Annotated in this window: 218 protein-coding genes and 5 pseudogenes (1 of these 223 only partly in view); 107 read left to right on the top strand and 116 right to left on the bottom strand. The window is 51.3% G+C overall.

Annotated features, from left to right (window positions below):
* From tuf to fkpA, 9 genes are all read right to left on the bottom strand, one after another.
* The coding region (gene tuf, locus AACU94_RS23080) for an elongation factor Tu (protein WP_135488687.1) at positions 1 to 888 on the bottom strand (888 nt) is incomplete at its 3' end.
* A 70-nt stretch (positions 889 to 958) separates the two neighbouring features.
* Positions 959 to 3,073: an elongation factor G gene (gene fusA, locus AACU94_RS23075; RefSeq protein WP_000124701.1), complete on the bottom strand. Its 2,115-nt coding sequence runs from the start codon at positions 3,071 to 3,073 to the stop codon at positions 959 to 961.
* A gap of 96 nt (positions 3,074 to 3,169) precedes the next feature.
* Entirely contained in the window at positions 3,170 to 3,640 is a 471-nt protein-coding gene (rpsG, locus tag AACU94_RS23070) for a 30S ribosomal protein S7 (RefSeq protein ID WP_001138043.1), read from the bottom strand.
* Between the two features lie 96 nt (positions 3,641 to 3,736).
* Positions 3,737 to 4,111, bottom strand: a complete 375-nt coding sequence (rpsL, locus tag AACU94_RS23065) for a 30S ribosomal protein S12 (protein WP_000246815.1) — start codon at positions 4,109 to 4,111, stop codon at positions 3,737 to 3,739.
* A gap of 125 nt (positions 4,112 to 4,236) precedes the next feature.
* Complete coding sequence (gene tusB / locus AACU94_RS23060; RefSeq protein ID WP_130217612.1) at positions 4,237 to 4,524, bottom strand: sulfurtransferase complex subunit TusB; 288 nt, start codon at positions 4,522 to 4,524, stop codon at positions 4,237 to 4,239.
* 7 nt (positions 4,525 to 4,531) lie between these two features.
* On the bottom strand, positions 4,532 to 4,891 hold the full coding sequence (gene tusC, locus AACU94_RS23055) for a sulfurtransferase complex subunit TusC (RefSeq protein WP_135488686.1): 360 nt from the start codon (positions 4,889 to 4,891) through the stop codon (positions 4,532 to 4,534).
* On the bottom strand, positions 4,891 to 5,277 hold the full coding sequence (gene tusD, locus AACU94_RS23050) for a sulfurtransferase complex subunit TusD (RefSeq protein WP_001209689.1): 387 nt from the start codon (positions 5,275 to 5,277) through the stop codon (positions 4,891 to 4,893). The genes tusC and tusD overlap by 1 nt, the downstream gene beginning before the upstream one ends.
* The gene (locus AACU94_RS23045; protein ID WP_000091466.1) at positions 5,277 to 5,999 is read right to left on the bottom strand and encodes a helix-turn-helix transcriptional regulator; all 723 of its coding nucleotides are present in this window, start codon (positions 5,997 to 5,999) and stop codon (positions 5,277 to 5,279) included. The genes tusD and AACU94_RS23045 overlap by 1 nt, the downstream gene beginning before the upstream one ends.
* A gap of 166 nt (positions 6,000 to 6,165) precedes the next feature.
* Positions 6,166 to 6,978 (bottom strand): FKBP-type peptidyl-prolyl cis-trans isomerase, encoded by an 813-nt coding sequence (gene fkpA, locus AACU94_RS23040; RefSeq protein ID WP_130208921.1) that lies wholly within the window; start codon positions 6,976 to 6,978, stop codon positions 6,166 to 6,168.
* Positions 6,979 to 7,198: 220 nt separating this feature from the next.
* Between fkpA and AACU94_RS23035 the strand changes: the two genes are divergently transcribed.
* Positions 7,199 to 7,417: a protein SlyX gene (locus tag AACU94_RS23035; RefSeq protein ID WP_064527535.1), complete on the top strand. Its 219-nt coding sequence runs from the start codon at positions 7,199 to 7,201 to the stop codon at positions 7,415 to 7,417.
* A 48-nt stretch (positions 7,418 to 7,465) separates the two neighbouring features.
* Here AACU94_RS23035 and slyD read toward each other — a convergent pair whose 3' ends face one another.
* The 4 genes from slyD to kefG form a co-directional block, all read right to left on the bottom strand.
* Complete coding sequence (gene slyD / locus AACU94_RS23030; RefSeq protein ID WP_000861334.1) at positions 7,466 to 8,056, bottom strand: peptidylprolyl isomerase; 591 nt, start codon at positions 8,054 to 8,056, stop codon at positions 7,466 to 7,468.
* A gap of 94 nt (positions 8,057 to 8,150) precedes the next feature.
* Entirely contained in the window at positions 8,151 to 8,351 is a 201-nt protein-coding gene (locus AACU94_RS23025) for a YheV family putative zinc ribbon protein (RefSeq protein WP_001007734.1), read from the bottom strand.
* Between the two features lie 9 nt (positions 8,352 to 8,360).
* Positions 8,361 to 10,166: a glutathione-regulated potassium-efflux system protein KefB gene (gene kefB, locus AACU94_RS23020; protein WP_000399122.1), complete on the bottom strand. Its 1,806-nt coding sequence runs from the start codon at positions 10,164 to 10,166 to the stop codon at positions 8,361 to 8,363.
* Positions 10,166 to 10,717, bottom strand: coding sequence for a glutathione-regulated potassium-efflux system ancillary protein KefG (gene kefG / locus AACU94_RS23015; RefSeq protein WP_130258761.1), 552 nt, complete (start codon positions 10,715 to 10,717; stop codon positions 10,166 to 10,168). The genes kefB and kefG overlap by 1 nt, the downstream gene beginning before the upstream one ends.
* A gap of 130 nt (positions 10,718 to 10,847) precedes the next feature.
* Here kefG and AACU94_RS23010 point away from each other — a divergent pair, with 130 nt between their 5' ends.
* The 4 genes from AACU94_RS23010 to AACU94_RS22995 are packed head-to-tail and all read left to right on the top strand — an operon-like array spanning position 10,848 to position 14,918.
* Positions 10,848 to 12,761 (top strand): ABC transporter ATP-binding protein, encoded by a 1,914-nt coding sequence (locus AACU94_RS23010; RefSeq protein WP_000634793.1) that lies wholly within the window; start codon positions 10,848 to 10,850, stop codon positions 12,759 to 12,761.
* The gene (locus AACU94_RS23005) at positions 12,761 to 13,783 is read left to right on the top strand and encodes a hydrolase (RefSeq protein ID WP_135488685.1); all 1,023 of its coding nucleotides are present in this window, start codon (positions 12,761 to 12,763) and stop codon (positions 13,781 to 13,783) included. Before AACU94_RS23010 ends, AACU94_RS23005 begins: the two co-directional genes overlap by 1 nt.
* Positions 13,777 to 13,995, top strand: a complete 219-nt coding sequence (locus AACU94_RS23000; RefSeq protein ID WP_064527543.1) for a YheU family protein — start codon at positions 13,777 to 13,779, stop codon at positions 13,993 to 13,995. Before AACU94_RS23005 ends, AACU94_RS23000 begins: the two co-directional genes overlap by 7 nt.
* Positions 13,996 to 14,048: 53 nt before the next feature.
* The gene (locus AACU94_RS22995; RefSeq protein ID WP_130208927.1) at positions 14,049 to 14,918 is read left to right on the top strand and encodes a phosphoribulokinase; all 870 of its coding nucleotides are present in this window, start codon (positions 14,049 to 14,051) and stop codon (positions 14,916 to 14,918) included.
* Between the two features lie 54 nt (positions 14,919 to 14,972).
* Here the strand turns inward: AACU94_RS22995 and AACU94_RS22990 are convergent, their stop codons facing one another.
* On the bottom strand, positions 14,973 to 15,377 hold the full coding sequence (locus tag AACU94_RS22990; RefSeq protein ID WP_001148908.1) for an OsmC family protein: 405 nt from the start codon (positions 15,375 to 15,377) through the stop codon (positions 14,973 to 14,975).
* Between the two features lie 301 nt (positions 15,378 to 15,678).
* On the opposite strand from AACU94_RS22990, the gene crp reads away from it, so the two are divergent.
* Positions 15,679 to 16,311, top strand: a complete 633-nt coding sequence (gene crp / locus AACU94_RS22985) for a cAMP-activated global transcriptional regulator CRP (protein WP_000242755.1) — start codon at positions 15,679 to 15,681, stop codon at positions 16,309 to 16,311.
* A 50-nt stretch (positions 16,312 to 16,361) separates the two neighbouring features.
* On the top strand, positions 16,362 to 18,452 hold the full coding sequence (locus AACU94_RS22980; RefSeq protein ID WP_130217850.1) for a YccS/YhfK family putative transporter: 2,091 nt from the start codon (positions 16,362 to 16,364) through the stop codon (positions 18,450 to 18,452).
* Positions 18,453 to 18,601: 149 nt separating this feature from the next.
* On the opposite strand, the gene argD is transcribed toward AACU94_RS22980, so the two are convergent.
* The 5 genes from argD to ppiA all read right to left on the bottom strand — a co-directional run bounded on the left by argD (position 18,602) and on the right by ppiA (position 21,939).
* Complete coding sequence (gene argD / locus AACU94_RS22975) at positions 18,602 to 19,822, bottom strand: bifunctional acetylornithine/succinyldiaminopimelate transaminase (RefSeq protein WP_135488684.1); 1,221 nt, start codon at positions 19,820 to 19,822, stop codon at positions 18,602 to 18,604.
* An 85-nt stretch (positions 19,823 to 19,907) separates the two neighbouring features.
* Entirely contained in the window at positions 19,908 to 20,471 is a 564-nt protein-coding gene (gene pabA / locus AACU94_RS22970; protein WP_135405527.1) for an aminodeoxychorismate synthase component 2, read from the bottom strand.
* A gap of 31 nt (positions 20,472 to 20,502) precedes the next feature.
* Positions 20,503 to 21,105 carry a putative adenosine monophosphate-protein transferase Fic gene (locus AACU94_RS22965; protein WP_135488683.1) on the bottom strand — a complete coding sequence of 201 codons (603 nt, stop codon included), beginning with the start codon at positions 21,103 to 21,105 and terminating at the stop codon, positions 20,503 to 20,505.
* On the bottom strand, positions 21,095 to 21,262 hold the full coding sequence (locus AACU94_RS22960; RefSeq protein WP_130221404.1) for a YhfG family protein: 168 nt from the start codon (positions 21,260 to 21,262) through the stop codon (positions 21,095 to 21,097). The genes AACU94_RS22965 and AACU94_RS22960 overlap by 11 nt, the downstream gene beginning before the upstream one ends.
* 104 nt (positions 21,263 to 21,366) lie before the next feature.
* Complete coding sequence (gene ppiA, locus AACU94_RS22955; protein ID WP_135488682.1) at positions 21,367 to 21,939, bottom strand: peptidylprolyl isomerase A; 573 nt, start codon at positions 21,937 to 21,939, stop codon at positions 21,367 to 21,369.
* A gap of 264 nt (positions 21,940 to 22,203) precedes the next feature.
* Here ppiA and tsgA point away from each other — a divergent pair, with 264 nt between their 5' ends.
* The 6 genes from tsgA (at position 22,204) to AACU94_RS22925 (ending at position 29,281) form a co-directional block, all read left to right on the top strand.
* A complete protein-coding gene (tsgA, locus tag AACU94_RS22950) occupies positions 22,204 to 23,385 on the top strand; it encodes an MFS transporter TsgA (protein WP_130208935.1) in 1,182 nt (393 codons plus the stop codon).
* Positions 23,386 to 23,646: 261 nt separating this feature from the next.
* Positions 23,647 to 26,190, top strand: coding sequence for an NADPH-nitrite reductase large subunit (gene nirB / locus AACU94_RS22945; RefSeq protein WP_000049213.1), 2,544 nt, complete (start codon positions 23,647 to 23,649; stop codon positions 26,188 to 26,190).
* Positions 26,187 to 26,513 (top strand): nitrite reductase small subunit NirD, encoded by a 327-nt coding sequence (gene nirD / locus AACU94_RS22940; protein ID WP_000084764.1) that lies wholly within the window; start codon positions 26,187 to 26,189, stop codon positions 26,511 to 26,513. The genes nirB and nirD overlap by 4 nt, the downstream gene beginning before the upstream one ends.
* A 125-nt stretch (positions 26,514 to 26,638) precedes the next feature.
* Positions 26,639 to 27,445 (top strand): nitrite transporter NirC, encoded by an 807-nt coding sequence (gene nirC, locus AACU94_RS22935; protein WP_130208937.1) that lies wholly within the window; start codon positions 26,639 to 26,641, stop codon positions 27,443 to 27,445.
* Positions 27,446 to 27,463: 18 nt separating this feature from the next.
* A complete protein-coding gene (gene cysG, locus AACU94_RS22930) occupies positions 27,464 to 28,837 on the top strand; it encodes a siroheme synthase CysG (protein WP_130217628.1) in 1,374 nt (457 codons plus the stop codon).
* A 276-nt stretch (positions 28,838 to 29,113) separates the two neighbouring features.
* Positions 29,114 to 29,281, top strand: coding sequence for a YhfL family protein (locus tag AACU94_RS22925; protein WP_064527562.1), 168 nt, complete (start codon positions 29,114 to 29,116; stop codon positions 29,279 to 29,281).
* Positions 29,282 to 29,388: 107 nt separating this feature from the next.
* On the opposite strand, the gene AACU94_RS22920 is transcribed toward AACU94_RS22925, so the two are convergent.
* The 20 genes from AACU94_RS22920 to hofM all read right to left on the bottom strand — a co-directional run bounded on the left by AACU94_RS22920 (position 29,389) and on the right by hofM (position 47,218).
* Positions 29,389 to 30,474, bottom strand: coding sequence for an aminotransferase class I/II-fold pyridoxal phosphate-dependent enzyme (locus AACU94_RS22920; protein WP_135488681.1), 1,086 nt, complete (start codon positions 30,472 to 30,474; stop codon positions 29,389 to 29,391).
* An 11-nt stretch (positions 30,475 to 30,485) separates the two neighbouring features.
* Entirely contained in the window at positions 30,486 to 31,790 is a 1,305-nt protein-coding gene (locus AACU94_RS22915; protein ID WP_130258685.1) for a YhfT family protein, read from the bottom strand.
* 11 nt (positions 31,791 to 31,801) lie between these two features.
* Positions 31,802 to 32,155 carry a DUF2620 domain-containing protein gene (locus tag AACU94_RS22910; protein ID WP_000719728.1) on the bottom strand — a complete coding sequence of 118 codons (354 nt, stop codon included), beginning with the start codon at positions 32,153 to 32,155 and terminating at the stop codon, positions 31,802 to 31,804.
* Between the two features lie 10 nt (positions 32,156 to 32,165).
* Entirely contained in the window at positions 32,166 to 33,044 is an 879-nt protein-coding gene (locus AACU94_RS22905; protein ID WP_135488680.1) for a phosphotriesterase-related protein, read from the bottom strand.
* Positions 33,041 to 34,267 carry a phosphopentomutase gene (locus tag AACU94_RS22900; protein WP_135488679.1) on the bottom strand — a complete coding sequence of 409 codons (1,227 nt, stop codon included), beginning with the start codon at positions 34,265 to 34,267 and terminating at the stop codon, positions 33,041 to 33,043. The genes AACU94_RS22905 and AACU94_RS22900 overlap by 4 nt, the downstream gene beginning before the upstream one ends.
* Positions 34,267 to 35,430, bottom strand: coding sequence for a YhfX family PLP-dependent enzyme (locus AACU94_RS22895; protein ID WP_135488678.1), 1,164 nt, complete (start codon positions 35,428 to 35,430; stop codon positions 34,267 to 34,269). The genes AACU94_RS22900 and AACU94_RS22895 overlap by 1 nt, the downstream gene beginning before the upstream one ends.
* Positions 35,431 to 35,513: 83 nt before the next feature.
* Positions 35,514 to 35,876, bottom strand: coding sequence for a PRD domain-containing protein (locus AACU94_RS22890; RefSeq protein ID WP_130208951.1), 363 nt, complete (start codon positions 35,874 to 35,876; stop codon positions 35,514 to 35,516).
* Positions 35,877 to 35,892: 16 nt separating this feature from the next.
* A complete protein-coding gene (gene yhfZ, locus AACU94_RS22885; protein WP_130221399.1) occupies positions 35,893 to 36,798 on the bottom strand; it encodes a GntR family transcriptional regulator YhfZ in 906 nt (301 codons plus the stop codon).
* Between the two features lie 290 nt (positions 36,799 to 37,088).
* A complete protein-coding gene (gene trpS / locus AACU94_RS22880; RefSeq protein WP_135488677.1) occupies positions 37,089 to 38,093 on the bottom strand; it encodes a tryptophan--tRNA ligase in 1,005 nt (334 codons plus the stop codon).
* Positions 38,086 to 38,844, bottom strand: a complete 759-nt coding sequence (gph, locus tag AACU94_RS22875) for a phosphoglycolate phosphatase (RefSeq protein ID WP_130217640.1) — start codon at positions 38,842 to 38,844, stop codon at positions 38,086 to 38,088. Before gph ends, trpS begins: the two co-directional genes overlap by 8 nt.
* Positions 38,837 to 39,514: a ribulose-phosphate 3-epimerase gene (gene rpe / locus AACU94_RS22870; protein ID WP_000816280.1), complete on the bottom strand. Its 678-nt coding sequence runs from the start codon at positions 39,512 to 39,514 to the stop codon at positions 38,837 to 38,839. The genes gph and rpe overlap by 8 nt, the downstream gene beginning before the upstream one ends.
* A 17-nt stretch (positions 39,515 to 39,531) precedes the next feature.
* Entirely contained in the window at positions 39,532 to 40,368 is an 837-nt protein-coding gene (gene dam / locus AACU94_RS22865; RefSeq protein WP_130217642.1) for an adenine-specific DNA-methyltransferase, read from the bottom strand.
* Positions 40,369 to 40,474: 106 nt separating this feature from the next.
* Entirely contained in the window at positions 40,475 to 41,773 is a 1,299-nt protein-coding gene (damX, locus tag AACU94_RS22860; RefSeq protein WP_135488676.1) for a cell division protein DamX, read from the bottom strand.
* Between the two features lie 91 nt (positions 41,774 to 41,864).
* Positions 41,865 to 42,953 (bottom strand): 3-dehydroquinate synthase, encoded by a 1,089-nt coding sequence (gene aroB / locus AACU94_RS22855; protein WP_130208963.1) that lies wholly within the window; start codon positions 42,951 to 42,953, stop codon positions 41,865 to 41,867.
* A 56-nt stretch (positions 42,954 to 43,009) separates the two neighbouring features.
* Positions 43,010 to 43,531, bottom strand: a complete 522-nt coding sequence (gene aroK, locus AACU94_RS22850; RefSeq protein ID WP_001507994.1) for a shikimate kinase AroK — start codon at positions 43,529 to 43,531, stop codon at positions 43,010 to 43,012.
* Positions 43,532 to 43,931: 400 nt separating this feature from the next.
* Entirely contained in the window at positions 43,932 to 45,170 is a 1,239-nt protein-coding gene (hofQ, locus tag AACU94_RS22845) for a DNA uptake porin HofQ (RefSeq protein ID WP_135488675.1), read from the bottom strand.
* Complete coding sequence (locus AACU94_RS22840) at positions 45,082 to 45,486, bottom strand: DUF2531 family protein (RefSeq protein WP_130221396.1); 405 nt, start codon at positions 45,484 to 45,486, stop codon at positions 45,082 to 45,084. The genes hofQ and AACU94_RS22840 overlap by 89 nt, the downstream gene beginning before the upstream one ends.
* Positions 45,476 to 45,916, bottom strand: coding sequence for a HofO family protein (locus AACU94_RS22835; protein ID WP_135488674.1), 441 nt, complete (start codon positions 45,914 to 45,916; stop codon positions 45,476 to 45,478). Before AACU94_RS22835 ends, AACU94_RS22840 begins: the two co-directional genes overlap by 11 nt.
* Positions 45,900 to 46,439, bottom strand: a complete 540-nt coding sequence (locus AACU94_RS22830; protein ID WP_130258693.1) for a PilN domain-containing protein — start codon at positions 46,437 to 46,439, stop codon at positions 45,900 to 45,902. The genes AACU94_RS22835 and AACU94_RS22830 overlap by 17 nt, the downstream gene beginning before the upstream one ends.
* Positions 46,439 to 47,218 (bottom strand): DNA utilization protein HofM, encoded by a 780-nt coding sequence (gene hofM, locus AACU94_RS22825; RefSeq protein WP_135488673.1) that lies wholly within the window; start codon positions 47,216 to 47,218, stop codon positions 46,439 to 46,441. The genes AACU94_RS22830 and hofM overlap by 1 nt, the downstream gene beginning before the upstream one ends.
* 119 nt (positions 47,219 to 47,337) lie before the next feature.
* Here hofM and mrcA point away from each other — a divergent pair, with 119 nt between their 5' ends.
* Positions 47,338 to 49,890, top strand: coding sequence for a peptidoglycan glycosyltransferase/peptidoglycan DD-transpeptidase MrcA (mrcA, locus tag AACU94_RS22820; protein ID WP_130208973.1), 2,553 nt, complete (start codon positions 47,338 to 47,340; stop codon positions 49,888 to 49,890).
* Between the two features lie 166 nt (positions 49,891 to 50,056).
* On the opposite strand, the gene nudE is transcribed toward mrcA, so the two are convergent.
* Positions 50,057 to 50,617 carry an ADP compounds hydrolase NudE gene (gene nudE / locus AACU94_RS22815; protein ID WP_126511443.1) on the bottom strand — a complete coding sequence of 187 codons (561 nt, stop codon included), beginning with the start codon at positions 50,615 to 50,617 and terminating at the stop codon, positions 50,057 to 50,059.
* Between the two features lie 321 nt (positions 50,618 to 50,938).
* Here nudE and igaA point away from each other — a divergent pair.
* The 4 genes and pseudogenes from igaA (at position 50,939) to hslO (ending at position 55,121) form a co-directional block, all read left to right on the top strand.
* Positions 50,939 to 53,073, top strand: a pseudogene (igaA, locus tag AACU94_RS22810) (intracellular growth attenuator protein IgaA).
* A gap of 64 nt (positions 53,074 to 53,137) precedes the next feature.
* Complete coding sequence (gene yrfG, locus AACU94_RS22805) at positions 53,138 to 53,806, top strand: GMP/IMP nucleotidase (RefSeq protein WP_130221392.1); 669 nt, start codon at positions 53,138 to 53,140, stop codon at positions 53,804 to 53,806.
* Positions 53,807 to 53,816: 10 nt separating this feature from the next.
* Positions 53,817 to 54,218: a ribosome-associated heat shock protein Hsp15 gene (gene hslR, locus AACU94_RS22800; protein ID WP_000660483.1), complete on the top strand. Its 402-nt coding sequence runs from the start codon at positions 53,817 to 53,819 to the stop codon at positions 54,216 to 54,218.
* Positions 54,219 to 54,242: 24 nt separating this feature from the next.
* The gene (gene hslO, locus AACU94_RS22795; protein WP_135488671.1) at positions 54,243 to 55,121 is read left to right on the top strand and encodes an Hsp33 family molecular chaperone HslO; all 879 of its coding nucleotides are present in this window, start codon (positions 54,243 to 54,245) and stop codon (positions 55,119 to 55,121) included.
* A gap of 130 nt (positions 55,122 to 55,251) precedes the next feature.
* Here the strand turns inward: hslO and AACU94_RS22790 are convergent, their stop codons facing one another.
* Positions 55,252 to 56,976: a DUF4153 domain-containing protein gene (locus tag AACU94_RS22790; protein WP_135488670.1), complete on the bottom strand. Its 1,725-nt coding sequence runs from the start codon at positions 56,974 to 56,976 to the stop codon at positions 55,252 to 55,254.
* Between the two features lie 378 nt (positions 56,977 to 57,354).
* On the opposite strand from AACU94_RS22790, the gene pckA reads away from it, so the two are divergent.
* From pckA to nadS, 3 genes and pseudogenes are all read left to right on the top strand, one after another.
* Positions 57,355 to 58,977 carry a phosphoenolpyruvate carboxykinase (ATP) gene (pckA, locus tag AACU94_RS22785; RefSeq protein WP_130208983.1) on the top strand — a complete coding sequence of 541 codons (1,623 nt, stop codon included), beginning with the start codon at positions 57,355 to 57,357 and terminating at the stop codon, positions 58,975 to 58,977.
* Positions 58,978 to 59,038: 61 nt separating this feature from the next.
* Positions 59,039 to 59,221, top strand: a pseudogene (locus tag AACU94_RS22780) (type II toxin-antitoxin system RelE/ParE family toxin); the annotation flags it as partial.
* A gap of 58 nt (positions 59,222 to 59,279) precedes the next feature.
* Positions 59,280 to 59,577: pseudogene (nadS, locus tag AACU94_RS22775) on the top strand (NadS family protein).
* Between the two features lie 30 nt (positions 59,578 to 59,607).
* Here nadS and envZ read toward each other — a convergent pair.
* Together envZ and ompR are read right to left on the bottom strand one after the other, a co-directional pair.
* Positions 59,608 to 60,960: a two-component system sensor histidine kinase EnvZ gene (gene envZ, locus AACU94_RS22770; protein WP_130217662.1), complete on the bottom strand. Its 1,353-nt coding sequence runs from the start codon at positions 60,958 to 60,960 to the stop codon at positions 59,608 to 59,610.
* Positions 60,957 to 61,676, bottom strand: a complete 720-nt coding sequence (gene ompR, locus AACU94_RS22765; protein ID WP_001157751.1) for an osmolarity response regulator transcription factor OmpR — start codon at positions 61,674 to 61,676, stop codon at positions 60,957 to 60,959. Before ompR ends, envZ begins: the two co-directional genes overlap by 4 nt.
* A 227-nt stretch (positions 61,677 to 61,903) precedes the next feature.
* Between ompR and greB the strand changes: the two genes are divergently transcribed.
* The 8 genes from greB to AACU94_RS22725 all read left to right on the top strand — a co-directional run bounded on the left by greB (position 61,904) and on the right by AACU94_RS22725 (position 69,852).
* On the top strand, positions 61,904 to 62,380 hold the full coding sequence (gene greB, locus AACU94_RS22760) for a transcription elongation factor GreB (RefSeq protein ID WP_000856744.1): 477 nt from the start codon (positions 61,904 to 61,906) through the stop codon (positions 62,378 to 62,380).
* Between the two features lie 96 nt (positions 62,381 to 62,476).
* A complete protein-coding gene (locus AACU94_RS22755; protein ID WP_130221389.1) occupies positions 62,477 to 64,798 on the top strand; it encodes a Tex family protein in 2,322 nt (773 codons plus the stop codon).
* 456 nt (positions 64,799 to 65,254) lie between these two features.
* Positions 65,255 to 65,482, top strand: a complete 228-nt coding sequence (gene feoA / locus AACU94_RS22750) for a ferrous iron transporter A (protein WP_001200455.1) — start codon at positions 65,255 to 65,257, stop codon at positions 65,480 to 65,482.
* Between the two features lie 16 nt (positions 65,483 to 65,498).
* Complete coding sequence (feoB, locus tag AACU94_RS22745) at positions 65,499 to 67,820, top strand: Fe(2+) transporter permease subunit FeoB (RefSeq protein WP_130217666.1); 2,322 nt, start codon at positions 65,499 to 65,501, stop codon at positions 67,818 to 67,820.
* A gap of 10 nt (positions 67,821 to 67,830) precedes the next feature.
* Positions 67,831 to 68,067 (top strand): [Fe-S]-dependent transcriptional repressor FeoC, encoded by a 237-nt coding sequence (gene feoC / locus AACU94_RS22740; RefSeq protein ID WP_087893759.1) that lies wholly within the window; start codon positions 67,831 to 67,833, stop codon positions 68,065 to 68,067.
* Positions 68,068 to 68,270: 203 nt separating this feature from the next.
* Entirely contained in the window at positions 68,271 to 69,149 is an 879-nt protein-coding gene (gene rpnA / locus AACU94_RS22735; RefSeq protein WP_135488669.1) for a recombination-promoting nuclease RpnA, read from the top strand.
* A gap of 71 nt (positions 69,150 to 69,220) precedes the next feature.
* The gene (locus tag AACU94_RS22730) at positions 69,221 to 69,490 is read left to right on the top strand and encodes an AbrB/MazE/SpoVT family DNA-binding domain-containing protein (RefSeq protein WP_130217670.1); all 270 of its coding nucleotides are present in this window, start codon (positions 69,221 to 69,223) and stop codon (positions 69,488 to 69,490) included.
* Positions 69,484 to 69,852: a type II toxin-antitoxin system PemK/MazF family toxin gene (locus AACU94_RS22725; protein ID WP_130258700.1), complete on the top strand. Its 369-nt coding sequence runs from the start codon at positions 69,484 to 69,486 to the stop codon at positions 69,850 to 69,852. Before AACU94_RS22730 ends, AACU94_RS22725 begins: the two co-directional genes overlap by 7 nt.
* Before the next feature lie 14 nt (positions 69,853 to 69,866).
* Here the strand turns inward: AACU94_RS22725 and bioH are convergent, their stop codons facing one another.
* Positions 69,867 to 70,637, bottom strand: a complete 771-nt coding sequence (gene bioH / locus AACU94_RS22720) for a pimeloyl-ACP methyl ester esterase BioH (RefSeq protein WP_135488668.1) — start codon at positions 70,635 to 70,637, stop codon at positions 69,867 to 69,869.
* A 37-nt stretch (positions 70,638 to 70,674) separates the two neighbouring features.
* On the opposite strand from bioH, the gene gntX reads away from it, so the two are divergent.
* From gntX to gntT, 3 genes are all read left to right on the top strand, one after another.
* Positions 70,675 to 71,358 (top strand): DNA utilization protein GntX, encoded by a 684-nt coding sequence (gntX, locus tag AACU94_RS22715; RefSeq protein WP_130217676.1) that lies wholly within the window; start codon positions 70,675 to 70,677, stop codon positions 71,356 to 71,358.
* A 58-nt stretch (positions 71,359 to 71,416) separates the two neighbouring features.
* Complete coding sequence (nfuA, locus tag AACU94_RS22710; RefSeq protein WP_000619389.1) at positions 71,417 to 71,992, top strand: Fe-S biogenesis protein NfuA; 576 nt, start codon at positions 71,417 to 71,419, stop codon at positions 71,990 to 71,992.
* Positions 71,993 to 72,342: 350 nt separating this feature from the next.
* Positions 72,343 to 73,659: a gluconate transporter gene (gene gntT, locus AACU94_RS22705; RefSeq protein ID WP_001131743.1), complete on the top strand. Its 1,317-nt coding sequence runs from the start codon at positions 72,343 to 72,345 to the stop codon at positions 73,657 to 73,659.
* Between the two features lie 110 nt (positions 73,660 to 73,769).
* On the opposite strand, the gene malQ is transcribed toward gntT, so the two are convergent.
* Together malQ and malP are read right to left on the bottom strand one after the other, a co-directional pair.
* The gene (gene malQ / locus AACU94_RS22700) at positions 73,770 to 75,854 is read right to left on the bottom strand and encodes a 4-alpha-glucanotransferase (RefSeq protein WP_135488667.1); all 2,085 of its coding nucleotides are present in this window, start codon (positions 75,852 to 75,854) and stop codon (positions 73,770 to 73,772) included.
* Positions 75,855 to 75,863: 9 nt separating this feature from the next.
* Positions 75,864 to 78,257 carry a maltodextrin phosphorylase gene (malP, locus tag AACU94_RS22695; RefSeq protein WP_135488666.1) on the bottom strand — a complete coding sequence of 798 codons (2,394 nt, stop codon included), beginning with the start codon at positions 78,255 to 78,257 and terminating at the stop codon, positions 75,864 to 75,866.
* Positions 78,258 to 78,880: 623 nt separating this feature from the next.
* On the opposite strand from malP, the gene malT reads away from it, so the two are divergent.
* Positions 78,881 to 81,586 carry an HTH-type transcriptional regulator MalT gene (gene malT, locus AACU94_RS22690; RefSeq protein ID WP_130217682.1) on the top strand — a complete coding sequence of 902 codons (2,706 nt, stop codon included), beginning with the start codon at positions 78,881 to 78,883 and terminating at the stop codon, positions 81,584 to 81,586.
* A gap of 42 nt (positions 81,587 to 81,628) precedes the next feature.
* Here the strand turns inward: malT and rtcA are convergent, their stop codons facing one another.
* Both rtcA and rtcB read right to left on the bottom strand, forming a co-directional pair.
* Positions 81,629 to 82,645 carry an RNA 3'-terminal phosphate cyclase gene (gene rtcA, locus AACU94_RS22685; RefSeq protein ID WP_135488665.1) on the bottom strand — a complete coding sequence of 339 codons (1,017 nt, stop codon included), beginning with the start codon at positions 82,643 to 82,645 and terminating at the stop codon, positions 81,629 to 81,631.
* 3 nt (positions 82,646 to 82,648) lie between these two features.
* Complete coding sequence (gene rtcB / locus AACU94_RS22680; RefSeq protein ID WP_001603950.1) at positions 82,649 to 83,875, bottom strand: RNA-splicing ligase RtcB; 1,227 nt, start codon at positions 83,873 to 83,875, stop codon at positions 82,649 to 82,651.
* Positions 83,876 to 84,063: 188 nt separating this feature from the next.
* Here rtcB and rtcR point away from each other — a divergent pair, with 188 nt between their 5' ends.
* Positions 84,064 to 85,662: a DNA-binding transcriptional regulator RtcR gene (gene rtcR, locus AACU94_RS22675; RefSeq protein ID WP_135488664.1), complete on the top strand. Its 1,599-nt coding sequence runs from the start codon at positions 84,064 to 84,066 to the stop codon at positions 85,660 to 85,662.
* Here the strand turns inward: rtcR and AACU94_RS22670 are convergent.
* From AACU94_RS22670 to glpE, 3 genes are read right to left on the bottom strand one after another with little or no spacing between them, the layout of a single operon-like run.
* Positions 85,644 to 86,402: a DeoR/GlpR family transcriptional regulator gene (locus AACU94_RS22670; protein WP_021550071.1), complete on the bottom strand. Its 759-nt coding sequence runs from the start codon at positions 86,400 to 86,402 to the stop codon at positions 85,644 to 85,646. The two genes, rtcR and AACU94_RS22670, sit on opposite strands and share 19 nt — an antisense overlap.
* A gap of 16 nt (positions 86,403 to 86,418) precedes the next feature.
* Positions 86,419 to 87,249: a rhomboid family intramembrane serine protease GlpG gene (glpG, locus tag AACU94_RS22665; protein ID WP_130221379.1), complete on the bottom strand. Its 831-nt coding sequence runs from the start codon at positions 87,247 to 87,249 to the stop codon at positions 86,419 to 86,421.
* 44 nt (positions 87,250 to 87,293) lie between these two features.
* Positions 87,294 to 87,620 carry a thiosulfate sulfurtransferase GlpE gene (glpE, locus tag AACU94_RS22660; protein ID WP_135488663.1) on the bottom strand — a complete coding sequence of 109 codons (327 nt, stop codon included), beginning with the start codon at positions 87,618 to 87,620 and terminating at the stop codon, positions 87,294 to 87,296.
* 189 nt (positions 87,621 to 87,809) lie between these two features.
* On the opposite strand from glpE, the gene glpD reads away from it, so the two are divergent.
* The gene (gene glpD, locus AACU94_RS22655) at positions 87,810 to 89,315 is read left to right on the top strand and encodes a glycerol-3-phosphate dehydrogenase (RefSeq protein WP_135488662.1); all 1,506 of its coding nucleotides are present in this window, start codon (positions 87,810 to 87,812) and stop codon (positions 89,313 to 89,315) included.
* Positions 89,316 to 89,547: 232 nt separating this feature from the next.
* Here the strand turns inward: glpD and AACU94_RS22650 are convergent, their stop codons facing one another.
* The 17 genes from AACU94_RS22650 to asd form a co-directional block, all read right to left on the bottom strand.
* Positions 89,548 to 90,147: a hypothetical protein gene (locus AACU94_RS22650; protein ID WP_135488661.1), complete on the bottom strand. Its 600-nt coding sequence runs from the start codon at positions 90,145 to 90,147 to the stop codon at positions 89,548 to 89,550.
* Between the two features lie 2 nt (positions 90,148 to 90,149).
* Complete coding sequence (locus tag AACU94_RS22645) at positions 90,150 to 90,926, bottom strand: hypothetical protein (protein WP_135488660.1); 777 nt, start codon at positions 90,924 to 90,926, stop codon at positions 90,150 to 90,152.
* A gap of 103 nt (positions 90,927 to 91,029) precedes the next feature.
* Positions 91,030 to 92,007: a PstS family phosphate ABC transporter substrate-binding protein gene (locus AACU94_RS22640; protein WP_130217698.1), complete on the bottom strand. Its 978-nt coding sequence runs from the start codon at positions 92,005 to 92,007 to the stop codon at positions 91,030 to 91,032.
* A gap of 25 nt (positions 92,008 to 92,032) precedes the next feature.
* Positions 92,033 to 93,538, bottom strand: coding sequence for a PstS family phosphate ABC transporter substrate-binding protein (locus AACU94_RS22635; RefSeq protein WP_135488659.1), 1,506 nt, complete (start codon positions 93,536 to 93,538; stop codon positions 92,033 to 92,035).
* Between the two features lie 83 nt (positions 93,539 to 93,621).
* Complete coding sequence (locus AACU94_RS22630; RefSeq protein WP_135488694.1) at positions 93,622 to 94,752, bottom strand: fimbrial protein; 1,131 nt, start codon at positions 94,750 to 94,752, stop codon at positions 93,622 to 93,624.
* Between the two features lie 13 nt (positions 94,753 to 94,765).
* Positions 94,766 to 95,542: a fimbrial biogenesis chaperone gene (locus AACU94_RS22625; RefSeq protein WP_135488658.1), complete on the bottom strand. Its 777-nt coding sequence runs from the start codon at positions 95,540 to 95,542 to the stop codon at positions 94,766 to 94,768.
* Positions 95,508 to 96,032 carry a fimbrial protein gene (locus AACU94_RS22620; protein ID WP_135488657.1) on the bottom strand — a complete coding sequence of 175 codons (525 nt, stop codon included), beginning with the start codon at positions 96,030 to 96,032 and terminating at the stop codon, positions 95,508 to 95,510. Before AACU94_RS22620 ends, AACU94_RS22625 begins: the two co-directional genes overlap by 35 nt.
* 7 nt (positions 96,033 to 96,039) lie before the next feature.
* The gene (locus AACU94_RS22615) at positions 96,040 to 96,603 is read right to left on the bottom strand and encodes a fimbrial protein (protein ID WP_122991110.1); all 564 of its coding nucleotides are present in this window, start codon (positions 96,601 to 96,603) and stop codon (positions 96,040 to 96,042) included.
* On the bottom strand, positions 96,603 to 99,194 hold the full coding sequence (locus AACU94_RS22610) for a fimbrial biogenesis usher protein (protein WP_167856174.1): 2,592 nt from the start codon (positions 99,192 to 99,194) through the stop codon (positions 96,603 to 96,605). Before AACU94_RS22610 ends, AACU94_RS22615 begins: the two co-directional genes overlap by 1 nt.
* Positions 99,195 to 99,235: 41 nt before the next feature.
* Positions 99,236 to 99,988 carry a fimbria/pilus periplasmic chaperone gene (locus tag AACU94_RS22605; protein ID WP_135488656.1) on the bottom strand — a complete coding sequence of 251 codons (753 nt, stop codon included), beginning with the start codon at positions 99,986 to 99,988 and terminating at the stop codon, positions 99,236 to 99,238.
* 121 nt (positions 99,989 to 100,109) lie between these two features.
* Positions 100,110 to 100,814, bottom strand: coding sequence for a fimbrial protein (locus tag AACU94_RS22600; RefSeq protein ID WP_135488655.1), 705 nt, complete (start codon positions 100,812 to 100,814; stop codon positions 100,110 to 100,112).
* Between the two features lie 482 nt (positions 100,815 to 101,296).
* Complete coding sequence (gene glgP, locus AACU94_RS22595; protein WP_130221371.1) at positions 101,297 to 103,744, bottom strand: glycogen phosphorylase; 2,448 nt, start codon at positions 103,742 to 103,744, stop codon at positions 101,297 to 101,299.
* An 18-nt stretch (positions 103,745 to 103,762) separates the two neighbouring features.
* Positions 103,763 to 105,196 carry a glycogen synthase GlgA gene (gene glgA, locus AACU94_RS22590; protein ID WP_135405486.1) on the bottom strand — a complete coding sequence of 478 codons (1,434 nt, stop codon included), beginning with the start codon at positions 105,194 to 105,196 and terminating at the stop codon, positions 103,763 to 103,765.
* Positions 105,196 to 106,491: a glucose-1-phosphate adenylyltransferase gene (gene glgC / locus AACU94_RS22585; RefSeq protein ID WP_130217714.1), complete on the bottom strand. Its 1,296-nt coding sequence runs from the start codon at positions 106,489 to 106,491 to the stop codon at positions 105,196 to 105,198. The genes glgA and glgC overlap by 1 nt, the downstream gene beginning before the upstream one ends.
* Positions 106,492 to 106,508: 17 nt before the next feature.
* Positions 106,509 to 108,482: a glycogen debranching protein GlgX gene (glgX, locus tag AACU94_RS22580; RefSeq protein ID WP_135488654.1), complete on the bottom strand. Its 1,974-nt coding sequence runs from the start codon at positions 108,480 to 108,482 to the stop codon at positions 106,509 to 106,511.
* Positions 108,479 to 110,665: a 1,4-alpha-glucan branching enzyme gene (glgB, locus tag AACU94_RS22575; RefSeq protein WP_130209043.1), complete on the bottom strand. Its 2,187-nt coding sequence runs from the start codon at positions 110,663 to 110,665 to the stop codon at positions 108,479 to 108,481. The genes glgX and glgB overlap by 4 nt, the downstream gene beginning before the upstream one ends.
* A 271-nt stretch (positions 110,666 to 110,936) precedes the next feature.
* Positions 110,937 to 112,040 carry an aspartate-semialdehyde dehydrogenase gene (gene asd, locus AACU94_RS22565; protein ID WP_130217716.1) on the bottom strand — a complete coding sequence of 368 codons (1,104 nt, stop codon included), beginning with the start codon at positions 112,038 to 112,040 and terminating at the stop codon, positions 110,937 to 110,939.
* Between the two features lie 191 nt (positions 112,041 to 112,231).
* On the opposite strand from asd, the gene yhgN reads away from it, so the two are divergent.
* Positions 112,232 to 112,825, top strand: coding sequence for an NAAT family transporter YhgN (gene yhgN, locus AACU94_RS22560; RefSeq protein WP_130217718.1), 594 nt, complete (start codon positions 112,232 to 112,234; stop codon positions 112,823 to 112,825).
* A 45-nt stretch (positions 112,826 to 112,870) separates the two neighbouring features.
* Here the strand turns inward: yhgN and AACU94_RS22555 are convergent, their stop codons facing one another.
* From AACU94_RS22555 to AACU94_RS22525, 7 genes are all read right to left on the bottom strand, one after another.
* Complete coding sequence (locus AACU94_RS22555) at positions 112,871 to 114,166, bottom strand: DNA-processing protein DprA (protein WP_135488653.1); 1,296 nt, start codon at positions 114,164 to 114,166, stop codon at positions 112,871 to 112,873.
* A complete protein-coding gene (locus tag AACU94_RS22550; protein ID WP_135488652.1) occupies positions 114,073 to 116,169 on the bottom strand; it encodes a RecQ family ATP-dependent DNA helicase in 2,097 nt (698 codons plus the stop codon). The genes AACU94_RS22555 and AACU94_RS22550 overlap by 94 nt, the downstream gene beginning before the upstream one ends.
* A 139-nt stretch (positions 116,170 to 116,308) precedes the next feature.
* Positions 116,309 to 117,649, bottom strand: coding sequence for a gluconate transporter (gene gntU / locus AACU94_RS22545; RefSeq protein WP_000210111.1), 1,341 nt, complete (start codon positions 117,647 to 117,649; stop codon positions 116,309 to 116,311).
* Positions 117,650 to 117,652: 3 nt separating this feature from the next.
* Complete coding sequence (gntK, locus tag AACU94_RS22540; protein WP_000108330.1) at positions 117,653 to 118,180, bottom strand: gluconokinase; 528 nt, start codon at positions 118,178 to 118,180, stop codon at positions 117,653 to 117,655.
* 138 nt (positions 118,181 to 118,318) lie between these two features.
* Positions 118,319 to 119,314 (bottom strand): gluconate operon transcriptional repressor GntR, encoded by a 996-nt coding sequence (gene gntR / locus AACU94_RS22535; RefSeq protein ID WP_130209047.1) that lies wholly within the window; start codon positions 119,312 to 119,314, stop codon positions 118,319 to 118,321.
* Between the two features lie 93 nt (positions 119,315 to 119,407).
* The gene (yhhW, locus tag AACU94_RS22530; protein WP_135488651.1) at positions 119,408 to 120,103 is read right to left on the bottom strand and encodes a quercetin 2,3-dioxygenase; all 696 of its coding nucleotides are present in this window, start codon (positions 120,101 to 120,103) and stop codon (positions 119,408 to 119,410) included.
* A 122-nt stretch (positions 120,104 to 120,225) separates the two neighbouring features.
* A complete protein-coding gene (locus tag AACU94_RS22525; RefSeq protein ID WP_135488650.1) occupies positions 120,226 to 121,263 on the bottom strand; it encodes an oxidoreductase in 1,038 nt (345 codons plus the stop codon).
* A 475-nt stretch (positions 121,264 to 121,738) separates the two neighbouring features.
* On the opposite strand from AACU94_RS22525, the gene yhhY reads away from it, so the two are divergent.
* Entirely contained in the window at positions 121,739 to 122,227 is a 489-nt protein-coding gene (yhhY, locus tag AACU94_RS22520; RefSeq protein WP_135488648.1) for an N-acetyltransferase, read from the top strand.
* 60 nt (positions 122,228 to 122,287) lie between these two features.
* Here the strand turns inward: yhhY and ggt are convergent, their stop codons facing one another.
* On the bottom strand, positions 122,288 to 124,021 hold the full coding sequence (gene ggt, locus AACU94_RS22515) for a gamma-glutamyltransferase (protein WP_135488647.1): 1,734 nt from the start codon (positions 124,019 to 124,021) through the stop codon (positions 122,288 to 122,290).
* A 120-nt stretch (positions 124,022 to 124,141) separates the two neighbouring features.
* Between ggt and AACU94_RS22510 the strand changes: the two genes are divergently transcribed.
* A complete protein-coding gene (locus AACU94_RS22510; protein ID WP_130209058.1) occupies positions 124,142 to 124,582 on the top strand; it encodes a DUF2756 family protein in 441 nt (146 codons plus the stop codon).
* On the opposite strand, the gene ugpQ is transcribed toward AACU94_RS22510, so the two are convergent.
* The 11 genes from ugpQ to livK form a co-directional block, all read right to left on the bottom strand.
* Positions 124,569 to 125,312 carry a glycerophosphodiester phosphodiesterase gene (gene ugpQ, locus AACU94_RS22505; protein WP_135405477.1) on the bottom strand — a complete coding sequence of 248 codons (744 nt, stop codon included), beginning with the start codon at positions 125,310 to 125,312 and terminating at the stop codon, positions 124,569 to 124,571. The genes AACU94_RS22510 and ugpQ overlap by 14 nt on opposite strands.
* Positions 125,309 to 126,379 (bottom strand): sn-glycerol 3-phosphate ABC transporter ATP binding protein UgpC, encoded by a 1,071-nt coding sequence (gene ugpC, locus AACU94_RS22500; RefSeq protein WP_001596273.1) that lies wholly within the window; start codon positions 126,377 to 126,379, stop codon positions 125,309 to 125,311. Before ugpC ends, ugpQ begins: the two co-directional genes overlap by 4 nt.
* Before the next feature lies 1 nt (position 126,380).
* Complete coding sequence (ugpE, locus tag AACU94_RS22495; protein ID WP_000572183.1) at positions 126,381 to 127,226, bottom strand: sn-glycerol-3-phosphate ABC transporter permease UgpE; 846 nt, start codon at positions 127,224 to 127,226, stop codon at positions 126,381 to 126,383.
* On the bottom strand, positions 127,223 to 128,110 hold the full coding sequence (ugpA, locus tag AACU94_RS22490; protein WP_000099289.1) for a sn-glycerol-3-phosphate ABC transporter permease UgpA: 888 nt from the start codon (positions 128,108 to 128,110) through the stop codon (positions 127,223 to 127,225). Before ugpA ends, ugpE begins: the two co-directional genes overlap by 4 nt.
* A 97-nt stretch (positions 128,111 to 128,207) precedes the next feature.
* On the bottom strand, positions 128,208 to 129,524 hold the full coding sequence (ugpB, locus tag AACU94_RS22485; protein ID WP_135488646.1) for a sn-glycerol-3-phosphate ABC transporter substrate-binding protein UgpB: 1,317 nt from the start codon (positions 129,522 to 129,524) through the stop codon (positions 128,208 to 128,210).
* Between the two features lie 359 nt (positions 129,525 to 129,883).
* Positions 129,884 to 130,630 carry a tetratricopeptide repeat protein gene (locus AACU94_RS22480; protein WP_135488645.1) on the bottom strand — a complete coding sequence of 249 codons (747 nt, stop codon included), beginning with the start codon at positions 130,628 to 130,630 and terminating at the stop codon, positions 129,884 to 129,886.
* A 118-nt stretch (positions 130,631 to 130,748) separates the two neighbouring features.
* Positions 130,749 to 131,462 (bottom strand): high-affinity branched-chain amino acid ABC transporter ATP-binding protein LivF, encoded by a 714-nt coding sequence (livF, locus tag AACU94_RS22475; RefSeq protein WP_000416895.1) that lies wholly within the window; start codon positions 131,460 to 131,462, stop codon positions 130,749 to 130,751.
* A gap of 1 nt (position 131,463) precedes the next feature.
* The gene (gene livG / locus AACU94_RS22470) at positions 131,464 to 132,231 is read right to left on the bottom strand and encodes a high-affinity branched-chain amino acid ABC transporter ATP-binding protein LivG (protein ID WP_000082101.1); all 768 of its coding nucleotides are present in this window, start codon (positions 132,229 to 132,231) and stop codon (positions 131,464 to 131,466) included.
* Complete coding sequence (gene livM / locus AACU94_RS22465; protein WP_130258724.1) at positions 132,228 to 133,505, bottom strand: branched chain amino acid ABC transporter permease LivM; 1,278 nt, start codon at positions 133,503 to 133,505, stop codon at positions 132,228 to 132,230. The genes livG and livM overlap by 4 nt, the downstream gene beginning before the upstream one ends.
* Complete coding sequence (gene livH / locus AACU94_RS22460) at positions 133,502 to 134,428, bottom strand: high-affinity branched-chain amino acid ABC transporter permease LivH (protein WP_130209070.1); 927 nt, start codon at positions 134,426 to 134,428, stop codon at positions 133,502 to 133,504. Before livH ends, livM begins: the two co-directional genes overlap by 4 nt.
* 47 nt (positions 134,429 to 134,475) lie before the next feature.
* Positions 134,476 to 135,585: a high-affinity branched-chain amino acid ABC transporter substrate-binding protein LivK gene (gene livK / locus AACU94_RS22455; protein ID WP_130221355.1), complete on the bottom strand. Its 1,110-nt coding sequence runs from the start codon at positions 135,583 to 135,585 to the stop codon at positions 134,476 to 134,478.
* Positions 135,586 to 136,008: 423 nt separating this feature from the next.
* Here livK and panM point away from each other — a divergent pair, with 423 nt between their 5' ends.
* The gene (gene panM, locus AACU94_RS22450; protein ID WP_135488644.1) at positions 136,009 to 136,392 is read left to right on the top strand and encodes an aspartate 1-decarboxylase autocleavage activator PanM; all 384 of its coding nucleotides are present in this window, start codon (positions 136,009 to 136,011) and stop codon (positions 136,390 to 136,392) included.
* Positions 136,393 to 136,591: 199 nt separating this feature from the next.
* On the opposite strand, the gene livJ is transcribed toward panM, so the two are convergent.
* Entirely contained in the window at positions 136,592 to 137,695 is a 1,104-nt protein-coding gene (gene livJ / locus AACU94_RS22445; protein ID WP_135488643.1) for a branched chain amino acid ABC transporter substrate-binding protein LivJ, read from the bottom strand.
* Between the two features lie 947 nt (positions 137,696 to 138,642).
* Between livJ and AACU94_RS22440 the strand changes: the two genes are divergently transcribed.
* Genes AACU94_RS22440 through dapA form a run of 6 tightly spaced genes read left to right on the top strand, consistent with a single transcriptional unit; the run spans position 138,643 to position 142,952 of the window.
* The gene (locus AACU94_RS22440) at positions 138,643 to 139,044 is read left to right on the top strand and encodes a PTS sugar transporter subunit IIA (protein ID WP_135488642.1); all 402 of its coding nucleotides are present in this window, start codon (positions 138,643 to 138,645) and stop codon (positions 139,042 to 139,044) included.
* A gap of 6 nt (positions 139,045 to 139,050) precedes the next feature.
* Positions 139,051 to 139,536 carry a PTS system mannose/fructose/N-acetylgalactosamine-transporter subunit IIB gene (locus AACU94_RS22435; protein WP_000029256.1) on the top strand — a complete coding sequence of 162 codons (486 nt, stop codon included), beginning with the start codon at positions 139,051 to 139,053 and terminating at the stop codon, positions 139,534 to 139,536.
* Positions 139,537 to 139,552: 16 nt separating this feature from the next.
* Positions 139,553 to 140,299, top strand: coding sequence for a PTS mannose/fructose/sorbose/N-acetylgalactosamine transporter subunit IIC (locus AACU94_RS22430; protein WP_135488641.1), 747 nt, complete (start codon positions 139,553 to 139,555; stop codon positions 140,297 to 140,299).
* The gene (locus AACU94_RS22425) at positions 140,292 to 141,146 is read left to right on the top strand and encodes a PTS system mannose/fructose/sorbose family transporter subunit IID (RefSeq protein WP_000368745.1); all 855 of its coding nucleotides are present in this window, start codon (positions 140,292 to 140,294) and stop codon (positions 141,144 to 141,146) included. The genes AACU94_RS22430 and AACU94_RS22425 overlap by 8 nt, the downstream gene beginning before the upstream one ends.
* Position 141,147: 1 nt before the next feature.
* Positions 141,148 to 142,068 carry a phosphoglycerate dehydrogenase gene (locus tag AACU94_RS22420; protein ID WP_135488640.1) on the top strand — a complete coding sequence of 307 codons (921 nt, stop codon included), beginning with the start codon at positions 141,148 to 141,150 and terminating at the stop codon, positions 142,066 to 142,068.
* Positions 142,068 to 142,952, top strand: a complete 885-nt coding sequence (gene dapA, locus AACU94_RS22415; protein WP_135488639.1) for a 4-hydroxy-tetrahydrodipicolinate synthase — start codon at positions 142,068 to 142,070, stop codon at positions 142,950 to 142,952. The genes AACU94_RS22420 and dapA overlap by 1 nt, the downstream gene beginning before the upstream one ends.
* Before the next feature lie 103 nt (positions 142,953 to 143,055).
* On the opposite strand, the gene rpoH is transcribed toward dapA, so the two are convergent.
* From rpoH to ftsY, 4 genes are all read right to left on the bottom strand, one after another.
* Positions 143,056 to 143,910: an RNA polymerase sigma factor RpoH gene (gene rpoH / locus AACU94_RS22410; protein ID WP_000130217.1), complete on the bottom strand. Its 855-nt coding sequence runs from the start codon at positions 143,908 to 143,910 to the stop codon at positions 143,056 to 143,058.
* Positions 143,911 to 144,154: 244 nt separating this feature from the next.
* Entirely contained in the window at positions 144,155 to 145,213 is a 1,059-nt protein-coding gene (gene ftsX, locus AACU94_RS22405; RefSeq protein WP_130209080.1) for a permease-like cell division protein FtsX, read from the bottom strand.
* A complete protein-coding gene (ftsE, locus tag AACU94_RS22400; protein WP_000617723.1) occupies positions 145,206 to 145,874 on the bottom strand; it encodes a cell division ATP-binding protein FtsE in 669 nt (222 codons plus the stop codon). Before ftsE ends, ftsX begins: the two co-directional genes overlap by 8 nt.
* A gap of 2 nt (positions 145,875 to 145,876) precedes the next feature.
* On the bottom strand, positions 145,877 to 147,370 hold the full coding sequence (gene ftsY, locus AACU94_RS22395; RefSeq protein WP_135488638.1) for a signal recognition particle-docking protein FtsY: 1,494 nt from the start codon (positions 147,368 to 147,370) through the stop codon (positions 145,877 to 145,879).
* Positions 147,371 to 147,556: 186 nt separating this feature from the next.
* Between ftsY and rsmD the strand changes: the two genes are divergently transcribed.
* Both rsmD and AACU94_RS22385 read left to right on the top strand, forming a co-directional pair.
* Positions 147,557 to 148,153 carry a 16S rRNA (guanine(966)-N(2))-methyltransferase gene (rsmD, locus tag AACU94_RS22390; RefSeq protein WP_130209084.1) on the top strand — a complete coding sequence of 199 codons (597 nt, stop codon included), beginning with the start codon at positions 147,557 to 147,559 and terminating at the stop codon, positions 148,151 to 148,153.
* A complete protein-coding gene (locus AACU94_RS22385) occupies positions 148,143 to 148,412 on the top strand; it encodes a DUF1145 family protein (RefSeq protein ID WP_089635439.1) in 270 nt (89 codons plus the stop codon). Before rsmD ends, AACU94_RS22385 begins: the two co-directional genes overlap by 11 nt.
* A 2-nt stretch (positions 148,413 to 148,414) precedes the next feature.
* On the opposite strand, the gene AACU94_RS22380 is transcribed toward AACU94_RS22385, so the two are convergent.
* Entirely contained in the window at positions 148,415 to 148,774 is a 360-nt protein-coding gene (locus AACU94_RS22380; RefSeq protein WP_130258728.1) for a DUF2500 domain-containing protein, read from the bottom strand.
* 141 nt (positions 148,775 to 148,915) lie between these two features.
* Here AACU94_RS22380 and AACU94_RS22375 point away from each other — a divergent pair, with 141 nt between their 5' ends.
* Together AACU94_RS22375 and zntA are read left to right on the top strand one after the other, a co-directional pair.
* Positions 148,916 to 149,542: a lysoplasmalogenase gene (locus tag AACU94_RS22375; protein ID WP_064527705.1), complete on the top strand. Its 627-nt coding sequence runs from the start codon at positions 148,916 to 148,918 to the stop codon at positions 149,540 to 149,542.
* 73 nt (positions 149,543 to 149,615) lie between these two features.
* Positions 149,616 to 151,814: a Zn(II)/Cd(II)/Pb(II) translocating P-type ATPase ZntA gene (zntA, locus tag AACU94_RS22370; RefSeq protein WP_135488637.1), complete on the top strand. Its 2,199-nt coding sequence runs from the start codon at positions 149,616 to 149,618 to the stop codon at positions 151,812 to 151,814.
* A 32-nt stretch (positions 151,815 to 151,846) separates the two neighbouring features.
* On the opposite strand, the gene AACU94_RS22365 is transcribed toward zntA, so the two are convergent.
* Both AACU94_RS22365 and tusA read right to left on the bottom strand, forming a co-directional pair.
* Complete coding sequence (locus tag AACU94_RS22365) at positions 151,847 to 152,155, bottom strand: hypothetical protein (RefSeq protein ID WP_130221348.1); 309 nt, start codon at positions 152,153 to 152,155, stop codon at positions 151,847 to 151,849.
* Positions 152,156 to 152,419: 264 nt separating this feature from the next.
* Entirely contained in the window at positions 152,420 to 152,665 is a 246-nt protein-coding gene (gene tusA, locus AACU94_RS22360) for a sulfurtransferase TusA (protein ID WP_000130621.1), read from the bottom strand.
* A gap of 221 nt (positions 152,666 to 152,886) precedes the next feature.
* Here tusA and AACU94_RS22355 point away from each other — a divergent pair, with 221 nt between their 5' ends.
* Positions 152,887 to 153,552, top strand: coding sequence for a 7-cyano-7-deazaguanine/7-aminomethyl-7-deazaguanine transporter (locus AACU94_RS22355; protein ID WP_130221347.1), 666 nt, complete (start codon positions 152,887 to 152,889; stop codon positions 153,550 to 153,552).
* A 72-nt stretch (positions 153,553 to 153,624) separates the two neighbouring features.
* Positions 153,625 to 154,182, top strand: coding sequence for a phage sensitivity protein DcrB (dcrB, locus tag AACU94_RS22350; RefSeq protein WP_130221346.1), 558 nt, complete (start codon positions 153,625 to 153,627; stop codon positions 154,180 to 154,182).
* A gap of 3 nt (positions 154,183 to 154,185) precedes the next feature.
* Here the strand turns inward: dcrB and AACU94_RS22345 are convergent, their stop codons facing one another.
* On the bottom strand, positions 154,186 to 155,436 hold the full coding sequence (locus AACU94_RS22345) for an MFS transporter (RefSeq protein ID WP_135405466.1): 1,251 nt from the start codon (positions 155,434 to 155,436) through the stop codon (positions 154,186 to 154,188).
* A 98-nt stretch (positions 155,437 to 155,534) separates the two neighbouring features.
* Here AACU94_RS22345 and AACU94_RS22340 point away from each other — a divergent pair, with 98 nt between their 5' ends.
* The 33 genes and pseudogenes from AACU94_RS22340 (at position 155,535) to AACU94_RS22180 (ending at position 183,823) form a co-directional block, all read left to right on the top strand.
* The gene (locus AACU94_RS22340) at positions 155,535 to 156,584 is read left to right on the top strand and encodes an AI-2E family transporter (protein ID WP_130209100.1); all 1,050 of its coding nucleotides are present in this window, start codon (positions 155,535 to 155,537) and stop codon (positions 156,582 to 156,584) included.
* Positions 156,585 to 156,977: 393 nt separating this feature from the next.
* On the top strand, positions 156,978 to 157,355 hold the full coding sequence (locus tag AACU94_RS22335) for a hypothetical protein (protein WP_130209208.1): 378 nt from the start codon (positions 156,978 to 156,980) through the stop codon (positions 157,353 to 157,355).
* Between the two features lie 68 nt (positions 157,356 to 157,423).
* A complete protein-coding gene (locus tag AACU94_RS22330; protein ID WP_130235625.1) occupies positions 157,424 to 158,482 on the top strand; it encodes a methyltransferase in 1,059 nt (352 codons plus the stop codon).
* A gap of 40 nt (positions 158,483 to 158,522) precedes the next feature.
* Positions 158,523 to 159,245, top strand: a complete 723-nt coding sequence (locus AACU94_RS22325) for a beta-ketoacyl synthase chain length factor (RefSeq protein ID WP_130217766.1) — start codon at positions 158,523 to 158,525, stop codon at positions 159,243 to 159,245.
* A complete protein-coding gene (locus tag AACU94_RS22320; protein ID WP_135488636.1) occupies positions 159,242 to 160,063 on the top strand; it encodes a lysophospholipid acyltransferase family protein in 822 nt (273 codons plus the stop codon). Before AACU94_RS22325 ends, AACU94_RS22320 begins: the two co-directional genes overlap by 4 nt.
* Positions 160,038 to 160,295, top strand: a complete 258-nt coding sequence (locus AACU94_RS22315; RefSeq protein ID WP_047643688.1) for a phosphopantetheine-binding protein — start codon at positions 160,038 to 160,040, stop codon at positions 160,293 to 160,295. The genes AACU94_RS22320 and AACU94_RS22315 overlap by 26 nt, the downstream gene beginning before the upstream one ends.
* A gap of 11 nt (positions 160,296 to 160,306) precedes the next feature.
* Positions 160,307 to 160,558 carry an acyl carrier protein gene (locus tag AACU94_RS22310; protein ID WP_000139646.1) on the top strand — a complete coding sequence of 84 codons (252 nt, stop codon included), beginning with the start codon at positions 160,307 to 160,309 and terminating at the stop codon, positions 160,556 to 160,558.
* Positions 160,559 to 160,562: 4 nt separating this feature from the next.
* Positions 160,563 to 161,144: a COG4648 family protein gene (locus AACU94_RS22305; protein ID WP_135488635.1), complete on the top strand. Its 582-nt coding sequence runs from the start codon at positions 160,563 to 160,565 to the stop codon at positions 161,142 to 161,144.
* Positions 161,141 to 162,502 carry an AMP-binding protein gene (locus tag AACU94_RS22300; protein ID WP_135488634.1) on the top strand — a complete coding sequence of 454 codons (1,362 nt, stop codon included), beginning with the start codon at positions 161,141 to 161,143 and terminating at the stop codon, positions 162,500 to 162,502. The genes AACU94_RS22305 and AACU94_RS22300 overlap by 4 nt, the downstream gene beginning before the upstream one ends.
* Entirely contained in the window at positions 162,489 to 162,842 is a 354-nt protein-coding gene (locus tag AACU94_RS22295) for a 3-hydroxyacyl-ACP dehydratase FabZ family protein (RefSeq protein ID WP_024225041.1), read from the top strand. Before AACU94_RS22300 ends, AACU94_RS22295 begins: the two co-directional genes overlap by 14 nt.
* Positions 162,833 to 164,509 carry a glycosyltransferase family 2 protein gene (locus AACU94_RS22290; RefSeq protein WP_135488633.1) on the top strand — a complete coding sequence of 559 codons (1,677 nt, stop codon included), beginning with the start codon at positions 162,833 to 162,835 and terminating at the stop codon, positions 164,507 to 164,509. The genes AACU94_RS22295 and AACU94_RS22290 overlap by 10 nt, the downstream gene beginning before the upstream one ends.
* Before the next feature lie 3 nt (positions 164,510 to 164,512).
* On the top strand, positions 164,513 to 164,935 hold the full coding sequence (locus AACU94_RS22285; protein ID WP_000930891.1) for an acyl-CoA thioesterase: 423 nt from the start codon (positions 164,513 to 164,515) through the stop codon (positions 164,933 to 164,935).
* Positions 164,932 to 165,537: a LolA family protein gene (locus AACU94_RS22280; protein WP_130217780.1), complete on the top strand. Its 606-nt coding sequence runs from the start codon at positions 164,932 to 164,934 to the stop codon at positions 165,535 to 165,537. Before AACU94_RS22285 ends, AACU94_RS22280 begins: the two co-directional genes overlap by 4 nt.
* Positions 165,506 to 167,822, top strand: a pseudogene (locus tag AACU94_RS22275) (MMPL family transporter). Before AACU94_RS22280 ends, AACU94_RS22275 begins: the two are co-directional and overlap by 32 nt.
* A complete protein-coding gene (locus AACU94_RS22270; RefSeq protein WP_135488632.1) occupies positions 167,819 to 168,403 on the top strand; it encodes a DUF3261 domain-containing protein in 585 nt (194 codons plus the stop codon). Before AACU94_RS22275 ends, AACU94_RS22270 begins: the two are co-directional and overlap by 4 nt.
* 1 nt (position 168,404) lies before the next feature.
* On the top strand, positions 168,405 to 169,574 hold the full coding sequence (locus tag AACU94_RS22265; RefSeq protein ID WP_135488631.1) for a beta-ketoacyl-[acyl-carrier-protein] synthase family protein: 1,170 nt from the start codon (positions 168,405 to 168,407) through the stop codon (positions 169,572 to 169,574).
* Positions 169,571 to 170,035: an ApeP family dehydratase gene (locus AACU94_RS22260; protein ID WP_130217786.1), complete on the top strand. Its 465-nt coding sequence runs from the start codon at positions 169,571 to 169,573 to the stop codon at positions 170,033 to 170,035. The genes AACU94_RS22265 and AACU94_RS22260 overlap by 4 nt, the downstream gene beginning before the upstream one ends.
* The gene (locus AACU94_RS22255) at positions 170,035 to 170,766 is read left to right on the top strand and encodes a 3-ketoacyl-ACP reductase FabG2 (protein WP_000091664.1); all 732 of its coding nucleotides are present in this window, start codon (positions 170,035 to 170,037) and stop codon (positions 170,764 to 170,766) included. Before AACU94_RS22260 ends, AACU94_RS22255 begins: the two co-directional genes overlap by 1 nt.
* Positions 170,763 to 171,992: a beta-ketoacyl-ACP synthase gene (locus AACU94_RS22250; protein ID WP_000198472.1), complete on the top strand. Its 1,230-nt coding sequence runs from the start codon at positions 170,763 to 170,765 to the stop codon at positions 171,990 to 171,992. The genes AACU94_RS22255 and AACU94_RS22250 overlap by 4 nt, the downstream gene beginning before the upstream one ends.
* Before the next feature lies 1 nt (position 171,993).
* Complete coding sequence (gene acpT, locus AACU94_RS22245; RefSeq protein ID WP_135385378.1) at positions 171,994 to 172,581, top strand: 4'-phosphopantetheinyl transferase AcpT; 588 nt, start codon at positions 171,994 to 171,996, stop codon at positions 172,579 to 172,581.
* 110 nt (positions 172,582 to 172,691) lie between these two features.
* Positions 172,692 to 174,266 (top strand): nickel ABC transporter substrate-binding protein, encoded by a 1,575-nt coding sequence (gene nikA, locus AACU94_RS22240; protein ID WP_135488630.1) that lies wholly within the window; start codon positions 172,692 to 172,694, stop codon positions 174,264 to 174,266.
* A complete protein-coding gene (nikB, locus tag AACU94_RS22235) occupies positions 174,266 to 175,210 on the top strand; it encodes a nickel ABC transporter permease subunit NikB (protein ID WP_000947068.1) in 945 nt (314 codons plus the stop codon). Before nikA ends, nikB begins: the two co-directional genes overlap by 1 nt.
* Positions 175,207 to 176,040 carry a nickel ABC transporter permease subunit NikC gene (nikC, locus tag AACU94_RS22230; protein ID WP_001008963.1) on the top strand — a complete coding sequence of 278 codons (834 nt, stop codon included), beginning with the start codon at positions 175,207 to 175,209 and terminating at the stop codon, positions 176,038 to 176,040. Before nikB ends, nikC begins: the two co-directional genes overlap by 4 nt.
* Positions 176,040 to 176,804: a nickel import ATP-binding protein NikD gene (gene nikD, locus AACU94_RS22225; RefSeq protein ID WP_135488629.1), complete on the top strand. Its 765-nt coding sequence runs from the start codon at positions 176,040 to 176,042 to the stop codon at positions 176,802 to 176,804. The genes nikC and nikD overlap by 1 nt, the downstream gene beginning before the upstream one ends.
* Positions 176,801 to 177,607 (top strand): nickel import ATP-binding protein NikE, encoded by an 807-nt coding sequence (gene nikE, locus AACU94_RS22220; RefSeq protein WP_135405453.1) that lies wholly within the window; start codon positions 176,801 to 176,803, stop codon positions 177,605 to 177,607. The genes nikD and nikE overlap by 4 nt, the downstream gene beginning before the upstream one ends.
* A gap of 6 nt (positions 177,608 to 177,613) precedes the next feature.
* Complete coding sequence (gene nikR, locus AACU94_RS22215; protein ID WP_001190062.1) at positions 177,614 to 178,015, top strand: nickel-responsive transcriptional regulator NikR; 402 nt, start codon at positions 177,614 to 177,616, stop codon at positions 178,013 to 178,015.
* Between the two features lie 198 nt (positions 178,016 to 178,213).
* Complete coding sequence (locus AACU94_RS22210; RefSeq protein WP_135488628.1) at positions 178,214 to 178,960, top strand: GntR family transcriptional regulator; 747 nt, start codon at positions 178,214 to 178,216, stop codon at positions 178,958 to 178,960.
* Between the two features lie 24 nt (positions 178,961 to 178,984).
* Positions 178,985 to 179,458, top strand: coding sequence for a PTS sugar transporter subunit IIA (locus tag AACU94_RS22205; protein WP_135488627.1), 474 nt, complete (start codon positions 178,985 to 178,987; stop codon positions 179,456 to 179,458).
* A complete protein-coding gene (locus AACU94_RS22200; protein WP_000084025.1) occupies positions 179,455 to 179,736 on the top strand; it encodes a PTS sugar transporter subunit IIB in 282 nt (93 codons plus the stop codon). The genes AACU94_RS22205 and AACU94_RS22200 overlap by 4 nt, the downstream gene beginning before the upstream one ends.
* A 76-nt stretch (positions 179,737 to 179,812) precedes the next feature.
* Complete coding sequence (locus AACU94_RS22195) at positions 179,813 to 181,171, top strand: PTS galactitol transporter subunit IIC (RefSeq protein WP_001308116.1); 1,359 nt, start codon at positions 179,813 to 179,815, stop codon at positions 181,169 to 181,171.
* A complete protein-coding gene (locus AACU94_RS22190; protein ID WP_130217800.1) occupies positions 181,164 to 182,672 on the top strand; it encodes an FGGY-family carbohydrate kinase in 1,509 nt (502 codons plus the stop codon). The genes AACU94_RS22195 and AACU94_RS22190 overlap by 8 nt, the downstream gene beginning before the upstream one ends.
* Positions 182,662 to 182,931, top strand: a complete 270-nt coding sequence (locus AACU94_RS22185; protein WP_135488626.1) for an HPr family phosphocarrier protein — start codon at positions 182,662 to 182,664, stop codon at positions 182,929 to 182,931. Before AACU94_RS22190 ends, AACU94_RS22185 begins: the two co-directional genes overlap by 11 nt.
* A gap of 31 nt (positions 182,932 to 182,962) precedes the next feature.
* Positions 182,963 to 183,823 carry a class II aldolase gene (locus AACU94_RS22180; protein WP_001131788.1) on the top strand — a complete coding sequence of 287 codons (861 nt, stop codon included), beginning with the start codon at positions 182,963 to 182,965 and terminating at the stop codon, positions 183,821 to 183,823.
* Positions 183,824 to 183,872: 49 nt separating this feature from the next.
* On the opposite strand, the gene AACU94_RS22175 is transcribed toward AACU94_RS22180, so the two are convergent.
* From AACU94_RS22175 to AACU94_RS22150, 6 genes are all read right to left on the bottom strand, one after another.
* On the bottom strand, positions 183,873 to 184,232 hold the full coding sequence (locus tag AACU94_RS22175; RefSeq protein WP_000593555.1) for a type II toxin-antitoxin system HicB family antitoxin: 360 nt from the start codon (positions 184,230 to 184,232) through the stop codon (positions 183,873 to 183,875).
* Positions 184,229 to 184,504 carry a type II toxin-antitoxin system HicA family toxin gene (locus AACU94_RS22170; RefSeq protein WP_135487102.1) on the bottom strand — a complete coding sequence of 92 codons (276 nt, stop codon included), beginning with the start codon at positions 184,502 to 184,504 and terminating at the stop codon, positions 184,229 to 184,231. Before AACU94_RS22170 ends, AACU94_RS22175 begins: the two co-directional genes overlap by 4 nt.
* Before the next feature lie 72 nt (positions 184,505 to 184,576).
* Entirely contained in the window at positions 184,577 to 185,701 is a 1,125-nt protein-coding gene (locus AACU94_RS22165; RefSeq protein WP_016262635.1) for an ABC transporter permease, read from the bottom strand.
* Positions 185,701 to 188,436, bottom strand: a complete 2,736-nt coding sequence (gene rbbA / locus AACU94_RS22160) for a ribosome-associated ATPase/putative transporter RbbA (RefSeq protein WP_135488625.1) — start codon at positions 188,434 to 188,436, stop codon at positions 185,701 to 185,703. Before rbbA ends, AACU94_RS22165 begins: the two co-directional genes overlap by 1 nt.
* The gene (locus AACU94_RS22155) at positions 188,433 to 189,500 is read right to left on the bottom strand and encodes an HlyD family secretion protein (protein WP_135488624.1); all 1,068 of its coding nucleotides are present in this window, start codon (positions 189,498 to 189,500) and stop codon (positions 188,433 to 188,435) included. Before AACU94_RS22155 ends, rbbA begins: the two co-directional genes overlap by 4 nt.
* Positions 189,501 to 189,562: 62 nt before the next feature.
* Entirely contained in the window at positions 189,563 to 189,676 is a 114-nt protein-coding gene (locus AACU94_RS22150; protein ID WP_214251098.1) for a hypothetical protein, read from the bottom strand.
* Positions 189,677 to 190,235: 559 nt separating this feature from the next.
* On the opposite strand from AACU94_RS22150, the gene AACU94_RS22145 reads away from it, so the two are divergent.
* Positions 190,236 to 191,288, top strand: a complete 1,053-nt coding sequence (locus tag AACU94_RS22145; RefSeq protein ID WP_135488692.1) for a DUF2776 family protein — start codon at positions 190,236 to 190,238, stop codon at positions 191,286 to 191,288.
* A 41-nt stretch (positions 191,289 to 191,329) separates the two neighbouring features.
* Here AACU94_RS22145 and AACU94_RS22140 read toward each other — a convergent pair whose 3' ends face one another.
* Complete coding sequence (locus AACU94_RS22140) at positions 191,330 to 191,626, bottom strand: ArsR/SmtB family transcription factor (RefSeq protein WP_000418114.1); 297 nt, start codon at positions 191,624 to 191,626, stop codon at positions 191,330 to 191,332.
* A 113-nt stretch (positions 191,627 to 191,739) separates the two neighbouring features.
* Here AACU94_RS22140 and AACU94_RS22135 point away from each other — a divergent pair, with 113 nt between their 5' ends.
* The gene (locus AACU94_RS22135) at positions 191,740 to 192,729 is read left to right on the top strand and encodes a permease (protein WP_135488623.1); all 990 of its coding nucleotides are present in this window, start codon (positions 191,740 to 191,742) and stop codon (positions 192,727 to 192,729) included.
* Here AACU94_RS22135 and AACU94_RS22130 read toward each other — a convergent pair.
* A pseudogene (locus AACU94_RS22130) lies at positions 192,721 to 193,913 on the bottom strand (NAD(P)/FAD-dependent oxidoreductase). The gene AACU94_RS22135 and the pseudogene AACU94_RS22130 sit on opposite strands and share 9 nt — an antisense overlap.
* Before the next feature lie 230 nt (positions 193,914 to 194,143).
* Between AACU94_RS22130 and pitA the strand changes: the two are divergent.
* Positions 194,144 to 195,643 (top strand): inorganic phosphate transporter PitA, encoded by a 1,500-nt coding sequence (gene pitA / locus AACU94_RS22125; protein ID WP_135405438.1) that lies wholly within the window; start codon positions 194,144 to 194,146, stop codon positions 195,641 to 195,643.
* A gap of 67 nt (positions 195,644 to 195,710) precedes the next feature.
* Here the strand turns inward: pitA and uspB are convergent, their stop codons facing one another.
* A complete protein-coding gene (gene uspB / locus AACU94_RS22120) occupies positions 195,711 to 196,046 on the bottom strand; it encodes a universal stress protein UspB (protein ID WP_000626187.1) in 336 nt (111 codons plus the stop codon).
* Between the two features lie 390 nt (positions 196,047 to 196,436).
* Here uspB and uspA point away from each other — a divergent pair, with 390 nt between their 5' ends.
* A complete protein-coding gene (uspA, locus tag AACU94_RS22115) occupies positions 196,437 to 196,871 on the top strand; it encodes a universal stress protein UspA (protein WP_000323571.1) in 435 nt (144 codons plus the stop codon).
* Positions 196,872 to 197,225: 354 nt separating this feature from the next.
* Positions 197,226 to 198,695, top strand: a complete 1,470-nt coding sequence (gene dtpB / locus AACU94_RS22110) for a dipeptide/tripeptide permease DtpB (RefSeq protein WP_130221309.1) — start codon at positions 197,226 to 197,228, stop codon at positions 198,693 to 198,695.
* A gap of 48 nt (positions 198,696 to 198,743) precedes the next feature.
* Here the strand turns inward: dtpB and rsmJ are convergent, their stop codons facing one another.
* Together rsmJ and prlC are read right to left on the bottom strand one after the other, a co-directional pair.
* The gene (gene rsmJ, locus AACU94_RS22105; protein ID WP_130221308.1) at positions 198,744 to 199,496 is read right to left on the bottom strand and encodes a 16S rRNA (guanine(1516)-N(2))-methyltransferase RsmJ; all 753 of its coding nucleotides are present in this window, start codon (positions 199,494 to 199,496) and stop codon (positions 198,744 to 198,746) included.
* Positions 199,497 to 199,503: 7 nt separating this feature from the next.
* On the bottom strand, positions 199,504 to 201,546 hold the full coding sequence (gene prlC, locus AACU94_RS22100) for an oligopeptidase A (protein WP_135488622.1): 2,043 nt from the start codon (positions 201,544 to 201,546) through the stop codon (positions 199,504 to 199,506).
* A gap of 202 nt (positions 201,547 to 201,748) precedes the next feature.
* Between prlC and rlmJ the strand changes: the two genes are divergently transcribed.
* Together rlmJ and gorA are read left to right on the top strand one after the other, a co-directional pair.
* Entirely contained in the window at positions 201,749 to 202,591 is an 843-nt protein-coding gene (gene rlmJ, locus AACU94_RS22095; RefSeq protein WP_130209162.1) for a 23S rRNA (adenine(2030)-N(6))-methyltransferase, read from the top strand.
* Positions 202,592 to 202,662: 71 nt separating this feature from the next.
* Positions 202,663 to 204,015: a glutathione-disulfide reductase gene (gene gorA, locus AACU94_RS22090; protein ID WP_000160805.1), complete on the top strand. Its 1,353-nt coding sequence runs from the start codon at positions 202,663 to 202,665 to the stop codon at positions 204,013 to 204,015.
* A gap of 53 nt (positions 204,016 to 204,068) precedes the next feature.
* Here gorA and dinQ read toward each other — a convergent pair whose 3' ends face one another.
* Positions 204,069 to 204,152 carry a damage-inducible type I toxin DinQ gene (gene dinQ / locus AACU94_RS22085; protein WP_001295215.1) on the bottom strand — a complete coding sequence of 28 codons (84 nt, stop codon included), beginning with the start codon at positions 204,150 to 204,152 and terminating at the stop codon, positions 204,069 to 204,071.
* A 27-nt stretch (positions 204,153 to 204,179) separates the two neighbouring features.
* On the opposite strand from dinQ, the gene AACU94_RS22080 reads away from it, so the two are divergent.
* From AACU94_RS22080 to AACU94_RS22055, 6 genes are all read left to right on the top strand, one after another.
* Positions 204,180 to 204,353, top strand: coding sequence for a hypothetical protein (locus AACU94_RS22080; RefSeq protein WP_001297979.1), 174 nt, complete (start codon positions 204,180 to 204,182; stop codon positions 204,351 to 204,353).
* Positions 204,354 to 204,659: 306 nt separating this feature from the next.
* Positions 204,660 to 205,013: an As(III)-sensing metalloregulatory transcriptional repressor ArsR gene (gene arsR / locus AACU94_RS22075; RefSeq protein ID WP_135488621.1), complete on the top strand. Its 354-nt coding sequence runs from the start codon at positions 204,660 to 204,662 to the stop codon at positions 205,011 to 205,013.
* A 54-nt stretch (positions 205,014 to 205,067) separates the two neighbouring features.
* Positions 205,068 to 206,357, top strand: coding sequence for an arsenite/antimonite:H(+) antiporter ArsB (gene arsB, locus AACU94_RS22070; RefSeq protein WP_135488620.1), 1,290 nt, complete (start codon positions 205,068 to 205,070; stop codon positions 206,355 to 206,357).
* Between the two features lie 12 nt (positions 206,358 to 206,369).
* The gene (gene arsC, locus AACU94_RS22065; RefSeq protein WP_130258753.1) at positions 206,370 to 206,795 is read left to right on the top strand and encodes a glutaredoxin-dependent arsenate reductase; all 426 of its coding nucleotides are present in this window, start codon (positions 206,370 to 206,372) and stop codon (positions 206,793 to 206,795) included.
* A gap of 453 nt (positions 206,796 to 207,248) precedes the next feature.
* On the top strand, positions 207,249 to 207,815 hold the full coding sequence (gene slp / locus AACU94_RS22060) for an outer membrane lipoprotein Slp (RefSeq protein WP_130217824.1): 567 nt from the start codon (positions 207,249 to 207,251) through the stop codon (positions 207,813 to 207,815).
* 142 nt (positions 207,816 to 207,957) lie between these two features.
* On the top strand, positions 207,958 to 208,488 hold the full coding sequence (locus AACU94_RS22055; RefSeq protein WP_130217826.1) for a helix-turn-helix domain-containing protein: 531 nt from the start codon (positions 207,958 to 207,960) through the stop codon (positions 208,486 to 208,488).
* 61 nt (positions 208,489 to 208,549) lie between these two features.
* Here AACU94_RS22055 and chuS read toward each other — a convergent pair whose 3' ends face one another.
* From chuS to AACU94_RS22040, 3 genes are all read right to left on the bottom strand, one after another.
* Positions 208,550 to 209,578 (bottom strand): hematinate-forming heme oxygenase ChuS, encoded by a 1,029-nt coding sequence (gene chuS / locus AACU94_RS22050; RefSeq protein ID WP_135488619.1) that lies wholly within the window; start codon positions 209,576 to 209,578, stop codon positions 208,550 to 208,552.
* A gap of 48 nt (positions 209,579 to 209,626) precedes the next feature.
* Positions 209,627 to 211,609, bottom strand: coding sequence for a TonB-dependent heme/hemoglobin receptor ChuA/ShuA (chuA, locus tag AACU94_RS22045; RefSeq protein WP_130221299.1), 1,983 nt, complete (start codon positions 211,607 to 211,609; stop codon positions 209,627 to 209,629).
* Between the two features lie 416 nt (positions 211,610 to 212,025).
* The gene (locus AACU94_RS22040) at positions 212,026 to 212,226 is read right to left on the bottom strand and encodes a hypothetical protein (RefSeq protein ID WP_165383523.1); all 201 of its coding nucleotides are present in this window, start codon (positions 212,224 to 212,226) and stop codon (positions 212,026 to 212,028) included.
* Between the two features lie 55 nt (positions 212,227 to 212,281).
* Between AACU94_RS22040 and shuT the strand changes: the two genes are divergently transcribed.
* Genes shuT through AACU94_RS22010 form a run of 6 tightly spaced genes read left to right on the top strand, consistent with a single transcriptional unit; the run spans position 212,282 to position 217,493 of the window.
* Positions 212,282 to 213,196: a heme ABC transporter substrate-binding protein ShuT gene (gene shuT / locus AACU94_RS22035; protein ID WP_135488691.1), complete on the top strand. Its 915-nt coding sequence runs from the start codon at positions 212,282 to 212,284 to the stop codon at positions 213,194 to 213,196.
* A gap of 19 nt (positions 213,197 to 213,215) precedes the next feature.
* Positions 213,216 to 214,553: a heme anaerobic degradation radical SAM methyltransferase ChuW/HutW gene (hutW, locus tag AACU94_RS22030; RefSeq protein WP_131161889.1), complete on the top strand. Its 1,338-nt coding sequence runs from the start codon at positions 213,216 to 213,218 to the stop codon at positions 214,551 to 214,553.
* A 12-nt stretch (positions 214,554 to 214,565) separates the two neighbouring features.
* Positions 214,566 to 215,060, top strand: a complete 495-nt coding sequence (gene hutX / locus AACU94_RS22025; protein WP_000020032.1) for a heme utilization cystosolic carrier protein HutX — start codon at positions 214,566 to 214,568, stop codon at positions 215,058 to 215,060.
* On the top strand, positions 215,060 to 215,683 hold the full coding sequence (chuY, locus tag AACU94_RS22020; RefSeq protein ID WP_135488618.1) for an anaerobilin reductase: 624 nt from the start codon (positions 215,060 to 215,062) through the stop codon (positions 215,681 to 215,683). Before hutX ends, chuY begins: the two co-directional genes overlap by 1 nt.
* A 50-nt stretch (positions 215,684 to 215,733) precedes the next feature.
* Positions 215,734 to 216,726 carry a heme ABC transporter permease ShuU/ChuU gene (gene shuU / locus AACU94_RS22015; RefSeq protein WP_240726403.1) on the top strand — a complete coding sequence of 331 codons (993 nt, stop codon included), beginning with the start codon at positions 215,734 to 215,736 and terminating at the stop codon, positions 216,724 to 216,726.
* The gene (locus AACU94_RS22010) at positions 216,723 to 217,493 is read left to right on the top strand and encodes a heme ABC transporter ATP-binding protein (RefSeq protein WP_135488617.1); all 771 of its coding nucleotides are present in this window, start codon (positions 216,723 to 216,725) and stop codon (positions 217,491 to 217,493) included. Before shuU ends, AACU94_RS22010 begins: the two co-directional genes overlap by 4 nt.
* A gap of 50 nt (positions 217,494 to 217,543) precedes the next feature.
* Here the strand turns inward: AACU94_RS22010 and AACU94_RS22005 are convergent, their stop codons facing one another.
* The 3 genes from AACU94_RS22005 to hdeA all read right to left on the bottom strand — a co-directional run bounded on the left by AACU94_RS22005 (position 217,544) and on the right by hdeA (position 219,029).
* On the bottom strand, positions 217,544 to 218,191 hold the full coding sequence (locus AACU94_RS22005; protein WP_135488616.1) for an MgtC/SapB family protein: 648 nt from the start codon (positions 218,189 to 218,191) through the stop codon (positions 217,544 to 217,546).
* A gap of 63 nt (positions 218,192 to 218,254) precedes the next feature.
* On the bottom strand, positions 218,255 to 218,581 hold the full coding sequence (gene hdeB, locus AACU94_RS22000; RefSeq protein ID WP_130209187.1) for an acid-activated periplasmic chaperone HdeB: 327 nt from the start codon (positions 218,579 to 218,581) through the stop codon (positions 218,255 to 218,257).
* Positions 218,582 to 218,696: 115 nt separating this feature from the next.
* Complete coding sequence (hdeA, locus tag AACU94_RS21995; RefSeq protein ID WP_130209189.1) at positions 218,697 to 219,029, bottom strand: acid-activated periplasmic chaperone HdeA; 333 nt, start codon at positions 219,027 to 219,029, stop codon at positions 218,697 to 218,699.
* A gap of 254 nt (positions 219,030 to 219,283) precedes the next feature.
* Between hdeA and hdeD the strand changes: the two genes are divergently transcribed.
* From hdeD to mdtF, 4 genes are all read left to right on the top strand, one after another.
* Positions 219,284 to 219,853 carry an acid-resistance protein HdeD gene (gene hdeD, locus AACU94_RS21990; protein ID WP_130221293.1) on the top strand — a complete coding sequence of 190 codons (570 nt, stop codon included), beginning with the start codon at positions 219,284 to 219,286 and terminating at the stop codon, positions 219,851 to 219,853.
* Positions 219,854 to 220,574: 721 nt separating this feature from the next.
* Positions 220,575 to 221,102, top strand: coding sequence for an acid resistance transcriptional activator GadE (gadE, locus tag AACU94_RS21985; protein ID WP_064527778.1), 528 nt, complete (start codon positions 220,575 to 220,577; stop codon positions 221,100 to 221,102).
* Between the two features lie 363 nt (positions 221,103 to 221,465).
* Positions 221,466 to 222,623, top strand: coding sequence for a multidrug transporter subunit MdtE (mdtE, locus tag AACU94_RS21975; protein WP_135488614.1), 1,158 nt, complete (start codon positions 221,466 to 221,468; stop codon positions 222,621 to 222,623).
* 24 nt (positions 222,624 to 222,647) lie between these two features.
* Complete coding sequence (gene mdtF / locus AACU94_RS21970; RefSeq protein ID WP_130258760.1) at positions 222,648 to 225,761, top strand: multidrug efflux pump RND permease MdtF; 3,114 nt, start codon at positions 222,648 to 222,650, stop codon at positions 225,759 to 225,761.
* A 363-nt stretch (positions 225,762 to 226,124) separates the two neighbouring features.
* Here the strand turns inward: mdtF and gadW are convergent, their stop codons facing one another.
* Together gadW and gadX are read right to left on the bottom strand one after the other, a co-directional pair.
* Positions 226,125 to 226,853: an acid resistance transcriptional activator GadW gene (gadW, locus tag AACU94_RS21965; protein ID WP_130217846.1), complete on the bottom strand. Its 729-nt coding sequence runs from the start codon at positions 226,851 to 226,853 to the stop codon at positions 226,125 to 226,127.
* A gap of 368 nt (positions 226,854 to 227,221) precedes the next feature.
* Positions 227,222 to 227,929, bottom strand: the 3' portion of a protein-coding gene (gene gadX / locus AACU94_RS21960; protein WP_130221411.1) for a DNA-binding transcriptional regulator GadX. Its footprint extends 108 nt past the window's final position; only the last 708 of its 816 coding nucleotides appear in the window; its start codon lies off the right edge, out of view — the gene reads right to left on this strand; the stop codon is at positions 227,222 to 227,224.

Here is a 227,929-nt window from a genome sequence, read left to right as displayed (position 1 = left end):
CGGCTTAGCCAGTACCTGACCACGTTCGATTTCTTCACGTTTGATACCACGCAGCAGAACACCTACGTTCTCACCAGCACGGCCTTCGTCCAGCAGTTTGCGGAACATTTCAACGCCAGTACAGGTAGACTTCTGAGTCTCTTTGATACCAACGATTTCAACTTCTTCACCAACTTTGATGATACCGCGTTCTACACGACCGGTAACAACGGTACCACGACCGGAGATGGAGAATACGTCTTCGATCGGCAGCAGGAACGGCTTGTCAATCGCACGCTCTGGTTCCGGAATGTAAGAATCCAGGAAGCCAGCCAGCTCCAGGATTTTCGCTTCCCACTCTGCGTCGCCTTCCAGCGCTTTCAGAGCAGAACCACGAACGATCGGAGTGTCGTCGCCCGGGAAGTCGTACTGAGACAGAAGTTCACGAACTTCCATTTCAACCAGTTCCAGCAGCTCTTCGTCATCAACCATGTCACATTTGTTCAGGAACACGATGATGTACGGAACGCCTACCTGACGACCCAGCAGGATGTGCTCACGAGTCTGCGGCATCGGGCCGTCAGTCGCAGCAACTACCAGGATCGCGCCGTCCATCTGAGCAGCACCAGTGATCATGTTTTTAACATAGTCGGCGTGCCCCGGGCAGTCTACGTGTGCGTAGTGACGGGTCGGGGTGTCATATTCAACGTGAGAAGTGTTGATGGTGATACCACGAGCTTTTTCTTCCGGCGCGTTATCGATCTGGTCGAATGCACGAGCAGCACCGCCGTAGGTTTTAGCCAGTACGGTGGTGATTGCAGCGGTCAGAGTAGTTTTACCGTGGTCAACGTGGCCGATAGTACCAACGTTAACGTGCGGTTTTGTACGTTCAAATTTTTCTTTAGACACGGCTATATTCCTTACTATAGTGCTCTCCCCTTCAGGAGAGAGCACGGGACTTTGGTATTAACCCTTAGGCTTATTTACCACGGGCTTCAATTACGGCCTGAGCAACGTTACTCGGCGCTTCATCATACTTCAGGAATTCCATGGTGTATGATGCACGACCTTTGGTCAGAGAACGCAGCTGAGTTGCGTATCCGAACATTTCAGACAGCGGTACTTCAGCGTGGATCTTAACGCCAGTAACTTCAGATTCCTGACCTTTGAGCATACCACGACGACGGCTCAAGTCACCGATAACGTCACCGGTGTTCTCTTCTGGAGTTTCTACTTCAACCTTCATGATCGGCTCAAGCAGAACTGGTTTCGCTTTCTTAAAGCCTTCTTTAAAGGCGATAGAAGCAGCCAGTTTAAAAGCCAGTTCAGAGGAGTCAACGTCATGGTAAGAACCGAAGTGCAGACGAACACCCATGTCTACTACCGGGTAGCCTGCCAGCGGACCTGCTTTCAGCTGTTCCTGGATACCTTTATCAACGGCCGGGATGTATTCGCCAGGGATTACACCACCTTTAATGTCGTTGATGAACTCGTAGCCTTTCGGGTTTGAACCCGGCTCCAGCGGGTACATGTCGATAACAACATGACCATACTGACCACGACCACCAGACTGTTTCGCGTGTTTACCTTCAACATCGGTAACTTTCTGGCGGATAGTTTCACGGTAAGCAACCTGCGGTTTACCTACGTTCGCTTCAACGTTGAATTCACGCTTCATACGGTCAACGATGATGTCGAGGTGCAGTTCGCCCATACCCGCGATGATGGTCTGGTTAGATTCTTCGTCAGTCCATACACGGAAAGACGGGTCTTCTTTAGCCAGACGGCCCAGAGCCAGACCCATTTTTTCCTGGTCAGCTTTGGTTTTCGGTTCAACTGCGATGGAGATTACCGGCTCAGGGAATTCCATACGTTCCAGAATGATCGGCGCGTCCGGGTCACACAGGGTGTCACCAGTGGTTACGTCTTTCAGACCGATTGCAGCTGCGATGTCGCCCGCGCGAACTTCTTTGATCTCTTCACGTTTGTTAGCGTGCATCTGAACGATACGACCGAAACGCTCACGTGCAGCTTTCACGGAGTTCAGTACGGTATCACCAGAGTTAACCACACCGGAGTACACACGGAAGAAGGTCAGGTTACCAACAAACGGGTCGGTAGCGATTTTGAACGCCAGTGCAGAGAACGGCTCGTCATCACTTGCGTGACGCTCAGCCGGAGTGTCTTTACCGTCGTCCAGGATACCGTTGATCGCAGGTACGTCAACCGGGGATGGCAGGTAATCAATTACCGCATCCAGCATCGCCTGAACACCTTTGTTCTTGAACGCAGAACCACAGGTTACCAGGATGATTTCGTTGTTCAGAACGCGCTGACGCAGAGCACCTTTGATTTCTGCTTCAGTCAGTTCTTCACCACCCAGGTATTTTTCCATCAGCTCTTCAGAAGCTTCAGCTGCGGATTCGATCAGGTTCTGGTGCCATTCGTTAGCCAGTTCAACCATGTCTGCCGGGATATCTTCGTATTCGAAGGTTACGCCCTGGTCAGCATCGTTCCAGTTGATAGCTTTCATTTTCACCAGGTCAACAACACCGGTGAAATGTTCTTCAGCACCAATCGCCAGCTGCAGCGGAACCGGGTTCGCGCCCAGACGGGTTTTGATCTGGTTAACAACTTTCAGGAAGTTCGCACCCATGCGGTCCATTTTGTTAACGAACGCAATGCGCGGAACTTTATATTTGTTTGCCTGACGCCATACGGTTTCAGACTGCGGCTGAACACCACCAACTGCGCAGTAAACCATTACCGCACCATCGAGAACACGCATGGAACGTTCTACTTCGATTGTGAAGTCAACGTGCCCCGGGGTGTCGATGATGTTGATGCGATGCGGCTCATACTGCTTAGCCATACCAGACCAGAATGCAGTAGTTGCAGCGGAAGTGATGGTAATACCACGTTCCTGCTCCTGCTCCATCCAGTCCATGGTTGCAGCGCCGTCATGAACTTCACCGATTTTATGGTTTACACCGGTGTAGAACAGAATACGTTCGGTAGTAGTGGTTTTACCGGCGTCGATGTGCGCACTGATACCGATGTTACGGTAGCGTGCGATGGGTGTTGTACGAGCCATTTGTTTCCTCGTTTATCTTTTAGGCGTTCAATTTAAGTAGCCCAAAGCGGGCTGCTTACTGGAAGCGCCCGCCTGGTGACTAAAACTCCGAAGGGATTACCAACGGTAGTGTGCGAACGCCTTGTTGGCTTCGGCCATACGGTGAACGTCTTCACGTTTCTTAACTGCAGTACCTTTGTTTTCTGCAGCATCGGAAAGTTCGTTCGCCAGGCGCAGAGCCATGGATTTATCACCGCGTTTACGAGCAGCTTCAACGATCCAACGCATTGCCAGAGCATTACGACGAACCGGACGGACTTCAACTGGTACCTGATAAGTAGAACCACCAACGCGGCGAGACTTAACTTCTACAGTCGGGCGCACGTTTTCGAGAGCTACTTCGAATGCTTCCAGTTCAGATTTACCAGAGCGCTGAGCCAGGGTCTCCAGCGCGCTGTATACGATAGATTCGGCAGTAGATTTTTTACCATCTACCATCAGGATATTTACAAATTTAGCCAGCAGTTCTGATCCGAACTTCGGATCCGGCAGAATTTTACGCTGACCAATGACGCGACGACGTGGCATGGAAATACTCCGTTGTTAATTCAGGATTGTCCAAAACTCTACGAGTTTAGTTTGACATTTAAGTTAAAACGTTTGGCCTTACTTAACGGAGAACCATTAAGCCTTAGGACGCTTCACGCCATACTTGGAACGAGCCTGCTTACGGTCTTTAACGCCGGAGCAGTCAAGCGCACCACGTACGGTGTGGTAACGAACACCCGGGAGGTCTTTAACACGACCGCCACGGATCAGGATCACGGAGTGCTCCTGCAGGTTGTGACCTTCACCACCGATGTAGGAAGTCACTTCGAAACCGTTAGTCAGACGAACACGGCATACTTTACGCAGTGCGGAGTTCGGTTTTTTAGGGGTGGTAGTATATACACGGGTACATACGCCACGTTTTTGCGGGCATGCTTCCAGCGCAGGCACGTTGCTTTTCGCAACTTTGCGAGCACGTGGTTTGCGTACCAGCTGGTTAACTGTTGCCATTAAATAGCTCCTGGTTTTAGCTTTTGCTTCGTAAACACGTAATAAAACGTCCTCACACAATATGAGGACGCCGAATTTTAGGGCGGTGTCGAAAAGGTGTCAAGAAATATACAACGATCCCGCCGTCACCAGGCCATCTGGCTGGTGTGCTTAACCGTAAGTCTGACGAAATCAGTATAGTCAATTGGGATGATATCGTTCGAAATTTGAGCAGTCAAACCGCGGGCAATGAGGTCTTCGTTCAGGGCATAAACCTTAATGGGGGCATTACGCAGACTTTCAAGGTAGCGGTTGCCGTCAACTGCGGCAGTTACGCCATCCTGTAATAACAGCAGTTCGTCACCCTCACTGAGCAGACGCAGCAACGCAGGAAAATCTGTCAGCCAGGGAGAGCGATGTAATGTGTGCAACATGTACGCCTCAAAATTTCAAAATAACATCGTAGTTGGCGAGTTCGCGGCGTAAGGCATCTGCTTCGAGCGGCGTGGCTTCGACAACAAAGGGTGTCTGCGGACCTAACCCTCGTTCGCGCAGAGAAGCCGCACAAACCCAGCACTGTTCAATGTCATACAGACCCAGCAATTTAAAAGTGGCAATGTAATCACGCGCCAGCACCGCATCGGGCTTTTGTCCTGGCAGAAGCTGAAAAACGCCATCGGCGATAAAGAAGACGGCGAGATCGTCAGTTAAAGCGGAAGTTGCGAGTAAAGCATCTAATCCCTCACGACCAGCCGCGGTGCCATGAGGCGCAGTAGAAAAGACAAACGCTATTCGTTTCATCAGAACTGTACCACCCTGTCACAGGTTAGCGAGGCTTCTGCCAGAGCGCCAAGTCCGCTTAAGGTAAATCCCGGCTGAAGGTTTGACGAGGCCAGCCCCAGTCTTCCTGCTTCAGTTTCATCGACGATACCGCGGCGTAACGCTGCCGCTACGCAGATATTCAGCGCCACACCATGTTGCGCGTTCAACTGTTGCCAGCCGCGCACAAGGTCAAATTCGTCACTTGCCGGAGAAGTTAACTGGTTAGCGTTATAGACCCCTTCCCGGTAGAAAAAGACGCTACTCAACTCATGGCCTTCTGCTATCAGCGCCTGTGCAAACTGAAAAGCACTACTCGCCTGTTGCGTTCCGTATGCTGGCCCGGTTACCACGATGGCAAAACGCATTACTTATCTTGCCCCTGGAAATCACCGCTCTTGAACTGACGGATATAGAGATAAACAGTATGTTTGGAGATGTTGAGACGATCAGCAACCTGGTTGATCGCATCTTTGATATCGAAAATGCCTTTCTCGTAAAGATTCAACACGATTTGACGATTTTTGGCGTTATTAGAAACATTACGATCGGCGTTCACTTCTTCAATGGTGAACTCCAGTGTTTGGGTAACCAGATCTTCAACCGAAGACGCAAAGTTGACACTTGAACCGACGTCCGGGGTTTCTGGCGGCACAAAAGTGCTCATAATCTGCGAGAAGGGAACATCAAGATTCATATTGATGCACAGCAGACCAATTACACGCTGTTCGCGGTTACGAATCGCGATGGTCAGGGACTTCATTAATACGCCGCTTTTGGCGCGAGTAAAGTAGCATTTAGAAACGCTGCTATCCGCTCCCGTCATGTCGTGCAGCATACGCAGTGCCAGATCGGTAATTGGCGAGCCAATCTTCCGGCCTGTATGTTCGCCGTTGGCAATACGAATGGCTGAACATTTTAAATCCTGCAAAGAGTGCAAAACGATTTCACAGTGGGAACCAATGAGCATCGCTAACCCGTCCACCACCGCTTCGTAGGATTTCAGAATATCAAAATCGGTCTGGTCGAAAGGACGTTGATCCAGTAAATCCAACTCACTGGTTTCGTTGGTTAAAAGCGACCTGGACATGAAAAAAAACACTCCTTTTCAGGAGCCTGTCGTTAACTTTTCAGGGCAGGCTCATTAATGATGCGGGTAATTAAATTAATACAGCGGAGGTTCCGCTTTCCAGCACTAATTATATCCGGCCTGCAATAAAAAAACCGCCGCCTGGTCAGGCGGCGGTTTTTAATGCTTATTTTTTAGCAGAATCTGCTGCTTTAGCATCTGCTTCTGGCTTCGTATCAGCCTTCGGTGCTGGTTTCACATCCAGCAGTTCTACGTCAAATACCAGAGTAGAGTTCGGTGGGATCCCCGGAACGCCCGCTTTGCCGTAAGCCAGCTCTGGTGGAATAACCAGTTTGATCTTACCGCCTTTCTTGATGTTCTTCAGACCTTCAGTCCAGCCAGGGATCACGCCGTCCAGACGGAACGAGAGCGGTTCACCACGGGTGTATGAGTTATCGAACTCTTTACCGTCGATCAGCGTACCTTTGTAGTTCACTACTACAGTATCGCTGTCTTTCGGTGCTTCACCTTTACCGGCTTCCACTACCTGATAAACCAGGCCAGTTGAAGAGGTTTTTACACCTTTCTCTTTGGCAAATTTCTCGCGGTACTCTTTACCTTTCGCTTCGTTATCAGCAGCATCTTTTTCCATCTTCGCCTGAGCGGAGGACTTCACGCGTGCTTCAAACGCTTGCAGAGTCTGTTCGATCTCTTGATCGGAGAGTTTGCTTTTATCCGCAAATGCATCCTGAACACCCGCGATTAGCTGATCTTTATCCAGTTTGATGCCCAGCTTTTCTTGTTCTTTCAGAGAATTGTCCATGTAACGACCGAGCGAAGCACCCAGCGCGTAAGCTGATTTCTGATCGTCATTTTTGAACGCTGCTTTGCTGTCAGCAGTTGCAGTTGGTTTCGCCGCTTCGGCAGCAAAAGTGATTGGTGCATGCAGGGCAACGGCCATTGTGGTCGCCAGCAGCGTTACTTTAAACAGTGATTTCATCCATATCTCCAGGATCGGGGCATCTCACCCCTGGGTTAACTATTATCAGAAAGGTACTATAAAACGTTGTCGAACAAATCTACATACAGATACGCCCTATTATCATCTATTTTCAGACTCTTTTTGTTTAAATTAGTTTCGATGACTGCGAAATGAGTGCTGTCTCGGGCAGCAAAGTTAAGTAGAATCCGCGGCGACCATTCGACAAAAGAGGTGAATCATGCAGGATTTAACATTGGAAGCACGCCTGGCAGAACTGGAGAGCCGGCTGGCTTTTCAGGAAATCACCATTGAAGAACTGAACGTCACGGTGACCGCTCATGAAATGGAGATGGCGAAACTGCGCGATCATCTGCGTCTGCTGACCGAGAAGTTAAAAGCCAGCCAGCCGTCGAACATCGCGTCGCAGGCTGAAGAAACGCCACCGCCGCATTATTGAGGCGTAAAAAAAGCGGGGATTCCCCGCTTTTTTGTCACTTTTTTGGTATTAGTGGCAACCGCAACCGCCGTTACCTTTACCGCCACAGCAGCCTTCGCCACCGTGTTCATGGCCGTGATCGTGGCCATGACCGCCGCAGCAACCGTCGTGGTCGTGATCGTGGTGATGATCGTGCGCGCCATGAACGTGACCATGAGCCAGTTCTTCTTCGGTCGCTTCGCGAATCGCCACAACTTCAACGTTGAATTTCAGATTCTGACCAGCCAGCATGTGGTTACCGTCAACCACAACGTGATCGTCTTCAACCGCAGTGATTTCAACCGGTACTGGTCCCTGGTCGGTTTCAGCCAGGAAGCGCATACCTACCTGCAGTTCATCAACGCCCATAAATACGTCTTTAGGAACGCGCTGCACCAGGTTTTCGTCGTACTGACCGTAAGCGTCGTTCGCGCCAACAGCGACATCAAATTTATCGCCAACTTCATGACCTTCCAGCGCTGTTTCCAGGCCAGAGATCAGGGAACCGTGACCATGCAGATAGTCCAGCGGCGCACTCACCGGAGACTCATCAACCAACACACCGTCTTCTGTACGTACCTGATAGGCCAGGCTGACCACCAGGTCTTTTGCTACTTTCATGATATCTCCTGAGCATGGGAAGAATAGTGGCGCAGATTGTAGCGGAATTCTGCAGCCGTGTACTCACTAGCTTAAAAAAACTCGGCGCATATCGCTAGTCCGGATGAAAAATCCCGATCACTTGCTCATCTTTGCGAACGTGATCGCGGGCTTCTTTATCGACTTCACGCATCTGGTGTCCGCACTTAACACATTCAACAATATCAATATTATTTTCGCGCCACATCGCCATGGAATCTTGCGCCTGACAGGCCGGGCATTTTGCGCCCGCGATAAAACGTTTTCGGATTGCCATCTTTACCCTCTACTCAAATTCATCCCAGCCGTCCAGCTGGCGTCGTTCTTGTTGCATTTCACGCTGGAAAATCTCTTCCAGTTCGCGTCGGGCTTCCCTGGCGCGAGAAATTTGTACGGTATCAGCATGCATCGGGATTAACTCCCGCAGCATTCGCATATCCAGGCGGCGAAAATGCAGTTGCGCGCGCTGCGCCTGATGCGGATGCATGCCAAGCGTGACCAGCGTTTTGCGCCCCAGCTCTAACGCACTGGAGAATGTCTCACGAGAAAACTGCGTCACCCCGGCCTGTAATAACTCATGCGCTTCCACACGTCCGCGCGCTCGCGCAAGAATATGCAAATGCGGGAAGTGTTGCTGGCAAATCTCCACCAGCTTCATGGTGTCTTCCGGCTCGTTACAGGTAATGACAATAGACTCTGCGGCCTCTGCACCCGCAGAACGTAAAAGATCTACCTGCGTGGCGTCGCCGTAATAAACTTTGTAGCCATATTTGCGCATCAGGTTAACAGCGCTGATATCCCGCTCCAGCACAGTAATGCGCATTTTATTTGCCATCAGCAAACGACCAATCACCTGACCAAAACGCCCAAAGCCCACGACTATAACCTGCGGTTTATCATCGTTGACCCACGGTTTTTCATCCTCTTCTTCCGGTCCGTTAAACTGGCGGGATAGCCATTTATCCACCAGCTTCATCAGCAACGGCGTGGTCATCATGGAAAGCGTCACCGTCACCAGCAACAGCGCCATCTGGTCGCCCTGGAATAAGCGTTGTGAAGAAGCGGTAGAAAAGAGGACAAAGGCAAACTCACCGCCCTGACTCAACACGCCAGCAAACTGCATCCGCTCTGAGCTACGCACGCCATACAATCGCGCCAGCAGATACAGCACGAGAATTTTCACCGCCACCAGCACAACCACGCTTATCACTACCCACAACAGATGGGTATAAAGCACCCCGAGGTTGAGCGACATCCCGACCGAGATAAAAAATAGCCCGAGCAGCAACCCCTTAAACGGATCGATTGCCGTTTCCAGTTCATGGCGATATTCACTTTCCGCCAGCAGCACGCCTGCAATAAACGTACCGAGCGCCATCGACAGTCCCAGCGCATCCATAAACAATGCGGAACCCAACACCAGCAGCAGCGTCGCGGCGGTGAACACTTCCCGCACGCCAGAAGCTGCAATAAAGCGGAATACCGGACGCAGTAAATAGCGCCCGCCAATCAGCATGCCGACAAACGCCAGCACCTTCATGCCGATTTTCATCCAGTCGAAATGTTCATCTGCTGACCCCGCCAACAACGGCACTAACGCCAGTGCCGGGATCACCGCCAGATCCTGAAACAGCAGTACCGAGAAACCTAACTGGCCGGATTCGCTGCGATTCATCCCTTTCTCACGCATCAATTGCAACGCCATTGCAGTTGAAGACATCGCAAGGCCAATGCCACCGACCACCGCCGCCTGCCAGGCGAAATCCGTCAGCATCAATAATCCCGCCAGCAACGCCGCGCTTAACAGCACCTGTGCCGCGCCTACGCCAAAAATCGAGCGTCGCAGTTGCCAAAGTTTGGAAGGATTCAACTCCAGGCCGATGATAAACATCAGGAATACCACGCCGAGTTCCGAAAAGTGGAGGATCTCATCGACGTCGCTAATAAACCCCAGCCCCCATGGGCCAATTGCAATCCCTGCCAGCAAATATCCCAACACAGCGCCAATACCCAGCCGCGATGCCAGCGGCACCGCAGCCACCGCCGCGAAGAGAAACAGCACTCCTGCGAGTAAAAAATCGGAACCTTCCATCAGCGGCCTCCTGGAGACAGCGGATTTGCCAGCCAGTCACTGTAGGCTCTGGCGTGGCTCGCCAGCTCCTGTGCGCTTTGCCGTCTCGCCCAGTAAATAATGATGGGGCTTAACCAATGCATCCGGCACATGCCCGCCGCCAGTTCAAAGGGGCGCAGAACATCGCTCATCGGGTAGCGATTCAATGCGTCATAACGGTAAGCACTTTCCGGCTCGCCGGTGGTAATCACGCTACGCCAGTACTTTCCCGCCAGTTGGTTTCCCCCCGGCCCGCTGGCAAAACCACGACTTAATACCCGGTCCAGCCACTCTTTCAGTAGCGCCGGGCAGCTATAGGTATAAAGAGGATGCTGAAAGACAATCACCTCGTGCTCGCGCAGTAATGCCTGCTCACGGGGGATATCAATAAAAAAATCGGGATAGTGCGCGTAAAGGTCGTGCACGGTAACATTGCTGAGCTGCGTGGCCGGTTTAAGCAGGACCCGGTTTGCCACCGAGTCCTGAGATTCCGGATGGGCATACAGCAGCAAAACTTTCGCTGGCTGAGACATCATCCCCCTCCCGGTATGGTTTTTGTGTATAGTCGCTGTTTTGGGCTACCATTGCGCCCGGTGCGACAGCTCGCCCATACATTACATTATCATAATGATAAGTTAACATAGTCTGAACATACGGCGCCTTATGATTGTTTTCTCCTCGTTACAAATTCGTCGCGGCGTGCGCGTCCTGCTGGATAATGCCACCGCCACCATCAACCCCGGGCAGAAAGTCGGCCTGGTGGGTAAAAACGGCTGTGGTAAATCTACCCTGCTGGCATTGCTGAAAAATGAAATCAGCGCCGACGGCGGCAGCTACACCTTTCCGGGAAGCTGGCAACTGGCGTGGGTGAATCAGGAAACACCAGCGCTACCGCAAGCGGCGCTGGAATATGTCATTGATGGCGACCGAGAATATCGCCAACTGGAAGCGCAGCTACACGACGCCAACGAACGTAACGACGGGCACGCCATTGCGACCATTCATGGCAAGCTGGATGCTATCGACGCATGGAGTATTCGCTCCCGCGCCGCCAGCCTGCTGCACGGCCTCGGTTTCAGCAATGAACAACTGGAGCGCCCGGTGAGTGATTTCTCCGGTGGCTGGCGTATGCGTCTTAACCTTGCCCAGGCGCTGATTTGCCGTTCAGACTTGCTGCTGCTCGACGAACCGACTAACCACCTCGATCTCGATGCCGTTATCTGGCTGGAAAAATGGCTGAAGAGCTATCAGGGCACGCTGATCCTGATCTCTCACGACCGCGACTTCCTCGATCCGATAGTGGATAAAATTATTCATATCGAACAACAAAGCATGTTCGAGTACACCGGTAACTACAGTTCGTTTGAAGTACAGCGCGCCACCCGTCTGGCGCAGCAACAAGCGATGTATGAAAGCCAGCAGGAACGCGTAGCGCATCTGCAAAGTTATATCGACCGTTTCCGTGCCAAAGCCACCAAAGCGAAGCAGGCCCAGAGCCGCATTAAGATGCTCGAGCGTATGGAGCTGATTGCCCCGGCGCACGTCGACAACCCGTTCCGTTTTAGCTTCCGCGCGCCGGAAAGTCTGCCAAATCCGTTACTGAAGATGGAAAAAGTCAGCGCAGGCTATGGCGATCGCATTATTCTCGACTCGATTAAACTGAATCTGGTCCCTGGCTCGCGCATTGGTCTGTTAGGCCGCAACGGCGCGGGTAAATCGACATTAATCAAACTGTTAGCCGGTGAACTTGCGCCAGTCAGCGGTGAAATTGGTCTGGCGAAAGGGATCAAGCTCGGCTACTTCGCCCAGCATCAACTTGAATACCTGCGCGCCGACGAATCGCCTATTCAACATCTGGCACGTTTAGCGCCGCAGGAGCTGGAGCAAAAACTGCGTGACTATCTCGGCGGCTTTGGTTTCCAGGGCGATAAAGTGACGGAAGAAACGCGCCGCTTTTCCGGTGGTGAAAAAGCCCGCCTGGTGCTGGCATTAATCGTCTGGCAGCGTCCGAATCTGCTGCTGCTCGACGAACCGACCAACCACCTTGACCTCGACATGCGTCAGGCACTGACTGAAGCGTTGATCGAGTTTGAAGGCGCGCTGGTTGTCGTTTCGCACGACCGTCATTTGCTGCGTTCCACCACTGACGATCTCTATCTGGTTCACGATCGTAAAGTCGAACCGTTCGACGGCGATCTGGAAGATTATCAACAGTGGTTAAGCGACGTACAAAAGCAGGAAAACCAGACCGACGACGCGCCAAAAGAGAACGCGAACAGCGCCCAGGCACGTAAAGATCAGAAGCGTCGGGAAGCGGAGCTGCGTGCGCAAACCCAGCCACTGCGTAAAGAGATCGCCCGTCTGGAAAAAGAGATGGAGAAGCTGAATGCGCAACTGGCGCAGGCGGAAGAGAAACTCGGCGACAGCGAACTGTACGACCAGAGCCGTAAAGCGGAATTGACCGCCTGCCTGCAACAGCAAGCCAGCGCCAAATCCGGCCTGGAAGAGTGCGAAATGGCATGGCTGGAAGCCCAGGAGCAGCTTGAGCAGATGCTGCTGGAAGGCCAAAGCAACTGATGGCGCAGATAACGACGACCGATGCTAATGAATTCAGCAGCAGTGCTGAATTCATCCCTATGCGCGGTTTCAGCAATTGCCATCTACAAACCATGCTGCCGCGTCTGTTTCGTCGTCAGGTGAAATTTACTCCGCACTGGCAGCGGCTGGAGTTGCCCGACGGTGATTTTGTCGATCTCGCGTGGAGTGAAGATCCTGCACAGGCGAGACATAAACCGCGTTTAGTGGTGTTTCACGGGCTCGAAGGCAGCCTCAATAGCCCTTACGCCCACGGCCTGGTTGATGCGGCGAAAAAGCGCGGCTGGCTGGGTGTGGTGATGCATTTTCGCGGATGCAGCGGTGAACCTAACCGCATGCACCGCATTTACCATTCGGGCGAAACCGAAGACGCCAATTGGTTTTTACGCTGGCTGCAACGCGAGTTTGGTCATGCGCCAACGGCTGCCGTCGGCTATTCGCTCGGCGGTAATATGCTGGCCTGTTTGCTGGCAAAAGAAGGCAATGATCTCCCGATTGATGCGGCGGTGATTGTCTCTGCGCCGTTTGTGCTGGAAGCCTGTAGTTACCATATGGAAAAGGGCTTTTCCCGCGTTTATCAGCGTTATTTGCTGAACCTGCTAAAAGCCAATGCTGCGCGCAAGCTGGCGGCCTACCCCGGTACGCTGCCGATTAATCTCGCGCAGTTAAAATCGGTACGTCGTATCCGTGAATTTGACGATCTGATCACCGCCAGAATTCACGGCTACGCCGACGCTATCGACTATTATCGTCAGTGTAGCGCCATGCCGATGCTGAACCGGATCGCTAAACCGACGCTGATTATTCACGCCAAAGACGATCCGTTTATGGATCATCAGGTGATCCCGAAACCGGAAAATCTTCCTCCGCAAGTAGAGTATCAACTGACCGAACATGGGGGTCATGTTGGTTTTATTGGCGGTACATTACTTCACCCGCAAATGTGGCTGGAGTCACGCATTCCTGACTGGTTAACAACGTATCTGGAGGCGAAATCATGTTGATTCCCTGGCAAGACATCTCCCCTGAAACGCTGGAAAATTTAATTGAAAGCTTTGTGTTACGTGAAGGCACCGATTATGGTGAACAAGAGCGTACGCTTGAACAGAAAGTCGCCGACGTCAAACGCCAGCTACAGTGCGGAGAAGCGGTACTGGTCTGGTCGGAACTGCACGAGACGGTCAATATCATGCCGCGCAGTCAGTTTCGCGAATAACCTGCAACCGTCGGCGGACGAAATAATAATGATAGCCAAGTCATGGAGTTACTATGTCTGCCAAACATCCGGTCATTGCGGTAACAGGATCCAGCGGCGCGGGGACTACCACCACCAGCCTCGCGTTTCGTAAAATATTCGCCCAGTTAAATCTGCAAGCCGCCGAGGTGGAAGGCGACAGTTTTCACCGCTACACCCGCCCGGAAATGGACATGGCGATCCGCAAAGCGCGCGACGCCGGGCGGCATATCAGCTACTTCGGTCCCGAAGCCAACGACTTCGGCCTGCTGGAACAGACCTTTATTGAATACGGCCAGAGCGGCAAAGGGAAATCTCGCAAATATCTGCATACCTACGACGAAGCCGTACCGTGGAATCAGGTACCGGGGACATTCACCCCCTGGCAACCTTTACCGGAACCGACTGATGTACTGTTTTATGAAGGTTTACACGGCGGCGTAGTCACGCCACAGCATAACGTTGCGCAGCATGTGGATTTACTGGTTGGCGTGGTGCCTATCGTTAACCTTGAGTGGATTCAAAAACTGATCCGCGACACCAGCGAGCGCGGGCACTCACGAGAAGCAGTGATGGACTCTGTAGTGCGTTCAATGGAAGACTATATCAACTACATCACGCCGCAGTTTTCCCGCACCCATCTTAACTTCCAGCGAGTTCCCACCGTCGACACTTCAAACCCGTTCGCGGCAAAAGGCATTCCATCGCTGGATGAAAGCTTTGTGGTGATCCATTTTCGTAATCTGGAAGGGATCGATTTCCCCTGGCTACTGGCGATGTTGCAGGGCTCATTCATTTCCCACATCAATACATTAGTGGTGCCGGGCGGCAAAATGGGTCTGGCAATGGAGTTAATTATGCTGCCGCTGGTGCAACGACTGATGGAAGGGAAGAAAATCGAGTAGCGCCGCTAATAAGCCGGATAAAATACTATCCGGCGTCACAACGGGATAGTTAAATCACGCAGCAACCACTTCATACGAGTGGGTAATATTCACGGCTTTTTCCAGCATCAGCGCCACTGAACAATATTTCTCAGCAGAGAGATCCACCGCACGCGCAACCGCTGCGTCCTTCAGGTCGCGACCTGTGACGATAAAATGCAAATTGATATGGGTAAACAGGCGCGGGGCCTCTTCGCGGCGTTCAGAGGTCAGTTTTACTTCACAATCAACCACATCCTGACGCCCTTTTTGCAGGATAGAAACCACATCAATGGCGCTACAGCCACCCGCCGCCATCAGCACCATTTCCATCGGGCTGGGCGCTTTATCGCCGGAGTTGCCATCCATTAAAATCTGGTGACCAGAGGCGGATTCGCCCAAAAAAGTTAACCCTTCAACCCACTTCACACGCGCTTGCATAATCGGAACTCCATTGCGTCAATTTTCCTGACAGAGTACGCGTACTGACCAAATCGCGCAACGGAAGGCGACCTGGGTCATGCTGAAGCGAGACACCAGGAGACACAGAGCGAAAGCTATGCTAAAACAGTCAGGATGCTACAGTAATACATTGATGTACTGCATGTATGTAAAGGACGTCACATTACCGTGCAGTTCAGTTGATAGCCCCTTCCCAGGTAGCGGGAAGCACATTTCGGCAACCCAGAGACAGCGCCGTTTTCTGGCTCTGGAGAAAGCTTATAACAGAGGATAACCGCGCATGGTGCTTGGCAAACCGCAAACAGACCCGACTCTCGAATGGTTCTTGTCTCATTGCCACATTCATAAGTATCCATCCAAGAGCACGCTTATTCACCAGGGTGAAAAAGCGGAAACGCTGTACTACATCGTTAAAGGCTCTGTGGCAGTGCTGATCAAAGACGAGGAGGGTAAAGAAATGATCCTCTCCTATCTGAATCAGGGTGATTTTATTGGCGAATTGGGCCTGTTTGAAGAAGGCCAGGAACGTAGCGCATGGGTACGTGCAAAAACCGCCTGTGAAGTAGCTGAAATTTCCTACAAAAAATTTCGTCAATTAATTCAGGTTAACCCGGATATTCTGATGCGTCTCTCCGCGCAGATGGCGCGTCGTCTGCAAGTCACTTCAGAGAAAGTGGGCAACCTCGCTTTCCTCGACGTTACAGGTCGCATCGCGCAGACGCTGCTGAATCTGGCAAAACAACCCGATGCCATGACTCACCCGGACGGTATGCAAATTAAAATTACCCGTCAGGAAATTGGTCAAATTGTCGGCTGTTCTCGTGAAACCGTGGGGCGCATTCTGAAGATGCTGGAAGATCAGAACCTGATCTCCGCACACGGTAAAACCATCGTCGTTTACGGCACCCGTTAACCCCATCGGAGTGGCGCGTTACCTGGTAGCGCGCCATTTTGTTTAAACCGATGTGGCGCAGACTGATTTATCATCCTGATATCAACTATGCACTACGACAAACACTGGTGCTATGTTTGCCCGTGGCCGTTGGTCTGTTGTTTGGCGAATTAAGACTCGGCCTGCTGTTTTCACTCGTCCCTGCCTGTTGCAACATTGCGGGGCTTGATACCCCCCATAAACGTTTTTTCAAACGCTTGATTATTGGCGCGTCGCTGTTTGCTACCTGTAGCTTACTGACACAGCTGCTGTTGGAAAAAGATATCCCCCTGCCCTTTCTGCTGACTGGGTTAACGCTGGTACTTGGCGTCACTGCTGAGCTTGGGCCATTACACGCAAAATTGCTTCCTGCATCGTTGCTGGCTGCCATTTTTACCCTCAGTCTGGCGGGATATATGCCGGTCTGGGAGCCATTGCTCATTTATGCGTTAGGCACACTCTGGTACGGGCTGTTTAACTGGTTTTGGTTCTGGATCTGGCGCGAACAACCCCTACGCGAATCACTTAGTCTGCTCTACCGTGAACTGGCTGATTACTGTGAAATCAAATACAGTCTGCTCACTCAGCACACCGATCCCGAAAAAGCGCTCCCGCCACTACTGGTACGCCAGCAAAAAGCGGTCGATTTAATTACCCAGTGCTATCAGCAAATGCACATGCTTTCCGCGCAAAATAATACTGACTACAAGCGGATGTTGCGCATTTTCCAGGAAGCTCTGGATTTACAGGAACATATTTCGGTCAGTTTGCATCAACCTGAAGAGGTGCAAAAGTTGGTCGAGCGTAGCCATGCGGAGGAAGTTATCCGCTGGAATGCGCAAACCGTCGCCGCTCGCCTGCGCGTGCTGGCTGATGACATTCTTTACCATCGCCTGCCGACGCGTTTTACGATGGAGAAGCAAATTGGCGCACTGGAGAAAATCGCCCGTCAGCACCCGGATAATCCTGTTGGGCAATTCTGCTACTGGCACTTCAGCCGCATCGCTCGTGTGCTGCGTACCCAGAAACCGCTCTATGCCCGCGATCTGCTGGCGGATAAACAGCGGCGGATGCCATTACTTCCGGCGTTAAAAAGTTATCTTTCATTGAAATCTCCGGCACTGCGCAATGCCGGACGACTCAGTGTGATGTTAAGCGTCGCCAGTTTGATGGGGACCGCGCTGCATCTGCCGAAGTCGTATTGGATCCTGATGACGGTGTTGCTGGTGACACAAAATGGTTACGGCGCGACCCGTCTGAGGATTGTGAATCGCTCCGTGGGAACCGTGGTCGGGTTAATCATTGCGGGCGTGGCGCTGCACTTTAAAATTCCCGAAGGTTACACCCTGACGCTGATGCTGTTTACCACCCTCGCCAGCTACCTGATATTGCGCAAAAACTACGGCTGGGCAACGGTCGGCTTTACCATTACTGCGGTGTATACCCTGCAACTGTTGTGGCTGAACGGCGAGCAATACATCATTCCGCGTCTTATCGATACCATTATTGGTTGTTTGATTGCCTTCGGTGGCACGGTATGGCTGTGGCCGCAGTGGCAGAGCGGGTTATTGCGTAAGAACGCCCATGATGCTTTAGAAACCTACCAGGAAGCGATTCGTCTGATCCTGAGTAAAGATCCGCAACCAACACCACTGGCCTGGCAGCGAATGCGGGTTAATCAGGCACATAACACTCTGTATAACTCATTAAATCAGGCGATGCAGGAACCCGCATTTAACAGCCATTATCTGGCTGACATGAAACTGTGGGTAACACATAGTCAGTTTATTGTTGAACATATTAATGCCATGACCACGCTGGCGCGAGAACACCGGACATTACCACAGGAGCTGGCGCAAGAGTATTTGCAGTCTTGTGAAATCGCTATTCAACGCTGTCAACAGCGGCTGGAATATGACGAGCCGGGCGGGTCTGGTGACGCCAATATCATAGACGCGCCAGAGATGCTGCCGCACGAAGGCGCGGCTGGTACCCTGGAACAGCATTTACAACGGGTTATTGGCCATCTGAATACCATGCACACCATATCGTCGATGGCGTGGCGTCAGCGACCGCATCACGGGATTTGGTTGAGTCGCAAGTTGCGGGATTCGAAGGCGTAATCAATTCATTGCCAGAAGCGACACCCTTTGCCTGATACGACGCTGACGCGTCTTATCAGCCGACAAGCATACACTCAAACCGTAGGTCGGATAAGGCGTTCACGCCGCATCCGACATCTTTTGCCTGATGCGACGATGACGCGTCTTATTTACGCCCCGACCACCTTCGCCACCGCGTGGGCGAAACGTTGCATCCCTTCATCGATATCCGCATCTTCCACCACCAACGACGGCGCAAAACGCATCACATCCGGCCCGGCATTCAGCACCATTACGCCAGCCTCTGCGCCCGCATACAGGAAATCACGCGCCTGACCTTTGTACTGTGGTTTCAGCTCCGCGCCAATTAACAGCCCCATACCGCGAATATCGCTAAACACATCGTACTGCTGATCGATCTTCTGCAAATGGTCAACAAAACGCTGGCGTTTCGCCTGAATGCCTTCCAGCACTTCAGGGGTATTGATGATATCAAACGCCGCGCCCGCGACTGCACAGGCCAGAGGATTACCGCCGTAGGTGGAACCGTGAGAACCAGGATGAAACGCAGAAGCAATTTCCGCCGTGGTCAGCATGGCGCTAATCGGGAAGCCGCCGCCCAGGGCTTTCGCAGAGGTTAAAATATCTGGCGTCACGCCGTAGTGCATATAGGCAAACAAATCGCCAGTCCGCCCCATTCCACACTGCACTTCATCAAACACCAGCAATGCCTGATGTTGATCGCACAACTCACGCAAGCCCTGCAAAAACGCTGGCGTCGCCGCCGTCACGCCGCCCTCGCCCTGAATAGGCTCAACCACCACCGCGCAGGTATGGTCATCCATCACCGCTTTCACTGCGTGAAGATCATTAAAAGGCACGTGGATAATATCTGCCGGTTTTGGCCCAAAGCCGTCGGAATATTTCGGCTGCCCGCCCACAGAAACGGTAAACAACGAGCGACCATGAAAGGCGTTATGGAAGGCGATGATTTTGGTTTTGAACGGACTATGACGCACGCAGGCGTAGTGACGCGCCAGTTTAAAGGCGGTTTCGTTGGCTTCCGTACCGGAGTTCATAAACACCACGCGTTCGGCAAACGTCGTCTCAATCAGTTTACGCCCAAGACGCAGCGCCGGTTCATTGGTGAAAACGTTGCTGATATGCCACAGGGTTTCCCCCTGGGTTTTTAACGCTTCCACCAGCGCCGGATGGCAATGGCCTAACGCCGTTACCGCAATCCCACCCGCGAAATCGACATACTCTTTGCCTTGCTGATCCCAGACTCGGCTGCCCTGACCTTTTACCGGAATAAACTCTGCCGGTGCATAAATCGGCAGGATCACTTCATCGAAAGTCGCGCGTGTAATTGCTGCTTGTTCAGTTGCCATCTCATGATCACCCTGTTACGCATAAACCAATGTGAAATTATAATCACAAAATATGCATAAAAAATCACTAGATAGCAACCAGAAATCAGCGATGCAGGAAATTCGCCAGCAGTTGATGCCCCTGCTCGCTGAGAATGCTTTCCGGATGGAACTGCACACCTTCAAGATCCCACTGGCGATGACGAATCCCCATAATCTCCCCGGTTTCGCTCCAGGCAGTCACGTCAAAGCACGCTGGCAATGAGTCAGGTTCCACCACCAGCGAATGGTAGCGCGTCACGGTGAGTGGATTCGCCAGCCCCTGGAATACGCCCTGGCCGTTATGCGTAATCGGTGAGGTTTTACCGTGCATGACCTTTGCGGCGCGCACAACTTTGCCACCAAAAGCCTGCGCCATCGCCTGATGACCGAGGCAGACACCAAGAATCGGCAAGCGCCCGGCATAGTGGCGAATAACTTCAAGGGAGATCCCGGCTTCATCTGGCGTACAGGGGCCGGGTGAGATGACAATTTTTTGTGGTTTAAGGGCGTCGATATCCACCAGTGTCAACGCATCGTTGCGCTTAACCAGCACATCGGCCCCCAGTTCACAAAAGTACTGGTAGAGGTTCCAGGTGAAAGAATCATAGTTATCAATAAGCAGGATCATGGCGGCTCCGGTACGAAAGAACCGCGCTATTTTACTCAGATTCCCCGGCTTCGCTTACCACTTTGCTAAATATCGTCTGCAGAGCCGTAAGGTCCCCCATTGCCCCATTCTGATTCGCCTGATTCCAGGCCTCTTCACCAATACCTTGCCAGTTCAGTTGATAGCCGGCATGAATCGCCAGTTGCTCGAAGAAGATCCGCTGTGCCAGGCCACTTCCCGCACGGAATGGATGCAGGACGTTGATTTCACAATAGTAGTGTGCCAGCCGCTCGACAAACTTCGCTTTCTCAAGACCAACCAGATAACCTTCTTCCTCTAAATCCTGCATCAGGGCATTGCCCTCTTTTTCGATATAGGCAAAGTGGCAGAACGGCGTATCGCCCTGATAAATATCAACTTCTCGCAGTTGCCCTGCCCAGTCGAAAATATCCTGATACAGCTGGCGATGGATAGTGCGCAAATGCGGTAAACCGCGCACCAGTGGACCAAGCTCAATGGTCGCGGCACGCAGTGCCGTCATTTCGTAAGCGGCCTGTTCCAGCCGCTGCTGCTGGTGAATGTTCAGTCGATTACGCATGATATCAAGGCCAGGATAAAGATACGGGTCGCGCCCTTCGCCAAATTTATCGCTCATAATGCCTCCTCAGCTCTTCAATGCGTGCTAAAGCCTCTGCGGCAGTAAGAGTGACTAATGGCATCTCGACGCCTTCAAGGCGGCGGCTGGCCTGGAAATTACGATTACGCTGAAGCTCCCAGAGACGGGACTTTTGCTTATCGGTGAGTTTCTTCACTTGATGCCTCCCTGAACGTGTCCGTTTGCCACAAGTATAAGCGGCAAATCCAGGTTACGCCGGGAGAGCAGAGGCGCGGGCAAGATTACCCGCGCGAGAAATCCTTACGGCAGGACTTTAGCGGAAAGGATAACTACCGGTTTTGACGGCACATTCTGGTACGGGCCAACATCATGGGTTGGGACCTGGGAAATCTTGTCAGCAACATCCATGCCTTTCGCCACTTTACCAAATACCGCGTAACCAAAATCACGCTGACCGTGGTCGAGGAAGGCGTTATCGGCAACGTTGATGAAGAACTGGCTGGTAGCGCTGTCTTTGTCGGCAGTACGCGCCATCGCGATGGTGCCACGGGTGTTACGCAGACCGTTATCAGCCTCATTTTTGATCGGCGGATTCGGTTTTTTCTGCTGCATCTGCTCGGTAAATCCACCACCCTGAATCATAAAGCCCGGGATCACCCGGTGAAAAGTGGTGTTGTTATAAAAGCCGCTGTTCACATAATCGACGAAATTTTGCACTGATACTGGCGCTTTCTGGCTATCCAGCTCCAGTTCGATATTACCAGCAGAGGTTGTTAACAATACGTGCGGATCCCCTTTCGCTGCCATTGCTTCAGGTGAGAGAGCAGAAAGAGCGAAAACAGCTACAACAGCTGCCAGGGTCGATTTGAACATGAGATTTCCTTAACAGAGCAGAAAAAAAGCAAGTGGAGAGATTCTAAATAGCCTTCAATGACAAGGCCATTCCTTTACCTAATTTTACGCACTTGAAATATATGTAACCTGATGATCACGTATATTTCGTGATGAGAATCACTTTAAACATTGCAAATTAGCAACCGTTTGCAATTAAATATTTAATCAGATCACAAAATCACCTAAAATCGCCCGCTCGCAGCATATCCACTATGCCATTTTATCTTTTAACGCAGGCCAATCATGACTAACAGCAATCGCATCAAGCTCACATGGATTAGCTTTCTCTCCTACGCACTGACCGGTGCGTTGGTTATTGTCACCGGGATGGTGATGGGAAACATCGCCGATTATTTCAATCTGCCTGTTTCCAGTATGAGTAATACCTTCACCTTCCTCAATGCCGGCATTTTAATCTCTATCTTCCTTAACGCCTGGCTGATGGAAATCGTCCCGTTGAAAACGCAGTTACGTTTTGGCTTTCTCCTGATGGTGCTGGCGGTTGCCGGTTTGATGTTCAGCCACAGCCTGGCGCTGTTCTCGGCGGCGATGTTCATTCTCGGGGTGGTTAGCGGCATCACCATGTCGATTGGTACGTTCCTGATAACGCAAATGTATGAAGGACGTCAGCGCGGTTCCCGCCTGTTATTTACCGACTCCTTCTTCAGTATGGCCGGGATGATTTTCCCGATGATTGCCGCGTATCTGCTGGCACGCAGCATTGAGTGGTACTGGGTTTATGCCTGCATCGGGCTGGTGTACGTCGCTATCTTTATTCTGACCTTCGGCTGTGAGTTCCCGGCATTGGGTAAACATGCGCCAAAAACTGACGCTCCGGTAGCGAAAGAAAAATGGGGGATCGGCGTGCTGTTTCTCTCCATTGCGGCACTGTGCTACATCCTCGGTCAGTTAGGTTTTATCTCCTGGGTGCCGGAGTATGCCAAAGGTTTGGGCATGAGCCTGAACGATGCAGGTACGCTGGTAAGCAACTTCTGGATGTCGTACATGGTTGGCATGTGGGCATTCAGCTTTATTCTTCGCTTCTTTGATCTGCAACGCATTCTGACCGTACTGGCTGGTCTGGCTGCGATTCTGATGTATGTCTTTAACACCGGAACACCGGCACACATGGCGTGGTCAATTCTCGCCCTGGGCTTCTTCTCCAGCGCGATCTATACCACCATCATCACCCTGGGTTCACAGCAGACCAAAGTACCATCGCCAAAACTGGTTAACTTTGTCCTGACCTGCGGAACCATCGGCACCATGTTGACCTTTGTGGTTACCGGACCGATTGTTGAACATAGCGGTCCACAGGCAGCACTGCTCACTGCAAACGGTCTGTACGCTGTGGTATTCGTGATGTGCTTCCTGTTAGGTTTTGTCAGCCGTCACCGTCAGCACAACACCCTGACCTCTCATTAATTGCTCATGCCGGGCGGCGCTATCGTCGTCCGGCCTTTTCTTCTCTTCCCCCGCAACGTGCCTTCATCTCTATAAAACCTTTCATTTTGTGTGTTTTTTACACAAACATGAAATGTCAGACAATTCCGTGACTTAAGAAAATTTATACAAATCAGCAATATACCACTTAAGGAGTATATAAAGGTGAATTTGATTTACATCAATAAGCGGGGTTGCTGAATCGTTAAGGTAGGCGGTAATAAAAAAGAAATCGAGGCAAAAATGAGCAAAGTCAGACTCGCAATTATCGGTAACGGTATGGTCGGCCATCGCTTTATCGAAGATCTTCTTGATAAATCTGATGCGGCCAACTTTGATATTACCGTTTTCTGTGAAGAACCGCGCATCGCTTATGACCGCGTACACCTCTCGTCTTACTTCTCTCACCACACCGCCGAAGAGCTGTCGCTGGTGCGCGAAGGCTTCTACGAGAAACACGGCATCAAAGTTCTGGTCGGCGAACGCGCTATCACCATCAACCGCCAGGAGAAGGTGATCCACTCCAGCGCCGGGCGCACCGTTTTTTATGACAAGCTGATCATGGCGACCGGTTCCTACCCGTGGATCCCGCCAATCAAAGGTTCTGATACTCAGGACTGCTTTGTCTATCGCACCATTGAAGACCTCAACGCCATTGAATCCTGCGCACGTCGCAGCAAGCGCGGTGCCGTTGTTGGTGGCGGCCTGTTAGGTCTGGAAGCCGCTGGCGCGCTGAAAAACTTAGGTATTGAAACCCACGTTATCGAATTTGCCCCTATGCTGATGGCGGAACAGCTTGATCAGATGGGTGGCGAGCAGCTGCGTCGCAAAATCGAGAGCATGGGTGTACGCGTTCACACCAGCAAAAACACCCTTGAGATTGTGCAGGAAGGTGTCGAAGCGCGTAAAACCATGCGTTTTGCCGACGGCAGCGAGCTGGAAGTTGACTTTATCGTCTTCTCTACCGGTATCCGTCCGCGCGATAAGCTGGCAACCCAGTGTGGTCTGGACGTAGCTCCGCGTGGGGGTATCGTCATTAATGATTCCTGCCAGACTTCCGATCCGGATATCTACGCCATCGGTGAATGCGCAAGCTGGAACAACCGTGTATTTGGTCTGGTAGCACCTGGCTACAAAATGGCGCAGGTCGCCGTTGACCACATTCTCGGTAGCGAAAACGCCTTTGAAGGTGCTGACCTTAGCGCCAAGCTGAAACTGCTGGGCGTAGACGTAGGCGGTATTGGTGATGCGCACGGTCGCACGCCTGGCGCACGTAGCTACGTTTACCTCGACGAAAGCAAAGAGATCTACAAACGCCTGATTGTCAGCGAAGACAACAAAACCCTGCTCGGTGCGGTACTGGTGGGCGATACCAGCGACTACGGTAACCTGCTGCAACTGGTGCTGAACGCTATCGAGCTGCCGGAAAACCCGGATTCCCTGATCCTGCCAGCGCACTCTGGTAGCGGTAAGCCGTCTATCGGTGTTGATAAACTGCCGGACAGCGCGCAAATCTGCTCCTGCTTCGACGTCACCAAAGGCGACCTGATTGCCGCCATCAACAAAGGCTGCCACACCGTTGCGGCGCTGAAAGCTGAAACCAAAGCGGGTACTGGCTGCGGTGGCTGTATCCCGCTGGTCACTCAGGTACTGAACGCGGAACTGGCGAAACAGGGCATCGAAGTTAACAACAACCTGTGCGAACACTTTGCTTATTCGCGTCAGGAACTGTTCCATTTGATCCGCGTTGAAGGCATTAAAACCTTCGAAGAACTGCTGGCGAAACACGGCAAAGGCTACGGTTGTGAAGTTTGTAAACCGACCGTCGGTTCGCTGCTGGCCTCCTGCTGGAACGAATACATTCTGAAGCCGGAACATACTCCGCTGCAGGATTCTAACGACAACTTCCTCGCTAACATCCAGAAAGACGGCACCTACTCGGTGATCCCGCGCTCTCCGGGCGGTGAAATCACCCCGGAAGGGCTGATGGCGGTAGGTCGTATCGCGCGTGAATTTAATCTCTACACCAAAATCACCGGCTCCCAGCGCCTGGCGATGTTTGGCGCACAGAAAGACGATCTGCCGGAGATCTGGCGTCAGCTGATTGAAGCCGGCTTCGAAACCGGTCATGCCTATGCGAAAGCACTGCGTATGGCGAAAACCTGCGTGGGTAGCACCTGGTGCCGCTACGGCGTTGGCGACAGTGTGGGCCTCGGCGTGGAACTGGAAAACCGCTACAAAGGCATCCGTACGCCGCACAAAATGAAGTTCGGTGTCTCCGGCTGTACCCGTGAATGTTCAGAAGCTCAGGGTAAAGACGTGGGTATTATCGCCACTGAAAAAGGCTGGAACCTGTATGTTTGCGGTAACGGCGGCATGAAACCGCGTCATGCGGATCTGCTGGCAGCGGATATCGATCGCGAAACGCTGATCAAATATCTCGACCGCTTCATGATGTTCTACATCCGTACCGCCGACAAACTGACGCGTACCGCACCGTGGTTAGAAAACCTCGAAGGCGGCATTGATTACCTGAAAGCGGTGATCATTGACGACAAACTGGGGCTGAACGCTCATCTGGAAGAAGAGATGGCGCGCCTGCGGGAAGCGGTAGTGTGTGAGTGGACTGAAACGGTCAATACACCGTCTGCGCAGACTCGCTTCAAACACTTCATCAACAGCGACAAGCGTGACCCGAACGTACAGATGGTGCCAGAGCGCGAACAGCACCGTCCGGCAACGCCGTATGAACGTATCCCGGTAACTCTGGTGGAGGACAACGCATGAGCCAGTGGAAAGACATCTGCAAAATCGATGACATCCTGCCTGAAACCGGCGTCTGCGCGCTGTTAGGTGACGAGCAGGTAGCAATTTTCCGCCCGTATCACAGCGATCAGGTGTTTGCGATCAGCAACATCGATCCGTTCTTCGAATCCAGCGTGCTGTCACGCGGGCTGATTGCGGAACACCAAGGCGAGCTGTGGGTCGCCAGCCCGCTGAAAAAACAGCGTTTTCGCTTAAGCGACGGTTTGTGCATGGAAGACGAGCAGTTTTCCGTCAAGCATTACGAAGCGCGAGTGAAAGACGGCGTGGTACAGCTGCGCGGTTAATGTTTTAACGGGAGGCGCAATGCCTCCCCTTTTTGCATTGTCCTGTAATGACCTTCGGTATATTGCAGGACATTTTTTAAACTTTTTGTTTTATTTTTTGTTTTAATTTTTTAAAGGATAATCAAATGTTTACAGACACTATTAATAAGTGTGCGGCTAATGCTGCGCGCATTGCACGCCTGTCGGCAAATAACCCGCTCGGCTTTTGGGTCAGCTCTGCCATGGCGGGCGCATATGTGGGTCTTGGGATCATCCTGATTTTCACGCTCGGTAATTTGCTCGATCCGTCCATACGTCCTCTGGTGATGGGCGCGACCTTTGGTATCGCCTTAACGCTGGTGATTATCGCCGGTTCTGAACTGTTCACCGGACACACCATGTTCCTCACCTTTGGGGTGAAAGCGGGCACCATCAGCCACGGGCAAATGTGGGCAATCCTGCCGCAAACCTGGCTGGGTAACCTGGTCGGTTCCGTCTTCGTTGCCATGCTTTATAGCTGGGGCGGCGGTAGCCTGCTGCCGGTAGATACCAGCATCGTTCACTCCGTCGCGCTGGCTAAAACCACCGCACCGGCAATGGTACTGTTCTTCAAAGGTGCATTGTGTAACTGGCTGGTTTGTCTGGCAATCTGGATGGCGCTGCGCACTGAAGGGGCGGCGAAATTTATCGCTATCTGGTGGTGTCTGCTGGCATTTATCGCGTCCGGCTACGAGCACTCCATCGCTAACATGACGCTGTTCGCGCTCTCCTGGTTCGGCAACCACAGCGAAGCCTACACGCTGGCGGGTATTGGTCATAACCTGCTGTGGGTGACGCTGGGTAATACTTTATCGGGCGCCGTATTCATGGGATTGGGTTATTGGTATGCTACGCCGAAAGCGAATCGTCCGATTGCGGACAAATTTAATCAAACTGAAACGGCTGCCGGTTAATTACTAAGGGGTTTTTACGTGGATCATTTGCCTATATTTTGCCAATTACGCGATCGCGACTGTCTGATTGTCGGCGGTGGTGATGTCGCGGAACGCAAAGCAAGGTTGCTGTTAGACGCAGGCGCTCGCTTAACGGTGAATGCATTAGCGTTTATTCCACAGTTCACCGCATGGGCAGATGCAGGCATGTTAACCCTCGTCGAAGGGCCATTTGATGAAAGCCTTCTCGACACCTGCTGGCTGGCGATTGCAGCGACGGATGATGACGCGCTTAACCAGCGTGTCAGCGAAGCCGCTGAAGCTCGTCGCATCTTCTGTAACGTGGTCGATGCGCCGAAAGCCGCCAGCTTTATTATGCCGTCGATTATTGACCGCTCACCGCTGATGGTGGCGGTCTCCTCTGGCGGTACTTCTCCGGTTCTGGCGCGACTGTTGCGCGAAAAACTTGAATCACTGCTGCCGTTGCATCTGGGCCAGGTGGCGAAATATGCCGGGCAGTTACGCGGTCGAGTGAAACAACAGTTCGCCACGATGGGTGAACGTCGCCGCTTCTGGGAAAAATTGTTCGTTAACGACCGCCTGGCGCAGTCGCTGGCAAACAACGATCAGAAAGCCATTACTGAAACCACCGAACAGTTAATCAACGAACCGCTCGATCATCGTGGTGAAGTGGTGCTGGTTGGCGCAGGTCCGGGCGATGCCGGACTGCTGACGCTGAAAGGTCTGCAACAAATTCAGCAGGCTGATGTGGTGGTCTACGACCGTCTGGTTTCTGACGATATTATGAATCTGGTACGCCGTGATGCGGATCGTGTCTTCGTCGGTAAACGCGCGGGATATCACTGCGTACCGCAGGAAGAGATTAACCAGATCCTGCTGCGGGAAGCGCAAAAAGGCAAACGCGTGGTGCGTCTGAAAGGCGGCGATCCGTTTATTTTCGGCCGTGGTGGCGAAGAGCTGGAAACACTGTGCAACGCGGGCATTCCGTTCTCGGTGGTTCCGGGTATTACCGCAGCTTCTGGTTGCTCTGCCTATTCGGGTATTCCACTTACACATCGCGATTATGCTCAGAGCGTACGCTTAATTACCGGACACTTAAAAACCGGTGGCGAGCTGGACTGGGAAAATCTGGCGGCAGAAAAACAGACGCTGGTGTTCTATATGGGGCTGAATCAGGCCGCGACCATTCAGCAAAAACTGATTGAACACGGAATGCCTGGTGAAATGCCAGTGGCGATTGTTGAAAACGGCACGGCGGTCACGCAACGCGTGATTGACGGTACGCTCGCGCAGCTAGGTGAACTGGCTCAACAAATGAACAGCCCATCATTAATTATTATTGGTAGGGTCGTTGGCCTGCGCAATAAATTAAATTGGTTCTCTAACCATTAATTTAAAAAAAATTAACTAAGGCCGGATATTTCTGGCCTTTTTTTATTTACAAACATACTTATATTAATGTTTATTTTCAGCATACATAAAACAAACTTTTAACTAATTTATTTTAATAACGTCCTGCAGTTACAGCGGCTTACAAATATAAGCATAATATTCATAGTCCGTTCACTGACGTATAATAGATATTCCTGTATCGTCTTTAGCGAGCTGTTTGCTTATATTCACATAATCAATGAATATTACTCGATATATTTTACATAGGGAATGAAAATGAACAAGTTTATTAAAGTGGCACTGGTTGGTGCAGTCCTGGCAACATTAACTGCATGTACTGGTCATATTGAAAACCGTGAAAAGAACTGCTCTTACGACTACCTGCTGCACCCGGCAATTTCTATTTCTAAAATCATTGGCGGCTGCGGTCCTACTGCACAGTAAGTCTCTGACTGAAATTAGCTAACGCTGATTTAATTACCTGACGCCCTCGGGATTACCTGAGGGCGTATTTGTTTTTGTATTAACTCCGTAAACGTCATTCACAACGATTAAATACTGCCAATACTCTCACGCAAAATCCGCAGTACCGTCTCCTCACCGCTACGATTTGGATTAATGCGAATCGCACAATGTTCTAATTGCGGATTCGCCTGGCGAAACGTTCCGGAAAGACGATAAAAGAGCGGCGGGATCTCATATTTCGACTCCGCGCCCACCGGGTAAGGCAACGCGCCGCGCTTTTGCGCCTCTTCCAGCACCCTGGCGGCAATCGGCTGATGAAACTCCACAATCAACACCTTCGACTGCGCATTAGCAATGACGGCGCTTTTCACTTCCGGTACTGCGCCACCGTTGAGCAAGGCCAGCAGCCGTTCAGATACCCCCGCCTGCACCGCGTGCATCACTGGCGCGAACACCAGCCCACGCAACACTTCCAGCGCCTGAGCGCCCTGAATCTGGCTGCCGCCGGAGTAAAGCGTGGCGCGAATCCGACGAATAACATCGGCATCACCTACCACCGCGCCAACGCCCTCTGGCCCAAACAGCTTGAAACAGGAGAATGTCGAGACATTCGCCCCGCATTCGCAGCCGGTTCGCGCTACCTTCATCACCGCATAGTTGTCATCGGTTAACGCTGGAACGCCAGACGAGCGCAACGTTGCCAGCACATCTGCCAGAATGTAGCTGTCCCGCGGTTGCTGGCGCGTATGCTGTACCAGCGCCGCATCCGGTTGTTGCGCTTCAATGGCCTGCTTCAGTGCCGCCAGGTCATTGAAATCAGCAGTGATAAGCGTCAGCCCCATCTGCTCAACAATGACCTGAGTCGTCGGATAAACAGGCGCGTCATGCACCAGAAGACGCTGCCCCGGTTTGAGCAAAGCCGCCAGCCCGGCGCGAATCGCTCCAGTCCCCGCGCCCTGCACCAGCGCCGCGGCCTGTGCGTGAAATGCATCAGCCAGCACCTGCTCCACCCGTTGGGTAATACGCGGTTGATTCAGACCTGGAGTTAACCCTAAATCACCGCCAGTAAGAAACTCGCTGCCGGGGAAATGGCGACAAATGCTATCCACCAGCGCAAACTGCTTTTGCTGCGCCTCAATAATCGTCAGGCTTTGCAGAGGAAACGTCTTCATAGGTGCCTTCCTTAAGCCGGAACGAACAGGCCAAGCCAGTAAAGAACATTCAGCAGGATGCCGGTGATCATTACTGCCACGACCGGTGCCGCCATTTTCTGTACCGGACGGCCCAGAGATTCGTTGAGGAAGTAAATGGCAACCGCGATAGAGAATCCGGTATAACCCGCCATCTTAATTGCTGCGAAAATCGAACCGACCAGCAGAGCCACTTCCATCAGCATATTCATGGCGTTACGGATGTTATCCGACGCATTACGCACCGACGGGTAGCGCCCCAGCCATTTGCCGATCGAACGAAGCAGCAAGACTTCTGCCGAAATAACCACGGCACCTAATACCGCTGCAACCATCGGATTCGGCGAGAGATAGCCCACCGCATAAACAAAGGTAAAGCCCGCAACTGCATATACGCCGGTGGCTAACGCGGTGGTGGCAATCAACGGCACAAATCCCAGTCCGCGCATGAATTCTGCCAGAGCTGCCTGGTTAATCAGCGTTTGCGATTGTTCCGGCGTTACGCCTACGGAATATGCTTTCTCCAGTGTGAAGATCGAAACTTCGCTACCAGCAAAAATCTTCATGCTGGCAACGGCAGCAATCAATGCCCCCACGATAGCGATATAGGGTAAGTTTTTGATAATCCGCGACGTACGTTCTTCAAACACCGAAAGCCCGCTGGCATCGATGTCATTTTCATCACGATGACGCAGGTCGTGAGTTATCGCGATCCCCAGCAGCATTACCATGCCAATAAAGATTTCGATGGATTCCGGATTGAGATGCGGGAAATAGCGCACGACTACCACACGGGTCATCAGCACAACCACGGCGGCGATCAGACTTTGCTTCCAGCCAAACTGGTAGAAAATCGCCACCAGTGGGAACAGTGCAAAAGCTGAAACCACCGGCGAGCTTAATTCCCCCAGACTACCTAATACATCCACCGGTAGCGCGGTCAGCAGCTGGTTTACTGGCAACAGGCAGGTGAGGATCAATATCCCCCAGATAGCGCCAAGGCCAAACGCCATCAGGCTGTTTATCGCCAGTACGCCGAGGATATCGGTAGGAAGAAAGAGTAGCCATGCGTTTAGCAGCCCGGTTTTCAGGGTAAAAGAGATCCCCACCGAGGCCACAAAACCAATGCTCAGACCAAAAGCGATACTCCCCGCCTCGCGACGGTTCATATAGCCTTCAATCAGTTGCGGCAGGATCGGGCGGATACCGTCATGAAAAACAGCCGCCGAGCGATGCGCCAGAAGCGATGTCATACCCGTCAGGCACGCCACCACGATAATCTGAATATACAGATCCATAGTCGTGCCTTTTATTTCAGATGGTTAATCAACATCGGAATCGCGTGTTCGACGTGCTCAACGGAAAGCCCAAATGCGACTTTCCCTTCGGCGATCATTTTGGCGATATGTTCGTCTTTCGCTTTAATGCCCGGCTTGGCAATAGTGCAACTTTTGTTATAGCCAATCACCGCGATGGCAATCGACAATGCCGCGCCCGCACCGGTATTACACGCGCCGATGTAGTAATCCAGTTGCCCGGATTTCACCTTCATCGCTGCTTCCATATCGTTATGAATGAAAACTTCAAAACAGCCTGGAGCCGTCGCTTCAATGGTTTTTTTAATCTGCTCACGCTGTAAGCCTGCAACGCCAATCTTTTTCATGAGTCTGTCCTTATTGGAAAAATTGAGAGGGATTTTCACGTAACATCACATCCACATCGGCCTGACTGAATCCTGACTGGCGCAATTGCGGAATAAAGGTGGTCAATAAAAAGTCATAGCCATAACCACCGTTGGCTTTTAAATGGGAGCGGCGCGTAATATCCATCGACAGCATGACGCGGTTCAGCAACCCACGGTCACGTAGCGCGTGGAGCATCGCAATGCGCTTTTCGTCCGGGTAGTAGCTGTTCTTGCCGATGGTGTCGAACTGCACATACGCGCCGAGATCGATCATCTTCAAAATGTTGTCGAGGTTGTCTTTCAGATCGCAGTGACCAACGGTGACGCGCGAAAGATCAACCCCGTGGGCTTGCAACAGAGCCAGTTGCTCCAGCCCCATCGTGCTGAACGACGTATGCGTGGAGATCGGGCGTCCGGTCTGGTTATGTGCCAGCGCGGCGGCAATAAACACCTTCTCTTCCAGCGGCGTAATCTTCCCTTCGCTGGAGCCGATCTCCGCGATGATCCCGGCTTTCAGTTCCGTGCCATCGATACCCTGCTCAATTTCATCGACCATCTCTTGCGCCAGTTCCTGCACGCTGCGGGTCGCCACATGTTCCGGGAAAAACGCGTCCTGGTAATAACCGGTACAGGCCACCACGTTGATCCCGGTTTCGCGCATTACATCGAGCATAAATTGCGCATTGCGCCCCATGTAACGGTTGGTCATCTCAATCACATTACGAACGCCCAGGGCCATCAGGTCGTTCATCTCCTGGCAAATGAACGCATACTGATCAAGGCGGCAGTCCACGTTGTTTTTAAAGCCGGAGAGATCAATATGCAGATGCTCATGGGCCAGGGTGTAACCCGTCGGATCAAAACTCATAGGGTGTCTCCTGCAAACCGGAGGGAGGAAAGAAAAGAGCGACCATTTTGTGGCGGTGGCGCACGGAAGAATTCACACACGGTAGCCCCCACATCAGAAAGCGTGGTGCGCACACCGAGCTGCGTGGCGACCAGCCCTTGCTGATAAACCAGCACTGGCACCACTTCGCGGGTATGGTGGCTGTGACCGATTGTCGGATCGTTACCGTGATCCGCCATCACGACCAGGCAATCATCTGGCTGCATCGCCTCAACCAGGAGAGCAAGATTACGGTCAACGACTTGCAAACGTTCGGCATAACGTGCGACGTCTTCTGCGTGACCAGCGAGGTCGGTTTCCTGAATGTTGGTGCAAATAAACGCTGTCTGATGGGTGATAAATTCGTCGAGGGTGATATCCATAATCCGCTGGCTATCCACCAGGTTTTGCCAGCTCACGCCATAAGGATTGTTGACGATATCTGCCACCTTACCCACCAGCACGGTTGGCACGCCCGCTTCATACAGTTTTTGTGGCACCTGCACTTTTTCATCAACGCCGTAGCCCATATGCACGACCTGGAAACCATTGTCATAAGCGCCAGAACGCGGCGCATTAATACCAATAAAGCGCCCTTCTTTGCTTTCTGCGGCATCGAGAATACGCTGACTGTCGGTTAACAGGCCGCCAAATGTAATGACCCGACCGACCTGTACCTGGTCACGCACGATACGACCAATTTTGATTGCGTCGTCAAAAGAGATCACAGAGAGATTGGCGGTAATGTTATAGACCTGGCCTAAATCCGCCTCGAGATTATCGCCAATCGCAACCGCCTGATTGACCCACAGAAATTGCAGATCATCGCCACGGCGCTCAACCTGCCAGCCAGCGTTAAGTAATGCTTGCTCAACACGGTCAATCACATCGCGAAAGGGCATCCGTAGCGGCGGTAACGGGCGCGTGCCTAAAATTTCCTGATGCCCCATAAAGGTATCGCCACCTTCATGTTGCAGCTCTGCCACGCCCCAGGTTGCAGAATCTGACGGCTGCATATCTCCAGGCGCATAACCTAATGCGTTGATTAGCCCCATTTTCTCCAGCGTTGGCAGCTGCAAATGCGGCAGCTGGCTCAAAATGTGACCACAGGTATTCGCTCCCGCATCCTGCGGGCGCACCAGCGTGACATCTTTCATTGCGCCTACGCCAAAGCTATCAATCACTAACACCACGAATCGCGCCATTACGCCCCCAGAGCGTTTCCAAGACTGTCATAACGACCGACGATTTCCGGTTCGCCACGCTGAATACCCGATACCAGCACTACATCACTGCGGGTAACAAAAATTTGTGTACGAAAACAGAGCACCACCGCGCTGCTCACCGGAAACTCGCCTGCTAACGGCAGGGTGTAGTCGATACTGCTGTCATCTACAGTTTTGAGGTTTGTTTCAGTAATCTTTTGATTTTCTTTAGTAAAAACCAGAGCGCGGTGAGCATGACCACGACGGTAGTAACCGCCGCCGTAGCAGTAGCTGTCGCCACGGAAATGATGGGAGATTTCACTTAACCAGAGCATGGCGATACGTTCAGGCTGATCGCCCTGCTGGTTTGCCGGAATAGTACCGGTCAGCGCATGCCCAGGTTCGGCATGAGTCACACCGTATTGCGCCAGCAATGGCAGCGAAGTGCAGCTGGTCGCTGAAGGCGCGTTCAGTTGCTCAATCGCAATACCAGATTTCGCCAGTTGATCCCGTGCTTGTACCAGCGTGTGAAGATTCGGTGTCGGCAAAACTTTCCCGGCAGCCTCATCCCAAAGCAGGCAAGGGAAATGGGTAAGTCCCGCCAAATGTAGTCCTGGTAGTTTTTGGATTTCAGCGACAATGTCATGCAGCGTGTTTTGGGGAAAACCGCTCTCCTGGCCCGGATAAAGAAAATCATCATCGCTATAAACTTTGAGCAGCACAGACTGCACACGTCCGGCCTTCACCGCTGCTGCAGAGACTTCCCGCGCTTTATCGAGAGTAAACACGGTGATGACGTCAGTTCCCTGTGCAACGGCGTCAGAAACCTGGTGACAAGGGATTTGCACCAGATGTCCCTGATGCGCCACCGGCAGACCGGCGCGGCGCATGACCCGCGCCTCTTTGTAATCCACCGCCACAATGCCGCTGTAGCCCAGTGCCAGAAGTTTTTCCGCCAGCCACGGATTACGGCCAAACTGCTTGGTCATCAGATACAGCTCAATGCCGTAAAGCCGTGCCGTCTCAATCAGCCTCTTACCGTTTTCCAGTATCTGATCCACGTCGATCACCCAACTGTCCGGGGCGATCTTGCCCTGTTGCCACAAGCTTAGTGCGGCGGAAATCAGCGCTGGGTTCTGGCGTTTCAATGCTTCTACAAACATCTTGTTGCCTCGTTTCTATTCCTTGAATTAAACATTCATTTTTTTGAATATTTAAGTTATGTGACGCGGATTTGCCGTATGACTCAGACACCTTCGTTGGCGGCCATCCATAATCCATAGAGATTGGCCAGCAAATACCCTTCTTCACACGGGTTAATTTCCAGCGCGAATTCCTTCAATAGCACCTGATGCAATTGTACAATCGCTGGCCAGTATGTGGATTGCGCCAGTTCCGCCAGTAATTCGTCATCCAGCGGCAGTATGTGTTCGCCCCGACGACTGCGCATCAGCGCACTCGCCATATGCGTCATCGCCATCGTTCCCTGCTCGCTGCGTATGGGAAGATGGCATTCTGTTTCCAGTACTTTGACGACCTGCATCATGCCTTTGCAGATGTCCTTATCAATGACTCCTGCCTCGCAAAGCAGGTTGAGTCTGTTTTCCATTTAAGACGCCTTTCGCTTAATAACTGGGTTCAAGTTCCCCACTGACGACTCGCTGTTGATGAGCAAGCAGGGCATGTTTATCAACAACCGCACGTAGCAATTGTTGCATCGGGTAATCATCGGCTCGCGTTAGCACCACGGCTTCAGTGGCCTGTAAAAATAGCGGATCGTTCGTCAGCGGCGTCGCTTCTAATCCCAGCATGGCCAGTTCGCTTTCCGCCACCGCGTTCCAGATAACCGCATCGACATCGCCTTTAACAATGCGTTGTAAACTCTCGTGATATGAGAGGTCGACGCGCTCCACATCGCTATTGCCAAAAAAGACATCGGTCATGATTTTCTGATCCGCCGAGCGGTTATCCAGCCCCACGCGTTTCACGTTGCCGGACGCCCCTTTACGGCAAATCAGCTGGTGCTCGCCAACATAGGTATGTGGCCCCAACTCCAGCGCGAGGCATAACCCTTTTTGCGTGAGATAACTTTCTGCCGCCAGGCGGGACACTACCGCCATGTCATACACGCCGTTAAGCAAACACTCCACGCGAATATCCGCGCCACGCATATGCGCATAGTAAAAAGGAATGCCATCAAACTGGGCTTTCAATCCGCTCGCCAGTCCTTCGTACAAACGGGTATAGGGCAAAGGCATCGCACATACCACGTTGTTGATATCCACATGAGTCAGCAGGGCTTTATTATCCATCTCAACCAGATAACTGCCATTGCGCCCACGGCGTTCAATTCTTATCGCGCCGCTTGATTCCAGCGTTTTCAGCGCGGCCTGTGTCAGACCAACCGATGAATGGCATTCAGTTGCCAGTTCATCTATTGTTTTCAATCGATTACCACACTTTTCACCTAACAGATAACGAGCCAGAGTCGTGATGACGACGCCTTCTTTTTTGATAAACGTTCGACGCATAATATATTTTCAATAAAGTGAATATTTATATCTTCATTAAAATGAAGATAAGTGGCAACTAAGAGATGTGGAAACGGCGAGGCACTTCACATTTTTTCGGGTTGTTGCGAAAAGAGGATGAAAAAACCGGGTTTCCCCGGTTTCAGAGTGATGACAAAAGCAACATTGCCTGAGGCGCTACGCTTATCAGGCCTACATTTCCTTGCAATATGTGCATTAATTTGTAGGCCGGATAAGGCGTTCACGCCGCATCCGGCATGAACAAAGCGCAATTTGCCAGCAAGAGTGAATTACGGCTTCGCCACAAAACCAATCGCTTCATACACCGCTTTCAGCGTACGGGAAGCGTGCGCGCTGGCTTTTTCTGCGCCGTCTTTCATCACCTGTTGCAGGAAGGCTTCGTCATTGCGGAAACGGTGATAGCGTTCCTGCAATTCAGTCAGCATACCGGAAACGGCATCAGCCACTTCGCCTTTCAGATGACCATACATCTTGCCTTCGAACTGTTTTTCCAGTTCCGGGATGCTCTTGCCAGTAATTGCAGAAAGGATATCCAGCAGGTTGGAAACGCCCGCTTTGTTCTGCACATCGTAGCGAACTACCGGTGGCTCGTCGGAGTCAGTAACCGCACGTTTGATTTTCTTCACTACCGATTTCGGATCTTCCAGCAGGCCGATAACGTTATTGCGGTTATCGTCAGACTTGGACATCTTCTTGGTCGGCTCCAGCAGCGACATTACACGCGCGCCAGATTTTGGAATAAACGGCTCCGGCACCTTAAAGATATCGCCGTACAGCGCGTTGAAACGCTGGGCGATATCGCGGCTCAGTTCGAGGTGCTGTTTCTGGTCTTCACCCACCGGTACCAGATTAGTTTGATACAGCAGGATGTCCGCAGCCATCAGCACCGGGTAGTCAAACAGACCAGCGTTGATGTTCTCGGCATAACGCGCAGATTTATCTTTAAACTGCGTCATGCGGCTCAGTTCGCCGAAGTAGGTATAGCAGTTCAGTGCCCAGCCTAACTGCGCATGTTCCGGTACGTGGGACTGAACAAAAATGGTGCTTTTCTCAGGATCGATGCCACATGCCAGGTACAACGCCAGCGTATCCAGCGTCGCTTTACGCAGTTTCTGTGCATCCTGGCGCACGGTGATCGCGTGTTGGTCAACGATACAGTAAATGCAATGGTAGTCATCCTGCATGTTTACCCACTGACGCAGCGCACCCATGTAGTTACCAATGGTCAATTCACCTGAGGGCTGTGCGCCACTAAAAACGATGGGCTTAGTCATTTTTCGATTCCTGATTTTCGCTATGCGGAAGCCCTAATGCGGGCAGAAGGTCATTTATAGAGTGATAAATTACATCAGGCTGGCTGAGATCGATAGCCTCGCCGTAGTTATATCCGTAGGTTAAGCCAACTGATGGGCAACCTGCCGCTTTTGCCGCCTGAATATCATTGCGTGAGTCGCCAACAAACAGCATCTGTTGTGGGGCAATTCCCATCCGCTCAGCCACCAGTAACAGCGGGTCCGGATGCGGTTTTTTGTTTTGCACGTCATCACCACCAATCACCACGCTGAAGTATTTGGCGATATCTAAGGCTTCGAGCAGCGGCGCGACGAACGGCGTCGGTTTGTTGGTGACCAGGCCTAACGGCAGGCCTTTAGCCTGCAACGCGCCCAGCGTATCGGCAACGTGCGGGAACAAAAACGTCCCCTCTTCGGCAACTTCGCCATAGTAGCGATCGAACAGTTTACGCAGAATACGTACCTGTTCTTCTGCCGGAATGTCGTCATCAACGGGCGGTTTCCCCATTGTTTTACGCAGAGTCGCACGTTCCTGACGCGCCCAGGTCAATGCGCGCTCCATCAGAACATCTGCACCGTTACCAATCCAGGTAATAACGCGTTCTTCACCTGCAACAGGCAACTCCAGCGCATACAGCGCCATATCTACCGCAGCAGCAAGACCAGGAGCACTGTCCACCAGCGTACCGTCGAGATCAAAAGCGACGCCGCGAATATCTTCAAACTTATTCATGACTTACCTTTGCCAGTTCACTGCGCATTTCATCAATGACTTTTTTGTAGTCTGGCTGGTCGAAGATTGCCGAACCGGCAACAAACATATCCGCGCCCGCCGCAGCGATTTCGCCAATGTTGTTCACCTTCACGCCACCGTCCACTTCCAGACGGATATCAAAGCCCGACTCATCGATGCGGCGGCGCACTTCGCGCAGTTTATCTAATGTTTGCGGAATGAAAGACTGACCGCCGAAACCAGGGTTGACGGACATCAGCAGGATCACATCCAGCTTATCCATCACGTAATCCAGATAGCTCAATGGTGTCGCCGGGTTAAATACCAGCCCCGCTTTACAGCCATTTTCTTTAATCAGTTGCAGCGTGCGGTCAACATGCTCGGAGGCTTCTGGATGAAAGGTAATGATACTGGCGCCAGCAGCAGCGAAATCCGGCACAATGCGATCGACGGGTTTCACCATCAGATGCACGTCGATAGGGGCGGTAATGCCGTAGTTACGCAAGGATTTCAGCACCATTGGCCCAATTGTCAGGTTGGGAACATAGTGGTTATCCATGACGTCAAAATGCACGACATCAGCGCCAGCTGCCAGGGCCTTTGCGGTATCTTCACCCAGGCGGGCAAAATCAGCCGACAGAATTGAGGGGGCAATCAAATACTGTTTCATCCGCTTCTCCTTGAGAATTATTTTTTCGCGGGTGAAACGACTCCTGGTTTGTACAAAGCCAGCAGTTCGTCCACCTTTTTACGTGTGCCGCCGTTGCTGCTTATACTGCGTCGAACTTTGACGACATGCAATTTTGCGCGCTGATACCACTCACGCGTTAACATCGTATCGTGATTGGAGATCAGCACAGGAATATGGCGATCAACCAGACCTTCTGCGATCTCCGCCAGATGGGCTTGTTGTTCAAGCGTAAAACTGTTTGTGTGATACGCCGTGAAGTTAGCGGTCGCAGAAAGCGGCGCATAAGGCGGATCGCAATAGACGACGGATGCATCATCTGCGCGCGCCATGCTGTCGGCGTAAGACTCACAATAGAAAAAGGCATTCTGCGCTTTTTCGGCAAAATGATACAACTCAGCTTCCGGGAAATAGGGCTTTTTATAACGGCCAAACGGCACGTTAAATTCACCGCGCAGATTGTAACGGCACAAACCGTTGTAACCGTAGCGGTTCAAATATAAAAACAGTACTGCCCGACGCAAGGGATCCTGGCTTTTGTTGAACTCTTCGCGGAACTGATAGTAGACCTCGGCGCAATTTGTTTCGGGAACAAACAGCTCGCGGGCAGCCTGCACATACTCTTCGGTACGCGTCTTTACAATGTTGTAGAGACTAATCAGATCGCTGTTGATATCCGCAAGGATATAACGAGAAAAGTCGGTGTTAAGAAACACCGACCCGGCACCAACAAAAGGCTCAACCAGACATTCGCCCTTAGGCAAATGCCGTTTAATATCATCAAGCAAGGGATATTTACCCCCTGCCCACTTCAAAAAAGCGCGATTTTTCTTCATGCTGACTAACTAATTACACCTTCTCCGGCTGTGGAGAAAGCTCCGACAGCATCCAGCGCTTCAGGCAGTTCCCGCAACGGTTATCCATTGCGGGAAATAGCCTTGATTACTTCAGATCGGCCTGTACCTGACGCAGCGGTTTCGCCCAAGGATTTTTGGCCTGGACATCGGCTGGCAATGTAGATACCGCTTTTTTCGCTTCTTCTTTCGAAGCGTACACGCCAGAAACCAGGACATACCACGGCTGACCATTACGCGTCGTTTCATAGACAACGTAGTTTTTCAGGTTCTCTTTCTTCGCCCAACCGTTCAGGTTGTCGTAGTTAGAGGAACTGCTCAACTGCAGAGTGTAATGGCTTGACGGTGCCGATTTCAACGAACCAACATTACCCGTGCTCTTCGCCCCAGCAGCTGGTGTTGTCGTGGTTTGCGCCGGAGATGCCGTTTGTGCCGGCTCCGTGCTGGCAGTCGCATTCGGCGCTGGCGTTGCCGCTGGCGTAGAAGTCGCAGCCGGTGCCTTCGAGCTCGCCACTGGCGCTGCTGGTTCGGTACGCTTCGGTTGCTGTGCTACCGGCTTCGGTTCGGTTTTCACAGTTGCTTGCGGTTTTTTCGGTTCAATCACTGCCTGCTGACGCGGCGGACGCGTGGTGGTCGGACGTTCAGCGGTTTGCGTTTTTGCCGTGTCGCGCGATGCATTGCCATTGCGTACTGGCGCAACTGTTGCGGGTTCGGTCGGCAATGTCGAATTTACCGCCACATTGTTCAGTTGTTGCTGATTTTGCGGCTGGGTCAGGGCATTGTTCAGATCACCCTGTACTTCAACACGCTGTTGACCATCCATTGCCGCCGGGGTCTGCCCCTGGGTCGGCGTAGAAGAAATCGGCGGCAGAGAAACATCCTGCTGAGTATTTTCCGCAGACGTGGTTCCCGGTGCTGGCTGCACGCCATTCGCCTGATCGGTCGCATTGCCAGCAAGATCAATACTCTTCTCGCCAGACGCAGTTTGATCGCTGGAAGAGGTCGAGGGGGCTTTTAACGCAGAACCGATACCGATGATCAACAGCAACAGAACCAGAATACCGACGCCCATCATCATATACTGACGAGAAGCAGGTTTGCTGGCTGCTTTTTTGCGCTTACGCGGACGACGCTCTACGCGCTCTTCATCCACCGTTTCATCTTCGGATTCGTCATATTCTTGTTCGATTTCCGGTTCTTCATTGCGCTCTTTTTGCGCACGAGTCGGACGGCGATCGTCAGTTTCATCAAGTTCAATATCATCAAAATTGATTTGCGGTTCGCCACGTTCAGTACGTTCAGAACGCTCAGAAGATTGACGAGAACGACCAGTACGACGATCGCTGGGATCGGGTTTCAGCTCGTCTTCTGGTTTGAATTCATCCATTTAACACCCCACTAAAAGGTTAATGCTTACCACGTTGCAATTAACCTGAAGCTAATAAACCGCCGGATAAGCGGCCTGACCTTTCTTGTTGTTACGCTAACTGACAATCAGCAATGGCGTTAAGAACGATATCGTGCGAAACACCGCCGCGAACTTCGCTCTTACCAATTGCCAGCGGAAGAATTAAGCGCATTTCTCCCGCAAGAACTTTCTTGTCACGCAGCATATGCGGTAAATATGCCTGCGCGGACATTTCGCGCGGCCCATTGACCGGTAACCCAGCCCGCGTGAGCAGGGTAATAATACGCTGCGTTTCGGCAGAACTGAACTGCCCGAGACGTTCCGATGTGCGCGCCGCCATTACCATACCCGCAGCAACCGCTTCACCGTGTAGCCAATTACCATAGCCCATTTCAGCTTCAATGGCATGACCAAAGGTATGTCCAAGATTGAGTAAAGCACGTAAGCCAGCTTCACGCTCGTCGGCGGCAACAACTTCTGCTTTCAGCTCACAGCAGCGGCGAATACAGTACGCCATTGCAGGGCCATCCAGACGAAGCAGCGCGTCGAGATTCTCTTCCAGCCAATGGAAAAACTCGCCGTCAAGAATAATGCCGTATTTGATGACTTCCGCTAGCCCCGAAGCCAACTCACGCTGAGGAAGCGTTTTCAGACAATCGAGATCTACCACCACCGATGCAGGTTGGTAAAACGCGCCAATCATGTTTTTACCGAGGGGATGGTTTACCGCGGTTTTGCCGCCAACGGAGGAGTCAACCTGCGACAATAACGTCGTTGGGACTTGAATGAAGCGAACGCCGCGCTGATAGCTCGCCGCCGCGAAACCGGTAAGATCGCCCACCACGCCGCCGCCAAGTGCAACCAGTGTAGTATCGCGGCCATGCGGCTTTTGCAACAACGCTGTAAAGACGGTGTCGAGTACTGCCAGGCTTTTATACTGCTCGCCGTCAGGGAGGATAACGCTATCGACGTTAACACCCGCCTGTTCAAGTACGCCGCGGACCTTATCGAGATACAGAGGAGCCAGGGTTTCGTTGGTGACCAACATCACCTGCTCGCCCGATTTCAGCGGTAAGAATGAAGCTGGTTCGTTAAACAAACCAGATGCGATGGTAATTGGGTAACTACGTTCCCCGAGAGTGACGACTATCCTCTCCATAACGCGACATCCACCTTAATTACTGTACCCGCAGACGAGTGTATTTAAAGCCAGAATTAGTTGCTTTCCAGCATGTTAATAATCTGGTTTGCGACCACTTTAGCGCTTTGGTCATCAGTACGAATGGTCACGTCGGCAATCTCTTCATACAGCGGATTGCGTTCATTGGCCAACGCTTCCAGAACTTCACGTGGCGGTGTTTCAACGTGCAGCAACGGGCGTTTTTTATCACGCTGCGTGCGTGCAAGTTGCTTTTCGATGGTCGTTTCAAGATAAACGACAACGCCACGAGCGGAAAGACGGTTACGCGTTTCGCGGGATTTCACAGAGCCGCCGCCAGTAGCCAGCACAATACCCTGCTTCTCGGTCAATTCATTGATGACCTTTTCTTCGCGATCGCGGAAGCCTTCTTCGCCTTCTAAATCGAAAACCCAGCCCACATCAGCTCCGGTTCGTTTCTCAATCTCTTGATCGGAATCGTAAAATTCCATATTGAGTTGTTGAGCTAACTGGCGCCCAATAGTGCTTTTTCCGGCACCCATAGGCCCAACCAGAAAGATATTGCGTTTCTCTGCCATTTTTTCGGTACTACTAAGACTATTCGTTAATGATAAACCCGCTTCGCTCAGAGAGCGCAGCAGGACATGAACTGAAACCTCATAAGATATTGCGAGAGTCAGACTGAAAATTATCTCAATACTCCAGCAGGTTTGGCAACTGAATAAATCGCCCATCCCTCTGCATATCTGGTCGCTGCAAGCATGCTGCCTTGCTATCACCGCTTTGGCGATAAATCACCGGGTAAGATTAGCGTAAAAAAGACAGCAAAATGCCGCCTGAATGATAAATCATCATCATAAAACGCAGGCAGCTAAGAGCACCAACTCTCAAATCGGTACTCCTTGTATGCTAAATACCTGCGCGCGTCAAATAGATGAAACACGTTCAACGTAAAAACATCACCGCTTTTGCGGCGGTTTACTCACTGGAAACCAGTCGTGGCGTGATAAACACCACTAACTCACGTCGTTCATCTTCTTTTCCGTCATGACGAAATAATTGCCCGAACCAGGGAATGTCACCCAACAGCGGTACGCTATCCTGACCCGATTTATTTTTACGGGTAAAAATGCCGCCCAGCGCCAACGTTTCTCCGCTTTTGACCTCGACTTGCGTTTCGATCTCCTGCTTATCAATTGCCAGCACTTCGCCATCGGCTTGTTGAAGGACCTGCCCCGGAACGTTCTGGCTGATGTGTAATTTCAGCCGGATGCGACCTTTTTGTAACACCGTGGGCGTGACCTCCATTCCCAGTACCGCCTCTTTAAACTCCACCGATGTTGCACCACTTTCACCACTGGAAACCTGATACGGAATTTCGCTTCCCTGCTTAATGCTGGCAGGCTGGAGATGCGAAGCCAGTAAACGCGGGCTGGCGATAATATCCAGCTGCTGTTTTTGTTCGAGCGCGGAAAGCTCAAGATCCAGCAAGCGTCCGTTGATCCGCCCAATGTTAAAACCGATATGCGTCGTCGCCGTCGCCACCGCGAGATCGCTACCGAGCGTAGTTACTTGCCCAACGCCGCCAGCTTGTTGCGCATCGGCCAGCGTCCATTTCACGCCTAACTCACGCAAACTTTTTTCATTAATGGTGACAATATGCGCCGACAGTTCAACCTGGCCTACCGGCAAATCCATTTGCGCTACCCACTGTTCAAGGGCGCTTAACGCCGTTTTGTTATCTCGTAGCAAAAGGCGATTGGTGCGTTTATCGACGGTCATACTCCCTTTGGCACTCAGTAGCTTCTCCCCCGCTTTCGCCAGCTCTCCGGCGTCGGCGTATTGCAGAGTAATATTGCGATTTTCCAGCGGCAGATTTGCCTGCGCCCGCGCCTGCTCCGCCTCCTGGCGGGCGATATTTTCATTTTGCCAGGCAACGGAATGCACTGAAAGAATGTTGCCTTCCTGACGCGTTATCAGCCCGGCGCTTTTCACTACGGTTTGTAGCGCCTGCTTCCAGGGAACATCCGTTAAATGTAGCGATACCGTACCGCTGACGTCTGGCGACACCACCAGGTTTAGCTTCTCCTGTTCGGCCAGCGCCTGCAAAACCTGAGCAACCGGAACGTCATCCACCATCAGCGTGACTTTTTGCGGCTTTGCCGCCTGCACGATGGGCATCATCATCAACAGTAGTGCGGCTATCCATTGCTTCATTTGTATCTCCTTGCCGTTGCCACAACCACTGTGGCGGTTCGCAGTTTGTCCCGGTTCCCAGCGTTAGTGTGTCTGGCGTCAGCTGTAAGATCGTCCAGCCGTTTTCCAGCACATCGTTTTGCTGCACCCGTCGCCATTTCTTTTGCCCATCTTTTATTACGCCGATAACGCGCTCGCCTCTTCCTACCATCCCCTGATAGCGCCACTGGGTAAGTTCGCTAATCCGGCATAGATCTTCCGGTGGTTTAAACGGGTCGCGCATGCCGGTTAATAGCCATAATGCAACACCAGCCAGCAGCCAACGTTTAGCCATCATTCGCCCCCTCCAGTTGGAGCGTGAACAAGAGTTCATCACCTTCCACGCTTAACGAAAAACGACTTACGCTGACGTTGCGCTCTGCCAGTCGTGTAAATGCCGACGGCACCGCGTCCCAGAGCGTTTTCAACGCCAGCTCGCCTCCCTGGGCTGACGGATGCCAGTAAACCAGTTGCGCGCCAGGCAACTGAAAATCCAGCGGCGAAAAGGGCAACGTCTTTTCTTCGCGGATGGGTGTGGTGTCTACCAGGCGATGCAGTGCAGCCCACTGCTGGTGATTACTTGCCCGCAGTCGAATTAATGCGTCGCTCTCTTCCTGATGGGCCAATGAAAGAACGATGATTGTGAACAACACCAGCAACCAGACTGCCCAGCCAAACTGACGGGTACGAGGAGATGTGGTAAACCACCAGTCAAAGAGCGAGTTCATCGCTAACCTTCCTTGTTAACTGATACGCAAATTGCCAGCGCCCTTGTGCATCCTGCTGCGTGGCCCCTCGCTGGTTGAGCTGAAAAGAGGCATCCTCACGGAGTGACTTCTCCAACACATTTAGTGCTGTGATGTTCGACGTAAGTCCTTTGACCTCCAGCGTTCCCTGCTGCCAGCTCAGCGTGGTCAGCCAGGCTTTTTCTGGTAAAAGCGTCGCCAGCGCTTCCAGCGCTGGTTGCCAGTCGCGGGTAAATTGTCGCTGACGCTGACGTCGCAAATGCTGTTCGCGTAACTGTTGGCGTTCCAGCAAACGTGGCTTAGTGACCTGTAAGCTACGGGCGAGTTGTTGTTCTCCCTCGAGCAAAATGGCGTCTACGCGTGCTTCGGCGTTATATGCCAGACGCTGCATTAGCGTTATCCCTACGGTCAGCAGCAGAGGGGCAACAAACATCTGCAACCAGAAGCGAAAAAAGGCCGCACGGCGTTGCTGTCGCCAGGGCAAAAAATTGATTGGTGGGTTCATTAGCGACTCTCCCCAAGCGCCAACCCCAGCGCAATGGCGAAGTCTCCACCTGGTGGCGGTAGCGGCGGCTGACGAACAGAAACCGCCTCCCAGGGGTCAAATCCGCCTTCGCCGCATATTGCGATACTGTCGGGGTCCACGGATAACATCGCTGCAAGGTCATTCGCGCTTGTCATCCCCACCACCAGCTTGCGCCCCCAGTTATAACGCGTCGCCCACAACCACTGTTCGTGGTCACACCAGGCCAGACATTGCTTGTGAGGGGGTAAAAAAGGCAGAAACCGTTGTAAAGCGCAGGCATCTGGGGTAATCGCGCTAACGTGAACACGCAATCTTTCTGCCAGGGTAAGTAACGTTGCCAACTCTTTGCTTTGCGCGGCGGTCACGTTATAGGCCGGGCTTAGTGAATCTTCGCTATAATCGAAGCGCAGAGAGTCCGGTTCCATATCCAACTCGCGTGCCATTGTGTCTGCCAGCCATGCCGTTTGCTCTCGCTCACCGAGAGACATCGCCGGGCGTGGAAATGCCCTCTGTAACGTTCGACCAGCAGGAAATGCCAGCATAATGTGATGTCGATGCGGCAGTTCACGACTCCACGGTAACAACGTTTTTGCCAGCTGCTCTGTATCGAGAATGCGTCCATCTTTGATAATGCCTGTCGCCAGCGGCAAACGCCACCAACGTTGCAAAAAACATTCTTTTGCACCACGCACGATAGCAACCGCCACCGCTTCTTGCTGTTGTAAATGCAACCCAATTTGCCAGTTCTTAAATGCCATTGTGATGATCTCCTTATCACCCGTCACTCTGACGGGTATATCAATGCGTCTGGCTTGCCTTTATACTACCGCGCGTTTGTTTATAAACTGCCCAAATGAAACCAAATCGGAAATTTCCAGTGAAGTTCGTAAAGTATTTATTGATCCTTGCAGTCTGTTGCATTCTGCTGGGAGCAGGCTCGATTTATGGCCTCTACCGCTACATCGAGCCACAACTGCCGGATGTGGCGACATTAAAAGATGTTCGCCTACAAATTCCGATGCAGATTTACAGCGCCGATGGCGAGCTAATTGCGCAATATGGTGAAAAGCGTCGTATTCCGGTTACGTTGGATCAAATCCCGCCGGAAATGGTGAAAGCCTTTATCGCGACGGAGGACAGCCGCTTTTATGAGCATCACGGCGTTGACCCGGTGGGGATCTTCCGTGCGGCAAGTGTGGCGTTGTTCTCTGGTCACGCGTCACAAGGGGCGAGTACCATTACCCAGCAACTGGCGAGAAACTTCTTCCTCAGTCCGGAACGCACACTGATGCGTAAGATTAAGGAAGTCTTCCTCGCGATTCGTATTGAACAGTTGCTGACTAAAGACGAGATCCTCGAGCTTTATCTGAACAAGATTTACCTCGGTTACCGTGCCTATGGTGTCGGTGCTGCGGCACAAGTCTATTTCGGTAAAACGGTCGACCAACTGACGCTGAACGAAATGGCGGTGATTGCCGGGCTGCCAAAAGCCCCATCCACTTTCAACCCGCTCTACTCAATGGATCGCGCCGTCGCGCGGCGTAACGTTGTGCTGTCACGTATGTTGAGCGAAGGGTATATCACCCAGCAGCAATATGATCAGACGCGTAGTGAGCCGATTAACGCCAATTATCACGCGCCGGAAATTGCCTTCTCGGCGCCGTATCTCACCGAAATGGTGCGTCAGGAGATGTATAGCCGTTACGGCGAAAGCGCTTATGAAGACGGTTATCGCATTTACACCACCATTACCCGCAAAGTTCAGCAGGCCGCGCAGCAAGCGGTGCGTAACAACGTGCTGGACTACGACATGCGTCACGGTTATCGCGGCCCGGCTAATGTGCTGTGGAAAGTGGGTGAGACGGCGTGGGACACCAAAAAGATAACCAATACTCTGAAAGCGTTGCCGACTTACGGTCCGCTGCTGCCTGCCGCAGTTACCAGCACCAATCCGCAGGAAGCGACAGCGATGCTGGCTGACGGAACGTCCGTAACGTTGCGTATGGAAGGCGTTCGCTGGGCGCGTCCTTACCGTTCAGACACTCAACAGGGACCGACGCCGCGTAAAGTGACTGATGTGGTGCAAACGGGTCAGCAAATCTGGGTTCGCCAGGTTGGCGATGCCTGGTGGCTGGCGCAGGTACCAGAGGTGAACTCGGCGCTTGTGTCGATCAATCCGCAAAACGGTGCCGTCATGGCGCTGGTGGGTGGCTTTGACTTCAACCAGAGCAAGTTTAACCGCGCAACTCAGGCGCTGCGTCAGGTAGGTTCGAATATCAAACCGTTCCTCTACACCGCAGCAATGGATAAAGGTCTGACGCTGGCAAGTATGCTGAACGATGTGCCGATTTCTCGCTGGGACGCCGGTGCTGGTTCTGACTGGGAGCCGAAAAACTCACCGCCGCAATATGCCGGTCCAATCCGTTTACGTCAGGGACTGGGCCAGTCGAAGAACGTAGTGATGGTGCGTGCAATGCGGGCTATGGGCGTTGACTACGCTGCAGAGTATCTGCAACGCTTCGGCTTCCCGGCGCAAAACATTGTTCATACCGAATCGCTGGCGCTGGGTTCCGCGTCCTTCACGCCGCTGCAGGTGGCGCGCGGCTACGCAGTAATGGCGAACGGTGGCTTCCTGGTGGATCCGTGGTTTATCAGCAAAATTGAAAACGACCAGGGCGGCGTGATTTTCGAAGCGAAACCGAAAGTAGCTTGCCCGGAATGCGATATACCGGTGATTTACGGCGATACGCAAAAATCGAACGTGCTGGAAAATAACGACGTTGAAGACGTGGCTATCTCCCGCGAGCAGCAAAATGTTTCGGTGCCGATGCCGCAACTAGAGCAAGCTAATCAGACATTAGTCGCGAAGACCGGCGCGCAGGAGTATGCACCGCACGTTATCAGCACTCCGCTGGCATTCCTGATTAAGAGCGCACTGAACACCAATATCTTTGGTGAACCAGGCTGGCAAGGTACTGGCTGGCGCGCAGGTCGTGATTTGCAACGTCATGATATCGGCGGGAAAACCGGGACCACCAACAGCTCGAAGGATGCATGGTTCTCGGGTTACGGACCAGGCGTAGTAACCTCAGTATGGATTGGCTTTGACGATCACCGTCGTAATCTCGGTCATACCACGGCTTCCGGGGCAATTAAAGATCAGATCTCTGGTTATGAAGGTGGTGCTAAAAGCGCGCAGCCTGCATGGGACGCTTATATGAAAGCCGTTCTGGAAGGCGTACCGGAACAACCGCTGACGCCGCCGCCGGGTATTGTGACGGTGAATATCGATCGCAGCACTGGGCAACTGGCCAGCGGCGGCAACAGCCGCGAAGAGTATTTCATCGAAGGTACACAGCCTACACAGCAGGCGGTGCGCGAGGTGGGAACGACCATTATCGATAATGGTGAGGCACAGGAATTGTTCTGATTAAAAAGGCGCTTCGGCGCCTTTTCAGTTTGCTGGCAAAGTGCGCGTTGTTCATGCCGGATGCGGCATGAACGCCTTAGCCGGCATGCAACACATTGAAAATTCAATACATTGCAGGAATCCCGTAGGCCTGATAAGCATGGCGCATCAGGCAAGCTCTACATATTTACAACCGCCCCTGCCCCTTCAACCACTCACGTACCAGAAACAGCGCACTGACATTGCGCGCTTCATTGAAGTCAGGATCTTCAAGCAAATCCATCATATGCGCCAGCGGCCAGCGAACCTGCGGTAGCGGCTCTGGCTCATCGCCTTCCAGCGACTCCGGGTAGAGATCCTGCGCTACCACGATATTCATTTTGCTGGAAAAGTAAGACGGCGCCATGCTGAGTTTCTTCAAAAAAGTCAGATCGTTCGCACCAAATCCCACTTCTTCTTTTAGCTCGCGGTTAGCTGCTTCGTAGACGCTTTCACCGGGATCAATCAGCCCTTTCGAAAACCCTAACTCGTAGGATTCAGTTCCCACCGCGTACTCACGAATCAGGATCAGATGGTCGTCCACAATAGGCACAATCATCACTGCTTCCCTGTTGGTTGGACGCATTCGTTCATAAACACGCCGCACGCCATTGCTGAACTCCAGATCCACGCTTTCGACGGTAAACAGTCGGGAACGGGCTACAGTTTCAACATTCAGAATGGTGGGTTTTTGTAATGATTTTCTCATTGTGGAATCTTTGCAGTGAAATCAGTATTTATTGTGCGATATCGGACACCGTTTCGGCAATGTGAATTGCATGTTATTTACATTTATGCAACCTGATAAATAATCGTTCTCAAATCAAATTAAAAGTCAATAGGTTGAAATAACTCCAGGAATTTGCTGATATTCCGCCCTCAGAGGGTTTGCTATGATCAGCGGTTACTGGGATGCGCTTAATGATGCTCAAGTTCAACTCCACGCTTGCCGATAGCCAACCGCAGAATCCTATATTGTGTCCAGGGTGCGAATAATCACGCCTGACAAATTAAGTAAGATGGGGAAAGCATGAGCACCATTGTGATTTTTTTAGCTGCTTTGCTGGCCTGCTCACTACTTGCGGGATGGCTGATAAAACCCGCACCAGGCGGCGACAGTTGCCCTGGGCTAACGCCTTCGCTGATGCGCAAACGCGCAAACTCACTCCGGAAGAACGTAGCGCTGTTGAAAATTATCTCGAGAGCCTGACGCAGATTTTGCAGGTTCCCGGCCCGACGGGTGCCAGCACGGCGCCTGTCTCTCTGACGCTGAACGCCGAAAGCAATAATGTGATGATGCTGACGCACGCTATCACACGTTATGGCATCTCTACCGACGATCCCAATAAATGGCGCTACTACCTTGACTCGGTAGAAGTCCACCTGCCGCCTTTCTGGGAGCAGTACATCAACGACGAAAACACCGTTGAACTGATTTATACCGACTCACTCCCATTAGTCATTTCACTCAACGGCCATACGCTGCAAGAGTATATGCAGGAGACTCGCGGTTACACGTTACAACCTATTCCATCAACACAGGCATCGATTCGCGGTGAAGAGAGCGAACAAATTGAGTTGCTCAACATTCGCCAGGAAACGCACGAAGAGTATGCACTTAGCCGCCCACGAGGATTGCGGGAAGCGCTGCTGATTGTCGCCTCATTCCTGATGTTCTATTTCTGCCTGGTGACCCCAGATGTATTTGTCCCGTGGTTGGTTGGCGGCGCGCTACTGCTGCTGGGCGCGGGCCTGTGGGGATTATATGCGCCACCTGCCAAATCTTCCCTAAGGGAAATCCACTGCCTGCGCGGGACACCGCGTCGCTGGGGGCTGTTTGGTGAAAACTCTCAGGAACAGATTAACAATATTTCGCTTGGTATTATCGATCTGGTCTACCCCGCGCACTGGCAACCTTACATTGCCCAGGATCTCGGACAACAAACCGATATAGATATCTACCTCGACCGTCACGTCGTGCGCCAGGGGCGCTATCTTTCGCTGCATGACGAAGTAAAAAACTTCCCGTTGCAGCACTGGCTACGCAGCACGGTAATCGCAGCCGGTTCGCTGATAGTCTTGTTTATGCTGCTGTTCTGGATCCCACTGGATATGCCGCTGAAATTCACTCTCTCGTGGATGAAAGGCGCGCAGACTATTGAGGCCACCAGTGTTAAACAACTTGCGGACGCTGGCGTACGCGTAGGCGATACCTTACGTCTAAGTGGTACAGGCATGTGTAATATCCGCACTTCCGGCACCTGGAGCGCGAAAACCAATTCACCGTTTTTGCCGTTTGACTGCTCGCAAATCATCTGGAATGACGCTCGTTCATTGCCATTACCGGAATCGGAACTGGTTAACAAAGCTACGGCGTTGACCGAAGCAGTAAACCGTCAACTGCACCCTAAACCGGAAGATGAATCGCGCGTCAGTGCCTCATTACGTTCTGCGATTCAGAAATCCGGCATGGTTTTGCTTGATGACTTTGGCGACATCGTACTGAAGACCGCAGATCTCTGTGCAGCCAAAGATGATTGTGTGCGCTTAAAAAACGCCCTGGTGAATCTTGGCAACAGTAAGGACTGGGACGCACTGGTAAAACGCGCCAACGCAGGAAAACTTGATGGTGTGAATGTATTACTCCGCCCGGTGAGCGCAGAATCGCTGGATAATCTGGTGGCGACTTCCACCGCACCGTTTATCACTCATGAAACGGCGCGAGCGGCACAATCACTGAATAGCCCAGCGCCTGGCGGCTTCCTGATTGTCAGCGACGAAGGCAGCGATTTTGTCGATCAACCGTGGCCAGCAGCCTCGCTTTATGACTACCCGGCGCAAGAACAATGGAACGCTTTCCAGAAGCTGGCGCAAATGTTGATGCATACACCGTTTAACGCCGAGGGGATCGTCACCAATATTTTCACCGATGCCAACGGCACGCAGCATATCAGCTTGCACCCTATTCCGGACCGTTCTGGCCTGTGGCGCTATCTCGGCACCACATTACTGCTACTGACGATGTTCGGCTGTGCCATCTATAATGGCGTGCAGGCCTGGCGTCGTTACCAGCGTCATCGCACCCGCATGATGGAGATTAAGGAATATTACGAAAGCTGCCTGAATCCGACGCTGCTCACGTCTTCAGAAAGCCTCATCGAATAACACGTTTGCGCGGCAGGTTATGCTACCCTGTCGCGCAAATTGCTTCACTCTGGAGATTTCCCCCATGCATATCAACATTGCCTGGCAGGACGTAGACACCGTTCTGCTGGATATGGACGGCACGTTGCTCGACCTCGCCTTCGATAACTATTTTTGGCAAAAGCTGGTGCCTGAAACATGGGGCGCGCAAAACGGTGTTACGCCACAGGAAGCAATGGAATATATGCGCCAGCAATATCACGACGTGCAGCATACGCTAAACTGGTACTGTCTTGATTACTGGAGCGAGCAACTGGGTCTGGATATCTGTGCGATGACCACCGAGATGGGGCCACGTGCTGTGTTGCGTGAAGATACTATTCCGTTTCTCGAAGCGCTGAAAGCCAGCGGCAAGCAGCGAATTTTGCTCACTAACGCCCATCCACATAACCTGGCCGTTAAACTTGAGCATACGGGTCTGGACGCACACCTTGATTTATTACTTTCCACCCACACATTTGGTTATCCGAAAGAGGATCAGCGGTTATGGCATGCGGTGGCCGAAGCTACGGGTCTGAAAGCTGAAAGAACGCTGTTTATTGATGACAGCGAAGCCATTCTCGATGCTGCCGCGCAATTTGGTATTCGTTACTGTCTCGGCGTCACCAACCCTGACTCTGGAATAGCCGAAAAACAGTATGAACGCCATCCGTCACTGAATGACTACCGCCGCCTGATCCCCTCGCTAATGTGAAGGAGACGCCATGAAAGAAAAACCGGCTGTTGAGGTTCGACTGGATAAATGGCTATGGGCCGCCCGTTTTTATAAAACCCGCGCGCTGGCCCGTGAAATGATTGAAGGCGGTAAGGTGCATTACAACGGGCAGCGCAGCAAGCCGAGCAAAATCGTCGAGCTGAATGCCACGCTCACTCTGCGCCAGGGAAATGACGAACGCACGGTGATTGTAAAGGCGATTACTGAACAGCGTCGCCCCGCCAGCGAGGCAGCCTTGCTGTATGAAGAGACTGCGGAAAGTGTAGAGAAACGCGAAAAAATGGCGCTGGCACGTAAACTTAATGCCTTAACCATGCCGCACCCGGACCGGCGCCCGGACAAAAAAGAGCGCCGCGACCTGTTACGATTTAAACACGGCGACAGTGAATAACTGTCACCTGCAAGAGAGATGATTATGCCGCAACATGACCAATTACATCGCTATCTGTTTGAAAACTTTGCCGTTCGCGGCGAACTGGTAACCGTTTCGGAAACCCTGCAACAGATCCTTGAGAATCACGATTATCCGCAGCCGGTGAAAAACGTGCTGGCAGAACTGCTGGTCGCGACCAGCCTGTTGACCGCTACGCTGAAGTTTGATGGTGATATCACCGTACAGCTGCAAGGCGACGGTCCGATGAATCTGGCGGTTATTAACGGTAACAACAAACAGCAGATGCGCGGTGTGGCGCGCGTGCAGGGCGAAATTCCAGAAAATGCCGACCTGAAAACGCTGGTCGGCAATGGTTACGTGGTGATCACCATTACCCCGAGCGAAGGCGAACGCTATCAGGGCGTAGTTGGTCTGGAAGGTGATACCCTGGCGGCTTGCCTGGAAGATTACTTTATGCGTTCTGAACAGCTGCCGACGCGCCTGTTTATTCGCACCGGCGACGTAGATGGCAAACTGGCTGCGGGCGGTATGTTGTTGCAGGTAATGCCTGCGCAAAATGCCCAGCAAGACGACTTCGACCACCTGGCGACGCTGACCGAAACCATCAAAACTGAAGAGCTGCTGACGTTACCGGCAAACGAAGTGTTGTGGCGCTTGTACCACGAAGAAGAGGTGACGGTTTACGATCCGCAGGATGTTGAATTCAAATGCACCTGCTCGCGTGAACGTTGCGCAGGCGCGCTGAAAACGCTGCCGGATGAAGAAGTTGATAGCATCCTCGCGGAAGAAGGCGAAATTGACATGCATTGTGATTACTGTGGTAACCACTATCTGTTCAATGCAATGGATATTGCCGAGATCCGCAACAATGCGTCTCCGGCAGATCCGCAGGTACATTAATCGCCATGTCCGGCAGAGATGACTCTGCCGGATATCATAACTAAATTGCCTGATGCGCTGCGCTTATCTGGCCTACGGATTAAATGCAATTTATCGCAGGTAAGATAAGGCGCCGTATCCAAACGCGCTGTCACTCATTCAAATTCAAATCCAGCGTTTCACCATCCACCGTAAGATCGCGCCACACTTTAGGCTTCGTCCCCAGTTTTCCATCCTTCGCCGCTGTGAGTAATTTCTCTTTCGTTATTACACGCGGGAGTGAACTCATCGTAATCTCTTTCCATTCTTTCCCGGCAGGATCAATACCATAGACAATGTATCTTTCATCATTAAAGGCAAACAGGATCCGCTCTGCCCTACCATCACTATTCAGATCTTGCTCTACCAGCACGCAGGCATCTTTTTCGATACATATCATTGCGTTATAGCGATTTTTCATCACTACCGACCAGAATGTCGTATCCGGCTTTCCAGAACCTGGGGCAATAAATACATTATCAGCTAATGCTTTTTCCGATATCTGCTGCTGAAGACGTTGCACTCCATCAAACGCCATCAGCAGACCCCGCCTGCGTTTCGGGTCTTTCATATACTCGACATCGCTTTTCAGCGACTCAAGCGCTGCACGTCCATAGCGACCGCTATGTTCGAGCATGTAGATACTTACCTGGTCTGGCGTGTTCTTGCCACTCTGATAACGCGCCATATGGCTGTTCACGCTAATGCGCATACTGTCCAGCACCGGCGAATTAAGAAGCACCAGTATCACCAGCACCAATAACGAAACCGTAAGGTTCACTTTGCCCTGAAGAACAAGGGGATTTTGCCCTTTACGCCAGGCAATACTGACGAAATACCCCAGCGACCAGACCAGTAACACCACCACCGCCAGTGCGCCGTGCAAGCGTTCGGTAGTCCAGCCGTATTGAGCGACCCGCATCCATATAGCCCAGGCGGCGATCAGCACATAGAGCGGCGCCACCAGCAGAGACATTTTTATCAGGCAACGCAATGGGCCAGTCCAGGGAAGCGATGCTTTTCGCGGATCGCGGACAATGGCCATTAAGAGCAACTGCAAAAAGGCCAGAGTTAAAAGCAGCCCAGCGGCGGAGATGTGGCGGGAAATCGCATTCAAACCAGCAAAGGGTAAAGTGATAATAAACAGCAGCGTCAGCAGTGAAACCAGTGGTAGCAAACCTGTGGCGATTAACGTGAAGAGCTTTTGAATAGAGGCGATTAACCGCGATTGAGTCCGCGCAAGAATGACTGCCAGCGCGGTAACCAGGCCCAGCGTAAGATAAATAAACCAGTCGGTTGAAAAAAAGAGGGTACTGAAAAACGTGATGCCAACAAGTTTAAATAACTCACTCCACAGTAAAAGCACCAGCCATGTCAGACCATTAGTGATAAAAATCACCATCAATATTAGAGCGTTATGCCACGCTGACTGGTAAAAAAAGCTATAGTTCGTTTGCTCTTTTCTTTCGTGCAAATTCAGTTGTATCCAGGGCAATAACAACATCGCCATTAACAGCAGATAACAACCAAATTCCCAGAGTTCCTGGTCCGCTCGCCAGGGACTCATGCCATCAATTTGCCATTTCAGCCAGCCGCTCATCGCCAGGGTGGCAATAAATACCAGCGCCAGCCACCCCCACAAACGCTTCTGTTTGAAGGATTCCACGGTGAATAACAAAACGGATGAAAGCGCCACGGTCGCAGGAATGCCGTAAACAAGCCAGTTGTTATTGTCCACAGCCAGCCAGGTTATCAGAAAATAGCAAACCAACCCCTGGATTAATCCAGTGGCGACCATTCCCCACCGTGTTGCAGGTGAAAGTTCAACGTTATCCATGTTCGTGATCCGGAATCAAAAGGAAGGTTAATTATTGCATTCAGTCAGTACTAATATTTATTTTAAGAAAAATTTACAAAAAATTTTGCGGTGGTGAATCGATACTTTACTGATTGATTTTGCATAAATTTCAATCAGGAATGAGATTTAACTCACATTATAATGGCCAATTAAACTAACATTTAACCTTTTAGGAACATTTTCCACACCTGGAATGCCATTTCTGCGATAATAGCAACCGTTTCGTGACAGGAATCACGGAGTTTTTTGTCAAATATGAATTTCTCCAGATGCGTAAATCTATGAGCCTTGTCGCGGTTAACACCCCCAAAAAGACTTTACTATTCAGGCAATACATATTGGCTAAGGAGCAGTGAAATGCGCGTTAACAATGGTTTGACCCCGCAAGAACTCGAGGCTTATGGTATCAGTGATGTTCATGATATCGTTTACAACCCAAGCTACGACCTGCTGTATCAGGAAGAGCTCGATCCGAGCCTGACAGGTTATGAGCGCGGGGTGTTAACTAATCTGGGTGCCGTTGCCGTGGATACCGGGATCTTCACCGGGCGTTCACCAAAAGATAAGTATATCGTCCGTGACGATACGACTCGCGATACTTTCTGGTGGGCAGACAAAGGCAAAGGTAAGAACGACAACAAACCCCTCTCTCCGGAAACCTGGCAACATCTGAAAGGCCTGGTGACCAAACAGCTTTCCGGCAAACGCCTGTTCGTGGTTGATGCTTTCTGTGGCGCTAACCCGGATACTCGCCTTTCCGTACGTTTCATCACCGAAGTGGCCTGGCAGGCGCATTTCGTCAAGAACATGTTTATTCGCCCGAGTGATGAAGAGCTGGAAGGTTTCAAACCTGACTTTATCGTCATGAACGGCGCGAAGTGCACCAACCCGCAGTGGAAAGAACAGGGTCTGAACTCTGAAAACTTCGTGGCGTTTAACCTCACCGAGCGCATGCAGCTGATTGGTGGCACCTGGTACGGCGGCGAAATGAAGAAAGGGATGTTCTCAATGATGAACTACCTGCTGCCGCTGAAAGGTATCGCTTCTATGCACTGCTCCGCCAACGTTGGCGAGAAAGGCGATGTTGCGGTGTTCTTCGGCCTTTCCGGCACCGGTAAAACCACCCTTTCCACCGACCCGAAACGTCGTCTGATTGGCGATGACGAGCACGGTTGGGACGATGACGGTGTGTTTAACTTCGAAGGCGGCTGCTACGCGAAAACCATTAAACTGTCGAAAGAAGCAGAGCCAGAAATCTATGGCGCTATCCGTCGCGATGCACTGCTGGAAAACGTCACTGTACGTGAAGATGGCACCATCGACTTTGATGATGGTTCAAAAACCGAGAACACCCGCGTTTCTTATCCGATCTATCACATCGATAACATCGTTAAGCCAGTTTCCAAAGCGGGCCACGCGACTAAAGTTATCTTCCTGACCGCAGATGCTTTTGGCGTACTGCCACCGGTTTCTCGCCTGACTGCCGATCAAACTCAGTACCACTTCCTCTCAGGCTTCACCGCCAAACTGGCTGGTACAGAGCGTGGCATCACCGAACCGACGCCAACCTTCTCTGCCTGCTTCGGCGCGGCATTCCTGTCGCTGCACCCGACTCAGTACGCAGAAGTGCTGGTAAAACGTATGCAGGCAGCGGGCGCGCAGGCATATCTGGTTAACACTGGCTGGAACGGCACTGGCAAACGTATCTCCATTAAAGATACCCGCGCCATTATCGACGCCATCCTCAACGGTTCGCTGGATAACGCAGAAACCTTCACTCTGCCGATGTTTAACCTGGCGATCCCGACCGAGCTGCCGGGTGTTGATACGAAGATCCTCGATCCGCGTAACACCTACGCTTCCCCGGAACAGTGGCAGGAAAAAGCTGAAACGCTGGCGAAACTGTTTATCGACAACTTCGATAAATACACCGACACCCCTGCAGGTGCCGCGCTGGTAGCGGCTGGTCCTAAGCTGTAATCGGTTAATATTTCACTGACCCCTTATCCAAACGGATAAGGGGTTTTTTTATATCTGCAGTTTCAGAAAAATTCGCTGGAACCGTTCTGGTATGGGGAAACGGGGCGGCATTCGGATAATTTATTACAACGTGACACGCAATGGCCGAATTTATCTGGCATTGATTTATCCTAAAAATGAACAGGATGATTTAACAGAAGAACAAAGAAAGGCATTGAAACTATTGTCCGAAAAGCTGCTTTAATGTTGAAGCTCAACAAATCCCATCACGGCCGCAACGCCAACAGAGGCATTGGAAATAGATGAAAGACGAATTATTTGCTGATCTTCTTGCCAGCGCAGAAGAAATGGTACGCATCGAAAAGGGTGAAAAAAACGCCTGAGCCAGAACACGTCCATACTTTTAGCGAAATCGATGTAAAAGCGATCCGTGAAGCAACTGGCTTACGTCAGCAAGATTTCGCTGTCGCCGTGGGGGTGAGTTACGACCTGGTAAAAAGCTGGGAAACCAAACGCCGTCAACCTACCGGAGCACCTCGAAAATTGCTCCTGCTTTTGCAAGCGAATCCTTTCATTATCAATCAATTGAAAACAATCTAAAAACGGGAGGTACCTTCGCCTCCCGTTTATTTACCCTTCTTTTGTCGTGCCCTGCGCCCGCGTTACCGGTAATGGCAGCCAGGCGCGAATGGAAAGACCGCCCCGCTCGCTGGTGCCAAGCTCCAGCATCCCGTTATGGTTATCCACGATACGCTGCACTATCGCCAGCCCTAACCCCGTGCCGCTAATGGTGCGCGCGCTGTCACCACGGACAAAAGGCTGGAACAGATGCTTACGCTGTTCAGGCTCGATACCCGGACCGTCGTCTTCCACCTGGAACCAGGCGCGATTCGGCTCCGTTCCGCTGCTGACTTTGATCCAGCCATTGCCATAGCGGGCAGCGTTCACCACCATATTCGCCACCGCACGTTTGATTGACAGCGGATGCATTTTCACTTCTATGCAGCCAGGATAAAGCGCGGTATCAATTTCCCGCTCATAGCCACTTTCGGCAGCAATCACTTCACCAAGCACCGCGTTAAGATCCGCCAACTCCATCGGCATTTCCTGCCCGGTGCGCAGGTAGTCGATAAACTGCTCAATGATGGCGTTGCACTCTTCGATATCTTTGTTGATCGATTCTGCCAGGTAGCCATCCTGCTCGCTCATCATCTCGGTCGCCAGGCGAATACGCGTCAGTGGCGTGCGCAGGTCATGACTTACCCCCGCCATCAGCAGCGTGCGGTCATCCGCCAGTTGCTTAACACCAGCCGCCATATGGTTGAAGGCGCGGGTAACCGAACGCACCTCCGAAGCGCCATATTCACGCAGCGGCGGCGGAATAATCCCTTTACCGACCTGCAAAGCAGCATGTTCAAGATCGACCAACGGTCGGTTCTGAATACGAATAAACAGCCACGCCCCGCCAATCGCCATCAGCATAATCGCCAGCGTATAGCGGAACAGCGGGGAGAAATCGCCCTGATGAATTTCGGTCAGCGGCACGCGTACCCAGATATTGGGCGACAGCCAGGTTTTCAGCCAGACAACAGGCGAGCTTTTGTTAACCTCGACGCGAACTTCCGTCGGACCGCCCAGCTGCTGCGCCATCTGATGGCTTAAGAATTCATAGTGTTGCGCCCAACGCAGCCCGGCCTCTTCGGCAGCTTCGTTGGAATAGAGAGAGATCCCCAGCTCACGGTAGATCTCCCGACGGAAAGCGGGAGGCACAACCAACTGCGTGCCGTCCTCCAGTTGCAGTTTGTCGGTCATCAACATACGCACTTCGTACGCGAGGACTTTATTAAACTGCTGGAGGCTCGGCAAAATCGCGAAGTTCAGCACCACCAGATAAGTCGTCACCAGGCTGACGAACAGCAAGGTGACGATGAGCAATAACGTGCGGGCAAATGAACTTCGTGGCGAGAAGCGCAATCGCCTCATGCTTTAGAACCGTCCGGCACGAAAACGTAGCCCAGACCCCAAACGGTCTGAATGTAACGCGGATGCGCCGGATCTTCTTCCACCATGCGGCGCAGACGAGAGATCTGCACGTCGATGGAACGTTCCATTGCGGAATATTCACGGCCACGGGCAAGGTTCATCAGCTTATCGCGGGAGAGCGGCTCACGCGGATGGCTGACCAGCGCCTTCAGTACCGCAAATTCACCGCTGGTCAGCGGCATCGGTTCATCTTCGCGGAACATTTCACGCGTACCCAGGTTAAGTTTGAACTTACCGAAAGCAATCACAGCTTCTTCCTGTGACGGCGCACCCGGCAGTTCATTCGCCTGACGACGCAGCACCGCACGGATGCGGGCCAGCAATTCACGCGGGTTAAACGGTTTTGGAATGTAATCGTCAGCACCAATTTCCAGGCCAACGATACGGTCAACTTCTTCCCCTTTCGCCGTTACCATAATGATCGGCATCGGGTTACTCTGGCTACGAAGACGTCGGCAAATCGACAAACCATCTTCACCAGGTAACATCAAATCCAGTACCATAAGATGGAAAGATTCACGAGTCAGCAGGCGATCCATCTGTTCTGCATTAGCGACGCTTCGAACCTGGAAGCCTTGTTCGGTGAGATAACGCTCCAGCAGCGCACGCAAGCGCATGTCGTCATCGACCACCAGAATCTTGTAGTTCTCTTGCATTGTTTGTACTCCCAAAGGTTCGCAACAATTTGTAAGCGTGTATTCTTAAAAAAGCTCACGTTCGTCACCAGCTAAATCTGGTATGAATTTCAGCCTAAATTGTTACAAAGCATATTAAACAGCGGCTTAAGTATACAATTTATTCAGCGAAACATTATTGATTCTGTTGATATGATCACGTTATACCCAATGTGCGCATTATCAAACAGACAAAGGGAATCAACGAGATGAAAACGCCCCTGGTTACCCGGGAAGGGTATGAAAAACTCAAACAAGAGCTAAATTATCTCTGGCGTGAAGAGCGCCCGGAAGTCACAAAGAAGGTGACCTGGGCCGCAAGTCTGGGCGACCGCAGCGAAAACGCTGACTATCAGTATAATAAAAAGCGCCTGCGTGAAATCGACCGTCGTGTGCGCTATCTCACTAAATGCATGGAAAATCTCAAAATCGTCGATTACTCGCCCCAGCAGGAAGGAAAAGTTTTCTTTGGCGCGTGGGTAGAGATTGAAAACGACGATGGCGTGACTCACCGTTTCCGGATCGTCGGCTATGATGAAATCTTTGGCCGTAAAGACTACATCTCTATCGATTCCCCAATGGCCCGCGCATTGCTGAAAAAAGAAGTGGGCGATCTGGCGGTGGTGAATACCCCTGCCGGGGAAGCGAGCTGGTATGTTAATGCTATCGAGTACGTGAAACCGTAAGGAAGAGTCTTAACCTCCTGCCGATGGCTGGCATTTTTGCCAGCCAGTCCGTATAACTATCCCCTGATTTTTGATCCGAAAAGATGAACTCAAACCATGATGAATGATTCGTTCTGCCGCATTATTGCGGGTGAAATTCAGGCGCGCCCGGAACAGGTTGACGCTGCCGTTCGCCTGCTTGACGAAGGGAATACCGTGCCGTTTATCGCACGTTATCGTAAGGAAATCACCGGCGGTCTGGATGACACGCAGCTGCGTAATCTGGAAACACGTCTGGGATATCTGCGCGAGCTGGAAGAGAGACGTCAGGCTATTCTCAAGTCCATTTCTGAGCAAGGTAAACTCACCGACGAGCTGGCGAATGCCATTAACGCTACCTTGAGCAAAACCGAACTCGAAGACCTCTACCTGCCTTACAAACCTAAACGTCGTACCCGCGGGCAAATCGCCATTGAAGCAGGTCTTGAGCCACTGGCTGACCTGCTGTGGAGCGATCCGTCACACACGCCAGAAGTCGCCGCCGCACAATATGTTGATGCCGATAAAGGCGTGGCAGATACCAAAGCCGCGCTGGACGGCGCGCGTTATATCCTGATGGAACGCTTTGCCGAAGATGCAGCGCTGCTGGCAAAAGTGCGTGATTATCTGTGGAAAAACGCGCATTTGGTTTCTACGGTGGTGAGCGGTAAAGAAGAGGAAGGGGCGAAATTCCGCGACTATTTCGATCATCACGAACCGCTGTCAACGGTGCCTTCGCACCGTGCGCTGGCGATGTTCCGTGGGCGTAACGAAGGCATACTCCAGCTTTCGCTGAATGCCGATCCGCAGTTCGACGAGCCGCCAAAAGAGAGCTATTGCGAGCAAATCATCATGGATCATCTCGGCCTGCGCCTGAACAATGCCCCGGCGGATAGCTGGCGCAAAGGTGTAGTGAGCTGGACGTGGCGCATCAAGGTGTTGATGCATCTGGAAACTGAACTGATGGGCACCGTGCGCGAACGCGCGGAAGATGAAGCAATCAACGTCTTTGCCCGTAACCTGCACGATCTGCTGATGGCGGCCCCTGCCGGGCTGCGTGCAACTATGGGCCTCGATCCGGGTCTGCGTACCGGGGTAAAAGTGGCTGTGGTCGACGCAACAGGCAAACTGGTGGCAACCGACACCATTTACCCGCACACCGGACAAGCCGCAAAAGCAGCGATGACCGTTGCTGCCTTGTGTGAAAAACATAACGTTGAACTGGTGGCGATCGGTAACGGTACGGCATCCCGCGAAACCGAGCGTTTCTATCTCGATGTCCAGAAGCAGTTCCCGAAAGTGACCGCACAGAAAGTGATCGTCAGCGAAGCTGGCGCATCAGTTTACTCCGCTTCCGAACTGGCGGCCCAGGAGTTCCCTGACCTCGATGTTTCTCTGCGTGGCGCGGTATCTATCGCTCGTCGTTTGCAGGATCCGCTGGCGGAGCTGGTGAAAATCGATCCGAAATCTATCGGCGTGGGTCAATATCAGCATGACGTTAGCCAGACGCAACTGGCCCGCAAACTGGATGCAGTAGTAGAAGACTGCGTAAACGCCGTTGGTGTTGATCTGAACACAGCTTCCGTTCCGCTGTTAACTCGCGTAGCGGGCCTGACACGCATGATGGCGCAAAACATCGTGGCCTGGCGCGATGAGAACGGCCAGTTCCAGAACCGTCAGCAACTGTTAAAAGTGAGCCGTCTGGGGCCGAAAGCCTTCGAGCAGTGTGCGGGCTTCTTGCGCATTAACCACGGTGATAACCCGCTGGACGCGTCTACCGTTCACCCGGAAGCCTATCCGGTGGTGGAACGCATTCTGGCAGCAACACAGCAGGCACTGAAAGATCTGATGGGTAACAGCAGCGAGCTGCGTAACCTGAAAGCGTCTGATTTTACCGATGAGAAATTCGGTGTGCCGACGGTAACCGACATCATCAAAGAGCTGGAAAAACCGGGTCGCGATCCGCGTCCGGAATTTAAAACCGCTCAGTTTGCCGATGGCGTCGAAACGATGAACGACCTGCAACCGGGTATGATCCTCGAAGGCGCGGTCACCAACGTCACCAATTTTGGTGCTTTTGTTGATATCGGCGTACATCAGGACGGCCTGGTTCACATCTCTTCTTTGTCGAACAAGTTTGTGGAAGATCCGCATACCGTGGTGAAAGCGGGCGACATTGTGAAGGTGAAAGTGCTGGAAGTGGATCTTCAGCGTAAACGTATCGCCCTGACCATGCGTCTGGACGAGCAGCCTGGCGAAACCAACGCTCGTCGCGGCGGCGGTAACGATCGCCCGCAAAACAACCGCCCGGCAGCCAAACCGCGTGGGCGTGAAGCGCAGCCTGCCGGTAACAGCGCGATGATGGATGCGCTGGCGGCAGCAATGGGTAAAAAGCGTTAAACACCCTGATTGGCCTACGGTTCAAATTTGCACGAAATCGTAGGCCAGATAAGGCGTTCACGCCGCATCTGCCAACGAACGCCCTGCCTGACATAAATATGCCGGAGATATTCTCCGGCATATTTATTCCACAGCCAAACTCACAATATATTTCGTTAATATTTATCACCTCATTAACAACTGAAACCTTAATTAAACATTAACCCGACCTAATAATTCGTCATTCGAATTATATTTTGGCTGCGATATAACCTTGAGCCACATCAACATTGAGTCAGATTATTATCTAAACCAACATTCGCACACATTTTAAGTATTGCTGATAGAAACCATTCTCATTATCATTGTACTGTTGATTATTTAATCTCTCCTTCGTTGGCAAATCATCTGGTCTCATGTCGCTGTCAAACGCCCCATGAGGTAGTTATCCAGTTAATGAGAAACAAGTAGGCACCTATGCAATACACTCCAGATACTGCGTGGAAAATCACTGGCTTTTCCCGTGAAATCAGCCCGGCATATCGCCAAAAACTGCTTTCTCTTGGCATGTTACCTGGCTCCTCTTTTAATGTGGTGCGCGTCGCTCCACTCGGCGACCCCATTCATATCGAAACCCGTCGTGTAAGCCTGGTATTACGGAAAAAAGATCTGGCCTTATTAGAAGTGGAAGCGGTTTCCTGTTAATACGGTGATAACAACAATGAAAAAATTAACCATTGGCTTAATTGGTAATCCAAATTCTGGCAAGACAACTTTATTTAACCAGCTCACTGGCGCACGTCAGCGTGTAGGTAACTGGGCCGGCGTTACCGTCGAACGTAAAGAGGGTCAGTTTTCCACCACCGATCATCAGGTCACGCTGGTGGATCTGCCCGGTACTTATTCTCTGACTACTATTTCATCGCAGACGTCGTTGGACGAGCAAATCGCCTGTCACTACATTTTGAGTGGCGACGCCGATCTGCTGATTAACGTGGTAGATGCGTCTAACCTTGAGCGTAACCTGTACCTGACGCTACAGCTGCTGGAACTCGGCATTCCCTGCATCGTGGCGCTGAACATGCTCGACATTGCCGAGAAACAAAATATTCGCATCGAAATTGATGCGCTGTCGGCGCGTCTTGGCTGCCCGGTAGTTCCACTGGTTTCCACGCGTGGTCGCGGTATCGAAGCTCTGAAACTGGCGATTGACCGCTACAAAGCCAACGACAATGTAGAACTGGTGCATTACGCCCAGCCGCTAATCAATGAAGCCGACTCGCTGGCAAAAGTGATGCCGTCCGACATCCCGCTCAAGCAGCGTCGCTGGCTGGGCCTGCAAATGCTGGAAGGCGATATCTACAGCCGCGCCTACGCCGGTGAAGCGTCGCAGCATCTGGATGCCGCCCTTGCCCGTCTGCGTAATGAGATGGACGATCCGGCGCTGCACATTGCCGATGCGCGTTACCAGTGTATTGCTGCTATCTGCGATGTGGTAAGCAACACGCTGACGGCAGAACCCAGCCGTTTCACCACTGCGGTAGATAAAATCGTGCTCAACCGTTTCCTCGGTCTGCCGATTTTCCTCTTTGTGATGTACCTGATGTTCCTGCTCGCTATCAACATCGGCGGGGCGTTACAGCCGCTGTTTGACGTCGGCTCCGTGGCGCTATTTGTGCATGGTATTCAGTGGATTGGCTACACGCTCCACTTCCCGGACTGGCTGACTATCTTCCTCGCCCAGGGCCTGGGCGGCGGTATTAACACCGTGCTGCCACTGGTGCCGCAGATCGGCATGATGTACCTGTTCCTCTCCTTCCTCGAGGACTCCGGTTATATGGCGCGTGCGGCGTTTGTGATGGACCGTCTGATGCAGGCGCTGGGCTTGCCGGGGAAATCCTTTGTACCGCTGATCGTTGGTTTCGGTTGTAACGTACCGTCGGTAATGGGCGCGCGAACTCTTGATGCTCCGCGTGAACGCCTGATGACCATTATGATGGCACCGTTTATGTCCTGCGGCGCACGTCTGGCTATCTTCGCAGTATTTGCGGCTGCCTTCTTCGGGCAGAACGGCGCGCTGGCGGTCTTCTCGCTGTATATGCTGGGTATCGTGATGGCGGTGCTGACGGGCCTGATGCTCAAGTACACCATCATGCGCGGTGAAGCGACGCCGTTCGTCATGGAGCTGCCGGTCTATCACGTACCACACGTTAAGAGTCTGATTATCCAGACCTGGCAGCGTCTGAAAGGCTTCGTGATGCGCGCAGGTAAAGTGATCATCATCGTCAGCATTTTCCTGAGCGCCTTCAACAGCTTCTCGCTGAGCGGAAAAATCGTCGATAACATCAACGACTCGGCGCTGGCTTCCGTCAGCCGTGTGATCACTCCGGTCTTCAAGCCGATTGGCGTACATGAAGATAACTGGCAGGCAACGGTTGGCCTGTTCACGGGCGCAATGGCGAAAGAAGTGGTGGTGGGTACGCTCAACACCCTCTACACCGCAGAAAATATTCAGGACGAAGAGTTCAATCCGGCAGAATTTAACCTCGGTGAAGAGCTGTTCAGTGCGGTAGATGAAACCTGGCAGAGCCTGAAAGACACCTTCAGCCTTAGCGTACTGATGAACCCCATTGAAGCAAGCAAAGGCGACGGCGAAATGGGTACCGGGGCGATGGGCGTGATGGATCAGAAATTCGGTAGCGCAGCTGCCGCATACAGCTACCTGATTTTCGTCCTGCTGTATGTACCGTGCATCTCGGTGATGGGTGCTATCGCCCGTGAATCAAGCCGTGGCTGGATGGGCTTCTCCATCCTGTGGGGGCTGAATATCGCTTACTCGCTGGCAACATTGTTCTATCAGGTCGCCAGCTACAGTCAGCATCCAACTTACAGCCTGGTGTGCATTCTGGCGGTTATCCTGTTTAACATCGTGGTTATCGGTTTGCTGCGCCGCGCGCGTAGCCGGGTGGATATCGAACTGCTGGCGACGCGCAAATCGGTAAGCAGTTGCTGTGCAGCCAGCACCACTGGCGATTGCCACTAAGGATACAGCAATGGCTTCGCTCATTCAGGTGCGTGATTTGCTGGCGTTACGGGGTCGTATGGAAGCGGCCCAGATAAGCCAGACATTGAACACTCCACAGTCAATGATTAACGCCATGCTGCAACAACTGGAAAGTATGGGCAAAGCAGTGCGGATTCAGGAAGAACCCGACGGCTGCCTCTCCGGCAGTTGTAAAAGCTGCCCGGAAGGAAAAGCCTGTCTGCGCGAGTGGTGGGCGCTGCGTTAACCATACTCCACCGCCTGTTTTGAAAAGCCCGGTATGCGTTTGCAACCGGGCTTTTTTTGCGTGCGGCTTTCCATAACAATGCAATTCTTGCAGCACGGCGTAAGTTCCTCTGAAAGTGTCTCGCAAGGATGAAAACTGGCTAATGCACAGGTGTGGAGTGGCGCGTAGAGTCGCGGCATTCAAACAACAGGTGAAGGAACGCCATGAGCAAAAAGCAAAGTTCCACCCCACACGATGCACTGTTCAAACTCTTTTTACGCCAACCGGACACGGCACGCGATTTTCTTGCGTTCCATTTACCGGCCCCCATTCACGCGCTCTGTGATATGAAAACCCTCAAGCTGGAGTCGAGCAGCTTTATTGATGACGATCTGCGTGAAAGCTATTCCGACGTGCTGTGGTCGGTGAAAACGGAGCAAGGACCGGGATATATCTATTGCCTGATTGAACATCAAAGCACATCAAACAAATTGATCGCATTTCGCATGATGCGTTACGCCATTGCCGCAATGCAAAATCACCTTGATGCCGGATACAAAACGTTGCCGATGGTGGTGCCATTGTTGTTTTACCACGGTATTGAAAGCCCCTATCCCTATTCGCTGTGTTGGCTGGATTGTTTCGCCGATCCCAACCTGGCCAGGCAGCTCTATGCCTCTGCATTTCCGCTGATTGATGTCACCGTCATGCCTGATGATGAAATCATGCAACACCGACGCATGGCGCTGCTGGAGTTAATTCAAAAACATATTCGTCAACGCGACCTGATGGGGCTGGTAGAGCAAATGGCCTGCTTATTAAGTAGTGGATACGCTAATGACAGACAAATCAAAGGGCTGTTTAATTACATATTGCAAACCGGCGATGCGGTGCGTTTTAACGATTTTATCGACGGTGTGGCCGAACGTTCACCGAAACACAAGGAGAGTTTAATGACTATTGCGGAAAGATTGCGGCAGGAGGGGTTTCAGAAAGGTATACGTGCTATTGCCAAAACCATGCTGGATGCCGGAGTCCCTCTTGAGGACGTTCTGCGATTTACCGGGCTGTCAGAGGAAGAATTGGCTGCGGCGAGCCAGTAGACACTATCCCCTGCTTAAGTGCTACTTTGTGCTATCTTGCATGTAACACAAAGTAGCACTTAGGAACTGATATGCAGACAGTGAAATTACGGCAACAAGGAGGAGCCATGATCGTTACTATCCCACGAGATGTTGCCACCGATCTTGGCTGGTCACCGGGCACAGAGCTTACCGTGGAGAAAAAAGGCGATAGCGTTAATTTGCGCGCAACAGAGCACAAACCACGTGGGCGTCTTACCGTCGCGCAGTTGTTGAGTCAGATCGATGAAAGCGAAATTACGGAGCTAAATCAGTCCACAGAAGGATGGGCTGAAGGGAAAAAAGGTAATGAAGCATGGTAAAGGCACGGACGCCACATCGTGGTGAGATTTGGTGTTTTAACCCTGATCCGGTTGCCGGGCATGAACTTCGGGATCCACATTATTGCATTGTGGTAACAGACAAAGAACTCAACAATGTTTTAAAAGTTGCTATGTGCTGTCCGATTTCAACAGGGGCAAATGCAGCACGTTCCACAGGGGTGACGGTGAACGTCCTCCCCCATGATACGCAAACCGGTAACCTGCATGGCGTTGTGCTTTGTCACCAGCTGAAAGCAGTCGATCTTATTGCCCGTGGCGCTCAATTTCATACTGTTGCCGATGAAGCATTGATTAGTGAGGTGATCGGTAAACTGGTGAATATAATCGACCCACAACAGTAACCCTCACTTCCTGCCTACACCCTCTGCTTCAATGCCACCAGCAGGTGACAAAACTCAACCGGATGCGAAATAAACGGCGCATGGGCCGCTTTGGCGAAGATGTATGACTCGCTGTGCGGCCAGAGTTGATCCAGCATCGGCACCACTTTGCGCGGCACCAGACCGTCGAGATAGCCATACAATCGCAAAAACGGCATAGGTACGTTTTGCAACGGCTGACGGAGATCGACCGTTTTCAGAATTTCCAGCCCACCATTAAGCACGTCAACCTCCGGCATCGGTAACGCCAGAACGGTTTTCTTCAGCGCTCGCGCATCCTGGCGTGCCGTTTCTGTACCCATGGTTTGTAACGCAAGGAACCGCTCCACTGTGCGCTGAAAATCTTCACTCAGTTGCTGCTGGAAACCTGCCAGCACGTCCGGTTTTATCCCAGGCCAGCCGTCACGAGCACTGAAACACGGTGACGATGCCACGGTAACCAACGCCTGAACACGCTCGGGATGGGTTAACGCAATCTGGCATGCCACCAGTCCCCCCAGACTCCAGCCCAGCCAGATGGCCTTATCTGGTGCCTGTCGCAGCACGACTTCTGCCATCTCAGCAAGCGACATCGCACCAAATCCCTGGCTGCGCCCGAAGCCGGGCAGGTCAACAAGGTGCAGTGTAAAATGCGAGCTAAGTTCCTCGTCAATGCAACGCCACACTTCGGCATTCAGTCCCCATCCGTGCAGCAGCACAAGATGAACATTCCCCTGACCTTTGGTCTGCCACCAGATGTTATTCATCCGCTATTGTTCTCTTTTGACTTACAAGGATGAACATATGCTAACAGTACCGGGATTATGCTGGCTATGCCGAATGCCGCTGGCGTTAGGTCATTGGGGGATTTGTTCGGTCTGTTCACGCGCCGCCCGTACAGATAAAACGTTATGCCCACAATGTGGATTACCCGCCACACACTCCCATCTTCCTTGCGGTCGCTGCCTGCAAAAACCGCCGCCCTGGCAAAGACTAGTCACGGTCGCCAACTATGCGCCGCCATTAAGTCCGCTCATCCACCAGCTTAAGTTTTCGCGACGTAGTGAAATCGCCAGCGCCCTGGCACGTCTGTTACTATTGGAAGTCTTACACGCCCGTCGGACTACCGGATTACAACTGCCGGATCGCATCATCAGCGTTCCGTTATGGCAGCGGCGTCACTGGCGTCGGGGATTTAATCAGAGCGATTTGCTGTGTCAGCCGTTATCACGCTGGTTGCACTGCCAGTGGGATAGCGAAGCCGTCGTACGAACACGGGCCACCGCTATCCAGCATTTTCTCAGTGCCCGGCTGCGCAAGCGCAACCTGAAAAATGCTTTTCGCCTTGAATTGCCTGTGCAAGGTCGCCATATGGTGATTGTGGATGATGTCGTTACCACCGGAAGTACCGTCGCAGAGATTGCGCAGCTGCTTTTACGCAATGGTGCGGCGACAGTCCAGGTCTGGTGCCTTTGTCGAACCTTGTAGAGCCTCGATGATGGGCGTATTATAACCAACTAAAATAGTCAACTATTAGGCCATTACTATGATCCGTATTTCCGATGCTGCACAAGCGCACTTTGCCAAACTGCTGGCAAACCAGGAAGAAGGGACACAAATCCGCGTATTTGTGATTAACCCTGGCACGCCTAACGCTGAATGTGGCGTTTCTTATTGTCCGCCGGACGCTGTGGAAGCCACCGACACCGCCCTGAAATTTGACCTGCTGACTGCGTATGTTGATGAGTTAAGCGCGCCATACCTGGAAGATGCAGAGATCGACTTTGTTACCGACCAGTTGGGTTCTCAGCTGACGCTGAAAGCCCCGAACGCCAAAATGCGTAAAGTGGCTGACGATGCGCCACTGATGGAGCGTGTGGAGTATATGCTGCAATCGCAGATCAACCCGCAACTTGCCGGTCACGGTGGTCGCGTTTCGCTGATGGAAATCACCGAAGACGGTTACGCCATTCTGCAATTCGGCGGCGGCTGTAACGGTTGTTCTATGGTCGATGTGACGCTGAAAGAAGGGATCGAGAAGCAGCTGCTGAACGAATTCCCGGAGCTGAAAGGTGTACGCGATCTCACCGAACACCAGCGCGGCGAGCACTCTTACTACTAAGTTATCCCCTCTTTTGTAGATTGCCCGATGCGACGCTAAAGCGCCTTATCGGGCCGTCTGCCAGGCATTGGCTCTACATTGGCTCGGCAAATCCATCCCTTCGTTTCCCCGCGATAATATGACCAACCTCTCATAATTTAAATTTACCCCGCTCTGGTGATTCTCAAGCACACAATGTTACCCGTATCATTTGCGTGGGCACCAAACACACTCATAACATCTGACTACACTAATTAGTTTTAGAAGTCGTCAGCTATGGTGCTGTTATATCTCTGTTCCCAGTTGGGACGATCAGAATTTATCGTCAGAAGCCTGACGTTACCCATAACAAATGAAAGGCCAGGTAAATCATGCCATTAGTCATTGTTGCTATCGGTGTAATCTTGTTATTACTCCTGATGATCCGCTTCAAAATGAACGGTTTCATCGCTCTCGTCCTGGTGGCGCTTGCTGTTGGATTAATGCAAGGTATGCCACTGGATAAAGTTATTGGCTCTATCAAAGCCGGTGTCGGCGGTACGCTCGGCAGCCTTGCCCTGATCATGGGTTTTGGCGCGATGCTGGGCAAAATGCTGGCAGACTGCGGTGGTGCACAACGTATCGCCACCACGCTGATTGCCAAATTTGGTAAAAAGCACATCCAGTGGGCAGTGGTACTGACCGGTTTCACCGTTGGTTTTGCCCTGTTCTATGAAGTGGGTTTCGTACTGATGCTGCCTCTGGTGTTCACTATCGCTGCAGCGGCGAATATTCCACTGTTATACGTTGGTGTACCGATGGCTGCTGCGCTGTCTGTGACCCACGGCTTCCTGCCACCGCATCCGGGCCCGACTGCGATTGCCACCATTTTCAATGCCGATATGGGTAAAACCCTGCTGTACGGTACTATTCTGGCAATCCCGACCGTGATTCTCGCCGGTCCGGTTTACGCTCGCGTGCTGAAAGGTATCGATAAGCCAATCCCGGAAGGTCTGTACAGCGCGAAAACCTTCAGTGAAGAAGAGATGCCGAGCTTTGGCGTCAGCGTCTGGACTTCTCTGGTGCCAGTTGTGCTGATGGCGATGCGTGCGATTGCCGAAATGATCCTGCCGAAAGGTCACGCGTTCCTGCCGGTGGCGGAGTTCCTCGGTGACCCGGTAATGGCAACGCTGATTGCTGTGCTGATTGCGATGTTCACCTTTGGTCTGAACCGTGGCCGTTCAATGGATCAGATTAACGACACGCTGGTTTCTTCCATCAAAATCATCGCGATGATGCTGTTGATCATCGGCGGTGGCGGTGCGTTCAAGCAGGTGCTGGTAGACAGCGGCGTGGACAAATACATTGCTTCCATGATGCACGAAACCAACATTTCTCCGCTGCTGATGGCATGGTCGATTGCTGCCGTACTGCGTATCGCGCTGGGTTCCGCAACCGTTGCGGCAATCACTGCGGGGGGTATCGCGGCACCGCTGATTGCAACGACAGGCGTTAGCCCAGAGCTGATGGTTATTGCGGTTGGTTCCGGTAGTGTGATTTTCTCGCACGTGAACGATCCGGGCTTCTGGCTGTTCAAAGAGTACTTTAACCTGACTATCGGCGAGACCATCAAATCCTGGTCGATGCTGGAAACCATTATCTCAGTGTGCGGTCTGGTTGGCTGTCTGCTGCTGAATATGGTGATTTGATAATACTGATGGCCGGATGCGGCGTGAACGCCTTATCCGGCCTACGATTCGGCATTAATTAGTAGGCCGGATAAGACGCGTCAAGCGTCGCATCCGGCATCAACCGCACTCTACTTCTTCTTCGCAGCCGCCCTGCGCCGCTTGTCCAGATCCTTAATCAACTTGTTCACCCCATCATCGGCAAACATCGTCTCAAGCGTTGCGGAAAGCTTGCGTCGCCAGTTTTTGTACTGGTAACTGGTTCCAGGAATATTTACCGGTTCCGCCATATCGAGCCAGTCTTCCGGCTGTAGCCCTAACAGGGCGCTGTTGCTGTCGGCAATGTAGCGTTGCAAACCACGATTAAGCGTCGGCGTCATCGCCATCAGCGACGCCTTATGCCCGGCTCGTTTAGGCAGACAACCGTATTTATGCAGTGCATCCAGCAGCCCCTGCTTCGCCAGTTCGCGATCATGATACAAACCGCGTAGCACCTCTTCATCCGGATACAGGCCCAGCGTTTTGCCCAGCGTTAGATCCCCGCTCTCCCAGTAACCGCGAAGCGTTGGCAGGTCGTGTGTCGCCGCAACTGCCATCGACTGCTCCGGGTACGCTTTCGGCGCGCGGAATGTCTTCTCATGGTCGCTTTCGAAATAGAGCACTTTATAGGAGTAAACACCGCTACTGCGCAGTTTACCGACAATCTCTACTGGTACAGTGCCGAGATCTTCGCCAATCACCATGCAGCGATGACGCTGACTTTCAAGTGCCAGAATCGAGAGCAGATCATCCACCGGATAGTGAACATATGCCCCCTGATCCGCCGTCTCGCCATACGGTATCCACCACAAACGCAGCATCGACATCACATGGTCAATTCGTAATGCGCCGCAGTTTTGCATATTGGCACGCAGCAGCTCGATAAACGGTTCATAGGCGCGCGCGGTGATGATATGCGGATCCATCGGCGGCAATCCCCAGTTCTGCCCCAACGGGCCGAGGATATCCGGCGGCGCGCCAACCGACGCTTTCAGGCAATACAGTTCACGGTCGCACCAGGTTTCTGCCCCACCTTCTGCTACACCAACCGCCAGGTCACGATACAAGCCAATCGGCATTTCATAGCCCTGGCTTATCTCCCAGCAAGCGGCAAACTGGCTGTAAGCCAGCCACTGCAACCAGAGATAAAAATCGACGTCATCGCGATGTTCTTCGCAGAACTGACGCACTTCTGGCGAATCCACGTTCTGATACATCTCAGGCCATGCTGGCCAGCCCCAGCGCATTTCGTCCTCTTTCACTTGCTGGGCATGTAGCGCATCAAAGGCTGCCTGCCAAAACAGGCTGTCGCCCTGCTCTGCAACAAACTGGCGAAACGCGGTCATCTGCTCATCATCACGTTGCGCGAAACCTTTCCACGCCATGCGCAATGCTGTCATTTTTAGGGCGGTAACCGTGGAGTAATCGACCCAGTCGGCATCCCGCGCCTGTTGCAGCGTCTGTTGCGTCGTCGGCATCTGCCACCAGGTTTGCGCCTCTTCGCTCAGCTGAAAATCTTCAACGGCGTTGACGTCGATATAAATCACGTTCAGCCAGCGGCGAGAAGACGGGCTATATGGGCTGGCGCTTTCCGGGTTTGCCGGATAGAGCGCATGAATCGGATTCAGGCCGATAAACGCTCCACCACGTTTCGCCACATCCACCAGCATCGCTTTGAGATCGCCAAAATCCCCAATACCCCAGTTTTTTTCCGATCGCAGCGTATAAAGCTGAACGCAGGCCCCCCACAGCTTTTGCTTGTTGAGCAATGCCTGCGGTTCGTAGCAGCGTTTCGGGGCGACAATCACCCGACAATGAGCACGCTGTTCATCCTGGGTAAGCGTCAGCGTGTGATAACCTTCCGGCAGCTTCGTCGGTAGATTGAACGCGTTACCACCGCTCACGTGGCCTTTGTACTGCGTACCTTCTTCGGTGGTCAGCAACCAGCTAAATTCGCCGCTGCCCTCTACCGCCATTGGCATTTTTTTCCCGGCGGTATACACCATGACATTTGGCACTGGTGTTACCGCCACTTTCGTGGCGGTACTTTGATGCATCGCATCAAGCAAACGCCGTTTGGTTTCGGCGCTAATCGACTGCGGTTTTCCGTGGGCATTGATGTAATTGGGGCTGATCCCCGCCGCCAACGCGGCTTTATCCAGACGTTTGCTTTCCATCGCGCTTCCTTAGCGTTTTGCCTGCCAGATACGAGCCTGATAATCACGGATTGAGCGATCCGAGCTGAACATACCGCAGCGGGCGGTATTGAGGATCGCCGCGCGAGTCCAGGCCTCCTGGTCGCGGTACAGCACATCCACGCGTTTTTGCGCTTCGACATAAGCCGCAAAGTCCGCCATTACCAGATACGGATCGCCGCCCTGCTTACCGAGGCTATGCAGCATCTGGTCAAACGCGTGTTTATCGCCATCGCTATATTTGCCGCTTTCCAGCTCCTTCAATACCGCATCAAGGACCTTATCTTTCTTCCGCCATTTCACCGGGTCATAGCCCTTCGCTTTCAGCGCCTTAACCTGCTCCACGGTATGACCAAAGATAAAGATATTCTCTTCACCGACTTTCTCGGCGATCTCCACGTTTGCGCCATCCAGTGTGCCTACAGTGAGCGCACCGTTAAGCGCCAGTTTCATATTGCCAGTACCAGAAGCTTCTTTACCTGCGGTGGAGATCTGTTCGGAGATATCCGCCGCCGGGATCAGCATTTCCGCAGCAGATACACAATAATCTGGCAGGAACACAACCTTCAGCTTGTCGCCCACCTGCGGATCGTTGTTGATCACGTCAGCCACTTTGTTGATCGCAAAGATAATATTCTTCGCCAGGTAGTAGCCTGGTGCCGCTTTCGCGCCGAAGAGGAAGACGCGCGGTACGCGGTCAGCCTGCGGGTTTTCACGAATTTCTTTGTACAACGCCAGAATATGCAGCAGATTCAGGTGCTGGCGTTTGTACTCGTGCAGGCGTTTGATCTGAATATCGAAAATCGCCTGAGGATTGATTTCAATACCGGTACGGACTTTCACAAACTCCGCCAGACGAACTTTATTCGCCTGTTTGATCTCGCGATATTGCTGACGGAATTTCTCGTCATCAGCGAATTTTTCCAGATTGATCAACTGATCGAGATCGTTAGCCCACTCTTTTTTCAGTGACTTATCCAACAATGCTGCCAGTGCCGGGTTGCACTGTTTGATCCAGCGACGTGGCGTAATACCGTTGGTGACGTTATGGAATTTGTTCGGCCATAGCTGGTGATATTCCGGGAACAGATCTTTCACCACCAGATCCGAGTGCAGCGCCGCCACACCGTTCACCGCAAAGCCGCTTACCACGCACATATTGGCCATGCGAACTTGTTTGTCATGCACCACCGCCAGCTTCGCCCATACCGCTTTATCGCCCGGCCAGGTTTTTTCCACCAGCTTCTTAAAGCGGTTGTTAATTTCGTTGATTAACTGCATATGGCGTGGCAGCAGGGCTTTTACCAGTTTCTCATCCCAGCACTCAAGTGCTTCTGGCATTAGGGTATGGTTGGTATAAGCAAAGGTATTGCTGGTGATTGCCCATGCGTCATCCCAGCTCATCTGGTGCTCATCGATCAGCACGCGCAGCAGTTCCGGAATAGCGATAGTCGGGTGGGTATCGTTCAGTTGAATGACTTCGTAATCTGCCAGCTCGTGCAGTTTACGCCCCGCCAGATGGTGACGACGCAGAATGTCGGCAACCGAACAAGCACACTGGAAATATTGCTGCATCAGACGCAGTTTTTTACCGGCAGTATGGTTGTCGTTTGGATAGAGCACTTTAGTCAGTTTTTCAGCGTCGATGCCCTGTTGTTCAGCACGCAGGAAATCGCCGTCGTTGAATTTGGTGAGGTTAAACGGATGCGCATGTGTCGCTTGCCATAAACGCAGCGGCTGCGCCACACCATTTCGGTAGCCCAACACAGGTAAATCCCACGCCTGGCCGGTAATGGTAAATGCGGGCTCCCAACGTCCGTCTTTCGTGACCTTGCCACCAATCCCAACCTGCACGTCAAGCGCTTCATTATGGCTGAACCACGGATAGTTACCGCGATGCCAGTCATCTGGCGCTTCCATTTGTTGACCGTCAACAAATGACTGACGGAACAGACCGTATTGATAGTTCAGACCATAGCCTGTTGCGGACTGTCCGACGGTCGCCATTGAGTCGAGGAAACATGCCGCCAGACGGCCCAGACCGCCGTTGCCCAGCGCCGGGTCAGTCTCTTCTTCCAGCAAATCTGTCAGGTTGATGTCATAAGACTTCAGCGAATCCTGAACGGCCTGATACCAACCGAGATTTAACAGGTTGTTCCCCGTCAGACGACCAATCAAAAACTCCATTGAGATGTAGTTGACATGGCGCTGATTCGCTGCCGGTTTGGCAAAAGGCTGGGCGCGCAGCATTTCCGCCAGCGCTTCACTCACTGCCTGCCACCACTGGCGAGGGGTCATCTCAGCTGCCGAAGTTAAACCATAACGCTGCCATTGACGTGACAGGGCTTCCTGAAATTGCTTTTCATTAAAAATGGGTTGTGACATAGGAGTTCCAGTTTTCTTAGACATTAAACACAACGTTATCGTTAGTTTGCCAGGCTCCATGTTGACCTTCCTCATCCTACTGGGGATTAGGCGGGGAGGAGTGACGGGGATGAGCAAGAAAATGTGATCGCGAACACTTAAAGGTAGTGCAATCAACTGCAAAAGCACTGGCCCAGTGCCAAAGCGCGCAGAAAACTGACGATTAACAGTAAGAAAGGGCCGTTGCGTATTATCAAAAAGCGGAAAGCCACTCTATAAATTAAGTAAAGCAGCGAAATAGTTTCAGCAATGAAATACCAATCGAGATTCATCTCATTCTTAATAGATTTATTAAGATCATCTTTTTAGATAGACCTTTCATCATGAATTAAGGGAGCATCATTGCTTTAATAACACTATTGAACCACGAGAAAACACCATAAGATCCAGTATCTACGCTGGATCAGCGTAGTTTTAAGATGAAACATTAATAAAGGTTTTGAATTGTGACAGAGTGCAAATTCAGACACATAAAAAACCGTCATCGCTTGCATTGCACAGATTTCTGGCCGACCTTATAACCATTAATTACGAAGCGCAAAAAAAATAATATTTCCTCAATTTCCACAGTGAAGTGATTAACTATGCTGATTCCGTCAAAATTAAGTCGTCCGGTTCGACTCGACCATACCGTGGTTCGTGAGCGCCTGCTGGCTAAACTTTCCGGCGCGAACAACTTCAGGCTGGTGCTGATCACAAGTCCTGCGGGCTACGGAAAGACAACGCTCATATCCCAATGGGCGGCAGGCAAAAACGATTTGGGCTGGTACTCGCTGGATGACGGCGATAACCAGCAAGAACGTTTCGCCAGCTACCTGATTGCCGCAATTCAACAGGCCACCAACGGGCATTGCCCCGCCAGTGAAGTGATGGCGCAAAAGCGGCAATATGCCAGTCTATCCTCACTTTTTGCCCAACTGTTTATCGAACTGGCAGAATGGCACCAGCCGCTCTACCTGGTTATTGACGATTATCATCTGATCACTAACCCAGTGATTCACGAGTCAATGCGCTTCTTTATTCGTCATCAACCGGAAAATCTGACCCTGGTGGTTTTGTCGCGCAATCTTCCGCAACTGGGTATTGCCAATTTGCGTGTACGTGACCAACTGCTGGAAATTGGCAGCCAGCAACTGGCGTTTACCCATCAGGAAGCCAAGCAGTTTTTTGATTGCCGTCTGTCTTCGCCCATTGAAGCCGCTGAAAGTAGCCGGATTTGCGATGACGTTTCTGGTTGGGCAACGGCTTTACAATTAATCGCCCTCTCCGTCCGACAAAATACCCACTCTGCGCACAAATCCGCACGTCGCCTGGCGGGCATTAATGCCAGCCATCTTTCTGATTATCTGGTCGATGAAGTGTTGGATAACGTTGATCTGGCAACACGCCATTTTCTACTGAAAAGTGCCATTTTACGCTCGATGAACGATGCGCTAATCACCCGCGTGACCGGTGAAGACAACGGGCAAATGCGCCTCGAAGAAATTGAGCGTCAGGGACTGTTTTTGCAACGGATGGATGATACCGGCGAGTGGTTCTGCTATCACCCGTTGTTTGGCAACTTCCTGCGCCAGCGCTGCCAGTGGGAACTGGCGGCGGAACTGCCGGAAATTCACCGTGCTGCCGCAGAAAGCTGGATGGCGCAAGGTTTTCCCAGCGAAGCTATTCATCATGCGCTGGCCGCAGGCGACGCGCTGATGCTGCGCGATATTCTGCTTAATCACGCCTGGAGTTTGTTCAACCATAGCGAACTGTCACTGCTGGAAGAGTCGCTCAACGCCCTGCCGTGGGACAGCCTGCTGGAAAACCCACAGCTGGTGTTGTTGCAGGCGTGGCTGATGCAAAGCCAACATCGCTATGGCGAAGTGAACACCCTGCTGGCGCGTGCCGAGCATGAGATCAAGGATATCAGGGAAGGTACCATGCACGCAGAATTTAACGCTCTGCGCGCCCAGGTGGCTATTAACGACGGCAATCCGGATGAAGCCGAGCGGCTGGCAAAACTGGCGCTGGAAGAACTGCCCCCGGGCTGGTTCTACAGCCGCATTGTGGCAACCTCCGTGCTTGGCGAAGTGTTGCACTGCAAAGGCGAATTGACCCGCTCACTGGCGTTAATGCAGCAAACCGAACAGATGGCACGCCAGCACGATGTCTGGCACTACGCCTTGTGGAGTTTAATCCAGCAAAGTGAAATTCTGTTTGCCCAAGGGTTCCTGCAAACTGCATGGGAAACACAGGAAAAAGCATTCCAGTTGATCAACGAGCAGCATCTGGAACAGTTGCCGATGCATGAGTTTCTGGTGCGCATTCGTGCACAGCTGCTATGGGCCTGGGCGCGACTGGATGAAGCCGAAGCGTCGGCGCGTAGCGGGATTGAAGTCTTGTCGTCTTATCAGCCGCAGCAACAGCTTCAGTGCCTGGCGATGTTGATTCAATGCTCGCTGGCCCGTGGTGATTTAGATAACGCCCGTAGCCAGCTAAACCGTCTGGAAAACCTGCTGGGGAATGGCAAATATCACAGCGACTGGATCTCTAACGCCAACAAAGTTCGCGTGATTTACTGGCAGATGACCGGCGATAAAGCGGCTGCCGCCAACTGGCTGAGCCATACTGCGAAACCAGAGTTTGCGAACAATCACTTCCTGCAAGGTCAATGGCGCAACATTGCCCGCGCACAAATCTTGCTGGGCGAGTTTGAACCGGCGGAAATAGTCCTCGAAGAACTGAACGAAAACGCCCGCAGTCTGCGGTTGATGAGCGACCTCAACCGTAACCTGCTTTTACTCAATCAGTTGTACTGGCAAGCCGGGCGTAAAAGCGACGCCCAGCGTGTGCTGCTGGATGCATTAAAACTGGCAAACCGCACTGGATTTATCAGTCATTTTGTCATTGAAGGCGAAGCGATGGCGCAACAACTGCGCCAGCTGATTCAGCTTAATACGCTGCCGGAACTGGAACAGCACCGCGCGCAGCGTATTCTGCGGGAAATCAATCAACATCATCGACATAAATTCGCCCATTTCGATGAGAGTTTCGTTGAACGTCTGCTAAATCATCCGGAAGTGCCAGAACTTATCCGCACCAGCCCGCTGACACAACGTGAATGGCAAGTACTGGGGCTGATTTACTCCGGTTACAGCAACGAACAAATTGCGGGCGAGCTGGAAGTCGCAGCGACCACTATCAAGACGCATATCCGCAACCTGTATCAGAAACTCGGCGTCGCCCACCGCCAGGCTGCGGTACAACACGCGCAGAAACTGCTGAAGATGATGGGGTATGGAGTGTGAATTTAGCCGGATAACGCGCCAGCTCCGGCTTACATCTCAGCATCATTCAACGCTCACTCGCGTTACGCCGTCTGTTTCTGTCAGACTGAACCGCACGGGCAAGAAACGCTCCACCACGGCAATATTGGTCAGCAGATGGCATGAGGGATGGGCGACCGTAAATTGTCCCGCGCCCGCCAGCGCCATCGGTAGAACCAGCTGGTCAGCGAGATATTCCCCCACCGCCGCCGGGCTTGCCAGGTAGCGTTTCACCTCTTTCACTAACTGTGCCGCGACCACTTCGGCGCTGACGCGCTTTTCACCGACGACGAAAAAGCGTTCGGTAATATTTTCACTTTCGACTTCAAGCGAGACGGTATTACCCGGCCCCTGGTCGCGCGGCAGGTTATGAATATTCTGCTCATGCAGGGAAAAACTACCCGCCAGTGTAGCGATCTCACGTTCAGCGACATGCCTCGGCACACCAGCTAATAGCACCTCACCACGCATCTGCACAATGTTCCCGCGCTCGCCAAGTTGCAAGGTGTTAAACGATGCCACGGGCGAGACATCCGTTGCCACCACGCCGCCTCCGGCAGGGTAAAAACCGTGGCGTAATAATGTGGTTTGCTGATGAATTCCCATTTTCGCCAGCAGCGGCTCCAGCACCCGGCGGATAAAATCCGCAGGCGGGGCCGACGGGTTATCGGTACCGCCGCTCACTTCAACACGCGAAGGCCCGTCGGCAAACCACAGCGCGGGTAGCACCGTTTGCAGCACCAGCGTACAACTTCCGGCGCTACCGATAGCAAAGCGGTAATCGCCGCCGCGCACGGTACCAGGCCGGAAGACCAGACGCTGCGATCCCAGCTCCGCGCCTTCCACCGTTGCTCCGCAAATTTCCGCAGCCGCTTTTACCGCAGTCAGATGCTGGCGCAACAGCCCCGGTTTCGCCCGCCCGGCACGAATGCCGGTGATGGTAAATGGCTGGCCGGTTATCATCGACAGGCTCAGCGCCGAGCGCAGGATCTGCCCGCCGCCTTCGCCCTGTGCGCCATCCAGCGCAATCATCCTTTTCATCATTTATCCTTTTACGCACACCACCTGACGCAGAGTGTAGATAACTTCCACCAGATCGCTTTGTGCCGCCATCACCGCATCAATATCTTTATACGCCATCGGGATTTCGTCGATCACTTCGGCATCTTTACGGCATTCCACATGCGCGGTGGCACGAATTTGATCTTCCACGCTGAACAGTTTTTTCGCTTTAGTACGGCTCATTACCCGCCCGGCACCGTGGCTGCATGAACAGAACGACTCTTCATTTCCCAGCCCACGGACGATAAAGCTTTTCGCTCCCATCGAACCGGGAATAATTCCATATTGACCAGCACGCGCAGACACCGCGCCTTTACGCGTCACATAGATCTCTTCGCCAAAGTGCTGTTCTTTTTGCACATAGTTGTGGTGACAGTTGATCTCTTCCATTGCCAGCGTTTGTGGCTGTCTGACCGTTTTCTGCGTAATGCTCTGCAACGCCGTTACCACGTTTTCCATCATCGCATCGCGGTTAAGGCTGGCAAAAAGCTGCGCCCAGGCCACGGCTTTCAGGTAATCATCAAAGTATTCCGTACCTTCCATAAAGTACGCCAGATCACGCGACGGCAACGTCTCAAGCTGGTCCTGCATCTCTTTTTGTGCCAGATCGATAAAGTAAGTCCCGATGGCGTTACCAATTCCGCGTGAACCGGAGTGCAGCATAATCCATACCTGGTCCGACTCATCAAGGCAGATTTCAATAAAGTGGTTACCCGTTCCCAGCGTTCCCAGGTGTTTATAGTTGTTAGTGTTAAGGAAACGGGGATATTTTTGCGTTAACCACTGATAACCGGCTTCAAGCTCAGCCCATTTCGCATCGACGTTAACAGGCGGATTTTCCCATGCGCCTTTATCACGTTTACAACGGCCAGTGGTACGCCCATGCGGCACGGCCGTTTCAATTGCCTGACGCAGCTCCGCCAGGTTTTCAGGCAGGTCCGCCGCCGTTAACGCGGTACGCAGCGCGTTCATTCCGCAGCCAATATCCACGCCCACCGCCGCCGGAATAATCGCCCCTTTAGTCGGGATCACGCTACCAATGGTGGAACCTTTACCCAGGTGTACATCAGGCATTACCGCAATATGTTTGAAAATAAACGGCATCTTCGCCGTATTAATAAGTTGCTGACGTGCATCGGCTTCTACCGGCACGCCTTTGGTCCACATTTTTACCGGGGCATTTTCAGTGGTCAGTAATTCGTAATTCATTTTGTTTTTCTCTTTTCGTTGTTTGCTGTCCTGATAATTGCAACCGTCGTGCCAGAAAATTAAATATGCAGGTTAATTTTTTAATTCATTGTTTTTAAATAGATAAAATCTTTACGTCCGTAAACGGAGATTTCCCGCAAAGCCAATTTACCGATAATGAAATATCGTTTTTTATAAGGATATCTAAGATGCGTAAAACAGTGGCTTTTGGCTTTGTCGGAACGGTGCTGGATTATGCCGGGCGCGGCAGTCAGCGCTGGTCGAAATGGCGTCCGACGCTCTGTTTATGCCAGCAAGAATCGTTGGTCATCGATCGACTGGAATTGTTGCACGACGCCCGCTCGCGCTCGCTATTTGAAACGCTTAAACGCGATATCGCCAGCGTTTCGCCAGAAACAGAAGTGGTGAGCGTTGAGATTGAACTGCATAACCCATGGGATTTCGAAGAGGTTTACGCCTGCCTGCATGATTTCGCTCGTGGTTACGAGTTTCAGCCAGAAAAAGAAGACTATTTAATTCACATCACCACCGGCACCCACGTCGCGCAGATTTGCTGGTTTCTGCTGGCGGAAGCGCGTTACCTGCCCGCCCGGCTGGCGCAGACCTCGCCTCCGCGCAAAAAAAAGCAGCCCGATAGTCCAGGCGCGGTGACGATTATCGATCTCGATTTAAGCCGTTATAACGCCATCGCCAGCCGCTTTGCCGAGGAACGCCAGCAAACGCTTGATTTTCTTAAGTCCGGCATTGCCACGCGTAACCCCCACTTCAACCGCATGATTGAGCAGATTGAAAAAGTGGCGATTAAATCCCGCGCGCCAATTCTGCTTAATGGCCCGACCGGTGCAGGTAAGTCATTTCTGGCGCGACGCATCTTCGAGCTAAAACAGGCGCGGCATCAGTTTAGCGGCGCGTTTGTGGAAGTGAACTGCGCCACCCTGCGCGGCGATACCGCCATGTCGACGCTGTTTGGTCATGTAAAAGGCGCGTTTACCGGGGCGCGGGAATCGCGGGAAGGTTTGTTACGCAGCGCCAACGGCGGGATGTTGTTTCTTGATGAGATTGGCGAACTGGGCGCAGACGAACAGGCAATGCTGCTGAAAGCCATTGAAGAGAAAACCTTTTACCCGTTTGGCAGCGATCGCCAGGTGAGCAGTGATTTTCAGCTTATCGCCGGAACGGTGCGCGATTTGCGCCAGCTGGTTGCCGAAGGCAAATTTCGCGAAGATCTATACGCGCGGATCAATCTCTGGACCTTCACCCTGCCGGGGCTGCGCCAGCGTCAGGAAGATATTGAACCTAACCTGGATTATGAAGTGGAGCGCCACGCTTCACTCACCGGCGACAGCGTGCGTTTTAACACCGAAGCGCGGCGCGCCTGGCTGGCCTTTGCGACATCTCCCCAGGCAACATGGCGCGGTAACTTTCGCGAGCTTTCTGCCAGCGTCACGCGAATGGCAACCTTTGCCACTAGCGGACGCATTACTCTGGAAGTGGTTGAAGATGAGATAAACCGTCTGCGCTATAACTGGCAGGAGAGCCGCCCCTCCGCGCTTACGGCGTTGTTGGGCGCAGAGGCAGAAAACATCGATCTCTTCGACCGTATGCAACTGGAACACGTAATAGCTATCTGCCGCCAGGCAAAGTCGCTTTCTGCTGCCGGACGACAGCTTTTTGATGTTTCGCGCCAGGGCAAAGCCAGCGTCAACGACGCGGATCGGCTACGCAAATACCTGGCGCGTTTTGGTCTGGCGTGGGAAGCCGTGCAGGATCAGCACAGCTCCAGTTGAATATGATGGTCCGTCAGCACCTGCATCACGCCCGCTGGCGGCGGGGCGTCGGTGTAGACGGCATCAACCATGCTGATGCTGCCCATATTGACCATCGCATTACGGCCAAATTTCGAGTGATCGACAACCAGCATAACGTGACGCGAGTTCTCAATAATGGCGCGTTTGGTGCGAACTTCGTGGTAATCGAACTCCAGCAGCGAGCCGTCGCTATCGATGCCGCTGATCCCCAGAATGCCAAAGTCCAGACGGAACTGGGAGATAAAATCGAGCGTCGCTTCGCCAATGATCCCACCATCGCGGCTGCGTAATTCGCCACCGGCGAGAATGATGCGAAAATCGTCTTTCACCATCAGCGTGTTAGCAACGTTGAGATTGTTGGTGACAATGCGCAAATTGCTGTGATTAAGCAGCGCGTGCGCCACCGCTTCCGGCGTGGTGCCAATATCGATAAACAGCGTCGAGCCGTTGGGGATTTGCTCCGCCACTTTACGGGCGATGCGCTCTTTTTCTTCGGTCTGAGTGGCCTTGCGATCGTGCCACGGCGTGTTAACCGAACTGGAAGGCAGCGCCGCGCCGCCATGATGGCGCAGGATCAGGTTTTGCTCTGCCAGCTCGTTAAGGTCGCGGCGAATAGTTTGCGGGCTGACGGAGAAATGCTCTACCAGCTCTTCGGTACTGACATAACCCTGCTGTTTAACCAGTTCGATAATACCGTTGTGACGTTGTGTTTGTTTCATTTATAAATCCCTGGAATTATTTTCGTTTTCGCGCATTGAGCGAATCAACAAAAGCCATCGCTAAACCCACGGCTAACCCGGCGATGTGTGCTCCGTTCGCCATCGACATCCCAAACAAATCAAACCATCCGGCGACAATCCAGATCAGCGCAAAGATAATTAACCCACGTTGCAGGTAAATGCCACTTTGCGGATCGCGTTCGCCACGTAGCCAGACGTAGCCCATCAGCGCATACACCACGCCAGAAAGCCCGCCAAACCACGGCCCGCTGAATTTTTGCTGCACATAGCCACTTAACAGGGCGCTAATGAGAGTAATGACAATTAGCTTACCGCTGCCGAGGCGTTTTTCCACCGCACCGCCGAGATACCACCACCAGAGCAGGTTAAAGAGGATATGCATCAGCGAGAAGTGCATTAACGCGTGGGTGAAGTAACGCCAGAACTCAAATTTCAGTGTTGGATCGAATGGCCAGGCCAACCATAGCATCACGTCCTGATCGCCAAGGATTTGCATGGCGATAAACACCAGCACGCAGGCGATCATCATCACCCAGGTTACCGGACCTGCACGTTCACGCAAGGCAGCAAAGAAAGGATAACGGCGATAATGCAGGCCACTGCCGGTATGGCCCGCCTGCCAGCTCGCCGCCAGATAACGCGGATCTGCCGGGTTTTCGAGAAAACGCGCCAGCTCCGCCCGCACGCGCTCGGCCTGGGACTCATCCGCCAGCCAGACATCGCTTTGGTTATGTTGTTGAATCGTGAGGATAACACCCTGCGTCGCCATATAATCAACAAACGCCTGCGCCACGCGGGGGTTAGCAAAAGAGGTAATCATCAACATCGTTGCTGTCGCTTATTCCACACAAAAGGGGACAGTATAAAGCGTTACGCGCCGTACGCCACCTCTGCGGGAAACTGACGCAGCCAGGCTTCAAAGCCGCCGTCAATGCTATAAACCACATCGTAGCCCTGTTGCAGCAGATACTGCGCCGCGCCTTTGCTGCTATTGCCGTGATAACACATCACCATCACCGGTGTGTCAAAGTCGTTATCACGCATAAACGCGCCCAGTGTGTCGTTGGTTAAATGGAAAGCCTGCACCGCATGCCCCATTGCGAAACTCTGTGGATCGCGAATATCGACCAGCACCGCCTCTTTTTCCTGCAACTTCTGGTGCGCGTCGGCAACGTTAATACATTCGAACTGATCCATGCGTCTCTCTTTCTTTACAAACAAGTGGGCAAATTTACCGCACAGTTTACGTCGAAGCGGCAGATAAACGCCATAATGTTATACATATCACTCTAAAATGTTTTTTCAATGTTACCTAAAGCGCGATTCTTTGCTAATATGTTCGATAACGAACATTTATGAGCTTTAACGAAAGTGAATGAGGGCAGCATGGAAACCAAAGATCTGATTGTGATAGGTGGCGGCATCAATGGTGCTGGTATCGCGGCAGACGCCGCTGGACGCGGTTTATCCGTGCTGATGCTGGAGGCGCAGGATCTCGCTTGCGCGACCTCCTCCGCCAGTTCAAAACTCATTCACGGTGGCCTACGCTACCTTGAGCACTATGAATTCCGCCTGGTCAGCGAGGCGCTGGCTGAACGTGAAGTGCTGCTGAAAATGGCCCCGCATATCGCCTTCCCGATGCGTTTTCGCCTGCCGCATCGTCCGCATCTGCGCCCGGCGTGGATGATTCGCATTGGTCTGTTTATGTACGATCATCTGGGTAAACGCACCAGCCTGCCGGGATCAACTGGTTTGCGTTTTGGCGCAAATTCAGTGTTAAAACCGGAAATTAAGCGCGGATTCGAATATTCTGACTGTTGGGTAGACGACGCCCGTCTGGTACTCGCCAACGCCCAGATGGTGGTGCGTAAAGGCGGCGAAGTGATTACTCGGACTCGCGCCACCTCTGCTCGCCGCGAAAACGGCCTGTGGATTGTGGAAGCGGAAGATATCGATACCGGCAAAAAATATAGCTGGCAAGCGCGCGGCCTGGTTAACGCCACCGGCCCGTGGGTGAAACAGTTCTTCGACGACGGGATGCATCTGCCCTCACCTTATGGCATTCGCCTGATCAAAGGCAGCCATATTGTGGTGCCGCGTGTGCATACCCAGAAGCAAGCCTACATTCTGCAAAACGAAGATAAACGTATTGTGTTCGTGATCCCGTGGATGGACGAGTTTTCCATCATCGGCACCACCGATGTGGAATACAAAGGTGATCCAAAAGCAGTGAAGATTGAAGAGAGTGAAATCAATTACCTGCTGAAAGTGTATAACACGCACTTTAAAAAGCAGCTAAGCCGTGACGATATCGTCTGGACCTACTCCGGTGTGCGTCCGCTGTGTGATGATGAGTCCGACTCGCCGCAGGCAATTACCCGTGATTACACCCTTGATATCCATGACGAAAACGGCAAAGCACCGCTGCTGTCGGTATTCGGCGGTAAGCTGACCACCTACCGCAAACTGGCGGAACATGCGCTGGAAAAACTGACGCCGTATTATCAGGGTATTGGCCCGGCGTGGACGAAAGAGAGCGTGCTGCCGGGTGGTGCCATTGAAGGCGACCGCGACGATTATGCCGCTCGCCTGCGCCGCCGTTACCCGTTCCTGACTGAATCGCTGGCACGTCACTACGCGCGCACTTACGGCAGCAACAGCGAGCTGCTGCTCGGCAATGCGGGGGCGATAAGCGACCTCGGGGAGGATTTCGGTCATGAGTTCTACGAAGCGGAACTGAAATACCTGGTGGATCACGAATGGGTCCGTCGCGCCGACGATGCCCTGTGGCGTCGCACAAAACAAGGCATGTGGCTGAATGCGGCTCAACAATCTCGTGTGAGTCAGTGGCTGGTGGAGTATACGCAGCAGAAGTTGTCGCTAGCGTCGTAAATTAACGTAAGGTGGCCAGGTCAGATTTCAATCTGACCTGAGACTGATGATAAACAAAAAAACTGCCTGATGCGCTACGCTTATCAGGCCTACGTGGTTTATGCAATACATTGAATTTGCGCGATTTTGTAGGCCGAATAAGGCGTTCACGCCGCATCCGGCATGAGCAAAGCGCACTTTGTCAACAATCTGAGGTCAAATTTCAATCTAACCTACTTTTTGATTCAGGGAATTACCGCAAAGCCCACGCCATCATACCCAACGTAACAAAACTCAGACACATTACCCACTCGCCCCACTTCTTCCTCTGGCTTCTATTTTTGCTACGCCACTGGCAATAATATCCCAACGCAAAACCAAGCTGTGCACTTATCGGGCCGACAAAGCCAGTCCACGGTTGGGACCAAAATGGCGAAAAATTCAGTGGGAGCCAGACAACTGTCAGAAAGAAACTGCGCATATTTTCCAGCAAAGCAATTTGCGCTGGCGCGACATAAAAAATGATATTCCACAGGAGCAACCAGAAATAAACTGGTGCAAATACCAGCCAACAATGCAGTCTACTTTTCAGTTCAGGTGGCGTTCTGCGCGCAAATAGCCAACCAACGCCCACCATTGCACAGAAGAAAAGCACATATTCAGCCGATAACCATAGTTGTGCTTCCAGAAGGGAAATACGCCTGTGCATGAACGAAATTGAGAACAGCATCTCCATCAGAAAACTCAGCGTGATACCAAAAGCAGCCAGCGCAACTACCGTCGGCCACACCAACAACGGCACAATAACAAAGCCGAGAATTAGCGGAGGAATATAAAGTCTGATTTTATTCATCTTCATTGCCCTGGTGATTCGGATGATGCGTCATACATCGCGCATAAACACTCATCAATCATCCAGTCATCTTCCCAGACCTGATATCGTGTGCCCTGTTCAGGCTGCCTAAGCGGGTTCTCAATCGCTTGCCGCGAGCGTTCTTTCAGGATGGATTGATTGTTGTCAGTCCAGGTATTGATTTGGGCGGTAATAGCTTTATCGTCATCATCCTGCTCAAAGCTACTATTCTGGATATTCTCTTCCCTGTTATGCCACAGTAAACATGCCACTGACACTGTGGGCTGGTAACCGGGTACAGAGATAACGGCATCAAGCAATGGCGCAAGGGCGATATCGGCACGGAAAAACATTTCCAGCATGTACTGTAATTCGACAGCTTCATCGCCAGATACCCAATCAGCCATATACTGGCAGGCAAATTGCTGCAATATCGCCAGTTCATCCGCACGCCAGTTTGCTTTATTAGCCAGGTTGATACGGCGCAGAGAAAAGACTTCGTGAATATTGTCAAAATGTCCCTGTGCAACAAATTCCAGTAAACGCGGAAGAAAATAGCGGACCTCATCGCTGTTTTGCGGATCGGGTCCTGGGCTACTATTCCAGGCATTGATTAAGGAATAAGGGAGCGCTCGTAACGATGTATTCCGTAATGCCTTTTGTTCCTGCTGACTCAGGCAATATTCACAACAAACCACACATTGCTTCGGCACTGGATAACGGTGAAAGGTGTGATATATCTGCTCAATTAATGCCTGCATGGCGGGGCTGGGTTGCATAATTACCCCCTCGCCCGCTGGTCGCGTGTAAACGGTTGATAAACAAAACGAGCATTCGCCGCGTTCAGGCGAATAATGGTAGTATCCATATTATTTCCCTGCTCTAAGGTTGCGTTTTATACAGCGGCACATAGCCCACATCCTCTACCAATTGCTGCCCCTGCGGGCTTAAAAACCAGTCAACGAATTTCTGCGTTTCCGGCGTGGGGTTTTCACGCGTCACCATATAGGCATCCACAACATAGGGATAAGATCCGTTACGAATATTTTCCTCTGTAGGCGCAACGCCGTTTATAGCCAACAGTTTGATCTGTTTGCGCATTTTAAGCATATTGTCATTCATACGTGTGACGTAATAGTGGAAGGTGTATCCAATGGAAGATGGTGTATTTTGGTAGTCGGCGACTTCGGTAATTAAACCGCCCATAAGATCAATAACAGTGGATTTTTTGGCTGGCAGCATTGGAGTATCTTGCATAACCAGTCCCTTCATAACCGTTTGGCTTCCTGAATCTTCTGGCCGCTGCCAGACTTTTATACTTTCGTCACTGCCGCCCACTTTATTCCAGCGACTCACTTTACCGCTAAAAATGTCTTTGACCTGCCGTTCGCTAAGTGAATTAACCGGGTTTTTGATATCAACGATAAAGACAAAGGCTTCGCGGGCAAACGCGGTATATTTCAGCTTAACGCCCGCTTCTCCTGCACGTTTTTTCTGCCCTTCAGAGGGTTGCGCGACAAAAATAACAGTCGCAGTACCTTTAATCAGACTATCGTAGGCTTCCGCTGTTCGGGTTTGCTGTAAACCATACGCCTGCCAGGCCAGCGAGGTTTGATCCGCATCTTTCGGCTCCGGTACTAATTCATAATATGCAGAAGCATACAGCGGGTATAAAGCTGTTGCACCGTACACTCTCGGCCATCTTGTCCAATCTTCGCTGTAACGGAATTCAGGTTGTCCCCGCAGAGACGTCAGGCCATGGCTCTCTTCTTCCCTAACGCTGTTATAGTACCCTTCCCGGTCGGCGCATCCCGCCAGTAATACTGCACCTAACAGTAAAACGCCTGTGAATTTATTCATCGCGTTGATTCCTTTCCCTCGAGGGTTATTTCATTGTTGGATACATCGGCACATATCCCACATCTTCCACCAGGCTCTGCCCTTGCGGAGTTAAAAACCATTCCACCAATTTTTGTGTCTCTGACGTCGTATTTTCCCGCGTTACCATAAAGGCATCGACGATATACGGATATTTGCCGTTACGGATGTTTTCCGCAGTCGGTGTAATACCGTTAATCGATAACAATTTGATATTTTTGTCAGCATTCATTTGCGTCGCGTAATAGCGGAAGGTGTAGCCTATTGCGTTGTTTGTATTACGGTATTCGGCAACAACTTTAATCATTCCTCCCATCATACTAGCCACCTCAGTTTCCTGTGGTGAGATCATGCGGACATTTTTCATAACCTGTGATTGCATCACCGTCTGACTGCCAGAGTCTTCCGGGCGTTGCCAGGTCTGGATCTCCTGATCATTACCGCCAACCGTGCGCCAGTTGGTAATTGCGCCACTGAAGATGTCACGCACTTGTTGTTCAGTCAGGGAATTAACCGGGTTATCCGCATTGACGATGAAAACAAACGCTTCACGGGCGAAAGGTGTGTAGTTCAAAGTGACGCCCGATTCCCCTGCGCGTTTTTTCTGCCCACCGGAAGGTTGAGCCACAAAGATAATATCGGCATCACCTTTAACAATCTTATTATATGCTTCGGGGGTACGAGAGTTATCCAGATATTCCCAGACGTGAAAATCCTCTGGTATTACGCTTAACGCATAAAAGGCAGAAGCATAAATTGGGTACGCTGCCGTGGCGCCATCGAGTCGCGGCCAGTTTTGCGTGAACAGAATTTGCGGTTTACCACGCAGTGGCGTCAGTTGATTATTGAGTTTATCGGGTTGCCAGGCCCTGGTATCAATATTTTCGCGCACACCAACGCCTGGATTAAATTCTTTATATAAATGAGCCTGATAACCAGCGATAAAACCAAGCATGAAAAGGATAAACAGGAGAGAATTACGGCAACGTAGCCCGGATGTGCCGGTTAAAGAATGTCTGGTTGGCCAGCTGTATCCCAGCGAAAAACTGATATGCGCCCCAACGGGAATAATGACTACCCACCAGTACTCACCACCGACTAATGAGACTAACAAAACGCCCAGCCAGGGGAGCATAAGGTCTGCCAACCAACCTGATCCCATCTGGCGAAATTGATAATCTGCCAGATGCAGCGTGATTATCCAGCCAATCAGGGTTAATAAAGCGGGAACTAAAAAAAGACATTGCCGCCAGGCGGCTATTTCTCTTTTTTCTGGTGCACTATCGCCCGCCCATACTCGCCCCGAGAAAAATAGCATTATCGCACCCAGCGCCAACATAAAAATGTTAAGCAGAAGGTAAATTGTTGGCGTGAAGAGTAAATTGCAAACTTCAAGAATGGCGGTAAGCCCGGCCCCCAGCATGGCAACAACCGCTGCCAAAAATTGCGTCAGTATGGGGATGCCGAAAAAAGTCATTACCAGCGAGGTCAAAATCCATTTTCTGTTTTGCATATTATTCATCCTTGCTGTTACTGTGCTTTATTTTGCACCGATGGCTAAAAACGGGCTAATCCGTTTCTGCACTGACTCATACATCACTGGTATTCCACCCGCAAAACAGCCAGGGCATTATAACGACCCGCAGCGGGTAGTCGCCCTGTGGTACTAACGGGGAGAGACAGAAAAGTCACGTCTGCCGTCTGAGCTGACTCAGCTCGGTTTTCAATTAACTTAAATGGCACACCAACATGCGCAGCAAGGGCGTTCAAGTCTACGGATTCCTGTTGGCTATCCATAATCATAATGCCAACGTCTGGGTTATCCTCCGCCTGAATAATGCTTTGCCGGCCATTAACATCTCTCGTTGATGAGATATTGCCATCAAAAACCAGCGTCATTACGGCATCAATATCTTTGTTAGTACAATTGATCGGAATGGTAGTTGCAACAGGAGAAACGCCCGTTGGTTTCACTCCGGCGCCAGCCCGACTTAACTCACTGGCCCAAACATCCGGCATATTAACCGTAAAGCTGGTGCCCTCATTAATTGTGCAGCCTTGTGGAACCTCAATATTTAAGTTGCCAATATAAGCATTAAATACGGGAATTGGTCCGTGCTCTGTTGGGAACTGGCTGACATACAAAGAAACCAGTTGTATGTTATTTATTGAAATATCAGATATTATTTTTTTATCAAGTCTGATTTTTATATAACCTTCTGTTCCGGAGGACCAATTATCTGGTTTACTTCTGTCTGCTGGATAATTAGTGCTATAATTGTCAAAAGGTACTGTCTTATCTGTCATTGTGCCATTTTTATTATAGAGTTTTATATGTGTCGAGACAGATATTTCATGAGTCAAAGGGATAAATATATCGCTCCCCTGATGATCACCAGATGCGCCTGACGGATCTATGCCAGATGTAGCTGTAAAATAAATTTCATAATCATCCAATGAATTACAATAAGCCTTGTAACGCCCTATTTTCCAGTTCTGTGCTGGCAATACTGTCCCAGGCGAATTATTATTAACATCTGAGACAGTCACCGTACCAAAATTATAAGAAAATGTCGCAGGGGTAGTATTATTACCTGGTGAACCAGGATAACAAAAAGCACGATCCCGTCCCATATCTTCCGCATATACGATGTTATAGCAGCTACTGACTAAAAGAACAAACAATATACAAATTTCTTTTATATTTCCCCGAAAATAAGTAAGCATCATGCTTCTCCGGTTATCCATGTATCGCTACTGCACCCATAGCATTATTTTGTAAAACATTTAATTTTACGCTCCAAACAGGTAAAGCATTATTGTAAAGATCCAACGTTTGCCAGTTAATCTCACAATATCCTTGCCGCTGACACCAATCCTGTTGACGATGACTAAATGGTGCGACCATGCCACCATTTATGCTTTTACCATCAATAGATAAATTATAGAGTGTCACATACCAGGGCGTAGGGTTAAAAACAGTGACAACTTCATTGTTTCGCGTCCAGCGTAACTGTTGATAAGCGTCAAGTGGATTACCTGATAACGTCTCCGGGCGATAAAATATTTTCATCCTGTTGCGTACAGCTACCTGGAGTTGATTTTCGTTCTTAAGTTGTGAGTTTTGTTCCTGAGCAGGTAACGCTGCAACATTCAGTATAAATAAACTCTCACGATCCACAGGTAACTGACCATCCACGCGATTAATTCTTATTTTGGTATTTTTATCTTGTTTAAGTACCAATAATGGTGGTGTGGCAATAAACGCCTTATTTGGTAGTAAAGGTTGGGATTCCAGTGTGCCTTTTAACTGGCGGCCATCATCAGGTGTCACGGAAATTTTAACCAGCATATCTTTACTGGCAGTATTTTTAAGCTCGACCGAAATTGATGACTGCTTTTCTGGGTAAACAAAACGGGTACCGCCAACAACAACTCCTGCCTGCGCATTTGTGCAACATATAAAAAAGCATATCAGCACATTAATCATAAGTGACGATAAAGGAAACTGATGCATTCGCCTCTCCTGGTTGTACATCATTTTTTATAGCTTTATAAGCAGCAAAGAAATGCAATGTATTATCTACCAATGGTGTAAGGGCATAACTTGTACTCTTTATACCATTACTAATACTTTGTTTGTTGTTGTCAAAAATAGCCAGTGCTAACCCCTCGACTGAGCCCTCTTCCAGTTTATATAGGGCCGCGTCTTCACTGACTGATGTTCCATCAAACGTAACATTGGCATTACTGACATCACTGCCACAACGGGTTAACTTTACAGAGAAGCCAATTTTTTCAGTAACACTCCCTGAATTTCTCACCCTATAACTGGGAACATCAGGCATGTTAACTGTGAAATTTTTAGACTCATCGGCAACAATACAAGTCTTTGCCGTTATTATTCCTTCTATACGTACAATACCTGCATGTGTTGTATCATCAGCAATGGATGGCATTGATATCACAGAGAATAACAGAGCAATTAAATTCCAATAGCGCGCCATATTATCCTCACTGATAATCTATATCAAAGTACAACAGCGCATTCGCCTGCCCCGCATGTACGTTTTGCTGAGTTGACTTATAGCGGAGTTTAAAGGCTAAACTGGCATCGCCATTATTATCTAAAATTAATTCTTTGAACCCTGACTCACTATTAATCGCTATAATTTTATCATTGCTATCTAAAATTTCGACGCCCACTCCAGTTGCACTATCTGCACTGGAAGTAAGGCGTAATAAAGTGGTATTAATAGCATCAGTATCTCCAGTAAACCTCACATTAGCACTTACTCCTGAACTATACACAGTACTGGTTGTTGTAGGACATCCTTCCAGATTGATCGTAAATGTATGGCTGCCAGAAACATCCCCTACATTCAAAAAATCATTGACGTCATAAGTTCCCATATTTACTGGCTGATCTTTGCTTCCAGCTGTAATATCACACGTTTTTGCTAATAATTGTCCTGTAAATGTGACTATTACGGTATCGTTAGCCAGTGCGTTACATGAAATCACCATCATGAATAATGATGTAAAAATTAATAGAATAAATTTCTGTAATATATTCATTAGCGGCACTCCAGATTTGCATAGCTAATGGCATTATCCAGCTCGCTTTCCGGTAATTGATAGCTTGCCTGACATTGCTGATAAGAACTTTCTCCCCACTGTATATTTATTATGCCTTGTAAAGGCAAACCGGAGAGATAAACCTGCCCACTGTCACCCACTATTCCTGTAATCTGAGTGGTCCCCTCAGTGGGTACACTGGCCGTCGCACCAAATGGAACTGGTTTATTACGATAGTGAAGATTAAATAAACCACGAATACCGACATGTGCATTAAACTCAGCGCGAACTAAAGCACCTTTACTGGGTATCACTTCCATAGTAGTGGCATCTAATTCTGTATGCATACTCATAGACATAGGGTCTAAAGAGATATTATTACGCCGATATTCCGTGGCATAAGGCACGACAGCATAGCCACGCCAGTCTGTTTTAACCCCCGTTCCGCGCTCCACATTTACATTGTTTGCTCCTGGTGCTTTTATCAGTATATTTGTTTCACCTAACGGCTGACTTAGCGTTAAACCATTTTCGTGAACAACCATGGCACCACTTAAACCATAGTTAAATTGCTGGTTACCATTATTATCGTAGCTGTATCCGGAATTTAGTGAACCATAAGTACCGCGGTAATTTAAACCTACCGATCCATTTCTGCTATTATTCTGATTGGCAAAATTTTGTTGAATATTATAGTTGAGATTATGTTGTTCCAGCAGTGAACCAGATACTCCAGCATACTGATTCACATGACCGCTATTATCTTGACTGTAACCATAGGTCGCTGTCATAGAATTTGTCGCAGTGCGCCCATCGACTGCTGGTGATAACCAATTACTGATCGGCAATGATATATTGACGGATAAGATTCTGTCCGCATCTGAACCTGGTGATTTGCTGTAGTTATAAGCAATGTTTAAATAAATCCCATGCACACTCGTATTATAGCCAACCTGGTATAAGGTATCTTTATTATTCGTATTCCAGTAAGTTTGTTGACTCGCTGCCAAATACATAGAGCCATATTCGCCCAATGGTTGCGATATATTTGCCTGAAACTTTCCTCTTTTGTTATAACGTAAATTATAAAAATCATTCCAGTTATAAACATAGTCTTTTTCATTAAGGGTATCTGGATCGATAACCGTGCCCGACATTTGTTTGTATGTGGTATCACTCAACGAATAAAATCCCTCCGTCGAGTAACGATAACCAATAATCTGAAAAGCCGTACCTGTTTGCACTAACGATTTTGAGTATAGAAAACGGTACGATTGCCCTTGATGTTTACTGCCATCAGCAAGCGTGCTATTGGCTTGCGTCAAATCAAATGAGGTCGCACCAAACATACCAAGGTTGAACCCAAGCCCTAGTGCTATTGCCCGATAATTATTAGCGTATTGTATCCCTCCATAGGCAGTAATATCCCAGGGTAACCCCCAAATCAAATCTCCTTGAAAGATATTCGGATTGTTTTGATTATAGCTATTACTACGATATTTACCGGCAGTTGCGGAATATTTAATATGTCCTTCGCGTTGAAGGATGGGTACAGCGGCGTAAGGAATGGTATAGATAGTTTCGGAATTATCAGACTCTTTGATCGTAACTTCTAAATCCCCTGCGGAAGACGTAGGGTTCAGATCGTTGATTTCAAAAGGCCCAGGGGGAGTATATGTCTGATAAATAACATAGCCATTTTGTTTAATCGTGACCTGGGCATTACTTTTAGCAATGCCGCGCACAGTCGGGGCAAAGCCACTTTGGCTATCCGGCAGCATGTTTTCATCGGACTCAAGTTTGACACCCCGAATACTCACGCTGTCGAAAACATCTGATGAAGACCAGGTATCACCCAGTGTTAATTCACTTTTGAATGGAATAATTACCCGTTGTAACGTACTACTCACATGTGCAATTTTACCCGGTGAATTACCAGAACGACTCCATGTAGAATAATCACGAAAACGCCACGCCCCTAAATTTAAACCTGAACGGAGATTTAAATAATAACTATCAGACGCATAGTCTCCACGATCGCTGTTGCCAGAAAAATCATAATTAATAAGAATGGCCGGGATACCATTATCCCATTCCTCAGGTGGGATATAACCACGTGCTTCATGCTTTAATATTGCCTGCGGAAAGGTCAGTTTGAGTCGTTGCGCATCCAGTTCAGGAGTATATTGAACTTCTGCAAACCATATACGTAAATCGAGACAATTATTCCCCTCTGCTTGCGCCTGCTCCGGCAATGCACTTTTGTTAATTCCTAAAGTAACTAACTCATCGAGCGAAAAACAGGGAATCAACTGATTCTGATCATCAGCTTTGAAAGTAACCTTACGTGATGTCAAAGGCGAATCATTGACCCATATTTCAACCTCATAGCTACCAGGAAGATACGTCATCCCTTTCTCAAAACGAGATAAATCAGCAACAGCTTCAGTATCACCCGACAGGAATGCAGGGTTAAAGCGCATACCCGCCACTGAACACGTAGGCAAAAGTGTCAGTAGAAGCAGCATACACCGCCTCATCTGCTTGTGCCTTGCCATCCTGTGTTCGAGTTTTCTGAGCTTTAGGTTCATATCCCTGACCTGAGTTGCTTTAACGTTTTAATCTTCCAGGTTTATTGCATCGTTCCCTTTTGCCTGGCCGTTGTGGCACCGTAATCATTGATAGTTTGATAAGTAATTTCACCGGCTAACGTCACTGGTGAAGACACTGTTACGTCACTTTTCGGTGGAACAAACGCATTAGGTAATTTTGCCCCTTGCACCCTGATTCCAGTCACCGTCAGATAATAGGGAGAAGGGTTAATGACTCTCAGCTGTTTACCTTCGTATTTAAATCGCAGCATATCCCGTGCTTTACCAGCTTGAACGGGTAAATTAGTCGGACGGTAAAATAATTTAATTCTGTTTTGTAACGCCAGTTGTAACGTGTTTTTCTGGGTATTCTTCTCATCCGTTGGCGGAATCGCTTTCACATTCATCCAGAATAATGTTTCGCGATCAGTCGGTAACTGTGATTTACCAATAAACATTATCCTCAATGAGGCTTCTTTTCGCGTTGGCAACATAAATAAAGGAGGCGTAACCACAAAATCCTGACTTTTTTTACTGCTTTGATTGTCATCAATCCATGACTGGATTAAATAGCTGGTGTTAGCCCCACCATTCTGTACACTTAACGTAATTTGCTGACTGTCAGATGGATAAACCAGACGCGTAGAACCAAGACCGAAGCCACCCGCAGCAATAGCATTGATAGATATGGCGGACAGCAAAAATAGAACCGCTGCTCTTATGGCATATTGAGTCTTTAGCAAAGAATTTATATTTCTATTGGCTAAACATTTATTTTTTGAAATCCATCTCATACTGCATCCTTGTAGATGAAATTTAATTACAATTACTGATGCGTGTATATTCATTATAAATAAACACGTAATATTAATTTCAGGCTACAAGTAACTGTAACCTGAAATTATTTTGCTGTAATTATTCGTACAGCACGACGAAACTTGCCGTAGCTTTCACCAGACCTGGTGCAACGGAACTACCGTTCTGCGCATAGCCTGCGGTAAATGCGGCAGTAAAATCATGGGTAGCAGCATCGCCAGGAATCACATAAGCCGCCGAAGAAGCACTCCCCTGAGGAGTTTGTGTATTCAGTTTAATCAGACCATCAGCTGTCGTGTTTTTAGAATAAATACGAATCCCTACACCTGTTGCACCTGCTTCGCCAGTACTATCAGCATCAGCGGCCCCTTCAACTTCATTGGCAAGCGTCTGGTTGGCACTGTCTGCTACGCCTGTAAAACGAAATTCAATGTTTTGACTGTCCGTATTGCTACAGTCGGTCAGTTTAATGTTGAAGTCAGTCTGGTTACTGGCGCCCGTTGCTTCGGTATCAATGCCCGTGAAAGCGTTAGAAGGTACGACTGGCAGTACCACTTCAATCTGTTTCGATTCTGTAGCAACCTTACACGTCGCTTTAACCACTCGACCAGTAAAGCGAATGTTTCCGCCCATCGCATCAGTGTTGTCATCCATATCGGTGAGTTTTGGATAATCAACGGTGCTCCAGTCTGTATCCGCACCACCAAATTGTGATGCATCGCCTGGCGCAGCAGTTACCGCAGTTGACATCAGCATACCTGATGCGAGTAAAACTACGGATAAATTAGATAGATTGAATTTCATTTATACCTTTCCTTTTGTTAAAAAATCCAAGCAATATTGGCGATTATTTTTACATTCAGCTTTAACAAATCACATTATTTAAATGAATAAAGCTGGTGTGGTTAATCCCAGAAAAATTAAGAGATAGAATGGCTGGAAAATATTATATGAGCTGCTTGGTAATATAACTAAAGGAATCCATGCTCGCAATGATTGACTTTATATAAAAATACAGTTATTTGAAAACAAAGAGATTTATTTTAGACAAGATAGCTGAAGAATGGAGTAATATATAAATATAATAAATAATTTATTAGTTATTTATAATGCTTATTGTATGATACATAGTCAGATGAGAATTATTATTAAGAATTAATAAATATGAATTATATATCGATACTGTCTGTAAATTGTCATGACATATCATTTATCTGATATAAAAATGCCGTGTGCCCATTAACGATAGCTTTATGGGAACACACGGCAGTTATCACTTTACGAACTTACAATCTCACTGGATCAATATGCCAGATATGATCGGCGTACTCTTTGATTGTACGGTCTGAAGAGAAGTAGCCCATATTGGCGATGTTCAGCATCGCTTTTGCTGTCCACTCTTCCTGACGCTCGTAGAGTTCGTCGACTTTATCCTGACAATCGACATAGCTGCGATAATCCGCCAGTACCTGGTAGTGATCACCGAAGTTGATCAGCGAATCAACCAGATCGCGATAGCGTCCCGGATCTTCCGGACTGAATACACCGCTGCCGATTTGCGTCAGCACCTGATGCAGCTCTTCATCTTTCTCGTAGTATTCACGCGGTTTGTAACCCTGACGACGCAGTTCTTCCACTTCTTCCGCTGTGTTACCAAAGATAAAGATATTGTCATCACCGACATGATCCAGCATTTCGACGTTCGCACCGTCCAGCGTACCGATAGTCAGCGCACCGTTAAGGGCAAACTTCATGTTACTGGTGCCGGAGGCTTCCGTCCCCGCCAGCGAAATCTGTTCAGACAGATCGGCCGCCGGAATGATCAACTGTGCCAGACTAACGCTGTAGTTCGGGATAAACACCACTTTCAGCTTGTCGCCAATCTGCGGATCGTTGTTGATCACTTTAGCTACATCGTTGATCAAATGGATAATGTGCTTCGCCATGTAATAAGCCGAAGCAGCCTTGCCGCCAAAAATATTCACGCGCGGCACCCAATTAGCATCCGGATCGGCCTTGATACGGTTATAACGAGTGATAACGTGCAACACATTCATCAATTGACGTTTGTATTCGTGAATACGTTTGATCTGCACATCAAACAGCGCCTTCGGATTCACCACCACATTCAACTGCTGGGCGATGTACTCGGCCAGACGTTTTTTGTTATCCAGCTTCGCCTGATGCACCGCATGGTTGACCATCGGGAAATCACAATGCTGTTGCAGCTCGCTCAGCAGGCTAAGGTCGGTGCGCCAGTTACGGCCCAGGTGTTCGTCCAGCACAGCTGAAAGCGATGGGTTCGCTACCGCCAGCCAGCGACGCGGCGTCACACCGTTGGTAACGTTGGTGAAACGACCCGGGAAGATTTTCGCAAAATCAGCAAACAGCGACTGCACCATCAAGTTAGAGTGCAACTCTGAAACACCGTTAACTTTATGACTCACGACAACCGCCAGCCAGGCCATCCGCACACGACGCCCGTTGGATTCATCAATGATTGACGCCCGTCCCAGCAGGTCAGTGTCGTTCGGATACTGCTCTTGCAAGGTTTTCAGGAAATAGTCATTGATTTCAAAGATTATCTGCAAGTGACGCGGCAGAATTTTACCCAGCATATCGACCGGCCAGGTTTCCAGCGCCTCGCTCATCAGCGTGTGGTTGGTGTAAGAGAAGACCTCGCAGCACACTTCAAAAGCGTCATCCCAGCTGAATTTATGCTCATCAATCAGCAGACGCATCAGCTCAGGAATCGACAGCACCGGATGGGTGTCATTGAGATGAATCGCGATTTTATCTGCCAGATTATCGTAGGTTTTATGCAGCTGATAATGGCGGCTTAAAATGTCCTGAATGGTCGAGGAAACCAGGAAGTATTCCTGACGCAGACGCAGTTCACGCCCGGAATAAGTGGAGTCGTCCGGGTACAGTACGCGGGATACGTTCTCGGAGTGGTTTTTGTCTTCCACCGCCGCGAAGTAGTCACCCTGGTTGAATTTACCCAGGTTAATTTCGCTACTGGCTTGTGCGCTCCACAAACGCAGGGTATTAGTTGCGTCAGTGTCATAGCCGGGGATTATCTGGTCATAAGCAACGGCCAGAATTTCTTCAGTTTCAATCCAGCGAGTTTTCTTGCCTTCTTGCTGAATACGTCCACCAAAACGCACTTTGTAGCGCGTATTGTGTCGTTTAAATTCCCACGGGTTGCCGTATTCCAGCCAGTAGTCCGGTGACTCTTTCTGACTGCCGTTAACGATGTTCTGCTTGAACATGCCGTAGTCGTAACGAATACCGTAGCCGCGACCTGGCAACCCTAAAGTCGCCAGTGAATCCAGGAAGCAAGCTGCCAGGCGTCCCAGACCACCGTTCCCGAGGCCCGGGTCATTTTCTTCATCAATCAACTCTTCGAGATTTAACCCCATCGACTCCAGCGCCCCCTGAACATCGTCATAAATACCTAACGACAACATGGCGTTGGAGAGAGTACGGCCAATCAAAAACTCCATCGACAGGTAGTAAACCTGACGAGTTTCTTGCGACAGTTGGGCACGGTTCGAGCGCAACCAACGCTCCACGAGACGATCGCGCACAGCAAATAACGTTGCGTTCAGCCACTCATGTTTATTGGCAACGACAGGATCCTTTCCAATCGTAAACATCAGCTTATAAGCGATAGAGTGCTTAAGCGCTTCTACGCTAAGGGTGGGCGATGAATATGTAAACGGAGCATTCATATAGGCGTTTCCTGAAAACTATTTCAAGCGATAGTAAAGCTCACGGTACGACTTCGCCGCGACCTGCCAGCTAAAATCCATTGCCATAGCCTGACGTTGCACAAACCGCCACAATGAAGGGCGGGACCACAGAACAAAAGCGCGTCGAATAGCCCGTAACAACGACCAGGCATTACTATCTTCAAAGACAAACCCACTGGCGACGCCATCTGCAAGGTTCTCAAGAGAACAGTCAGAAACCGTATCAGCAAGCCCACCGGTACGCCGCACTAACGGCAGCGTGCCGTACTTCAATCCATAAAGTTGCGTTAAGCCGCACGGTTCAAAACGACTGGGCACCAGAATGACGTCCGCGCCGCCCATAATGCGATGCGAAAATGCTTCGTGATAACCAATCTGTACACCAACCTGACCGGGGTGTTCCGCTGCTGCAGCAAGGAAACCTTCCTGCAATACCGGATCGCCCGCGCCGAGCAGCGCCAGTTGTCCGCCCTGTTCCAGAAGGCCCGGTAAGGCCTCTAACACCAGATCCAGGCCTTTCTGGCTGGTCAGACGGCTCACCACTGCAAAAAGCGGCACTTTATCGTCAACCTTAAGCCCCATTGCGATTTGCAACTGGCGCTTATTCTCCGCTTTATCCTCCAATGAATCGCGGGTGTAACGCGAGGCTAAAAGTAAGTCCGTCTCTGGACTCCAGATTTTCTCGTCCACGCCGTTCAGTACGCCGGAAAGTCGTCCTTCACGATGACGCTGCTGAAGTAAACCTTCCATACCGTAGGCAAACTGTGGTTCAGTAATCTCGCGAGCGTAGGTCGGACTAACCGCTGTAATATGGTCAGCGTAATACAGTCCGGCTTTCAGGAAAGAGATTTGCCCGTTGAACTCCAGCCCGTGAACATTAAAGAATGACCATGGCAATTGGATGTCATTCATGTGATGTGCATAAAACATGCCTTGATAGGCCAGATTGTGCACAGTAAACACAGACTTCGCCGGACGCCCGCGTGCCGCCAGGTACGCTGGCGCAAGGCCTGCATGCCAGTCGTGCGCGTGCACTACATCAGGGCGCCAGAATGGGTCCAGCCCACTGGCCATTTCTGCCCCGACCCACCCCAACAGCGCAAAACGCAACACGTTGTCGGTGTAGGCAAATAAGTTGGTATCGTGATACGGGCTTCCGGGACGATCGTAGAGATGCGGCGCGTCAATCAGGTAAATACCAACCCCGTTATAATGTCCGAACAGCAGCGTGATATGCCCGGCAAAGGTATCACGACGAGATACCACCTGCGCATCGGTCACGCCACGGCGAATATCGGGAAATGCAGGCAACAGTACGCGAGCGTCAACGCCGTCTGCGATTTGTGCTGCGGGTAATGCCCCAATAACATCAGCCAGACCGCCGGTTTTAAGCAGCGGGAACATCTCTGAACATACATGTAAAACCTGCATTATCGCTCCTGTTTATACCCTAACTTCCGTAGCATTTCGCGCGTAACCAGCACGATGCCTTCTTCTGAACGATAGAAACGACGTGCATCTTCCTCTGCATCCTCACCAATCACCATGCCTTCCGGAATGACACAAGCGCGGTCAATGACACAGCGGCGCAGACGGCACGAGCGACCTACCCATACTTCCGGTAACAATACGGCGGAATCAATGTTGCAGAATGAATTAACACGAACGCGTGAGAACAGAACGGACTGCACCACCACTGAACCAGAGATTACACAACCGCCGGAAACCAGTGAGTTAAGGGTCATCCCATGGCTACCGGAGCGATCCTGAACAAATTTCGCTGGTGGCAATGATTCATTGTAGGTGCGAATTGGCCAGTTGCGATCGTACATATCCAGTTCCGGCACCACCGAGGCCAGATCAAGGTTCGCTTTCCAGTAAGCTTCCAGCGTACCCACATCGCGCCAGTACGGCTCGGCGTCTGGGTCAGACTGTACGCAAGAGAGAGGGAATGGATGCGCATAAGCCAGGCCTGCTTCGGTGATTTTTGGAATCAAATCTTTACCAAAGTCGTGGCTGGAATTTTCATCGCGATCGTCTTCTTCCAGCAATTCATATAGATAGTCGGCGTCAAAGACGTAGATACCCATACTCGCCAGAGATTTGCTCGGATCGTTTGGCATTGATGGCGGGTTAGCCGGTTTTTCAACAAATTCGATAATTTTATCGTTTTCATCGACTGCCATAACGCCAAATGCAGAGGCTTCTTCAATCGGTACTGGCATACAAGCAACAGTACAACGCGCACCTTTTTCGACGTGGTCGATAAGCATTCGCGAGTAGTCTTGCTTGTAGATGTGGTCACCAGCCAGGATCACCACATACTCCGCTTTATAGCGGCGGATGATATCGAGGTTTTGAGTGACCGCGTCTGCGGTACCGCGATACCAGTTTTCCCCTTTCATTCTCTGCTGCGCGGGCAGCAGGTCGACAAACTCGTTCATTTCTTCATTGAAGAACGACCAGCCGCGCTGAATATGCTGCACCAGGGTGTGAGACTGGTACTGGGTGATCACGCCCATACGACGGATCCCAGAGTTGATGCAGTTGGACAGCGCAAAGTCGATAATGCGGAACTTACCGCCGAAGTGTACGGCAGGCTTTGCTCTCTTATTGGTTAAATCCTTCAGGCGAGTACCACGTCCTCCCGCCAGTATCAGGGCAACAGATTTCAATGGCAGCTGGCGCGCCAACATTAAGTGATCGTTCTTCTCTAAACTAACCATGACTAACTCCTTTTTTATCATCTCTGGAACACACACAATCCGTGTGCAGGTCCCGGCCAGACAGCCGTAATCACTGGGTTATCCTCTCCAGCGAATGGGGGAATGGCGTGCCACTCCCCAGCAGGTAAAACAATCTCTGTTACCTCAAGCGTGGCGTTTATTGCGATCAAAAAACGATCCGAAAGCAAAATTTGCAGCTGCTTTGGCCCGTTTTGCCACTCGTCCGAGCTTAAAGGTTGAGCATATCGATTCAGCCAACGGACATTGCCATCGCCTTCTTCCCACCAGCGATCCTCTACCAAAGCAGGAATGCGCTTGCGCAGATGGATTAACGCGGCGGTAAACGCCGTTAACCCACTGTTTGCCTGCGACCAGTCCAACCACGTTAGTTGGTTATCCTGACAGTAGGCATTGTTATTGCCATGCTGGCTGTGACCATGTTCATCACCTGCCAGTAACATCGGCGTACCCTGGGAGAGCAACAACGTCGTTAACAGGGCGTGAATGCTGTCGCGCCGCCGTTCAATCAAATCAAGAGTACCGCCTAACCCTTCTTTACCATGATTGTTACTGTAATTGTTGTTGGTCCCGTCGCGATTTTCTTCTCCATTTGCTTCATTGTGTTTATGGTTGAAACAAACGCAGTCGCGAAGCGTAAAACCGTCATGCGCAGTGACGAGATTAATCGCAGCACTCGGCAGACGGCCATTACGTTTAAAAACATCGCTGGAGGCGGCAAAACGCCCGGCAAACTCACCCAGCGACAGGTTATAATGCAGCCAGAAACGGCGTGCGGCGTCGCGGAAATGATCATTCCACTCGGCAAACAGCGGTGGGAAATTGCCCACCTGATAGCCGCCGGGCGCGATATCCCACGGTTCGGCAATTAACTTCACTTGCGAAAGCACTGGGCAATTCTGGATAGCCGTAAACAGCGGCGCATCCTGACGAAACTCCGGTGTTCGTCCCATGACTGCTGCGAGATCGAAGCGGAAGCCATCAACGTGGCAGGTTTCTACCCAGTAGCGTAGACAGGCGCTGGCGTACTCCACTACCGCCGGATGGCTCAAATTGAGCGTATTACCACAACCAGTCCAGTTGTGATAATCGCCGTCGTCTCTTATCCAATAATAGCTACGGTTGTCGATCCCGCGCAGTGAGAATACCGGACCGTCGAGGTCCAGTTCCGCACTGTGGTTGAGTACGATGTCGAGAATGACTTCAATACCCGCCTTGTGCAGGGCTTTCACTGCGTCGCGAAACTCGTCCAACGCCGTTTCGGGCGAGCTGGCATATGCCGGATGCAGCGCAAACAGCGCCACCGGATTGTAGCCCCAGTAGTTACTTAGCCCCATGCGTTGCAGGCGCGGTTCACTGGCAAACTGCGCCACTGGCAACAGTTCCAGCGCGGTAATGCCCAACCGTTTTAAATAGTTGATCATCACCGGATGGCCGAGCGCTTTATAGGTGCCGCGAATCTCAACCGGGATCTCCGGATGCAGATAGGTTAATCCTTTGACATGGGCTTCATAAATGATGGTGCTGCCCCACGGCGTGCGCGGCGGGGCATCATCCTCCCAGTCATAGTGATCGACCACCACCACGCATTTCGGCGCAATGGCGGCGTTGTCACGATAATCAGGTTCATTATGGCCTGCATGCAGCAGCGGGTTATCTTTAAACTCACCCTCAATTTGCCGCGCGCAAGGATCAATCAACAACTTCGCCGGGTTAAAGCGATGCCCCACGGCAGGTTGCCAGGAGCCATGTACGCGATACCCATAGTGCAAACCCGGGCGCGCATCCGGCAAGTAACCGTGCCAGACATCGCCGCTGCGTCCTGGCAAGTCATACCGGTGTTCTATGCCCTGAGCGTCAAACACACATAGCTCTACCCGCTCAGCATGAGCAGAAAAGAGCGTGAAGTTGACGCCCTGGCCATCATAGTGCGCGCCAAGGGGAGCAGGTTTGCCAATGGCGAGTTGTGTCATTCTCCCTCCCGCACCAGCCAGATAGTGGCCAGCGGTGGTAGAGTAAGGCTCAATGAATGCTGACGACCGTGGCTGGCGATCTCATCGCTATGTACCGCGCCGCCATTGCCAGCATTGCTGCCGTGGTAGTGCATGGAATCGGTGTTGAGAATCTCACGCCACTTACCTGGCTGATTAATGCCAAAGCGATAATCATGGCGCGGCACCGGCGTAAAGTTGCTGGCAACGATAATTTCGTTACCCTCTTTATCGCGACGCACAAAGATCAGCACCGAGCGCTCATGGTCATCCACCACCAGCCATTCAAAACCGTAGGCGTCGAAATCCAGCTCGTGCAGAGCTTTGTGGTGACGATAAGTATGGTTCAGATCGCGTACCAGTCGCTGGACACCGTGATGCCAGTTGTCGCCACCTTCCAGCAGATGCCAGTCGAGGCTGGCATCGTGGTTCCACTCACGCCCTTGGGCAAATTCGTTACCCATGAACAACAGTTTCTTGCCCGGGAACGCCCACATCCAGGCATAGTAGGCTCGCAGATTGGCAAACTTCTGCCATGCATCGCCTGGCATCCTGTCGAGAATCGATTTTTTGCCGTGCACCACTTCGTCGTGCGACAGCGGCAGAACGAAGTTTTCAGTGTAGTTGTAGAGCATCCCGAAGGTGAGTTTATTGTGGTGGTATTGACGATAAACCGGGTCGAGCTTCATGTAATCCAGAGTGTCGTGCATCCAGCCAAGGTTCCACTTGTACCAGAAGCCCAGACCACCAATATCCTGCGGGCGGGAAACGTTCGGGAAGTCGGTAGACTCCTCCGCCATCGTTACTGCACCAGGAACTTGTTCACCGATAATACGGTTGGTATTGCGAAGGAATTCAATCGCTTCCAGATTCTCGCGTCCACCATACTCGTTCGGGATCCACTCACCTTCTTTACGGCTGTAATCACGATAAATCATCGAAGCAACCGCATCGACACGCAGCGCATCGATACCAAAACGCTCGATCCAGTACAGCGCGTTACCAACAAGGAAATTGCTGACTTCGCGACGACCATAGTTGTAGATCAGGGTATTCCAGTCCTGATGGTAGCCTTCACGCGGATCGCTGTGTTCATACAGATTTGTGCCGTCAAATTCGGCAAGTGCAAAGTCATCTGTTGGGAAGTGACCCGGCACCCAGTCGAGAATCACGTTCAAACCTGCTGCGTGGGCGGCATCAATGAAATAGCGGAAATCATCGCGAGTGCCAAAACGGCGAGTTGGCGCATACAAACCTGTCGGCTGATAGCCCCAACTGCCATCGAATGGATGTTCGTTAATTGGCAGCAGTTCGAGGTGGGTAAAGCCCATCCATTTCGCGTAAGGCACCAACTGATCGGCAAGTTCACGGTAGCTTAACCAGAAGTTGTTGTCGGCGTGACGACGCCATGACCCCAGGTGAACTTCATAGATAGAAATTGGCGCATCAAACTGATTCGCTTTTTTGCGCTCTTCGGTCTGCACGACCTTTTCAGGCAGTCCGCAAATAAGGGAAGCGGTTTCCGGGCGCATCTGTGCTTCGAAGGCATAAGGATCAGACTTCAAACGCAGATTGCCATTGGCATCAATCATTTCGTATTTATAGAGCTGACCGTTATGCGCGCCAGGGATAAACAGTTCCCAGATGCCGCTCTCTTTACGCAGGCGCATCGGGTGACGACGACCATCCCAGTAGTTGAATTGCCCAACAACCGAGACACGGCGGGCATTTGGCGCCCAGACAGAAAAACGCGTGCCGGTAACGCCATCCATAGTATCTGCGTGCGCACCTAAGGTTTCATACGGGCGCAGGTGGGTACCTTCAGATAACAGCCAGGCGTCCATTTCCTGGATTAAAGGGCCAAAACGGTAAGGATCATCAATCAGATTCTGCTGGCCATGCCAGACAACCGCCAACTGATAGCGGAAAAAATTTTTACGCCGAGGAACGACGCCGCTGAAGAATCCACGAGAGTCGAGACACTCCAGTTTAGCGACTTTGCGTCCAGTTTTTGGTTCAATTACCCACACATCGGTGGCGTCAGGTAAAAGGGCACGGACTTCCAGTCCCGCTGTGGTTTTATGCATTCCAAGTACGGAAAAAGGATCCGCAAAATGACCTGCAATTAGCGCGTTAATCACGTCTCTATCGATACGATCGGACATGCTTGTCTTCCTGTTTTATTGTGTCACCCCATCCAACTAATTTTTGACATCTGGTTGTGACATTTTTTTGACCTGAACGGCGCAGCACTCTGTGCATCCTCTCTACGCCGTCCTCACTTCAGGTAAGGCATTGAATACGTATGTATCCCGCCACCCTTAAAGAATAGCCAATGCTCTATTTAACTCCCGGTAAATCATGAAACATCTGCGCTTACTCCTGTACTACGCACTAAAAGGGGCAGCATTACGCCCCAAATTTAATGAATAAACATTACGCCAGTTGACGAAGCATCCGGCGTAGCGGCTCCGCGGCCCCCCACAGCAGCTGGTCGCCCACGGTAAAGGCTGACAGGAACTCAGGTCCCATATTCAGCTTACGCAGACGCCCTACCGGCGTGGTCAGCGTACCGGTGACGGCAGCTGGGGTTAGCTCACGCATAGTGATTTCGCGATCGTTTGGAACCACTTTTGCCCACGGGTTATGGGCCGCCAACAGTTCTTCCACGGTCGGAATAGACACATCTTTTTTCAATTTGATGGTGAATGCCTGGCTGTGGCAGCGCAACGCCCCGACACGCACACACAAACCATCTACCGGAATAACGGAAGATGTGTTGAGAATCTTGTTAGTTTCCGCCTGCCCTTTCCATTCTTCGCGGCTCTGACCGTTATCAAGCTGTTTGTCGATCCACGGAATCAGGCTGCCTGCCAATGGCACGCCAAAGTTATCCACTGACAACTCGCCGCTGCGGGTTAAGGTCGTGACTTTGCGTTCAATATCGAGAATAGCAGAGGACGGTGTCGCGAGTTCATCCGCCACATGGCCATACAGTTGGCCCATCTGGGTTAACAACTCACGCATATGTCGCGCACCACCGCCGGAAGCCGCCTGGTAGGTTGCAACGGAAACCCAATCAACAAGATCATTGGCGAATAAACCGCCCAACGACATCAACATCAGGCTTACGGTACAGTTACCGCCAACAAAAGTCCTGATGCCTTTATTTAATCCATCAGTAATGACGTCCTGATTGACTGGGTCAAGAATGATGATGGCGTCATCTTTCATGCGCAGAGACGATGCTGCGTCAATCCAGTAACCTTGCCATCCGCTCTCACGGAGCTTTGGATAGATTTCGTTGGTATACTCGCCGCCCTGACAGGTTACGATGATATCGAGAGCCTTCAGCGCCTCCAGATCAAAGGCATCCTGAAGTGTGCCAGAAGCACCGCCAAAGGAAGGCGCAGCCTGACCAGACTGTGAAGTCGAAAAGAAGACAGGGCGAATGGCGTCGAAGTCGCGCTCTTCAACCATGCGTTGCATGAGAACGGAGCCGACCATACCGCGCCAGCCGATAAAACCAACATTTTTCATAAGCGTTTTTTCCTGCAAAGATGTGTGCTGTATATATGTGCCGGTGTCCTCATGGCACATCTTTCACCATACAAAAAGCAGCCAAAGTCGCAAGTGAAATTAATCAATGATAGCGAAGCCATCAGTAATGCGACTTATCCTGCTTTCGTAGCACGCAGAAAGTCCACGGCAATTATCAGGGAACTTGAGTTATGAATGAAATCATTTCTGCAGCAGTTTTATTGATCTTGATTATGGATCCGCTCGGAAACCTACCTATTTTTATGTCCGTACTGAAACATACAGAACCGAAAAGACGTCGGGCAATCATGGTGCGAGAGTTACTTATTGCTCTCATGGTGATGCTGGTGTTCCTGTTTGCGGGTGAGAAAATTCTGGCATTTCTTAGCCTGCGGGCGGAAACCGTCTCCATTTCTGGCGGCATCATTCTCTTTCTGATCGCCATTAAGATGATTTTCCCCAGTGCTTCAGGCAATAGCAGTGGGCTTCCGGCAGGTGAAGAGCCGTTTATTGTGCCGCTGGCAATCCCATTAGTAGCAGGGCCGACTATCCTCGCCACATTAATGTTGCTGTCTCACCAGTACCCGAATCAGATGGGACATCTGGTAATTGCTCTGCTGCTGGCCTGGGGCGGCACCTTTGTCATCCTGCTACAGTCTTCGCTATTTTTACGTCTGCTGGGCGAGAAAGGGGTGAACGCGCTGGAACGCCTGATGGGATTGATTCTGGTGATGATGGCAACCCAGATGTTCCTCGACGGCATTCGGATGTGGATGAAGGGGTAAGGTTCAAACAGGTGCTGCAAACAATCAGACGCGGCACCTGTTTTATTACCTGAACTGATAATGACCTTCGCCCAATCGGATAACCCTTCCCTCTTCTTCTGCGCGATTCAGCCATACACTAGCTTGTTCGATGGTTAAACCAGTACAAGACGCCAGCCTTTCAATACTTATCGATTCCTTTGCAAGGATCGCCAGTTCCGCTACAAAGAGTTGATAAAAATCGACAGGCGTATGCGCAGGCATTACTGCATAATTTGCGTCATCTTCATGCAGCGAAAACAGTTCTGGTTGAGCGTTACGGAGTGCTCTGTCATACATCAGCCCAGGAACATCTGGCAGTCTGATCGGCACATTCTCAGCCTGTTCAGCACTCCATGACGCCCCATTTTCTACTAATCGTGAATTGGCTGATTGCATATCCTGATTTGGTTTAACCAGGACAGGCAGCCACTGATGTTTTAATGCCTCCATCGCCCCGGTTATCGTTCCACCGGTCATTCCCGCACGTACAACCATTGCGCTTTCAGCAAGGCAATAAATATATTTATTCCGCGCCATCGCATTGCCGACAGTGAAACGTACCTCTGGGTAAAACGGCGAAATCAACACCAGGTTGCCTGCTATAAGCCCTTCACGCCATTTCACTAACGTGCTCGTTTTTAACAAGCTATCAGCTAATACGCCAACGGCAGTTCCCCCGGCCTCTAGTGCCGACGTCATTGCACATTCATCAATACCTCGCGCACCACCAGAGATAACGCAAATCCCCTGTTGGGCCAGTTTCGCTGCCAGTTGTTGGGTATAGCGCAAATCGGCAGTCGGAGCATCTCGCGAGCCAACAATCGCCATACCTTCCGCTTGCAGTAATGCTTTATTCCCGCAGCCAAATAAAACAGGAGGTGCAACCGTTCGCAATCGGTTTTTCAAGCGAACGGGATAATCGGCATCTCCTCGAGTTAAGATCCATAAACCGGCGCGTTGCCACTTATCTACCGCCAACGCCAGACTATGACCCCGCGCCAGCAAGCCAAGAATACGCTCCTGTGAAATACGCGGATCGCTCCAGCCTGTAAGTTTCTCTTGCGGTTGCGGCACCAGCAGATCGGCGGGACTGATACGTTGGTGCTTCAGCCATAATGCAAACTTCCCCCATTCACTATTGCTAAGAGGTTTATGCTCACTCGCCACCGCGCGAGAAAAATCGCTGGTTAGCAGGAGAGTCGCTTGTGCATTGGCTGAAAGATTCATCAATTTTTTACCGAGGTAGAAGCAAGGGCAAGAGGATAAACCGTCGGGCAACCTGCCTGGCGTAACAGTGCTGTCAGAACTGTCAGCGTCCATGCAGAATCCACGATATCGTCAACCAGCAACGCCGGACCTGGCATCAAAGGAGGGGTAATCACAAACGCCCCGTCGAGATTTTGACACTGGTGAAAACGGTTTTGCTGCATTTTCTGCGGTGGATTGTCCACGACTTTTCCAATGGCATCAATAAAAGGTAAGCCAAGTTTCGCCGCCAGTCGCCGGGCAAAATCAGGAACCAGGTCGAGGTGCCTTAATGAAGGAACGCAGCATACCCAGGTTGGTTCAGGATGCGGATTCCAGCGTTGGCGAACCATTTCCGCACATGCCTCCACCAGCTCATCACTGAAGCGCCCCATTTTTTTCTCCTGTGCTACCTGCTTTCCCCACCCGGAATCGCCCCAACGAGAAAGGACTCGCCCCGTAGATCCTTGTAAACCCGCAGGCAAGTTCCCTTTAAATCCGTATTGCGTAAAAGCCCCAGCAGCCACCTGTTTATTGAGATTTAATGGCAGATCAGCGTGTTTAATAAATAAATTTGCCGCATGGAGTAAGCCGCTATCAATGTCGGGCGACAACAACGGATGCTGAAGACAACTGCTACATTTACCACAACGTTCGGCACTTGGCTCATCGAGTGCGCGGCGCAGAAATTGCATTTTGCACTCCTTGGTCGTGATATAGCTTTCAACGTCTCCCAGCTCACTTTTTCTCTGATTCATCAAATGGTTAATTCGTTCATGGTCAGGAGAAAAACTGACAATTGTTCTGCGCCATAATTTCTCGGTATACACCACAGGCGATGGATTTTCAGCTACCAGTAACTTCAGTGCTTTTTCTATTTGCCCATAACGAAGATTCGTCCGTTGTTCAATGCCTCGTAGGGTAAGGCCGTCATTCTCGCTAAGTACGTTGAGTATTTCATGAATTTGCGCCTCCGCAGGAAAGGCGCTTTCACGGAAGAATTTATGAATAGCGCGGTCTTCACTGCCACAAAGCAGTATGCCAACAGCAGAATCGATACCGCGACCGGCACGCCCCACCTGTTGGTAGTAACCAACTATCGAACCTGGCATCTGGTAATGAATAACAAACCCCAAATCCGGTTTGTCAAAGCCCATTCCCAGCGCCGTCGTCGCGACCAGAACTTTAATTTTATTTGCCAGCAGTGCCTGCTCCAGATATTCCCTGGCAGTATTAGAATCTTCCGCGCCTTCACAAGTCACGCCACTGTAGTAAGCAAATGCACTGATACCATTTTTCCTTAACCACTCGGCGACAAGTTCGGCATCGCGAGTAGTCAGGGTATAAACAATTCCCGATTTGGAAAACTGAGGGATAACCGTTGCTAACCATGCCAGACGGGATGACTGTTCACCTAAGACTAAGGCATCAAGCGCCAAACTTTCGCGAGCCAGCGTTCCACGCTGAATCACAATGTCACCCAATTGCTGACGGATATCCTCAACGACACGGTTATTCGCTGTCGCGGTTGTACCCAGAACAGGGGTATTCGCAGGCAGTTGGCGCAAAATATCTAATATACGTCGGTAATCCGGGCGAAAATCGTGGCCCCAATCAGAGATGCAGTGCGCCTCGTCGACCACAAGCAAGCCAATACGATCGGCTATAGGATATAAAACCGTTTCGATAAAGTCCTGGTTTGCCAAACGTTCCGGGGAAACCAGCAAGCAATCGACCTCACCTTGCAGCAACTTATCGCTAATGCGCTGCCATTCTTCTCTGTTTGTAGAATTCAACGTTTCAGCCGTAATACCTAACCGTTCAGCGGCGGCAACCTGGTTACGCATCAGGGCAAGCAAAGGAGAGATGATAATTGTCGGGCCAACGCCGCGATCGCGGAAGATTTTACTGGCGATGAAGTACACGGCACTTTTCCCCCAGCCAGTGCGTTGGACAACCAGCAGTTTTCGCCGTTGGTTCACCACCGCGTCTATGGCTTCCCATTGCCCTTCCCTGAAAGTAGCGGTGGTATTTCCTAACATCCGCTTTAAAAGCAATTCAGCTCCGTGCTTTTCCATCTTTATCTCCTGCGATCTTTAGGCAGTGATTAGAACGGATTATTAGCAGGTAAATTTGCGAGAGAGATCAAAAAGATGAAGAGGGGAGAAAAGAGAAATGAATTACTGCGAGCAAGCTCGCAGTAATTTGTCGCAGTAATTAACTCAACAGCTGGAACGCAATCATCCCAACGATGGCACCGACAGTGCCGAGGATGGTTTCCATCATGGTCCAGGTTTTCAGCGTTTCGGCTTCGGTCGCACCGGTAAATTTACCGAACAACCAGAAACCAGCGTCGTTAACGTGGCTGACAACAATCGAACCACCAGCGATACAAATCGACAGTGCCGCCATTTGCGCACCGGAGTAGTTCAGTTGTTCAATAACCGGCATCACCAGCCCCACCGCCGTTAAACAGGCAACGGTGGCAGACCCCTGAATGATGCGCACTGCAGCTGCCAGCACGAAGCAGGTGATGGCAATCGGCAGGCCCATGCCGGTTAACGCTTCGCCCAGCGCCGGACCTACGCCAGAGTCAACCAGCACCTGTTTGAACACGCCGCCCGCACCAATCACCAGCAGAATGATCCCCGCCGGTTGCAGCGCGTGACCGCAAATCTCCATCACTTTATCTTTTGGCATGCCCTGACGCATTGCCAGGCCATAAATTGCTACCAGACAAGCAACCAGAATCGCAGTAAACGGATGACCGATAAACTCAAACCATTCGTAAGCAGTTGATCCTTCTGGTACAAAACGCGCAGCAATGGTTTTAAGACCTACCAGCACCAGCGGCAGCAGGATCAGCGACAGGCTGAATCCAAAAGACGGCATTTTGCCTTCGCCGAGATGCGGTTCGCTGATGTCGTCAGGAATATGCAGCTCAACGTAACGGCTGATGAAGTTACCCCACAGCGGCCCGGCAATAATCATCCCCGGAATTGCCGCACACAGGCCAATCAGGATCATCCAGCCAAAGTCGGCATTCATCTGCGATGCCAGCAGCATCGGCGCTGGTCCAGGCACCAGAAATGCCGCCGCTGCCGCCACGCCTGCGAATAATGGGATTACCAGCTTCACCAGGTTCGTACCGGTGTGGCGCGCCATTGAGAAAGCAACGCTAATCAGCAGAACAATCGCCACTTCAAAGAACAGCGGTAGCGCGCAGACCAGCCCCGCAAGGCCGATGGCATAATGCGCGCGGCTGTGACCGAAGGATTTGAGCATTTTGACGGCAATCTGATCGACTGCGCCGGTTTCATGTAAGATCTTGCCAAACATGGCTCCCAGGGCGACAACCACCGCCAGGAAGCCGAGGGTGCCTCCCATCCCTTTTTCCATCGTCGCTGCGATTTTATCGAGCGGCATACCGGAAAAAAGGCCAGCCCCCATAGACACCACCATCAAAGCCAGGAAAGCGTGCATACGCGCCTTCATGACTAAAAACAGCAGCAGTAAAACAGACCCTACTGCTGTTAAAACAAGCGTTAATGTAGTCACTACTTATTTGCCTTTTTTAATAACCTCAATGGTGCTTGCCACAACACCTTCCAGCGGTTGATCGATATCCACCACCAGTACATCGGTTTCGTCCGCACCCGGCTCCTGCAGCGTTTCAAACTGCGTCACCAACATTTGGGTTTTAAAGAAATGGCCTTTGCGCGCTTTCAGGCGGCTTTCAATCACATCAAAATCGCCTTTCAGGTAGATGAAAGAGAGATTCGGATTACCTTCACGCAGCAGGTCGCGATAGTGTTTTTTCAGTGCAGAACATACGATCAGCGACACTTTATTGGTACGCTGCATGGCAAACGCGGCGTCGTTCAGCGCCTGCAACCACGGTTTGCGATCGTCGTCATTCAGCGGTTCACCAGACGCCATTTTTTCGATATTGCGGCGCGGATGGAGGAAATCGCCATCAAGAAACGCGGCATGAAGTTGATGCGCCACTTCACTGGCGACCGCAGATTTGCCGCTGCCCGATACGCCCATTAAGACGTAAATGTGGTGATCATGATTAGTCGTGCTCAAAGTGGTGCCCCCACAGTACAAGAATTAAGAATGTTACGGGTAACTGTTATCGGTAACATTCTCCAGCCGGACAAAAACAGAAGCAATATCCATCCGTGCCTTAAGTGTATAAGTGTGAGCTACTTCAAATTTGTAGGCTTAAATAGATCCACCCGGTGACAAGGTGAAACCTAAATCTAACATTTTCGGCGTCACCGCTTCGCCACGAATACGCGCCAGCAGGCGTTCAGCGCCAATGCTGCCCATCCGCTCACGCGGCGTCAGCACACTTGCCAGTCGTGGCTCCATCACCTGGCCGATGTCATGACCGTGGAAACCGGCAATCGCCATATCGTCAGGAACTTTCAACCCCAGACGCTGACATTCAAACGCCGCGCCGACCGCCAGGTCATCGTTGGTACAGAACACGCCATCCAACTGCGGATATTCCCGCCGCGCCTGACGAATCAGTTCAATACCGGAAGAGTAAGAAGAAGATTGTTCAACCATCACGCTATATGGCACCAGGCCTGCATCCAGCATCGCCTGCTCATATCCCTTCTGTTTGATGATAGTACGTTCGTCGAGACGTGCGCCGAGATAAGCAATGTGGCGATGCCCGCGAGCAATAATGGCAGCAGTCATCTGGCGTGCCGCTTCAAAGTTATTAAAACCGACAGCGATATCGAGGCACGGCGACTGGCTGTCCATCAGCTCCACCACCGGAATACCCGCCACTTCAATCATCTTTAAGGTGCGTGGCGTGTGGGTGCGTTCGGTAAGGATCAGGCCATCGATATTCCAGGAGAGCATCGATTCAAGGCGTTCTTGCTCCATTTCCGGTTTATAACCGTAGTGCGCCAGCATGGTTTGATAACCGTGCGCGTCGGTGACGCTTTCGATTCCGCGTAATACTTCCGCAAAAACCTGGTTGGTGAGAGAAGGTAACAGGACGCCAATCGCCCGGCTGGTGGCGTTAGAGAGGATATCGGGCGCGCGATTGGGAATATAACCCAGTTCATCAAGAGCGGCGGCAATCTTGCCACGTAGAGCGACGGAAACTTGCTCCGGGTTACGCAAAAAGCGGCTGACCGTCATTTTGGTCACGCCTACACGGTCAGCCACATCCTGAAGTACGGGTCTTTTCTTTTTCATCGTCCTGAAAGGTACAAAAGGGATAGATTCCTTTAGTTTACCACGGACGCATCACAACCTTCCTGATTCCTCAGGAAGGTTTGTGAGATAAATTTAGACTGGCGGTAAATCGAACAGCAGGATTTCACTGTCGCTATCAGCGTGGACGGAAATCGCCCGCTCATCCCAAATCGCCAGACCATCGCTGGTCGAGGCTTTTACGCCGTTAATAGTGACATTACCTTTCACCACCTGGATCCAGACGCGGCGTTCAGCGGCAATCTGATGTATCGACTGCTCATCTTTTACCAGCGCCCAGCGGTACAGTTCCATATCCTGATACACTTTCAGCGAACCGTCACGCGCATCCGGCGAGAGCACCAGCTGTTTGCCCTGTACGGCATCGAAGCGACGCTGTTCATAACGCGGCGTAATACCGTTTTCTTCAGGCATGATCCAGATCTGATACAGATGCAGACGCTCGGTGCTGCTTGGGTTGTACTCTGAGTGACGAATACCCGTACCCGCACTCATAATCTGGAACTCGCCCGCCGGAACCTGTTCTTTATTGCCCATGCTGTCCTGGTGCTCAACAGTACCTTCCAGCACGTAGGTCAAAATTTCCATATCTTTATGCGGGTGAGTGCCGAAGCCCTGCCCTGCTTCAATCACGTCGTCGTTAATCACGCGCAGCGCGGAGAAGCCCATAAAGTTCGGATCGTAATAGTTGGCAAAAGAGAAAGTATGCCAGGAGTCCAGCCAGCCATGATTAGCATGACCGCGTTCATTTGCTTTGCGTAAGTAGATCATTTGTATTCGCCCCCTGAATGATTTCGATGGGCTTAGTGTGGACCCGATCTGCCTGGGATGATAGAGGGTGAAAATTGACCCCTCTGTTCAAAAAAATTGAACTATTCGAGGGGCCATCAAACTTACTTCGCGAGAGTCACTGTGGAGGGAGAGGCTTGTTCAAAACCGCGTTCAAGGATTTCCAGATTAGTAAGAACTTCAGATTCCTTGACGTAATTTGGCACCCCGCTGGTGATGGTTTGGTACAACGCATCATAAACGCGCCCATAATCGCCCATCTCCGGCTTCATCTCTTCTCTGACCGTCACGCCCTCGTCATTGACATACTCCAGCACACCGACCGAATCATCCGCCGCAAATCCAGGTTCGCCCGGCATAATATTAGCCTTCAGGCTGGTTTCCTGCTGGTCGATGCCGTATTTAATAAATGTACCTTTCTTACCGTGAACGATAAATTTCGGATAATCGATTTTCACCAGATGACTGGTTTTAACGATCGCTTTCAGGTCGCCATAAAACAGCTGCGCTTCAAAGGTGTCATCAGGATTGGCTTTATTACGCAGGCTGCGGATGTCATAAGCGACGTGATCCGGGCGACCAAACAGCGAGATAACCTGGTCCAGGGTATGCACACCAAGCCCATAGAACGCGCCATCCTGCGGCAGTCCAGGTTTGGTTTCTGCCACCGGGCGGTAATAGTCAAAATGGCTTTCCACTTCGACAATCTCTCCCAGCTTGCCGCTTTCAATCGCTTTTTTTGCCGTCAGGAAGCAGGAGTCAAAGCGACGATTCTGATACGGCGTGACGGTCAGCCCTTTGCTTTTCGCCAGCGCAAACAGCTCTTTCGCCTGCGCAAGCGTCGGGGTGAACGGTTTTTCGACCAGTACATTTTTCCCGGCTTCCAGCGCGCGCTTCGCGTACTCGAAGTGGCTGTCCGCGTGGGTGCAGACGACAACCAGCTTAACATCGGGATCGTTTAACACTTCGTCGAGATCGCTGGTGAAATGAATATGGGAATAAATGGGGGCCTGTTCTTCCGGCTTCGCATGGCGGCGAAAAATATGCGCGACATGCCAGCTATCCTTGCGGTTAAGTACATACGGCAGATGGTAACGGGTGGTGCTTTTGCCGAAGCCAATAAAGGCGCAGTTGATGACCATGATTTCGTCCTTTTTAAGGTGGTTATTTACACCTTAGCGCAAAGCGGACGTGGTTCCTATGCCTGGGCTTCAGTACGTCAGATTGTTGGCAAAGTGCACTTTATTCATGCCGGATGCGGCGTGAACGCCTTACCCTGCCTACACAAAATGGCATCGTTTTGTAGACCTGATAAGCGTAGCGCATCAGGCAATTTTGCATTTGTCTCAACACGAGGAACACTTCCCGTGGACAAAATGGCAAACAAACCAGTACGAAAGCAAAAAAAAAGCCAGCACCCGGCTGGCTAAGTAATACTGGAAGCAATGTGAGCAATGTCGTGCTTTCAGGTTCTCCGCGAGGGTCTTCCTGAATGCGAGACAATAATAATCATTCTCATTCGCACTTGTCCAACACTTTTTGCAAAAAAATCCATTTGACTCGTATTTGAAAGTCAATGATGTTGAAAGGGACATTTACCCTAAAGAGGACAGAGGAATGAGTGAGATAGTAATACGCCACGCAGAAACGCGCGATTATGAGGCCATTCGGCATATCCACGCCCAGCCGGAGGTGTATTACAACACACTACAGGTGCCTCATCCTTCAGAACATATGTGGCTGGAACGACTCGCCGATCGCCCCAGCATCAAGCAACTCGTCGCCTGTATTGATGGAGACGTCGTGGGCCATCTCACCATTGACGTGCAACAACGCCCACGCCGCAGTCATGTTGCCGATTTTGGTATCTGTGTCGACGCCCGCTGGAAGAATCGCGGTGTCGCCAGCGCCCTGATACGAGAGATGATTGAAATGTGCGACAACTGGTTGCGGGTAGATCGTATCGAGCTAACGGTGTTCGTCGATAACGCGCCAGCAATTAAGGTCTATAAAAAATTCGGCTTTGAGATTGAAGGGACCGGCAAGAAGTACGCATTGCGTAATGGTGAATATGTTGATGCGTATTATATGGCGCGGGTGAAATAGAAAATTTGCAATCTAAGTTTGTCATTTAAGCCCTCACCTACCGGGAGAGGGCTTAAGATATTAATACCCCGCCGTTAAATCATCCACCGAGCGCGGGTCGGATGCGCCGTACAACTCACCGTCAGGCCCAACCATAATGCTTTGCGTGCTGCCCATCGCCTCTTTCAGCGCCACTTTCTGACCTTTTGCTTCCAGCAGCTTGATCGTATCCGGGCTAAATCCTTTCTCGACACGCAGCTCGTCCGGCAACCACTGATGGTGGAAACGCGGCGCATTGGTCGCTTCGGCGATGTTCATGCCATAATCGATGCTGTTCACTACCATTTGCAGCACGGTGGTGATAATCCGGCTACCACCAGGGCTTCCGGTGACCAGCCAGGTTTTACCGTCTTTCACCACAATAGTCGGCGACATCGACGACAGCGGGCGTTTGTTCGGCCCGACGGCGTTGGCATCACCGCCCACCAGCCCATAAACGTTCGGCACGCCTGGTTTGGCGGAGAAATCATCCATCTGGTTATTGAGCAGAATACCGCTCTCGCCCGCGACAATACCCGTACCGAAGGTGGTGTTCAGCGTATAGGTCACCCCTACCGCGTTACCGTCTTTATCCACCACTGAGTAATGGGTAGTTTGATTACTCTCATAAGGCGCAAGTTTGCCAGGGCGAATTTCGCTGGATGGCTTCGCTTTATTGATATCGATTTTCTCGGCAATGGATTTGGCATAGGCTTTATTGGTCAGCGCCTGCCACGGGACTTTGACAAAATCCGGGTCGCCAAGATATTCCGAGCGGTCGGCGTAGGCGTATTTCTCAGCTTCTGCCATGATTTGCATCGCATCGGCGCTGCCAAAGCCGTATTTCTGCATATCGAAGTTTTCCAGAATATTGAGGATTTGTACGATATGAATACCGCCGGAAGATGGCGGTGGCATGGAGTAAACCTGATACCCGCGATAATCGCCGCTTATCGGCGTGCGTTCGACCGCTTTATACGCTGCTAAATCTTCTTTAGTGATCAAGCCGCCGTTTTTCTGCATCTCCTGGGCAATCTGCTCCGCTATCGTGCCTTTGTAGAATTCATCCGGGCCGTTTTCGGCAATCATCTCCAGGCTCTTTGCCAGATTCGCCTGCACCAGTTTGTCGCCCTTTTTCAGCGGCTCGCCCTCTTTCCAGAAGATAGCTTTACTGTTTTCGTGATTCGGCAACACTTCGCTACCGTAGGTTTTGAGATCGTCTGCCAGCGCATCGTTAACGATAAAACCATCGCGTGCCAGTTTAAACGCTGGCTGCACCACTTTGTTCAGCGGCATGGTGCCGTATTTATCCAACGCCAGCGAGAAACCTGCTACCGTACCGGGCGTGCCGGAAGCCAGATGCGAAGTGAGTGATTTTTTGCTGTCCGGGTTGCCCTGATCATCAAGGAACATATCGCGGGTCGCTTTGGCCGGCGCCATTTCGCGGAAATCGATAGCCGTGGTATTGCCATTTTTCGAGCGGATTAACATAAAACCACCGCCGCCCAGATTCCCTGCCTGCGGATGCGTTACCGCCAGCGCGTAGCCCACCGCCACGGCGGCATCAACGGCATTCCCGCCCTCCTTGAGGATATCCACCCCCACCTGAGTGGCAGTAGCATCTACAGACGCCACCATCCCCTGCTTTGCGCGTACCGGATGGAAGACATCTTCCTCCACACCATAAGAAACAGGTGGCGCGGCTGCCGCACTAAAACAACATCCTGAAAGCAAAGCTGCAATCGCCGCCCGGCGTAAAAACGTCGGTTTTATCATCGTTATTCTCCAGTTATGTGTGGGGCAACCCCAGCTAAGCCTGGTATATAACTCTGAATTAATCATCGTTTTGCCGGGAAGCGAGTAAACTTAAAGGATATCTTCAGAGGAGGATACGCGATGAAACGACTTCTGCTTTTGACGGCACTCCTGCCGTTTGTCGGCTTTGCACAGCCCATTAATACTCTGAACAACCCCAACCAGCCGGGATATCAAATCCCCAGCCAGCAGCGGATGCAAACTCAAATGCAAACGCAGCAAATCCAGCAAAAAGGGATGCTGAATCAGCAACTGAAAACTCAGACGCAATTACAACAGCAGCATTTAGAAAATCAGATTAACAGTAACTCGCAACGGGTATTGCAGTCGCAGCCGGGGGAGCTAAATCCTGCCCGGCAGCAAATGCTGCCCAACACCAACGGCGGGATGTTAAACAGTAACCATAATCCGGATAGTTCGCTAAATCAGCAGCATATGCTGCAAGAGAGGAAAAACGGCGACATGCTGAATCCGCCCAGCACGTCGCAGCCTGACATTCCGTTGAAAACTATTGGGCCGTAAAGTTCGGACCAATCACATCAATCGCATCGGTACAGATGCAATCCACGCCCCAGCGCAGCAACTCTGCCGCGCGCTGGGGTTTGTTGACGGTATACACCAGAATCCGCAGTCCGGCGTCTTTCAACTGCATCACTCGCGCTTTATCGAGCAACTTATGATTGAGATGAATAGAGACGCAGCCCAGCCGCGTGGTCAGTTCGCGCCAGTCGTCGCGCCACTCATCAAGCAACAAACCACGCGGCAGTTCCGGTGCAGCCTGTTGCGCAGCTTCTAAAGCATCAATCTCAAACGATGACAGCAGCGGCGGCGTCATACCTGCCCACAGTTCGCGTGCCGCCAGCGCCACCATTTTGCCCGTTAATGGCCCGGTGCCAGTGGTGGGTTTGATTTCGATATTCGCCATCATCCCATGTTCGCGACAGCGTTCCGCCACCTGCGAAAGCAACGGCAGCGGCTCACCTTTAAACGCTTTGCTGTACCAACTGCCTGCATCCACGCGCAGTAAATCCTGCCAGTTCAGCTCGCCCGCGACGCCCCAGCCGTTGCTGGTACGTTCGAGGTTGTCATCATGGAGCAGAAAGATCTCGCCATCTTTCGATAACTTCGCGTCAAATTCGATCATCTTATGACCGTATTTTGCCCCTACGTCGATTGCCGCCAGGGTGTTTTCCGGGGCCAACTTACCGCCGCCACGATGAGCGACGATGCGGGGATAAGGCCAGTTACTCATACTCGTTGTCCTGTTTCACCATCAAAAAGATGCAGCTGATTTTCCGGCAGATGCAGCCACAGCGTGCTGCCTGCCGTCGGGCGCTCCTGATGCGCCAGTCGCACCACCAACTTCTGCTCGCCCCAGCGTCCGTGTGCCAGATTATCAGCGCCGAGGATCTCCAGCGTGTCCATCACCAGTGGCACGCCGCCTTCTGCCTGCGAACTTAGCGCAATATGCTCCGGGCGGATACCGAGTGTCATTTTACGCCCGGCATACTGACGGTAGCCACCGTTTAGCGGCAGCACAATACCGCCGTCCAGTTCGAAATGCGTGCCTTCGTTATTCACGCGGCCAGCCAGCAGGTTCATCGCCGGACTGCCGATAAAGCTCGCCACAAACAGGCTGGCGGGCTTTTCGTACACTTCAACCGGTGTGCCAATCTGTTCGGCAACGCCGCCGTTCATTACCATCACTCGCTGGGCGAGGGTCATCGCTTCAACCTGATCGTGGGTAACGTAGAGTGAAGTTGTTTTCAGGCGACGGTGCAGTTGTTGTAGCTCAAGCCGCATCTGCACGCGCAGCTTGGCATCGAGGTTAGAGAGCGGCTCATCAAACAGGAACACTGCCGGCTCACGCACAATCGCACGCCCCATCGCCACACGCTGACGCTGACCGCCGGAAAGCTCGCGCGGGCGACGTTTGAGCAGGCCGTCCAGTTCCAGAATACGCGCCGCTTCTTTAACGCGCTCGGCAATTTGCTGCTTGCCCATGCCGCGGATTTTCAGCCCCCACGCCATGTTCTCCTCAACGCTCATATGCGGATAGAGCGCGTAGTTCTGGAATACCATCGCAATTCCGCGATCTTTCGGCTCCATTTCAGTGACACGCTTGCGGTCGATCCAGATATCGCCCGTCGTTACCCGCTCCAGTCCGGCCACCATTCGCAATAACGTCGATTTCCCGCAGCCAGACGGCCCGACCATCACGATAAATTCGCCATCCGCCACATCAAGGGTCAGCGGTTTAATGACCTGGGTTTTGCCATCCCAGCTTTTGGTTACTGCCTGTAATTTCAGTCCTGCCATCTTATTTCTCACTATCGACCAGGCCGCGCACAAAGGCACGCTGCATCACTAAAACAATCACTACTGGTGGGATCAGGGTTAACAACATCGCCGCCATCACCGAGTTCCATTCCGTGGTGCCTTCGCCAGTGGCGATCATCCCTTTAATCCCTGCCACGGTGGTGCCGAGATCAACGTCGGTAATAATCAACAACGGCCACAAATACTGGTTCCAGCCGTAAATAAAGGTGATCACAAACAGCGCCGCCAGATTGGTTTTTGACAGCGGAAAAACGATGTCGCAAAAGAAACGCATTGGCGACGCGCCGTCGATCCGCGCCGCTTCCACCAGTTCATCCGGCAGCGTCATAAAGAACTGGCGGAAAAGAAACGTGGCGGTCGCCGAGGCCATCAGCGGCAGCGTTAAACCGGCGTAGCTGTCGAGCATCTTCAGGTTGGCGATGACTTCCACCGTCGGGAAGATACGCACTTCAACCGGCAACATCAGAGTGATAAAAATCATCCAGAAGAAGAGGTTACGTAGCGGAAAACGAAACCAGACAATGGCAAATGCCGAGAGCATCGAGACGGTAATTTTGCCGAGCGTAATACTGAACGCCATCACAAAGCTGTTAAGCAACATCCGCCAGAACGGCGCGCTATTCGTGCCTACCCCGTTCACCCAGATGTTGTGGATGTTTTCCAGCAGATGCGTGCCGGGGATTAGCGTCATCGGCGCGGCATAGACTTCTTGTTTATCCAGCGTCGCCGCGACAAACGCCACGTATAGTGGGAAGAGGATCACCGCGATCCCGAGGATCAGCATGGTATGGCTGAATATTGTCAGCCACGGACGGTTCTCAATCATTGGTAACGCACCTTGCTTTCAACATAGCGGAACTGCACCACCGTCAGCACGATGACGAGGAACATCAACACTACCGACTGCGCGGCAGACGAAGCCAGATCCAGTCCGGTAAAGCCTTCGCGGTAGATCTTATAAATCAGCGTCGTGGTAGCCTGAACCGGCCCGCCGGACGTGGCGGCGTCGATCACCGGGAAGGTGTCGAAGAAGGCATACACCAGGTTCACCACCAGCAGGAAGAAACTCACTGGAGCAATAAGCGGCAGCGCAATCTTAAAGAAGCGGCGAATCGGCCCTGCGCCGTCAATAGCTGCGGCTTCAATCAACGAACGGGGAATGGATTGCAGCGCGGCATAGAAGAACAGGAAGTTGTAGCTGATTTGCTTCCACACCGAGGCAAACACCACCAGAAACATCGCCTGACCGCTGTTTTGCGCGTGGTTCCAGTCGTAGCCGAACTCTGCGAGAAAATGAGTGATCAGCCCGCGACCGGGGTTAAACAGGAAGATCCACAATACGGCGGCAACGGCGGGAGCCACGGCATACGGCAGCAGCATTAAGGTTTGATAGAAACGGCTGCCGCGCACGATGTACTCCACCAGCGCCGCGAAGAACAGCGACACCAGCAAACCGCTGACGGTGACAAAGGTACTGAATTTTATCGTCGTCCAGAAGGAGTCGAGATAGTAGCTGTCATGGAACAGCGTGACGAAGTTATCCAGGCCGACAAACTGGCTGGAGAAACCAAACGGATCGACGCTTTGTAGCGAGTACCACAACGCTTCGCCCGCAGGCCAGATAAAAAAGATAACGGTGATGATGAGCTGCGGCGCGACCAGCAAATAAGGCAGCCAGCGCGAGCGAAACACCGGACGGGATGATGACATTACGGTTAATTCCTGAACTGTGCCGGATACGCTTCGCTTATTCTGCCTACACACGATGGCAGGTCGGATAAGCGAAGCGCACCCGACATTTCACTGGTTAAGACTTCGTCGATTTCTCAAAGCGGCGCAGCAACTGATTCCCACGCTCAACGGCGGTATCCAGCGCCTGCTGTGGCGTCTTCTTACCGGTCCACACGCTCTCCAGCTCTTCATCCACAATCACGCGGATCTGCGGCATGTTGCCCAGACGCAGCCCTTTGGTGAACGGCAACGGCGGCTTGTTCAGCATCTGACGCGTCGCGGTATCCGCCCCGGGGTTTTTCTCGTAAAAGCCCTGCTCACGCGTCAGGTCATACGCCGCTTTGGTGATTGGCAGATAACCGGTTTTCTGATGCCACTCGGCAGCGTTTTCTGGCTTCGCAAGGAAGTCGAGGAACTTCGCCACGCCGGTATACGTTTCTTTATCTTTGCCCTGCATCACCCACAGGCTGGCCCCGCCGATAATGGCGTTTTGTGGCGCATCTTTCGCGTCAGCGTCGTAAGGCATCATGCCTACGCCGTAGTTGAATTTTGCGTACTCGCGAATGTTGGCAAGCGAACCGGAAGAGGCGGTGGTCATCGCACAATCACCGTTATAGAACTTCTCGGTGGATTCATCCTTACGACCGACGTAGCTGAAGTCGCCCTTCTTGTTCATCTCCTCGAGCATGGCAATGTGTTTCACCTGCTCCGGCTTGTTGAACTCCAGCACCGCGTCCGTGCCGTCAAAGCCGTTGTTTTTGCTGGCAAACGGCAGACCGTTCCAGGCGCTAAAGTTTTCCAGTTGGATCCAGCCCTGCCAGCCGCTGGCGTAGCCGCACTTCATGCCGGACGCTTTCAGTTTCGCGGCATAGTCAGCCAGATCCTGCCAGGTTTTCGGCGGCTGTTCCGGGTCTAGCCCCGCTTTCTTGAAGGCGTCTTTGTTGTAATAGAGAACGGGAGTCGAGCTGTTGAACGGCTGGGAGAGTAAGTGGCCCGTTTTGCTGTCGGAGTAGTAACCAGAAACCGTCGGCACAAACTGCGACTCATCGAATTGAATCCCCGCCTCTTTAAACACGTCATATACCGGTTTAATGGCTTTCGACGCCATCATGGTGGCGGTGCCAACTTCATAAACCTGCAAAATAGCCGGCGCGTTACCGGTACGGAATGCGGCAATCCCCGCGCTTAAATTCTGTTCGTAGTTGCCTTTATAGGTCGGTACAATTTTGTAATCCGGGTTTTCAGCGTTAAAACGTTGAGCCAGAGAATCAACCTCTTTACCCAGTTCCCCTTCCATAGAATGCCAGAACGGAATAGTTGTCACTGCCTGCGAATTGCCCATTAACGCCAGTCCGAGCGCCAGTGCTGAAGCTGTATAATGTAACGGTTTCATCGTTTATCTCTCTTGTTGTACCGAATGCGCGAATTCACGCGTTTTATGCTCGCGGGGTAACATGACATGCTCGAATTACAGAAAAACAACTCTTTTGTTACATTTTTAAGATAGTAAGGTGTCAGAAAGATGACAAGGCGGTGACGGCGTGGGTGAGGGAAAATGGGAGATGGGGCACGGATATCCCGAGAATGCACTGAAAAGAGGCGATTAACGACCAGCTAATCGCCAGAACGCCTTACCATGAAGAGCAAAAATGGCAGCAAATTCTGCATCCAGTTTTGCTGCCCGTTGAGAAGTACATTTTTCAATTTTAACAATAGATTGCCGCTACACTGGTCTAACGGCAAAGAAGATTTTCATCGCACCACACTCTGCTTCAACCGTTCATTGGCGGTCTTAATCCATTCCCGGTGGTGTTTTCTATAATGAGGTCTTGAGCGTTTAGCCGTATCAACTACAGCAACATACTGCTCGTTGGCTTCACGTAACCGACTCATTTTCGCCAGCATTTCCGCATAGTAAATACGCGCCTGCGGGCCAGGGTAATAAGAAACCAACACGTCAAACTCACTTTCCGCATCAGCGTATTTTTCCTGAGCGGCTAAGGTTCTGGCGAATAACAAGTGCCCGTCTGCCGACTGAAAATCAGGGTTATAACGCATCACATCTTCCAGCGTCTGCTGACAGGCGGCGAACTCCTGGATGGCAAATTGTGCCTGCGCCAGGCTCAACATCATTGCCGCTTCATGGACGAATATCCCGCTTAACGCCTGCTGATAATGGGGAACGGCTTCGTGATAACGCCCAAGGCGCGCCAGTTCATTAGCCAACGCATAATGGTTTTGATTGGTCTTCGCAATCGCCAGCTCTTCGGTTAATTTGTGCAGGTGGCGTTCCGGGCTGATTTTGTCCTGCAGACGCATCAGCAAAGTACGTCCGTGACGGTCAGCGCCCGTTTCTGGCAGCATCACCATGACAAAATACGCCACGCAACCAATCACCGGAAAACAGAAGATGATAAAAATCCAATACCGCTCTTGTCCGGAGCGATACGCGTGAATACAGCAAAGCAGTTCAAGCATGACGACAACGGCATAATGCATGGGAGGGAACCTTTCCGTGGCAAATAAGTGGTCTGGTTTTAATCCTCCCGGTCAGTCGAAACAAGTCTGTAAACGGACGAAGAACCCGGCAGAACTTAGCAGCCGGGTTATTGATAATTTACCCGCCTAAATACGCACTTCTCACCGCTTCGTTCGCCAGTAGCGCATCGCCGGTATCGGAGAGCACCACATGGCCGTTTTCCAGCACGTAGCCCCGATCAGCAAGCTTCAGCGCCTGGTTGGCGTTCTGCTCGACAAGGAAGATAGTCATCCCCTGCTCGCGCAGCTGCTCGATGGTGTCGAAAATTTGCTGGATGATAATCGGCGCAAGACCGAGCGATGGCTCATCAAGCAACAACAAACGCGGGTTGCTCATCAGCGCGCGACCAATCGCCAGCATCTGCTGTTCACCGCCGGACATGGTGCCCGCCCGCTGAACACGGCGCTCATGCAGACGCGGAAAAAGTTCATAGACCCACTTTATGCGCTCCTGGAACTGGTCGCGTTCAGCAAAAAAGCCGCCCATCGCCAGGTTCTCTTCCACCGTCATCCGCGAGAAGACGCGACGCCCTTCCGGAACAATCGCTACCGCTTCGCGCATGATTTTCGCCGTCTGCCAGTCGGTAATGTCTTTATCATCAAACACAATTCGCCCACTGGTGGCGCGCGGGTCGCCGCATAATGTGCCGAGCAAGGTGGTTTTCCCCGCCCCGTTCGCGCCAATAAGGGTGACAATCTCGCCCTGATTGATATGCAGGCTCACCTCATGCAGCGCCTGGATTTTGCCGTAGTGGGCGCTGACTTTGTCAAAGGACAACATGACTTTTTCCATCTTATGCCTCACCTAAATAGGCACGGATCACGTCCGGGTTATTACGGATCTGCTCCGGTGTACCGTTTGCCAGCGGCGTCCCCTGATTGACCACGTAAATTCTGTCTGAAATCCCCATCACCAGCTTCATATCATGTTCAATCAACAAGATAGTGGTGTTGTGATGGTTACGCAGTTCGGCAATCAGCTCATCCAGCTCTTTCGTCTCTTTCGGGTTAAGACCTGCTGCCGGTTCGTCGAGCATTAAAATCTCCGGCTGCGTCACCATACAGCGGGCAATCTCCAGACGGCGCTGGTCACCATAGGCCAGGTTACTCGCCTGACGGTTGGCATGTTCCAGCAAACCAATACGCTCAAGCCAGGTCGCGGCGCGGTCGAGCGCTTCGCTCTGGGCGCGACGGAAAGACGGCGTTTTCAACAGGCCAGAGAACAGCCCGGTTTTCAGTTGCTGATGCTGCGCCACCAGCAGGTTTTCAATTACCGTCATTTCACGGAACAGACGCACATGCTGGAAGGTGCGCACCACGCCCATGCGGGCAATTTGCTGCCCCGGTAAACCTTCAAGATGCTGATCGCGCAGTAAAATGGTGCCGCCAGTGGGTTTGTAGAATCCGGTCAGGCAGTTGAAGACCGTGGTTTTTCCGGCACCGTTAGGGCCGATTAACGAGACGATCTCCTGCGGGTACAGTTCAAGATTGACGTTGTTCACCGCCAGCAGGCCGCCGAAGCGCATCATCAGGCCGTTAACAGATAATAATGGCTGACTCATGCCTGCTCTCCTTTCGCTGCGCCGTTTTTCAGCTTCAGTTGCGGGCGCGTCATGGGCAGCAAGCCCTGCGGACGCCAGATCATCATCAGCACCATCAAACCACCGAGCATTAACATGCTGTATTCGTTGAAATCACGCATCAACTCGCGCGACACCACCAGCAGAACTGCCGCCAGAATCACTGCAAATTGCGAGCCCATACCGCCGAGCACCACTATCGCCAGCACAAACGCCGATTCGGCAAAGGTGAAGGATTCCGGGCTGACAAAGCCCTGACGCGCCGCGAACAGCGTTCCGGCAAAACCGGCAAACGCGGCGCTGATGGTAAAGGCGGTCAGCTTGATACGACGCGGGCTTAAGCCCAGCGAACGGCAGGCGATCTCGTCTTCACGCAACGCTTCCCACGCGCGGCCCAGCGGCATCCGCAGTAAGCGGTTAATGACGAATAAAGAAAACACCACCAAAAGCAACGCTACCAGGTAGAGGAAAATGACGCGATCGGAGGGATCGTATTTCAGGCCAAAGAAATTACTGAACGTGTCCCAGCCGCCTTCGCGGGCGGTACGGCTGAACTCGAGGCCGAAGAAAGTCGGTTTCGGGATCTGACTAATTCCGTTCGGGCCACCGGTGATTTCAGTGTTATTGAGCAGCAATATGCGCACAATTTCGCCGAAACCGAGGGTAACGATCGCCAGATAGTCGCCACGTAAACGCAACACTGGGAAGCCGAGCAGGAAGCCCGCCGCCGCTGCCATTAACCCGGCAATCGGCAGACAGGTCCAGAACCCAAGACCGTAATAGTGATTGAGCAGTGCAAAGGTGTAGGCGCCGATGGCGTAAAAGCCGCCGTACCCCAGCACCAGCAGACCAGAAAGCCCCACCACCACGTTCAGCCCGAGGCCGAGGATAATGTAGATCATGGTCAGGGTGGCGATATCCACCGTCCCTCGCGAGACCATAAACGGCCACGCAACCGCAAGCACCAGCAGCGCCACGAGGAACAGCTTTTGCTTCACCGTGGAGCCATCAATCGCTGGCAGGATAAACTTCGGTCCGGAAACGCTTTTTAGCCCTTTCTGGAAAGCAGGTCGCAAAAGCTGGAAGAAAAAGACCACCGCCGTGCCGATAAACACCCACTCCCAACGGACATCCGAAGCCGTGTCGACCACCAGTTTGGTGCCGTCCAGCTCCAGCTGCACGCCCATAAAGACGCCAGCGAGGATAAAGAACATCGCGGCAGAAAGCAGCGCCATTGCAATATGCATCGGTTTCATACTTTCTCTACCTCCGGGCGACCCAGAATACCGGTCGGCATCACCAGCAACACCAGAATCAGCAGGGCGAATGAGACTACATCTTTATATTCCGTACTCAGATAGGCAGAAGAGAGCGCCTCCGCAATCCCCAGAATCAGCCCGCCAATCATCGCCCCCGGAATACTGCCAATCCCACCGAGCACCGCAGCAGTAAAGGCTTTCATCCCGGCCATAAAGCCGATGTAGGGGTTAATTACGCCGTAGAACTGACCGAGCAGCACACCCGCCACCGCCGCCATTGCCGCGCCAATCACAAAGGTCAGCGCAATCACCCGGTCGGTGTTAATGCCAAGCAGACTCGCCATTTTCAGATCTTCCGCGCAGGCACGACACGCGCGACCCATGCGGGAATAGCGAATGAAAATCGTCAGCGCCAGCATGGCGAGGAAGGTGACAATCCAGATAACCGCCTGCATGGTAGTAATAGAGGCAGAGAAGTTTTCGCTATGGCCCACCACCCACTGCCCGTTAAACAGGCTGGGCAGCGCCACGTCGCGCGAACCTTCGGTCAGGCTGACGTAGTTTTGCAGGAAGATGGACATACCGATTGCAGAGATGAGCGCAATCAGGCGCTTAGAGTTGCGCACCGGGCGATAGGCCACCCGTTCGATACTCCAGCCGTAGGCGCTAGCAATGATGATTGCGCCGACGAATCCCGCCGCCACCAGCAGCCAGCCGGTATCAATGCCCATCATCATCAGCGCGGCGATGATCATAAATGAGACGTAGCTGCCAATCATATAAACCTCGCCGTGGGCGAAGTTGATCATGCCGATAATGCCGTAAACCATTGTGTAGCCGATGGCAATCAGCGCGTAAGTACTGCCCAGCGTGACGCCGTTAAACATCTGCTGCAAGAAATATAAAAACTGCTCAGACATAAGGTAACCTTTCTAAACCCGCCCGCATTTTACGGGCGGTGGGATGATCACTTGGCTGCCGTGGATGAACCGTCGGCGTGCCACTGGAAGACACCAAAATCAAATCCCTTAAGATCGCCTTTTTCATCCCAGTTCAGCGGCCCAATCACGGTGTTTGCACCGTTAGCTTTTAAATCTTTCACCAGCGCCAGCGGCTCATCGCTGCCGATACGCTCAAGGGCAGTTGCCAGAGATTGCACCGCCGCGTAGGTGATCCAGACATATGGCCCGGATGGATCTTTCTTGTCTGCTTTCAGCGCATCAACGATGCCCTGGTTTGCCGGATCCTGGTCATAGCGTTTTGGCATGGTGACCAACATGCCTTCAGCGGCATCACCGGCAATATTCGACAGCGACGCATTACCCACACCTTCCGGCCCCATAAACTGAGTTTTCAGGCCGACGGAACGGGCCTGACGCAGCATCTGCCCCATTTCCGGGTAGTAACCGCCGTAGTAAACGAAGTCGATGTTTTCTTTTTTCAGGCGGGCAATCAGCGCAGAGAAATCTTTCTCGCCAGCGGTAATGCCGTCGAAGAAAACGACGTTGGCATTAGCCGCTTTCAGACTGTCCTGCACCGAACGTGCCAGCCCTTCGCCATACTGTTGTTTGTCGTGAATGATGGCGATGCGCTGGGGCTTCACCGTCTCAAGAATGTATTTTGCCGCCGTTGGCCCCTGGGAAGAGTCCAGCCCGGCAGTACGCATGATGTGTTGATAACCGCGTTGGGTCAGCTCCGGATTGGTCGCTCCCGGCGAGATCATCAGAATACCTTCGTCTTCATAGATATCTGACGCAGGTTGGGTAGAAGAAGAACACAGATGACCAATAACGTATTTAATGCCGTCGTTAACGATTTTGTTGGCGACCGCAACGGCCTGTTTCGGGTCGCAGGCGTCGTCATATTCCACGCCAACCAGCTTATCGCCTTTAATTCCCCCTTTGGCATTGATGTCTTTGATTGCCTGACGCGCGCCGTTAAATTCCATATCGCCCCACTGGGCAACCGGGCCGGACATCGCGCCGACAACGGCAACTTTAATATCGTCGGCTAAAGCGGTGTGTGATATTGCCAGTGCAATCATCCCTGCGATGATAGTTTTCGCATTCCGTTTCATTATTCAAAATCCCCACTCGTAATGTTGTGTTGCTTTGTTTTTATGTGTTAACAAATCAGACTGTTCTTTTTTTATACTGCACTGTTTTTGCCTGTCTGATTAAGGGTTTAGCGCAGTATTTTGTGATAATAGCGATTAAAATCCCTATTTTTCAGTCGATTAAGAACAGATAATATTCTGAATTTATTGATAGATAAACAGAAAAAAGCGCCGTTGTCAGCATAAAATAACGGTACAAAGGGCGGAATAATTCACTACCATTCAGGGGATTATGCTGAACATTTTTCATTCTCTAATGTTTTAACTTTGTAATTATTGCTGAAAAAAAATTAATCACCTGCCAAAAGAAATAAAAAAGAGAAAGCCTCCGATTAAATTATTTCGCTACACTGGTTCCACTTTTGTGATTTACACGGGTTACCCATGAAGCTGACCATCATTCGATTAGAAAACTTTAGCGACCAGGACCGGATTGACCTGCAAAAGATCTGGCCGGAGTATTCCCCTTCCTCTTTACAGGTTGACTATAACCACCGTATCTACGCCGCGCGTTTTAACGAGCGCCTGCTCGCTGCCGTACGGGTAACCTTAAGCGGCACCGAGGGAGCACTGGATTCCCTGCGCGTGCGGGAAGTCACCCGACGTCGCGGTGTGGGGCAATATCTGCTGGAAGAGGTTTTGCGTAACAATCCTGGCGTTTCATGCTGGTGGATGGCGGATGCAGGCGTGGAAGATCGCGGTGTGATGACGGCGTTTATGCAGGCACTGGGATTTACGGCACAACAGGACGGCTGGGAGAAGCGTTAATCGTCAAGTTTAATTTCAAAAGTGATGACCAACGAGAAATTGCCTGATGCGCTACGCTTATCAGGCCTACAATGTGTGTTGCAATTTACTGATTTCTTTGGTTCTTGTAGGCCGGATAAGGCGTTTACGCCGCATCCGGCATGAAGCAACGTACTCGATATTAGCAATTTGGCGGCAACCCAAAGTTGCCGATTAATGATTACTTCGCATCAGTCGCCGTGCCGTTGGCGTGCCAGTCAAATACGCCGAACTCAAAGCCTTTCAGATCGCCTTTCTCATCCCACGTCAGCGGCCCCATCACGGTATCCACCGAGTTCGCTTTCAGGTATTTCGCGATCTCCGCCGGATCGTCAGACTGATTCAGGCCCGCCTGCAAAGATTGCAGCGCGGCGTAGGTGGTCCAAACGAATGCGCCGCTTGGGTCCTGTTTTTTCGCTTTGATGGCGTCAACAATGGGTTTGTTCGCCGGAACCTGATCGTAGTTCTTCGGCTTGGTCACCAGCAGCCCTTCCGCTGATTCGCCCGCAATGTTAGACAGCGAAACGTTAGCCACACCTTCCGGCCCCATAAACTGAGTTTTCAGCCCTGCCGCGCGTGCCTGACGCAGGATTTGCCCCATTTCCGGGTGATAACCGCCGTAGTAAACGAAGTCGATATTCTCTTTTTTCAGACGCGCCACCAGCGTTGAGAAATCTTTTTCCCCGGCGGTGATACCATCAAAGAACACCACGTTAGCATTGCCTTTCTTCAGGCCGTCCTGCACCGCTCGCGCCAGACCTTCGCCGTACTGCTGCTTATCGTGAACGATAGCAATACGCTGCGGTTTCACTTTCTCAAGAATATATTTCGCCGCCGTTGGTCCCTGGTCAGAGTCCAGGCCAGTGGTGCGCATAATCAACTTATAGCCACGCGCGGTCAGCTCTGGTGCGGTTGCCGCTGGGGTGATCATTAAAATGCCTTCGTCTTCGTAGATATCAGACGCTGGCTGTGTTGATGAAGAACAGAGGTGACCAATGACATATTTAATGCCGTCGTTAACCACTTTGTTCGCCACGGCGACCGCCTGTTTCGGGTCACAGGCATCATCATATTTTACGATTTGCAGTTTGTTGCCTTTAATGCCGCCTTTGGCGTTGATATCCGCTACCGCCCGCTCTGCGCCAGTAAACTCCTGGTCACCGTACTGGGCCACCGGACCAGACATCGCGCCCACGACCGCAACTTTAATATCTTCCGCCAGAGCCATATTGCTGAATGCCAGCGCGATACATCCTGCCAGTAACGCTTTACCCTTTATATTCATCCTGAGAATCCCCATTCTTCTGGTTATTACGTGTGTTGTGGTGTTGTGATTCAGCACTTTATTTCGTTTTATGCATGACTACCCGTGCTTTAGCAGCATACTCTGCTAAAACATACCCCATTTTTATGATATTGGAATAGCTATTTTGACAGTTTATTAACAATCTGCGGGAAGGTTGGCGTTTGCCACAAGAAGAAATTCGCCTAAACAAGCGTTACTGCAAAAATAGCCTGGTACATCAAATGATGATGCTATCACGCATACCTCAAACCTGAACACGATAAAGCTTACCGAGCAAAATACATCACAATTCCCGCAATCAAATAAACAAAATAACGGCAATAAACATTGCTGATAACTGGCCTGTACTCAGTTTTGGAATGGACCTCCCTTGAACATTTTTCCCTGACATGTCGTCTGGTTTCAAATATTCCTCATACCCATAACCTCCCCGAATGTTGCTCTATAGCATTTAATTTATTAGTAGAAACGGCTATAGCTCAATTGTGTTTTTTCCAGATTGAGCATATCCCTTTTCCTATCCTGAAATTTAAAACAAGCTTTAAATATAGATAATTAGCATAAAATCTATCTTCTTTAAGCGTAGTACGTTCTCTTTCTTATATATAATTTTTATAAATCATAAGTGTTGATTTATTTATTCGACGTATTTTTGGTTCACGGGAACTCATTTGCTAAATAAATATAAAAACATTAAATTATCATTAATTATGATGTATAACACGTTATAAGCCCTGTTTTTTATTACAAACAATTTATTAGCAATTTTCGCTAATGCTATCAACTGTGATCTTGCTAACATTATCGCCAAAGAAAAAATAATATAAATCACAGACCAAAGACTACTTTTCGGAAAGCTAAAAACATTCATATATTGAATATTATCTCTTATCTGACCTCTGTATATATTAAAAGGAATTTATCATTTGAATCAGTTCAATATTATAATTCTGACACACGGTGAGGCAGGGAATGCTTTACTCGCCAGCAGCGAAATGATTGTAGGTAAAACACCGCATACCACAGCTATTTCTCTGATGCCGGGGATGTCACCTGAAACACTTATGCAACAAGTAAAAGCCATACTCAATCCTGATGTAGAAACAATCATATTTACGGATATTTATGGCGGTACACCTTCAAATATCGCCTACCTTCTTTCCCGAGAATTTCCCATTCGCTGCATCAGCGGTGTCAATCTGGCAATGTTAATTGAAGCCAACATGCTACAGGATTCTGACGAAGAACTGTCCTTTGATGAATATATTCAGCATGTACATGATGCTGGTAAAGAGATGATTCAAACTTATTATTTTAATAAAGGATGATAAACCATGAGTATAGTACATGCCCGTATTGATTACCGTTTAATTCATGGACAAGTCATAACAAAATGGCTAAAAAGGAGTGATGCCAATAAAATAATTGTTATTGATGATCCCTTGTCACGCGATCCTTTCCTGGCTGAAGTCTATAAGATGGCAGCGCCAAGTGGTGTTGAAGTCATAATGACCTCCATTGAAGATACGTTACAACGCTGGAACAGCAATAGTTTCTACGAAGGTAAATTACTAATTCTTTTCAAATCGATCGATTCTGCATTAAAAACCATACAAGGTGGTTTGATGTTAGAGGAATTACAAGTCGGTGGTGTTGAAAATACGCCAGGGAGAAAAATAGTTTTCAACCAAATATCACTCAATCACGAAGATGCCGACAAACTTCAAATCATTGAAGATAAGAATATTAAAGTTTATTTCCAAACTATTCCTGAAGAAGATCCTGCCAGCCTACAAAAAATCAAAAATAAGTTACCTTAATTAAGGAGAGGAACTTATGTCTATTTTTACAGCAGCAATTATTGCTCTGGTATATTGGATATCCCAAGCAAAAGTATGGTACGGTTTTTCTATTATGCGTATGCCATTATCGATAGCACCTATAATGGGGCTAATCTTTAATGATATGCCAACCGCTTTATCTGTTGGGGCCACCTTACAGATGATCTATATCGGGAGTATTGCCCCGGGTGGAAACCCTCCTGCAGATGAAGGCCTGGCCTCGTGTATAGCAATCCCAATTGCACTTACCGCAGGTATTAAACCAGAAATTGCTATCTCTTTGGCTATTCCACTGGGATTGCTCGGCGTGGTTCTGGAAAACGTGCGTAAAACACTGAATACCACATTTGTCCACATGGCTGATCGCTACGCAGAAAAAGGAGATATCAAAGGCATCCAACGCGCAGCCACAATATATCCTCTCCTGTTAGCCTTTCCGATGCGTTTTGTACCGGTATTCATCGCCTGCCTGTATGGCCCGGATGCCATTGCCTCTTTTGTAAACCTGCTTCCCGCCTGGTCGACCAATGGCCTGGCAATTGCCGGTAATATTTTGCCCGCACTCGGTTTTGCGATAACCATCATTGTTATCGGTAAGAAACAATACATCCCTCTGTTCATTATTGGCTTTTTCCTCGTGACCTATTCAGGCTTGAATACCATTGGCATCTCTATTTTTGGACTCTGTGCCGTCCTCTTATATATGCAGTCACAAAATGCAAAAGGAACTAAAAATGGATAATATAATTGAGTCAGGATACTCAGAATCCTCCCCTATTACGAAAAGAGATGTTCAGATTGTTTGGCTAAAATGGCACGCGTTCTCTGAAACATCGTTGAACTTTGAACGTTTACAAGCACTGGCATTTTGCAATGCTATGACCGGCGTATTGGCGAAGCTATACCCGGATGAAAAAGATCTCGCCAAAGCCTTACAGCGCCATTTAACCATGTTCAACACACAGGCTAACTGGGGCTCGGTTATTGCTGGTATTAGTATTGCGCTGGAGGAAAAAGCCGCCCAGGAATCAGAAGAACAACGTGAATCAACAACACAACTTGTTACGGGTTTAAAAACCGGTCTTATGGGGCCTGTATCGGGTATTGGTGACACGTTAGACTTTGGTACATTGCGCCCCATTGTTATTGGTGTCTGTATCCCGTTTGTTATTCAGGGATATGTTATTGCCGCACTTCTCCCCCTGATTTACCAGGTTAGTTATATGTTCTTCGCCAGCCGATTTGCACTTAATATCGGCTATAAAAAAGGGAAAGAATCAATTCTGGAAATTTTGCATTCCGGGAGCATACATCGAATCATTGAAGGTGCTGGAATGTTCGGGCTGTTGATGATGGGGGCGCTTTCAGCAACGTATGTAAAAATTAAGACGCCATTGCACATTACAACCGGCGGTGGCAATACCATCGTCTTACAGGATATGTTAGATAAAATTGTCCCTAACATGTTGCCGCTTATTGCCGTGTTGGGTATTTATTTTTACATACAAAAATGTGGTCCACATTTCTTACGTATTCTGGTCACTATTCTCGTTTTGAGTCTGGCATTTTCTTTCTTTGGCCTTTTATAAAATGAAAAAGATAATTATCACCCCCCGGCCTTTTGTGGGTAAAGGCAAGGTCTATATTGATCAATTAAAATCCGCAGGTTATCACGTTGAATGTAACAATAGTGGAGGTCGATATAGCAAGGAAGAACTCATCGAGAAAATTAAAGACGCAAATGCCATTATCACCGGAAACGATCCTCTGGACAGAGAAGTCATTGATCAGGCCAAAAATTTGAAGGTTATTTCAAAATATGGCGTAGGGTTAGACAACATAGATGTTGATTACGCAAACAGTAAAGGCATCGTTGTACATAAAGCTCTTAATGCCAACTCTATTTCTGTTGCAGAAATGGCAATCCTGATGATGCTCTCCAGTTCCCGAAAATATGTTGAAATCGAGAATCAGGCAAGAAATGGTAAGGACGTCAGGCTTGTCGGTTATGAGCTACATCAAAAAACTCTGGGATTAATTGGACTTGGTGCAATTGGTCAACATGTTGCCCATATCGCTCATTCTATGGGAATGACGATCACTGCTCATGATCCCCATATTGATAAAAGCAAGGTTCCATCCTATATAGAACTTAAATCACCTGATGAAATATATCAGTACAGCGATATCATTTCTCTGCATTTACCTTTACTGGGCAGCACTCGCAATATAATTAACGACTCTGTATTTGAGAAAATGAAATCTTCGGCCATTTTAATCAATACAGCCAGGGGTGGATTGGTCGATGAGAAAAGTTTATATACCGCACTTAGCAATCAAAAAATTGCTTTTGCCAGTGAAGATATTGAACTGAAAGAACGTTCAAAAGAACTCACAGAACTTAAAAATTACTCTATTACCCCTCATGCCGCTTCATTTACCGATGAGGCCGACCATAACACGATGCAAATTTCTATTAAAAATGTATTACAGGAACTGGAGAAAGAGTAATGAAAGAGTTTAAAGGAATTATTACCGCAATGGTAACGCCTTTCGATGAAACGGAAAAAATGGATATCGCAGCGGCGAAAAAAATGGCGCGCTGGTTGGTTGACAAAGGTGTTCATGGCTTATTCATTTGCGGAACTAATGGTGAATTCCATTTGCTTTCCGATGACGAAAAAGTTGAGTTAACAAAAGCCGTCGTTGAAGAGGTCGGTAATGAAGTGACCATTTGTGCAGGTGCTGGGTGCTGCAGCACAAAACAAACCATCGAATTGACTAAGCGGTTAGTTGATGCGGGCGCCGATTATATTTCTGTTGTCACGCCGTACTATCTGGTACCAAATCAGGAAGATTTATACCGTCACTATTATGATATTGCCTTCAGCACAACAGCGCCCATCATTCTCTATAACCTGCCGGGCCAGACAGGATTAAGCATTGAATACGAAACGGCAAATCGTTTAGCCGATATCAAAAATATCGTAGCGATAAAAGACAGTAGCGGTAAATTCGAAGTCCAGAAACAGTATCTGGAAATCGCTAAACATAAAAACTTTAAGGTATTAAACGGCTCTGACTCGTTAATGCTGGATGCATTTAAAGAAGGTTCTGTGGCTGCTGTCGCTGCGACATCGAATGTTCTGCCTACTATTGAAGTCGATTTATATAACTACTTCATGGCCGGTGAACTGGATAAGGCGCAAGAAGAGCGTAATAAAATGGATGCACTGCGCATGACGATCAAGAAAATGACCGCGCCTGCAGTAATGAAAGAAGCATTAAACCTGATGGGCGTGAAGGCAGGTATTACCCGTAGACCAATTCATATGCCAAACGACGCAATCGTTGAAGACATCAAGGATATGTTGAAAGGCTATAATTTCCTGTAAAGGACAAATGCCGGATGTATCTCTTGTCCTGCAAGATAGCGCAAACAAAAACCCCCGGACTCAAATCCAGGGGTTATCTGTGGCAACTTAACGCGCTGTGCAGTTACGCTTCAATGGCGGCGCGAAGTTTTTTCATCGCGTTCTTTTCCAGCTGGCGCACACGCTCAGCGGAAACACCGTAACGGTCAGCCAGTTCCTGCAACGTGGACTTGTTGTCTTCGTCCAGCCAGCGCGCGCGGATGATGTCCTGGCTACGTTCGTCCAGACCCTGCATCGCGTCGGTCAGTCGGTTTGCCGCCTGCTCTTCCCAGTTATCATCTTCAATACCGTCGGCAAAGTTGGATGATTTATCCTGCAGATAGAGCACCGGAGCCATCGGCTGGCTATCGGAATCGTCGTCGGAAGACAGGTCAAAGGTCATGTCCTGCGCTGCCATACGCGACTCCATCTCACGCACGTCTTTGCTGGTTACGCCCAGTTCACGGGCCACCATTTCGACTTCGTCCTGGTTAAACCAGCCCAGACGCTGCTTGGTTTTACGCAGGTTGAAGAACAGTTTGCGTTGCGCTTTGGTGGTCGCAACTTTAACGATACGCCAGTTACGCAGAACGTATTCGTGGATCTCTGCTTTGATCCAGTGAACGGCGAAGGAGACCAGGCGCACACCCACTTCCGGGTTAAAACGGCGCACTGCTTTCATCAGGCCGATGTTACCTTCCTGAATCAAATCCGCCTGTGGCAGGCCATAGCCCGCATAATTACGAGCAATATGAACAACAAACCGCAGGTGAGACAGGATCAGCGTTTTAGCTGCTTCCAGATCGCCATGGTAATGCAGCTTTTCAGCCAGCGCCCGCTCCTCGTCAGCCGACAACATCGGCCACGCGTTAGCTGCCCGGATGTAGGAATCCAGGTTGCCAACAGGGGCTAAAGCTAAACTTTGCATTTTGTCAGTCATTCAAATCCTCTCAATCGATATCTTCTGGCGCCTCAGTGGTAGCAACAACTGTGCCAGAGCTTAAGAGCAATGAGGTTATCATTCACTGTTTTATCAGACCGTGATTTTATCCACAAGTTCAATGCAACGCTGTGAATAAATTACGCACAAAATGTGACATAGAGATGAAATACCGGGAAGAGACAACGGGGTCTCTTTCCCTGCTACGGAACCCATTGCAGGGAAAGAGTATAACACGCTTTTATTATTCAGGCGTAAAATGGCGTAAATGTTGTACCGTGGCAAGCCAGGCTGCCACCCAGCCAATCATCGAACACACCAGCAGCAAAAGCAGACATTCATCGAACGATAAGCCATTGATATCAAACTTAGTTCCGAAAACCTGCGCCACTTCCGCCACCGCTGACGACAAACGCAGTACCAGAATTTCTGACAAAATTAATGACAACAATGCGCCAGAAAATCCCAGCAGTGCACCGCCGTACAGGAACGGGCGAAGGATGAAACCATCCGTTGCACCAATCAGTTTCTGCACGTTGATGGAGTCACGGCGAGCAAAGATGCTCAGACGTACGCTGTTGCCGATGACGAGGAACACTGCCGCCACCATCAATACGCCGATCATCGCCGAAACGCGCCCGACCAGCCCGGTCAACGCCGCCAGACGGGCAAACCAGCTGTCATCCATCCGCACTTCGTCAATGCCGTTAATCTGAGTGATTCGATCGCGCAGCGTATTCAGTGACTCCGTCCCCTGGAAATCGAGTTTCGGGATTACCACTGCCACTGCCGGAAGTGGGTTTTCTTCCAGCATATCCAGCGCACCACCAAAACCAGACCAGTTACGGAACTCGCCCAGTGCATCTTCACGAGAAAGATAGTTCACTTTCTCCACGCCCTGCTCGGCCTGTAGCTGCGCCACCACGCCCGCAGCGGCGTCATCATCCAGCGTTTTTTGTAGATAAACGGTGATTTGTGGTGACGGATAATACTGCGTCGCCGCCTGGTTAACGTTTTTGTACACCATATAGCAGACGCTTGGCAGCGTCAGCGAGATGGCGATGACCATCACGGTTAGAAACGTGGCGAACGGTTTGCTTTTCAGATCCTGCAAAGCGCCGTGGAACGCATAGCGCACCTGTTCGTTGAAAACGTTGGTTTTGCGATTTGCCGGTTTTGGCGAGGACTTCGCGCGTTTCGGCGCGTTACGCCCACCGTCGCCAGAGCCACCAGCCGATTTACGGAAGCGATCAAGACGCCCGCCAAACTGCCGGATATGATTGATTGCATCGCGCTTATTCATGGCCCACGCCTCCATGCAAGTGACCATCGCTCAGGGTGAGCATGCGATAGGAACGTCGTGAAATCAGGTTGATGTCGTGTGTTGCCATCAATACTGTTACCCCAACGCGATTAAACTCTTCAAACAGACGTAAAATCCCTTCTGACAGCGCATCATCCAGGTTACCGGTCGGTTCGTCCGCCAGCAGTACCGCAGGTTTGTTCACCACCGCGCGGGCAATGCCAACGCGCTGCTGTTCACCGCCAGAAAGCTGTATTGGAAAGTTTTTCGCTTTGTCCAGTAGCCCGACTTTGTCCAGCGCCGCCGATACACGGCGACGAATATCGTCACCGCTGGCACCGGCGATAATCAACGGGATCGCCACGTTATCATAGACAGTACGGTCCATCAGTAGATGGTGATCCTGGAAAATCATGCCGATCTGGCGGCGCAGAAACGGAACTTCACGGTTTTTCAGACGCGTGATGTCATGGCCGCTAAACCAGATTTTCCCGGCGCTTGGCCGCTCAATCCCACAGATCAGCTTCAGGAGGGTACTTTTCCCTGCACCGGAATGACCGGTCAGAAACGCCATCTCACCCGGCTGCATATGAAACGTAACGCCCTGCAGCGCCTGTCTCCCACCGAGATAAGCCTTGCTGACATGTTCAAAGCGAATCATTGTTAATCCTCTCGGGCAAAAAGTGCCTCTATAAAGTCGTCCGCTTTAAACGGACGCAAATCCTCAATACGTTCGCCGACACCAATATAGCGGATAGGAATACCAAACTGGTCAGCCACCGAGAAAATTACCCCGCCTTTCGCCGTGCCGTCCAGTTTCGTTAACGTGATGCCGGTTAAGCCAACCGCTTCGTGGAACAGTTTGGCCTGGCTTACCGCATTCTGCCCGGTGCTGGCATCGATAGTCAGCATAACTTCATGCGGGGCTTCAACGTCGAGTTTCTTCATCACGCGGACGATTTTCTTCAGCTCTTCCATCAGGTGCGATTTGTTCTGCAGGCGTCCGGCGGTATCGGCAATCAGAACGTCAACATTACGCGCCTTCGCAGCCTGAATGGCGTCGAAGATAACAGAGGCGGAATCCGCACCGGTATGCTGAGCAATCACCGGGATATTGTTGCGCTGCCCCCAGACCTGAAGCTGCTCAACCGCTGCCGCACGGAAAGTATCGCCCGCCGCCAGCATCACAGATTTACCTTGCTGTTCAAACTGACGCGCCAGCTTACCAATCGTCGTGGTTTTCCCCACGCCATTGACGCCCACCATCAGGATCACAAACGGCGCTTTGCCTTCGACGTTCAGTGGTTCATCGACTTTCGCCAGAATCTCGCCCATCTCTTCTTTCAGCAGGCCATAGAGCGCCTCGGCGTCACGAAGCTGCTTGCGGGATGCGCCTTCTGTCAGATTGGTGATGATTTTACGCGTGGTTTCCACACCCACATCGGCGATCAAAAGCTGCTCTTCCAGCTCTTCAAACAGATCATCGTCGATTTTTTTACCGCGGAACAGGCTGATAAATCCGGAACCGAGATTTTCTTTGGTTTTTAACAGGCTGCGTTTCAGGCGCGCGAAGAAACCTTCTTTGGTCGGTTTTTCTTGCTCCTGGGCAATTTCTTCAACCGGCTGCTCTTCTTCTGCCGGAGGAACCACCATCACCGCCTCTTCTGCCGCCAGCGCCTGTGCTTCCAGCTCTTCGTCGGTGATTTCTTCTTTAGCCGCTTCTTCTTGCGCCGCTTCGACAATCTCCACGGTTTCCGCTTCTGCCTGCCATTCTTCTGGCGAAACTTCTTCGGCGTTGACGTCTTCCGGCAATGGCAGCTCTTCACGTTCAATAGCCACTGGCTCCGGCGTGACTTCAGGTTCAACTACCGGTGCTGGCGATTCTTCCACTACGGGTTCTGGCTGTGCACTAACTTCCGCTTCGATAACAGCTTCAGGCTGCACTTTCTCGCTTTCGGCAACCTGTTCAGTCACTTCCACCACTTCGGCAGCAAAAGTTTCCGCCTCGGCTTCAGTATGGGCCTGCGGCAACGCCTCAACAAGTTGTTCAGCAACCTTCGCAGGCTCTTCTGCCTGGACAGTTTCTTCTACAACCGATTGATCATTTTGGACTTCTGTCTCTTTTTCCGGGGTCTGCTCTTTTTGACCAAAGCCCAGCCAGGAAAAAAAGCCACGTTTTTTTTTCTTTCGCCATCTGCGACTACACTCCTCGCTGTTGCTTCATGGCACAGCGTTAACGCTATGTACATAGCAGCTAAAAAAATGATGAAATAGTCTATCACTTAACTGAATACACATCACCGCCTGCAATTATGTGTTATCTGGCGGATTGAGCAATTTATCATGAAAAAACCGAATCATTCCGGTAGCGGCCAAATCCGCATTATTGGCGGGCAGTGGCGAGGCCGTAAACTCCCGGTTCCGGACAGCCCAGGCCTGCGCCCCACCACCGATCGCGTGCGCGAAACGTTATTTAACTGGCTGGCTCCGGTTATCGTCGATGCGCAATGTCTGGATTGCTTCGCCGGTAGCGGCGCGCTGGGGCTGGAAGCCTTGTCTCGCTACGCTGCGGGCGCCACGCTGATTGAGATGGATCGTGCGGTGCATCAGCAATTAATCAAGAATCTGGCAACCCTGAAAGCAGATAATGCGCGGGTGGTTAACAGCAATGCAATGTCATTCCTGGCGCAAAAAGGCACGCCGCATAATATCGTGTTTGTCGATCCGCCATTCCGCCGAGGCTTGTTGGAAGAAACCATTAATTTACTGGAAGACAACGGCTGGCTGGCTGACGAAGCCTGGATATATGTCGAGAGTGAAGTCGAAAACGGTCTGCCTACTGTTCCGGCAAACTGGTCGTTATATCGGGAAAAAGTGGCGGGGCAAGTTGCTTATCGGTTGTATCAGCGTGAAACACAAGGAGAAAGTGATGCTGATTAATATTGGACGTTTGTTAATGCTTTGCGTATGGGGATTTTTAATCCTCAATCTTGTTCAGCCATTTCCGCGACCGCTGAATATTTTCGTTAACGTGGCGCTGATTTTTACCGTGCTGATGCATGGTATGCAGCTGGCGCTATTGAAATCCACTTTGCCGAAGGATGGTCCGCAGCTTACCACCGCCGAAAAGGTGCGTATTTTCCTTTTCGGCGTGTTTGAACTGCTGGCCTGGCAGAAGAAATTTAAAGTTAAAAAATAACCTTATTGTTCGCCAACAAAACTGACAAAACGCGTGCCTTTATAGCTCAGCGTACCTTTATCGCCCACTGTCAGGGCGTGGTACTGCTGGGCGTCGAGGCGGAACGTCTGCTCCAGTCCACCGCTTTGCGGTTTGAAGCTTGCCTCATAGCGCATACTGGTGCCAGCCGGAGTCACTTCCTGCTGGCGCGAACGGCGATCGTTAATTGGTTTTTCCCGCTTGTTACTCACCACCACCAGCTTTTGCTGGAGCGGTGCCATATCATTATCAACTTTTTCCCGCCGCTGCTGCATAAAGCGAAACGATGCAGCGACAACAATTAAGCCAATGATAACAATAAAGAAAAGAGGTGGTTTACTCATCTTTGTACCTTATCGGAAAATGCGGAAATAAGCATACCCTGCCCGTTATGGTGTTGTCATCTGTCCGCCCTCGCCACTAAACTGAATAGCAAGACTGTAGGCATTCCGCTTACTAAATAATAACGAATTCAAGGAACTAAGATGCTTTGGTCGTTTATCGCTGTCTGTCTTTCCGCATGGCTATCTGTGGATGCCTCCTATCGTGGTTCAACCTGGCAACGCTGGGTGTTTAAACCGTTAACTCTTCTTCTCCTGCTATTACTGGCCTGGCAAGCGCCGATGTTCGACGCGATTAGCTATCTGGTACTGGCGGGGCTATGTGCGTCGCTGCTGGGCGATGCGCTAACGCTATTACCACGTCAGCGTCTGATGTACGCCATTGGCGCATTTTTCCTCTCTCACCTGCTGTACACCATCTATTTCGCCAGCCAGATGACGCTCTCTTTCTTCTGGCCATTGCCGCTGGTGCTGCTGGTACTGGGCGCGCTGTTGCTGGCCATTATCTGGACACGCCTGGAAGAGTTACGTTGGCCCATTTGTACCTTTGTCGGTATGACGCTGGTGATGGTGTGGCTGGCAGGTGAACTGTGGTTCTTCCGTCCGACCGCTCCGGCGCTCTCTGCGTTTGTCGGCGCTTCGTTACTGTTTATCAGCAACTTTGTCTGGCTGGGTAGCCACTATCGCCGCCGCTTCCGGGCCGATAACGCCATTGCTGCTGCCTGCTACTTTGCCGGTCACTTCCTCATCGTCCGCTCGCTGTATCTCTGATAAAACTTGACTCTGGAGTCGACTCCAGAGTGTATCCTTCGGTTAATGAGAAAAAACTTAACCGGAGGATGCCATGTCGACTCCTGACAATCTCGGCAAGAAAGCCCCTCAATTTGCTGCGTTCAAACCGCTAACACCGGTAAAGAACGCCAACGACTGTTGCTGCGACGGCGCATGTTCCAGTACGCCAACACTCTCCGAAAACATCTCCGGCAACCGCTATAGCTGGAAAGTCAGCGGCATGGACTGTGCCGCTTGTGCGCGCAAGGTAGAAAATGCCGTGCGCCAGCTTGCAGGCGTGAATCAGGTGCAGGTGTTGTTTGCCACCGAGAAGCTGGTGGTTGATGCCGACAATGACATCCGCGCACAAGTTGAATCTGCGGTGCAAAAAGCAGGCTATTCCCTGCGCGATGAACAGGCCACCGACGAACCACAAGAATCACGCCTGAAAGAGAATCTGCCGCTGATTACGCTTATCGTGATGATGGCAATCAGTTGGGGACTGGAGCAGTTCAATCATCCGTTTGGTCAACTGGCGTTTATCGCGACCACGCTGGTTGGGTTGTACCCAATTGCTCGTCAGGCATTACGGCTGATCAAATCCGGCAGTTACTTTGCTATTGAAACGTTAATGAGCGTAGCCGCCATTGGTGCGCTGTTTATTGGCGCAACGGCTGAAGCTGCGATGGTGTTGCTGCTGTTTTTGATTGGCGAACGACTGGAAGGCTGGGCCGCCAGCCGCGCACGTCAAGGGGTCAGCGCGTTAATGGCGCTGAAACCAGAAACCGCCACGCGCCTGCGTAACGGTGAGCGGGAAGAGGTGGCAATAAACAGCCTGCGCCCTGGCGATGTGATTGAAGTTGCGGCAGGTGGGCGTTTGCCTGCCGACGGTAAACTGCTCTCACCGTTTGCCAGTTTTGATGAAAGCGCCCTGACCGGCGAATCTATTCCGGTGGAGCGCACAACGGGCGATAAAGTCCCTGCTGGTGCCACCAGCGTAGACCGTCTGGTAACGCTGGAAGTGCTGTCAGAACCGGGTGCCAGCGCCATTGACCGGATTCTGAAACTGATCGAAGAAGCCGAAGAGCGCCGCGCGCCCATTGAGCGGTTTATCGACCGTTTCAGCCGTATCTATACGCCCGCGATTATGGCCGTCGCTCTGCTGGTAACGCTGGTGCCGCCGCTGCTGTTTGCCGCCAGCTGGCAGGAGTGGATTTATAAAGGGCTGACGCTGCTACTGATTGGTTGCCCGTGTGCGTTAGTTATCTCCACGCCCGCGGCGATTACCTCCGGGCTGGCGGCGGCGGCACGTCGTGGGGCGTTAATTAAAGGTGGCGCGGCACTGGAACAGCTAGGTCGCGTTACCCAGGTGGCGTTTGATAAAACCGGAACGCTGACCATCGGGAAACCACGCGTTACCGCCATCCATCCGGCAACGGGTATTAGCGAATCTGAACTGCTGACACTGGCAGCGGCGGTCGAGCAAGGCGCAACGCATCCACTTGCGCAAGCCATAGTTCGTGAAGCGCAGGTCGCAGCACTCGCCATTCCCGCCGCCGAGTCACAGCGGGCGCTGGTCGGGTCAGGTATTGAAGCGCAGGTTAACGGTAAACGCGTATTGATATGCGCTGCTGGTAAACATCCTGCTGATGCATTTGCTGGTTTGATTAATGAACTGGAAAGTGCCGGGCAAACGGTAGTGCTGGTGGTACGTAACGATGACGTACTTGGTGTCATTGCATTGCAGGACACCCTGCGCGCCGATGCCGCAACTGCTATCAATGAACTGAACGCGCTGGGCGTCAAAGGGGTGATCCTTACTGGCGATAATCCACGCGCAGCGGCGGCAATCGCCGGGGAACTGGGGCTGGAATTTAAAGCGGGCCTCTTGCCGGAAGATAAAGTCAAAGCGGTGACCGAGCTGAATCAACATGCGCCGCTGGCGATGGTCGGCGACGGTATTAACGACGCGCCAGCGATGAAAGCTGCCGCCATCGGGATTGCAATGGGCAGCGGCACAGACGTGGCGCTGGAAACCGCAGATGCAGCATTAACCCATAACCACCTGCGCGGCCTGGTGCAGATGATTGAACTGGCGCGCGCGACTCACGCCAATATCCGCCAGAACATCACTATTGCGCTGGGGCTGAAAGGGATCTTCCTCGTCACCACACTGTTAGGGATGACCGGCCTGTGGCTGGCGGTGCTGGCAGATACGGGGGCGACGGTGCTGGTAACGGCGAATGCATTAAGGTTGTTGCGCAGGAGATAAAGGTGTTGCCTGATAGCCTCTGGCTATCAGGCTTAGTGCTGAGGCGGGAACGGCGGCATGGTCAGGAAAGCGTAATATAGCGCTAACATCAGAATGACGGAGATAACACTGAATGCTGCAACCAGACGGGATGCTAATGATGGCCTTTTGAACATCAACCACAGGGCATAAGCAAGCCCGACACCGTTAAGTAAAGGTAAAAATATCATTAGCCAGAGCCAACCCCAGGCAAGTACCCCCAGCCATCCCCCCATGATGATAAAAACAGGCATCAGCCAATTGGGGGCGAATATCGCCAGCAATCCCAGCAATCCCAGACAAACTGGAATTAAATAATCCATTTGTGCATTCCATTACACTTGCGTGCCGGACGCGGCGTGAACGCCTTATCTGGCCTACACAGAGCATCGAACTCGTAGGCATGATAAGACGCGACAGCGTCGCATCAGGCATTGTGCACCGTTTCGCAGATGCAGCTTGAACGCTTTATCCGTCCTACCAAACCAGTTGCAAGCCGCAACATTGAGCACGTTCGGTCCCCTCGCCCCTCTGGGGAGAGGGTTAGGGGGTGAGGAAAAGGCGGCATCGAAGCCAATCAGCCCCTATCAACCGCCTTTACGAATCAAATAACGATAAGGCAAGCCATCCGTCTCTTTAGCAACCAGTTCGTGTTCCATAAAGGTACAAAACCCAGGAATATCGCGAGTCGTCGCCGGATCATCGGCAATAATCAGCAACGTTTCGCCAGGCTGCATATTGCGCACGGTTTTGCGCACCATCATCACCGGTTCCGGGCAGCGCAGGCCAAGCGCGTCGAGTGTGTGGTCAGGGCTGGAAAAGAGATCGGTCATTTTCTTCTCATCACATAAAAAAACGGCGCTAGTTTACGCTCTGTATGTCCGTTAGCAAACCAGGTTAACGATTGCGTGAAAATTAGCCATTGCATTGTCAACGTAAAGCAGTATCATGCGGCGGCTCGAAAAAAGGGTAAGAACGTTATTTCATCAAGGTAAAATAGCGTGTCGTACGTATTGGGTTCCCTCACCCCAATGGTTAATCAAAAAGGTAAAATATGAACGTTTCAACACAACCACTGCGCTACAAGGCGTTGTTCTGGTTATCGTTATTTCATCTGCTGGTGATCACCTCCAGTAACTATCTGGTTCAGCTTCCGGTCTCCATTTTTGGTTTTCACACCACCTGGGGTGCGTTTAGCTTTCCGTTTATTTTTCTTGCTACCGACCTGACCGTGCGTATTTTTGGCGCACCGCTGGCCCGTCGTATCATCTTTGCGGTGATGATCCCGGCGTTATTGATCTCCTATGTCATCTCGTCGCTGTTCTATATGGGTTCATGGCAGGGATTCGGTGCTCTCGCCCACTTCAACCTGTTTGTCGCTCGTATCGCTACTGCCAGCTTTATGGCCTACGCGCTGGGGCAGATCCTCGACGTGCATGTCTTTAACCGCCTGCGTCAGAGTCGTCGCTGGTGGCTGGCGCCGACGGCGTCCACGCTGTTTGGTAACGTCAGCGATACACTGGCATTCTTCTTCATTGCTTTCTGGCGGAGTCCGGATGCCTTTATGGCCGAACACTGGATGGAAATCGCGCTGGTTGATTACTGTTTCAAAGTGTTAATCAGCATCGTTTTTTTCCTGCCAATGTATGGCGTATTACTCAATATGCTATTGAAAAGACTGGCAGATAAATCCGAAATCAACGCTTTGCAGGCGAGTTAAAGGTTCGTTATCAGACTTGTGATAAGATGGATGAATGAGCCGTTATGGCCGTTTATCGAAAGGAAGATGTCAATGCGCAATCTGGTTAAATATGTCGGAATTGGCCTGCTGGTTATGGGGCTTGCGGCCTGTGATGATAAAGACACTAACACTACAGCGGAAGGTACAGTCGCGGAAAGTAACGCTACCGCGAATCCCGTCAACCTGCTTGATGGCAAGTTAAGCTTCTCGCTGCCAGCGGATATGACCGACCAGAGCGGTAAGCTGGGAACACAGGCCAATAACATGCACGTCTGGTCCGACGCCACCGGGCAGAAAGCGGTGATTGTTATTATGGGCGATGATCCGAAAGAAGACCTGGCTGTGCTGGCGAAGCGTCTGGAAGATCAGCAACGTAGCCGCGATCCACAGCTGCAAGTGGTGACCAACAAAGCCATTGAGCTGAAAGGTCACAAAATGCAGCAGTTAGACAGCGTTATCTCTGCTAAAGGCCAGACGGCGTACTCTTCCGTCATTCTGGGTAACGTGGGCAACCAACTGCTGACAATGCAAATCACACTGCCTGCTGACGATCAGCAAAAAGCGCAGACCACCGCAGAAAACATCATTAACACGCTGGTTATTCAGTAAGTTTTAAGATGACGAAACGGCCTCAGGTGCTTCCACCGGAGGCCGTTTTTTTAATCGCCACGTCAGCAATAACGCGATTGCGACCAGCCCAGCCGCCGCCAGATAAATCACCGGTACGCCCGCCCAACTCATCACCAGCCCTGCCAATGGTCCGGTCACGCCAAGCGATAAATCCATAAATACGGTGTAGGTTGCCAGCGCCGCCCCCTGATTCTGCTGCGGCACCGCTTTGACCGCCACTACGCCCAATGCCGGGAACACCAGCGAAAAGCCCGCCCCCGCCAGTAAGACGCCGATTTTCGCCATCCACGGCATAGTCGCCACGCCAACCAGCAGCAGGCCGATTATCTCTACACTAAAACAGAGCATCGCCACGTTTAAGCCACCCATGCGGTTTATGCCGTTAGGGAATAACAATCGCGTTCCAACAAACGCACAGCTAAACAACGTCAGCGCGAAGGCCGCACCGTCCCAGCCTTTAGCGTCATAAAACAGCGTGATAAAGGTGGCGATAACGCCAAACCCGGCGGAAGCCAACGCCAGCGCCATACCGTACAGCCAGACGCGCCCAAGCACCGCGCGAAACGGCAGAGGTTTGCCTTTACTGGCTTTCACCGTAGGACGCGGTATTGCCAACAAAATAGCCACCAGCGCCACGCCCATAATGATTAATGCTAACGCCTGCAAACCGCCCCAGTGATAAAACACCACACCTAACGGCGCGCCCATCGCCATCGCTCCGTAAGTGACAATGCCATTCCACGAAATCACTCGCCCGATATGCAGCGAACCGACCACGCCAACGCCCCACAGTGTCGACCCCGTTCCGGCAAAACTTTGCCCAATCCCAAGAATCACGCGCCCCAGGCAAAGTAATAACAGACTGATAATTGGCAGACTGGCGGTTAACCCAGCCACCAGATAACCCAGCCCGCTCAAAAAGCAGCCGCACAAACCGAAGACGACAATCTTTTTTGGCCCCAGCAAATCAGCATAACGCCCGGCATGAGGACGACTCAGCAACGTGGCGAAATATTGCAGACTGATAACCAACCCCGCCCAGAAGGCGCTAAAGCCCATCACATCATGGACATAGCCCGGTAGCACGGCGAGCGGTAACCCAATGGTCAGATAGCTGGCGAAGTTAAACATGACAATGGAGACAATGCGCAAATTCAGGCGCATTCCGTTAAGCGCCGGTTCGGCAACAGGTACGGGCATGAGGAGCACCACATTTTTACAACAGTGTTTCATTTTTACCACGTGGTGGCGTGTAAATCAGCAAGAAGAATCAGAATATTGCTGGCGTGACTCCCGCTACACTTAATACAAAAAGTCATAAGGAAGCCCCAATGGAAACATCTCAACCCGATAAAACGGGCATGCACATTCTACTCAAGCTGGCTTCACTGGTAGTAATCCTCGCGGGTATTCACGCAGCGGCAGATATCATTGTGCAATTGTTACTGGCGCTGTTTTTCGCCATCGTCCTCAATCCACTGGTGACCTGGTTTATTCGTCGCGGAGTTCAGCGTCCCGTTGCCATTACGATTGTGGTCGTAGTGATGTTGATTGCGCTTACTGCGCTGGTCGGTGTGTTGGCGGCATCGTTTAACGAGTTCATCTCTATGCTGCCGAAGTTTAATAAGGAGCTGACGCGCAAGCTTTTTAAATTGCAGGAGATGCTGCCTTTTCTTAATTTGCATATGTCGCCGGAACGAATGTTGCAGCGGATGGATTCAGAAAAAGTGGTTACCTTCACCACCGCTTTAATGACCGGGCTTTCCGGGGCCATGGCGAGCGTACTTCTGCTGGTGATGACCGTTGTTTTTATGCTGTTTGAAGTACGCCACGTCCCTTACAAAATGCGTTTTGCGTTGAATAACCCACAGATTCACATCGCCGGATTACACCGCGCATTAAAAGGCGTTTCGCATTATCTGGCATTAAAAACGCTGCTAAGTTTATGGACGGGCGTTATCGTCTGGCTGGGATTGGCGCTGATGGGCGTGCAGTTTGCGCTGATGTGGGCGGTACTGGCGTTTTTACTCAACTACGTCCCCAATATCGGCGCGGTAATTTCCGCCGTACCGCCAATGATTCAGGTGCTGCTGTTTAATGGTGTTTACGAATGTATTCTGGTCGGCGCATTGTTTTTAGTTGTCCATATGGTCATCGGCAATATTTTAGAACCACGGATGATGGGCCATCGTCTGGGGATGTCCACCATGGTGGTATTTCTTTCGTTGTTGGTTTGGGGATGGCTGCTCGGTCCGGTAGGAATGCTACTCTCGGTGCCATTAACCAGCGTCTGTAAAATCTGGATGGAAACCACGAAAGGCGGTAGCAAACTGGCGATTTTACTGGGGCCGGGAAGGCCGAAAAGTCGATTACCAGGTTAATAGCGCATCCTGATCAGGCAATGGCTGCTGTTTATCTAACGGTGGCCATTTGATTTGAGGAAATGATGCAATATTATTCAGAAAATTAATTTCTAAAAACCACTCCTTAAGTCAAATATATATAAACACCGAATAATCATTAAATTCCCATCCCAGAGAACGCACTGATTATATTGTGTTATTTTTATTGCCTCATTTTTCTCACTCACTTATAGTTGGTCCCCGCTGGCAGTAATTTAGTCATCTCAAAATGATTTGCTCTGATGTGCACTTACTGACTTATCTCATAAGTAAATTTTTCGCTAAATAAAGAATAGTGAGACCAGCAATTACAGTTAAATCCTGCTTTACTCGTAAAAACAATACTTTAATGGGGTTATAATGAAACACTACATGAAATGGTTTGCTGCTATTGCTGTTGTGGGCGCTTTAGCGGGTTGTGCGCGTACTGCGCCAATTGATCAAGTTCACTCAACCGTCAGCGCCGGTCATACTCAGGATCAAGTTAAAAAAGCGATTCTGAAAGCTGGCGTTGAACGCAAATGGATTATGTCCGAAGCCGGACAAGGTGTAATTAAAGCACGTCAACAATCACGCGATCATTCAGCAGAAATTCGCATTAACTACACGGCATCCAGCTACGATATCAATTATGAAAATAGTCAGAACCTGCAAGCATCAGGCGGACAAATTCATAAAAACTATAATCGCTGGGTCCGCAATCTCGACAAAGATATTCAACTGAATTTGTCGGCTGGCGCAGATTTGTAATTTCCCCTAAAGTCGGGCCGCTTCGGTCCGATAATAATTTAATTCCCTCTTAACAGGTTGTGCCCAACATGTACGAACAGGATTCTCTTAGCGCACTGGATGCGATTACCGAAGCTCAACGCATTGCCTTTGCCCCCATGCTTTTTCAAACAGCTCTCTGCCTGCGTAATGCGGGTGTACTTTCTTATCTGGATCGGCAAGGCAAACATGGCGCAACGCTGGCTGATATCACCGAAAATAGTCATATCAACGAATATGCTGCCAGCGTTCTGTTAGATATGGGCTTAAGCGGGCGAATTATTACCTGCAAAGAGGGAATTTATTACCTGGCGAAAATCGGTCATTACCTCCTGCATGACACCATGACGCGCGTGAATATGGATTTTACCCAGGATGTCTGTTATCAGGGGCTATTCTTCCTCGCCGATTCACTCAATGAAGGCAAACCTTCCGGGTTAAAAGTATTTGGCGACTGGCCGACGATATATCCGGCACTTTCACAATTACCGGATGCCGCCCGTGAAAGCTGGTTCGCCTTTGATCATTACTATTCAGATGGCGCATTTAACGCCGCACTGCCTTATGTATTCGCCAACAACCCCACAACCTTGTACGATGTAGGCGGCAATACCGGTAAGTGGGCTTTGCGCTGCTGTAAATACAACGAAAACATCACCGTTACGTTATTAGATCTGCCACAACAAATCGTGCTCGCCAAAGAAAATATCGCGAATGCAGGCTTTTCTGATCGTATAGATTTCCATGCTGTGGATATGCTAAGCGATGCGCCGTTACCGGGCGAGGCTGATATCTGGTGGATGAGTCAATTTTTAGACTGTTTTTCACCCGAACAAATAATTAGCATACTCAGCAAAGTTGCCAGCGTAATGAAGCCCGGCGCAAAACTTTGCATTATGGAGTTGTTCTGGGATGCGCAGCGGTTTGAAGCGGCATCGTTTAGTCTGAATGCCTCCTCACTTTATTTCACCTGCATGGCAAACGGTAACAGCCGTTTCTATAGCGCAGAGAAATTTTACGACTATCTGAATAAAGCAGGATTTCAGGTAGCAGAGCGCCACGATAATTTAGGCGTTGGGCATACCTTACTGATATGCCAAAAGAAATAATCGTCACTTAATAATTTTGGTTTACCGCGGGCGCGCGTTGATGAAATTTACATTAAATATTACCGACTGGAAGGCACTGGCGCCTGGACTTAGCGAAGCCCAGCAATGGCAAGCATGGTCGCGCCAGCCGTGGGCGGTTGACCCTGCTGCACCGTTGGCAAAATTATGCGAATTGCCAATGATGACCGCCCGCCGTCTCAGTTCTGGCAGCAAACTGGCCGTGGAGTGCGGTCTGGCAATGCTACGCCGCCATCAGCCAGGTGCCGTTTTGTATACCAGTCGTCATGGCGAACTAGAACGCAATTACCGCATTGTTCATGCACTGGCAACCGAACAGGCACTCTCTCCGACAGACTTCGCGCTCTCCGTACACAACTCTTCCGTGGGTAACCTGACCATTGCGGCCAAACAACCGATCGTTTCGTCATCGCTTTCGGCTGGTCGCGACAGTTTCCAGCAAGGTTTATGTGAAGTGCTTAGCCTGTTACAAGCGGGATACCAGCGCGTGTTGATGGTCGATTTTGATGGCTTTCTGCCTGAGTTCTATCACCCACAACTGCCAGCAGAAATGCCGACCTGGCCGTACGCCGTCGCGCTGGTGATTGAAGCTGGCGATGACTGGCAATGTGAAACACAGCCAGTCATTGCGGGCAATGAAACATCACTGCCGCAAAGCATGTTGTTTTTACAGCACTTTTTACAAAACGTTGATAAATTTTCACTGCCTGGCGAGCGCGTGCAATGGCGCTGGAGCCGCAGATGAGTAAGCTGATGTCGCGCCTGGAGTGGACATGGCGACTGGTTATGACCGGGTTGTGTTTTGCCCTGTTTGGCCTCGGCGGACTACTGCTCTCTGTTGTGTGGTTTAACGTATTGTTGGTTTTGGTGTGGGATACTTCCCGCCGCCGTCGTTTGGCGCGTCGCAGCATTGCCGCCAGTTTTCGCCTGTTTTTAACAGTCGCAAAAGGGCTTGGCGTGCTGGATTATCGGATTAATGGGGCTGAAATCTTACGTCAGGAACGCGGTTGCCTCGTCGTAGCCAATCATCCCACGCTAATCGATTACGTACTGCTGGCGTCAGTCATGCCAGAAACTGACTGCCTGGTGAAAAGCGCGCTGTTAAAAAATCCTTTTCTTGGCGGCGTCGTGCGGGCGGCAGATTATTTAATCAACAGCGAAGCTGAAACCCTGTTACCCCGCTGCCAACAGAGACTGGCACAGGGTGACACTATCCTGATTTTCCCCGAAGGCACGCGAACGAAGCCCGGTGAAAAAATGACGTTGCAGCGCGGGGCGGCGAATATTGCCGTGCGCTGCGCCAGCGATTTACGCATCGTGACGATCGGCTGTAGCGAGCATCTGCTGGATAAACAAAGTAAATGGTATGACGTTCCGCCTGCCAGGCCGTTTTTTACGGTTGAAGTCCGTGCGCGGGTAGAAATCAATAAATTTTACGATGCAACTTCACAAGAACCGGCGCTGGCAGCAAGGCAGCTAAACCGGCATCTTTTGCTTCAATTACAACAAGGTTGTTTACCTCTCTCAGGAATAAATAATGCAAGCGCTTTATCTGGAAATTAAAAACCTCATCATCAGCACCCTCAATCTGGACGAGTTGACGCCTGATGATATCGATACCGATGCGCCGCTGTTCGGCGACGGTTTAGGGCTGGATTCCATCGATGCCCTGGAACTGGGGCTGGCAGTGAAAAATGAATATGGCGTTGTACTTTCTGCGGAAAGTGAAGAGATGCGTCAGCACTTTTTCTCCGTCGCCACTCTGGCCTCTTTCATTGCTGCGCAACGTGCCTGAGGAAAGCCATCATGACAGAACAACAAACCGTCTATCAGGAAGTCTCAGCCCTGCTGGTTAAGCTGTTTGAAATCGATCCGCAGGACATCAAACCTGAAGCGCGCCTGTACGAAGATCTGGAACTGGACAGCATCGACGCCGTTGACATGATTGTGCACCTGCAAAAGAAAACCGGTAAGAAAATCAAGCCGGAAGAGTTTAAAGCAGTGCGTACAGTCCAGGATGTCGTAGAGGCCGTAGAACGCCTGCTACAAGAAGCCTGATCTGATGTCGGGCATTCGCTCGCTACCGATTATTAAGCTGCTGACCGGATTATTGCTGCTCACCTGGCCGTTTGTGATTTGGCTTGGTTTGGCACATAACGGCCTGCATTGGCTGTTGCCGCTGATGGCGCTGCTGCTTTTGTTGCGCCTGCGCCAGACCCGTCGCCAGGCGGGGCCGCTACAAGCCGTAACACAAATCGTCGCTGTCGTAGGCATCGCCTTGTGTGTCGCCAGCTTTGCGTTGAAAACGCACCAGCTACTGCTGTTTTACCCGGTAGTGGTTAATACGGTAATGCTGGCGGTTTTTGGCGGTTCGCTGTGGTCGGAAATGCCGATAGTTGAGCGGCTGGCGCGTTTGCAGGAGCCAGACCTTCCGGAAAAGGGCGTGCGCTATACCCGCCACGTCACGCAAATCTGGTGCGGCTTTTTCATCATTAACGGCGGAATTGCCCTCTTTACCGCGCTACATGGCGATATGTCGTTATGGACCGCCTGGAACGGCATGATTGCTTATTTGTTGATGGGAACATTAATGGCTGGTGAATGGCTGGTGCGCCGTCAGGTGATGAAAAGAGATCGCTCATGAAGCAGACCTTACCGCTTGCACGCTGGCTGACTGCGCCACGCCCTGATGACACGCCCATTGCATGGCTGGACGAAAGCTCCTGGACGCTGGGCGATTTGCGTCACGATGTCGCGCAACTTATCTGCCGCTTGCAGCAACAGCCGGGTGAACGCTGGGCGCTGTGCTTTGAGAACAGCTATCTGTTTATCGTTGCCCTGCTCGCCACGCTACACGCCGGAAAAACACCGGTGCTTCCGGGGCATAACCGCGTCATCCAGCTTAATGAGCAACGTGAACTGTTCGATGGTGTGCTTAGCGACAGCGAGCTTAACTGGCAAGGTTCATTGCTATTGGTAGCAAGTTCCCCACAAGTCGCGACACAATCATTCACCTTTGCCGCTATAGCGCCAGACGCTTATATCGAGCTGTTTACCTCCGGTTCCACGGGGCAGCCGAAGCGGGTGATTAAACCTGTTCATTTGCTGGACCGTGAAGCAGAACTGCTGGCTGAACGATTAGGCGCACGTCTTGCCGGATGTCGTGTCGTCGGTTCCGTATTGCCGCAGCATTTGTACGGCCTGACTTTTCGCATTTTCTTGCCCATGGCGCTGGGATTACCGCTGCACGCCGCCATGCTCTGGTATGTCGAACAGTTTGCCGCGTTGAGTCATCAGCATCGCTATATCTTCATCAGCAGCCCGGCATTTTTGAAGCGTCTGGATGCTCAGCTATCCCCGCCGCCTGTTCAGGTGCTTCTCTCTGCTGGCGGTGAGCTACCGTGGCAGGATGTACAACACACCGCAAGCTGGCTACGCGTCTGGCCTGATGAAATCTACGGCAGCACGGAAACCGGCGTCATCGCCTGGCGTTACCGCGAACAAGAGCAGCGACGCTGGCTGCCCTTTCCAGGTATGCAGTTCCAGGCTGAAGGTGATGCTTTTCGCCTCTTTTCACCGCTGATGGCGGAAGATAACGGCCTGTTGCTCGACGATACCTTACAGTTTAGCGAAGACGGCCAGTTCCATCTGATGGGGCGTCGCGGACGCATCGTTAAGATTGAAGAAAAACGCATTTCACTCCAGGAAGTGGAACAACGTCTGCTGGCGCTGGACGGCATTCGCGAGGCGGCGGCAGTTCCCGTTACGCGCGGCGGGCGTCAGTGCATTGGCGTTTTGCTGGTGCTGGATGATGAAGCTCATCTGCAATGGCAAAACGGCGGCGGCCATAGCCAGGAAATGGCCTGGCGGCGATTACTGCGCCCGACGCTGGAGCCAGTTGCCATTCCGCGTTACTGGCGCGTTATTGATGAAATGCCAGTAAACAGTATGAACAAGCGTGTCTATGCGCAATTACAGGAGTTATTTCATGAAGCCCCATGAAATCGAGCGCCATCAGGCACAAGCGAATCACCTTGAGATTGTTTTGCATCTCAGGGCAGATCTGTTCTGGTTTCGCGGTCATTTTGCCGTGCAACCATTACTCCCTGGCGTGGCGCAAATCGACTGGGCGATGAGCTACGCGCTCACTCTGCTCGCGCCTGGCTGGCGTTTTCACTCCATTCAGAACATAAAATTCCAGTCTCCGTTGCTGCCGGAAAACCGCGTCACGCTCACGCTTAACTGGCAGGAAGATCGCCAGATTCTGAGCTTTAGCTATCAGCGTCACGACGGTGACGCCCGCCACACCGCCAGTAGCGGGAAGATCCGCCTATGTCGGTAAACTTTTCTCCCTGCGTGTTGATCCCCTGCTACAACCACGGTGAGATGATGCCGGGCGTGCTGGCGCGTCTTAAGCCATTTAATCTGCCCTGTATTGTGGTGGATGACGGCAGCGATGCCGCCACGCAACAGCAACTGGATAATCTGCTTGCCGAACAGCCTGGCGTGACCTTAATTCGCTTAGCAGAAAACGCAGGCAAAGGCGCGGCGGTGATGCGTGGCTTACAGGCGGCGGCAGACGCAGGCTTCAGCCATGCAGTACAGGTGGATGCTGACGGTCAGCACGCGATTGAAGATATCCCCAAACTGCTAACACTTGCCGAACAGCACCCTGCGGCGCTGATCTCCGGCCAGCCGATTTACGATGACTCCATCCCCCGCTCACGGCTGTACGGGCGCTGGGTCACCCATGTCTGGGTATGGATAGAAACGCTCTCCCTGCAACTGAAAGACAGTATGTGCGGCTTTCGCGTTTATCCGGTCACGCCGACGCTGCAACTGGCAAAACACGCCACCATCGGCAAGCGGATGGATTTCGACACCGAAGTGATGGTGCGCCTCTACTGGCAGGGAAATACCAGTTATTTCGTGCCGACCCGCGTCACCTATCCGCTGGACGGGCTTTCGCATTTTGATGCCCTGAAAGATAACGTCCGCATCTCGCTCATGCACACGCGTCTGTTTTTCGGCATGTTGCCGCGTATTCCTTCACTGCTGATGCGCCGCTCTTCCAGCCACTGGGCGCGGCAGAGTGAGGTGAAAGGGTTATGGGGAATGCGCCTGATGCTGCTGGTCTGGCGTCTGCTGGGAAGAACGGCGTTTAGCGCGCTGCTTTATCCGGTGGTGGGCGTCTACTGGCTCACTGCTTCTCGTGCGCGCAAAGCGTCGCAAGACTGGCTCGCCCGTGTACGACAGCATCAACCACAGGCAGCAAAACTCAACAGCTATCAGCACTTTCTACGTTTCGGCAACGCCATGCTCGACAAAATCGCCAGCTGGCGCGGCGAGCTACAACTGGGGCGCGATGTGCTGTTTGCGCCAGGCGCTGAAGCGGCACTTAACGTCAGCGATCCGCGCGGCAAATTGCTGTTGGCCTCGCATCTTGGCGATGTCGAAGTGTGCCGGGCGCTGGCGAAAATTCAGGGCTACAAAACCATTAACGCGCTGGTGTTTAGCGAAAACGCCCAACGCTTTAAACAGATAATGCAGGAGATGGCTCCGCAGGCAGGCATTAACCTGATGCCGGTGACGGATATCGGCCCGGAAACCGCCATCCTGCTGAAAGAAAAGCTGGATAACGGCGAATGGGTGGCGATTGTCGGTGACCGCATCGCCGTCAACCCGCAACGCGGCGGCGACTGGCGCGTCTGCTGGAGTCCGTTTATGGGCCAGCCTGCGCCCTTCCCACAGGGGCCGTTTATTCTCGCGTCCATTTTGCGCTGCCCGGTGAATCTAATTTTCGCCCTACGCCAGCACGGCAAGCTGCATATTCACTGCGAAACCTTTGCCGACCCACTGCTGTTGCCGCGTGGCGAACGCCAACAGGCGCTGCAAAACGCTATCGACCACTACGCCGCGCGTCTGGAACATTACGCGCTCCAGTCGCCCCTCGACTGGTTTAATTTTTTCGATTTCTGGCAACTGCCGGAAATTCAGGACAAGGAGTAAAGGGTGCTTAACGATCCCCGATTTACCGCTGAAGTCGAGCTGACCATTCCCTTTCACGACGTCGATATGATGGGCGTGGCCTGGCACGGTAACTATTTTCGCTACTTTGAAGTGGCCCGCGAGGCGCTGCTCAACCAGTTCAATTACGGCTATCGGCAGATGAAAGAGTCAGGTTATTTGTGGCCAGTGGTCGATGCGCGGGTGAAATATCGCCACGCCCTCACCTTTGAGCAGCGCATCCGCGTGCGTGCGCATATCGAAGAGTTCGAAAACCGTCTGCGGATTGGCTATCAGATTTTCGATGCCGAAACGGGCAAACGCGCCACCACCGGATACACCATTCAGGTCGCGGTCGACGAGCAAAGTCGCGAACTGTGCTTTGTCAGCCCCGATATTCTGTTTGAACGCATGGGAGTCAAACCATGAAATTTTTACCGCTGCTGGCGCTGCTGATTAGCCCGTTTGTGAGCGCCCTGACCCTGGACGATCTTCAGCAACGCTTTACCGAACAACCGGTGATCCGCGCCCATTTCGATCAAACCCGGACGATTAAAGATCTGCCGCAGCCGCTGCGATCGCAGGGCCAGATGTTGATCGCCCGCGACCATGGGTTATTGTGGGATCAAACCTCACCGTTCCCCATGCAGCTATTGCTGGACGATAAACGCATGGTGCAGGTGATCAACGGTCAGCCGCCGCAAATCATCACGGCAGAAAATAACCCGCAGATGTTCCAGTTTAACCACCTGCTGCGCGCGCTGTTCCAGGCCGATCGCAAAGTGCTGGAACAAAACTTCCGCGTCGAATTTGCCGACAAAGGCGAAGGCCGCTGGACGCTGCGCCTGACCCCAACCACCACGCCGCTGGATAAAATTTTCAACACCATCGATCTCGCCGGGCAAACCTATCTGGAGAGCATTCAACTCAATGATAAACAGGGCGATCGCACCGATATCGCTCTTACCCAACATCAACTGACGCCAGCGCAACTGACCGATGACGAACGCCAACGTTTTGCCGCCCAGTAAACGCCCCGCGCTGTTATGGGGGATCGTCTGCCTGGTCATGGCGGCGGCGTTGCTGATTCTGCTGCCGCAATCACGGCTGAACAGTAGCGTGCTGGCAATGTTACCCAAACAGGCGATGGGCGATATTCCCCCAGCGCTGAATGACGGCTTTATGCAGCGTCTGGACCGCCAACTGGTGTGGCTGGTCAGCCCCGGTAAAGAGGCTAATCCCAGAGTCGCTCAGGAATGGCTGACGCTGCTGCAAAATCCGCTGCGCTCGGCGACGTTAAAGGGCCAATGGATGCCGCCAGCCAGCAAGCGTGGGGAGCGTTTTTCTGGCAGCACCGCAACGGCCTGATTGACCCCGACACTCGCGCCCGCCTGCAAAACGGCGGCGAAGCGCAGGCGCAGTGGATCCTCTCCCAGCTTTATTCCGCGTTCTCCGGGGTAAGCGGCAAAGAGTTGCAAAACGATCCGCTGATGTTAATGCGCGGCTCGCAGCTGGCGATGGCGAAAAACGGCCAGCGTTTGCGGCTGATGGACGGCTGGCTGGTGACGCAGGATCCCCAGGGCAACTACTGGTATCTGCTGCACGGCGAACTGGCGGGATCGTCGTTTGATATGCAGCAAACCCACCAGCTGATCACGACCCTGAATACGCTGGAAAAAGATCTAAAAACGCGTTACCCGCAGGCGCAGTTGCTCTCGCGCGGCACGGTGTTTTACAGCGATTACGCCAGCCAACAGGCGAAGCAGGACATCTCCACCCTGGGTGTGGCAACGCTGCTGGGGGTGATATTGCTGATTGTGGCGGTGTTCCGCTCTTTACGTCCGTTGCTGCTCTGCGTGATTTCCATCGGCATCGGCGCGCTGGCGGGAACGGTCGCCACATTGTTGATTTTCGGTGAATTACACCTGATGACGCTGGTGATGAGCATGAGCGTTATCGGCATTTCCGCTGACTACACGCTCTATTACCTCACCGAGCGGATGGTGCACGGCAACGATGTTTCGCCGTGGCAAAGCCTGGCGAAAGTGCGTAATGCCCTGCTGCTGGCGCTGCTCACCACCGTGGCGGCGTATCTGATTATGATGCTCGCCCCTTCCCCGGCATTCGCCAGATGGCGATTTTTGCCGCCGTCGGGTTAAGCGCCTCCTGTCTGACCGTCCTGTTCTGGCATCCGTGGCTGTGCCGTGGCCTGCCGGTGCGTCCGGTTCCGGCGATGGCGCTGATGCTGCGCTGGCTGGCGGCATGGCGGCGTAATAAAAAACTGTCGCTGGGTCTGCCCGTCGCGCTGGCGCTGTTTTCGCTGGCAGGGATGTCAATGCTGCGCGTCGATGACGATATCTCGCAGTTACAGGCGCTGCCGCAGCATATTCTGGCGCAGGAAAAAGCCATTACCGCCCTGACCGGACAAAGCGTCGATCAAAAATGGTTTGTGGTTTACGGCGATTCGCCACAGCAAACATTGGGACGGCTGGAGACATTTACCGCTTCGCTGGAGAAAGCGAAAAAAGACGGCCTTATCAGCAACTACCGCACTATTCCGCTGAACTCCCTGGCGCGGCAGGAGGAAGATTTACATCTGCTGAAAACGGCTACCCCGACGGTAACGAAAGCACTGCAAAACGCCGGGATGATGGCAGTGAAACCAGACCTCAACGCCATGCCGGTGAAGGTTGATGAATGGCTGGCAAGCCCCGCCAGTGAAGGCTGGCGTCTGCTGTGGCTGACGCTGGAAAACGGCGCAAGCGGCGTGCTGGTGCCGGTTGAAGGGGTTAAAAATAGTGCGGCGCTACAGGAAATCTCCACATATTACCCTTGCGGCATTGCCTGGGTTGATCGCAAAAGCACCTTTGATGAATTGTTCGCACTTTACCGCTACGTCTTAACCGGCTTGTTGCTGGTGGCGCTGGCGGTGATTGCCTGCGGCGCGGTAGCTCGCCTCGGCTGGCGCAAAGGGCTTATCAGCCTGGTGCCTTCGGTGCTTTCGCTGAGCTGCGGTCTGGCGGTGCTGGCGATGAGCGGGCAGGCGGTGAATCTCTTTTCGCTGCTGGCGCTGGTGCTGGTGCTTGGCATCGGTATCAACTACACGCTGTTTTTCAGTAATCCGCGCGGTACACCATTAACTTCGCTACTGGCGATCACGCTGGCAATGCTCACCACCTTGCTGACGCTGGGAATGCTGGTATTCAGCGCCACTCAGGCCATCAGCAGTTTTGGCATTGTGCTGGTGAGCGGTATTTTCACCGCCTTCCTGCTTTCGCCGCTGGCTATGCCCGATAAAAAGAGAACAAAAAAATGATCAAACCCACATTCTGGCGAGCGTTCGCCCTGACCGCTACGCTTATCCTCACCGGCTGTAGCCACTCACAGCCGGAACAGGAAGGCCGCCCGCAGGCATGGCTGCAACCAGGCACGCGCATCACGCTGCCGGCACCAGGGATTTCACCCGCCGTCAATTCCCAGCAACTGTTGACCGGCAGCTTCAACGGCAAAACCCAGTCGCTGCTAGTGATGCTTAACGCCGACGACCAGAAAATCACCCTTGCCGGGCTGTCGTCGGTCGGCATTCGCCTGTTTCTGGTGACCTACGATGCGCAAGGGCTACGCGCCGAGCAATCCATCGTCGTCCCACAGTTACCGCCCGCAAGTCAGGTACTGGCTGACGTGATGCTCAGCCACTGGCCGATTAGCGCCTGGCAACTGCAACTTCCCGCAGGATGGACGCTTCGCGACAACGGTGACAAACGCGAGCTGCGTAACGCCAGCGGCAAGCTGGTCACGGAAATCACCTATCTGAATCGCAAGGGCAAACGCGTGCCAATCAGCATTGAGCAGCATGTCTTTAAATACCACATCACCATTCAATACTTAGGTGACTGATATGATTTATATTTCCGCCGTCGGCATGATCAACGCCCTGGGAAATAACCTTGACGAAATCGCAGCCAACCTGACTCGCGGTGTTGCTCCCGGAATGCGCCCGCGCGCAGGCTGGTTGCAGGGGCATCCGCAGGCGGTCCTGGCTGGCGTGGATGGCGAGCTTCCGCTTATCCCCGAAAAATTTGCTGCGCACCGCTCGCGCAACAATCAGATCCTGCTGGCGGCGCTGGCGCAGATCCAACCGCAGGTTGATGACGCTATCGCGAAATATGGTCACGAGCGCATCGCGATTGTACTTGGCACCAGCACCTCCGGCCTGCATGAGGGCGACACGCACGTTAACCTGCGCACCAACGGACAGCCGAGCACCACATGGCACTACGCGCAACAAGAACTCGGCGATCCGTCGCGTTTTCTCAGCCACTGGCTGGCGCTCGACGGCCCGGCCTATACCCTTTCAACCGCCTGCTCCTCCAGTGCCAGAGCGATGATCAGCGGGCGCAGACTTATCGAAGCGGGGCTGGTCGATGCCGCCATTGTGGGTGGCGCAGATACCCTGAGCCGAATGCCGATTAACGGTTTTCACAGCCTCGAATCGCTGTCGCCAACCTTATGTCAGCCGTTTGGTCGTGACCGCGCAGGTATCACCATTGGTGAAGGGGCGGGGCTAATGCTGCTGACCCGCGAACCGCAGCCCATCGCGTTGCTGGGCGTTGGTGAATCAAGCGACGCTTATCATATTTCGGCCCCGCATCCGCAGGGCGAAGGGGCGATCCGCGCTATTAATCAGGCGCTGACCGATGCGCAGCTTACGCCAGATGACGTCGGCTATATCAACCTGCACGGCACCGCCACACAACTCAACGATCAGATTGAATCAATGGTAGTTAACGCCCTGTTTGGCGAACGTGTACCGTGCAGCTCCACCAAACATTTGACCGGACACACGCTGGGCGCGGCGGGCATTACCGAGGCGGCAATCAGCATGTTGATCTTACAGCGTGATTTACCGCTGCCCGCTCAGGACTTCAGCCTGTCGCCACGCGATCCCACGCTGCCACCGTGCGGCATTATCGAAAAACCACAGCCGCTGGCACGTCCGGTGATCCTGTCCAATTCCTTCGCCTTTGGCGGCAATAACGCCAGCATTCTGCTCGGGAGGGTTTCGTGAGCCACTATTTATCACCCGGCGCTTATCTGCCCCACGACGCGCCCATGTTACTGCTGGAAGACGTGGTGAGCGTCAGCGATGACAGCGCGGTCTGCCGCGTAACAGTCTCGCCCAGTGGCGTACTGGCACCGTTTCTCGACCCGGACGGCAATCTCCCTGGCTGGTTTGCCCTTGAACTGATGGCGCAAACCGTCGGCGTCTGGTCTGGCTGGCATCGCCACCAGCAGGGCAAAAACAGTATTGAGTTAGGGATGGTACTGGGCGCGCGTGAATTGCTTTGCACCACTGGCATTCTGCCCGCAGGCCAGACGCTGACCATTACCGTCAAACTGCTGATGCAAGACGATCGCTTCGGCAGTTTTGAGTGCAGCATCAACGACGGCGAGGCGACGGGCCGCATTAACACCTTCCAGCCGACCGCGGAAGAACTTACCACCCTGTTTCAACAAGGAGCGTCCTGATGAGTCGTTCAGTTCTGGTTACTGGTGCCAGCAAAGGCATTGGTCGCGCCATCGCCTGCCAACTGGCGGCAGACGGCTTTAACATTGGCGTTCACTATCACCGTGACGCCACAGGCGCTCAGGAAACGCTGAATGCCATTGTCGCCAACGGGGGTAACGGGCGTTTGCTCAGTTTCGACGTCGCAAACCGCGAACAGTGTCGGGAAGTGCTGGAGCACGAGATCGCGCAACACGGTGCCTGGTACGGCGTGGTTAGTAACGCCGGGATCGCCCGCGATGCCGCTTTTCCGGCTTTAAGCGATGACGACTGGGATGCGGTGATCCACACCAACCTCGACAGTTTTTACAACGTCATTCAGCCGTGCATTATGCCGATGATCGGCGCACGCCAGGGTGGGCGCATCATCACGCTATCCTCGGTTTCCGGCGTAATGGGCAATCGCGGCCAGGTGAATTACAGCGCTGCCAAAGCCGGAATTATCGGCGCAACAAAAGCGCTGGCTATCGAACTCGCGAAGCGCAAAATCACCGTCAACTGCATCGCGCCGGGGCTTATTGATACCGGGATGATCGAAATGGAAGAGAGCGCCCTGAAAGAGGCAATGTCGATGATCCCCATGAAACGCATGGGCCAGGCGGAAGAAGTTGCCGGGCTTGCCAGCTATTTAATGTCTGATATTGCGGGTTACGTCACCCGCCAGGTTATTTCCATCAACGGAGGGATGTTATGACACGTCGCGTAGTGATTACAGGAATGGGCGGCGTGACTGCCTTTGGTGAAAACTGGCAGGACGTTTCCGCGCGTCTGCTGGCGTATGAGAATGCAGTACGCAAAATGCCAGAGTGGCAGGTCTACGATGGTCTGCACACCCTGCTTGGCGCGCCTGTTGATGATTTCACGCTACCGGAGCACTACACCCGCAAGCGTATCCGTGCGATGGGCCGCGTGTCGCAAATGTCGACCCGCGCCAGCGAACTAGCGTTAGAGCAGGCAGGGTTGATTGGCGATCCGATATTAACCAGCGGCGAAACGGGCATTGCGTACGGTTCATCGACCGGCAGTACCGGCCCGGTAAGCGAGTTCGCCACCATGCTGACGGAAAAGCACACCAATAACATCACTGGCACCACCTATGTGCAGATGATGCCGCACACCACCGCTGTTAATACTGGCCTCTTTTTCGGCCTGCGCGGGCGGGTGATCCCAACCTCCAGCGCCTGTACCTCCGGCAGCCAGGCGATCGGTTATGCGTGGGAAGCCATTCGCCACGGTTATCAAACGGTGATGGTTGCCGGTGGTGCCGAAGAGTTATGCCCTTCAGAAGCGGCGGTGTTTGATACCCTTTTTGCCACCAGCCAGCACAATGATGCGCCGAAAACCACACCTTCACCGTTCGATGAAAACCGCGACGGACTGGTGATTGGTGAAGGCGCAGGTACGCTCATTCTCGAAGAACTGGAGCACGCCAAAGCGCGCGGCGCGACCATTTACGGTGAAATCGTCGGCTTTGCGACTAACTGCGACGCGGCACATATTACCCAGCCGCAGCGCGAAACCATGCAGTATTGTATGGAGCAATCGCTGAAAATCGCCGGGTTAAGCGCACAAGATATCGGCTATATTTCGGCGCATGGCACGGCGACCGATCGTGGTGATATGGCAGAAAGTCTGGCGACAGCAACCATTTACGGTGATAATGTGCCGCTCTCCTCGCTGAAAAGTTATTTTGGTCATACGCTTGGTGCCTGTGGCGCGCTCGAAGCCTGGATGAGTCTGCAAATGATGCGCGAAGGTTGGTTTGCGCCTACGCTAAACCTGAATAAACCAGACCCGAACTGTGGCGCGCTGGATTACATCATGCATGAAGCCCGCAAGGTTGATTGTGAGTTTTTGCAGAGTAACAACTTTGCCTTTGGCGGCATTAATACATCCATCATCATTAAACGTTGGCCCTGATATGTATCGGATAGTTCTGGGGAAAGTTTCGACCTTAAGCGCAGCTCCACTGCCACCGGCTTTACGCGATCAAGCACCGCAAGGTCCACGACGCGAACGTTGGCTGGCGGGGCGTGCATTGCTTTCGCACACGCTTTCCCCGCTACCGGAGATCATCTATGGCGAACAAGGCAAACCTGCATTCGCGCCGGAAACGCCGCTATGGTTCAACTTAAGCCATAGCGGTGACGATATCGCCCTGCTGTTGAGCGATGAAGGCGAAGTCGGCTGCGATATCGAAGTGATTCGCCCGCGCGCCAACTGGCGCTGGCTGGCGAACGCGGTGTTCAGCCTCGGGGAACACGCTGAGATGGACGCCGTGCATCCTGATCAGCAGCTGGAAATGTTCTGGCGCATCTGGACGCGTAAAGAAGCCATCGTTAAACAGCGTGGCGGCAGCGCCTGGCAGATCGTCAGCGTAGACAGCACCTATCAGTCCTCGCTGTCAGTCAGCCATTGCCAGCTCGACAATTTAAGCCTGGCAATCTGCACCCCTACCCCCTTTACGCTCACTGCCGACAGTGTGCAATGGATCGATTCAGTTAACTGATCCGCCCACCCGACTGTCCATCTCTTGATCCAGAACAGGTAATCAGTATGACGAATATTTAAAATCGTCATACTTATTTCCGCCATCTATTTTAATCCATTGGGGTTACCATGCTCTCCACACTCCGCCGCACTCTATTTGCGCTGCTGGCTTGTGCGTCTTTTATCGTCCATGCCGCCGCGCCAGATGAAATCACCACCGCCTGGCCGGTGAACGTCGGGCCACTAAACCCGCACCTTTACACGCCTAACCAGATGTTCGCCCAGAGCATGGTTTATGAACCATTGGTGAAATATCAGGCAGACGGTTCGGTGATCCCGTGGCTGGCAAAAAGCTGGGCTCATTCAGAAGATGGTAAAACCTGGACCTTCACCCTGCGTGATGACGTGAAATTCTCCAACGGCGAACCGTTCGATGCCGAGGCGGCGGCAGAAAACTTCCGCGCAGTGCTCGATAACCGTCAACGTCACGCCTGGCTGGAGCTGGCAAACCAGATTGTTGATGTCAAAGCACTCAGTAAAAACGAGCTGCAAATCACCCTGAAAAGCGCCTACTATCCTTTCCTGCAAGAACTGGCCCTGCCACGCCCTTTCCGCTTTATCGCCCCCTCGCAGTTTAAAAACCATGAAACCATGAACGGGATTAAAGCGCCGATTGGCACCGGACCGTGGGTTTTGCAGGAATCGAAACTGAATCAGTACGATGTCTTCGTCCGTAACGAAAACTACTGGGGCGAAAAGCCAGCGATTAAAAAGATCACCTTTAACGTCATCCCGGACCCGACTACCCGCGCGGTAGCGTTTGAAACTGGCGATATCGACCTGCTGTACGGAAACGAAGGGTTATTACCGCTCGATACCTTCGCCCGCTTTAGCCAGAATCCGGCTTATCACACCCAACTGTCACAGCCGATCGAAACCGTGATGCTGGCACTTAATACCGCCAAAGCCCCCACCAACGAGCTGGCAGTACGTGAAGCTCTCAATTACGCGGTAAACAAAAAATCGCTGATTGATAACGCGTTGTATGGCACCCAGCAGGTCGCAGACACTCTGTTTGCCCCTTCTGTACCCTACGCCAACCTCGGCCTGAAACCGCGCCAGTACGATCCGCAGAAAGCGAAAGAGTTGCTGGAAAAAGCAGGCTGGACGCTACCTGCGGGCAAAGACATCCGCGAGAAAAACGGTCAGCCGCTGCGCATTGAACTGTCGTTCATCGGTACCGATGCGTTAAGCAAATCAATGGCGGAAATCATTCAGGCTGATATGCGCCAGATTGGCGCAGATGTCTCGCTGATTGGCGAAGAAGAGAGCAGTATCTATGCTCGTCAGCGCGACGGTCGTTTTGGCATGATTTTCCACCGCACCTGGGGCGCGCCATACGATCCACACGCCTTCCTGAGTTCAATGCGCGTACCGTCGCATGCTGACTTCCAGGCACAGCAAGGATTAGCCGACAAACCGCTGATTGATAAAGAGATCGGCGAAGTGCTGGCGACCCATGACGAAACGCAACGTCAGACGCTGTATCGCGACATTCTGACCCGTCTGCATGACGAGGCGGTTTATCTGCCTATCAGTTACATCTCAATGATGGTGGTATCAAAACCGGAGCTGGGTAACATCCCCTACGCGCCGATCGCCACCGAAATTCCGTTCGAACAGATTAAACCGGTGAAACCTTAATGTTGCGTTACGTATTACGCCGCTTTCTGCTGCTGATCCCGATGGTGCTCGCCGCCTCGGTGATCATTTTTCTGATGCTGCGCCTCGGCACCGGCGACCCGGCGCTCGATTATCTGCGTCTGTCTAACCTGCCGCCGACGCCGGAGATGCTGGCCTCTACCCGCACCATGCTGGGGCTGGATCAGCCGCTGTACGTCCAGTACGGTACCTGGTTGTGGAAGGCGCTGCATCTCGACTTTGGTATCTCATTCGCCAGCCAACGCCCGGTGCTGGACGATATGCTGAACTTCCTGCCCGCCACGCTGGAACTGGCAGGTGCCGCGCTGGTATTAATTCTGCTCACATCCGTACCGCTCGGTATCTGGGCGGCGCGCCACCGCGATCGTCTGCCGGATTTCGCCGTACGTTTTATCGCGTTTCTCGGCGTGTCGATGCCTAACTTCTGGCTGGCGTTTTTACTGGTGATGGCGTTTTCGGTGTATCTGCAATGGCTACCCGCGATGGGTTACGGCGGCTGGCAGCACATCATTTTGCCTGCGGTATCCATCGCCTTTATGTCGCTGGCGATTAACGCGCGTTTGCTGCGCGCCAGTATGCTGGACGTCGCTGGTCAGCGTCACGTCACCTGGGCGCGGCTGCGCGGCCTGAATGACAAACAGACCGAACGCCGCCATATTCTGCGCAATGCCTCGCTGCCGATGATCACTGCCGTGGGGATGCACATTGGCGAACTGATTGGCGGGACGATGATTATCGAAAACATCTTTGCCTGGCCGGGCGTCGGGCGCTATGCGGTGTCGGCGATTTTTAACCGTGACTATCCGGTGATTCAGTGCTTTACGCTGATGATGGTGGTGGTTTTTGTGGTCTGCAATTTGATTGTCGATTTGCTCAACGCCGCGCTGGACCCGCGCATTCGTCGTCATGAAGGAGCGCACGCGTGAACTTTTTCCTCTCTTCCCGCTGGTCGGTACGCCTGGCGCTGATCATTATCGCCCTGCTGGCGCTGATTGCGCTCACCAGCCAGTGGTGGCTGCCGTATGACCCCCAGGCGATTGATTTGCCGTCGCGCCTGCTTTCGCCGGATGCGCAGCATTGGCTGGGCACCGATCACTTAGGGCGCGATATTTTCTCGCGGCTGATGGCAGCGACCCGCGTGTCGCTCGGTTCGGTAATGGCCTGCCTGCTGCTGGTGCTGACATTAGGGCTGGTTATTGGCGGCAGCGCCGGGTTGATTGGCGGGCGCGTTGATCAGGCCACCATGCGCGTCGCGGATATGTTTATGACCTTCCCGACCTCGATTCTGTCATTCTTTATGGTCGGCGTGCTCGGTACCGGATTGACCAACGTGATTATCGCCATCGCCCTGTCGCACTGGGCATGGTACGCACGCATGGTGCGCAGCCTGGTGATTTCCCTGCGCCAGCGCGAGTTTGTGCTGGCGTCACGGCTTTCCGGGGCGGGCCATGTGCGGGTGTTTGTTGATCATCTGGCGGGTGCGGTGATCCCTTCGCTGCTGGTGCTGGCAACGCTGGATATCGGCCATATGATGCTGCACGTCGCGGGGATGTCCTTCCTCGGCCTCGGCGTGACCGCGCCGACCGCCGAATGGGGCGTGATGATTAACGACGCGCGCCAGTATATCTGGACCCAGCCGCTGCAAATGTTCTGGCCGGGGCTGGCGCTGTTTATCAGCGTGATGGCCTTTAACCTGGTGGGTGACGCACTGCGCGATCATCTGGACCCTCATCTGGTGACGGAGCACGCACACTAATGCCGCAACAGATTGAACTACGTAATATCGCGCTACAGGCCGCGCAGCCGCTGGTGCACGGCGTATCGTTAACCCTGCAACGCGGGCGTGTGCTGGCGTTAGTCGGCGGTAGCGGCAGCGGGAAATCACTGACCTGCGCCGCGACGCTGGGCATTCTGCCTGCTGGCGTTCGCCAGACGGCGGGGGAAATTTTGGCCGATGGAAAACCGGTTTCTCCCTGCGCCCTGCGCGGCATCAAAATTGCCACCATCATGCAGAACCCGCGCAGCGCCTTTAATCCGCTGCACACTATGCACACCCACGCGCGGGAAACCTGCCTGGCGCTGGGGAAACCCGCCGATGACGCTACGCTTACCGCTGCCATAGAAGCGGTGGGGCTGGAAAACGCCGCGCGCGTATTTAAGCTGTACCCGTTCGAGATGAGCGGCGGCATGTTGCAGCGCATGATGATTGCGATGGCGGTGCTGTGTGAATCACCGTTTATCATCGCCGATGAACCGACCACCGACCTTGACGTGGTAGCGCAGGCGCGCATCCTCGATCTGCTGGAAAGCATTATGCAAAAACAAGCACCGGGAATGCTGCTGGTCACCCATGATATGGGCGTTGTGGCGCGTCTGGCAGATGACGTGGCGGTGATGTCACACGGTAAGATTGTCGAACAGGGTGATGTAGAAACGCTGTTTAACGCCCCCAAACATGCGGTGACGCGCAGCCTGGTTTCCGCTCATCTCGCCCTCTACGGTATGGAGCTGGCATCATGACTTTACTTAACGTCTCCGGCCTTTCCCATCACTATGCCCACGGTGGATTTAGCGGTAAGCACCAGCATCAGGCGGTGCTTAATAACGTTACGCTGACCCTGAAAAGCGGTGAAACCGTCGCCCTGCTGGGGCGCAGCGGCTGCGGAAAAAGCACTCTCGCGCGGCTGCTGGTAGGCTTAGAATCGCCCTCACAAGGGAATATTAGCTGGCGCGGCGAACCGCTGGCGAAACTTAATCGCGCGCAACGTAAAGCGTTCCGCCGCGATATTCAGATGGTGTTTCAGGACTCCATCAGCGCCGTGAATCCGCGCAAAACCGTGCGCGAGATCCTGCGTGAACCGATGCGCCATCTGCTATCGCTGAAAAAATCCGAACAACTGGCGCGCGCCAGCGAAATGCTGAAGGCGGTAGATCTTGACGACAGCGTGCTCGACAAACGCCCACCGCAGTTAAGCGGCGGCCAACTCCAGCGCGTCTGCCTGGCACGCGCGCTGGCGGTCGAACCGAAACTGCTGATTCTGGATGAAGCGGTTTCTAACCTTGACCTCGTGTTACAGGCGGGCGTCATTCGCCTGCTGAAAAAGCTGCAACAACAGTTTGGCACCGCCTGCCTGTTCATCACCCACGACTTACGTCTTGTAGAACGCTTCTGTCAGCGGGTGATGGTGATGGACAACGGACAAATCGTCGAAACCCAGGTGGTGGGAGATAAATTAACCTTTTCCTCTGACGCCGGACGTGTGCTACAAAACGCGGTATTACCCGCATTCCCCGTGCGCCGTCGCGCCACTGAAAAGGTTTAACGCAAAATGCAACGAGTCACCATCACGCTTGATGACGATTTACTGGAGACGCTGGACAGCCTGAGCCAGCGTCGTGGTTATAACAACCGTTCCGAAGCTATCCGCGATATTCTGCGCAGCGCTCTGGCGCAGGAAGCGACACAGCAGCACGGCACACAAGGTTTCGCGGTGCTGTCGTATGTGTATGAACACGAAAAACGCGACTTAGCCAGCCGTATTGTCTCCACCCAGCATCACCACCACGATCTCTCGGTCGCCACGCTGCATGTGCACATTAATCACGACGACTGCCTGGAAATCGCCGTGTTGAAAGGTGACATGGGCGACGTGCAGCATTTTGCCGATGACGTTATCGCCCAACGCGGCGTGCGGCACGGGCATTTGCAGTGCTTGCCGAAGGAAGATTAACTCCTACCCACGCGCCGTTATTTCCTGACGGCGCAGTAAATTCCTGCCAAACTTCGACTTCCATCACATTTTTTTGATCACGATTTAGTCCCCCAAAATGTGAGACGCTTCGATCCTCTTTTTCGCCTGTTCACCTACTATACGCTTGAAGTTGTCCATGATTGTCCATAGACAACTGTAAATGTTCAGGTGCGCGCCATGAAATCATTAAGTAAGTCGTCACAAATACCGCTCTATCAACAAGTGGTGGAGTGGATAAGAGAAAGTATTTATACCGGGGATCTGGTGGAAGACGATCGCATTCCTTCGGAATACCAGATTATGGATATGCTGGAAGTGAGTCGGGGAACCGTTAAAAAAGCGGTCGCCCAACTGGTAAAAGAAGGCGTGTTGATTCAGGTCCAGGGCAAGGGAACATTTGTCAAAAAAGAGAACGTAGCATATCCGTTAGGTGAAGGATTATTGTCATTCGCGGAATCGCTGGAAAGCCAGAAAATACATTTTACTACTGAAGTTATTACGTCACGGATTGAACCGGCTAATCGTTATGTGGCAGAGAAATTAAGAATAACGCCCGGTCAGGATATTCTTTACCTTGAGCGTTTACGTTCAATTGGTGATGAAAAAGCAATGCTGATAGAGAACCGTATCAATATTGAGCTATGCCCCGGCATCGCGGAAATCAATTTTAATCAACACAATTTATTTCCAACAATAGAAAGTTTGTCGCAAAGGAAAATTCGTTACTCGGAAAGTCGCTATGCCGCGCGATTAATTGGTAATGAACGCGGTCATTTTTTAGATATCAGTGAAGATGCACCCGTTTTGCATCTGGAGCAGTTAGTCTTTTTCTCCCGAGGGTTACCCGTTGAGTTTGGCAATGTCTGGTTAAAAGGCAATAAATATTATCTTGGCACCGTGCTGCAACGGCGGGAAGTGAGTTAAGTACACTTTTTTAAGAGGAATAAAATGCAAGGCATACAGTTTCAGGAAAATTATATTCAACGACTTCCGCTAGGGTTAAGCGTTGAACAGATCATCCGTCAGTTAGCGCAACCGTTGATTGCCGCCGAGTTGGTGGTCCCTGATTTTGCCGACCATGTGCTTAAACGTGAGGCAACTTACCCAACGGGGCTGCCTACCGAACCGCCGTGTGTCGCCATTCCGCACACGGATCATAAACATGTCAGGCACAATGCGATTGCTGTCGGCATCCTGCCGGAGCCGGTAGAGTTTGCCGATATGGGCGGCGCTCCTGCCCCCGTACCTGTCAGGGTGATTTTTTTGCTCGCCTTAAGCGAAAGTAACAAACAATTAAATGCCCTGGGCTGGATTATGGAAATGATTCAGGATACGCCCTTTATGTGCGCCCTGCTTACGATGGAAACAACAGAAATACACACAGTAATCTTAAACAAAATGAAAGAACGAGGTGAAATATGAGTCAAACCATTTTATTTGTCTGCGCTACGGGTATTGCCACATCCACGGCGGTAACAGAAAAAGTCATGGAATATTGCAAAGAGCAAGGTCTTAACGTCAATTATTCCCAAACCAACGTTGCCTCTTTACCTGGAAATACTGACGGCGTAGCACTGGTAGTTTCAACGACTAAAGTGCCTTATGAACTCGACGTCCCGGTGGTCAACGGCTTGCCGATTATTACCGGTATTGGCGAAGAAAAAGTACTGGCGCAAATTGTTTCGATCCTTAAAAAGTAATTAATAATAATTAATTTCAACCCACTCCATCAGGCGCTAACGCGAGGTGCGCTCTCGCCTGAAAAAGAGGTTTATTATGAACGATATCGCGCATACCCTCTATAATATTGTGCAATATATATTGGGATTTGGCCCCACGGTAATGTTACCGCTGGTGTTATTTATTCTTGCTCTCTGTTTTAAAGTAAAACCCGCTAAAGCCTTACGCTCATCATTAACGGTCGGCATTGGTTTTGTCGGTATTTATGCCATTTTCGATATTCTGACCAGCAATGTTGGGCCAGCGGCCCAGGCGATGGTTGAACGCACCGGAATTAATTTACCGGTGGTGGATTTAGGCTGGCCACCACTTTCCGCTATTACATGGGGTTCACCAATTGCCCCGTTTGTTATTCCCCTGACCATTCTGATTAACGTGGCGATGCTGGCGTTAAATAAAACCCGCACCGTTGACGTAGATATGTGGAACTACTGGCATTTTGCCCTTGCCGGTACGCTGGTTTATTACAGCACCGGCAGCCTGTTCTTTGGTTTGCTGGCAGCGGCGATTGCTGCGGTGGTAGTACTTAAACTCGCCGACTGGTCTGCGCCACTGGTACAAAAATACTTTGGCCTGGAAGGGATCTCATTGCCGACGCTCTCTTCGGTAGTGTTCTTCCCGGTCGGTCTGCTGGTCGACAAAATCATCGACCATATCCCTGGCCTCAATCGTATTCATATCGATCCGGAAACCGTACAGAAAAAGTTTGGTATCTTCGGCGAGCCGATGATGGTTGGCACTATTCTGGGCATTCTGCTCGGCGTAATTGCAGGATACGATTTCAAAAAAGTATTGCTGCTTGGCATCAGCATTGGCGGTGTGATGTTCATCCTGCCACGCATGGTACGCATCCTGATGGAAGGTTTATTACCGCTGTCTGAAGCCATTAAAAAGTATCTCAATGCCAAATACCCTGACCGTGACGATCTCTATATCGGCCTGGATATTGCCGTTGCCGTAGGTAACCCGGCGATTATCTCCACCGCCCTGCTGCTGACGCCAATCTCGGTCTTTATCGCGTTTGTCCTTCCGGGTAATGAAGTCCTGCCGCTTGGCGACCTTGCCAACCTGGCGGTAATGGCGTCGATGATTGCTTTAGCCAGCCGTGGCAATATTTTCCGCACCGTTCTGGCGGCGATTCCGGTGATTATTGCCGACCTGTGGATTGCTACTAAAATCGCGCCGTTTATTACCGGAATGGCGAAAGACGTTAACTTCAAATTTGCCGAAGGCTCCAGCGGCCAGGTTTCCAGTTTCCTTGATGGCGGTAACCCGTTCCGCTTCTGGCTGCTGGAAATCTTCAACGGCAATATCATCGCCATTGGTCTGGTGCCGGTTATTGCCCTGGTGCTGTATGGCATTTTCCGAATGACGCGGAGCACGGTTTATGCCTGATAACAGCGCAGCCATCGTTATCGATATTGGCACCACCAATTGCAAAGTCACCTGCTTTTCCTGCCTGGACGCAACGACGTTGGGCGCGCATAAATTCGTGACGGCAAAACAGATCTCCCCACAGGGCGATGTCGATTTCGATATCGACGCCCTCTGGCAGGAGGTCCGCCAGGCGATAGCGCAACTGAATGCCGCTTCGCCGCTACCGGTCAGGCGGATCAGCATTGCCAGTTTTGGCGAGTCAGGGGTGTTTCTTGACGAGCACGGCGAGATCCTGACGCCAATGCTGGCGTGGTATGACCGTCGCGGTGAAGAGTATCTGGCAACGCTTAGCGAGGCAGACAGTGCGGCACTTTATGACATCTGCGGGTTACCGCTGCACAGCAATTACTCTGCCTTCAAAATGCGCTGGTTGCTGGAACATTACCCACTGCGTAATCGCCGCGGCCTGCGCTGGCTACATGCGCCGGAAGTGCTGCTCTGGCGACTGACTGGCGAACAGCGCACGGATATCACCTTAGCCAGCCGTACGCTGTGTCTGGACGTGCGCAAAGGCGAATGGTCAGCGAAAGCGGCGGCGTTGTTACACGTTCCCTGTTCAGCATTTGCGCCATTAGTACAACCAGGCGAGCACGCCGGATGGGTCAGCGAGTCGCTCTGCAAAACGCTTGGGTTCTCACAACCGGCCAGCGTGACGCTGGCCGGACATGACCATATGGTGGGGGCGCGAGCGTTGCAGATGATGCCGGGCGATATCCTTAACTCGACGGGGACCACGGAAGGCATTCTGCAACTGGATACACAACCGACGCTGGATGAACAGGCCAAACGTGACAAGCTGGCAAACGGCTGTTATTCGCTTGCCAACCAGTTCACCCTGTTTGCTTCGCTACCCGTGGGCGGTTTCGCTCTGGAGTGGTTGCGTAACACGTTCCGGCTAACCGATGAGGAGATCGCCGCGTCACTCACTCGCGGACATGCGGATTATCTGGCGGGGAATTGGTTGCTCGATGACATTCCCGTCTTTATTCCGCATCTTCGCGGTTCGGGTTCGCCCTATAAAAATCGCCACACCCGAGGATTATTTTATGGGCTTGGCGATACGTTAAATATCGACATGTTAATTGCCAGTATTTCACTGGGATTAACCATGGAATTTGCCAACTGCTTTGCCTGTTTTAATGTGCCTGGCACCAGCGCGTTAAAAGTGATTGGTCCGGCGACCCATAATCCTCTTTGGCTGCAATTAAAGGCGGATATTTTACAGCGTCCGGTTGAAGCAATTGCATTTAACGAGGCGGTTTCTGTCGGAGCATTATTAACCGCCGCACCGGATATTACGCCGCCGAAGGTGACGATTGCCCAACGCCTGCAACCGAATCGGGCAAGATATCATCAATTACAGCGTTATCAGCACAAATGGAAAAGCTGGTATCAGTTGAAATTACAGCAAGAAGGCGTGATGCCATTACATCATCGGGAGGAGCACTATGTTGAGTAAAACCGTGGAGGTCAGAAACAGTACTGGCCTGCATGCACGTCCGGCGGCCTGTCTGGCGAAAACCGCCAAAAAATATAGCTGTAACGTGACGCTGCACTATGAGGGTAATGATATTAATGCCACCAGCATGATGAATATTATGCGCGCCGGAATAAAAGGCGGCAAAACGGTGGAAATACGCTGCGACGGTGATGATGAAAACGAGGCCATACAGACTCTCACTGCCTTATTTCGCGACCGCTTCGGTGAAGCTGAATAATTAACTGATATTAAAAGATGAGGTTTTCAATATGCCATTAGTTAATGGACGGATACTGCTCGACCGCATTCAGGAAAAACGGGTATTAGCGGGCGCGTTTAATACCACCAATCTGGAGACGACAATTTCAATTTTAAACGCTATTGAGCGTTCGGGATTACCCAACTTCATTCAGATTGCACCCACCAATGCACAACTCTCGGGATACGATTACATTTATGAAATCGTGAAACGTCACGCCGATAAAATGGATGTTCCGGTCAGTCTTCATCTGGATCACGGGAAAACCCAGGAGGATGTTAAACAGGCGGTGCGCGCGGGCTTTACCTCGGTCATGATTGACGGTGCCGCATTCTCTTTTGAAGAGAATATCGCTTTCACCCAGGAAGCTGTCGATTTCTGTAAATCCTATGGCGTACCGGTTGAAGCCGAGCTGGGGGCGATTCTCGGCAAAGAAGATGATCACGTCAGCGAAGCCGATTGCAAAACGGAACCGGAAAAGGTGAAGACCTTTGTCGAGCGCACCGGTTGCGACATGCTGGCAGTTTCTATTGGTAACGTTCATGGTCTGGACGATATACCGCGGATCGATATCCCCCTGCTGAAGCGCATTGCCGAAGTCTGCCCGGTGCCACTGGTTATTCACGGCGGCTCCGGTATCGCCCCGGAAATATTACGCAGCTTTGTTAATTATCGCGTCGCTAAAGTAAATATCGCCAGCGATCTGCGCAAAGCGTTTATCACCGCCGTCGGCAAAGCGTATGTGAATAATCACAACGAAGCGAATCTGGCACGAGTGATGGCATCAGCAAAAAACGCCGTCGAGGAAGATGTGTATAGCAAAATCCTGATGATGAATGAGGGGCATCGGTTGGTTAGAAAGGCATCTTAAGAGCCACAAAAATATAGCGGCGCAACAGAAATTGTTGGGCCGCTATAAGTTATAAATGATTCAAACGCTCATTCAGCGTTTCAATAATATAGGTATTAACAGAGACTTGTTGCTGCGCAGCGGCATTATTAAGGCGTTCACTCAGCGATTCTGGATAGCGTAACGTAAAGGTCTTAATCTTTTCTGTACGCGCATACGGCTCAATACCCGCAGCTTTACAATCCTCAAGATACTCTCGCAGGGAAAGCTCCCCTTCTTTTTGCAGCCCCTGAATACTGTCAGAGACAAAATCACAATAACCTGACAAGCCCAGGAATTTGCCACGAAATGCATTCAGTTCTGGCACGTAGGTAATAACAGCTGGTTGCCCGGCAATCTCCATAGAGTTTGGCGTCTTCAGTTTGATCATGGTTTTACCCCTATACTTAGTAACCAGTCACGCACGCTTTCTACAGCGCCTTTATCGGTATCTGGCGACGGATGAGGCCGATGGAAACACGCAACGCTCATATTTAGTATGAACTTACAACGCGAACCTCTTCCTTCCTTAATTTCTCCGCCTAATGCTTTAACCAGAGACTCTATATCAGACCACTTGATCCCTTGAGGAACAGGAGATTTAAATATTTGATCCAATGTATTTTTTTGTTTCTTCCGTAAAGCCTGTACCTGGATTCTCATGGCATGTCCTTATGACTTCACTTTATGACATCAATAGTATGACATCACAGTATGAAGTCAAGTTTCCCTTCCTTACGCCATTGTCCCAATCGTCTTCCTGAATCGCAGCAGCGCGATGGTGAAAAACACGCCGCCAATTGCCATCAGCGTCAGGAACTGCGGCCAGACGATTTCAAATCCGGCACCCCGGTAGAGAATGGCTTGCGCGAGGCTAACAAAGTGTGTCGTCGGCATGGTCAGCATAATGTCCTGCACCATCTGCGGCATACTTTCGCGCGGCGTGGAGCCACCGGAAAGCATTTGCAGCGGTAGCAGCACCAGAATCACCAGCAGCCCCAGTTGCGGCATTGAACGCGCTATCGTCCCCATAAAAATGCCGATTGACGTGGTGGCAAACAGACTGAGCGCCACGCCCAGCATAAACAGCGGGATCGAGCCTTCAATCGGTACGCCCAGCACGCCTTTTACCATCAGCACCAGCGATAATCCCGATACCACCAGCACCACCAGCCCCATCGACCAGACCTTTGCCATCATGATCTCAAACGGCGTTATCGGCATCACCAGTAAATGTTCCACCGTGCCGTGTTCACGCTCGCGGATCAGCGCCGATCCGGTCAGCACAATCGCCAGCATGGTAATGTTGTTGATGATCGCCATCACCCCACCGAACCACGCGGGATCGAGGTTCGGGTTAAAGCGCATCCGGGTTTCCAGCGATACCAACGGCTCGCTGTTATCACGGTAGCGCGCGACAAAGCTGTTCACTTCACCGTTGATAATATTCTGGATATACCCGTTGCCGGTAAATGCCTGGCTCATGCGCGTGGCATCGACGTTCACCTGAATATCCGGCTGGCGTCCGGCGAGGACATCACGCTGAAAATTAGGCGGAATATTTATCGCGAAGGTATAGCGTCCGGCGTCCAGCCCGGCATCCATCTCATCGGCGGTGATCATCTCCGGTGGCAAAAACCACGGGCGATAGAAGCTGTTAACGATCCGGTTCGACAACTGCGATTGATCCATATCGGCAATAGCGATCGGCGCGAGGTTCAACGATCCTGGTGTGACGGTCGCTGACGAATACACCGACACCGTAAACGAGAAAACAATCAGCGTCAGCATCGCTTTATCACCGAGCAGACTGCGCAACTCTTTGATACCCAGATTAAAAATATTGCGTAAATGGCGCATCATCCCTCCTGTTTTTTCAGCAGCAGGATGCTTAAGCCCATCACCAGCGGGATGGCTATCAGCAACGGGATAAAAAGTTGCCATAAATCAGTCAGATCAAGCGCCTTCGAGAACGTCCCGCGGGCGATAGTCAGAAAATGACTGGTCGGGTAAACCTCGCCGATCCAACGTCCAGGCCCTTCCAGCGAAGCTACCGGATCGATCATCCCGGAAAACTGTGTCGCCGGGATCAACGTGATAATCGCCGTTCCGAAAATGGCGGCAATCTGGCTTTTCATAAAGGTAGAGATCAGCAGCCCCATTCCGGTGGCGATGATGATATACAGCAGCGCCGCCAGGGTGAGCGTCAGGAAACTGCCTTTATGCGGCACGCCAAATACAAACACCGACAGGCCGCAGAGCAGGAAAAAGTTCAGCATCCCCAGCGCGATGTACGGCAGCTGTTTGCCAAGCAAAAATTCGCTACGGGTGGTGGGGGTCACGTAAAGGTTGATAATCGACCCTAGCTCTTTTTCCCGCACCACGCTAAGGGCGCTTAGCATTGACGGGATCATCATCAGCAGAAGCGGGATCACCGCCGGAACAATCGCTGGCAGGCTTTTTACATCCGGGTTATAGCGATAGCGCGTCTCAATATTCATCAGCCCGCTTTGGCTGGCGGGCGTCGATTGTCGGCTCGCCACATCCTGTAGCCAGCTCTGGTGCATAGCCTGCACGTAGCCTTTTACCGTTTCGGCACGGCTCGGCATCGCACCGTCGATCCAGACACCGAGTTCCACAGGCGTACCACGCGCGATATCGCGCCCGAAATTGGGAGGGATCTCAATCGCCACCGTGATATCGCCCGCACGCATCCGACGATCAAGCTCGTCATAACTGGTGAGCGGCGGCTGTTCGATAAAGTAACGGGAACCGGAGAGATTGAGCGTCCACGCCTGGCTACTGACGGTCTGGTCGCGGTCGAGCACCGCAAAGCGCAGGTTTTCCACATCCATACTGATGCCGTAACCCATTATCAGCATCAGGATCACCGTTCCCATCAACGCCAGCGTCGAACGTACCGGATCGCGGCGCAGTTCCAGTGCTTCGCGGCGGCTGTAGCTAAACAGACGGCGCAGGCTAAATCCCTGACGCGGCGCGTGGGTGGTGTCGTGTACCACGGGCGGCGCTTCGGCTTCGTTGCTCTGCCCTGCCGCCTCCTGCAAATAGGCGATAAATGCCTCTTCCAGACTGGCGGCTCCGCGTTTCTCAACCAGCTCTTGCGGTGTACCGCTGGCGAGCACTTTTCCGGCGTGCATCAGTGAGATGCGGTCGCAACGTTCCGCTTCGTTCATAAAGTGGGTGGAGATGAAAATGGTCACTTTGTCCTGGCGCGAGAGATCGACCATCAACTGCCAGAACATATCCCTCGCCACCGGATCGACGCCAGAAGTGGGTTCATCGAGGATTAACATTTCCGGGCGATGAATCACCGCCACCGCCAGCGAAAGCCGCTGGCGAATGCCGAGCGGCAATGACTCCGGCAGAACATCTTCAACGTCGTTGAGCTTAAAACGCTCGCTCATTTCAGCCACTCGCGCGGGAATTTCCGCTTCCGGGATGTGAAACAAACGGGCATGTAACTCCAGGTTTTGCCGCACGGTGAGTTCGTTATAGAGCGAAAACGCCTGCGACATATAGCCCACCCGACGGCGAGTATCGATATCTTTTGGATCAACCGGTTGCCCGAACAGCCACGCCTCACCTTCGCTGGCGGGCAGCAATCCGGTAAGCATTTTCATGGTGGTGGATTTACCGCAGCCGTTCGAACCAAGAAAACCAAAAATCTCCCCGCGTGGAATGCGGAAATTGACGTGATCAACGGCAACGAAGGAACCAAAACGCATGGTCAGATCGCGCGCTTCGATGGCAATCTCTGCGTTTTCAGGTTGATACGGTGGGATCACTACCGCCTGATGCGCCTGGCGTTGCGCTTGCGGTAACAGATTTATAAATGCTTCTTCCAACGTGGCGCTTTGCGTTTGCTGCCGCAGCTCTTCGGCGCTGCCGGTTGCCAGCACTTCTCCGGCATTCATCGCTACCAGCCAGTCGAAGCGTTCGGCCTCTTCCATGTAGGCGGTGGCGACCAGCACGCTCATATTGCTCTGCCGCTGGCGAATACTGTCGATCAGATCCCAGAATTGGGCGCGGGAGAGCGGGTCAACCCCCGTTGTTGGCTCATCAAGAATCAACAATTCCGGATCGTGGATTAACGCACAGCACAGCCCAAGTTTTTGCTTCATCCCGCCGGAGAGTTTTCCCGCCGGACGATCGCGAAACGGTGCTAACCCGGTGCTGGTCAGCAGCTCATTGATTCGGACTTCCCGCTCCGCTTTGTCGTGACCGAACAGGCGGGCGAAAAAATCGACATTTTCATACACCGATAAGGTGTGGTAGAGATTTTTGCCCAGCCCCTGCGGCATCCAGGCGATACGCGGGCAGACGTCGCGGCGATGCTTCGGGTCGCGCATATCGCCGCCCAGCACCATCACGTTGCCCTGCTCAATGACACGAGCACCGGAAATCAATGACAATAAACTCGACTTACCGACGCCGTCCGGGCCAATCAGCCCGACCATGCAGCGGGCCGGAATCTCGAGAGTGATATTGTTCAGCGCAACGGTTTTTCCATAATGCTGGCTCACGCCCGCCAGTTGCGCGACAGGCGGGACGGGAACCAGTTCCAGATGCGTCATTGCGGCAACCTCACCGCCAGGTCTTCAGGCCACGGAAGTTCTTCATTCACCCGCACCCACGCCACGCCCGGCAAGCCGGTTTTGACATATTCCAGATGCTGCTGGAGTAATTCCGGTGGGATACGCGCTTTGACGCGAAACATCAGTTTCAGCCGTTCATCGCTGGTTTCGACGGTTTTTGGCGTGAACTGGGCGACGCTGGCGACAAAGCTGATGGTTGCCGGAATACGCAGATCTGGCGCAGCATCGAGGATCAGCCGGGCTTCACCACCCAGTTTCAGCGTGCCCGCTTGTTCGGTTGGCAGGAAGAAGGTCATATAGACGTCGCTGAGATCGACCATATTCAGCACCCGACCGCCTGCTGCCAGCACTTCGCCTGGCTCGGCAACCCGATACTGCACGCGTCCGTCACGCGGGGCTTTCAGTTCACTGTCATCGATATCTGCCGCGATACGCCGTTCAGTGGCTTGCGCGGCTTCTACACGAGTTTGCGCCTGAATGATATTGGTACGTGCCGCTTCAATAGCGGCTTTAGAGGCAGAAACCTGGGCTTTTGCCGATTCCAGCGCAGCACGGGCGCTTTCGGCGGCGGCGCGGTCATCATCCAGTTGTTGCGCAGAAATAGCCCCACGATGGGCGAGCGAGCGGGAACGGGTATGACGTTTGGCTACGGAATCAAGTTCAGCTTGCCGTTGATTAACCAGCGACTGAGCGGCGCGAGTTTCACTTTGCCGCTGTTCCAGCAAAGCCTGCGCGGCGGCAACGGCGCTTTGCGCCTCTTTGATTTGCGCGATGGCCTCCAGCCGTTGCTCCTGCAACACGCGAGTATCCATCTTCGCCAGCACTTCACCTTCGCGAACAAACTGGCCTTCTTTCACCAGAATGGTGTCGATACGCCCGGCAATTTTGCTGGCGATATCCACTTCCGTCGCTTCAATGCGCCCATTGCTGACGGCAAAGCCTTCCGGCACACCTGCCGGGCGCAACAGCCACCACGCCACGATAGCAGCCACCGCCAGTAACCCGACAACCCACCACGCCAGATGGCGCTTAATATTATCCATAATCGACCCGCCATAATCCCTGTAAGCAATCGACGCGTGTTACAACTGCCACCGAACGATGTTCAGCGAATTATTCCATCCGGGATAAGAAGGAAACGGCAAAGGCGGCCAGGGCGCAGCAAACTGAGCGCCAACGGGGAAGGTCTGGTGAAAACGGGTAGTAATGTTGTCATCATCAGCATTCCTGGCCGTAAATGAAACACGCATACTCATAAGTTAAATCAATTAAATACTAACAGTTATATTCATGTTGTCTATTTGATTACCATCAGCTTGTGATACATCGCGATGTTCTTCTGTTCGATAGCGTTTTTAACCAAAAATCTTCTGCACAGGTTCTCAGATACTACTGCGTAGGTTTGCATAACAGAAAATCCGATGACTATCACATAGCGTTATTATCGCCGAGGTGCAAATATTTACCGAAAGTGAAATGTTTTTTTGAAAAGATGATAGATGATAAATGCTTGTGTATTAAATAAAGCAATCTCGAACAAGGTCGTTTAAAGCAACAAAATAAAAATAGGATAAAGATATTAACTCGGAATTTACCTTAGGATAAATATTTATTTATCAGCATTAACTCACATCTAAAACTTAACACTCAGGGCAATAAATCCGGCTATAGTAAAGTTACTTGTTACATTTGGTGGTATCTCATTGTTATATTTAACTGACTAAAAATACTACTGATACGCTTTCTTATATTAGCAGAAAGTACACATGGAGTTTAAAATGAACATATATATCGGATGGCTATTTAAATTAATCCCTTTAATTATGGGGATAATATGTATTGCATTGGGTGATTTTGTATTAGCAGGTTCCGGGCAAAGTGAGTATTTTGTGGCAGGGCATGTGCTTATTTCGCTTTCTGCAATCTGTCTGGCGTTATTCACTACTGCATTTATTATTATTTCGCAGTTAACGCATGGTGTGAATAAGCTCTACAACAGACTTTTTCCTGTTATTGGTTACGCTGGGTCTGTCGCAACTATGATTTGGGGATGCTTACTGCTGGCAAGTGATAATGTCATGGCCGATGAATTTGTTGCCGGGCATGTTATTTTCGGTGTTGGGATGATTGCCGCCTGCGTATCAACCGTGGCGGCGTCTTCCGGGCATTTTCTGCTAATTCCCAAAAATGCCTCGGGCAGTAAGAGTGATGGTACGCCGTTGCAGGCTTATTCTTCAACAATCGGTAATGGCTTAATTGCCGTTCCCGTTCTGCTTACTCTCTTTGGTTTCATTTGGTCAGTCGCGCTGTTACGTAGTGCAAATATCACACCACATTATGTTGCTGGTCACGTACTGCTGGGGTTAACGGCAATTTGCGCTTGTCTTATTGGCCTTGTCGCCACTATTGTCCATCAAACGCGGAATACATTCTCAGAGAAAGAACATTGGCTCTGGTGTTATTGGGTTATTTTGCTCGGTTCACTTACCGTTATTCAGGGCATCTACGTTTTAGTCAGTTCTGATGAAAGTGCCAGACTGGCACCCGGCATTATTCTTATTTGTCTGGGAATGATCTGCTACAGTATTTTCTCCAAAGTGTGGCTGTTGGCGCTGGTATGGCGACGCACCTGTTCGTTAGCCAACAGAATACCCATGATTCCGGTATTTACCTGTCTGTTTTGCCTGTTCCTTGCAGCGTTCCTTGCTGAAATTGCGCAAACCGATATGGCTTATTTTATTCCTTCGCGAGTTTTGGTTGGCTTAGGTGCAGTGTGTTTTACACTGTTTTCCATCGTTTCTATATTAGAAGCGGGTTCTGCGAAAAAATAATGACTCTCGCCGGGTTGTGGTTAGTTACAGCCTGGCGAATATTAATACTTCCCGTTATTCACACAGCACTCTTCACGCAGAAAACTAATAATCCCTTCCAGAACATCATATTGCGAGACACACATCAACGTGCGACTTTCGCGGTTTTGCTTAACCAGACCAACGGAGACCAGCGCCGAGATATGGTGGCTCAAGGTCGATGCGGGGATCGCAAGTTCCTTCTGTAACTCGCCTACCGGCATCCCGCGTTCTCCCGCTTTGACCAGATGACGAAAAATAAACAAACGGGTCGGATGACCTAATTCTTTCAGTGCCTTAGCGACATCTTCCAGTTCCATAAGTAGTTTCTCCGGCTAATTGATATTTCGATAATACCAGAAATATCTTGCTCACCGCTCGTTATTTCGATAATTTTAGAAATATAGTTTTAGCGAGGGTATAAAATGTTTGAATGGTTACCAGGCTGCGCGACGCCGCCGGGATGTTCCTGTTCTTAGCCGTAGAGCTATCGTTACTTTTTCTTCTTATCAGTGCTGGTGTCAGCGTAATCCGTCAGAAAATCCCGGATCATAAGATCCAGAAAATGATGGGTGCGCGTAAAGGGCGCGGTTATTTGCTGGCAGCAATGTTAGGTGCAGTGACTCCGTTTTGCAGTTGCTCAACCATTCCCATGCTTCGCGGTCTTCTTTCTGCAAAAGCGGGATTTGGCCCAACGCTCACCTTTTTGTTTGTTTCACCATTACTCAACCCGATTATCGTCGGGCTAATGTGGGCAACATTTGGCTGGAAGGTAACGTTGTTGTACGCCGTTATTGCGTGCGGCGTTTCGCTGGCCGCCAGTTTGTTACTGGATTTTGTTGGCTTCGAACGATATGTCATACCGGCAAAGGGGAGCAACGCGAGCTGCTGCAAATCAGTGTCCGATAAACCCGTTATTAACTTGCGCTCTGCGAAGTTTACGCCGCAAACCACATCTTGCTGTACCGCAGAACCTGCTGTTAATTGCTGTAGTGCAGCCAAAACGGCGCCCCCCAGCCTGCCGACTCAGGCAATAAAGGATGCATGGCTGCAATTTAAAGAAGTGCTGCCCTATCTGTTAATTGGGGTGCTAATTGGCTCATTTATTTACGGCTTTATTCCAGCACAATGGATTGCAGCACATGCCGGAACGGATAATCCACTGGCTATCCCCTTGAGCGCGGTTATAGGTATCCCGCTCTATATACGTGCAGAGGCCGTCATTCCCCTCGCGTCGGTATTAATGACCAAAGGCATGGGGATGGGAGCCGTAATGGCACTCATCATCGGCAGCGCGGGTGCCAGCTTAACAGAAGTTATTTTGCTGAAATCGATGTTTCGCACGCCGATGATTATTGCCTTTCTGATGGTAATTTTAGGAATGGCCGTGGTTATGGGATATGTAACGCAAGCGTTATTTTGAGGCCAAATCCTGTGCACAGGCCCACGCACTGGACCACGCCCACTGGAAGTTATAGCCCCCCAGCCAGCCGGTAACGTCCATCACTTCGCCGATAAAGTACAAGCCCGGAACTTTACGCGCTTCCATCGTCCGTGATGAGAGTTCATTGGTGTCCACGCCGCCGAGCGTCACTTCGGCGGTGCGATAGCCTTCAGTGCCGTTAGGTTGTACGCGCCAGTCAGTCAATGTGGCAATGAGCGCCTGTTGGTCACGCACGTTGAGCTGTTTTAACGAGACGTCCGGGATCTGCCCGAGTTGTTGTAACCGTTCAACCAACCGTTTCGGCAGATGAACCGCCAGCGTGTTTTTCAGGCTCTGATTCGGATGCGCGTTACGCTGTTCATTAAGAAAGGCTTCCAGATCGACATCCGGTAGCAGATTGATGCTGACAAATTCACCCGATTGCCAGTAGCTGGATATCTGCAATACCGCAGGGCCAGACAAGCCGCGGTGGGTGAAGAGTAAGTTCTCACGGAACACGGTGCCGTTTTCAGCGGTGATCACTGAAGGCACCGCCACGCCTGCCAGCACCTGTAACTCTTCCAGCAACGGTTTATGCAGGGTGAATGGCACCAGGCCTGCGCGCGTCGGCAACACGTTCAGCCCGAATTGTTCGGCAATCTTATAACCAAACGGCGACGCACCCAGCCCCGGCATCGAGAGGCCTCCGGTCGCGATGACCAGTTTATCGCAACCTACGGTCATGCCGTTCAGTTCAAGCGTGAATCCCGCGTCATCCTTCGTCACGCTCAACACTTCGCTACGTAATCTGAAGGTCACATTGCCCTTCTCACACTCATCCACCAGCATGTCGACAATCTGCTGAGCGGAGTCATCACAGAAGAGTTGCCCTAACGTTTTCTCGTGCCAGGCGATGCCGTGTTTATTGACCAGCTCAATGAAATCCCACTGGGTAAAACGCGCGAGTGCAGACTTACAAAAATGCGGATTTTGGCTCAGATAAGCGCCTGGTTCGACATAAAGGTTGGTAAAGTTGCAGCGCCCACCGCCAGACATGAGGATTTTGCGCCCTGGTTTTTACCATTATCGATCAGCAGAACCCGGCGTCCTGCCTGACCTGCCAGCGCAGAACAGAACATACCCGCCGCACCAGCGCCTATAATAATGGCATCAAACCTTTCCACGTTGCGCTCCTCTTAGAAAAAATGGGCGTGAATTGTAAAGATTCCTCAGTGGCCGCACCAGCAGCAATATTACTTAGGGGAAGTATTTGTCTGAATTATATAAGATAATTATTTTTTGAGCGAAATTCATACAGGAGGCAAATCAAAAAAATCTATATTTCACTTTGCCCGCGCCGCGAAAGTCACTGATAATGCGCCGCGTTCATGTCCTCAAAATGGCGTAACGTCCTATGCTACATTTGTTTGCTGGCCTGGATTTGCATACCGGGCTGTTATTATTGCTTGCACTGGCTTTTGTGCTGTTCTACGAAGCCATCAATGGTTTCCATGACACAGCCAACGCCGTGGCAACTGTCATCTATACCCGCGCGATGCGTTCTCAGCTCGCTGTGGTTATGGCGGCAGTGTTCAACTTCCTGGGTGTTTTGCTGGGTGGTCTTAGTGTTGCCTATGCCATTGTGCATATGCTGCCGACGGATCTGCTGCTTAATATGGGATCGTCCCATGGTCTTGCCATGGTGTTCTCTATGTTGCTGGCAGCAATTATCTGGAACCTTGGTACCTGGTACTTTGGTTTACCTGCATCCAGCTCCCATACGCTGATTGGCGCGATCATCGGTATTGGTTTAACCAATGCGTTGATGTCCGGTACGTCAGTGGTGGATGCACTCAATATCCCGAAAGTATTAAGTATTTTCGCATCTCTGATTGTTTCCCCTATTGTCGGCCTGGTGTTTGCTGGCGGTCTGATTTTCTTGCTGCGTCGCTACTGGAGCGGCACCAAGAAACGCGCCCGTATCCACCTGACCCCAGCGGAACGTGAAAAGAAAGACGGCAAGAAAAAGCCGCCGTTCTGGACGCGTATCGCGCTGATCCTTTCCGCTATCGGCGTGGCGTTCTCTCACGGCGCGAACGATGGTCAGAAAGGCATTGGTCTGGTTATGTTGGTTCTGATTGGCGTCGCACCAGCGGGCTTCGTGGTGAATATGAATGCCACTGGCTACGAAATCACCCGTACCCGTGATGCCATCAACAATGTGGAAGCTTACTTTGAGCAGCATCCTGCGCTGCTTAAACAGGCGACCGGTGCCGATCAGTTAGTACCGACACCAGAAGCAGGCGCAACACAACCTGCGGAGTTCCATTGCCATCCGTCGAATACCATTAACGCGCTCAACCGCCTGAAAGGCATGCTGACCGCCGATGTGGAAAGCTACGACAAGCTGTCGCTTGACCAACGTAGCCAGATGCGCCGCATTATGCTGTGCGTTTCTGACACTATCGACAAAGTGGTGAAAATGCCTGGCGTCACTGCGGATGATCAGCGTCTGTTGAAGAAACTGAAGTCCGATATGCTGAGCACCATCGAGTATGCTCCGGTGTGGATCATCATGGCGGTCGCGCTGGCGTTAGGTATCGGTACGATGATTGGCTGGCGTCGTGTGGCGACCACTATCGGTGAGAAAATCGGTAAGAAAGGCATGACCTACGCTCAGGGGATGTCTGCTCAGATGACGGCAGCGGTGTCTATCGGTCTGGCGAGTTATACCGGGATGCCGGTTTCCACCACTCACGTACTCTCCTCTTCCGTAGCGGGGACGATGGTGGTTGACGGCGGCGGCTTACAGCGTAAAACGGTGACCAGCATTCTGATGGCCTGGGTGTTTACCCTCCCGGCTGCAGTTCTGCTCTCCGGTGCGCTGTACTGGATCTCCTTGCAGTTCCTGTAATCGCACGCATAAAAACGAGCGGGTCAGTTTACTGGCCCGCTTTTTTTATGCGTTATTACCGTGGCGCTTAATGCCAAATCATCAACGCAATCAGGCTTACCACCACCAGGCCACATAATGCGCTGGTCAGAATAAACTGACGACGCACGCGCTCGCAGCGACGGATAAACTCATCATCGTGATGATCGCGATAACGTTGGGCATAGATATACCAAACGAGACGCACCTGTTTGTTGGGTTGGCCATGTGAGGTAAAAAAGCCCCCTCCATCAACATATTGATAGAGCAATGGATCGCAATTACGCAGTACCACTAACAACGCGCGTAGTGATGAGAAATAGCGCGCCATGTTAACAATGCAAACGACACATAAAGCCCAAAATAATGCGACGGTGCTTATCATACCCCCTCCCCGGCGACCTGCCCGCGGAGTTCCCCTCCGGGGCTACCGCTCCCGATACGCTGCCAATCAGTTAACACCAGGTCCTGGAGAAACCGCTTTTGTGATGGCAAACATCCGAGCGGCTCTATAGATAGTGTAGGAGATCAGGTTGTTTTTTTTCCATAAGGTTAACCACTATCAATACATTCATGTAGAAAATTTGATTATCTGATTGGTAAGCAAGGCGGATTGACGGATCATCCAGGTCGCTATAAGGTAAGGATGGTCTTTTCACTGAATCTTTACGGCTGGGTTAGCCCCGCGCACGTAGTTCGCAGGACGCGGGTGACGTAACGGCACAAGAAACGCAAGCTGGCCAGTCATCGACAACTTTATGGAAGGAGTAACACTATGGCTTATAAACACATTCTCATCGCGGTCGATCTCTCCCCGGAAAGCAAAGTTCTGGTAGAGAAAGCAGTCTCTATGGCTCGCCCCTACAATGCGAAAGTTTCTCTGATCCACGTAGATGTAAACTACTCTGACCTATACACCGGACTTATTGATGTAAATCTGGGTGACATGCAGAAACGCATTTCCGAAGAGACTCATCATGCATTGACCGAACTCTCCACCAACGCAGGATACCCCATCACTGAAACCCTTAGCGGCAGCGGCGATTTGGGTCAGGTTCTGGTTGATGCGATCAAGAAATACGACATGGACCTGGTTGTTTGTGGTCACCACCAGGACTTCTGGAGCAAACTGATGTCTTCCGCGCGTCAGCTGATCAACACCGTTCACGTTGATATGCTGATTGTTCCGCTGCGCGACGAAGAAGAATAATATCTCCCCCACTTGCTCCTGAGCGCCCGCTTATGCGGGCGTTCTGCTTTTTGTGTTGTACCCGAATGCGACGTGCGGGTACAAACACGGGAGTGCTCAATCAAGCCGGTGTTCATCCGCAGTCAGAAAGTTCCTCTACGCATCGAATAATTCAAATTTACATCACGACAAAATAGCATTTAGCGCCATCATATCTCAAACAACCAGCATGATTAGCTGGTTGTTTTTTGTTGTGGTAGTGCATTAATGCATTCATTAAATCAATATTAAGAATTTTAGACGTGTGTAAACTCTTTCGCACGCAATCACTTACGCGTTCATACTTTTCATGATGGTATTGAAAGGCTAAAAATTATGAATACAACAACACCCACTGGGATGCTGCAACAACCTCGCCCATTCTTCATGATCTTTTTTGTCGAACTATGGGAGCGATTCGGTTACTACGGCGTGCAAGGCGTCCTGGCCGTTTTCTTCGTTAAACAGCTCGGTTTCTCACAAGAACAGGCTTTTGTCACCTTTGGTGCCTTCGCTGCGCTGGTCTATGGCCTTATCTCGATCGGTGGTTATGTTGGCGACCATCTGTTAGGAACTAAACGCACCATTGTCCTTGGGGCAATTGTTCTGGCGATGGGCTACTTCATGACCGGGATGTCGCTACTCAAGCCAGACCTGATATTCATCGCGCTGGGAACAATCGCCGTCGGCAACGGCCTGTTTAAAGCCAACCCGGCAAGCCTGCTTTCGAAGTGCTATCCACCGAAAGATCCTCGTCTCGATGGCGCTTTCACCCTGTTCTATATGTCGATCAATATCGGCTCGTTGATTGCGCTGTCGCTAGCACCGGTTATCGCTGACAGATTTGGCTATTCCGTCACCTATAACTTATGCGGAGCAGGATTGATTGTCGCGCTACTGGTTTACATCGCCTGTCGCGGAATGGTGAAAGATATTGGTTCTGAACCAGATTTCCGACCGATGAACTTCAGCAAATTGTTGTACGTGCTGCTTGGCAGCGTGGTGATGATTTTCGTTTGCGCATGGCTGATGCACAACGTGGAAGTCGCCAATCTGGTACTGATTGTTCTCTCTATCGTCGTGACCATTATCTTCTTCCGTCAGGCATTCAAGCTGGATAAAACCGGGCGCAATAAGATGTTTGTCGCCTTTGTGCTGATGCTTGAAGCGGTAGTGTTTTACATCCTCTACGCCCAGATGCCAACGTCGCTGAACTTCTTTGCTATCAACAACGTGCATCATGAAATTCTCGGTTTTTCCATCAACCCGGTGAGCTTCCAGGCGCTTAACCCGTTCTGGGTGGTGCTCGCCAGCCCAGTTCTGGCAGGCATTTACACGCATCTGGGTAACAAAGGCAAAGACCTCTCCATGCCGATGAAATTTACCCTCGGTATGTTTATGTGCTCGCTGGGCTTTTTGACAGCCGCCGCAGCGGGAATGTGGTTTGCGGATGCCCAGGGGCTGACATCGCCATGGTTTATCGTGCTGGTTTACTTATTCCAGAGCTTAGGTGAACTGCTTATTAGCGCCCTGGGCCTCGCAATGATTGCCGCTCTGGTGCCACAACATTTGATGGGCTTTATTCTCGGGATGTGGTTCCTTACGCAGGCTGCCGCGTTCTTGCTGGGCGGCTATGTGGCAACATTTACCGCAGTACCAGACAACATTACCGACCCGCTTGAAACGCTGCCTGTCTATACCAACGTGTTTGGTAAGATTGGTCTGGTCACGCTGGGCGTTGCTGTAGTGATGCTGTTGATGGTGCCGTGGCTGAAACGAATGATTGAGACGCCGGAAAGCCATTGATTATTCTTGCAGAAAACAGGGTAGCGTTATCGCTACCCTGTTTTACTTTTACGCCGGTGTACCAGCATAAATATCAAAGCGATGCCCTTTGGTGACAACCGCGTTTGGCGTGGCAACATTCGCCAGCGGCGGCGCGTAGTCCGGGCGCTTTACCACCACGCGTTTGGTCGCCAGCAAGCGTGCAGGCTCCAGTAATCCATCGGCATCAAGGTCCGGCCCCACCAGCGACTGAAAGACACGCATCTCTTTTTTCACCAGCGCGCTTTTCTGCTTATGCGGGAACATCGGGTCGAGATAGACCACCTGCGGGCGCGGGGTAATATCAGTCAGCGCCGTCAGGCTGGAGGCGTGAATTAATTGCAAACGCTCCTGCAACCAGCCGCCGATCTCCGCATCCGCATAACCACGCGCCAGGCCATCGTCGAGCAATGCAGCAACCACTGGATTACGCTCCAGCATCCGCACGCGGCAGCCGACCGAAGCCAGCACAAAGGCATCGCGACCAAGTCCTGCGGTAGCATCGACGACATCCGGCAGATAATCGCCTTTAATGCCCACCGCTTTCGCCACCGCCTCACCGCGACCACCGCCAAATTTGCGGCGGTGTGCCATCGCCCCGCCAACAAAATCAACGTAAATGCCACCAAGCTTTGGCTCATCGCGCTTGCGCAGTTCCAGATGCTCCGGCGTTAACACCAGCGCCATCAGGTTGTCTTCATCATGTTCCAGCCCCCAGCGGGCCGCCAGAACAGATAAGGCGCCGTCTCCGGCGCCCGTTTCATCAATTAAGCAGATTTTCACTGAATGATCAGCCCTTAATGCCGTAATGCTCCAGCATCGCATCCAGTTGCGGTTCACGACCACGGAAGCGTTTGAACAGCTCCATCGGCTCTTCTGAACCGCCACGGCTCAGAATGTTGTCGAGGAACGACTGTCCAGTATCACGGTTGAAAATCCCCTCTTCCTCAAAGCGAGAGAAGGCATCTGCTGCCAGCACATCGGCCCACAGGTAGCTGTAGTAACCTGCTGCATAACCACCGGCGAAAATATGGCTGAAAGCGTGCGGGAAACGGCCCCATGACGGAGACGGTACCACGGCAACCAGTTTCTTGATTTCTGCCAGAGTTTCGAGGATTTTCGCTCCCTGATCCGGGCGGAACTCTGCATGGAGGCGGAAATCGAACAGGCCGAACTCCAGCTGACGCAGAATAAACAGCGCCGCCTGGTAGTTCTTCGCCGCCAGCATTTTATCCAGCAACTCTTTCGGCAGCGGTTCGCCAGTTTCATAGTGACCAGAGATAAACGCCAGCGCCTCAGGCTCCCAGCACCAGTTTTCCATAAACTGGCTCGGCAGTTCGACCGCATCCCACGGCACCCCGCTGATCCCGGAAACACCAGCGGTTTCGATGCGGGTCAGCATATGATGCAGGCCGTGACCGAACTCATGGAACAGAGTAATCACTTCGTCATGGGTAAACAGCGCCGGTTTACCATTTACCGGGCGGTTGAAGTTACAGGTCAAATACGCGACCGGTTTTTGCAGCGAACCGTCTGCTTTACGCATCTGGCCTACGCAGTCATCCATCCACGCCCCGCCGCGCTTGTTCTCACGGGCATACAGGTCGAGGTAGAAGCTACCGCGCAGTTCGTTGTTTTCGTCATACAGTTCGAAGAAACGTACATCCGGATGCCAGACATCAACATCTTTACGCTCTTTAGCGGTGATGCCGTAAATACGTTTAACCACTTCAAACAAGCCGTTAACCGCTTTGTTTTCCGGGAAGTACGGACGCAGCTGTTCGTCACTGATGCTGTAAAGATGCTGTTTTTGTTTTTCGCTGTAGTAAGCGATATCCCACGGCTGCAGCTCATCGACGCCAAATTCGGCTTTGGCGAAGGCGCGCAGTTGCGCCAGCTCTTTTTCGCCCTGCGGACGCGCGCGTTTTGCCAGATCGGTTAAGAAATCAAGCACCTGCTGCGGGTTTTCTGCCATTTTAGTGGCAAGGGATTTAAAGGCGTAGTTTTCAAAGCCCAGCAGTTGCGCCAGTTCGTGACGCAGCGCGAGGATCTCTTCCATCACCTTGCTGTTATCCCATTTACCGGCGTTTGGGCCTTGATCGGAGGCGCGAGTGCTATAAGCGCGATACATCTCTTCACGCAAGGCCTGGTTGTCGCAGTAGGTCATTACCGGCAAGTAGCTTGGGATATCCAGCGTCAGCAAATAACCTTCCAGCTCTTTCGCTTCGGCCTGGGCTTTTGCCGCAGCCAGAGCGCTTTCTGGCATCCCCGCCAGTTCCGCTTCGTCGGTGACGAGTTTGGTCCAGCCCATCGTCGCATCGAGGACGTTGTTGCTGTACTGGTTGCCCAGCTCGGAAAGACGGGTGGCAATTTCGCCGTAACGCTGCTGTTTCTCTTTCGGCAGACCGATACCAGAGAGTTCGAAGTCGCGCAGTGCGTTATCAACCGCTTTTTTCTGAGCCGTATTCAGCGTGGCGTAATGATCGCCATCGCGCAGGTCGCGATACGCTTTATACAGCCCTTCATGTTGCCCTACCCAGGTGCTGTATTCTGACAGCAGCGGCAGGGTTTGTTCGTACGCTTCACGCAGTTCCGGGCTATTTTTCACCGAGTTCAGGTGGCTGACCGGGGAGAAGATACGCCCCAGCACATCGTCTACTTCTGCCAACGGCTGGCAGAGATTTTCCCAGGTATACGGTGCCCCTTGCGCTACTACGCGCTCCACATTTTCGCGGCAGTCGTTCAGCGCCTTAGTCACGGCTGGAACCACATGTTCCGGGAGAATTTTAGAAAACGGAGGCAATTCAAAGGGGGTCAGTAACGGATTCGTCATTAGCGCAGTCCTGGTTAAAGAGGTTAAGGAAGCGCTCAACAGGCGCTTTACATAATGTGTGTAGCATGGGGTTAAGTGTAGTGAATTTCAATGAGAAACGTTACGCTTTCGCGGCGGCGGCCTCTTTTCGGTATACTGTCCTGATAGGCTTTTGTGCGCCCCGAATACGGGCCGATTTTTACTTACCGGAACACCTTTACCCATGCTCAGTTATCGCCACAGCTTTCACGCTGGCAACCACGCCGACGTCCTTAAACATACCGTTCAGAGCCTGATCATCGAGTCGCTGAAAGAGAAAGATAAACCGTTTCTCTATCTCGACACCCACGCAGGCGCCGGGCGTTATCAGTTAGGTAGCGAACATGCCGAGCGTACCGGCGAATATCTCGAAGGTATCGCCCGTATCTGGCAGCAGGAGGATTTACCTGCGGAGCTGGAGCCGTACATCAATGTGGTAAAACACTTCAACCGTAGCGGTCAGTTGCGTTACTACCCCGGTTCGCCGTTGATTGCTCGTCAGTTACTGCGTGAACAGGACAGCCTGCAACTGACCGAGCTGCACCCGAGCGATTACCCGTTGCTGCGTTCTGAATTTCAGAAAGACAGCCGTGCGCGCGTCGAAAAAGCCGACGGTTTCCAGCAGCTTAAGGCCAAACTGCCGCCGGTTTCCCGCCGTGGTTTAATCCTTATCGACCCGCCGTATGAAATGAAAACCGACTATCAGGCGGTGGTCAGCGGGATAGCAGAAGGTTACAAACGATTCGCCACGGGCACTTACGCATTGTGGTATCCAGTGGTGCTGCGCCAGCAAATTAAGCGCATGATCCACGACCTGGAAGCAACCGGCATTCGCAAAATTCTGCAAATTGAACTGGCGGTACTGCCAGACAGCGATCGCCGTGGCATGACCGCTTCCGGCATGATTGTGATTAACCCGCCGTGGAAGCTGGAACAGCAGATGAATAACGTGCTGCCGTGGCTGCACAGCAAACTGGTTCCGGCAGGCACCGGGCACGCCACCGTAAGCTGGATCGTGCCGGAGTAATTGCAGCCATTGCTGGCACCTATTACGTCTCGCGCTACAATCGCGGTAATCAACGATAAGGACACTCTGTCATGACTAAACACTATGATTACATCGCCATCGGCGGCGGCAGCGGCGGTATCGCCTCCATCAACCGCGCGGCTATGTACGGCCAGAAATGCGCACTGATTGAAGCCAAAGAGCTGGGCGGCACCTGCGTGAACGTCGGCTGCGTACCGAAGAAAGTGATGTGGCACGCGGCGCAAATCCGTGAAGCGATCCATATGTACGGCCCGGATTATGGTTTCGATACCACTATCAATAAATTCAACTGGGAAACGTTGATCGCCAGCCGTACCGCTTATATCGACCGTATTCATACTTCCTATGAAAACGTGCTCGGTAAAAATAACGTTGATGTAATCAAAGGCTTTGCCCGCTTCGTTGATGCCAAAACGCTGGAGGTAAACGGCGAAACCATCACGGCCGATCATATTCTGATCGCCACCGGCGGTCGTCCGAGCCACCCGGATATTCCAGGCGTGGAATATGGTATTGATTCCGATGGTTTCTTCGCCCTTCCTGCTTTGCCAGAGCGTGTAGCGGTTGTTGGCGCAGGTTACATCGCTGTTGAGCTGGCGGGCGTGATTAACGGCTTGGGCGCGAAAACGCATCTGTTTGTGCGTAAACATGCGCCGCTGCGCAGCTTCGACCCGATGATCTCTGAAACGCTGGTTGAAGTGATGAATGCCGAAGGTCCGCAGTTGCACACCAACGCCATCCCGAAAGCGGTAGTGAAAAATGCTGATGGTAGCCTGACGCTGGAGCTGGAAGATGGGCGCAGTGAAACGGTGGATTGCCTGATTTGGGCGATTGGTCGCGAGCCTGCCAATGACAATATCAACCTCGAAGCCGCTGGCGTTAAAACCAACGAAAAAGGCTATATCGTCGTCGATAAATATCAAAACACCAACATTGAAGGTATTTACGCGGTGGGCGATAACACGGGTGCAGTGGAACTGACACCGGTGGCAGTTGCAGCGGGTCGCCGTCTCTCTGAACGCCTGTTTAATAACAAGCCGGATGAGCATCTGGATTACAGCAACATTCCGACCGTGGTCTTCAGCCATCCGCCGATTGGTACTGTTGGTTTAACGGAGCCGCAGGCGCGCGAGCAGTACGGCGACGATCAGGTGAAAGTGTATAAATCCTCTTTCACCGCAATGTATACCGCCGTCACCACTCATCGCCAGCCGTGCCGCATGAAGCTGGTATGCGTTGGGCCAGAAGAAAAGATTGTCGGTATTCACGGCATTGGTTTTGGTATGGATGAAATGTTGCAGGGCTTCGCGGTGGCGCTGAAGATGGGCGCAACCAAAAAAGACTTCGACAACACGGTTGCCATTCACCCGACAGCGGCAGAAGAGTTCGTGACAATGCGTTAAATGTTAAAGGGCTAAGAGTAGTGTGCTCTTAGCCCTTAATTACGTTTCCGCTATCAGTTCAGAAGCTGAAGCAGAAAGCGGATCAGTTCCAGCAGCGCAATTAACGCTCCAAGAACGATGATTGCTTTGTCAATCACCCGTTTTCTCCATGCGATGGAGTGAGAATGCATCCGCTTACTCATCCATTGCCTGTCACGGCGCATGTCTCATTGTTAGATGACGACTATCTCACTCCGGCCAGAGCATCAGTGAACGGCACCACCCGTACTTCTGACCAGGACTTTGAAAGCGTTTATGCGCATTGCCAGAGTGAAAATGTCTCAGAGCTAACTGGATAATCATACAGTATATTCAGGTTATAAAACCAGCATGTCCTTGCAATAGTTTCAGTATGGTATTAGCATTGATGCGTTAGATGATGGCTATCTCACTCCAGCCAGAGCCACCAACTCAGGCTGAAGAGTAAAAAACCGACGCGAAGTCGGTTTTTTTACGTCCTGATTCAGACCTCCTTTCAAATGAATAGCCAACTCAAAATTCACACCTATTACCTTCCTCTGCACTTACACATTCGTTAAGTCATATATGTTTTTGACTTATCCGCTTCGGAGAGAGACACTACCTGCAACAATCAGGAGCGCAATATGTCATTTCTGTTACCCATCCAATTGTTCAAAATTCTTGCTGATGAAACCCGTCTGGGCATCGTTTTACTGCTCAGCGAACTGGGAGAGTTATGCGTCTGCGATCTCTGCACTGCTCTCGACCAGTCGCAGCCCAAGATATCCCGCCACCTGGCATTGCTGCGTGAAAGCGGGCTATTGCTGGATCGCAAGCAAGGTAAGTGGGTTCATTACCGCTTATCGCCGCATATTCCAGCATGGGCGGCGAAAATTATTGAGCAGGCCTGGCGGTGTGAACAGGAAAAGATTCAGGCGATTGTCCGCAACCTGGCTCGGCAAAACTGTTCCGCAGACAGTAAGAACATTTTCGGTTAAAAAATTTAGCTAAACACATATGGATTTGCACATGTGTTTTATCCGGGAGGCATTATGTTACTGGCAGGCGCTATCTTTGTCCTGACCATCGTATTGGTTATCTGGCAGCCGAAAGGTTTAGGCATCGGCTGGAGTGCAACACTCGGCGCAGTACTGGCGTTAGTTACGGGCGTGGTCCATCCGGGCGATATTCCGGTGGTGTGGAATATCGTCTGGAACGCGACGGCTGCGTTTATTGCCGTCATTATCATCAGCCTGCTGCTGGATGAGTCCGGCTTTTTTGAATGGGCGGCGCTGCACGTTTCACGCTGGGGCAATGGACGCGGTCGCTTGCTGTTTACCTGGATTGTCCTGCTCGGTGCCGCCGTTGCGGCCCTGTTTGCCAATGATGGCGCGGCGCTTATTTTGACACCGATTGTCATCGCCATGCTGCTGGCTTTAGGGTTCAGTAAAGGCACTACGCTGGCGTTCGTGATGGCTGCCGGATTCATTGCCGATACCGCCAGCCTGCCGCTTATTGTCTCCAACCTGGTGAATATCGTTTCCGCAGATTTCTTTGGTCTTGGCTTTCGCGAATACGCATCGGTGATGGTGCCGGTGGATATCGCCGCAATTGTTGCCACGCTGGTGATGCTACATCTCTATTTTCGCAAAGATATTCCGCAGAACTACGATATGGCGCTGCTGAAATCTCCCGCAGAAGCGATCAAAGATCCTGCTACGTTCAAAACTGGCTGGGTTGTTTTACTGCTTCTGCTGGTGGGATTTTTCGTCCTGGAACCGCTCGGCATTCCGGTGAGCGCCATTGCAGCTGTGGGCGCGCTGATTTTGTTTGTCGTCGCTAAACGCGGTCACGCGATTAATACGGGCAAGGTGCTGCGCGGTGCACCCTGGCAGATTGTCATCTTCTCGCTCGGCATGTATCTGGTGGTTTATGGCCTGCGCAATGCCGGGTTAACAGAATATCTTTCTGGCGTACTCAACGTGCTGGCGGATAACGGCCTGTGGGCCGCGACGCTCGGCACCGGATTCCTCACCGCCTTGCTCTCTTCTATTATGAACAATATGCCGACGGTACTGGTTGGCGCGTTGTCCATTGAGGGCAGCACGGCATCTGGCGTTATCAAAGAAGCGATGGTTTATGCCAACGTGATTGGCTGCGATTTGGGGCCGAAAATTACCCCGATTGGTAGCCTGGCAACGCTGCTCTGGCTGCACGTACTTTCGCAGAAGAATATGACAATCAGCTGGGGATATTACTTCCGTACAGGGATTATCATGACCCTGCCTGTACTGTTTGTGACGTTGACCGCGCTGGCGCTACGCCTCTCTTTCACATCGTAATGAGATACTGATATGAGCAACATTACTATTTATCACAACCCGGCCTGCGGCACGTCGCGTAATACGCTTGAGATGCTCCGCAACAGCGGTACCGAACCGACCATTATCTATTATCTGGAAACTCCGCCGACGCGTAATGAACTGGTCAAACTCATTGCCGATATGGGGATTTCCGTACGCGCGCTGCTGCGTAAAAACGTTGAACCGTATGAGGAATTGGGCCTTGCAGAAGATAAATTTACTGACGATCGGTTAATTGATTTTATGCTGCAATATCCCATCCTGATTAACCGCCCGATTGTAGTGACGCCGCTGGGAACTCGCCTGTGTCGCCCTTCAGAAGTCGTGCTGGAAATTCTGCCAGATGCGCAACAAGGCGCGTTCACCAAGGAAGATGGCGAGAAAGTGATTGATGATGCGGGTAAGCGATTAAAATAAACAAAGGGGGCGGCTGCGCCCTCTCATTATTGACAAAAAATACATAATTTCGATCGTGCAATTTCAGTAAATTATTGATATCCACGCAGGACGGATAAACAATGTTTTTTAATGAACAGATAAAATGAGTCATATAATAAGCGTTTTAAAATTGAAGATCCCCAAAGTTAAAATTACGAATGGCTTGCATATCTAACATTTATAAACCATTATCATCACATCAATAACAATTTTTACGCCATGTGCCATTAGAAATAAGAGTCTCCTTATAATATCTCATATTATAAGGAGATGCATAATAACATCACACATCAATGCTTTCCGGAACTCATCTGCAAGGATATAAATATCAGACAGGTTTACGTTACTATCAGGCATATCACCTGAAAATCAGATGAAAACTATAAAGAAATATCTATTATGGTTTTAACATTTGTTGATAAGGATAGTAACATGAACAAGACAAAAGGTGCACTCATCTTCAGCCTTTCATTTTTTCTTGCCGCATGTAGTTCGATTCCGCAAAATATCAAAGGCAATAACCAACCTGATATTCAAAAAAGTTTTGTTGCTGTTCATAACCAACCGAATTTGTATGTTGGCCAACAGGCACGCTTCGGCGGGAAGGTTATCAACGTTATCAACGGTAAAACAGATACGTTGCTAGAAATCGCCGTATTGCCGTTGGATAGCTATGCGAAACCTGACATTGAGGCCAACTATCAAGGGCGACTGCTCGCCAGACAAAGCGGCTTCCTTGACCCAGTGAACTACCGTAACCACTTTGTCACCGTTCTCGGCACTATTCAGGGCGAACAACCTGGATTTATCAATAAAGTCCCATATAACTTCGTTGACGTAAATGTGCAGGGGATTCAGGTATGGCATTTGAGAGAAGTGGTCAATACCACCTACAACTTGTGGGATTACGGCTACGGCGCATTCTGGCCTGAACCCGGCTGGGGCACACCGTACTACACCAATGCAGTTAGCCAGGTAACGCCAGAACTGGTGAAATAATTTGGTTTAAAGATGCAGATATTTTTCAAATACCTGCATCTTCAATAAAATCATTTCTATATAACTATAATTACAAGCCCTGACCTTTTTATTACCTTTGGCGACCTGATTATAAAGTTAATGTTCGCAACGGGAGTCGGTTATGTTTCTTATAATTACCAAAGACACCATGTTTTTCACCGCGATGAAAAATATTATAAGTAAAGGTAATGTCGTTCATATACAGAACGAAAAAGAGATTGACTTAACGTTGCATCAGAATGCCTTAGTAATTATTGATACATTAATGAATAATGTATTCCACTCATCAATGCTCAACAAAATTGAACGCCTGCGGCCTGTTCATGTCATTGTTTTCTCGCCGTTTAATATTAAACGCTGTCTGGGGAAAGTTCCGGTAACCTTTGTCCAGAGAAATATTACGATTATTGACTTCGTCGCGCTGCTCAATGGCAGTTATTGCTCTGTACCAGAAGCGGACGTGTCACTCTCGCGCAAACAGCATCAGGTTCTGAGCTGCATTGCGAATCAAATGACGACAGAAGATATTCTGGGGAAACTCAAAATATCGCTGAAAACATTCTACTGCCATAAACACAATATTATGATGATCCTCAATCTTAAACGGATCAACGAACTGGTACGTCATCAACATATTGATTATCTGGTCTGAAATCTCCAGCTGATATTTATAAAGAGGTCCGGCGACAGCCAGACCTCCGGACAATGACTCGTTATGCAGCAACGCCTTCCTGCGTCAGCGCCGCAATCTGTTTACGCCATTGCGCCTGCTCCTGTTCCCCTTCAGTACGCTGACCATAAAGTTGCGCAATCTGTGTACCATCATGAGCAAACAGTTCCAGGCTGGTTACGTAGCCATCGCTGGTCGGTTTACGGGTAACCCAGGCTTCAGCAATGCTCTCTTCTAATAGATGAAGAGTAAACGTCGGGTTGAAAATATTCAGCCAACCTTTCATTGGCACCACTTTTTCTACCACACCCGTGAAAATCTGTACGCAGCCACGGTTGCCAACAAACACCATGATTTCATTGCCATCCTGCTGTGCAGATTCCAGAATCTGCGCCAGCGCACTACCAGATACTTTGCAGGCCAAATCGTCTGCCACCAGATTGAACGCCTGCTGACGAGTCAGGTTGTGGCGCTTGAGCAACGTAAAAAACTGATGGACATCCGTCATCGCACGCCACTCTTGTTCTACAACACTGGCATCGACGTCGGTTTGTGCGGCAGGCGCATCAATCGTTGTTAACTCAAGCGGCGTATTTTCCTCGACGATAAAGCGTGCCAGAAGCTCATTCCATGCCGCTATATCGGTATTGTCGGTAGCATAAACTTTCAGTAATGCATCGCCCTGATGATCAAAAAACTGAATACTCTGACGTTCACCGCGAGCCGTGTTTTCTTTTATATGGAAAACACTGGCCCACTGATTAAGAAATAGTCGCAAATCCAGCGCGCGCGGGTTGAGTATTAATCCGGCATGACCGTTCAAATGCTGGTTTGTGAACGAGCCAACTTGCTCATGGACTGCATATTCATTACGACAAATACATTTGGTTTCACCAACGCTTTCCAGCGCCGCCAGAATTTCACGAATATCGCCGCGCATCCGCCACGCGTCGTGCGTGACGCGCGCAAATGCCAGTTCTGCTTCGCTGATATTCATTAAACCTGCGATGTCACGCGCGTACTTTCCGGGATTTTGTTCTTTTAACTCAAGCCAGCGTGTGTAGTGGTTCATTGTCTCTCTTCCTTCCAGATAAATGCCCCGAAATATCGGGGCTGATGATTACCATTGATAACTCACGAAAATTTTGCCGTTACGTCCATCCTGTGGGATGCCCTGCGGCGACCAGTACTCTTTATCGAAGGCGTTGCCCAATACCAGAGTCGTGGTCATGCCTTTGAGCGCCTGCTGCCCTTGATAACTGACGTAGAAATCATTCACGCCGTAGCCAGGTTGTTTGCTGTAACTGCTGCTGATATGTGTTGAGCGATCGGCAAACGTACCGACCCACCCAACAGAGAAGCCACTGTGAGCGATCGGAATATTCAGGGTGCTGGTAACGGTATCCGGGTTAATGCTGGAGATATATTCCCCGGTATCGGTGTCTTTGCCGCGGGTACGGTTATAGGCCACATCAAGACTAAACAGGTCAGTGGTATATTTCGTCATCACATCCCAGCCCCAGATTTTGGCGTTCGGGACGTTATAAGACATGGTTGTCGCCGCCGCGAAATCGACGGTTGTGGAGATGTAATCCTTCGCTTTGGTATCAAAGTAGCTGGCTTTAAATTCCAGGGCATCATTGGACAACATCAGGTCATCAAAACGCAGCCCAAAGCCGTATTCCTGAGTTTCGTTGGTTTCCGGACGTAAGTTCGGGTTTGGCACCCAATAGTTGGTATAGAAGCGACCAATCGAGAAGTGCTTAGAATCGTTATACATTTCGCCCATCGTCGGCGCGCGGAATGCCTGGGCATATGAACCAAATAACATCAGCCAGTTGGTCGGATTGATAGTCATCCCTGCACGAGACGACCATTTGTCGGCATCCACATCTTTGTAACCGTCGCTGCTACCGCGATAGCTGTCATAACGGGTTCCGCCAAGCAGGGTAATCGGCAGATCGCGCAAGGTGATTTCATCCTGTAGCCAGCCGGAACTGAAATCAATTTTTGCTTGCGGGAAGCCCGTCGTCGCGCCGCCCGGATGCTGTTCCTGACGATAATACTCACCGCCATACGTCAGCAGGTGAGAGGCAAAACTCTCGGCAAACAGAGTGGAACGGTTCTCCAGTTTGGCACCTTTCGTTGTCTGCTCGCGATACTCACCGGAACTTCCCGTGTTTTGCGCATTAATACGAACTTCCGACCAGTAAACTTTTGCATCAGCATTTAACCAGTCGTTGCCCACTGGAGAGAGCTTATAAGAAAGCTGTGCATCACGTTGAATCGTTGAACGATCAACCATCGGATTACTGCTGTCAGACGCTTCAACGGTCTGCGGATTTTTTGGTTCGCGCGCGTCGTTATTGTAGTAACGCACTAATCCGCTCAGAGCCTGGGCAGAATCAATTTGCCAGGTTCCTTTCGCCAGCATGTTATTAATAGCCTCATCATTCGGCGCGGTTTCGCCATTGCTCTGGCGTAAATCACCACGATCGCGACTGGACCAGGCCACAATACCATCCAGGTTTTCCGTTCGCCCAAACGCGCTCGCGCCTAATCCCAGGCTATGGTCCCCCGTGCCACCGGTGCCAAAAACGCGAAAACCGCTGCTTTGTCCTTCCTGCAATAAATCTTTTGCATCGACCGTATCGTAGGAGATAACGCCACCCAGCGCGCCACTGCCATACAATAATGCCGAAGGTCCACGGACAATCTCGACACGTTTGATCAGCGCCGGATCGAGGAAAGTCCCATTCAGGTGTCCGGTATCCGTTCCCTGACGAACGCCATCGACAAGAACCAGCACGCCGCGATGGTCATAACCACGCATATTTACATCCTGACCGTTGGTTCGTCCGGTACCATCAAGGGTAATTCCAGGAACATGACGCAGCAGATCGGTGGCTGAAGTCGCCGTTTGGTTTTCAGGAGCGGAAGTGTCGAGGACGCTGACCATCATTGGTGCTTCGAAGGAACTACGGGCATTCCCCGTTGCCGTAACGGTCATGGTTTCAGTAGCAAAAGCAAACGTTGGCAAGGTGGCAGAAACAGCCAAAGCCAACAAACTCAAGCGCAACGAGGTAAATTGCGGACGTGACATAGCGATTCTCCATGAGGAAAATAAAAAATGCTGGCTACCTGGATTAATACCGGGATGGCTGGCGAAAAATAAATTTATTTACAATTCAAAGCGATAATATTCGCCGGGTGAGTTAACAGGCGTTTATATCCGGTGAAATTGCCTGGTATCCCGGACAATTCGCCCTCTTTGTCAGGCAAAGCGATATGCCGCATCTGGAGTGAAGAGCGCTGTGCGCTATCCCTTGCAAAAGCTATGATTTTGTTATCCATATGGTCATATTTTGTTAAAGCCAGACGTGATAATGAGAATTATTATCGATCAATTTTTTATGATCAAGCTTTTTTTTAACCGCCATTAACACAATAAACAGGGGGTTATGAAAGCTATCCTGTATCCAGAAAACCATTTTTTTCTTGTGGCAGTCCCCCACGACCTCATAACGAAACGTTGTCGTTAACCGCGATAATTTTCTTTTCTCTTTGCTCTGCAAGCCGCGATATCTCGGAGATCTCAGCTTTTTCCCGCCCTGAAATTTTGTCGGTAACAAGAACGTTAGCTGACGAAGCATCTTGATAAAAATCAAAAATAAATACGCTTGTAACGCCTTGCGTATTGAATCGACGGTTGTGTTTCATATATAACTCAAATGATAATCATGATCATTCTCAATTCGATAAGAGTTCTCATATGATGCCAAGGATCACCAACAGGCCGTATCTTTTTTCCCCACTAACGTTATGTATTTCAGCCGTGGCCTCTGTCGCGAAGACTGCGGTAAAACGAAAAAAATTGTTTACGGCAGTACTGGCTCTTAGCTGGGCTTTTAGCGCAACGGCTGCCGAACGCATTGTGGTCGCAGGAGGATCACTGACGGAGCTAATCTACGCGATGGGCGCTGGCGAGCGCGTGGTGGGTGTCGATGAAACGACATCTTATCCACCAGAAACCGCCAAACTGCCGCATATTGGTTACTGGAAACAACTCAGCAGCGAAGGCATTTTGTCACTTCGCCCGGATAGCGTAATTACCTGGCAGGATGCAGGACCGCAAATTGTGCTCGACCAACTGCGAGCGCAAAAGGTCAACGTCGTCACTCTGCCGCGTGTACCAGCCACCCTTGAGCAGATGTACGCCAACATTCGCCAACTGGCAAAAACGCTACAGGTTCCTGAACAAGGCGAGGCGCTGGTGACACAAATCAGCCAACGCCTGGAGCGAGTACAGCAAAGCGTGACGGCAAAAAAAGCCCCGGTTAAAGCGATGTTTATTCTCTCTGCTGGCGGCAGCGCACCACAGGTCGCCGGTAAAGGCAGCGTCGCAGACGCCATTCTGTCGCTTGCCGGAGCAGAAAACGTCGCTACCCACCAGCAGTACAAAAGCTACAGCGCGGAATCGCTGATTGCGGCTAATCCTGAAGTGATTGTCGTAACCTCACAAATGGTCGATGGCGATATTAATCGGCTACGTTCTATTGCCGGAATTACCCACACCGCCGCCTGGAAGAACCAGCGCATTATCACCGTTGATCAAAACCTGATTCTGGGAATGGGCCCGCGTATTGCTGATGTCGTTGAGTCTTTACACCAGCAACTTTGGCCGCAATAAACGGATTTAAATCAGACGTATGAACATGAAAAACACCCTGGATCTCACGCCTCATTTTGCTTTAGATGGTGACCAGCCATTTAAAGACAGGCGTGCCATGATGCCGTTTCGTGGAGCCATTCCGGTCGCCAAAGAACAACTGGCACAGACCTGGCAAGAGATGATCAGTCAAACAACCTCACCTCGTAAGCGGCTGGTTTATCTTCATATTCCTTTTTGCGCGACACACTGCACGTTTTGTGGTTTTTATCAGAATCGTTTTAATGAAGATGCGTGTGCTCATTATACCGATGCCCTGATTCGAGAAATCGAACAGGAGGCAGACAGCGTATTGCATCAGTCCGCGCCCATCCATGCGGTCTATTTCGGTGGCGGTACGCCTTCCGCACTCTCCGCGCGTGATTTGGCAAGAATCATCACCACACTACGAGAGAAATTACCACTGGCACCCGATTGTGAAATCACCATTGAAGGCCGGGTACTGAATTTTGACGCTGAGCGAATCGACGCTTGCCTTGATGCGGGAGCAAACCGCTTCTCAATTGGTATTCAGTCGTTTAACAGCAAAATCCGCAAGAAAATGGCCCGCACCTCGGATGGCCCAACCGCCATTGCGTTTATGGAAAGCCTGGTCAAACGCGACCGTGCTGCGGTGGTCTGTGACCTGCTGTTTGGCCTGCCAGGTCAGGATGCGCAAACCTGGGGAGAAGATCTGGCTATTGCCCGCGATATCGGTCTTGACGGCGTCGACCTCTATGCGCTCAACGTCCTGCCCAACACGCCACTGGGCAAAGCCGTGGAAAACGGGCGCACTACCGTGCCCTCTCCAGCGGAGCGTCGCGATCTTTACCTGCAAGGGTGTGATTTTATGGACGATGCCGGTTGGCGCTGCATCAGTAACAGCCACTGGGGCCGTACCACACGCGAACGCAATCTCTATAACCTGCTGATAAAACAAGGTGCCGATTGTCTGGCCTTTGGTTCCGGCGCAGGTGGTTCGATTAATGGTTACTCCTGGATGAACGAGCGCAATCTGCAGACCTGGCATGAATCCGTCGCGGCAGGCAAAAAACCGCTGATGATGATCATGCGTAACGCCGAACGTAATGCGCAATGGCGTCATACCTTGCAATCGGGCATTGAAACGGCGCGTGTACCGCTGGACGAACTTACGCCACATGCTGAAAAACTCGCACCATTACTGGCCCAGTGGCACCAAAAAGGCTTAAGCCGTGATGCTTCAACGTGCCTGCGATTGACCAATGAAGGGCGTTTCTGGGCAAGCAACATTTTGCAGTCTCTTAATGAACTGATTCAGGTACTTAATGCGCCAGCAATTGCGCTTGAAAAACCATAACAGGAGTGATTTATGAGCCATGTCTCGTTACAGGAATTTTTGAAAACGGAGCCAGACGGTACGCTGGAGGCGATCGCCGAACAATACAACACCACGCTGCTGGAGGTAGTGAAAAATCTGCCCTCTCCGACTGTTGTGTCAGGCGATAAATTCGATACTGTCTGGGATACCGTCTGCGAATGGGGCAACGTCACCACGCTGGTGCATACTGCCGATGTGATCCTCGAATTTAGCGGCGAACTGCCTTCGGGTTTCCACCGCCACGGCTATTTCAATCTGCGTGGAAAGCACGGCATGTCCGGGCATATCAAAGCAGAAAACTGCACGCATATTGCCTTAATCGAACGTAAATTTATGGGCATGGACACCGCATCCATTCTCTTTTTCAACAAAGAAGGCAGCGCCATGCTGAAAATCTTCCTCGGCAGGGATGACCATCGTCAGCTCCTGAGCGAACAAGTCAGCGCCTTCCATGCTCTGGCAGCATCGTTGAAGGAACACGCCTGATGACACCGTGGCTACTCTTTGGTGCGGGCGGAAAAGGTGTGGGCGCCAGAACGCTTGAACTGGCGCTGACAGAACAACGTCCGGTCGTCGCTGTCGTTCGCCGTGCAGACGCTGCGGCTCAACTGGCGCAACAAGGTGTGCAGGTTTTTACTGGCGACGCTTGTGACGCCAGCGTAGTCGCAGCCGCCTGCCGCGCGGCTGGTCCGCAAGCACTTATCATCTCAACAATGGGCGGCGCACAGGATTATCTGGCCCACAGAACGGTGATTGATGAGGCCGAAAAGGCAGGCATCCGTCGCATGATTCTGGTGACTTCTTTGGGATGCGGCGATAGTTGGCCGTTCTTATCGGATCGGGCAAAAGCCGCGTTTGGTCAGGCGGTGCGCGAAAAGACACTGGCGGAAAGCTGGCTGCAAACCAGCCAGCTAGACTACGCCATTCTCCGCCCTGGCGGTCTGCTTGACGGCGCAGCAACAGGCAAAGCACAACGGGTACAAAATCAGGAGTGTCATGGTTTTGTCCGCCGTGCCGATGTCGCCGCACACATTCATGAACTGGCAAACGCGCCAGCACTCAACAAGCAGATCTACAGTCTGATTGAACCTGACCTGAAACCGGCGTAATCCCATGCGGCGCAGACTCTCCGCGCCGCAACGTCATAACGGAGTTTTGCGTGCTCAAGGATTCATTTTCATCCGCCAGTGTCTTTATGGTGCTATCACTATTATTGCTTGCCCTGGTGCTGTTCGGCGCCAGTCAGGGCGCGTTAAAAATCAGCTTTAGCGCCCTTCTTGATGAGGAATACCGCGATATCTGGCTAAATATTCGCCTGCCACGCGTTTTACTGGCCGTGCTGGTAGGTGCCGCGTTGGCAACCGCCGGGGTGATTATGCAGGGGCTTTTCCGCAACCCCATGGCTGACCCTGGATTGCTCGGCGTCAGCAGCGGTTCGGCATTAATGGTTGGCGTTGCTATTGTGCTACCCTTCTCCTTCCCCGTGGTGCTGGTGCTTTATGAACAAATGGTGTTTGCCATCGCCGGAAGTATAGTGGTCTGCACCATCATTTTTCTCATCACACAGCGCCATCGCGATGGCAGCATGATGCAATTGTTACTCGCCGGTATCGCCATCAATGCCCTGTGCGGCGCAGCGATCGGCATACTGAGCTATATCGGCGATGAGCAACAGCTACGACAACTCACGTTGTGGATGATGGGCAATCTCGGTCAGGCGCAATGGCCAACGTTATTGGTTGCCAGTTCCTTCATTCTGCCAGCCATTATGGCAACAACGTGTCTCGCCGGAACGCTGAATTTGCTGCAACTTGGTGATGAAGAAGCCCATTACCTCGGCGTGAACGTAAAGCGTAAACGCCAACAATTACTGTTGATTAGCTCACTGCTCGTTGGCGCTGCCGTATCGGTAAGCGGCATTATCGGCTTTATTGGCCTGGTGATCCCGCATCTGATTCGCATGACAACCGGAGCAAATCATCGCTGGCTAATTCCTTGCTCTGCCCTTGCCGGAGCCTGCTTATTACTGATGGCAGACACGCTTGCCCGCACACTGGTACAGCCAGCAGAAATGCCTGTAGGATTACTAACCAGCCTGCTTGGCGGTCCGTATTTCATGTGGTTGATTCTGCGCAACCGGAGGATCGCATGATTAGCGCCCAGAACCTGGTTTATAGCCTTCATGGGCGACGCCTGACTGACAATGTCTCGCTGACTTTTCCCGGCGGGGAAATTGTTGCCATTCTCGGCCCTAATGGTGCGGGAAAATCTACGTTGCTTCGCCAGCTCACCGGCTATCTTCAACCTGATAGCGGTGAATGCCGCTTATTTAATAAGCCATTAAATGAATGGTCAATTACCGAACTGGCGAAACACCGGGCCGTGATGCGTCAGAATAGCCATATGGCGTTTCCATTCAGCGTACAAGAAGTGATCCAGATGGGGCGCCATCCGCATCGTACCGGTAATCAGGGGGATGAAACGGCACAGATAATGGCGCTATGCGACTGTCAGGCGTTAGCAAACCGCGACTATCGGCAATTATCCGGCGGTGAACAACAGCGTGTGCAATTAGCGCGCCTGCTGGTACAACTTTGGGAAGCAATACCCTCGCCGAAATGGTTATTTCTTGATGAACCAACGTCGGCGCTGGATATTCACCATCAGCAGCATCTGTTTCGTTTATTACGTCAGTTAGTTCGCGAACGGCAATTCAACGTCTGCTGTGTTTTGCACGATCTTAATCTTGCCGCCCGTTATGCCGACCGTGTTGTATTGATGCAAAAAGGAAAGGTTATCGCCAATGGTAAACCGCAGGACGTGTTGACACAGCAGGCGCTGACTATGCTCTACGGCGCGGATATTACTGTATTAAACGCCCCTGCCAATCATTCTCCGCTGATTGTCCTCGATAGTTAAATACGACGGGAGTACCGGGCGTACTCCCGTCGATATCATTAATATTCACATTAGCTGATTGAAACACCTTTCACACCCGTTATGTCTTTTAGTGACTTTAATAAGTCTTCAATCGACGTCGCCGCATGAAGCTGAATATCAATAGCAACCACGTCATGATCTTCATTTTCTTGCAACGAAACTAAATCAGTTTTTATTTTTTGTTGTTTAAACCAGTTGAGCATCGACAGCGTATTACCGTTCACCAACGTCAGCTGTAAATGGTAATTCTTGTTCATCAGCCGGAAAGTTAATTGATGGAAAACTTCCAGTACCAACAAGGTCATTACAGAACCGTAAATCCCCAGCTCATACATGCCGCTACCAATCACCATACCGATTGCTGCTGTTACCCAGATATCCGCAGCGGTGGTGAGGCCGACAATATTTTGATTACGAACGAGGATATTACCCGCGCCTATAAAACCGACGCCAGTGACAACCTGAGCGGCAATACGGCTGGGATCAAGCCCGACGTGATCAAGCGCCAGCACATCAGCGAAACCATATTTCGACACAATCATAAACAGGGCGCTACCCATACCGATTAAGACATGTGTACGAAGCCCTGCCCCTTTGCCGCGGATTTGCCTTTCCATGCCAATAGCACCACAGGCAATAGCAGCCAGGATTAGACGAATAATAAATTCTGCAGTCATATAAAAATGCAAAAAGGAGCAGCAAGATGGCTCAACTTGCTACTCCTTTTTGCTTTATTCCTGTTAATTCGGCAGGACATTTGCCAATTTATCTTTGAAGGTATACAAATTTTTCTGCGGATTTTTCTTACAATATTCAATCACTTTAGGAATCTGAGTCAGATCAGTTTCATTTAAGGTTACAGTATCACCACCTTTGTAAACCGTTTCCTCATGCAGCATCCACCATGCAACCGGTGTCATCGCTTTTGGATTCAGGTCAATAAATTCCTGACAAGTCATATCTTTAGCAGATTCATTAGCAGCCAGTGCAGATTGTGCATTAACCAGTGAAAGTGCCGCTACAGCGCCAACGAAAATCATGGCTTTACGTAGAGATGAAATATTCATTTTACAACCCATTCAACAAATAAAGTATATATGAACAGGAGGATTATCTGCTTTAACGCGAGGTATTCCTGCCTGTTCAATATTCAAGGAAATACGATGCAACGCATTCCATGAATTACATATCTTTCTTAATCTTGTCCCATTCGCCTTTAACTTTATCTTTAAAGCTGGCTTGTTTATCCTGAGTACAAGCCTGAACGATAGCTGGGGTTACGGTTGCAATGCCCTGAACATCCATAACCGCATCTTCTGGTTTATCTTTGTTATTCAGTGCTTCAGCAAAACCGACTGCAGTCGGCTGGAAGGATTCGTCCACAGCCAGGAAATCTTCACAGGTCCAGGAGTTGACAGGTTTTTTATTGTCAGCTGCTTTTTGTGCATCCGCGGCATTGCTCACAACTGGCAGAAGAAGCAGGCCACCAAGAATTACACCTAATACTTTTTTCATCGTAATATCCTCAACTATAAAGTGAAAGAGCCGTCACGAATCAATTTCGACATTGAGGTTATAACCTGGTTTTTTGGGTATGTCATGTTGAGATAAAATATCAAAATCAGATATTTTTATTTAAATACAATAAGTTACATGGGTGTTGGACACATTAATTAGGAAATTTTTATTAAATCACATGCATTCCTGGATGCATTTTTGGCATAGATTGATAGCAGGGGTTTTTCTTCTTAAATTTATAGGGTGGTTCTATGTTATATATAGATAAGGCAACAATTTTGAAATTTGATCTGGATATGCTTAAGAAGCATCGGAGAGCAATCCAGTTTATTGCTGTGCTACTGTTTATTGTCGGTTTGCTGTGTATAAGCTTCCCGTTTGTCTCTGGCGATATCCTTAGCACAGTCGTTGGCGCATTATTAATCTGCTCAGGCATTGCGCTTATTGTCGGTTTATTCAGCAACCGGAGTCATAATTTCTGGCCTGTATTATCCGGCTTCCTTGTCGCTGTCGCCTATTTGTTGATCGGCTATTTCTTCATCCGCGCACCAGAACTGGGAATTTTTGCTATTGCGGCGTTTATCGCTGGCTTGTTTTGTGTCGCTGGGGTTATTCGCTTGATGAGCTGGTATCGCCAGCGTTCAATGAAAGGCAGCTGGCTACAACTAGTCATTGGTATCCTGGATATCATCATCGCATGGATATTCCTGGGTGCAACGCCAATGGTTTCTGTAACACTAGTTTCTACACTGGTGGGGATAGAACTAATATTCAGCGCTGCCAGCTTGTTTAGCTTCGCTAGTTTATTCGTTAAAAAATAATCAATATCAGACCGTCGACACAGTATTTCCCACACCGCCTCATAATCACTTATGGTGACTATGAGGCATATAACACTCCCGCTTCATATCGCCACCATGGCAAAACATAAACCATCGTTGAAATAATTACCGTGCGACTCATTAAACAACTCGCTGAAACCTTTATGGTTTTATAAATTTCACAGCAAATTAGCCATTTCAAACATTATCATGGCTGATATTTTCTGTAGTCAGGTTTAATGTTTAAAAGTGCTGTGGGAAAATGAAATCAAGATTTGGCAAGCATTGACTCAATAAGAAGGTAATTAATGCAGTTGATGTTAATTTTCCCCAAAAATTAAAAAGAAAGCTGGCAATCCAATTGCCAGCTTAAGTAGAAACAAGGAGACTCGATATTTAAATCGGATTACTTTTTTATTTTAGTTTTATCATTCAGAAATCACAAACTTTAAATTGATAACTTATTCTTGGTAAAAATATGGGAATTGTTAATTTCCTGTTAGCACTAACAAATTTATAACAACCAGGAATATTACCTAGGATCAATATATGGAGTGCGTGATGGATAAATCTCAAGTTTTGATTAGTGTTAATAGACGTATTAGTTCACGAAGGGCAACGTTCTTATAGGCGTTTACTATATTGAACAACGAATTCGGACATGGATGTAAATAATGAAAAGGATGACATGTTCGAAACAATAACGGCTAAGGAGCAAGTTATGATTTTTCTCATGACGAAGGATTCTTTTCTTTTACAGGGCTTTTTGCAGTTGAAAGATAATCACGAAATGATAAAAATCAATTCCCTGTCAGAGATAAAAAGCATAGGTAACAAACCATTCAAGGTGATCATTGATACCTATCATAATCATATCCTTGATGAAGAAGCGATTAAGTTTCTTGAGAAGTTAGATGCTGAAAGAATCATTGTTCTGGCACCTTACCACATCAGTAAACTTAAAAGTCAGTCGCCTATCTTTTTTATCAGCCGTAAAGAAAGCATTAAAAACCTGATTGATATTACTTATGGAAAACACTTGCCTCATAAGAATTCTCAATTATGTTTCTCGCATAATCAATTCAAAATTATGCAATTAATCTTGAAGAACAAAAATGAAAGTAATATCACGTCAACACTGAAAATTTCGCAGCAGACATTAAAGATCCAGAAATTCAATATTATGTACAAGCTGAAACTTAGACGTATGAGCGACATCGTGACTCTGGGGATCTCTTCTTATTTTTAAGAAGGCGTTGATGTGGCCCAGCGATAAGTGCCTGAAATTGACGGCTGGCATGACGAGGGATGCAAATGCTGACTCCATTACTCCCGGTGATAACCAAAGGAGAAGCAAAAACGAACTTATTCCCCTGGTTTATGTATCCACCAGTAGAAACATTCGTTGCCCGGACGCAGGCAGAGACTGCCAGCAGAACGGCAACATTTTTTTTGCCATCTAAATCGCCACGTTGGTCACTCGGCCTGCATGCGCCATCACAGGCATACATCCCCATGGCTTGCACTATGCCGCAGGTCTGTAAATCCCTCATGCCTCTCCCCGCACACATTCAAAAAATCCGTAATTTTTCACGAATTTCCAGGGAATAAAATGAACAGAAAAAGAAAACTGTTAATACCGTTGTTATTCTGCGGCGTAATACTCACCGCATGCGACGACAAATCAGCGCAAAATGCTGGCGCCATGACGCCAGAAGTGGGCGTGGTGACGCTCTCCCCCGGCTCAATCAATGTCATGAGCGAATTGCCTGGCAGAACTGTTCCTTATGAAGTTGCTGAGATTCGCCCGCAGGTGGGTGGCATCATCATTAAGCGCAATTTTATCGAAGGCGATAAAGTTAACCAGGGCGATTCGTTGTATCAGATTGACCCTGCGCCCTTGCAGGCAGAGTTGAACTCAGCCAAAGGTTCGCTGGCGAAAGCCCTCTCTACCGCCAGCAATGCCCGCATTACCTTTAATCGCCAGGCATCGTTGCTGAAAACCAACTACGTCAGCCGTCAGGATTACGACACCGCGCGCACCCAGCTGAATGAGGCGGAAGCCAATGTCACCGTTGCCAAAGCGGCTGTTGAGCAGGCGACCATCAATCTGCGATACGCGAATGTCACCTCGCCCATTACGGGCGTCAGCGGGAAATCATCAGTGACCGTCGGCGCACTCGTTACCGCTAACCAGGCGGATTCACTGGTTACCGTACAGCGTCTGGACCCGATTTATGTCGATCTCACGCAGTCAGTGCAGGATTTTTTGCGCATGAAAGAAGAGGTCGCCAGTGGGCAAATCAAACAGGTTCAGGGAAGTACACCAGTACAGCTCAATCTGGAAAATGGTAAACGTTACAGCCAGACCGGTACGCTGAAATTCTCTGACCCGACGGTAGATGAAACCACGGGCTCCGTCACGTTGCGCGCGATTTTCCCCAATCCAAATGGCGACTTACTGCCAGGCATGTACGTCACAGCATTAGTGGATGAAGGTAGTCGCCAGAATGTGTTACTGGTGCCGCAGGAAGGCGTTACCCATAACGCTCAGGGCAAAGCAACGGCGCTCATTCTTGATAAAGATGACGTCGTGCAGTTACGTGAAATTGAGGCCACTAAAGCCATCGGCGACCAGTGGGTCGTCACTTCTGGCTTGCAAGCTGGCGATCGGGTGATCGTTTCCGGTTTGCAACGCATTCGCCCAGGTATCAAAGCACGCGCAATTTCCTCCAGCCAGGAAAACGCCAGCACCGAATCGAAACAATAACGTTGCAGGCTTAAGGGGACTTTCATGGCTAACTATTTTATTGATCGCCCGGTTTTTGCCTGGGTACTTGCCATTATTTTGATGCTCGCAGGCGGGCTGGCGATCATGAACTTACCGGTGGCGCAATATCCGCAGATTGCACCACCGACCATCACCGTTAGCGCCACCTATCCGGGTGCTGATGCGCAAACGGTAGAAGATTCAGTCACTCAGGTGATTGAGCAAAATATGAATGGACTTGATGGCCTGATGTATATGTCATCAACCAGTGATGCTGCGGGTAATGCGTCCATCACACTGACCTTTGAGACAGGAACGTCGCCCGATATTGCGCAGGTTCAGGTGCAGAATAAACTGCAACTTGCCATGCCATCACTCCCCGAAGCAGTACAGCAACAAGGGATTAGCGTCAATAAGTCGAGCAGCAATATCCTGATGGTGGCAGCGTTTATCTCTGAAAACGGCAGCCTCAATCAGTACGACATTGCAGACTATGTGGCTTCTAATATTAAAGATCCATTAAGTCGTACCGCAGGTGTCGGTAGCGTGCAGCTCTTTGGTTCAGAGTACGCCATGCGTATCTGGCTGGACCCGCAAAAACTCAATAAATACAACCTTGTTCCTGCCGATGTTATTTCCCAAATCAAGGTACAGAACAACCAGATTTCCGGCGGTCAACTGGGCGGAATGCCACAGGCGGCAGACCAACAACTGAACGCCTCGATCATTGTGCAGACACGTCTACAAACACCGGAAGAATTTGGCAAAATCCTGCTGAAAGTTCAGCAAGATGGTTCACAAGTGCTGCTGCGCGACGTTGCCCGCGTCGAGCTGGGAGCGGAAGATTACTCCACCGTAGCGCGCTATAACGGCAAACCTGCCGCCGGGATCGCTATCAAACTGGCTACCGGAGCAAACGCGCTCGATACCTCGCGGGCGGTAAAAGCAGAGCTCAACCGTTTATCGGCCTATTTCCCCGCCAGCCTGAAGACGGTTTATCCTTACGACACGACACCATTTATTAAAATTTCAATCCAGGAAGTTTTCAAAACGCTGGTTGAGGCCATCATCCTCGTCTTCCTGGTCATGTATCTGTTTTTACAAAACATTCGCGCTACGATCATCCCAACTATTGCCGTTCCGGTCGTTATTCTCGGCACATTTGCGATTTTGTCGGCGGTCGGTTTTACCATCAACACCCTCACCATGTTCGGGATGGTGCTGGCGATAGGGTTGCTGGTTGATGATGCTATCGTGGTGGTAGAAAACGTCGAGCGCGTGATAGCAGAAGATAAGCTGCCGCCGAAGGAAGCGACGCATAAATCAATGGGGCAAATCCAACGTGCGCTGGTCGGGATTGCCGTTGTGCTTTCCGCGGTGTTTATGCCAATGGCCTTTATGAGCGGCGCGACAGGGGAAATTTATCGTCAGTTCTCCATTACGCTGATCTCCTCCATGTTGCTTTCGGTGTTTGTGGCGATGAGTCTAACGCCTGCCCTTTGCGCCACCATTTTGAAAGCCGTTCCAGAAGGAGGTCACAAACAGAATGCGTTATTTGTGCGATTTAACCATCTGTTTGAAAAATCAACTCAACACTATACCGACAGTACCCGCTCACTGCTGCGCTGCACGGGTCGCTATATGGTGGTTTACCTGCTGATTTGTGCCGGGATGGCGGTGCTGTTTCTGCGTACACCGACCTCCTTCTTGCCGGAAGAGGATCAGGGGGTATTTATGACCACTGCACAGCTACCATCAGGTTCCACGATGGTTAACACCACTAAAGTGCTGCAGCAGGTGACCGATTACTATCTGACAAAAGAGAAAAATAATGTTCAGTCGGTGTTTACCGTTGGCGGCTTTGGTTTCAGCGGCCAGGGGCAAAACAACGGTCTGGCGTTTATCAGCCTGAAGCCGTGGTCTGAACGCGTCGGCGAAGAAAATTCGGTGACCGCGATTATTCAGCGGGCGATGGTGGCTCTTAGCCGCATCAATAAAGCAGTTATTTTCCCGTTCAACTTACCGGCGGTAGCAGAACTGGGGACAGCGTCAGGTTTTGATATGGAACTACTGGACAACGGCAACCTGGGGCATGAAAAGCTGACCCAGGCGAGAAACGAGTTACTGTCTCTGGCAGCACAATCCCCTGACCAGGTCACCGGGGTACGCCCGAACGGCCTGGAAGATACACCGATGTTCAAAGTCAACGTCAACGCCGCGAAAGCTGAGGCGATGGGCGTGGAGTTGTCCGATATCAACCAGACCATTTCCACCGCTTTCGGTAGTAGCTACGTGAACGACTTCCTTAACCAGGGACGAGTGAAAAAAGTGTATGTCCAGGCGGGAACACCGTTCCGCATGCTGCCAGACAATATAAACCAATGGTATGTGCGCAACGCCTCCGGCACGATGGCGCCGCTTTCTGCTTATTCTTCAACAGAATGGACCTACGGCTCACCACGTCTGGAACGCTACAACGGTATTCCAGCAATGGAGATTTTAGGGGAAGCGGCGGCAGGAAAAAGTACGGGTGACGCAATGAAATTTATGGCGGATCTGGTCGCAAAACTTCCGACTGGCGTTGGCTATTCATGGACCGGACTGTCATATCAGGAAGCGTTATCTTCCAACCAGGCACCGGCACTATATGCCATCTCGCTGGTCGTGGTGTTCCTTGCCCTCGCCGCACTTTATGAAAGCTGGTCAATTCCATTCTCAGTAATGCTGGTCGTACCGCTTGGGGTAATTGGCGCGTTACTGGCTACAGACCTGCGCGGCTTAAGCAATGACGTCTACTTCCAGGTTGGTCTGCTGACCACCATTGGGCTTTCCGCCAAGAACGCCATCCTGATTGTCGAGTTTGCGGTTGAGATGATGCAAAAAGAAGGGAAGACACCGATGGAAGCGATTATCGAAGCGGCACGGATGCGCTTACGCCCAATCCTGATGACCTCTCTGGCCTTTATTCTCGGCGTGCTGCCGCTGGTTATCAGTCATGGCGCAGGCTCCGGTGCGCAAAACGCAGTAGGTACAGGCGTTATGGGGGGGATGTTTGCAGCAACGGTGCTGGCGATTTACTTCGTTCCGGTCTTTTTCGTTGTGGTGGAACATCTCTTTGCCCGCTTTAAAAAAGCGTAACGCGTAAACGAGAGTAAGGTTGAACGTGAGGGTTCAGCCTTACTCTTTCCCGCTAACCACTCGCCACTCAACAGCCAGCTTACCGCCAGGAACATCAGACTCAGTAAACAGCATTGAAAGTAGAACCCGCTCCAACCGTTGGTTATCAATTTAAACAACACGACACTGACCAGAATTCCCGTAATTGTATGAATTGCAAACTTAATAATCCTGAACATGCCGCGTCTTTTCCTCCTGAAAATACGTTTACTGTTTTGCAAACTGCGAAAGCAAACTTGCCGGTGACCCGGCAGAGTTAATGAGGAAAGATTTTCACATGAAGTGTGAGGGAGATCCTGACCGACTTTCGAATGAGAAATCCAGTCAGTTAAAGGTCCCGGTTGACTGTTGCGCAAACTGGTGCGGTGTTACGCCATAGTACTGGCGGAAAGTATTAATAAAGTACGACGTACTACTATAGCCACATTTTTCTGCGACCATCGGCAGCGGGATTTGTCGTAACTCGAGCAATCGTCTGGCCATCGACATTCGCGAGGCCAACAATATTTTACTGAAGCAGGTATTTTCATCCTGCAATTTTTTCTTGATTAGGCTTTCACTGGTATACATTTTTTCGGCGATATCACGCAGATACCAACGTTTGGCTATATCACAGCCAATAATGCGTTCAACTTTACCTGAAACGGTACTAATGCTATTAAAAAGGAAAGGAATAAGTTCTTTATTTCGTGAAAACATCGAAAGGCAGGAAAAGTAAAGCATATTACTTAATGTCCTGGACGCAATATCTTCTTGAGCAAAACTATCAAATATCGCAGTGACCAGCGGCATTGGTGGTGTTGGGTTAACTAGCAACCGTTTTTTACCATGCAGCCCTAAACACCGCCCCGAAAGACGGATATTGTGCAAGTAATAGCTAATGATCCTTTCATCGATATCTAGTCTGCGGGCATAGGATTCATCAAAAGGAAAACTCTCCACCATATTTTTGTCCATCAAAAGAATACTCTCTTTTTGCAAATAGAGTTTCTGCTGCTCATGATAAATATCAAATGAACGGCGGGTGAGGATCACTGAGCAAACGTGTGTCATGACAAGCCCTTATATTCCATTACTACAACCATTACAATTTCAGTATACAAATGAAATGATGTATGACTCCTGTAAAAAGCCAAAACTGCCAAAATTGGTAGGACCAAAAAGTAATCACATACATAAGCGCATATATCAGTTAAGCCATAAAAAGTAAATGTATGCGTGATATATCTTAAATTTGTGTATAGCTTATGTTTATAAAAAATTGGCTGATCTTATCTCCAGCAAAAGTTATATTTAACCCACTGAGAGCACAAAGTTTCCCGTGCCAACATGGAGTGTTATAACGGCTTATTAGTCTGGAGACGGCAGACTATCCTCTTCCCGGTCCCCTATGCCGGGTTTTTTTTATCTTCAAAAAGCAATTATAACCTTACTATCCTTTCAGGGTGACAACACTTTTCTGCTACACAAATATCCATCATCAGAGGGTTATCACACCCTCTTTCAGCTATTCGTTCATGATACTCTGTCGGTGTCATGCCATAATAATTGCGAAAAACATAAATAAAATACGACACACTGTTATAGCCACACGACACGGCCACTCGCTTTATAGAAAAGCCATGTATTACAATGAGTTGTAACGCTCTTCGCATTCTACATTCGGTAAGCAATTGCGAATAAGACGTCTCTTCTTCACGTAATTTTTTCTTTAACAAACTAGGACTCATCAATAACTCGCTGGCTATTTTCGCCAATGACCATTCATGAGCGATATTACGGTTAATAACCGTACAAACCCGCGTTCGCATATTGGGCTGTAGGATATTCATGAGTAGCGCTATAAACTGTTCATCTTCAAGAAAAACCGACAATATCGCGAATATTAATGCCCTGTTACGTAAGACCTCACCATAGCGGAGATTTTTACTCTGTGAAAGCTGCACAACTTCCTGAAAAACAGGGATATCTCGGGTACAGTGATGCACAATTAACGAAGGAACTTTTTTACAGGCATGAAGATTTAATGCCTCCTCCTTGAGCATCGGGAGAAATAATGAAAGTGTTTCCTTAGTGACAAAGACGACGTTCTCTGCACATTTATCAATTAAAATCTGGTTTGCATCCGC

Source organism: Escherichia sp. E4702 (genome assembly GCF_963883545.1).
GTDB lineage: Bacteria > Pseudomonadota > Gammaproteobacteria > Enterobacterales > Enterobacteriaceae > Escherichia.
The sequence above is the reverse complement of the archived record's forward strand: the minus strand, read 5'-3'. Positions and strand labels throughout refer to the sequence as shown.

Coding starts and splice junctions, on each gene's coding strand:
- fusA (WP_000124701.1), bottom strand. CDS start 3,073: ATGGCTCGTACAACACCCATCGCACGCTACCGTAACATCGGTATCAGT.
- rpsG (WP_001138043.1), bottom strand. CDS start 3,640: ATGCCACGTCGTCGCGTCATTGGTCAGCGTAAAATTCTGCCGGATCCG.
- rpsL (WP_000246815.1), bottom strand. CDS start 4,111: ATGGCAACAGTTAACCAGCTGGTACGCAAACCACGTGCTCGCAAAGTT.
- tusB (WP_130217612.1), bottom strand. CDS start 4,524: ATGTTGCACACATTACATCGCTCTCCCTGGCTGACAGATTTTCCTGCG.
- tusC (WP_135488686.1), bottom strand. CDS start 4,891: ATGAAACGAATAGCGTTTGTCTTTTCTACTGCGCCTCATGGCACCGCG.
- tusD (WP_001209689.1), bottom strand. CDS start 5,277: ATGCGTTTTGCCATCGTGGTAACCGGGCCAGCATACGGAACGCAACAG.
- AACU94_RS23045 (WP_000091466.1), bottom strand. CDS start 5,999: ATGTCCAGGTCGCTTTTAACCAACGAAACCAGTGAGTTGGATTTACTG.
- fkpA (WP_130208921.1), bottom strand. CDS start 6,978: ATGAAATCACTGTTTAAAGTAACGCTGCTGGCGACCACAATGGCCGTT.
- AACU94_RS23035 (WP_064527535.1), top strand. CDS start 7,199: ATGCAGGATTTAACATTGGAAGCACGCCTGGCAGAACTGGAGAGCCGG.
- slyD (WP_000861334.1), bottom strand. CDS start 8,056: ATGAAAGTAGCAAAAGACCTGGTGGTCAGCCTGGCCTATCAGGTACGT.
- AACU94_RS23025 (WP_001007734.1), bottom strand. CDS start 8,351: ATGGCAATCCGAAAACGTTTTATCGCGGGCGCAAAATGCCCGGCCTGT.
- kefB (WP_000399122.1), bottom strand. CDS start 10,166: ATGGAAGGTTCCGATTTTTTACTCGCAGGAGTGCTGTTTCTCTTCGCG.
- kefG (WP_130258761.1), bottom strand. CDS start 10,717: ATGTCTCAGCCAGCGAAAGTTTTGCTGCTGTATGCCCATCCGGAATCT.
- AACU94_RS23010 (WP_000634793.1), top strand. CDS start 10,848: ATGATTGTTTTCTCCTCGTTACAAATTCGTCGCGGCGTGCGCGTCCTG.
- AACU94_RS23005 (WP_135488685.1), top strand. CDS start 12,761: ATGGCGCAGATAACGACGACCGATGCTAATGAATTCAGCAGCAGTGCT.
- AACU94_RS23000 (WP_064527543.1), top strand. CDS start 13,777: ATGTTGATTCCCTGGCAAGACATCTCCCCTGAAACGCTGGAAAATTTA.
- AACU94_RS22995 (WP_130208927.1), top strand. CDS start 14,049: ATGTCTGCCAAACATCCGGTCATTGCGGTAACAGGATCCAGCGGCGCG.
- AACU94_RS22990 (WP_001148908.1), bottom strand. CDS start 15,377: ATGCAAGCGCGTGTGAAGTGGGTTGAAGGGTTAACTTTTTTGGGCGAA.
- crp (WP_000242755.1), top strand. CDS start 15,679: ATGGTGCTTGGCAAACCGCAAACAGACCCGACTCTCGAATGGTTCTTG.
- AACU94_RS22980 (WP_130217850.1), top strand. CDS start 16,362: ATGTGGCGCAGACTGATTTATCATCCTGATATCAACTATGCACTACGA.
- argD (WP_135488684.1), bottom strand. CDS start 19,822: ATGGCAACTGAACAAGCAGCAATTACACGCGCGACTTTCGATGAAGTG.
- pabA (WP_135405527.1), bottom strand. CDS start 20,471: ATGATCCTGCTTATTGATAACTATGATTCTTTCACCTGGAACCTCTAC.
- AACU94_RS22965 (WP_135488683.1), bottom strand. CDS start 21,105: ATGAGCGATAAATTTGGCGAAGGGCGCGACCCGTATCTTTATCCTGGC.
- ppiA (WP_135488682.1), bottom strand. CDS start 21,939: ATGTTCAAATCGACCCTGGCAGCTGTTGTAGCTGTTTTCGCTCTTTCT.
- tsgA (WP_130208935.1), top strand. CDS start 22,204: ATGACTAACAGCAATCGCATCAAGCTCACATGGATTAGCTTTCTCTCC.
- nirB (WP_000049213.1), top strand. CDS start 23,647: ATGAGCAAAGTCAGACTCGCAATTATCGGTAACGGTATGGTCGGCCAT.
- nirD (WP_000084764.1), top strand. CDS start 26,187: ATGAGCCAGTGGAAAGACATCTGCAAAATCGATGACATCCTGCCTGAA.
- nirC (WP_130208937.1), top strand. CDS start 26,639: ATGTTTACAGACACTATTAATAAGTGTGCGGCTAATGCTGCGCGCATT.
- AACU94_RS22925 (WP_064527562.1), top strand. CDS start 29,114: ATGAACAAGTTTATTAAAGTGGCACTGGTTGGTGCAGTCCTGGCAACA.
- AACU94_RS22920 (WP_135488681.1), bottom strand. CDS start 30,474: ATGAAGACGTTTCCTCTGCAAAGCCTGACGATTATTGAGGCGCAGCAA.
- AACU94_RS22915 (WP_130258685.1), bottom strand. CDS start 31,790: ATGGATCTGTATATTCAGATTATCGTGGTGGCGTGCCTGACGGGTATG.
- AACU94_RS22910 (WP_000719728.1), bottom strand. CDS start 32,155: ATGAAAAAGATTGGCGTTGCAGGCTTACAGCGTGAGCAGATTAAAAAA.
- AACU94_RS22905 (WP_135488680.1), bottom strand. CDS start 33,044: ATGAGTTTTGATCCGACGGGTTACACCCTGGCCCATGAGCATCTGCAT.
- AACU94_RS22900 (WP_135488679.1), bottom strand. CDS start 34,267: ATGGCGCGATTCGTGGTGTTAGTGATTGATAGCTTTGGCGTAGGCGCA.
- AACU94_RS22895 (WP_135488678.1), bottom strand. CDS start 35,430: ATGTTTGTAGAAGCATTGAAACGCCAGAACCCAGCGCTGATTTCCGCC.
- AACU94_RS22890 (WP_130208951.1), bottom strand. CDS start 35,876: ATGGAAAACAGACTCAACCTGCTTTGCGAGGCAGGAGTCATTGATAAG.
- yhfZ (WP_130221399.1), bottom strand. CDS start 36,798: ATGCGTCGAACGTTTATCAAAAAAGAAGGCGTCGTCATCACGACTCTG.
- trpS (WP_135488677.1), bottom strand. CDS start 38,093: ATGACTAAGCCCATCGTTTTTAGTGGCGCACAGCCCTCAGGTGAATTG.
- gph (WP_130217640.1), bottom strand. CDS start 38,844: ATGAATAAGTTTGAAGATATTCGCGGCGTCGCTTTTGATCTCGACGGT.
- rpe (WP_000816280.1), bottom strand. CDS start 39,514: ATGAAACAGTATTTGATTGCCCCCTCAATTCTGTCGGCTGATTTTGCC.
- dam (WP_130217642.1), bottom strand. CDS start 40,368: ATGAAGAAAAATCGCGCTTTTTTGAAGTGGGCAGGGGGTAAATATCCC.
- damX (WP_135488676.1), bottom strand. CDS start 41,773: ATGGATGAATTCAAACCAGAAGACGAGCTGAAACCCGATCCCAGCGAT.
- aroB (WP_130208963.1), bottom strand. CDS start 42,953: ATGGAGAGGATAGTCGTCACTCTCGGGGAACGTAGTTACCCAATTACC.
- aroK (WP_001507994.1), bottom strand. CDS start 43,531: ATGGCAGAGAAACGCAATATCTTTCTGGTTGGGCCTATGGGTGCCGGA.
- hofQ (WP_135488675.1), bottom strand. CDS start 45,170: ATGAAGCAATGGATAGCCGCACTACTGTTGATGATGATGCCCATCGTG.
- AACU94_RS22840 (WP_130221396.1), bottom strand. CDS start 45,486: ATGATGGCTAAACGTTGGCTGCTGGCTGGTGTTGCATTATGGCTATTA.
- AACU94_RS22835 (WP_135488674.1), bottom strand. CDS start 45,916: ATGAACTCGCTCTTTGACTGGTGGTTTACCACATCTCCTCGTACCCGT.
- AACU94_RS22830 (WP_130258693.1), bottom strand. CDS start 46,439: ATGAACCCACCAATCAATTTTTTGCCCTGGCGACAGCAACGCCGTGCG.
- hofM (WP_135488673.1), bottom strand. CDS start 47,218: ATGGCATTTAAGAACTGGCAAATTGGGTTGCATTTACAACAGCAAGAA.
- nudE (WP_126511443.1), bottom strand. CDS start 50,617: ATGAGAAAATCATTACAAAAACCCACCATTCTGAATGTTGAAACTGTA.
- yrfG (WP_130221392.1), top strand. CDS start 53,138: ATGCATATCAACATTGCCTGGCAGGACGTAGACACCGTTCTGCTGGAT.
- hslR (WP_000660483.1), top strand. CDS start 53,817: ATGAAAGAAAAACCGGCTGTTGAGGTTCGACTGGATAAATGGCTATGG.
- hslO (WP_135488671.1), top strand. CDS start 54,243: ATGCCGCAACATGACCAATTACATCGCTATCTGTTTGAAAACTTTGCC.
- AACU94_RS22790 (WP_135488670.1), bottom strand. CDS start 56,976: ATGGATAACGTTGAACTTTCACCTGCAACACGGTGGGGAATGGTCGCC.
- pckA (WP_130208983.1), top strand. CDS start 57,355: ATGCGCGTTAACAATGGTTTGACCCCGCAAGAACTCGAGGCTTATGGT.
- envZ (WP_130217662.1), bottom strand. CDS start 60,960: ATGAGGCGATTGCGCTTCTCGCCACGAAGTTCATTTGCCCGCACGTTA.
- ompR (WP_001157751.1), bottom strand. CDS start 61,676: ATGCAAGAGAACTACAAGATTCTGGTGGTCGATGACGACATGCGCTTG.
- greB (WP_000856744.1), top strand. CDS start 61,904: ATGAAAACGCCCCTGGTTACCCGGGAAGGGTATGAAAAACTCAAACAA.
- AACU94_RS22755 (WP_130221389.1), top strand. CDS start 62,477: ATGATGAATGATTCGTTCTGCCGCATTATTGCGGGTGAAATTCAGGCG.
- feoA (WP_001200455.1), top strand. CDS start 65,255: ATGCAATACACTCCAGATACTGCGTGGAAAATCACTGGCTTTTCCCGT.
- feoB (WP_130217666.1), top strand. CDS start 65,499: ATGAAAAAATTAACCATTGGCTTAATTGGTAATCCAAATTCTGGCAAG.
- feoC (WP_087893759.1), top strand. CDS start 67,831: ATGGCTTCGCTCATTCAGGTGCGTGATTTGCTGGCGTTACGGGGTCGT.
- rpnA (WP_135488669.1), top strand. CDS start 68,271: ATGAGCAAAAAGCAAAGTTCCACCCCACACGATGCACTGTTCAAACTC.
- AACU94_RS22730 (WP_130217670.1), top strand. CDS start 69,221: ATGCAGACAGTGAAATTACGGCAACAAGGAGGAGCCATGATCGTTACT.
- AACU94_RS22725 (WP_130258700.1), top strand. CDS start 69,484: ATGGTAAAGGCACGGACGCCACATCGTGGTGAGATTTGGTGTTTTAAC.
- bioH (WP_135488668.1), bottom strand. CDS start 70,637: ATGAATAACATCTGGTGGCAGACCAAAGGTCAGGGGAATGTTCATCTT.
- gntX (WP_130217676.1), top strand. CDS start 70,675: ATGCTAACAGTACCGGGATTATGCTGGCTATGCCGAATGCCGCTGGCG.
- nfuA (WP_000619389.1), top strand. CDS start 71,417: ATGATCCGTATTTCCGATGCTGCACAAGCGCACTTTGCCAAACTGCTG.
- gntT (WP_001131743.1), top strand. CDS start 72,343: ATGCCATTAGTCATTGTTGCTATCGGTGTAATCTTGTTATTACTCCTG.
- malQ (WP_135488667.1), bottom strand. CDS start 75,854: ATGGAAAGCAAACGTCTGGATAAAGCCGCGTTGGCGGCGGGGATCAGC.
- malP (WP_135488666.1), bottom strand. CDS start 78,257: ATGTCACAACCCATTTTTAATGAAAAGCAATTTCAGGAAGCCCTGTCA.
- malT (WP_130217682.1), top strand. CDS start 78,881: ATGCTGATTCCGTCAAAATTAAGTCGTCCGGTTCGACTCGACCATACC.
- rtcA (WP_135488665.1), bottom strand. CDS start 82,645: ATGAAAAGGATGATTGCGCTGGATGGCGCACAGGGCGAAGGCGGCGGG.
- rtcB (WP_001603950.1), bottom strand. CDS start 83,875: ATGAATTACGAATTACTGACCACTGAAAATGCCCCGGTAAAAATGTGG.
- rtcR (WP_135488664.1), top strand. CDS start 84,064: ATGCGTAAAACAGTGGCTTTTGGCTTTGTCGGAACGGTGCTGGATTAT.
- AACU94_RS22670 (WP_021550071.1), bottom strand. CDS start 86,402: ATGAAACAAACACAACGTCACAACGGTATTATCGAACTGGTTAAACAG.
- glpG (WP_130221379.1), bottom strand. CDS start 87,249: ATGTTGATGATTACCTCTTTTGCTAACCCCCGCGTGGCGCAGGCGTTT.
- glpE (WP_135488663.1), bottom strand. CDS start 87,620: ATGGATCAGTTCGAATGTATTAACGTTGCCGACGCGCACCAGAAGTTG.
- glpD (WP_135488662.1), top strand. CDS start 87,810: ATGGAAACCAAAGATCTGATTGTGATAGGTGGCGGCATCAATGGTGCT.
- AACU94_RS22650 (WP_135488661.1), bottom strand. CDS start 90,147: ATGAATAAAATCAGACTTTATATTCCTCCGCTAATTCTCGGCTTTGTT.
- AACU94_RS22645 (WP_135488660.1), bottom strand. CDS start 90,926: ATGCAACCCAGCCCCGCCATGCAGGCATTAATTGAGCAGATATATCAC.
- AACU94_RS22640 (WP_130217698.1), bottom strand. CDS start 92,007: ATGAATAAATTCACAGGCGTTTTACTGTTAGGTGCAGTATTACTGGCG.
- AACU94_RS22635 (WP_135488659.1), bottom strand. CDS start 93,538: ATGCAAAACAGAAAATGGATTTTGACCTCGCTGGTAATGACTTTTTTC.
- AACU94_RS22630 (WP_135488694.1), bottom strand. CDS start 94,752: ATGCTTACTTATTTTCGGGGAAATATAAAAGAAATTTGTATATTGTTT.
- AACU94_RS22625 (WP_135488658.1), bottom strand. CDS start 95,542: ATGCATCAGTTTCCTTTATCGTCACTTATGATTAATGTGCTGATATGC.
- AACU94_RS22620 (WP_135488657.1), bottom strand. CDS start 96,032: ATGGCGCGCTATTGGAATTTAATTGCTCTGTTATTCTCTGTGATATCA.
- AACU94_RS22615 (WP_122991110.1), bottom strand. CDS start 96,603: ATGAATATATTACAGAAATTTATTCTATTAATTTTTACATCATTATTC.
- AACU94_RS22610 (WP_167856174.1), bottom strand. CDS start 99,194: ATGAACCTAAAGCTCAGAAAACTCGAACACAGGATGGCAAGGCACAAG.
- AACU94_RS22605 (WP_135488656.1), bottom strand. CDS start 99,988: ATGAGATGGATTTCAAAAAATAAATGTTTAGCCAATAGAAATATAAAT.
- AACU94_RS22600 (WP_135488655.1), bottom strand. CDS start 100,814: ATGAAATTCAATCTATCTAATTTATCCGTAGTTTTACTCGCATCAGGT.
- glgP (WP_130221371.1), bottom strand. CDS start 103,744: ATGAATGCTCCGTTTACATATTCATCGCCCACCCTTAGCGTAGAAGCG.
- glgA (WP_135405486.1), bottom strand. CDS start 105,196: ATGCAGGTTTTACATGTATGTTCAGAGATGTTCCCGCTGCTTAAAACC.
- glgC (WP_130217714.1), bottom strand. CDS start 106,491: ATGGTTAGTTTAGAGAAGAACGATCACTTAATGTTGGCGCGCCAGCTG.
- glgX (WP_135488654.1), bottom strand. CDS start 108,482: ATGACACAACTCGCCATTGGCAAACCTGCTCCCCTTGGCGCGCACTAT.
- glgB (WP_130209043.1), bottom strand. CDS start 110,665: ATGTCCGATCGTATCGATAGAGACGTGATTAACGCGCTAATTGCAGGT.
- asd (WP_130217716.1), bottom strand. CDS start 112,040: ATGAAAAATGTTGGTTTTATCGGCTGGCGCGGTATGGTCGGCTCCGTT.
- yhgN (WP_130217718.1), top strand. CDS start 112,232: ATGAATGAAATCATTTCTGCAGCAGTTTTATTGATCTTGATTATGGAT.
- AACU94_RS22555 (WP_135488653.1), bottom strand. CDS start 114,166: ATGGACGCTGACAGTTCTGACAGCACTGTTACGCCAGGCAGGTTGCCC.
- AACU94_RS22550 (WP_135488652.1), bottom strand. CDS start 116,169: ATGGAAAAGCACGGAGCTGAATTGCTTTTAAAGCGGATGTTAGGAAAT.
- gntR (WP_130209047.1), bottom strand. CDS start 119,314: ATGAAAAAGAAAAGACCCGTACTTCAGGATGTGGCTGACCGTGTAGGC.
- yhhW (WP_135488651.1), bottom strand. CDS start 120,103: ATGATCTACTTACGCAAAGCAAATGAACGCGGTCATGCTAATCATGGC.
- AACU94_RS22525 (WP_135488650.1), bottom strand. CDS start 121,263: ATGGTCATCAACTGCGCCTTTATTGGCTTCGGCAAAAGCACCACCCGT.
- yhhY (WP_135488648.1), top strand. CDS start 121,739: ATGAGTGAGATAGTAATACGCCACGCAGAAACGCGCGATTATGAGGCC.
- ggt (WP_135488647.1), bottom strand. CDS start 124,021: ATGATAAAACCGACGTTTTTACGCCGGGCGGCGATTGCAGCTTTGCTT.
- AACU94_RS22510 (WP_130209058.1), top strand. CDS start 124,142: ATGAAACGACTTCTGCTTTTGACGGCACTCCTGCCGTTTGTCGGCTTT.
- ugpQ (WP_135405477.1), bottom strand. CDS start 125,312: ATGAGTAACTGGCCTTATCCCCGCATCGTCGCTCATCGTGGCGGCGGT.
- ugpC (WP_001596273.1), bottom strand. CDS start 126,379: ATGGCAGGACTGAAATTACAGGCAGTAACCAAAAGCTGGGATGGCAAA.
- ugpE (WP_000572183.1), bottom strand. CDS start 127,226: ATGATTGAGAACCGTCCGTGGCTGACAATATTCAGCCATACCATGCTG.
- ugpA (WP_000099289.1), bottom strand. CDS start 128,110: ATGTCATCATCCCGTCCGGTGTTTCGCTCGCGCTGGCTGCCTTATTTG.
- ugpB (WP_135488646.1), bottom strand. CDS start 129,524: ATGAAACCGTTACATTATACAGCTTCAGCACTGGCGCTCGGACTGGCG.
- AACU94_RS22480 (WP_135488645.1), bottom strand. CDS start 130,630: ATGCATTATGCCGTTGTCGTCATGCTTGAACTGCTTTGCTGTATTCAC.
- livF (WP_000416895.1), bottom strand. CDS start 131,462: ATGGAAAAAGTCATGTTGTCCTTTGACAAAGTCAGCGCCCACTACGGC.
- livG (WP_000082101.1), bottom strand. CDS start 132,231: ATGAGTCAGCCATTATTATCTGTTAACGGCCTGATGATGCGCTTCGGC.
- livM (WP_130258724.1), bottom strand. CDS start 133,505: ATGAAACCGATGCATATTGCAATGGCGCTGCTTTCTGCCGCGATGTTC.
- livH (WP_130209070.1), bottom strand. CDS start 134,428: ATGTCTGAGCAGTTTTTATATTTCTTGCAGCAGATGTTTAACGGCGTC.
- livK (WP_130221355.1), bottom strand. CDS start 135,585: ATGAAACGGAATGCGAAAACTATCATCGCAGGGATGATTGCACTGGCA.
- panM (WP_135488644.1), top strand. CDS start 136,009: ATGAAGCTGACCATCATTCGATTAGAAAACTTTAGCGACCAGGACCGG.
- livJ (WP_135488643.1), bottom strand. CDS start 137,695: ATGAATATAAAGGGTAAAGCGTTACTGGCAGGATGTATCGCGCTGGCA.
- AACU94_RS22435 (WP_000029256.1), top strand. CDS start 139,051: ATGAGTATAGTACATGCCCGTATTGATTACCGTTTAATTCATGGACAA.
- AACU94_RS22430 (WP_135488641.1), top strand. CDS start 139,553: ATGTCTATTTTTACAGCAGCAATTATTGCTCTGGTATATTGGATATCC.
- AACU94_RS22425 (WP_000368745.1), top strand. CDS start 140,292: ATGGATAATATAATTGAGTCAGGATACTCAGAATCCTCCCCTATTACG.
- AACU94_RS22420 (WP_135488640.1), top strand. CDS start 141,148: ATGAAAAAGATAATTATCACCCCCCGGCCTTTTGTGGGTAAAGGCAAG.
- dapA (WP_135488639.1), top strand. CDS start 142,068: ATGAAAGAGTTTAAAGGAATTATTACCGCAATGGTAACGCCTTTCGAT.
- rpoH (WP_000130217.1), bottom strand. CDS start 143,910: ATGACTGACAAAATGCAAAGTTTAGCTTTAGCCCCTGTTGGCAACCTG.
- ftsX (WP_130209080.1), bottom strand. CDS start 145,213: ATGAATAAGCGCGATGCAATCAATCATATCCGGCAGTTTGGCGGGCGT.
- ftsE (WP_000617723.1), bottom strand. CDS start 145,874: ATGATTCGCTTTGAACATGTCAGCAAGGCTTATCTCGGTGGGAGACAG.
- rsmD (WP_130209084.1), top strand. CDS start 147,557: ATGAAAAAACCGAATCATTCCGGTAGCGGCCAAATCCGCATTATTGGC.
- AACU94_RS22385 (WP_089635439.1), top strand. CDS start 148,143: ATGCTGATTAATATTGGACGTTTGTTAATGCTTTGCGTATGGGGATTT.
- AACU94_RS22380 (WP_130258728.1), bottom strand. CDS start 148,774: ATGAGTAAACCACCTCTTTTCTTTATTGTTATCATTGGCTTAATTGTT.
- AACU94_RS22375 (WP_064527705.1), top strand. CDS start 148,916: ATGCTTTGGTCGTTTATCGCTGTCTGTCTTTCCGCATGGCTATCTGTG.
- zntA (WP_135488637.1), top strand. CDS start 149,616: ATGTCGACTCCTGACAATCTCGGCAAGAAAGCCCCTCAATTTGCTGCG.
- AACU94_RS22365 (WP_130221348.1), bottom strand. CDS start 152,155: ATGGATTATTTAATTCCAGTTTGTCTGGGATTGCTGGGATTGCTGGCG.
- tusA (WP_000130621.1), bottom strand. CDS start 152,665: ATGACCGATCTCTTTTCCAGCCCTGACCACACACTCGACGCGCTTGGC.
- AACU94_RS22355 (WP_130221347.1), top strand. CDS start 152,887: ATGAACGTTTCAACACAACCACTGCGCTACAAGGCGTTGTTCTGGTTA.
- dcrB (WP_130221346.1), top strand. CDS start 153,625: ATGCGCAATCTGGTTAAATATGTCGGAATTGGCCTGCTGGTTATGGGG.
- AACU94_RS22345 (WP_135405466.1), bottom strand. CDS start 155,436: ATGAAACACTGTTGTAAAAATGTGGTGCTCCTCATGCCCGTACCTGTT.
- AACU94_RS22340 (WP_130209100.1), top strand. CDS start 155,535: ATGGAAACATCTCAACCCGATAAAACGGGCATGCACATTCTACTCAAG.
- AACU94_RS22335 (WP_130209208.1), top strand. CDS start 156,978: ATGAAATGGTTTGCTGCTATTGCTGTTGTGGGCGCTTTAGCGGGTTGT.
- AACU94_RS22330 (WP_130235625.1), top strand. CDS start 157,424: ATGTACGAACAGGATTCTCTTAGCGCACTGGATGCGATTACCGAAGCT.
- AACU94_RS22325 (WP_130217766.1), top strand. CDS start 158,523: ATGAAATTTACATTAAATATTACCGACTGGAAGGCACTGGCGCCTGGA.
- AACU94_RS22320 (WP_135488636.1), top strand. CDS start 159,242: ATGAGTAAGCTGATGTCGCGCCTGGAGTGGACATGGCGACTGGTTATG.
- AACU94_RS22315 (WP_047643688.1), top strand. CDS start 160,038: ATGCAAGCGCTTTATCTGGAAATTAAAAACCTCATCATCAGCACCCTC.
- AACU94_RS22310 (WP_000139646.1), top strand. CDS start 160,307: ATGACAGAACAACAAACCGTCTATCAGGAAGTCTCAGCCCTGCTGGTT.
- AACU94_RS22305 (WP_135488635.1), top strand. CDS start 160,563: ATGTCGGGCATTCGCTCGCTACCGATTATTAAGCTGCTGACCGGATTA.
- AACU94_RS22300 (WP_135488634.1), top strand. CDS start 161,141: ATGAAGCAGACCTTACCGCTTGCACGCTGGCTGACTGCGCCACGCCCT.
- AACU94_RS22295 (WP_024225041.1), top strand. CDS start 162,489: ATGAAGCCCCATGAAATCGAGCGCCATCAGGCACAAGCGAATCACCTT.
- AACU94_RS22290 (WP_135488633.1), top strand. CDS start 162,833: ATGTCGGTAAACTTTTCTCCCTGCGTGTTGATCCCCTGCTACAACCAC.
- AACU94_RS22280 (WP_130217780.1), top strand. CDS start 164,932: ATGAAATTTTTACCGCTGCTGGCGCTGCTGATTAGCCCGTTTGTGAGC.
- AACU94_RS22270 (WP_135488632.1), top strand. CDS start 167,819: ATGATCAAACCCACATTCTGGCGAGCGTTCGCCCTGACCGCTACGCTT.
- AACU94_RS22265 (WP_135488631.1), top strand. CDS start 168,405: ATGATTTATATTTCCGCCGTCGGCATGATCAACGCCCTGGGAAATAAC.
- AACU94_RS22255 (WP_000091664.1), top strand. CDS start 170,035: ATGAGTCGTTCAGTTCTGGTTACTGGTGCCAGCAAAGGCATTGGTCGC.
- AACU94_RS22250 (WP_000198472.1), top strand. CDS start 170,763: ATGACACGTCGCGTAGTGATTACAGGAATGGGCGGCGTGACTGCCTTT.
- acpT (WP_135385378.1), top strand. CDS start 171,994: ATGTATCGGATAGTTCTGGGGAAAGTTTCGACCTTAAGCGCAGCTCCA.
- nikA (WP_135488630.1), top strand. CDS start 172,692: ATGCTCTCCACACTCCGCCGCACTCTATTTGCGCTGCTGGCTTGTGCG.
- nikB (WP_000947068.1), top strand. CDS start 174,266: ATGTTGCGTTACGTATTACGCCGCTTTCTGCTGCTGATCCCGATGGTG.
- nikD (WP_135488629.1), top strand. CDS start 176,040: ATGCCGCAACAGATTGAACTACGTAATATCGCGCTACAGGCCGCGCAG.
- nikE (WP_135405453.1), top strand. CDS start 176,801: ATGACTTTACTTAACGTCTCCGGCCTTTCCCATCACTATGCCCACGGT.
- nikR (WP_001190062.1), top strand. CDS start 177,614: ATGCAACGAGTCACCATCACGCTTGATGACGATTTACTGGAGACGCTG.
- AACU94_RS22210 (WP_135488628.1), top strand. CDS start 178,214: ATGAAATCATTAAGTAAGTCGTCACAAATACCGCTCTATCAACAAGTG.
- AACU94_RS22205 (WP_135488627.1), top strand. CDS start 178,985: ATGCAAGGCATACAGTTTCAGGAAAATTATATTCAACGACTTCCGCTA.
- AACU94_RS22200 (WP_000084025.1), top strand. CDS start 179,455: ATGAGTCAAACCATTTTATTTGTCTGCGCTACGGGTATTGCCACATCC.
- AACU94_RS22195 (WP_001308116.1), top strand. CDS start 179,813: ATGAACGATATCGCGCATACCCTCTATAATATTGTGCAATATATATTG.
- AACU94_RS22190 (WP_130217800.1), top strand. CDS start 181,164: ATGCCTGATAACAGCGCAGCCATCGTTATCGATATTGGCACCACCAAT.
- AACU94_RS22185 (WP_135488626.1), top strand. CDS start 182,662: ATGTTGAGTAAAACCGTGGAGGTCAGAAACAGTACTGGCCTGCATGCA.
- AACU94_RS22180 (WP_001131788.1), top strand. CDS start 182,963: ATGCCATTAGTTAATGGACGGATACTGCTCGACCGCATTCAGGAAAAA.
- AACU94_RS22175 (WP_000593555.1), bottom strand. CDS start 184,232: ATGATCAAACTGAAGACGCCAAACTCTATGGAGATTGCCGGGCAACCA.
- AACU94_RS22170 (WP_135487102.1), bottom strand. CDS start 184,504: ATGAGAATCCAGGTACAGGCTTTACGGAAGAAACAAAAAAATACATTG.
- AACU94_RS22165 (WP_016262635.1), bottom strand. CDS start 185,701: ATGCGCCATTTACGCAATATTTTTAATCTGGGTATCAAAGAGTTGCGC.
- rbbA (WP_135488625.1), bottom strand. CDS start 188,436: ATGACGCATCTGGAACTGGTTCCCGTCCCGCCTGTCGCGCAACTGGCG.
- AACU94_RS22155 (WP_135488624.1), bottom strand. CDS start 189,500: ATGGATAATATTAAGCGCCATCTGGCGTGGTGGGTTGTCGGGTTACTG.
- AACU94_RS22150 (WP_214251098.1), bottom strand. CDS start 189,676: ATGATGACAACATTACTACCCGTTTTCACCAGACCTTCCCCGTTGGCG.
- AACU94_RS22145 (WP_135488692.1), top strand. CDS start 190,236: ATGAACATATATATCGGATGGCTATTTAAATTAATCCCTTTAATTATG.
- AACU94_RS22140 (WP_000418114.1), bottom strand. CDS start 191,626: ATGGAACTGGAAGATGTCGCTAAGGCACTGAAAGAATTAGGTCATCCG.
- AACU94_RS22135 (WP_135488623.1), top strand. CDS start 191,740: ATGGTTACCAGGCTGCGCGACGCCGCCGGGATGTTCCTGTTCTTAGCC.
- pitA (WP_135405438.1), top strand. CDS start 194,144: ATGCTACATTTGTTTGCTGGCCTGGATTTGCATACCGGGCTGTTATTA.
- uspB (WP_000626187.1), bottom strand. CDS start 196,046: ATGATAAGCACCGTCGCATTATTTTGGGCTTTATGTGTCGTTTGCATT.
- uspA (WP_000323571.1), top strand. CDS start 196,437: ATGGCTTATAAACACATTCTCATCGCGGTCGATCTCTCCCCGGAAAGC.
- dtpB (WP_130221309.1), top strand. CDS start 197,226: ATGAATACAACAACACCCACTGGGATGCTGCAACAACCTCGCCCATTC.
- prlC (WP_135488622.1), bottom strand. CDS start 201,546: ATGACGAATCCGTTACTGACCCCCTTTGAATTGCCTCCGTTTTCTAAA.
- rlmJ (WP_130209162.1), top strand. CDS start 201,749: ATGCTCAGTTATCGCCACAGCTTTCACGCTGGCAACCACGCCGACGTC.
- gorA (WP_000160805.1), top strand. CDS start 202,663: ATGACTAAACACTATGATTACATCGCCATCGGCGGCGGCAGCGGCGGT.
- AACU94_RS22080 (WP_001297979.1), top strand. CDS start 204,180: ATGCATCCGCTTACTCATCCATTGCCTGTCACGGCGCATGTCTCATTG.
- arsR (WP_135488621.1), top strand. CDS start 204,660: ATGTCATTTCTGTTACCCATCCAATTGTTCAAAATTCTTGCTGATGAA.
- arsB (WP_135488620.1), top strand. CDS start 205,068: ATGTTACTGGCAGGCGCTATCTTTGTCCTGACCATCGTATTGGTTATC.
- arsC (WP_130258753.1), top strand. CDS start 206,370: ATGAGCAACATTACTATTTATCACAACCCGGCCTGCGGCACGTCGCGT.
- slp (WP_130217824.1), top strand. CDS start 207,249: ATGAACAAGACAAAAGGTGCACTCATCTTCAGCCTTTCATTTTTTCTT.
- AACU94_RS22055 (WP_130217826.1), top strand. CDS start 207,958: ATGTTTCTTATAATTACCAAAGACACCATGTTTTTCACCGCGATGAAA.
- chuS (WP_135488619.1), bottom strand. CDS start 209,578: ATGAACCACTACACACGCTGGCTTGAGTTAAAAGAACAAAATCCCGGA.
- chuA (WP_130221299.1), bottom strand. CDS start 211,609: ATGTCACGTCCGCAATTTACCTCGTTGCGCTTGAGTTTGTTGGCTTTG.
- AACU94_RS22040 (WP_165383523.1), bottom strand. CDS start 212,226: ATGAAACACAACCGTCGATTCAATACGCAAGGCGTTACAAGCGTATTT.
- shuT (WP_135488691.1), top strand. CDS start 212,282: ATGCCAAGGATCACCAACAGGCCGTATCTTTTTTCCCCACTAACGTTA.
- hutW (WP_131161889.1), top strand. CDS start 213,216: ATGAACATGAAAAACACCCTGGATCTCACGCCTCATTTTGCTTTAGAT.
- hutX (WP_000020032.1), top strand. CDS start 214,566: ATGAGCCATGTCTCGTTACAGGAATTTTTGAAAACGGAGCCAGACGGT.
- chuY (WP_135488618.1), top strand. CDS start 215,060: ATGACACCGTGGCTACTCTTTGGTGCGGGCGGAAAAGGTGTGGGCGCC.
- AACU94_RS22010 (WP_135488617.1), top strand. CDS start 216,723: ATGATTAGCGCCCAGAACCTGGTTTATAGCCTTCATGGGCGACGCCTG.
- AACU94_RS22005 (WP_135488616.1), bottom strand. CDS start 218,191: ATGACTGCAGAATTTATTATTCGTCTAATCCTGGCTGCTATTGCCTGT.
- hdeB (WP_130209187.1), bottom strand. CDS start 218,581: ATGAATATTTCATCTCTACGTAAAGCCATGATTTTCGTTGGCGCTGTA.
- hdeA (WP_130209189.1), bottom strand. CDS start 219,029: ATGAAAAAAGTATTAGGTGTAATTCTTGGTGGCCTGCTTCTTCTGCCA.
- hdeD (WP_130221293.1), top strand. CDS start 219,284: ATGTTATATATAGATAAGGCAACAATTTTGAAATTTGATCTGGATATG.
- gadE (WP_064527778.1), top strand. CDS start 220,575: ATGATTTTTCTCATGACGAAGGATTCTTTTCTTTTACAGGGCTTTTTG.
- mdtE (WP_135488614.1), top strand. CDS start 221,466: ATGAACAGAAAAAGAAAACTGTTAATACCGTTGTTATTCTGCGGCGTA.
- mdtF (WP_130258760.1), top strand. CDS start 222,648: ATGGCTAACTATTTTATTGATCGCCCGGTTTTTGCCTGGGTACTTGCC.
- gadW (WP_130217846.1), bottom strand. CDS start 226,853: ATGACACACGTTTGCTCAGTGATCCTCACCCGCCGTTCATTTGATATT.